The organism is Paenibacillus sp. J31P190, from assembly GCF_059692075.1.
The window spans coordinates 1-230,686 of record NZ_JCAUAS010000003.1 but is presented as its reverse complement, the minus strand read 5'-3'; the positions used below and the strand labels follow the sequence as shown (position 1 = coordinate 230,686).

General features: G+C 44.1%; 210 protein-coding genes, 1 tRNA gene, 1 other RNA gene, 3 pseudogenes and 2 riboswitches (1 of these 217 cut by a window edge). Of the genes and pseudogenes, 141 read left to right on the top strand and 74 right to left on the bottom strand.

Going from position 1 to position 230,686, the window contains the following annotated elements; translation table 11 throughout:
- The 3 genes from racE to AC58U0_RS08125 all read left to right on the top strand — a co-directional run.
- Positions 1-567 carry the 3' portion of a glutamate racemase gene (racE, locus tag AC58U0_RS08135; RefSeq protein WP_497378486.1) on the top strand. The gene continues 243 nt to the left of window position 1, outside the view, so the window shows 567 of its 810 coding nt (coding positions 244-810); its start codon lies off the left edge, out of view; the stop codon is at positions 565-567.
- A gap of 215 nt (positions 568-782) precedes the next feature.
- Complete coding sequence (locus AC58U0_RS08130) at positions 783-1,658, top strand: M14 family metallopeptidase (RefSeq protein ID WP_497378485.1); 876 nt, start codon at positions 783-785, stop codon at positions 1,656-1,658.
- Positions 1,659-1,760: 102 nt separating this feature from the next.
- Positions 1,761-1,970: a hypothetical protein gene (locus AC58U0_RS08125; RefSeq protein WP_057307023.1), complete on the top strand. Its 210-nt coding sequence runs from the start codon at positions 1,761-1,763 to the stop codon at positions 1,968-1,970.
- A 41-nt stretch (positions 1,971-2,011) separates the two neighbouring features.
- Here the strand turns inward: AC58U0_RS08125 and AC58U0_RS08120 are convergent, their stop codons facing one another.
- The 4 genes from AC58U0_RS08120 to AC58U0_RS08105 all read right to left on the bottom strand — a co-directional run bounded on the left by AC58U0_RS08120 (position 2,012) and on the right by AC58U0_RS08105 (position 6,342).
- Positions 2,012-2,212 (bottom strand): hypothetical protein, encoded by a 201-nt coding sequence (locus AC58U0_RS08120; protein ID WP_047686271.1) that lies wholly within the window; start codon positions 2,210-2,212, stop codon positions 2,012-2,014.
- A gap of 501 nt (positions 2,213-2,713) precedes the next feature.
- The gene (locus tag AC58U0_RS08115; protein ID WP_029199365.1) at positions 2,714-2,893 is read right to left on the bottom strand and encodes a hypothetical protein; all 180 of its coding nucleotides are present in this window, start codon (positions 2,891-2,893) and stop codon (positions 2,714-2,716) included.
- A gap of 126 nt (positions 2,894-3,019) precedes the next feature.
- Complete coding sequence (locus AC58U0_RS08110) at positions 3,020-3,871, bottom strand: bifunctional 5,10-methylenetetrahydrofolate dehydrogenase/5,10-methenyltetrahydrofolate cyclohydrolase (protein WP_497378483.1); 852 nt, start codon at positions 3,869-3,871, stop codon at positions 3,020-3,022.
- Between the two features lie 62 nt (positions 3,872-3,933).
- Positions 3,934-4,013, bottom strand: a riboswitch (ZMP/ZTP riboswitch).
- Positions 4,014-4,092: 79 nt separating this feature from the next.
- Positions 4,093-6,342: an FAD-dependent oxidoreductase gene (locus AC58U0_RS08105; RefSeq protein WP_497378482.1), complete on the bottom strand. Its 2,250-nt coding sequence runs from the start codon at positions 6,340-6,342 to the stop codon at positions 4,093-4,095.
- A 123-nt stretch (positions 6,343-6,465) separates the two neighbouring features.
- Between AC58U0_RS08105 and AC58U0_RS08100 the strand changes: the two genes are divergently transcribed.
- Entirely contained in the window at positions 6,466-7,248 is a 783-nt protein-coding gene (locus AC58U0_RS08100; RefSeq protein ID WP_497378481.1) for a helix-turn-helix domain-containing protein, read from the top strand.
- Between the two features lie 457 nt (positions 7,249-7,705).
- Here AC58U0_RS08100 and ytvI read toward each other — a convergent pair whose 3' ends face one another.
- Genes ytvI through AC58U0_RS08085 form a run of 3 tightly spaced genes read right to left on the bottom strand, consistent with a single transcriptional unit; the run spans position 7,706 to position 9,982 of the window.
- Positions 7,706-8,818: a sporulation integral membrane protein YtvI gene (gene ytvI, locus AC58U0_RS08095; protein WP_497378480.1), complete on the bottom strand. Its 1,113-nt coding sequence runs from the start codon at positions 8,816-8,818 to the stop codon at positions 7,706-7,708.
- 19 nt (positions 8,819-8,837) lie between these two features.
- Positions 8,838-9,584 carry a type I methionyl aminopeptidase gene (gene map, locus AC58U0_RS08090; RefSeq protein WP_057307017.1) on the bottom strand — a complete coding sequence of 249 codons (747 nt, stop codon included), beginning with the start codon at positions 9,582-9,584 and terminating at the stop codon, positions 8,838-8,840.
- A gap of 38 nt (positions 9,585-9,622) precedes the next feature.
- A complete protein-coding gene (locus AC58U0_RS08085; RefSeq protein WP_029199371.1) occupies positions 9,623-9,982 on the bottom strand; it encodes a winged helix-turn-helix transcriptional regulator in 360 nt (119 codons plus the stop codon).
- A gap of 217 nt (positions 9,983-10,199) precedes the next feature.
- Between AC58U0_RS08085 and AC58U0_RS08080 the strand changes: the two genes are divergently transcribed.
- Positions 10,200-10,502, top strand: a complete 303-nt coding sequence (locus AC58U0_RS08080) for an iron-sulfur cluster assembly accessory protein (RefSeq protein WP_497378479.1) — start codon at positions 10,200-10,202, stop codon at positions 10,500-10,502.
- Positions 10,502-10,723 carry a YuzB family protein gene (locus AC58U0_RS08075; protein WP_047686255.1) on the top strand — a complete coding sequence of 74 codons (222 nt, stop codon included), beginning with the start codon at positions 10,502-10,504 and terminating at the stop codon, positions 10,721-10,723. Before AC58U0_RS08080 ends, AC58U0_RS08075 begins: the two co-directional genes overlap by 1 nt.
- 50 nt (positions 10,724-10,773) lie before the next feature.
- On the opposite strand, the gene AC58U0_RS08070 is transcribed toward AC58U0_RS08075, so the two are convergent.
- A complete protein-coding gene (locus AC58U0_RS08070) occupies positions 10,774-11,268 on the bottom strand; it encodes a glutathione peroxidase (protein ID WP_497378477.1) in 495 nt (164 codons plus the stop codon).
- 323 nt (positions 11,269-11,591) lie between these two features.
- On the opposite strand from AC58U0_RS08070, the gene AC58U0_RS08065 reads away from it, so the two are divergent.
- A complete protein-coding gene (locus AC58U0_RS08065) occupies positions 11,592-13,082 on the top strand; it encodes an esterase-like activity of phytase family protein (protein ID WP_497378475.1) in 1,491 nt (496 codons plus the stop codon).
- A 54-nt stretch (positions 13,083-13,136) separates the two neighbouring features.
- Here AC58U0_RS08065 and AC58U0_RS08060 read toward each other — a convergent pair whose 3' ends face one another.
- Complete coding sequence (locus tag AC58U0_RS08060) at positions 13,137-14,021, bottom strand: TIGR01777 family oxidoreductase (RefSeq protein ID WP_497378474.1); 885 nt, start codon at positions 14,019-14,021, stop codon at positions 13,137-13,139.
- Between the two features lie 110 nt (positions 14,022-14,131).
- Between AC58U0_RS08060 and AC58U0_RS08055 the strand changes: the two genes are divergently transcribed.
- The 5 genes from AC58U0_RS08055 (at position 14,132) to gloA2 (ending at position 19,224) form a co-directional block, all read left to right on the top strand.
- A complete protein-coding gene (locus AC58U0_RS08055; RefSeq protein WP_497378472.1) occupies positions 14,132-15,127 on the top strand; it encodes a UCP032817 domain-containing protein in 996 nt (331 codons plus the stop codon).
- Between the two features lie 740 nt (positions 15,128-15,867).
- Entirely contained in the window at positions 15,868-17,091 is a 1,224-nt protein-coding gene (locus AC58U0_RS08050) for an MDR family MFS transporter (protein ID WP_497378471.1), read from the top strand.
- A gap of 109 nt (positions 17,092-17,200) precedes the next feature.
- A riboswitch (cyclic di-GMP riboswitch) is annotated at positions 17,201-17,294 on the top strand.
- Positions 17,295-17,396: 102 nt separating this feature from the next.
- A complete protein-coding gene (locus AC58U0_RS08045; RefSeq protein ID WP_307440366.1) occupies positions 17,397-17,702 on the top strand; it encodes a hypothetical protein in 306 nt (101 codons plus the stop codon).
- 135 nt (positions 17,703-17,837) lie between these two features.
- The gene (locus AC58U0_RS08040) at positions 17,838-18,752 is read left to right on the top strand and encodes an exopolyphosphatase (RefSeq protein WP_497378470.1); all 915 of its coding nucleotides are present in this window, start codon (positions 17,838-17,840) and stop codon (positions 18,750-18,752) included.
- A 76-nt stretch (positions 18,753-18,828) separates the two neighbouring features.
- The gene (gene gloA2, locus AC58U0_RS08035; protein WP_057307112.1) at positions 18,829-19,224 is read left to right on the top strand and encodes an SMU1112c/YaeR family gloxylase I-like metalloprotein; all 396 of its coding nucleotides are present in this window, start codon (positions 18,829-18,831) and stop codon (positions 19,222-19,224) included.
- Positions 19,225-19,415: 191 nt separating this feature from the next.
- Here the strand turns inward: gloA2 and AC58U0_RS08030 are convergent, their stop codons facing one another.
- Positions 19,416-20,567: a THUMP domain-containing class I SAM-dependent RNA methyltransferase gene (locus tag AC58U0_RS08030; RefSeq protein WP_497378469.1), complete on the bottom strand. Its 1,152-nt coding sequence runs from the start codon at positions 20,565-20,567 to the stop codon at positions 19,416-19,418.
- Between the two features lie 135 nt (positions 20,568-20,702).
- On the opposite strand from AC58U0_RS08030, the gene AC58U0_RS08025 reads away from it, so the two are divergent.
- On the top strand, positions 20,703-21,338 hold the full coding sequence (locus tag AC58U0_RS08025) for an O-methyltransferase (RefSeq protein ID WP_497378467.1): 636 nt from the start codon (positions 20,703-20,705) through the stop codon (positions 21,336-21,338).
- Between the two features lie 669 nt (positions 21,339-22,007).
- On the opposite strand, the gene AC58U0_RS08020 is transcribed toward AC58U0_RS08025, so the two are convergent.
- Together AC58U0_RS08020 and AC58U0_RS08015 are read right to left on the bottom strand one after the other, a co-directional pair.
- Positions 22,008-22,226, bottom strand: a complete 219-nt coding sequence (locus tag AC58U0_RS08020) for a hypothetical protein (protein WP_497378466.1) — start codon at positions 22,224-22,226, stop codon at positions 22,008-22,010.
- A 77-nt stretch (positions 22,227-22,303) separates the two neighbouring features.
- Entirely contained in the window at positions 22,304-23,077 is a 774-nt protein-coding gene (locus AC58U0_RS08015) for a metallophosphoesterase family protein (RefSeq protein WP_497378465.1), read from the bottom strand.
- A gap of 154 nt (positions 23,078-23,231) precedes the next feature.
- Between AC58U0_RS08015 and AC58U0_RS08010 the strand changes: the two genes are divergently transcribed.
- Positions 23,232-24,518 (top strand): CapA family protein, encoded by a 1,287-nt coding sequence (locus AC58U0_RS08010; RefSeq protein WP_497378464.1) that lies wholly within the window; start codon positions 23,232-23,234, stop codon positions 24,516-24,518.
- A 17-nt stretch (positions 24,519-24,535) separates the two neighbouring features.
- Complete coding sequence (locus AC58U0_RS08005) at positions 24,536-25,162, top strand: fumarylacetoacetate hydrolase family protein (protein ID WP_497378462.1); 627 nt, start codon at positions 24,536-24,538, stop codon at positions 25,160-25,162.
- Positions 25,163-25,228: 66 nt separating this feature from the next.
- Here AC58U0_RS08005 and AC58U0_RS08000 read toward each other — a convergent pair whose 3' ends face one another.
- Positions 25,229-26,416 carry an HD domain-containing phosphohydrolase gene (locus AC58U0_RS08000; RefSeq protein ID WP_497378461.1) on the bottom strand — a complete coding sequence of 396 codons (1,188 nt, stop codon included), beginning with the start codon at positions 26,414-26,416 and terminating at the stop codon, positions 25,229-25,231.
- 208 nt (positions 26,417-26,624) lie between these two features.
- On the opposite strand from AC58U0_RS08000, the gene AC58U0_RS07995 reads away from it, so the two are divergent.
- Entirely contained in the window at positions 26,625-27,437 is an 813-nt protein-coding gene (locus AC58U0_RS07995) for a DUF92 domain-containing protein (protein ID WP_497378460.1), read from the top strand.
- Between the two features lie 56 nt (positions 27,438-27,493).
- Here the strand turns inward: AC58U0_RS07995 and AC58U0_RS07990 are convergent, their stop codons facing one another.
- The 5 genes and pseudogenes from AC58U0_RS07990 to AC58U0_RS07970 all read right to left on the bottom strand — a co-directional run bounded on the left by AC58U0_RS07990 (position 27,494) and on the right by AC58U0_RS07970 (position 31,657).
- The gene (locus AC58U0_RS07990) at positions 27,494-27,811 is read right to left on the bottom strand and encodes a LapA family protein (protein WP_497378459.1); all 318 of its coding nucleotides are present in this window, start codon (positions 27,809-27,811) and stop codon (positions 27,494-27,496) included.
- A 158-nt stretch (positions 27,812-27,969) separates the two neighbouring features.
- Positions 27,970-29,760, bottom strand: a complete 1,791-nt coding sequence (pepF, locus tag AC58U0_RS07985; RefSeq protein ID WP_057307001.1) for an oligoendopeptidase F — start codon at positions 29,758-29,760, stop codon at positions 27,970-27,972.
- 248 nt (positions 29,761-30,008) lie between these two features.
- Complete coding sequence (locus AC58U0_RS07980; RefSeq protein WP_029193410.1) at positions 30,009-30,191, bottom strand: hypothetical protein; 183 nt, start codon at positions 30,189-30,191, stop codon at positions 30,009-30,011.
- A gap of 283 nt (positions 30,192-30,474) precedes the next feature.
- Positions 30,475-31,116 (bottom strand): annotated as a pseudogene (locus tag AC58U0_RS07975) (TerC family protein); the annotation flags it as partial.
- Between the two features lie 274 nt (positions 31,117-31,390).
- Entirely contained in the window at positions 31,391-31,657 is a 267-nt protein-coding gene (locus AC58U0_RS07970) for a hypothetical protein (RefSeq protein ID WP_052229206.1), read from the bottom strand.
- 179 nt (positions 31,658-31,836) lie between these two features.
- Here AC58U0_RS07970 and AC58U0_RS07965 point away from each other — a divergent pair, with 179 nt between their 5' ends.
- A complete protein-coding gene (locus tag AC58U0_RS07965) occupies positions 31,837-32,553 on the top strand; it encodes a methyltransferase domain-containing protein (protein WP_497378457.1) in 717 nt (238 codons plus the stop codon).
- A 127-nt stretch (positions 32,554-32,680) separates the two neighbouring features.
- Positions 32,681-32,878, top strand: coding sequence for a cold shock domain-containing protein (locus tag AC58U0_RS07960; RefSeq protein WP_028556542.1), 198 nt, complete (start codon positions 32,681-32,683; stop codon positions 32,876-32,878).
- Between the two features lie 93 nt (positions 32,879-32,971).
- Here AC58U0_RS07960 and AC58U0_RS07955 read toward each other — a convergent pair whose 3' ends face one another.
- From AC58U0_RS07955 to AC58U0_RS07930, 6 genes are all read right to left on the bottom strand, one after another.
- Positions 32,972-34,297 (bottom strand): GntP family permease, encoded by a 1,326-nt coding sequence (locus AC58U0_RS07955; protein WP_171690060.1) that lies wholly within the window; start codon positions 34,295-34,297, stop codon positions 32,972-32,974.
- 80 nt (positions 34,298-34,377) lie between these two features.
- Positions 34,378-35,091 carry a GntR family transcriptional regulator gene (locus AC58U0_RS07950; protein WP_497378841.1) on the bottom strand — a complete coding sequence of 238 codons (714 nt, stop codon included), beginning with the start codon at positions 35,089-35,091 and terminating at the stop codon, positions 34,378-34,380.
- An 11-nt stretch (positions 35,092-35,102) separates the two neighbouring features.
- A complete protein-coding gene (locus tag AC58U0_RS07945; protein WP_497378456.1) occupies positions 35,103-36,119 on the bottom strand; it encodes a sugar kinase in 1,017 nt (338 codons plus the stop codon).
- The gene (gene dagF, locus AC58U0_RS07940) at positions 36,112-36,867 is read right to left on the bottom strand and encodes a 2-dehydro-3-deoxy-phosphogluconate aldolase (protein ID WP_497378455.1); all 756 of its coding nucleotides are present in this window, start codon (positions 36,865-36,867) and stop codon (positions 36,112-36,114) included. The genes AC58U0_RS07945 and dagF overlap by 8 nt, the downstream gene beginning before the upstream one ends.
- Before the next feature lies 1 nt (position 36,868).
- Entirely contained in the window at positions 36,869-37,972 is a 1,104-nt protein-coding gene (locus AC58U0_RS07935; RefSeq protein ID WP_497378454.1) for a DgaE family pyridoxal phosphate-dependent ammonia lyase, read from the bottom strand.
- A complete protein-coding gene (locus AC58U0_RS07930; protein WP_497378452.1) occupies positions 37,950-39,050 on the bottom strand; it encodes an amidohydrolase/deacetylase family metallohydrolase in 1,101 nt (366 codons plus the stop codon). The genes AC58U0_RS07935 and AC58U0_RS07930 overlap by 23 nt, the downstream gene beginning before the upstream one ends.
- 304 nt (positions 39,051-39,354) lie before the next feature.
- Here AC58U0_RS07930 and AC58U0_RS07925 point away from each other — a divergent pair, with 304 nt between their 5' ends.
- The 3 genes from AC58U0_RS07925 to AC58U0_RS07915 all read left to right on the top strand — a co-directional run bounded on the left by AC58U0_RS07925 (position 39,355) and on the right by AC58U0_RS07915 (position 41,480).
- The gene (locus AC58U0_RS07925; RefSeq protein WP_497378450.1) at positions 39,355-39,801 is read left to right on the top strand and encodes a pyocin-S2/colicin E7-DNase domain-containing protein; all 447 of its coding nucleotides are present in this window, start codon (positions 39,355-39,357) and stop codon (positions 39,799-39,801) included.
- A 23-nt stretch (positions 39,802-39,824) separates the two neighbouring features.
- Complete coding sequence (locus tag AC58U0_RS07920) at positions 39,825-40,055, top strand: bacteriocin immunity protein (protein WP_497378449.1); 231 nt, start codon at positions 39,825-39,827, stop codon at positions 40,053-40,055.
- A 576-nt stretch (positions 40,056-40,631) separates the two neighbouring features.
- On the top strand, positions 40,632-41,480 hold the full coding sequence (locus AC58U0_RS07915) for a replication initiation factor family protein (RefSeq protein ID WP_497378448.1): 849 nt from the start codon (positions 40,632-40,634) through the stop codon (positions 41,478-41,480).
- Positions 41,481-41,482: 2 nt separating this feature from the next.
- Here the strand turns inward: AC58U0_RS07915 and AC58U0_RS07910 are convergent, their stop codons facing one another.
- Complete coding sequence (locus tag AC58U0_RS07910) at positions 41,483-41,683, bottom strand: helix-turn-helix domain-containing protein (RefSeq protein ID WP_497378446.1); 201 nt, start codon at positions 41,681-41,683, stop codon at positions 41,483-41,485.
- Positions 41,684-41,850: 167 nt separating this feature from the next.
- Here AC58U0_RS07910 and AC58U0_RS07905 point away from each other — a divergent pair, with 167 nt between their 5' ends.
- Positions 41,851-42,627 carry a recombinase family protein gene (locus AC58U0_RS07905; RefSeq protein ID WP_497378445.1) on the top strand — a complete coding sequence of 259 codons (777 nt, stop codon included), beginning with the start codon at positions 41,851-41,853 and terminating at the stop codon, positions 42,625-42,627.
- Between the two features lie 159 nt (positions 42,628-42,786).
- Entirely contained in the window at positions 42,787-43,995 is a 1,209-nt protein-coding gene (locus tag AC58U0_RS07900; protein ID WP_497378840.1) for an IS110 family RNA-guided transposase, read from the top strand.
- Between the two features lie 57 nt (positions 43,996-44,052).
- Here the strand turns inward: AC58U0_RS07900 and AC58U0_RS07895 are convergent, their stop codons facing one another.
- Positions 44,053-44,673, bottom strand: coding sequence for a TetR/AcrR family transcriptional regulator (locus AC58U0_RS07895; RefSeq protein ID WP_497378443.1), 621 nt, complete (start codon positions 44,671-44,673; stop codon positions 44,053-44,055).
- 127 nt (positions 44,674-44,800) lie between these two features.
- On the opposite strand from AC58U0_RS07895, the gene AC58U0_RS07890 reads away from it, so the two are divergent.
- Positions 44,801-47,032, top strand: coding sequence for an MMPL family transporter (locus AC58U0_RS07890; RefSeq protein WP_497378442.1), 2,232 nt, complete (start codon positions 44,801-44,803; stop codon positions 47,030-47,032).
- A gap of 46 nt (positions 47,033-47,078) precedes the next feature.
- On the opposite strand, the gene AC58U0_RS07885 is transcribed toward AC58U0_RS07890, so the two are convergent.
- The 6 genes from AC58U0_RS07885 to AC58U0_RS07860 form a co-directional block, all read right to left on the bottom strand.
- Positions 47,079-47,726 (bottom strand): nitroreductase family protein, encoded by a 648-nt coding sequence (locus AC58U0_RS07885; RefSeq protein ID WP_497378440.1) that lies wholly within the window; start codon positions 47,724-47,726, stop codon positions 47,079-47,081.
- Positions 47,727-47,812: 86 nt separating this feature from the next.
- Positions 47,813-48,910, bottom strand: coding sequence for an efflux RND transporter periplasmic adaptor subunit (locus AC58U0_RS07880; protein ID WP_497378439.1), 1,098 nt, complete (start codon positions 48,908-48,910; stop codon positions 47,813-47,815).
- A gap of 13 nt (positions 48,911-48,923) precedes the next feature.
- Positions 48,924-50,270: an ABC transporter permease gene (locus AC58U0_RS07875; protein WP_497378438.1), complete on the bottom strand. Its 1,347-nt coding sequence runs from the start codon at positions 50,268-50,270 to the stop codon at positions 48,924-48,926.
- Entirely contained in the window at positions 50,267-50,956 is a 690-nt protein-coding gene (locus tag AC58U0_RS07870; protein WP_057306989.1) for an ABC transporter ATP-binding protein, read from the bottom strand. The genes AC58U0_RS07875 and AC58U0_RS07870 overlap by 4 nt, the downstream gene beginning before the upstream one ends.
- A 25-nt stretch (positions 50,957-50,981) precedes the next feature.
- Positions 50,982-52,166, bottom strand: a complete 1,185-nt coding sequence (locus AC58U0_RS07865) for an MFS transporter (RefSeq protein WP_497378437.1) — start codon at positions 52,164-52,166, stop codon at positions 50,982-50,984.
- A 22-nt stretch (positions 52,167-52,188) separates the two neighbouring features.
- Positions 52,189-53,523, bottom strand: coding sequence for a polysaccharide biosynthesis protein (locus AC58U0_RS07860; RefSeq protein ID WP_497378436.1), 1,335 nt, complete (start codon positions 53,521-53,523; stop codon positions 52,189-52,191).
- A gap of 226 nt (positions 53,524-53,749) precedes the next feature.
- Here AC58U0_RS07860 and AC58U0_RS07855 point away from each other — a divergent pair, with 226 nt between their 5' ends.
- From AC58U0_RS07855 to serS, 5 genes are all read left to right on the top strand, one after another.
- Complete coding sequence (locus AC58U0_RS07855) at positions 53,750-54,064, top strand: hypothetical protein (protein ID WP_497378435.1); 315 nt, start codon at positions 53,750-53,752, stop codon at positions 54,062-54,064.
- 28 nt (positions 54,065-54,092) lie between these two features.
- A complete protein-coding gene (locus tag AC58U0_RS07850; RefSeq protein WP_497378433.1) occupies positions 54,093-54,725 on the top strand; it encodes a hypothetical protein in 633 nt (210 codons plus the stop codon).
- A gap of 31 nt (positions 54,726-54,756) precedes the next feature.
- Positions 54,757-55,782: a tetraprenyl-beta-curcumene synthase family protein gene (locus tag AC58U0_RS07845; protein ID WP_497378839.1), complete on the top strand. Its 1,026-nt coding sequence runs from the start codon at positions 54,757-54,759 to the stop codon at positions 55,780-55,782.
- Between the two features lie 181 nt (positions 55,783-55,963).
- Entirely contained in the window at positions 55,964-56,932 is a 969-nt protein-coding gene (gene pfkA / locus AC58U0_RS07840; RefSeq protein ID WP_497378432.1) for a 6-phosphofructokinase, read from the top strand.
- Positions 56,933-57,240: 308 nt separating this feature from the next.
- The gene (serS, locus tag AC58U0_RS07835) at positions 57,241-58,524 is read left to right on the top strand and encodes a serine--tRNA ligase (RefSeq protein WP_497378431.1); all 1,284 of its coding nucleotides are present in this window, start codon (positions 57,241-57,243) and stop codon (positions 58,522-58,524) included.
- A gap of 56 nt (positions 58,525-58,580) precedes the next feature.
- On the opposite strand, the gene AC58U0_RS07830 is transcribed toward serS, so the two are convergent.
- A complete protein-coding gene (locus AC58U0_RS07830) occupies positions 58,581-59,534 on the bottom strand; it encodes a D-2-hydroxyacid dehydrogenase (RefSeq protein WP_497378430.1) in 954 nt (317 codons plus the stop codon).
- A gap of 91 nt (positions 59,535-59,625) precedes the next feature.
- Complete coding sequence (locus AC58U0_RS07825; RefSeq protein ID WP_497378429.1) at positions 59,626-60,807, bottom strand: putative glycoside hydrolase; 1,182 nt, start codon at positions 60,805-60,807, stop codon at positions 59,626-59,628.
- 108 nt (positions 60,808-60,915) lie between these two features.
- Between AC58U0_RS07825 and AC58U0_RS07820 the strand changes: the two genes are divergently transcribed.
- Complete coding sequence (locus tag AC58U0_RS07820) at positions 60,916-62,070, top strand: MFS transporter (RefSeq protein WP_497378428.1); 1,155 nt, start codon at positions 60,916-60,918, stop codon at positions 62,068-62,070.
- Positions 62,071-62,116: 46 nt separating this feature from the next.
- On the opposite strand, the gene AC58U0_RS07815 is transcribed toward AC58U0_RS07820, so the two are convergent.
- From AC58U0_RS07815 to AC58U0_RS07795, 5 genes are all read right to left on the bottom strand, one after another.
- Positions 62,117-62,353 (bottom strand): Sec-independent protein translocase subunit TatA/TatB, encoded by a 237-nt coding sequence (locus AC58U0_RS07815; protein WP_057306978.1) that lies wholly within the window; start codon positions 62,351-62,353, stop codon positions 62,117-62,119.
- Between the two features lie 129 nt (positions 62,354-62,482).
- Complete coding sequence (locus tag AC58U0_RS07810; protein WP_029193437.1) at positions 62,483-62,677, bottom strand: hypothetical protein; 195 nt, start codon at positions 62,675-62,677, stop codon at positions 62,483-62,485.
- Between the two features lie 241 nt (positions 62,678-62,918).
- On the bottom strand, positions 62,919-63,740 hold the full coding sequence (locus AC58U0_RS07805; protein WP_497378427.1) for a YitT family protein: 822 nt from the start codon (positions 63,738-63,740) through the stop codon (positions 62,919-62,921).
- Between the two features lie 179 nt (positions 63,741-63,919).
- Positions 63,920-64,612, bottom strand: a complete 693-nt coding sequence (locus tag AC58U0_RS07800; protein WP_497378426.1) for a DUF4247 domain-containing protein — start codon at positions 64,610-64,612, stop codon at positions 63,920-63,922.
- Positions 64,613-64,662: 50 nt separating this feature from the next.
- A complete protein-coding gene (locus AC58U0_RS07795) occupies positions 64,663-65,199 on the bottom strand; it encodes a DUF4178 domain-containing protein (RefSeq protein WP_307440463.1) in 537 nt (178 codons plus the stop codon).
- A gap of 280 nt (positions 65,200-65,479) precedes the next feature.
- Between AC58U0_RS07795 and cshA the strand changes: the two genes are divergently transcribed.
- The 3 genes from cshA (at position 65,480) to ssrS (ending at position 68,534) form a co-directional block, all read left to right on the top strand.
- The gene (gene cshA / locus AC58U0_RS07790) at positions 65,480-67,090 is read left to right on the top strand and encodes a degradosome RNA helicase CshA (RefSeq protein WP_060646493.1); all 1,611 of its coding nucleotides are present in this window, start codon (positions 65,480-65,482) and stop codon (positions 67,088-67,090) included.
- A gap of 366 nt (positions 67,091-67,456) precedes the next feature.
- Positions 67,457-68,302 carry a YesL family protein gene (locus AC58U0_RS07785; RefSeq protein ID WP_497378425.1) on the top strand — a complete coding sequence of 282 codons (846 nt, stop codon included), beginning with the start codon at positions 67,457-67,459 and terminating at the stop codon, positions 68,300-68,302.
- Between the two features lie 50 nt (positions 68,303-68,352).
- Positions 68,353-68,534: non-coding RNA, 6S RNA (ssrS, locus tag AC58U0_RS07780), on the top strand.
- A 59-nt stretch (positions 68,535-68,593) separates the two neighbouring features.
- Here ssrS and xylB read toward each other — a convergent pair.
- Together xylB and AC58U0_RS07770 are read right to left on the bottom strand one after the other, a co-directional pair.
- Positions 68,594-70,123 (bottom strand): xylulokinase, encoded by a 1,530-nt coding sequence (gene xylB / locus AC58U0_RS07775; protein ID WP_497378424.1) that lies wholly within the window; start codon positions 70,121-70,123, stop codon positions 68,594-68,596.
- Positions 70,124-70,256: 133 nt separating this feature from the next.
- A complete protein-coding gene (locus AC58U0_RS07770; protein ID WP_497378423.1) occupies positions 70,257-70,751 on the bottom strand; it encodes a GNAT family N-acetyltransferase in 495 nt (164 codons plus the stop codon).
- Positions 70,752-70,908: 157 nt separating this feature from the next.
- Here AC58U0_RS07770 and AC58U0_RS07765 point away from each other — a divergent pair, with 157 nt between their 5' ends.
- Positions 70,909-72,258 (top strand): Nramp family divalent metal transporter, encoded by a 1,350-nt coding sequence (locus AC58U0_RS07765; RefSeq protein ID WP_497378422.1) that lies wholly within the window; start codon positions 70,909-70,911, stop codon positions 72,256-72,258.
- Positions 72,259-72,404: 146 nt separating this feature from the next.
- Complete coding sequence (locus tag AC58U0_RS07760) at positions 72,405-72,794, top strand: DUF1499 domain-containing protein (RefSeq protein ID WP_029193446.1); 390 nt, start codon at positions 72,405-72,407, stop codon at positions 72,792-72,794.
- A gap of 64 nt (positions 72,795-72,858) precedes the next feature.
- Here the strand turns inward: AC58U0_RS07760 and tpx are convergent, their stop codons facing one another.
- Positions 72,859-73,377 carry a thiol peroxidase gene (gene tpx / locus AC58U0_RS07755; protein ID WP_057306969.1) on the bottom strand — a complete coding sequence of 173 codons (519 nt, stop codon included), beginning with the start codon at positions 73,375-73,377 and terminating at the stop codon, positions 72,859-72,861.
- A 161-nt stretch (positions 73,378-73,538) separates the two neighbouring features.
- Between tpx and gltC the strand changes: the two genes are divergently transcribed.
- The gene (gene gltC, locus AC58U0_RS07750; RefSeq protein WP_497378421.1) at positions 73,539-74,423 is read left to right on the top strand and encodes a glutamate biosynthesis transcriptional regulator GltC; all 885 of its coding nucleotides are present in this window, start codon (positions 73,539-73,541) and stop codon (positions 74,421-74,423) included.
- Positions 74,424-74,479: 56 nt separating this feature from the next.
- Here gltC and AC58U0_RS07745 read toward each other — a convergent pair whose 3' ends face one another.
- Together AC58U0_RS07745 and AC58U0_RS07740 are read right to left on the bottom strand one after the other, a co-directional pair.
- Positions 74,480-75,169 (bottom strand): zinc metallopeptidase, encoded by a 690-nt coding sequence (locus tag AC58U0_RS07745; protein WP_060646497.1) that lies wholly within the window; start codon positions 75,167-75,169, stop codon positions 74,480-74,482.
- A 21-nt stretch (positions 75,170-75,190) separates the two neighbouring features.
- A complete protein-coding gene (locus AC58U0_RS07740) occupies positions 75,191-75,631 on the bottom strand; it encodes a MerR family transcriptional regulator (protein ID WP_029193450.1) in 441 nt (146 codons plus the stop codon).
- Between the two features lie 306 nt (positions 75,632-75,937).
- Here AC58U0_RS07740 and AC58U0_RS07735 point away from each other — a divergent pair, with 306 nt between their 5' ends.
- From AC58U0_RS07735 to AC58U0_RS07725, 3 genes are read left to right on the top strand one after another with little or no spacing between them, the layout of a single operon-like run.
- A complete protein-coding gene (locus AC58U0_RS07735) occupies positions 75,938-77,323 on the top strand; it encodes an ammonium transporter (RefSeq protein WP_497378420.1) in 1,386 nt (461 codons plus the stop codon).
- Positions 77,324-77,362: 39 nt separating this feature from the next.
- The gene (locus AC58U0_RS07730; protein WP_497378419.1) at positions 77,363-78,445 is read left to right on the top strand and encodes a DUF294 nucleotidyltransferase-like domain-containing protein; all 1,083 of its coding nucleotides are present in this window, start codon (positions 77,363-77,365) and stop codon (positions 78,443-78,445) included.
- 45 nt (positions 78,446-78,490) lie between these two features.
- Positions 78,491-79,225, top strand: a complete 735-nt coding sequence (locus AC58U0_RS07725) for an exonuclease domain-containing protein (protein WP_497378418.1) — start codon at positions 78,491-78,493, stop codon at positions 79,223-79,225.
- Here the strand turns inward: AC58U0_RS07725 and AC58U0_RS07720 are convergent.
- Both AC58U0_RS07720 and AC58U0_RS07715 read right to left on the bottom strand, forming a co-directional pair.
- On the bottom strand, positions 79,219-79,647 hold the full coding sequence (locus tag AC58U0_RS07720) for a M67 family metallopeptidase (protein ID WP_497378417.1): 429 nt from the start codon (positions 79,645-79,647) through the stop codon (positions 79,219-79,221). The two genes, AC58U0_RS07725 and AC58U0_RS07720, sit on opposite strands and share 7 nt — an antisense overlap.
- 51 nt (positions 79,648-79,698) lie before the next feature.
- The gene (locus AC58U0_RS07715) at positions 79,699-81,003 is read right to left on the bottom strand and encodes an MFS transporter (RefSeq protein WP_497378415.1); all 1,305 of its coding nucleotides are present in this window, start codon (positions 81,001-81,003) and stop codon (positions 79,699-79,701) included.
- Positions 81,004-81,139: 136 nt separating this feature from the next.
- Here AC58U0_RS07715 and AC58U0_RS07710 point away from each other — a divergent pair, with 136 nt between their 5' ends.
- Entirely contained in the window at positions 81,140-81,673 is a 534-nt protein-coding gene (locus tag AC58U0_RS07710; RefSeq protein ID WP_057306961.1) for a TlpA family protein disulfide reductase, read from the top strand.
- A gap of 94 nt (positions 81,674-81,767) precedes the next feature.
- Here the strand turns inward: AC58U0_RS07710 and cimA are convergent, their stop codons facing one another.
- Positions 81,768-83,387, bottom strand: coding sequence for a citramalate synthase (cimA, locus tag AC58U0_RS07705; RefSeq protein WP_497378414.1), 1,620 nt, complete (start codon positions 83,385-83,387; stop codon positions 81,768-81,770).
- 214 nt (positions 83,388-83,601) lie between these two features.
- On the opposite strand from cimA, the gene AC58U0_RS07700 reads away from it, so the two are divergent.
- The 7 genes from AC58U0_RS07700 to AC58U0_RS07670 all read left to right on the top strand — a co-directional run bounded on the left by AC58U0_RS07700 (position 83,602) and on the right by AC58U0_RS07670 (position 92,900).
- Positions 83,602-84,903: a DNA polymerase IV gene (locus tag AC58U0_RS07700; protein WP_497378413.1), complete on the top strand. Its 1,302-nt coding sequence runs from the start codon at positions 83,602-83,604 to the stop codon at positions 84,901-84,903.
- 6 nt (positions 84,904-84,909) lie between these two features.
- Entirely contained in the window at positions 84,910-85,410 is a 501-nt protein-coding gene (gene mobB, locus AC58U0_RS07695) for a molybdopterin-guanine dinucleotide biosynthesis protein B (protein WP_497378411.1), read from the top strand.
- 74 nt (positions 85,411-85,484) lie between these two features.
- Complete coding sequence (locus AC58U0_RS07690; RefSeq protein ID WP_047686106.1) at positions 85,485-85,718, top strand: ferredoxin; 234 nt, start codon at positions 85,485-85,487, stop codon at positions 85,716-85,718.
- Positions 85,719-85,888: 170 nt separating this feature from the next.
- Positions 85,889-87,736 carry a CHASE2 domain-containing protein gene (locus AC58U0_RS07685; protein ID WP_497378409.1) on the top strand — a complete coding sequence of 616 codons (1,848 nt, stop codon included), beginning with the start codon at positions 85,889-85,891 and terminating at the stop codon, positions 87,734-87,736.
- Positions 87,737-87,763: 27 nt separating this feature from the next.
- A complete protein-coding gene (locus AC58U0_RS07680) occupies positions 87,764-89,563 on the top strand; it encodes a FecR family protein (RefSeq protein ID WP_497378407.1) in 1,800 nt (599 codons plus the stop codon).
- A 30-nt stretch (positions 89,564-89,593) separates the two neighbouring features.
- Entirely contained in the window at positions 89,594-91,216 is a 1,623-nt protein-coding gene (locus tag AC58U0_RS07675) for an NHL domain-containing protein (protein WP_497378406.1), read from the top strand.
- A 133-nt stretch (positions 91,217-91,349) separates the two neighbouring features.
- Positions 91,350-92,900 (top strand): L,D-transpeptidase, encoded by a 1,551-nt coding sequence (locus tag AC58U0_RS07670; protein WP_497378404.1) that lies wholly within the window; start codon positions 91,350-91,352, stop codon positions 92,898-92,900.
- A gap of 144 nt (positions 92,901-93,044) precedes the next feature.
- Here the strand turns inward: AC58U0_RS07670 and AC58U0_RS07665 are convergent, their stop codons facing one another.
- Positions 93,045-93,179 carry a hypothetical protein gene (locus AC58U0_RS07665; RefSeq protein WP_281366891.1) on the bottom strand — a complete coding sequence of 45 codons (135 nt, stop codon included), beginning with the start codon at positions 93,177-93,179 and terminating at the stop codon, positions 93,045-93,047.
- 367 nt (positions 93,180-93,546) lie between these two features.
- On the opposite strand from AC58U0_RS07665, the gene AC58U0_RS07660 reads away from it, so the two are divergent.
- From AC58U0_RS07660 to AC58U0_RS07590, 15 genes are all read left to right on the top strand, one after another.
- Positions 93,547-94,902 (top strand): ABC transporter substrate-binding protein, encoded by a 1,356-nt coding sequence (locus tag AC58U0_RS07660; protein WP_497378402.1) that lies wholly within the window; start codon positions 93,547-93,549, stop codon positions 94,900-94,902.
- An 86-nt stretch (positions 94,903-94,988) separates the two neighbouring features.
- The gene (locus AC58U0_RS07655; RefSeq protein WP_497378400.1) at positions 94,989-95,894 is read left to right on the top strand and encodes a carbohydrate ABC transporter permease; all 906 of its coding nucleotides are present in this window, start codon (positions 94,989-94,991) and stop codon (positions 95,892-95,894) included.
- 42 nt (positions 95,895-95,936) lie between these two features.
- A complete protein-coding gene (locus AC58U0_RS07650; RefSeq protein ID WP_497378399.1) occupies positions 95,937-96,776 on the top strand; it encodes a carbohydrate ABC transporter permease in 840 nt (279 codons plus the stop codon).
- A 142-nt stretch (positions 96,777-96,918) separates the two neighbouring features.
- Entirely contained in the window at positions 96,919-98,367 is a 1,449-nt protein-coding gene (locus AC58U0_RS07645) for a PTS transporter subunit EIIC (RefSeq protein WP_497378398.1), read from the top strand.
- An 85-nt stretch (positions 98,368-98,452) separates the two neighbouring features.
- The gene (locus AC58U0_RS07640; RefSeq protein WP_171640358.1) at positions 98,453-99,286 is read left to right on the top strand and encodes a PRD domain-containing protein; all 834 of its coding nucleotides are present in this window, start codon (positions 98,453-98,455) and stop codon (positions 99,284-99,286) included.
- A gap of 155 nt (positions 99,287-99,441) precedes the next feature.
- On the top strand, positions 99,442-100,539 hold the full coding sequence (locus tag AC58U0_RS07635) for a quinone-dependent dihydroorotate dehydrogenase (protein WP_497378396.1): 1,098 nt from the start codon (positions 99,442-99,444) through the stop codon (positions 100,537-100,539).
- 26 nt (positions 100,540-100,565) lie between these two features.
- Entirely contained in the window at positions 100,566-101,363 is a 798-nt protein-coding gene (yjbM, locus tag AC58U0_RS07630) for a GTP diphosphokinase (protein ID WP_497378395.1), read from the top strand.
- A gap of 3 nt (positions 101,364-101,366) precedes the next feature.
- Complete coding sequence (locus AC58U0_RS07625) at positions 101,367-101,795, top strand: DUF309 domain-containing protein (RefSeq protein WP_497378393.1); 429 nt, start codon at positions 101,367-101,369, stop codon at positions 101,793-101,795.
- Positions 101,788-102,783: an ABC transporter ATP-binding protein gene (locus tag AC58U0_RS07620; RefSeq protein ID WP_497378392.1), complete on the top strand. Its 996-nt coding sequence runs from the start codon at positions 101,788-101,790 to the stop codon at positions 102,781-102,783. The genes AC58U0_RS07625 and AC58U0_RS07620 overlap by 8 nt, the downstream gene beginning before the upstream one ends.
- Positions 102,784-102,788: 5 nt before the next feature.
- On the top strand, positions 102,789-103,604 hold the full coding sequence (locus AC58U0_RS07615) for an ABC transporter permease (RefSeq protein ID WP_497378391.1): 816 nt from the start codon (positions 102,789-102,791) through the stop codon (positions 103,602-103,604).
- 18 nt (positions 103,605-103,622) lie between these two features.
- Entirely contained in the window at positions 103,623-104,411 is a 789-nt protein-coding gene (locus tag AC58U0_RS07610) for an ABC transporter permease (RefSeq protein WP_497378389.1), read from the top strand.
- 162 nt (positions 104,412-104,573) lie between these two features.
- On the top strand, positions 104,574-106,181 hold the full coding sequence (locus tag AC58U0_RS07605; RefSeq protein ID WP_497378387.1) for a spore germination protein: 1,608 nt from the start codon (positions 104,574-104,576) through the stop codon (positions 106,179-106,181).
- Between the two features lie 22 nt (positions 106,182-106,203).
- A complete protein-coding gene (locus AC58U0_RS07600; protein ID WP_497378386.1) occupies positions 106,204-107,403 on the top strand; it encodes a Ger(x)C family spore germination protein in 1,200 nt (399 codons plus the stop codon).
- Positions 107,404-107,410: 7 nt separating this feature from the next.
- Entirely contained in the window at positions 107,411-107,644 is a 234-nt protein-coding gene (locus AC58U0_RS07595) for a hypothetical protein (protein WP_497378385.1), read from the top strand.
- 11 nt (positions 107,645-107,655) lie between these two features.
- Positions 107,656-108,756: a GerAB/ArcD/ProY family transporter gene (locus tag AC58U0_RS07590; RefSeq protein ID WP_497378383.1), complete on the top strand. Its 1,101-nt coding sequence runs from the start codon at positions 107,656-107,658 to the stop codon at positions 108,754-108,756.
- 38 nt (positions 108,757-108,794) lie between these two features.
- Here AC58U0_RS07590 and AC58U0_RS07585 read toward each other — a convergent pair whose 3' ends face one another.
- The gene (locus tag AC58U0_RS07585; RefSeq protein WP_497378381.1) at positions 108,795-109,304 is read right to left on the bottom strand and encodes a thioredoxin family protein; all 510 of its coding nucleotides are present in this window, start codon (positions 109,302-109,304) and stop codon (positions 108,795-108,797) included.
- A 145-nt stretch (positions 109,305-109,449) separates the two neighbouring features.
- On the opposite strand from AC58U0_RS07585, the gene AC58U0_RS07580 reads away from it, so the two are divergent.
- Both AC58U0_RS07580 and AC58U0_RS07575 read left to right on the top strand, forming a co-directional pair.
- Positions 109,450-110,973: an RsmB/NOP family class I SAM-dependent RNA methyltransferase gene (locus AC58U0_RS07580; RefSeq protein WP_497378380.1), complete on the top strand. Its 1,524-nt coding sequence runs from the start codon at positions 109,450-109,452 to the stop codon at positions 110,971-110,973.
- Positions 110,974-110,979: 6 nt separating this feature from the next.
- On the top strand, positions 110,980-111,720 hold the full coding sequence (locus AC58U0_RS07575) for a pseudouridine synthase (protein ID WP_497378378.1): 741 nt from the start codon (positions 110,980-110,982) through the stop codon (positions 111,718-111,720).
- 67 nt (positions 111,721-111,787) lie between these two features.
- On the opposite strand, the gene AC58U0_RS07570 is transcribed toward AC58U0_RS07575, so the two are convergent.
- Entirely contained in the window at positions 111,788-112,384 is a 597-nt protein-coding gene (locus AC58U0_RS07570; protein ID WP_497378377.1) for a hypothetical protein, read from the bottom strand.
- Between the two features lie 316 nt (positions 112,385-112,700).
- Between AC58U0_RS07570 and AC58U0_RS07565 the strand changes: the two genes are divergently transcribed.
- The 6 genes from AC58U0_RS07565 to AC58U0_RS07540 all read left to right on the top strand — a co-directional run bounded on the left by AC58U0_RS07565 (position 112,701) and on the right by AC58U0_RS07540 (position 126,015).
- Entirely contained in the window at positions 112,701-113,747 is a 1,047-nt protein-coding gene (locus AC58U0_RS07565; RefSeq protein WP_497378375.1) for an S-layer homology domain-containing protein, read from the top strand.
- A 10-nt stretch (positions 113,748-113,757) separates the two neighbouring features.
- Positions 113,758-120,717 (top strand): glycoside hydrolase family 78 protein, encoded by a 6,960-nt coding sequence (locus AC58U0_RS07560; RefSeq protein WP_497378373.1) that lies wholly within the window; start codon positions 113,758-113,760, stop codon positions 120,715-120,717.
- Between the two features lie 116 nt (positions 120,718-120,833).
- On the top strand, positions 120,834-121,631 hold the full coding sequence (locus AC58U0_RS07555; protein WP_497378372.1) for a Cof-type HAD-IIB family hydrolase: 798 nt from the start codon (positions 120,834-120,836) through the stop codon (positions 121,629-121,631).
- Positions 121,632-121,747: 116 nt separating this feature from the next.
- Positions 121,748-123,376 carry a hypothetical protein gene (locus tag AC58U0_RS07550; RefSeq protein WP_497378371.1) on the top strand — a complete coding sequence of 543 codons (1,629 nt, stop codon included), beginning with the start codon at positions 121,748-121,750 and terminating at the stop codon, positions 123,374-123,376.
- 14 nt (positions 123,377-123,390) lie between these two features.
- Positions 123,391-124,821, top strand: coding sequence for a glycosyltransferase (locus tag AC58U0_RS07545; protein ID WP_497378369.1), 1,431 nt, complete (start codon positions 123,391-123,393; stop codon positions 124,819-124,821).
- Between the two features lie 114 nt (positions 124,822-124,935).
- On the top strand, positions 124,936-126,015 hold the full coding sequence (locus tag AC58U0_RS07540; protein ID WP_063860287.1) for a hypothetical protein: 1,080 nt from the start codon (positions 124,936-124,938) through the stop codon (positions 126,013-126,015).
- A 66-nt stretch (positions 126,016-126,081) separates the two neighbouring features.
- On the opposite strand, the gene AC58U0_RS07535 is transcribed toward AC58U0_RS07540, so the two are convergent.
- Complete coding sequence (locus tag AC58U0_RS07535; RefSeq protein ID WP_497378367.1) at positions 126,082-126,711, bottom strand: nitroreductase family protein; 630 nt, start codon at positions 126,709-126,711, stop codon at positions 126,082-126,084.
- Positions 126,712-126,920: 209 nt separating this feature from the next.
- Here AC58U0_RS07535 and AC58U0_RS07530 point away from each other — a divergent pair, with 209 nt between their 5' ends.
- From AC58U0_RS07530 to AC58U0_RS07505, 6 genes are all read left to right on the top strand, one after another.
- Positions 126,921-127,190, top strand: coding sequence for a hypothetical protein (locus tag AC58U0_RS07530; RefSeq protein ID WP_497378838.1), 270 nt, complete (start codon positions 126,921-126,923; stop codon positions 127,188-127,190).
- A gap of 69 nt (positions 127,191-127,259) precedes the next feature.
- Complete coding sequence (queD, locus tag AC58U0_RS07525; protein WP_056827790.1) at positions 127,260-127,733, top strand: 6-carboxytetrahydropterin synthase QueD; 474 nt, start codon at positions 127,260-127,262, stop codon at positions 127,731-127,733.
- Positions 127,733-128,413 carry a 7-carboxy-7-deazaguanine synthase QueE gene (locus AC58U0_RS07520; protein ID WP_497378365.1) on the top strand — a complete coding sequence of 227 codons (681 nt, stop codon included), beginning with the start codon at positions 127,733-127,735 and terminating at the stop codon, positions 128,411-128,413. Before queD ends, AC58U0_RS07520 begins: the two co-directional genes overlap by 1 nt.
- A gap of 53 nt (positions 128,414-128,466) precedes the next feature.
- Complete coding sequence (gene queC / locus AC58U0_RS07515; protein ID WP_497378364.1) at positions 128,467-129,183, top strand: 7-cyano-7-deazaguanine synthase QueC; 717 nt, start codon at positions 128,467-128,469, stop codon at positions 129,181-129,183.
- A gap of 28 nt (positions 129,184-129,211) precedes the next feature.
- Positions 129,212-129,889 (top strand): response regulator transcription factor, encoded by a 678-nt coding sequence (locus AC58U0_RS07510; RefSeq protein ID WP_497378363.1) that lies wholly within the window; start codon positions 129,212-129,214, stop codon positions 129,887-129,889.
- The gene (locus tag AC58U0_RS07505) at positions 129,886-131,286 is read left to right on the top strand and encodes a sensor histidine kinase (RefSeq protein WP_497378362.1); all 1,401 of its coding nucleotides are present in this window, start codon (positions 129,886-129,888) and stop codon (positions 131,284-131,286) included. Before AC58U0_RS07510 ends, AC58U0_RS07505 begins: the two co-directional genes overlap by 4 nt.
- A gap of 89 nt (positions 131,287-131,375) precedes the next feature.
- Here AC58U0_RS07505 and AC58U0_RS07500 read toward each other — a convergent pair whose 3' ends face one another.
- Positions 131,376-132,407: a YheC/YheD family endospore coat-associated protein gene (locus AC58U0_RS07500; RefSeq protein ID WP_497378360.1), complete on the bottom strand. Its 1,032-nt coding sequence runs from the start codon at positions 132,405-132,407 to the stop codon at positions 131,376-131,378.
- A 202-nt stretch (positions 132,408-132,609) separates the two neighbouring features.
- Between AC58U0_RS07500 and AC58U0_RS07495 the strand changes: the two genes are divergently transcribed.
- The 4 genes from AC58U0_RS07495 (at position 132,610) to AC58U0_RS07480 (ending at position 139,704) form a co-directional block, all read left to right on the top strand.
- On the top strand, positions 132,610-133,185 hold the full coding sequence (locus AC58U0_RS07495) for a collagen-like protein (protein WP_497378359.1): 576 nt from the start codon (positions 132,610-132,612) through the stop codon (positions 133,183-133,185).
- A gap of 349 nt (positions 133,186-133,534) precedes the next feature.
- A complete protein-coding gene (locus AC58U0_RS07490) occupies positions 133,535-136,639 on the top strand; it encodes an efflux RND transporter permease subunit (RefSeq protein WP_497378358.1) in 3,105 nt (1,034 codons plus the stop codon).
- Between the two features lie 11 nt (positions 136,640-136,650).
- Positions 136,651-137,955, top strand: a complete 1,305-nt coding sequence (locus AC58U0_RS07485) for an efflux RND transporter periplasmic adaptor subunit (protein WP_497378357.1) — start codon at positions 136,651-136,653, stop codon at positions 137,953-137,955.
- A gap of 36 nt (positions 137,956-137,991) precedes the next feature.
- Positions 137,992-139,704 carry a hypothetical protein gene (locus AC58U0_RS07480; RefSeq protein ID WP_497378356.1) on the top strand — a complete coding sequence of 571 codons (1,713 nt, stop codon included), beginning with the start codon at positions 137,992-137,994 and terminating at the stop codon, positions 139,702-139,704.
- 357 nt (positions 139,705-140,061) lie between these two features.
- Here the strand turns inward: AC58U0_RS07480 and AC58U0_RS07475 are convergent, their stop codons facing one another.
- Positions 140,062-140,961: an AraC family transcriptional regulator gene (locus AC58U0_RS07475; RefSeq protein ID WP_497378355.1), complete on the bottom strand. Its 900-nt coding sequence runs from the start codon at positions 140,959-140,961 to the stop codon at positions 140,062-140,064.
- A 159-nt stretch (positions 140,962-141,120) separates the two neighbouring features.
- On the opposite strand from AC58U0_RS07475, the gene AC58U0_RS07470 reads away from it, so the two are divergent.
- Both AC58U0_RS07470 and AC58U0_RS07465 read left to right on the top strand, forming a co-directional pair.
- Positions 141,121-141,963: a sugar phosphate isomerase/epimerase family protein gene (locus tag AC58U0_RS07470; RefSeq protein ID WP_497378353.1), complete on the top strand. Its 843-nt coding sequence runs from the start codon at positions 141,121-141,123 to the stop codon at positions 141,961-141,963.
- Positions 141,964-141,968: 5 nt separating this feature from the next.
- Positions 141,969-142,991: a Gfo/Idh/MocA family protein gene (locus AC58U0_RS07465; RefSeq protein WP_497378352.1), complete on the top strand. Its 1,023-nt coding sequence runs from the start codon at positions 141,969-141,971 to the stop codon at positions 142,989-142,991.
- Between the two features lie 69 nt (positions 142,992-143,060).
- Here AC58U0_RS07465 and AC58U0_RS07460 read toward each other — a convergent pair whose 3' ends face one another.
- Positions 143,061-143,186 carry a hypothetical protein gene (locus AC58U0_RS07460; protein ID WP_497378350.1) on the bottom strand — a complete coding sequence of 42 codons (126 nt, stop codon included), beginning with the start codon at positions 143,184-143,186 and terminating at the stop codon, positions 143,061-143,063.
- Positions 143,187-143,350: 164 nt separating this feature from the next.
- Here AC58U0_RS07460 and AC58U0_RS07455 point away from each other — a divergent pair, with 164 nt between their 5' ends.
- Entirely contained in the window at positions 143,351-144,718 is a 1,368-nt protein-coding gene (locus AC58U0_RS07455; RefSeq protein WP_060646534.1) for an MATE family efflux transporter, read from the top strand.
- 181 nt (positions 144,719-144,899) lie between these two features.
- Here AC58U0_RS07455 and AC58U0_RS07450 read toward each other — a convergent pair whose 3' ends face one another.
- Positions 144,900-145,664, bottom strand: a complete 765-nt coding sequence (locus AC58U0_RS07450) for a MerR family transcriptional regulator (RefSeq protein ID WP_497378348.1) — start codon at positions 145,662-145,664, stop codon at positions 144,900-144,902.
- Positions 145,665-145,834: 170 nt separating this feature from the next.
- On the opposite strand from AC58U0_RS07450, the gene AC58U0_RS07445 reads away from it, so the two are divergent.
- On the top strand, positions 145,835-146,461 hold the full coding sequence (locus tag AC58U0_RS07445; RefSeq protein ID WP_497378347.1) for a LysE family transporter: 627 nt from the start codon (positions 145,835-145,837) through the stop codon (positions 146,459-146,461).
- A gap of 2 nt (positions 146,462-146,463) precedes the next feature.
- Here AC58U0_RS07445 and AC58U0_RS07440 read toward each other — a convergent pair whose 3' ends face one another.
- Both AC58U0_RS07440 and AC58U0_RS07435 read right to left on the bottom strand, forming a co-directional pair.
- The gene (locus AC58U0_RS07440) at positions 146,464-147,861 is read right to left on the bottom strand and encodes an amino acid permease (RefSeq protein WP_497378346.1); all 1,398 of its coding nucleotides are present in this window, start codon (positions 147,859-147,861) and stop codon (positions 146,464-146,466) included.
- A gap of 76 nt (positions 147,862-147,937) precedes the next feature.
- The gene (locus AC58U0_RS07435; RefSeq protein ID WP_497378345.1) at positions 147,938-148,231 is read right to left on the bottom strand and encodes a Rieske (2Fe-2S) protein; all 294 of its coding nucleotides are present in this window, start codon (positions 148,229-148,231) and stop codon (positions 147,938-147,940) included.
- A gap of 88 nt (positions 148,232-148,319) precedes the next feature.
- On the opposite strand from AC58U0_RS07435, the gene AC58U0_RS07430 reads away from it, so the two are divergent.
- From AC58U0_RS07430 to AC58U0_RS07410, 5 genes are read left to right on the top strand one after another with little or no spacing between them, the layout of a single operon-like run.
- A complete protein-coding gene (locus AC58U0_RS07430) occupies positions 148,320-149,411 on the top strand; it encodes a threonine aldolase family protein (protein ID WP_497378344.1) in 1,092 nt (363 codons plus the stop codon).
- Positions 149,412-149,454: 43 nt separating this feature from the next.
- On the top strand, positions 149,455-150,360 hold the full coding sequence (locus AC58U0_RS07425; protein ID WP_497378343.1) for an ATP-dependent DNA ligase: 906 nt from the start codon (positions 149,455-149,457) through the stop codon (positions 150,358-150,360).
- A gap of 37 nt (positions 150,361-150,397) precedes the next feature.
- The gene (locus AC58U0_RS07420) at positions 150,398-151,087 is read left to right on the top strand and encodes a metal-dependent hydrolase (RefSeq protein WP_497378342.1); all 690 of its coding nucleotides are present in this window, start codon (positions 150,398-150,400) and stop codon (positions 151,085-151,087) included.
- A gap of 28 nt (positions 151,088-151,115) precedes the next feature.
- Positions 151,116-151,424, top strand: a complete 309-nt coding sequence (locus tag AC58U0_RS07415) for a Dabb family protein (protein ID WP_235549448.1) — start codon at positions 151,116-151,118, stop codon at positions 151,422-151,424.
- A gap of 23 nt (positions 151,425-151,447) precedes the next feature.
- On the top strand, positions 151,448-152,170 hold the full coding sequence (locus AC58U0_RS07410) for a metallophosphoesterase family protein (protein ID WP_497378341.1): 723 nt from the start codon (positions 151,448-151,450) through the stop codon (positions 152,168-152,170).
- 7 nt (positions 152,171-152,177) lie between these two features.
- On the opposite strand, the gene AC58U0_RS07405 is transcribed toward AC58U0_RS07410, so the two are convergent.
- Positions 152,178-152,567: a helix-turn-helix domain-containing protein gene (locus AC58U0_RS07405; protein WP_057306907.1), complete on the bottom strand. Its 390-nt coding sequence runs from the start codon at positions 152,565-152,567 to the stop codon at positions 152,178-152,180.
- Positions 152,568-152,770: 203 nt separating this feature from the next.
- Between AC58U0_RS07405 and AC58U0_RS07400 the strand changes: the two genes are divergently transcribed.
- From AC58U0_RS07400 to AC58U0_RS07365, 8 genes are all read left to right on the top strand, one after another.
- Positions 152,771-152,986 (top strand): helix-turn-helix domain-containing protein, encoded by a 216-nt coding sequence (locus AC58U0_RS07400; RefSeq protein ID WP_216625547.1) that lies wholly within the window; start codon positions 152,771-152,773, stop codon positions 152,984-152,986.
- A gap of 368 nt (positions 152,987-153,354) precedes the next feature.
- Positions 153,355-153,681: a YciI family protein gene (locus AC58U0_RS07395; protein WP_497378340.1), complete on the top strand. Its 327-nt coding sequence runs from the start codon at positions 153,355-153,357 to the stop codon at positions 153,679-153,681.
- A gap of 218 nt (positions 153,682-153,899) precedes the next feature.
- Positions 153,900-154,571 (top strand): hypothetical protein, encoded by a 672-nt coding sequence (locus tag AC58U0_RS07390; RefSeq protein WP_497378339.1) that lies wholly within the window; start codon positions 153,900-153,902, stop codon positions 154,569-154,571.
- A gap of 277 nt (positions 154,572-154,848) precedes the next feature.
- The gene (locus AC58U0_RS07385; RefSeq protein ID WP_497378338.1) at positions 154,849-155,334 is read left to right on the top strand and encodes a DUF2975 domain-containing protein; all 486 of its coding nucleotides are present in this window, start codon (positions 154,849-154,851) and stop codon (positions 155,332-155,334) included.
- Positions 155,335-155,602: 268 nt separating this feature from the next.
- Entirely contained in the window at positions 155,603-155,908 is a 306-nt protein-coding gene (locus AC58U0_RS07380; RefSeq protein ID WP_497378837.1) for an ArsR/SmtB family transcription factor, read from the top strand.
- 132 nt (positions 155,909-156,040) lie between these two features.
- Positions 156,041-157,033, top strand: a complete 993-nt coding sequence (locus AC58U0_RS07375; RefSeq protein ID WP_497378336.1) for an NADP-dependent oxidoreductase — start codon at positions 156,041-156,043, stop codon at positions 157,031-157,033.
- A 241-nt stretch (positions 157,034-157,274) separates the two neighbouring features.
- Positions 157,275-157,745 carry a hypothetical protein gene (locus AC58U0_RS07370; RefSeq protein WP_497378334.1) on the top strand — a complete coding sequence of 157 codons (471 nt, stop codon included), beginning with the start codon at positions 157,275-157,277 and terminating at the stop codon, positions 157,743-157,745.
- 125 nt (positions 157,746-157,870) lie between these two features.
- A complete protein-coding gene (locus AC58U0_RS07365; protein ID WP_497378332.1) occupies positions 157,871-158,665 on the top strand; it encodes a hypothetical protein in 795 nt (264 codons plus the stop codon).
- A gap of 270 nt (positions 158,666-158,935) precedes the next feature.
- On the opposite strand, the gene AC58U0_RS07360 is transcribed toward AC58U0_RS07365, so the two are convergent.
- The 3 genes from AC58U0_RS07360 to AC58U0_RS07350 form a co-directional block, all read right to left on the bottom strand.
- The gene (locus AC58U0_RS07360; RefSeq protein WP_497378331.1) at positions 158,936-160,774 is read right to left on the bottom strand and encodes a UbiD family decarboxylase; all 1,839 of its coding nucleotides are present in this window, start codon (positions 160,772-160,774) and stop codon (positions 158,936-158,938) included.
- A 530-nt stretch (positions 160,775-161,304) separates the two neighbouring features.
- Complete coding sequence (locus AC58U0_RS07355; protein WP_497378329.1) at positions 161,305-161,499, bottom strand: hypothetical protein; 195 nt, start codon at positions 161,497-161,499, stop codon at positions 161,305-161,307.
- A 235-nt stretch (positions 161,500-161,734) separates the two neighbouring features.
- A complete protein-coding gene (locus AC58U0_RS07350; RefSeq protein ID WP_497378328.1) occupies positions 161,735-164,794 on the bottom strand; it encodes an ATP-binding protein in 3,060 nt (1,019 codons plus the stop codon).
- 305 nt (positions 164,795-165,099) lie between these two features.
- Here AC58U0_RS07350 and cdaS point away from each other — a divergent pair, with 305 nt between their 5' ends.
- Positions 165,100-165,723, top strand: coding sequence for a sporulation-specific diadenylate cyclase CdaS (gene cdaS, locus AC58U0_RS07345; protein WP_497378326.1), 624 nt, complete (start codon positions 165,100-165,102; stop codon positions 165,721-165,723).
- 64 nt (positions 165,724-165,787) lie between these two features.
- Here the strand turns inward: cdaS and AC58U0_RS07340 are convergent, their stop codons facing one another.
- Positions 165,788-166,666 carry a helix-turn-helix domain-containing protein gene (locus tag AC58U0_RS07340; protein ID WP_497378324.1) on the bottom strand — a complete coding sequence of 293 codons (879 nt, stop codon included), beginning with the start codon at positions 166,664-166,666 and terminating at the stop codon, positions 165,788-165,790.
- 133 nt (positions 166,667-166,799) lie between these two features.
- Here AC58U0_RS07340 and AC58U0_RS07335 point away from each other — a divergent pair, with 133 nt between their 5' ends.
- The 11 genes and pseudogenes from AC58U0_RS07335 to AC58U0_RS07285 all read left to right on the top strand — a co-directional run.
- A complete protein-coding gene (locus AC58U0_RS07335) occupies positions 166,800-169,307 on the top strand; it encodes a glycoside hydrolase family 2 TIM barrel-domain containing protein (protein ID WP_497378322.1) in 2,508 nt (835 codons plus the stop codon).
- A 73-nt stretch (positions 169,308-169,380) separates the two neighbouring features.
- Entirely contained in the window at positions 169,381-170,490 is a 1,110-nt protein-coding gene (locus AC58U0_RS07330) for a glycoside hydrolase family 88 protein (protein ID WP_497378836.1), read from the top strand.
- A gap of 112 nt (positions 170,491-170,602) precedes the next feature.
- The gene (locus AC58U0_RS07325) at positions 170,603-171,721 is read left to right on the top strand and encodes an alginate lyase family protein (RefSeq protein WP_497378321.1); all 1,119 of its coding nucleotides are present in this window, start codon (positions 170,603-170,605) and stop codon (positions 171,719-171,721) included.
- Between the two features lie 267 nt (positions 171,722-171,988).
- Positions 171,989-174,277 carry a chondroitinase-B domain-containing protein gene (locus tag AC58U0_RS07320; protein ID WP_497378319.1) on the top strand — a complete coding sequence of 763 codons (2,289 nt, stop codon included), beginning with the start codon at positions 171,989-171,991 and terminating at the stop codon, positions 174,275-174,277.
- 766 nt (positions 174,278-175,043) lie between these two features.
- The gene (locus tag AC58U0_RS07315; RefSeq protein WP_497378318.1) at positions 175,044-175,295 is read left to right on the top strand and encodes a transporter suffix domain-containing protein; all 252 of its coding nucleotides are present in this window, start codon (positions 175,044-175,046) and stop codon (positions 175,293-175,295) included.
- Positions 175,296-175,378: 83 nt separating this feature from the next.
- Positions 175,379-175,675, top strand: coding sequence for a DUF6509 family protein (locus AC58U0_RS07310; protein WP_497378317.1), 297 nt, complete (start codon positions 175,379-175,381; stop codon positions 175,673-175,675).
- Between the two features lie 499 nt (positions 175,676-176,174).
- Positions 176,175-176,369 carry a hypothetical protein gene (locus AC58U0_RS07305; protein WP_497378315.1) on the top strand — a complete coding sequence of 65 codons (195 nt, stop codon included), beginning with the start codon at positions 176,175-176,177 and terminating at the stop codon, positions 176,367-176,369.
- Between the two features lie 90 nt (positions 176,370-176,459).
- On the top strand, positions 176,460-176,885 hold the full coding sequence (locus tag AC58U0_RS07300; RefSeq protein ID WP_497378314.1) for an NUDIX hydrolase: 426 nt from the start codon (positions 176,460-176,462) through the stop codon (positions 176,883-176,885).
- A 288-nt stretch (positions 176,886-177,173) separates the two neighbouring features.
- Positions 177,174-177,359 carry a hypothetical protein gene (locus AC58U0_RS07295; RefSeq protein WP_198146541.1) on the top strand — a complete coding sequence of 62 codons (186 nt, stop codon included), beginning with the start codon at positions 177,174-177,176 and terminating at the stop codon, positions 177,357-177,359.
- On the top strand, positions 177,344-177,481 hold the full coding sequence (locus AC58U0_RS07290) for a hypothetical protein (RefSeq protein ID WP_497378313.1): 138 nt from the start codon (positions 177,344-177,346) through the stop codon (positions 177,479-177,481). The genes AC58U0_RS07295 and AC58U0_RS07290 overlap by 16 nt, the downstream gene beginning before the upstream one ends.
- 12 nt (positions 177,482-177,493) lie before the next feature.
- Positions 177,494-177,649: pseudogene (locus AC58U0_RS07285) on the top strand (type II toxin-antitoxin system RelE/ParE family toxin); the annotation flags it as partial.
- A 334-nt stretch (positions 177,650-177,983) separates the two neighbouring features.
- Here AC58U0_RS07285 and AC58U0_RS07280 read toward each other — a convergent pair.
- On the bottom strand, positions 177,984-178,925 hold the full coding sequence (locus AC58U0_RS07280) for an aldo/keto reductase family protein (RefSeq protein WP_497378312.1): 942 nt from the start codon (positions 178,923-178,925) through the stop codon (positions 177,984-177,986).
- A gap of 211 nt (positions 178,926-179,136) precedes the next feature.
- Between AC58U0_RS07280 and AC58U0_RS07275 the strand changes: the two genes are divergently transcribed.
- The gene (locus tag AC58U0_RS07275) at positions 179,137-179,490 is read left to right on the top strand and encodes a DUF1304 domain-containing protein (RefSeq protein WP_497378311.1); all 354 of its coding nucleotides are present in this window, start codon (positions 179,137-179,139) and stop codon (positions 179,488-179,490) included.
- A 106-nt stretch (positions 179,491-179,596) separates the two neighbouring features.
- Here AC58U0_RS07275 and AC58U0_RS07270 read toward each other — a convergent pair whose 3' ends face one another.
- Positions 179,597-180,733, bottom strand: coding sequence for a GGDEF domain-containing protein (locus AC58U0_RS07270; RefSeq protein WP_497378310.1), 1,137 nt, complete (start codon positions 180,731-180,733; stop codon positions 179,597-179,599).
- A gap of 172 nt (positions 180,734-180,905) precedes the next feature.
- Here AC58U0_RS07270 and AC58U0_RS07265 point away from each other — a divergent pair, with 172 nt between their 5' ends.
- From AC58U0_RS07265 to AC58U0_RS07245, 5 genes are read left to right on the top strand one after another with little or no spacing between them, the layout of a single operon-like run.
- Positions 180,906-182,075: a glycosyltransferase family 4 protein gene (locus tag AC58U0_RS07265; protein ID WP_497378309.1), complete on the top strand. Its 1,170-nt coding sequence runs from the start codon at positions 180,906-180,908 to the stop codon at positions 182,073-182,075.
- A 20-nt stretch (positions 182,076-182,095) separates the two neighbouring features.
- A complete protein-coding gene (locus AC58U0_RS07260) occupies positions 182,096-183,373 on the top strand; it encodes a metallophosphoesterase family protein (protein WP_497378307.1) in 1,278 nt (425 codons plus the stop codon).
- Positions 183,370-186,597, top strand: a complete 3,228-nt coding sequence (locus tag AC58U0_RS07255; protein ID WP_497378306.1) for an AAA family ATPase — start codon at positions 183,370-183,372, stop codon at positions 186,595-186,597. The genes AC58U0_RS07260 and AC58U0_RS07255 overlap by 4 nt, the downstream gene beginning before the upstream one ends.
- A gap of 25 nt (positions 186,598-186,622) precedes the next feature.
- Positions 186,623-186,901, top strand: coding sequence for a hypothetical protein (locus AC58U0_RS07250; RefSeq protein ID WP_497378305.1), 279 nt, complete (start codon positions 186,623-186,625; stop codon positions 186,899-186,901).
- A 37-nt stretch (positions 186,902-186,938) separates the two neighbouring features.
- Entirely contained in the window at positions 186,939-187,376 is a 438-nt protein-coding gene (locus AC58U0_RS07245) for a hypothetical protein (RefSeq protein ID WP_497378304.1), read from the top strand.
- Here the strand turns inward: AC58U0_RS07245 and AC58U0_RS07240 are convergent.
- Entirely contained in the window at positions 187,308-188,348 is a 1,041-nt protein-coding gene (locus AC58U0_RS07240) for a YkvI family membrane protein (protein WP_497378303.1), read from the bottom strand. The genes AC58U0_RS07245 and AC58U0_RS07240 overlap by 69 nt on opposite strands.
- 141 nt (positions 188,349-188,489) lie before the next feature.
- Here AC58U0_RS07240 and AC58U0_RS07235 point away from each other — a divergent pair, with 141 nt between their 5' ends.
- A complete protein-coding gene (locus AC58U0_RS07235; RefSeq protein WP_057306885.1) occupies positions 188,490-189,095 on the top strand; it encodes a DedA family protein in 606 nt (201 codons plus the stop codon).
- Positions 189,096-189,173: 78 nt separating this feature from the next.
- Here the strand turns inward: AC58U0_RS07235 and AC58U0_RS07230 are convergent, their stop codons facing one another.
- Positions 189,174-189,890: a DUF4309 domain-containing protein gene (locus tag AC58U0_RS07230; protein WP_497378302.1), complete on the bottom strand. Its 717-nt coding sequence runs from the start codon at positions 189,888-189,890 to the stop codon at positions 189,174-189,176.
- A gap of 269 nt (positions 189,891-190,159) precedes the next feature.
- Here AC58U0_RS07230 and AC58U0_RS07225 point away from each other — a divergent pair, with 269 nt between their 5' ends.
- Together AC58U0_RS07225 and AC58U0_RS07220 are read left to right on the top strand one after the other, a co-directional pair.
- The gene (locus tag AC58U0_RS07225; protein ID WP_057306883.1) at positions 190,160-190,729 is read left to right on the top strand and encodes a xanthine phosphoribosyltransferase; all 570 of its coding nucleotides are present in this window, start codon (positions 190,160-190,162) and stop codon (positions 190,727-190,729) included.
- An 80-nt stretch (positions 190,730-190,809) separates the two neighbouring features.
- Positions 190,810-191,136: a hypothetical protein gene (locus AC58U0_RS07220; RefSeq protein WP_057306882.1), complete on the top strand. Its 327-nt coding sequence runs from the start codon at positions 190,810-190,812 to the stop codon at positions 191,134-191,136.
- Positions 191,137-191,590: 454 nt separating this feature from the next.
- Here the strand turns inward: AC58U0_RS07220 and AC58U0_RS07215 are convergent, their stop codons facing one another.
- A complete protein-coding gene (locus AC58U0_RS07215) occupies positions 191,591-191,908 on the bottom strand; it encodes a hypothetical protein (protein ID WP_497378301.1) in 318 nt (105 codons plus the stop codon).
- Between the two features lie 155 nt (positions 191,909-192,063).
- On the opposite strand from AC58U0_RS07215, the gene AC58U0_RS07210 reads away from it, so the two are divergent.
- Positions 192,064-192,324 (top strand): hypothetical protein, encoded by a 261-nt coding sequence (locus tag AC58U0_RS07210; protein ID WP_057306880.1) that lies wholly within the window; start codon positions 192,064-192,066, stop codon positions 192,322-192,324.
- Positions 192,314-193,084, top strand: coding sequence for an adenosylcobinamide amidohydrolase (locus tag AC58U0_RS07205; protein ID WP_497378300.1), 771 nt, complete (start codon positions 192,314-192,316; stop codon positions 193,082-193,084). Before AC58U0_RS07210 ends, AC58U0_RS07205 begins: the two co-directional genes overlap by 11 nt.
- A gap of 75 nt (positions 193,085-193,159) precedes the next feature.
- Here AC58U0_RS07205 and AC58U0_RS07200 read toward each other — a convergent pair whose 3' ends face one another.
- The gene (locus AC58U0_RS07200) at positions 193,160-193,315 is read right to left on the bottom strand and encodes a hypothetical protein (RefSeq protein ID WP_497378299.1); all 156 of its coding nucleotides are present in this window, start codon (positions 193,313-193,315) and stop codon (positions 193,160-193,162) included.
- Positions 193,316-193,487: 172 nt separating this feature from the next.
- On the opposite strand from AC58U0_RS07200, the gene AC58U0_RS07195 reads away from it, so the two are divergent.
- Positions 193,488-193,571 (top strand) — tRNA-Leu (locus AC58U0_RS07195).
- Between the two features lie 194 nt (positions 193,572-193,765).
- A complete protein-coding gene (locus AC58U0_RS07190; protein ID WP_497378298.1) occupies positions 193,766-194,419 on the top strand; it encodes a Bax inhibitor-1/YccA family protein in 654 nt (217 codons plus the stop codon).
- A gap of 78 nt (positions 194,420-194,497) precedes the next feature.
- Here AC58U0_RS07190 and AC58U0_RS07185 read toward each other — a convergent pair whose 3' ends face one another.
- Positions 194,498-194,740, bottom strand: coding sequence for a hypothetical protein (locus AC58U0_RS07185; RefSeq protein ID WP_057306876.1), 243 nt, complete (start codon positions 194,738-194,740; stop codon positions 194,498-194,500).
- Positions 194,741-194,904: 164 nt separating this feature from the next.
- Here AC58U0_RS07185 and AC58U0_RS07180 point away from each other — a divergent pair, with 164 nt between their 5' ends.
- From AC58U0_RS07180 to AC58U0_RS07170, 3 genes are all read left to right on the top strand, one after another.
- Positions 194,905-195,186, top strand: coding sequence for a hypothetical protein (locus AC58U0_RS07180; protein ID WP_057306875.1), 282 nt, complete (start codon positions 194,905-194,907; stop codon positions 195,184-195,186).
- A 79-nt stretch (positions 195,187-195,265) separates the two neighbouring features.
- The gene (locus AC58U0_RS07175; protein WP_497378297.1) at positions 195,266-195,463 is read left to right on the top strand and encodes a YqzE family protein; all 198 of its coding nucleotides are present in this window, start codon (positions 195,266-195,268) and stop codon (positions 195,461-195,463) included.
- Positions 195,464-195,590: 127 nt separating this feature from the next.
- Positions 195,591-196,241 carry an SGNH/GDSL hydrolase family protein gene (locus AC58U0_RS07170; RefSeq protein ID WP_497378296.1) on the top strand — a complete coding sequence of 217 codons (651 nt, stop codon included), beginning with the start codon at positions 195,591-195,593 and terminating at the stop codon, positions 196,239-196,241.
- A 45-nt stretch (positions 196,242-196,286) separates the two neighbouring features.
- Here the strand turns inward: AC58U0_RS07170 and AC58U0_RS07165 are convergent, their stop codons facing one another.
- From AC58U0_RS07165 to AC58U0_RS07155, 3 genes are all read right to left on the bottom strand, one after another.
- The gene (locus tag AC58U0_RS07165) at positions 196,287-197,237 is read right to left on the bottom strand and encodes a hypothetical protein (RefSeq protein ID WP_497378295.1); all 951 of its coding nucleotides are present in this window, start codon (positions 197,235-197,237) and stop codon (positions 196,287-196,289) included.
- A gap of 124 nt (positions 197,238-197,361) precedes the next feature.
- The gene (locus tag AC58U0_RS07160; protein ID WP_497378293.1) at positions 197,362-198,384 is read right to left on the bottom strand and encodes a YqhG family protein; all 1,023 of its coding nucleotides are present in this window, start codon (positions 198,382-198,384) and stop codon (positions 197,362-197,364) included.
- Positions 198,381-200,171, bottom strand: coding sequence for a DEAD/DEAH box helicase (locus AC58U0_RS07155; protein ID WP_497378292.1), 1,791 nt, complete (start codon positions 200,169-200,171; stop codon positions 198,381-198,383). Before AC58U0_RS07155 ends, AC58U0_RS07160 begins: the two co-directional genes overlap by 4 nt.
- A gap of 804 nt (positions 200,172-200,975) precedes the next feature.
- Here AC58U0_RS07155 and AC58U0_RS07150 point away from each other — a divergent pair.
- Positions 200,976-201,815 carry a lipoate--protein ligase family protein gene (locus AC58U0_RS07150; RefSeq protein WP_497378291.1) on the top strand — a complete coding sequence of 280 codons (840 nt, stop codon included), beginning with the start codon at positions 200,976-200,978 and terminating at the stop codon, positions 201,813-201,815.
- Positions 201,816-202,006: 191 nt separating this feature from the next.
- Here AC58U0_RS07150 and dat read toward each other — a convergent pair whose 3' ends face one another.
- A complete protein-coding gene (gene dat, locus AC58U0_RS07145) occupies positions 202,007-202,837 on the bottom strand; it encodes a D-amino-acid transaminase (protein ID WP_497378290.1) in 831 nt (276 codons plus the stop codon).
- A gap of 420 nt (positions 202,838-203,257) precedes the next feature.
- Between dat and AC58U0_RS07140 the strand changes: the two genes are divergently transcribed.
- The 15 genes and pseudogenes from AC58U0_RS07140 to AC58U0_RS07070 all read left to right on the top strand — a co-directional run bounded on the left by AC58U0_RS07140 (position 203,258) and on the right by AC58U0_RS07070 (position 230,373).
- On the top strand, positions 203,258-205,888 hold the full coding sequence (locus AC58U0_RS07140) for an adenosylcobalamin-dependent ribonucleoside-diphosphate reductase (RefSeq protein ID WP_497378289.1): 2,631 nt from the start codon (positions 203,258-203,260) through the stop codon (positions 205,886-205,888).
- A gap of 493 nt (positions 205,889-206,381) precedes the next feature.
- Entirely contained in the window at positions 206,382-206,708 is a 327-nt protein-coding gene (locus AC58U0_RS07135; protein WP_497378835.1) for a TniQ family protein, read from the top strand.
- A gap of 227 nt (positions 206,709-206,935) precedes the next feature.
- Positions 206,936-207,505: a hypothetical protein gene (locus AC58U0_RS07130; protein ID WP_497378287.1), complete on the top strand. Its 570-nt coding sequence runs from the start codon at positions 206,936-206,938 to the stop codon at positions 207,503-207,505.
- A 984-nt stretch (positions 207,506-208,489) separates the two neighbouring features.
- Positions 208,490-214,189, top strand: coding sequence for an endo-alpha-N-acetylgalactosaminidase family protein (locus tag AC58U0_RS07125; RefSeq protein ID WP_497378286.1), 5,700 nt, complete (start codon positions 208,490-208,492; stop codon positions 214,187-214,189).
- Between the two features lie 555 nt (positions 214,190-214,744).
- Positions 214,745-217,129: a helix-turn-helix domain-containing protein gene (locus tag AC58U0_RS07120; RefSeq protein WP_497378285.1), complete on the top strand. Its 2,385-nt coding sequence runs from the start codon at positions 214,745-214,747 to the stop codon at positions 217,127-217,129.
- 241 nt (positions 217,130-217,370) lie between these two features.
- Positions 217,371-218,993 carry a type 2 periplasmic-binding domain-containing protein gene (locus AC58U0_RS07115; RefSeq protein WP_497378283.1) on the top strand — a complete coding sequence of 541 codons (1,623 nt, stop codon included), beginning with the start codon at positions 217,371-217,373 and terminating at the stop codon, positions 218,991-218,993.
- 81 nt (positions 218,994-219,074) lie between these two features.
- Positions 219,075-220,046: an ABC transporter permease gene (locus AC58U0_RS07110; RefSeq protein WP_497378282.1), complete on the top strand. Its 972-nt coding sequence runs from the start codon at positions 219,075-219,077 to the stop codon at positions 220,044-220,046.
- A 40-nt stretch (positions 220,047-220,086) separates the two neighbouring features.
- Positions 220,087-220,962: a carbohydrate ABC transporter permease gene (locus tag AC58U0_RS07105; RefSeq protein WP_497378281.1), complete on the top strand. Its 876-nt coding sequence runs from the start codon at positions 220,087-220,089 to the stop codon at positions 220,960-220,962.
- A 218-nt stretch (positions 220,963-221,180) separates the two neighbouring features.
- Positions 221,181-222,378 (top strand): annotated as a pseudogene (locus tag AC58U0_RS07100) (Gfo/Idh/MocA family protein).
- A complete protein-coding gene (locus AC58U0_RS07095; protein ID WP_497378279.1) occupies positions 222,375-225,785 on the top strand; it encodes a type 1 glutamine amidotransferase family protein in 3,411 nt (1,136 codons plus the stop codon). The pseudogene AC58U0_RS07100 and the gene AC58U0_RS07095 overlap by 4 nt, the downstream one beginning before the upstream one ends.
- 110 nt (positions 225,786-225,895) lie before the next feature.
- Positions 225,896-226,081, top strand: a complete 186-nt coding sequence (locus AC58U0_RS07090) for a hypothetical protein (protein ID WP_497378278.1) — start codon at positions 225,896-225,898, stop codon at positions 226,079-226,081.
- Positions 226,082-226,154: 73 nt separating this feature from the next.
- The gene (locus tag AC58U0_RS07085) at positions 226,155-226,922 is read left to right on the top strand and encodes a sugar phosphate isomerase/epimerase family protein (protein ID WP_497378277.1); all 768 of its coding nucleotides are present in this window, start codon (positions 226,155-226,157) and stop codon (positions 226,920-226,922) included.
- A 68-nt stretch (positions 226,923-226,990) separates the two neighbouring features.
- Complete coding sequence (locus tag AC58U0_RS07080) at positions 226,991-227,470, top strand: ABC transporter substrate-binding protein (protein WP_497378834.1); 480 nt, start codon at positions 226,991-226,993, stop codon at positions 227,468-227,470.
- Positions 227,471-228,476: 1,006 nt separating this feature from the next.
- Positions 228,477-229,640 (top strand): DUF4317 domain-containing protein, encoded by a 1,164-nt coding sequence (locus tag AC58U0_RS07075; RefSeq protein WP_497378276.1) that lies wholly within the window; start codon positions 228,477-228,479, stop codon positions 229,638-229,640.
- A gap of 253 nt (positions 229,641-229,893) precedes the next feature.
- On the top strand, positions 229,894-230,373 hold the full coding sequence (locus tag AC58U0_RS07070) for a DinB family protein (RefSeq protein WP_497378275.1): 480 nt from the start codon (positions 229,894-229,896) through the stop codon (positions 230,371-230,373).
- Positions 230,374-230,448: 75 nt separating this feature from the next.
- Here AC58U0_RS07070 and AC58U0_RS07065 read toward each other — a convergent pair.
- Positions 230,449-230,686: transposase (locus tag AC58U0_RS07065; protein WP_497378274.1), on the bottom strand; the 238-nt coding region annotated here is incomplete at its 5' end.

Sequence of the window (230,686 nt, the reverse complement as noted above, 5' to 3'; positions counted from 1 at the left end):
GATATTCGTGAACAGGTATCTATTCCTGTGATTGGCGTTATTTTGCCAGGAGCGAGAGCCGCGATCAAAAATACGCGAAGCGGTATCATTGGGGTTATCGGTACGGATGGCACAATCCGCAGCAAAGCATATGAACATGCACTAAGGTTGATTTCGCCGAACATTCAAGTGTATAGCGAAGCTTGCCCTCTTCTAGCACCTTTCGTGGAAAAAGGGCTTTTCGGTGCGGATAGTGCAAACGCGATTGTCGAGCAATCTCTCAGACAGCTAATCGGCAAGCCGATAGATTGCTTAATTCTTGGCTGCACCCACTACCCCTTTCTAGTGGAGGCCATTTCTCGTGTCATGGGACCAGAGGTGACCTTGATTTCTTCGGCAGACGAAACGGCAAGAGAAATCAGTACGATCCTTTACCACCGCGACATCCTGGCCTCATCGGGGCGGCTTCCTATCCATCAATTTTTTTGCAGCGGTGAGCCAGAATTATTTAAGAGAATTGCACAGAATTGGCTAAAAGAGCAAATTTCTATAACGCCTGTCGTTTGGCAGGTGCCTAATATTTTATAAGTGATGAAAATAGACCCTGATTGGGTCTATTTTTATTTTTAGAGGAATCTAACAATTGTAGGAATAACTCCAAAATCTGATTAGTCTCCCACGTACACCATTACTCATGCGTCCAGCATCGGCTAAAGGTATCTCCGCATGAATCCGCATGATTCGAAGCCTGCGGGCATAATCATAGCCATACGAACTAAGTAAATGGGCTGTGAGGTGGTCGTGTGTTAGGATACGGGTATTGGACACTTTGTGAAGAACTGAACCGGCTCTGCAAGATATATCCTTTTCTTCATGTAGAAGAGATAGGCGCAAGTGTGATGGGGAAAAGCATACCAGCTCTGCGAATTGGTCAAGGTACGAAAGAGATGCATTTCAACGCAGCGATGCATGCGAATGAATGGATAACGACCCCGTTATTAATGCAATTCGTGGAAGACCTTGCTTGCTCCTATGCAAGAGGGACGGCATGGCATGGCAGCAACATTAGGAGGCTCCTATCGGAGTATTCACTTTGGGTTGTACCGATGGTGAATCCCGATGGCGTGGAACTTGTTCTGTCTGGTGTTAATGAGGAACATCCCTACCAAGAGCCGTTGTTGAATTGGAATGGAGGATCACTGGATTTCAGGAATTGGAAGGCCAATATTCGCGGTGTTGATCTCAATGACCAGTTCCCTGCACACTGGGAAGAAGAGGCAGTGCGTAGAGAGAAGACTGGACCTGGTGAGCGTGATTACGGTGGAGAAGCACCGTTAACGGAGCCGGAGGCAGCAGCTTTAGCTCAATTTACAGAATGCCATGACTTTGAGCTTGTCATCGCGCTGCATACCCAAGGTAGGGAGATTTATTGGAATTATCGCGACTATGAGCCACCGGAATCTGAAGTATTTGCCGAGCGATTAGCCCTAGCCAGCAGCTATCAGGCTGTTAAGCTGACGGATAGTGACGCGGGTTACAAAGACTGGTTCATCCAACAATTTCGAAGACCCGGTTTTACCGTTGAAGTAGGATTTGGGGTGAACCCCCTGCCAGTGGAATCTTTCGCAGCACTCTATGAGGAATTGGTTCCGATCCTTTTGACAGCGATGGAGCTTTAAAATTTGTCATAGACAAGTATAACGAACTTGAGCATGCTTCCCAAGAACCGTTCCGCCCAGACTTCATATACTGAAGTAAGGAAACTGTTGGGAGGCGTGGATATGGCACCACCTAAAGGGAAGGGCAAGGCATCCAAGAAGAAAGAACTTTCATCTAGAGTGCAGTACACGATGAGGCTTGTGGAATCGTCCACTTGTGCGGTTTGTAAGACACCGTGCACAAGAGGACTTCGGTACTTGGCTATGATGTCTGAGCCAGGAGCCGTTGGTAAAGGTGTTCCGTGTATTTTGACAAGAAGAAAAGTCACCTAATGCAAAGTCCACGCCCTTGTTATTTAAGGCGTGGACTTTCTTTATTGCGGGATATGTTCGCTTGGGATGGAGCACTTATTTTCAATAAAACGAATTTGATTCTCAAGTCGATTCCGATGCTCTTCTTGTTCTTTGTCGGAAGAGGCTGCTTGCCCTTGGAATTGTTCAAGTTCTTGTTTTAAACTATGTAGGTCAGAGCCCGCATTCGCACAGTCATAATTGCTTTCTAACTGATCGAGCATATATAGGCCTCCTGAAGTGGAATAACGTTATTTCTTACCTTTCTTGTTGCGTTTCTGATCTGTTGTTCTTGTTGTTGTATTTTGTCTGGCGTGCCCTTGCTGCTTATGATCTTCTGACATTTGGTTGTTCACTCCTTGAAAAGTTGGATTTTGGGCGGTGCGAGATTATTATAAGCATTCGGCTGAATTTGATACGATAAAAATAAAAACCCCGCGAACGATTAAAGATCGTTCGTTAGGGCTGAGCTGTGATATGAAATGATGCCGTTAACTCTAACCTTTCTTATTGGTTTTCTGATCTTGTGCACGTGCCGTTGTATTTTTTTGGGATTGTCCTGTTTTTTTATGAGACTCAGACATGGTTGTTCACTCCTTAAAATGTAGGATTTTTGCGCTGCGAGATTATTATAAGCATTTGACCGAATTTGATGCGATAAAATTAAAAAGCCCCGCGAACGAATTGGAATCGTCCGTCAGGGCTGAGCTCTGAATAGGTATGGATTAATGGTTCGGTGTCAGCAATTTATCTTCTAAGGATTGTTTAACCTTCTTGATCGCATCTGTCTCTAATTTGTGGTTTTGGTTAAATTTAGTGCCTGTCAATGCAAGCGCTTCCTTAACCGTCATTTCCACACGAATCAATTCTTCACCTTGCGGGATTTGCACGGAATTATTGGGCATTTGTATCACTCCTATGTCAACTTTTTGAAGTGGAAACCTTGATTTGATGCACTTTTAATATAACACACCATGTAAGGTTAAACAAGGGTTATTAAGACCTATTTTAGAAAAAAGAATGTCGGAAACTCAAGTTATAAGATTGCTTTTTTCGGCAGCAAGAACGGTGTGTTTGAGCAGCATGGCGATGGTCACCGGGCCAATTCCAGCAGGGACAGGGGTAATTGCACTTGCCTTTATTAGACAAGCTTCGAAATCGACATCGCCAATGTTGCCAGCATTATATCCAGCATCTAAAACGACAGCACCTTCCTTCATCCATGCTCCTTGAATAAAAGCAGGTTTACCAACTGCTGCAACAACAATATCAGCTAACCCGATAATTAGGGGGAGATTATTTGTTTTTGAATGGCAAATGGTTACGGTTGCGTTTCTGTTCAGGAGCATAAGTGATACGGGTTTACCTAGAATCGGACTCCGACCAACGATTACCGCATGCTTGCCTTCAATTGGAATCTGATAATAATCCAGAATAGCTAGAATGGCTGCCGGGGTACAGGATGGAAAGCTGGCCGCTCCAAAAGCATTTTGAGCAAAGCCTAGGAGGGTAACGCCATCCACATCTTTTTCGATCTGAATGGCTTCAAACGCGGCTCTTTCATCAATATGGTGCGGAACCGGATGCTGCAATAAAATACCATGGATTTGAGGATCCGCGTTTAATTGTTGAATAACAGCAATAAGCTCCTCTGTTGTAGTTGCTTTATTTAGGTGGATTCGTCTGGAATCAATGCCTAACCGCTTGCATGCGCTGCTTTTCATACGTACATAGGTTTCGGAAGAAGGGTCATCGCCAACAAGTATGGTAGCTAAACACGGTAAGACACCTCTTGCGGACAGTTGGTTGATTCTTTCGACTAAAGTTTCGTTCATGCTTTTCGCGACACGTGTACCATCCAAAATTAATTTTTCTGAATTCATTTTACCCTCAACCCTTCATTTGTTTGTAAAAACACAAAGAGGTAAGGGGGATGACTCCCCCTTACCTCTGCCCAGGCGTACGGCTGTAAGATCAATGTGCTTCCTCATGGGTATCCATGCTTCGCCAGTCACACATCAACTTTTAATTAATCTAATCATAATGGAAGGTTATGGACTACGCAACTCTTAAAATGATTGATGGTTGTTGATAATTGTCTTGATCAACCATAGCAACGGATTTCTACAATTTCTGCCCGTTCCGTCCCGTTCGTCGCTTCAACGACCACGCGAAGTCGATCAGTCGTCACAGCTTCCGGCAAAAGATGAACATGATTACGTGTATGATTATCGAGCCTATCAGCCACTGTGATCCAGTCACCGCCGACGAAGGCCTGTATTTTATAGTCTTTGACCAGTTCAGGAATAATCTCGAATTCCGTCCGATGATGATGCAAATTAATTAAATCTTCGTTCACGTCATCACTGAAAGTGAGATGTACACTTCGAATCTGCACAGCCTCTGGCCAACTGGCTTCAAGCCATTCAGGCTGGGAGACCTCAAGGCCGGCTGACGACCATAGATGAGGGCCTCCGTAAGGACGCTTATACCCATCGGCAGCTTTATCGGCTGCGAATGCGGATGTGGGCGAGAGCAGACGGAAGCAGATTGGCTTCCGGATAAATGCTTTAGCGCTCCAATTAATGACCGGCTGATGATGATGCATATCACCGAAATCTACGGTTTCTTCTGATGCAGCATCATGCTTGAAGGACAGCACACCCGTTTGTGGTCTAGCGGATAGATGGACGGAAAGCGCCGGGTTGCTTCTGAGAATGATAAAAGCATTCTGAGCGGTTTCAGGGTGCCAAGAAAGAGCAGCCTTTACCCACTGCTGAGAACCCTTAGCCACAGCTATTTGAATGGACGTCACCTGTGTGTGTGGGACGTAGTTCTGCGGCTTCCCAGTACTCCAAAGCTCGACTGTCAGCTCCGTTGCCGCCGAAGCATCCAGCAGCAGCTCGATGCCGTCAATGAACGGATCTGCCGGCACGAGAAGCGCCACATGCGCGTTCAGCGGCAGCACCGACGCAGATTGCTCTAGCGCAAGTTGCGTCAAGGTGCTGGACGCCGTCATCTCTGCGCGGAGCACGAGGTCAGCCGCATCTGCGTTCTTCAGACCGAGGACGGCTGCATCCTGTCGAAGCAGCGTCTGCTGAAGCTCGCTCAAGTGGCTGCTGTGCAGCTCGCGGGGGGAGATGCCCTTTGCCGCGCAAAGAGCGGCTCCTGTGCCCGCGGCTTCGCCAATGACGGCACATGTCGCCATGACGCGAGTCGTGCCAAAGGCAACGTGGGAAGCGCTGATGTTGCGTCCCGCCATCAGCATATTCGTCACGTTGACGGAGTAGAGGGAACGGAACGGGATATGATAACTGCCGTCCATATGCATATGTTTAGAACCTTTGGCTGTGGCATACATCCCTTGCGGTGGATGTAAATCGATGGACCAGCCACCGAAAGCAACACGGTCTTCAAACTGCTCCTGCGCGATGATATCGTTCTGATTAAGCACGTAGTCCCCAACGAAACGACGATATTCTCTTTTCCCCGGAATGGAGCCGATCCATTCGAGCGTCAGGTTTTCACTCTCGAATTTACCGGAATTTTTGATATAATCCCAAATACCATAGATAACAGAGGACAGCTCATCTCGGATTCGCTCATTTTCATGTACAACATCATGCTCACCGCCCCACTCAATCCACCAATAAGCGCAGCCATTATCTCCGCTGCGAATGACGCGTTTCATGGGAATGGACGTTTGAGTGATGTCTTTCGCGAAGCTTGGTGCGATATATTTGACCGGGCGGCCTGCGTCTTTTGTATAGAACAGCATGGTGCTTCCTAGTGTAATATCGTCCGCGACTAGCGGTGCCCATTCCTCATTAAACTCCTCTTGGGCTTCACGCCCAATACGATACTTCGCACCTGCGAGGAAACCGACTAGCCCATCGCCTGTACAATCAAGGTATACACGGCTATCGAAACGGATACGTCGTTCAGATCCCATCATCCAGCCTGTGACAGAACGAATCGTTCGACTAGTCTCGTCACCATCGGCATGGACTTCATGGACATCCGTGTTTAAGAACAACGTGATATTCTTCTCTGCTTTGACTTTTTCCAGTACGATGAGGTCCCAGATATAAGGGTTTCCGTCGATATTACGGTACTGATTCTCCACAAATAGTTCACCCATGATGCCGGTTTCTCTAGCATTTCGATGAACTCCATGAGAGGTAGCGCCGCATACCCAGACACGAACCTCGCTGCTGGCATTACCGCCAAGGACAGGACGATTTTGGACGAGAGAGACAGTTTGGCCTAACCGAGCCGCAGCGACAGCCGCACAAACACCTGCTAATCCGCCGCCGACTACGGTTATGTCTGATAAAACAAATTCATGCTTCATAACTCAGCACCTCACTAGTTTATAGGATGTCTATAATTTCATTGTAGAATATCCTATTTCCATTGAACATGCAGACAGTTACAATAGACATATACTTTATTTCAATATGAAAGGAGTGAAACAGTGTCTTTTCGTGATGTGACTATGAAGCTCATATCCCATGTCTATTGGCACCGTAAAGTGGAATTTATGCTAGAGGAAGATGAGTATCCTTGTTGGACGATATTTGCCGTAGAAGAAGGCAGATTCTTCTATCGAGTCGGGGAGCAGAAAGGCGAAGCGAAGTTCGAAGACTTTGTCATATGTCCACCCCATACCGTGTTTCGGAGGAAAACACTCGAACCCCTGTCCTTTCACTTCCTGCAGTTTGTATGGTTATCTGAACCCAGTGTTGGCGATGAAGCCTTCTGGAAAGGGAAATTGACCATTAACGATACAGATCGTTTATCTTCCAATTATCGATATTTGAGACAGCTTCCTGGCTGGGATGAAGAGAGCACGCTGCACAAACAACACATGCTAAACGATCTATTGCGTTTGGTCAAAATGGAGCGAGATCGCAAAGATGACTCTTCCTCAGAAGTCGATTTGTTGATGGAGAAAGCCCGGAGGAACATAACGGAATATGCATATGCAAGCTTATCCCTGTTGGATTTGGCGGTAACTCTGGGACTCACTCCCGTACAATTCACCCGTAAGTTTCGAAAGGCGTTCGGACAAACACCATCTGAGTTTTTGAATGAGATGCGTCTCACAAGAGCTCGGCATTTGTTGGAGGGATCAACGCTTACTTTGGATGCAATTGCCGAGAAATGCGGATTCGAAAACGGCTTTTATTTGAGCCGCGTATTTACGCAGAAAGTTGGCATGGCTCCGTCGATATACCGAAGCAGACATCGCGTATAAAAAAAAGGCGTCAACTTTTCCTTTATGAGGAAGTTGGCGCCTTTTTCGTTGATAAGAAAGTATAAATTTGATACTTTTGTTTGCATCGGTTTTATTGGAGAAATGGGGAAATAGGAAAGGAAGTTGTACAGAGTACAACAATTTCCTTGATTTCTTCTGAAAAAGCTGAAGATGTTGTAGGTTATACAACAATTCAGCCTTCTTTCCGGCAAATGGGCTAATTTTGACTGGAAATGATGTATATTTTGCAACATTCGCGTGGAAATCGTGAATTAGCATACGAAATGTTGTACAAAGTGCAATAACAACACACGATAACCAAATAAAGGGTTACAAAATGCAATTTTACACGGATAAGCACGCGAATGTTTTAACAATACGCCGGGGCGCAACATACTTTGCATACACCTAAACTAACACTCTCATCCAAGGACTTCGCAACCCGTATGTTCAACCATTAAGGTCCGCTATAAGGTAATTTACCTTGAACATACTCATCCTCTGGCTTACGAATCCAGCGTTGCAGGTAGCCTTGCGTATACAGTGCTTTGATTAGAATGATCAATACAGGCGAAAGGATGACCCCTGCAAATCCAAAGAGGGAAAGGGATATAATCATAAAGGCTAAGGTCGTAAAGGCCGATACTCCGAGTGATTCCCCAGTGATCTTTGGCTCCATAATTTGTCTGACGAGGATGACGATCAAGAGTAAAGCACTGAGCCAGATCGCTAGGGTCGTTTGCCCGACAATAAATAGGTAGATAATCCATGGAATGAACAAAGTGGATACGCCGAGCAGCGGCAGGACATCGAATATAGCTGACAACAACGAGATGGAGAAAGCATTATTAACGCCGAGCAGGAGCAGTGCGAAAAATACGACAACGAACGTTAAAGAGATTAGTTTGGCTTGCGCTTTTATGTAAGAGACGATCCCCTTCACGACATTTTCTTTGAGAAAAAAGAAGACGGATTTGAAGGTTTTTGGTGTTTTTTCACCTGCAAGGCGTTTCCAAGAATCAATTTCAATGCTAAGGAAGTAAGCTAAGATAATCCCGACGATGAAGTTAAACATGAAGGTTGAGAAGGATGTCAACGAGGCTACCAATCCTGATAAGAAAGCAATAATAAACTTGGAGGCATTGCCGGCGAATTGCCCAGCATAATCTTTGGCTTTCGCAATTACGTCAGGCGGCAGCGTTTGGAATCGGTCGTTTAATTCGCTAATTTTCTGCACAATTTGATCGTTGAAAACCGCTTGATATTCATCCACCTTATCGACTAGACTCATGATCTGGCTGGTGAAAATGACAGCGGCACCAGTCAGTGCGCCCAGGATAATAAGGACGAATACTAAGGTCGAAATCGCTGATGCGATTGACTTACGTATCCCTTTGCGATTCAAAAACCTAGCAAAAGGCTCGATCATCATGAAAATGATCAGAGCCAGAAAGATAGGGGTAGCAATGCGATACAGGTAACTAAATAACAGCATGAATAAATAGACGGTTAGAACAATGAGAGCAATGTCAAAGGCTGTCCTCCAATATTTCTTGTAAAAAGAAATCATGCATGTTCCTCCGGTATCTTTATTGTTCGGTTAAAATAATCGGTCCTTGACTCGTAATGGCAATCGTATGTTCATATTGAGCGGATAAGCTGCCGTCATAGGTCCTTGCTGTCCATCCATCTTGATCTACTTTGGAATGGTATTTACCTACATTTAGCATCGGCTCAATCGTGAAGACCATGCCTTCTTTAATCCGCGGCCCTTTGCCTGCTGGCCCATAATGAGGCACTTGCGGCTCTTCATGCATTTCGGAGCCAATCCCGTGTCCGATAAAATCTCTTACAACGGAAAAACCATGCGATTCCGCATACACTTGGATAGCATGCGATACATCGCCGATACGGTTGCCGGGAACGGCTTGCTCAATTCCTTTATATAGAGATTCTTTCGTTACTTGCAACAATTTCTCTGCAACCGGAGAAATGTTACCCACCGCATAAGACCACGCGGAGTCAGCCAACCAACCATCTATACGTACAACCATGTCGATGGTTACAATATCGCCGTCATTTAGGGGCTCTTTCTTAGGAAAACCGTGACAGATCACGTCGTTGACGGATGCACAAGTAGCATATGGATAACCGTGATACCCTTTTTGCTCAGGAGTGGCCCCGTGCTTAGTCAGAAAGCCCTCTACGAATTGGTCGATTTCCCAGGAGGTAATACCAGGTCGAATCATTTTGGCGATTTCTTTATGGCAATCAGCCAGGATACGACCCGCTCTGCCCATTTTCTCAATTTGTTCTTTTGATTTGATTGTGATCATCAAGCTCCACTCCTCTGGTGATAGTCCCTAATTATTCATTATGTCCACTTAGCTGACCATAACTTCATTTCTTTTATTATTTGATGCAAATCCTGGCCTTTAGGTGTCAAGGTATACTCGACCGTAACAGGAACCGTAGGGTAAGCCATTCGTTCCAAAACCCCATGTTCCTCGAGGTGACGAAGGATATCCGTTAATGATTTAGGGCTGACGCCAGTTATCTGACGCTGCAGCTCGCCGAAACGCTTCGTTCCGCAAAATAATTCGCGAAGCACGAGGAAAGCCCATTTCCCGCCAATAACTTCAAGTGTTCTTTCAACGGAGCATTCGATTTCTTTGGGTACTTTAGGAACATAGTTGCTGAGTGGAGCGACTTTTTCATTCTCAAGGGTTGACATAAGACCGCTTCCTTTCAAATTGAATGTATGAAACTAACTTTGACGTAAGTTAGTTACTTCTGTGTAATTAGTGTTCTTTGTGCTCACTACTATGTATTTTAAAGTTCGTTTAGTGAATTAGCAAGAAGTAAGGGATGACTTGGGACAAAGGTTGATTTCGTGCCTTAGATTCTTTACAATAAGAAATAAAAATTAATGTTTCAGGAGATGTGTACATATGAACGTCAAAATTTCTCGTAATGCTGCTAAAATACTACAATTGGAGCTTGATAAAGAAGAAAACAAAGGATTATTGGTTCGCGTTCAAGTGACTCATTCGCACGGTGACCATGCTCACTATGGTTTGGGTCTTGACGATAAATCTGAAAATGATGTCCTTGTAAGCACGGATAAAGGTATTGACGTTATTCTTGATAAAAATGAACCTTTGCTGGATGGCATCCGTATTGATTACTTCTACACACCAGAAGAAGGCTTCATGATTACGAATCCAAGCAAGGGGAATCACGGAGATCACTAATGCGTAATGATATTCGCATTTGTGATAAATGCAAACACATGAAAGTGAAGACTGCGCTTTCTAAAATAAGTGTCATTGCACCCGATGCTGAAGTCAAAGTTGCCTGCAAATCATATTGCGGTCCTTGTTCCCGATTTGCATTTATATTTATTAATGGACGCTATGTGACAGCAGCAACAGAAGACGAAGTGATTGAAAAAGTAAAAAAGTATGTAAAATAACAAAAAGCATCCGCCCATTAGGGTTGGATGCTTTTTTTCATTCTGAGATGTTAAGCATGAACAGCTGATTTCTCAAGCAGCTTGCGAATTTGGCTGTCTATTTTGCTCGGTGAAGTAGTAGGGGAGAAGCGTTTAATCACATTGCCTTGCTGATCAACCAAAAACTTTGTGAAATTCCATTTAATGCTTGAACCAAGAAGTCCTGAAGCCTGTTTTTTCAGGTATTGGTAAAGCGGATGGGCGTCTGCGCCGTTCACATTGATTTTGGAGAATAACGGAAAGTTAACACCGAAATTAATTTGGCAAGCTTGCTCGACTTGAGCGTCGTCACCGGGTTCCTGGTCCTTAAACTGGTTGCACGGAAATCCTAAGACGCTAAAACCTTTTTCCTTATATGTGTCATGGAGCTCTTGAAGTCCTTTGAATTGAGGAGCAAAGCCGCACTTCGTAGCGGTATTCACAATAAGCAGCACTTGACCTTGATAATCGGCAAGAGACTTTTCTTCACCGCGGATCGTGCGAACTGTAAATTGATGAACGTTCAAAAGGGTCACCCTCTTCGTTTTATTTCACACAAATTAATTTTACACAACTTTAATGAGTTTGAAAAGATATTTTTTAACCACAAAAGAAAGTATAAGTTTTCGGTTCCCGAAAACAGGTTTCTTATAGGCGATAAAAACCTAATATAGGGATCTTTAGTCGTAGACCAAAGCCTCTCCTTGTTAAACGCGGTCGCTCAACTTTGAATTGCCTCGATAGAGGTTTTCTCATTTACAATTTTTTCATATCCCTCTGACACTCCACGAATATATAAACATTATGCTTATCACAGTGAAAAAAGTTTATTAGATCATGGAGGGTTAACATGAAAAGATTACTCAGAAGAAAAAGACTGCTTATTGTACTTGCGGCCATTTGTGCCGTTTCTACAACAACTGTCGTATCCGCAGGACAAGCTACGTTGGAGGCTGTTGCAGTAAAGTTTCAACTAACTTCAGGAGGGAAAACGCTTACGCTTGATAAAGATCCCGTTGTCATTAACGGAAGCACATATGTTCCTCTTCGCACCATTGGTGAAGCGCTTGGCAAACAAATCGAATGGAATGAATGGAATCAATCCATCTCGCTGAAAGATATTCCTAAAGTGACGGGCAAATTTGAGTGGAAAAATGCACCTGTTCTTGATAAAGGGATTCAAGAAGGCGGGTTCTCTGGTCTTATTCACTTACCTAAAGATGCTGCAGATACGTTCTATACATTGGCAGATCGTGGGCCCAACGGTGAAGTAGGTAAAGATAAACTTCGCACATTCCCGATTGATAACTATATTCCACGTATTTATAAATTCAAAATTACGAACGGAAACATTGAAGTCTTGGAAACGATCAAACTATCGCTTCCAGATGGCAAATTAGATAAAGTAAGCAATAGCAAATACATAACAGGACTGCCGAACTTGGTTGGAATCGATGAAGTGCCGTACGATGAGAAAGGTGTTACGAAGCTGGCTTATGATCCAGACGGTCTTGATCTGGAAGCTATCGCTTATAGCCCATCTGATGATACCTTTTGGGTCTCAGATGAGTATCGCCCATCCATTCTTCAAGTGAAACGCGATGGCACGATACTAGGGCGCTACGTCCCTAAAGGCGCTAAAGACAAGCTCGTTCAAGCTGGTGCTCAAACGCCAATTTTTGATACACTGCCTGAGGTATACAATACGCGTATTTCCAACCGCGGATTCGAAGGTGTGACGATTTCCCCAGACGGCAAATTCTTGTACACGTCCATTCAAAGTCCAATGGCAAATCCGGATAAGAAAACAGGGGAGTCTTCCAGAAATCTGCGTATCCTCAAAATGGACCTAGCCACGAAACAAATCGTGGGTGAGTATGTTTATGTGGCTGAGCAAGCAGGCATGTTCGTCAAAGTGAACCAAAAAGATATCGTGATCAGTGATCTCTCCGCACTATCCAGTGATGTGCTGCTAGTTGATGAGCGTGATAAGAATGCGGGTGCTGACGCACAACTGAAACGAATTTACAAATCCGATTTCTCAAAGGCGACGAATATTTTAGGAACAGATACAAGCAAAAACCTGGAAAGCCTATCTATTCTGCAGCTCAAAGACCAAGGTATTCAACCAGTTAGCAAGGAATTAATTGTGGATATTGCTAAACTAGGATACCCGTACGAGAAGATTGAAGGGTTGACAGTTGTTGACAAAAATACAATTGCGATTGTAAACGACAATGACTTCGGCATTAGCTATGATGATAAAGGCGTTTTAACACTTACAAGTGCACCAACTCAATTACAACTTATTCAAGTTTCAGACGACTTATCTACGAAATAAAAGTAAACGAAAACCCAGCTCATCGAGACGTTCTCGGTGGTCTGGGTTTTTTATTTAAACAATATCAGCAAGGGCTTTGTCTGCGAAAGAATACTTAAACGTAAAGCCATGCTCTATTAATACGCGAGGGAGCACCTTCTGACCTTCCAAAAGCAGTGTAGATAACTCACCGAAAATTATTTTTAAAATAAAAGCGGGAAGCGGGAATAGATTCGGTCTTCGCATCGCTTTCGCTAATGCCCGTCCAAACTCTCTATTCGTGACCGGATTCGGCGCTGTTGCATTAACAGGACCTATAATCTTTTCGTTCTGAATGCAGAATTCGATAAGCCTCACCATGTCAACGATGTGAATCCAGGAGAGCCATTGCTTACCGCTGCCTATCGGACCGCCAACACCAAGTTTAAAAGGCATAGCCATTTTTGGGAATGCGCCTTCCTTGCCGTCTAGCACAAGCCCAACGCGGACTTTTACGATGCGTGTTCCCTGTATCTGATCAGCCGCGCTTTCCCACTGTTCGACTACCCTTGATAAGAAATCGATAGGGCGGTGCGGGCTTCGTTCGTCAAAGGTTTCGGTTTCCGAGGTACCGTACACGGACATTCCTGAAGCATTAACGACGACTTTCGGTTTCACTTCCATGCTTTCTACAAGCTGGGCCACTTGCTCAGCCGCCTTTAGCCGAGATTCAACGATTCGTTCTTTGGCCGCAGCTGTCCAACGCTGATTAATCGACTCACCAGCCAAATTTACAATGGCATCCAGCCCTGCGAATGCGCTCGAATCGGTCTTTAGTTGATCCCAAGTGACGGTGCGTACATGCTCTACAACAGGTCTGGGTGAACGTGAAATATTGATGACTTCATGACCTTGCTTCTGCAAATGAGAAATCAATCGTTTGCCAATAAACCCGCTGCCACCGGTTACTGCTATTTTCATCCTTCAGCACCTCCTTTCTTTTATTATAGGGCCTATATACAGTGTTTCCAACTGGTGTTATTCTTCTCTTTACATTACTGTGTTATATTGGAAATAGGGAGGGATGCCAAATGTTTCGTTTTTTATTCCGAAAATCACCCAAACCGTCCAAGAGAAGCCGTGTAGGGAAATCCAAACCGAGCTTCCGAGCTTCAGATCTACCCCAAGGGCTTGGTTTGCTAGAAAGTATTCCGTTAGAACGTATCGTTACTAAGCTGAATAGTGCACTTCCACTAGATTATGTAGAAAGACTCCAATATCGCGTAAAAGCTGGGAATCCTTCCATGTCTGACGACGAGTTTGCGTGTAAATGGTTTGAATTAAAACGATTTTTTCTGATGAATCTCATTTTAAAAAGAACCCCGATGTTTAGCAGCGAAATCGATGAGATTTGGCATGAGATGCTGATGTTTACAAGAGAATATCAGCGCTTTGGGGATCAATTCGCTGGTGGCGCAATTCATCATTCACCTGAACGCGAACCGAAGCAAATGCCGGGTGAACGTGCATGGTTCGATTGGGTATATGCGCATTTGTTCGAGTTCGCTCCAACGAGTTCGCGGTGCTGGAACGGATTTTTCCGCAATCCGCTGGATGAGCAGCGAACAGATTTGCTTCGCAAAGGCAATGAAGATGAAATCGCCGAGCAATGGTTTGATATGGAGCAGGCAAAGCGGTATCCAGAAGTTGCAGAGACGATCCGCAACCTAATTAAGCAGGCGATTCATGAAGCCAGGCATTCAGCGAACAGCCGCAGGTTTGAGGATACAGGCTGGAAGGATTCACTAACAAATCCGAACAACATGGTGTATATGGCAGGAGCCATGATGTTCTTCTCCATTCAGGATAATGATAACTATACAAGCGGGATGAATTCTCAGTGGCCTCTGAATGAAACCCATAACCAAAATTACAAGCAAAGCAACTGTTCTTCCTCAGGTTGTGGAGGTTCTGGAGGCAGTGGCGATAGCTCTGGAGATCAAGGCGGCGGCAGCAGCTGCAGCTCCGGATCGGGCTCTTCTTGCTCGTCTGGATCGAGCTGCGGGTCTGGGTGCGGCGGCAGTTAACGTAAGCCCGTGGAAGCAGCATACCCGTTCGTGGAATCGCACGACCCGACTGGGCTTCATGATGGGAAAGCGACGAATGGACACAATGAACATAATAGATACGCTCTTTTGCACTCTCCTCGGAGAGTGTTTTTTGTTTGGAGCGTACAAGGAGGTGGAGACATGCATGAGGGAACTAGAGTGTTGTTTTGTGGTAACGAAGTTGTTAAAAGTTCTGTTGAGCGCTGTTGCTCTTGATGTAGTTGGTAATCCCAGCTTCCGAAGCTGGTTACTCCTTACATTGCGGCTCCCAAGCTTCCACAGATGGTAACATCGCTTTTGCCGGATCCCCATCTTATGAAAGCAGACGATCCCGCCATCCGCAGTCTGTAGCTTTCATGCAAAAAGTGCAGCTAATTTCTGCTCAAACTAACTTTCGGTATGCAGAAGCTGCAAAAACTACATCAAAATTAACCGATCCAGACTCAAACGCCAGTTTTGGTATGAATTTGATATACAAAATGCATCATCACTCTTCCCATGAGTCGCTATTAACAAATTTTGATGTACTTTTTGCATCAATGTTTGTCGCGAAGCAACCCCAACAACCCCAACCTTCCTGCCACGAACCGTATCCCATTCCACAGATTCAAATTTAGAACAAATTGGAGACACATATCGTCATTTTTCGTGTATAATTGGAATTCGGTGTCGTTTTCTTTGACCTTCGGTAAATTAAATAGCGATAGGAGCCCTTTCAAATGAATCGGTTACGTGGTTTTATAAGTTCTTATCATCCGATTGTACATACGTTAATTCTTGGAACCGTTATGGCCAGGGCTGCGTCCTCCATGAGTTTGCCTTTTCTCGCGATTTATTTAGCCAGACATACGTCGATGAGTGCAGTGATGATCGGAATTGTCATCGGAATGGGTTCTTTGGCTGGTACCGTAGGCGGTTTTATAGGCGGCACCTTATCGGACCGATTCGGAAGGCGCATTATTATGCTAGCTGCTCTTTTCGGCTGGGCGTTCGTGTTTTTAGGCTTCGGCATGGTTAAATTACCAATCCTGTTTATGCTGCTCAATATGCTGAACGGCTTGTGCCGATCCTTTTATGAGCCCGTGTCGCAGGCGTTGATGGCAGACCTGACAGAACCTGCGAAGAGACTTAAAGTGTTTTCGATGCGGTATATGGCCATCAATGTTGGTGTTGCTGTTGGACCACTTTTGGGTGCTTTTTTCGCTACGATGAATGGTGCGCTGCCTTTTCTTATTACAGGTATCATTTATTTTATTTATGCGGTTACCCTATACGCGCTGCTTATCGCTTTTGGCATCAAGAAAATCGAGGGTGAGAAAAAATCTTCGGTTACCTTTGGTTCTGCTTTGCGAGTAATTCGCAGTGATATGACTTTTCGCTTGTATATCCTTGGCGGTATTATTGGAGCTATCGGTTACTCACAGGTGATGGTGACACTTTCGCAATATTTGGAGATCAACTTTGTAGACGGTGTGAAATTGTTTGCGATCTTAATGAGTGTGAATGCGATCGTGGTTATTGCCATGCAGATTCCGCTTACTCGTTGGGCAGAAAAGTACACGCCCCTTACTGCAATTATAGTTGGCAACCTAATGTTTGCGTTAGGGGATGTCGGCTTTGCATTTTCCCACTCGCTGGTATGGCTTATTATTTCGATGGGGATTTTCACCTTTGGCGAGATTCTCAATTACCCCGCTGCTAATATGTTGATTGACAAATTAGCTCCCGAGCATATGCGTGGCACATATTTTGGCGCTCAAACATTAACGAACATAGGCCATTTTATCGGACCTTGGGTAGGTGGATTCTTGCTCGTTTCTTATGGTGGAAATACGTTGTATGTTCTTATGGCTGTTCTTACGATTACGGGATCCATTTTCTATTGGAGAGGCGCGAATCGTCAAATGTTGCTGAAAAATTCGTCGAAAAAAGAAATTTTTTGAAAAATAATGCAAAATTAGTTCTTTGGAACTATTCGATTTAGATACGACTTCCCGTATCCTTGAGAGTATAGTATTTATTACTCGTAACTCTCATTCATTCTGTAAGACATCTCGACAAAGGCAAAGCTGGCGAAAGCCAGTGACGCAAAGCTAAAGGGGCTTCCTTGTCCTGCAACCGGACACGCAGCCAGCCAGCCGCCGAACGATTGGGTATCAACATCAGAACCCCTCCGATCGGTTCACTATGGTGGGGTTTTTCTCTGTCATAACAAATTTATGTAAGAATAAAAGGAGGATCCAGCAGCATGCAGTCTGAAGGAATACTACAAGAAGAACAAAAAGTGACTTCGCTATGTGGTAATCATGTTGCCCGTTTGGTGCCTTCCTCGGATGGACCAAAGCTCATGATTAATCGGGAAGAATACGCGTTAAATGAGGCTTGTTGGGATGTTGAAATGTTTCACGGGAGAAACAATAGCATCTTGATTTTCTACTGGAAGGGCGAAGTTAAGCTTTCTGTAAAAATGCCGCCGATGTCGCAAATTGAAGCATTTTTGACTAGGCTTTATCAATGTTTATCATCCAAATTAAGAACGGTACAGCCTATCTAGGCGTACCGTTTTTTTATTGCCAGTTGAAAGGGATTTATAAAGACAAAATCATTGTCACAAATTGACACTAGCTGATATAATGAATGTCAGAGATTTAAGTAGTGCTTAGGAACTATTATTAGGGGGATACATAGCATGAGATTAATCACACGTTCGGATTTTGATGGTTTAGTATGCGCGATGCTTTTCAAAAAGCTAAACATGGTGGATGAAATGAAATTCGTCCATCCCAAAGATATGCAGGACGGTTTGATTGAGGTTTCAGAAAACGATATTTTGGCCAATGTCCCTTATGTAGCGGGTTGTGGCTTGTGGTTCGATCATCATTCCAGTGAACTTGAACGGATGGGCGAAAAGGTTGAATTCAAAGGGGAAACCCGAATCGCGCCAAGTGCGGCACGTGTTGTATATGATTACTATGGAGGGCGGGAAACCTTCGGCGATATCGATGATATTATGCGAGGGGTGGATAAAGCGGATTCGGCACAGTTCAGCAAGGAAGATATTTTGAATCCAAGCGGATGGGATTTATTATCTTTTATCATGGATGCTCGAACGGGTTTAGGGCGTTATCGCGATTATCGGATCAGTAACTATCAATTGATGGAAGACCTTGTGGAGCACTGTGCAACGATGTCCGTTCATGAGATTATGGAATTGCCGGATGTGAAAGAGCGTGTGGCGCGATATTTCGAACTAGATGCCTTATATCGTGATATGCTTCAAACCTATACACGGACGGAAGGCAATGTGATTATTACTGACCTTCGTGATGTGGAAACCATCTATCCAGGGAACCGTTTCATGGTATATGCCCTTTATCCAGAGCAAAATATCTCGATTTGGGTTGTCGATGGCCGAAACAAACAAAACTGCGTCTTTGCTTGTGGACATAGCATTGTGAATCGCTCGTCGAAAACGAATATTGGTAACTTGATGCTTCAAAATGGTGGAGGCGGTCATCATGCAGCTGGTACTTGCCAAGTTGACTATGTGGACGCTGAGGAAGTTTTGAAGAAAATTGTTGAAACGATGAGAACAGACGGATAAAATGAATGAAACGGACCGCAGGATGGGGAGTTCCCGGAATGCGGTTTTTCACGAAATGGGGACAGGGGGGAATGGAGTGGAGTTAGCACAAATTCATCATGTGGCAATCATTAGCTCAAATTATGAGCGATCCAAACACTTCTATGTCGATTTACTTGGATTAACGGTCATACACGAAACGTATCGTGCAGAACGTGACTCCTATAAGTTGGATTTGCGCATCGGTCAGACCGAACAGCAGATCGAGTTGTTTTCATTTCCGAACCCTCCGCTGCGAGTTAACCAGCCTGAGGCAAGGGGTCTTAGGCATTTGGCTTTTGTCGTTCTGAATATGGACGAAAGCGTTAAAGAACTTGAAAGCAAGGGGATTGCGGTAGAACCTGTACGGGTTGATCCCATTACTGGTGACCGCTATACTTTCTTTGCAGATCCGGATGGACTGCCCTTGGAGTTGGTGGAACATGCAAAATGATCGCCAAGAAAGGACAGAACAGGAGCCGAAGCTGCGGTTTGCCAAGGGCTGCCTATGGAGTATTCTTGTTTCCATTCCCATATGGGCGTTATTGATTTGGTTTTTATTTATAAAATAAAATCCCTCACTAGCTTGGTCTGACCGCTGCATGCATGCAGTTAGGTCGGATGAGCGGATGAGGGATTTTTATTTTATTTGTCTGATTGTCTGCGCGGTGGCAATGGTCCAAGATATTGGAACAGGTTACATTCGATCCGTCCATTAAATAGTTTGCGCTTCTTATCTGCGCGGCGGTTCATATAGTGCTCGAGCTGTGTGCTCGGGCTTAGGATGAACATGCTCCATGAAGGCATGGGAGCGGTGAGTGCACCGAGCTGGCGCAGTGCCACCTCTACATCTTGCGCTTCACCAAGCCGCTCTCCATAGGGTGGGTTGGTGATCAAGCAGCCATAGTCGCCGCGCGGACGGGCCTTGGCCACTGGTTCCACGAGCAGCTTGAACTGCTTCGTCAAGCCGGCAGCCTTCGCGGCAGCCTCTGCCACTTCGATGGCAGCGGGATCAATGTCACTGCCGATGATGTTCAGCGGAACATCATCTTTAACCGCGTCGAAGGCCTCGTCGCGAGCCTTGTCCCACAGCTTGCGGGGGATATTGCCCCACGCCTCGCTAGGGAAGCTGCGCCGCAGTCCTGGCGCGATGTTCCATCCGATCATAGCTGCCTCGATCGGGATCGTCCCTGACCCGCAGAACGGGTCGTAGAGCGGTCTATCGACCTTCCAACGGCTGAGTAGGATCATTGCAGCCGCCATGGTCTCCTTGAGCGGAGCTTCGGTCACGAGCTTACGGTAGCCGCGCTTGTGCAGGCTGGCGCCGGTCGTGTCGATCGTTAGCGTTGCGATATCGTTCAGGAGTGCGACTTCGATCACGTAGCGTGCTCCGTTCTCAGGGAACCACTCCGTTCCGTAGCGAAGCTTCAGCTTCTCTACGACGGCTTTCTTCACGATGCCTTGGCAAGCGGGAACGCTAGATAATTGTGACTTATGGGAACGCCCTTCCACAGGGAATTCGGCATCGTTCGGAATCCAGTCCGGCCAAGCAAGCGCTTTGGTGCCTTCGAAGAGCTCATCGAAAGTGAGGGCCTTAAATTGGCCCATGTGTACCAAGATGCGATCGGCGGTTCTGAGCCAAAGATTGGTGCGGCAAATGGCCAACTCGTCGCCAAGAAAGCGGACACGCCCATTCTCGACGGTGACTTCGTTATAGCCAAGATCACGGATTTCGCGAGCAACGACGGCCTCAAGTCCCATTGGGCAAGTTGCGATTAATTCAATTTGTTGTGGCATGTTTAGATTCCTTCCATCCGGGTTGTGCATCGCTCATAAAACTCATACAATTAACAAGTATAGGACAAATAGGTTACACTTACAAACGAAACACGCAAAGTGGATGCTTTGATGCTTTTCTAAGGAGGATAAAACATGGAAACCATAACAGCTGAGAGCTATATGGAGGGTTTATACGAAGAAGATACAGTTCTAGAGCGGGTTAAGGAAGTCATACGCAGCCAGAATATGCCCGAAATATCGATTGCACCTGGGTACGGCAGATTGCTTACTATGCTGGTCACGATGATTGGCGCAAAGAAGGTATTGGAAATAGGTGCTTTGGGCGGTTATAGCGGGATTTGTTTGGCGAGAGGCTTAAGAGAAGGCGGCAAGCTGATTTCGCTCGAGTTAAAACAAGAATTTGCTGATGTAGCCAAGCAAAATGTGACCGAAGCGGGCCTTGGCCAGCTCGTTGAGTACCGGATTGGCGAAGCACTCATTCACCTGAATGAGCTTCTTGAGCAGGGAGAGCGATTTGATTTCTTTTTTATCGATGCGGACAAAGTGAATTATCCGAATTATTTGGAGCTCGCAATTAAACTGGCGAATCCAGGCGCCATTATTGCGGGGGATAACACGCTGATGCGAGGAAAAGTCGTCGACGCGAACGAAACCAAAGCCTCGGTCCAAGCGATGCGTACTTTCAACCAGCTGATCGCTACGGATCCGCGTTTGGAAAGCACCATCCTGCCAGCTTATGATGGTTTGGCTTTAGCACGAGTGAAGTAACACGGATACTGTCACTTGATTCATTATGCCTCCTCATATGTGGTAGGCATTACTCTAAAATTTGATTTTAGAGTGATTGAGCCTTCGTGAGGGTAGATGGGCTATAGTGGTTACCCATGTTGTATTTTCTACAACAATTCATACGCCAAAGGCTACTTTGCAACTTGAAGTTGCAGTTTGTACAACATTTCGAGCTCATTTGTTGCGAAATGGCCTTTATAGGACCAAATTGTTGTACATGATGCAACAACGAAGCGAGAACGGCGAGATTTAGGCAGCAATTGTTGTACTTTCTACAACATCTTTCAAACGCGAATGTTGATTCATTCATTCGGAACCTCAAAGAGAGCATAAATGACGGTGGATTTCGATTTAAGACACATCCATGTAGATTGGACGCACGGCGTATAATCTCTAGAACTTCTCTACGTACGCAATAAGGGCTGTCCCCAAATTGCTCGCATGATTGGGCATGTCCCAAATTTAAACAAAAGCACCTCCAATTCCACTACTAGAGTGGGAGATGGAGGTGCTTTTTACATATGAAGCTGATTCTAACTGGGGGCACGAAAATCATAAACTGACTTTTGCGACAGCCCCTTTTCATTGACATATAAAAATTATATATTTTGTGGTTGGAGGTAAGCGAGGCTTACCCCTTATTTAACTTTAAGATGCTTTCTGATCTGGTATATGGAAGTCAGACTCGCTTAATTTGCCAGGAGTAATTGGTTTTATTTGCGTTAACGGAGGCACCGGTTGTGACGTGGTACTCGGGTGAGTGACTTCTTGCTTCTTGAAAGAAATAGCACTGATGCCGTTCCAATAGATAAATAATAACTCTGCACATACGACGATCAAAACAATTTTACGCCAGTTCAGCCTCATGGATGGCATCCTCACTTTCAATGATACGCCTATATTATCATATTGTGGAAGGAATTCCCATGATTATTTCTCACTCTTCATTTATGAACCAGTCCTGTAGTAATCTCTAGTTCATATCGTTGACTTTCGGGCATTTGCGCGGCGTAAGCCAAGCGAACAGCACGTTCAATATCATAAGGAACACGTACGAATTGAATCGCAAATCCAGCTTGCACATTGTCTTCGGTTTCCCCTTCCAAAACGCAGTAGCAGGCTTGCGGTATGCCGTCATAGGGTGTTCCTACACTACCAACATTGAAGAGCATCAGACCGCTGCTTGCATGCTTCACAGAGCGTTTCTCCGACGGGTTTTTGATCGTTATTAGATAGGGAATATGAATGTCTCCGTAGCCGACAATATCTGGCTGTTTCCCATCCGTCGACGTACCTGTCAGCTCCGTATTTTGAAACATTGCAAGACGTTCTTGCTTAGATGCTTTACGTTTCACTCTATGATAGACACTTTGCGCAGAAGCGTGGAACAGTCGGAACAATTTGCCGCTTACATTCAAATCAACGGAGAAAGGCAGCTGTTCCAGATAAGCAAGCCTATCCTCACCAAGCTGCTGCTGATGCCACAATCCGGCAGGATGTTCCTGTGGAAGGGTAATCCCCAAATCCCAGTTACCTTGAACAACGCATTCACATACCTCCTTGATACGGTCAACGACAGCAGCGGAATCAGGCCCTTTACCTACAAGGTCGCCTAAACATATAATACGTTTAATTTCTCGGCGTTCAATATCTAAAAGCACAGCTTCCAGTGCGGGCAAATTACCATGAATATCCGATATGATTGCGATTTTCTCCAACGTTTTCGTTCCCTTTCTCTGATAAACTCAAATGAACTTAATTATGTTTCAGTTATACCACAAGGATTATAAATCTGAAAATGAGAGTCTCTTACTATTACCCAATGAGGGTTTCTTCTGCTATAATTTGTAGGGGGAAAGGGGAATGTTTTGATTGGAATCCAGACAAGATCGTCACCGTAAACCGAAAAAAGAACGCTCTACGAACAAGAAGACCCCGCTTAAGGTAATTGGGGGACTCACGCTTGCCGCAGCAGCCTGTTTTGCTATTGGCATAGGCGCTTCCTATTGGACATCGAACAGTAAATCAGCAGAAGAGCAAGATTCAGCATCCTCACCAGTGGCTAGTGTTTCACCTGTTCCAACCAAACCAACGAATACAGCGAGCAGTGCTAGCACAGCTAGTGCGGAGCCAAGCGCGAAGCCTAGCCCAGAGTCTACGGTAAAAGCCGTTATCCCGACTCCTCCTCCTATCGCATCGAGTGAGCCCACGAGCAGTGGCGGGCAAGTGAAGTTAACTTTTGTGGGTGATGTGTTGATGGCCTCCAAAGTGGAAGATATTTTAAAGCAAAAAGGCTATGATTACCCTTATACGAATGTAAAAGACTTTCTGAGCAAGCCCGATTATACGATTGCTAATTTAGAAACACCCATAACAACTAGAGGAACAGTTCAAAATAAGGATTACGTCTATCGTTCTTCACCGATGGCGTTGCCTGCCCTGAAAGCTTCTGGGATTGATCTCGTTAATCTAGCAAATAACCACGTGATGGATTATGGGACAGAAGGTTTGCTGGACACAATGGATGCCCTTGATCAAGAGGGTGTTAAGCGAGTTGGAGCGGGCAAAGATTTGGAAGAAGCTTACCGACCAGTCATCGTGGAAAAAGCAGGGGTGAAGATTGCCTTCTTCGGCTTCAGCCGTGTCGTTCCGGAGGCTTCGTGGAAAGCAGGTCCTGGTCATGCCGGCGTAGCTGAAACATATAGCTACAAGCTGCCGGTCGAAGCCATTCAGAAAGCAAAAGAAAGCGCTGATCTGGTTGTTGTCGTTACCCATTGGGGAGTGGAAAGAAGCGATAATCCGGATAAGAATCAGAAAGACCTGGCCCATCGCTATATCGATGCCGGCGCTGATCTTATCGTAGGCGGTCATCCACATGTTTTACAAGGCTTCGAGCAATATAAAGGCAAATGGATTGCTTATAGTCTAGGTAATTTCATTTTTACAACGAATGATACCCCGAAGACATGGGAGACAGTTATTTTAGAGGCTGCGTGTTCAAAAGATAAACAATGCGACATCCACCTTGTGCCAATTTTGACTAAAGCAGCACTGCCGACTCCGATGAGTACGGAAGATGGCGCAAAGCTCTTTCAGCGTTTGAGTAAAATCTCAATAGGCGCTCAAGTGGACGCGCAAGGCAATGTTAGCAAGAAATAAGATAAGGAGCAATCAACATGACAGAAGCTGTTCGCAATATTTACTGTGTAGGTCGCAACTACCGGGCACATGCCGCTGAACTGGGGAATGATGTTCCCGATCAACCCATGATTTTTACCAAGCCGACACATGCACTTGCTCCAATGAATGGGGAAGAGTTGACGCTTCCAGGTAATCAAGGTGAGATTCACTACGAAACCGAGCTTGTTTTACATATCGCTAAGCCTTATACAGAAGGCATCCAAGTGGATGATATTGTCGACAAGTATGCACTCGGCATTGACTTCACGCTTCGGGATGTTCAGAACGTCATTAAGAAGAAGGGGCAGCCATGGCTGCCTGCCAAAGGCTTTCTGAATTCAGCGCCAATCAGTTCATTTCGACCATTTCCAGGAGCTTCAAAGCTGGCAGAATCGAACTTCCAGCTTCGCCAGAATGGCCAAGTTGTGCAGAACGGCAACATCAGTAATATGATCTTCGATCTACAAACCATTATTGATTACATTGCAAAACATTATGGTTTAGGTGCTGGTGATATCATCTACACAGGTACTCCTGAAGGGGTAGGTCCTGTACATCAAGGTGATCGCTTGGAACTGTTGTGGGGAGAAGAAGTATTCGGAGCCGTTACGATTAACATGTAACAGATCAAAGGGCAGTCTCTTAAGGTCATTGATGACCTGAGAGAACTGCCCTTTATTATTCCTTGATTAAACTTCTGTTGGATCCTCTAAAGCAGCATCTGAATATTGATCACGAACTTGAAGGATGGCCGGCAATTGTTGGAAAAATGCATCCACCACTTTGGGGTCAAAATGCTCGCCATGCTCCTCTTTAAATAAAGTCAAAATGCGATCGAGCTCCCAAGCCTTTTTGTAAACACGCTCACTGCCGAGTGCATCGAATACGTCAGCAATCGCTGTAATTCGGCCATAGATGTGAATATCCTCGCCTTTGATTCCGCGTGGGTATCCGCGTCCGTTCCATTTCTCATGATGCTCATAAGCGACAACAGCTGCCGTCTTCAGAATATGCCGATTGGAGTTCTTGAGCAAATTATAGCCAATACGTGTATGGTTCTGCATCAATTTGAATTCTTCATCTGTTAATTTCCCTGGTTTGTTTAAGACACTATCAGGGATCGCCACCTTACCGATATCATGCATGGGCGAAGCCATTTTCAACAATTCAGCTTCTTCTTGACTCATACCTAAGCCTAAGGCTAAGAGATAAGAATATTCCGCTACACGTTTCACATGATTTCCAGTCTCCTTGGACCTGCTCTCACCAATTTCCCCCATTCGAAAAATAATTTCCTTCTGCGTTTCCTCGATCTCGTTCGTAAGCAAAGCAGATTCTAATGACTTACCCGCGTAGGAGGAAGCTAACGTTAAATATTCCATGTCTTTATCTGAAAATTGCTCACTTGCCGTCAGCTTATTAATGGCTTGGTAAGCACCCATAATTTCACCTTGGCTGTTTCGGAATGGAATAACCAAGAGCGCTTTGGTGCGGTAACCCGTTTGTTGGTCCGTTCGAAGAGCTCCATTCAAGAGATAGGATTTATACTCTTCATTCGTATAAGCGTCATGAATAAATACGGCTTTATCATTCGTTACAGCATAGCCGACAAGACCAGCCGTACTAGGAATTCGAATTTCGTCAAGACCATGAGCTACTTTGGACCATAATTCATTTTTGTTCGTATCAAGCAACCAAACTGTACAGCGATCTGAGACAATCATCTCTCGTCCCATGTCGGCCATCAGCATAAGTACGTTGTCTAGGATTCGTTCGTTCGCAATTTTGGCTGCATAGTCAAAAATAACACGCAGCATTTCTTGAGGATCCAGGTCTCTTTTTAACTGGGACGTTTTATCGAATTGATCGTTCTCCATGTCAGCCTCCTAACATTCACCGAACTAAGTTTATCATAAATTTCATAGAAATTGGTTGCTTCTTGTCGAGTTAACCGAAAATTTAGATGAATTTGTCAATCATGACGAAAAGATTGTAAACGTATGACCCCGAATACGACTGTGATACAATAAGAGAGATTTTTGAACGGTTTATAAAGGGTATGGAAGAAGAATAGGAGTGCTGCATGTGGAGTGGATTTGGGGTTTAGCGGGTAGCTTAATTATCGCAGGTGGAGCCTATTGGAAGGGATCCTTATCCTTATCGGGCTTGATTGCTGCTGTGCTGCTCGGTACGTCGATGTTTGCACTGGGAAGCTTAGCTTGGTTTGGGACACTTATTGCCTTCTTCGTATCTTCTACCTTATTATCTAAACTCAAGCATCAACGTAAATCCGCAGCAGAAAGCGGTTATGCCAAAGGTGGAAGGCGAGATGCCGGACAAGTTGCTGCAAATGGCGGTCTTGGTTTATTGCTATGTATAGGGAATGCGGGTTGGCCCGATCCAGCTTGGTGGATTGTATTTGTAGGGGTTATGGCAACGGTCAACGCAGACACTTGGGCTACGGAAATAGGCGGAATGAGTGGATCTGCACCGCGTTCAATTATTAACGGCAAGCGTGTTCCGGCTGGTACATCGGGCGGTATAACGGGATTAGGACTGCTGGCTTCATTGCTGGGAGGAGCATTCATTGGTCTAGTTAGTGGGTGGTTCAGTCAGATAGGCGACTCCGGATATCAGGTAGAAACACTTGCAGCGCTAATCATACTAGGTGCTGTTTCTGGCTTGATTGGTTCTTTGGCTGATTCTTGGCTCGGGGCGACGTTTCAAGTGATGTATCGGTGTAATGTTTGCGGGAAAACCATTGAGAAACAGTTTCATTGCGACCAGAAAGCCACACAGATTCGTGGTATGAGATTGATGACTAATGATAGGGTCAATGCCGTATCCTCACTAGTCGGAGGCATTATGTGCGTAGCATTAAGTGTTTGGATTTTTTGAAAATAACTACAAAGCAACCCTGCTGCAATCTGTGCAGCAGGGTTGTTTTTATGTGCTTAATGAACCGTTGAATCACTGGGTTCGGTTTGGTCTTTATCATGCGTCGGTTGCGGCGGAGTTGGGGGAAATAAGGCATCCTGCAGCTGCTTTTCCAAATGCCGAACTTTACGCTGCAGCTTGTACTGACGCACCATTCCGAAGAGGCCGACAATCAGACCGCCTAACAAGGTGGATGTTAAAATGACAAGGATCAAGGGTGTGGATGTCTGAGCAAACATGAAATTTACTTGAACTTGTTCGACGTTAATGACGGCAAAGACAGCCGTTATGAGGGCAAATACTAAAGCAGATATGAGAATCCATTGCATCTTCATCCATCATTCATCCTTTCACCCCAAATAAACGGCTACGCCGTCCTTCATGGACGGATGCGTTTATCTAGAAATATAGCCGACTTATCATGTAAAACTTATAAATTCTTATATTTTGAGAAAAGGTTGAAGGCGTACGCCTCCAACCTTTATCAGAACAATTACTTGGTTAACTCTTCCATTTGATCAAGTAGGGAGCTGAAGACACTCATCGCTTGCTTGATTGGTTCCGGTGTGGACATGTCTACGCCGGCTTTTTTCAAGATGTTCAGCGAGTAGTCGCTGCCGCCGCTTTTTAAGAAGCCCAAGTAACGGTCTACGGCCGGCTGGCCTTCATCCAGAATTTGTTTCGCAAAGCTGGTTGCTGCCGAGAAGCCCGTTGCATATTTGTACACATAGAAACTGTTGTAGAAGTGAGGAATTCGAGCCCATTCCATCTCGATATCCTGATCCACAACCATGGCATTCCCATGATACAGCTTATTCAAACCATAATAGATTTCGCTGAATTCCTGCGGTGTCAGGGAATCTCCACTTTCTGATCTTTCATGCGTAATCATTTCGAATTCGGCAAACATCGTCTGACGGAATACTGTTGTCCGGAACTGATCCGCGTAGTAAGTAAGCAGGTATAGTTTTTCTTTCGGATCCGTTACACGTTTCAATAAATAGTCCATGAGCAGTGCCTCATTAAGCGTAGAAGCGACTTCCGCAAGGAAAATCGTATACTGCGCATAGCGGTACTCTTGGTTCTCATCAGACAAATACGAATGAATGGCGTGACCCATTTCGTGTGTCAATGTGAACATACTGTTCAAGTTGTCCTTATGATTCAGAAGCACGTAAGGATGTGTGCCATAGGCGCCCCAGCTATAAGCGCCGTTCCGCTTATTTTTGTTCTCATACACATCGATCCAGTGGTTATCAAAGCCGTCTTGAAGAATTTTTAAGTAGTTTTCACCCAATGGGGCTAAGCTTTTCTTGATTTCTTCTTTGGCTTGCTGGTAGGTGATGTCCATCTTGAACTCTTCAACCAGCGGGGCAAAAAGGTCGTACATATGTAATTCATCGACTTTAAGCAGCTTCTTGCGTAGCTTTAGATAACGCTGCAGCTGCGGCAAAGAATCGTGAATCGTGGAAATTAAGTTCGTATACACTTCTTTCTTGATATTGTCCCCAAAGAGGGTGGATTCAAGAACAGAAGGGTAGTGACGAGCCTTAGCATAAAAGATATTCTTATTAATATTCGCGCTAAGCGTTGCGCCGATTGTATTTTTATTGTTGCGATAAGTTTCGTAAACAGCATGGAAGGCGTTTTTTCGAACTTCGGCGTTGCGGCTCTCTAGGAATTGAATGTAGCTCCCATGAGTAAGTTCGACTTCTTCGCCTTTTTCGTTCTTAATTTTCGGGAATTTCAAATCGGCATTGTTGAGCATACCGAAGATGGTGCTCGGCGCTCCGGCCATGTTACCCGCTTGAGCAAGCAGGGCTTCTTGATCCTTGGATAGCGTATGCGGCTTCTGACGAATCATTTCTTCGAGTGTGTCCTTGTAGAAAGATAAAGAAGGATCTTCCACCAGCTGCTTAAGCTTTTCATCCGATAAACTAAGAATTTCTGGTGAAACAAAGGAGAGCGCTTCTCCTACTTCGACACTAATTTTTTTTGCTTTATCAGATAAGGCCTGGTAGGTTGGTTCTGCTGTATCTTCATGGTGTTTCATGTTGGCATAAACATACAGTCTTTCTGTTTTCACAGAGACTTCATCTTCCAACTGGAAACACTGCTTTACCGTAGCGGGATCGCTTAGTTTTCCTTGGAAGGCGCTGATTTTGCCAAGCGAGTTTTTCACATTCTGAAATTCCTGTTCCCAAGCCTTCTGATCGGCAAATAAATCCTCTAGATTCCATCGGTGCTCGGCCGGTACTTGCTTGCGTTCCAATATTTGAGTCATCGGAGCCCTCCTGTCCTTGTTTTGAGATTGGGGTAATCGGTTATCTTTGGCATGTAATTCGGCTGCTGGGATCGAGCTTAGAAGAAGTCCCATTGCCGCAGTCACATAGATCCAGCGCATTACGGTCACGCTCCCGGCGTATTCCCACATGGGATGTGCTTGATAAAATCCCATAACATGGTTTTCACCTAGTATGACCGTTAACCCATTCATTTATGATTATATGAAAAAGCTGGAAGGAAGTAAATTTACTTTCCGGCTCCAAAGAAGCTAATTAAGATGAGTACAAACGATAACGAAACCATGACAATCGCCAGCAAGGCTAGGTAGCGTTTCATTTGTGCCGGAAGGCTGTCTTTTTTCATAATCAAAATGATGGCTAGGCAGAAGGATACGAGTACAAATGTAATAATAGATCCAGAATCGGTCATTGTTGAATCATCCTTATCCCTATAGAGTATGACGCTTGCTAACTAACGCATGATAGTAACTTTCGCTGTGCGAATCAAAACTCCTTTTTCAGCCAGCATGCTGCATCGTTTCATCCGGATTTTCATCATCCTCCGCTTTGACCAGGATGAACTTGCCGCGAGAATCCATTTTGACGGTAAAACGATCTTCAGCAGCAATCTGTGCTTCATCGCTTAATTCCTTAGGAAGTGTAAGCTGACCGCTGTCCCCAACTTCGACCTGGTAACCAATCATTTTCGACCATTTGCCTGCTGCAAGAACTACTACGATGAGTAAACCAATGAATAGCCATTTACCAAGCGGATTTGAGTTGAAATAGGGGGCAAGGAACTTCTCGCCAGTAATCATTTTACCAGCTGTTAATACGAGAACTCCTGCACCGATGTATAGGATCGACGGATACTTCTCAATCCATTTGATGAACAGCGTACTGCCCCAAACAACAATAGGCACACTTACCAGAAGCCCTATAACGACAAGTATGAAGTTACCGTGAGCAGCGCCGGCTACAGCGATGACATTATCGAGACCCATCACGGCATCAGCCACGATAATCGTACGAATGGCAGCCCAAATGCCGTCTTTGGCCTTAATGTCTCCGTGATTCTTCTTTTCACTAAGCAGTTTATACGAAATCCAGAGGAGAAGAATACCGCCAGCCAGTAGAAGACCAGGAATTTTCAGAAGAGTAACGACAGCCATTGTTGCTAGAGCACGAATGACGATAGCGCCAATCGTACCCAGGAGGATGACTTGTTTTTGTGTTTCTTTTTTCAAATTACGAGCAGCCATACCGATAACGATCGCGTTATCTCCCGCAAGTACCAGATCAATGAGAATAATGCTGAGCAGTGACACGAAGAAACCTGTTGATAACCAATCCATGAGCGAACACTCCCTTTAGCCGATTTTTGAAAAAAATAGAGCCTAGCACCGGTGACCGGTGAAGGCTCTAATTCATCAAAAAAGACCTTCACCAATAAACATGGCAAAGGTCTTGCTAACAACGATTGTCGTTGCCAATAAAGCCGGGACCTGATGAGGATCCGAATTGACGACTTTACTGTATCAGCTACTCCCCTTTGGAGTAAAACGTATGAACTTATAAGTTAATTATAAGAAGGGTGGATGTGAAAGTCAAGGCATTAGGACCAAAGAATTAAACTTCCTTGAAAGCATCCATGATGGCTTGCCATTCTTCATCTGTGCCTTCGAATTTGTCTTTGGCAAACCGCTCATTAGCCCAGTGTAACATAGCTGGTCGTCCGATGAAGGTGTGACACTCTTCGCCCCATTGATCGGTTATTTCGGTTAGTACGATTTTACTGCCTTGTACTTCGACATTCAGCATGTTCCATTTATCTTTTTTGTAAATAACATGTTTCTTAAAAGGTTGATTTGACACTTGTTTTCCTCGTTTCTGCATTGAGCTCAAAGATATAAGTAATCGTACCACAAAAAGAGGCGATTTCCAAACAAGCCGCTGTCAATTTCTTGTTGCCTCCAATCACGGTCCCATGATAAAATCCTCCTAATCCTTTCCATAGGGAATGGGTTATGAGGCAGTTAGGCAAGGCCAAAGAGTCGAGCAGAGGAGAGATGAGCATGGAACAAAAGCGTGTTTATGAGCAAGTAGGGGTTGCGATGACCTCAAGATCGTACGCAGAATATGAGAAAATGTTTATGTTGCAGACGGAAAATTTAATGGGTAAGCGAGTCTTAGATGTTGCCGGCGGTGCGTCGTCGTTTACGGCAGAAACGCGGCAGCTAGGTATATTGTCACAAGCGGTTGATCCTTTGTATGAGAAATCTGCTGAGGCGATCGCTGAGCATGGTTTGCAAGAGATTGAGATTGTTGCAGCCAAAATGGAAAAATTAGTAGATGTGTATGATTGGACGTATTATGGTTCTGTTGACAAGCACAAAGCTGGAAGAGTCAAAGGCCTCAAGCAGTTTTTAAATGATTTTTCGAGTAAGGATGCGGCCTCTAGATATCATGCTGCTTGTCTTCCTTCACTTCCATTAGCAGAAGCGAGCTTTGACCTTGTTTTATGCAGTCATTTTCTCTTTCTATATGAAGAACAATTCGACTACGCTTTTCATCGGGCAGCTGTTAAGGAACTGCTTCGTGTCTGTAAGCCTGGCGGCGAAGTGCGTATTTATCCGTTATTAAATTTTCGGCAAGCCGAATATAGTAAGCTATCAGAATTAATTAATGAGCTCACAAATGAAGGATATTTGGTCCAAAAAAGGGAAGCCGAGCTGCCTTTTTTACCGAATTCTCATCAATATTTATGCATATTTAAACACCGCTCTGCATAGTGGAAAACGTTGGTACATCAACAAATAATAGCTTATCCACACCGTTTTTTTCGTTGATTTATCACCTTGATAATGGTATAATTTCCTTATTCGTCATAGATGGCGATATTTTTAGGAGGTTGTTCATTTGAAGGGTACAGTTAAATGGTTTAACGCAGAAAAAGGCTACGGTTTCATTTCTGTTGATGGAGGCGACGATGTATTCGTTCACTTCTCCGCAATTCAGGGCGAAGGATTCAAAACATTAGAAGAAGGCCAATCCGTTGAGTTTGATATTACTCAAGGCAACCGTGGTCCTCAAGCAGCTAACGTCACCAAATTATAAGAAACTGGGACTTCCCACTTATAAATAGAGTGTCATAGCACAAACAACAAAAGACAGTTCCCGTATCTCTCGGGGCTGTCTTTTTTGCGTTAATTATACGAACATATCGACGATGAGCACGGTTCCAAAGGCAATAAACGAGAGCAGTGTCTCGAGTACCGTCCACGTTTTAAACGTTTCTTTGACCGTTAACCCAAGATATTCTTTGACCATCCAGAAGCCGGCGTCATTGACGTGAGAGAGCATGAGCGACCCAGCGCCCGTGGCGATTACGAGAAGCTCCAAATTCACGCCTGACATGTGCTCAACAATCGGCGAAACAATGCCAGCTGCAGTCGTTAATGCGACGGTTGCCGAACCTGTTGCGACTCGGATTAATCCAGCAACCATGAAAGCTAGAACAATAGGAGAAAGGGAGATATTCTCGGCCATCTGAGCAATAGATGTACCGACGCCGCTCGCGATAAGGATCTGTTTAAACCCGCCGCCAGCACCAATAATTAAAATAATCGAACCTACAGGTAATAGGCATTCATGGGATAGCTTGCTGATATAGTTTTTATTCATTCCTTGGCGGATGCCTAAGAAGTAAAAGGCAGCAAAACATGAGATTAGAAGCGCAATAACCGAATTCCCAATGAAGACTAGGAATTTCATAAATCCGACTGGCAGTGACAGATAGGGTGCAACAACCGACAAGACCATCAATAAAACAGGCAATAAAATAATGAAAAACGAAATGCCGGCACCTGGCAGTTTCTCAGGTTCTGTGCTTGCACTTAGCAGTTCTGGCTCATTCTCGGGAACCACACGTTTATGCACCCATTTAGCAAACAAAGGACCTGCAATAATCGCAGCTGGGATCGCAATGATGAGTGAGTAGATAAGCACTTTTCCGATATCAGCTTTATAGATACCGATGGCCGTCATAGCCCCTGGATGCGGCGGTACAAGACCATGAACAATGGATAATCCGGCGATGACAGGCAGGCCGATTAACAAAATATTTTGTTTTGTTGATTTATGAATGGAAATAACCAAAGGCAGCAGCATGACAATCCCTACGTCAAAAAATACAGGGATCCCTATAATAAAACCGGAGAGCAGCATGGCCCAAGGCAATCTTTTTTCACCAAAAACTCGTATAAAGAAATTGGCGACTTGTGTGCCTGCGCCTGAATCTGACATCATTTTTCCTAAAATCGTACCTAGCGCCAATATGCCAACTAAATGGCCTAAAACGTTTCCAACTCCGGTTTCATAGGCACCCACGATTTTATCCATGGATAACCCTGCCATAATCGCTAAGAACAAACTGGCAACGGTTAAACTAATAAACGCATGCCATTTCCACCAAGCTACTCCTAAAATAACAATCACAATCGCTAATAATGTAACCATTAATAGATACATATTCATATATAATCCCTCTTCTCCATGGTGTAGTAAGCGTTATCAATGTATAGACGAGAAAAGGAACTGCGCTTTCTCCATGTATCCTAACTGTCGTAATTGACTACATAGTTGTGCATGACCGTGTTGTAATATCCTTTACTGAATTCGATCAGATCGCCTCGTTCATCATACGAATAACGTAATCTCTTCAATAGAGGGGTTCCTTCTTTTACATGCAAGATCGCTTCCACATAAGAAGGAGCAGTGGCAGCACCAAACTCATCTCGATACTTTTCTAAGGCAATTCCGTTCTCCTCAAGCAATTCATACAAGGATTGATCATTCAAATCTGAATGTTCGATATTTGACATTTGCATGGATAGATAGTGAGAGTAGTGAATATAGGGTGTGTCATTCAAGTGATAAAGACGCTCGATGAATAGACAGCGTTCACCAAATAATTGATAAGGTTCTGTGCCTACATCATTCGTTACAACTTCAGCTCGCAATAATTGCTTGTGAATTTGATGGCCTTCTTCAACTAGAACTTCTGTGAAACGCTTCCATTTGGAAAGCTTGGATGTAGAAGCATTTCGTATAACCTTGGTGCCTTTGCCGCTGCTCTTTTCCAAATATCCTTCTTGCGCTAGTTCTTTGATGGCATTGCGAATGGTGATCTTACTGACATCGAATTCCTGCTCAAGCTGTGGCTCTGACGGTATATTCGTTCCCAAGGGATACACACCGTGTAAGATGCGATCCTTCAGGATATTCATAATTTGTAAATATAATGGTCTTTTATTGCGGGATAAATTCACCAATCCAATCACTACCTTTCTACATCGCCTACGGCTTCCGTCATCGCACGAAGAATATCGCTTTCTGATGACATTGGAGTATCGCCTACAATCGTATGTGCAAGCATGCCGGCGGCCGCTGCAAATCCGACTGTTTTCTCCGGTGAAAATCCTTGGATTTCTCCGTGTACGATACCGCTCGTGAAGGCATCTCCTGCACCAATTCTATCATAGATAGAAAACGTGAGCAGTTTAGAAAAGGTGAAGTTTTGGTCCTTATAGATAAAACCGCGCAAGGAATGTGTGTTGTCACCGTTAATGTTACGGTGTGTGCCGGCTATGACTGAGATCTGATATTGCACCGCGACGGCTGGAATCAGCTCCATCAATTGTTCTTGACTTTCGATCTGTTCGGTAGGCATACCAAGAGTAAACATCGCGTCTTTTTCGTTCATCATGACAATGTCAGCCAGCTGCAGCATTTCCTCATAATGCGGTTTTGCCTTTGCATAGCCGCCTTCACCCCAATGTGCAGGACGATAGTTGCAATCGAAAACAACGGTGCCGCCTTGTGCTTTGACAGCTCTGGCTAAATCTTTCATGTGCCGCCGCACATTATCATTCATGGCTAAGGTAATGCCGCAGAAATGGACAATATCAATATTTTTAGCGATTTCAGCGAAATTATAAGTGCTTTCAGGTGCCGTGTTAAAGCTGCTTTCTTGACGGTTGGAGTACGTTACGCGGCTGGGCCGCGCACCAAATCCATTTTCTAAAAAATACATGCCCAAATAGTTACCGCCTCTAATAATGAACGATTGGGAGATACCTAATTTTCGCAAATACGATTCTGCAGCATCTCCTACGGCATTAGCTGGCAATCTGGATATCAGGTACCCGGTATGCCCTAATCGAGCTAGCGCTGAGCTTACATTCACGCCAGTACCGGAGAAAGAATAATTCAAACTGCTAGCTTGGGATAAGAGTTCATACCCCGGCACCTGCAAGCGCATCATGACCTCTCCAAAAGCAGCAATTCGTTTAGCCATGATGATCAACCAGTTTCTTCATGACCGCCAGTAATTCACGGACATCTGAGGCTCTCGTCTTTCCGGTAGCTTTGTCGATGATCGATGAATACACGTGAGGGATGACTTGCGGAACCTTAGCTTCCAGAGCGATGCGCAGAATGGTTTCGAAATTATCCATGTCGATGCCGCCAGTTGGTTCTAATGCAAAACCTTCTTCTCCACACGCTTGCGCAACAGCGCGCAATTCGTCTTCGCAGCTTAAGCCGTTCATCGGGAAATATTTCAAGGCATTGCCGCCCATGTCGCGGACAAGCGCGATGGCCGTTTTCACAGGTACAATCGCGAGCTCGGATTGTGCAGCGCTTATTGGGCCTGTTGAGATATTGACATAACCAACGCGTCCAGTAGGGGACACCAAACTGTTAATCCAGCTATCTTGGTCGCCCAGATTGGCGCGTGTTGCACCTACGGCAGGGAAAACTTGGTTAATGTGGCTGCCGGGATAGTGCTTCGCAATGGCTGCGACAACTGCAGCCTGACGATTATCGCCAGCGCCAAGTCCGATCGATACGGCTTCGTCAATGGCTTTTCCGTACTCTTTCATCGCTTCTACAGCTAATTCAACCGTAGGATAATCTTTGGAAAGAACGCCAACAAGTACGTAACCTTCCGCTGCTTCAAATATCTCTTTAGCATTTTCTACACTATTAGCCAATACATTCAATGCTGCGCGGCCTTTGTAGAAACGTTTTGTAATGTTGGACATGTTAGTTGCCTCCTACTAGTTTACGTATTTGAGCAGCGATAACCTCAATGTCATCGCCTTGAAGCGGACGTGGATCGATATCGAAATAGCCCTGTCTCACGCCATAATCGCGGGTGTAGATAGCAATTTCACCATTCTGCAGGCCTGCGACTACTTCCTTGGCCGTAGTGCCTGCTTGCTCAGGATCAATTTGAATGCGTGCGCGGAAAATCGCACGACCGGCTTCATCCTGTACAATGGTTACTTTTAAACCTTTTATTTCACTGAGAGGCATTAATACTTGCAAAGCTGCTTTTTCCTGTTCGCTTTTATCCTCTTTGACGCCGTACTCATCAAGCGCTTGAAGTAAGCCGAAGGTAGTTTCTTTGCCTACTTTCATACTTCGCCCAATTCCATGCAGTTGTACTTTTACCCACTCGATACAGCAACGCTTCCCGCCAATAATCCCTGAAGTTGGACCTTCAATGGCTTTTGAACCACTGTAGATGGCAAGATCTGAGTATTTTACGTACTTTTGAATATCTTCTTCTGCAGCCGCATCAACGATAAGCGGAACACCATTACGCTGTGCAATCTCCCATGCTTCTTCAACTGAAATCATATTTTTTTGGACGGCATGATGGGATTTCACGTAAAGGATCGCGGCTGTATTTTCAGTAATCGCATCTTCGATATGCTCAGCTTTACCCTCATTGGCGTAGCCAACTTCTATTAGCTTTCCGCCTCCCAAGTAGATCATTGTTTCAACGGGTGCTCCGTATTGGACATTGTGACCTTTGAGCATGATGATTTCGCTTTTGGCAATAGGCTCTTGATGCAGACGTTCACTCTTGCGCCGATTCCCTTCAGTCACAACAGCCGCGACAGAGAGTGCGATGCCGCTTGAGGCCGAATTGACGACAACCGCAGCTTCGGAACCAAGGATTTTAGCGATATAGTCTCCTGCTTTATCAACTAGATCTGCGATCTCAACGTAATTTTGCCCGCCATGCTTCATGGCTTCCATGACCGTATCTGTCGGAGCAGATACACCTAGAATGCTCATCCGTCCACTTGCATTGATGACACGCTTTAAACCATATTTAGCATTTAATGAGAGAGCCATTCACAACCACTCCTTTGGCTTGTATGATTTGATCTGCTATACGCTCGTCACCTTCAGAATCAACAAGAGTAGTCAGTTCATTTTGAACCGTAAACAGAGTTAGATTGGCAACGTCACCGATTTGAATTCGACCAAGTTCTGGCTTATTAAGCCAATTTGCTGCATGTGTGGTGACAGCTGCGATGATCTCTTCAAGCGGGTAGCCTAAGTAAAGAAATTTCGAGAGCACATGGGACATACTATATACCGGGCCGTTCAATCGGTTCCCGCGGTATATGTCTGTACTGATGGTATCTAAACCGATATGATGTTGCTTCGCTGCTTCCGCAACTTTAAAGGAAAAGCTTGCCGTGCCGTGACCAACATCCAGATGCACGCCTCTTTCAATAGCTTCCGTAAACGCCTGTAACGGTTTTCCATCCTCATCAAAAAGATTATTAGCTTTCCCATTCAGATAATGGGTAATGATATCTTTTTTCTCTAAAAATGAAAGGATGTCTTCGATACTCGGCGGTCCTGAACCGATGTGAACCATCAAGGGGAGAGAGGTTTCATGAGAAATTGCACGCGCAGCGAGCAAAGGTTCAATGCCGCAGTCACGAACAACACTTTTGCTTATTCTTGCCTTTAATCCAACAATGATATCTTTATATTGATTTACGGCTTGCACAGCCTTGTCCTTATCAATCCATGCCATGTTGGATAATTCATCGACTCTTTTCAAACCAATTCGTGAAATGTTCAAAAAGGCAAACAAGTTCGTTTGGGCTCGTTCCCTACTTGCAGCTAAGTCTGCAATTCGGTCAGCACCGCAACTTCCAGCGTCTACAATGGTGGTTACACCTTGCTTGATTCCGATCTCATCGATTTCATCGCCATAGGGATCAAAGTCAGGAAAAGCATGGGTGTGCAGATCAATCCAGCCACTCGAGACATAAACACCAGAATAATCAATGATCTGGTTCCCATGTCCGCTCCCAGATTTGGTTAAATCAGCGATCTTCCCGTCTTCAATTACAATATCGAGACATTCTCCATTCACGTGCTTTACATTGTGCAATACGAATCTCTCTTGCATGCTTGTCACCTTTTTCTGCAATCAATTTATTAACGCTTACATTTAAGATTGCCTAGATATCTCCTCACATACATAGGAGAGAAGTGTGATTAGTTTCTAAAGGATATAACGTTATAATGTTACAATAGCATAGAAAATTATCGAAGTAAATATAACGTTATAATGTTTAAATAAATTAAATTTTTCCAAGAAATTAGCAATGGAATTTGATGATGAGAACATATAAGTAAAAGCCTATACAAGTCCTATGGGGGAATTGTATAGGCTTTAAATTATCACTGAGGGCACGGGTAAAGCTGATGCTTTGCCATCACCAAAGACAGCAACAGAATGGCGTAATTCACCGGGAACTGCTACTGGTGGATATAATAATAATAATCTCGAAAAAATGTTAAGAGGGACGGATGGCAACGTCGGATTAGTTCCTAAAGAGATTGCTGAACAATTAAATGGAAAAAGTTATAATAATTTTGACGAATTCAGGAAAGATTTTTGGAAAGCAGTTGGTAATTCAAAGTATGCTGACGAGTTTATTGTTGACGGTGATATGACTAATGTGTACCGAATGCAGAATGGCGGTTCACCATTTGTAGTGGATTCACAAGCAAACGGTGGCAGAATTTACTACGAGTTACACCATAAAACTCCAATTAATCAAGGCGGTGCGGTATACGATTTAGACAACATTCTAATGACGACACCTAAATATCATCAAGAAATCTTGGAGAAGACTTATCATTATGGTAAATAATAATTATGAGGGAGGAATGCAACTTGTTAAAACTAAGTAGAGATGAATTAATTGAATTGGTCACAAAAATTCGTCTAGGTGAAGGTGATGACGACGAAGTAAGTAATTGGATAGTGAATATAAAACAGAGTGTACCGCATCCTGAAGTGCTAACAGTAATAACGCGAAATAAGGAAGGATTATCAGTTGAACAAATTGTTGATAAATTATTGAATTACCAACCTATTCCTTTGGACGAAGCATCTGACAAATGAGTAGATTTTGTTAGCAAAAGTCTATTTAACCTTGATTGGCTTCACGCCTTTCAGGGTTTCTTTTTCTTTTTTGGAGGGGTGGGTGCCGAATGAGCCCATCATTCAACCAATAACACAGTTAACCCATGTAATACCCGTATAAAGATTTCGTCAATTCGGTTGTACGCACGTAAACGCTTGAATTTTATACCCTAAATAACGCTATTGCGTTACATTAAACAGGTCGATTATGGTCAGATACCACCATGATTGACCTGTTTTTTGTTATCTTCGTTTTCTTACGGTTATTTCAAATTCATTCGCAACTGTAGATTACTATACAACGATAGGGACGGTGAGTATGACATGAATCGCAACTTTCAAGATGGATAGAGCGACAACTATAGTAAGAGCGATTAAACAAAGAATAGCACTTTGTCCGCAACTTAACTGACCATTGTAGCGATGATTACTGTGTAAGAAAGAAATCTGGTGACGACCAGTCAACATATACAGGTAAGGATACGTTTTTGGCTAGCCACCTTGCCCTCTAATATAGTCCGAAATTCGTTAAAAAATTTCGGTTGGGGGCTGAACATGAAAGATGTACAAGTTTCGATTGACCGCATTGTTATTGATTTTACCAACGTCTATTGGAGTTTCTTCAATCCCTTTAGGCAACGGTTATGTCATTACTTGAACGCTTCGTTTTACGTCCTAGATAAAGGGTTTAGGTATCACATCCAAGTCAAGGATAAAGGGCATTATTTGCATATCTCCTATCAACTTGTGTATGCCAAAAAGTCTAGGAAGCACACGCTTCGAATCGAATGTCATCCTGATAGTTTGATTCATTTTAAGTCATGGCTCATGCAAATGAAGAGAGTTTGCCAAGATATTCTCTTTGTACGGTGCGATGTAGCATTTGACATTCCATTGCCATTGTCAGAATTATTTACTTTATCACTGACAGGGAGAAACATGCATAACGAGAAAGGAACACGTTACTCGAATGAAAAACATCAGCGTCAGGTAGCAGGATACTGCCGAATATATGATAAGAAGTTGGAACTAAAGGAAAAGCGTGGGCAGTTAATCAAAAGGGAATTGACGAGGTTCGAAGTCGTGTATGCTCCGAAAGAGAAGATACCGCTTCATCTTTTGGTTCAATATCCGCCCATGTTCAACAAGTATTACCTGTGTGCTCATCTGACTTCACCTGAACAGTTGAAACCAAAACTGCATCAAAGAGTTACTGGGCTGATGAGTGGTGAACTAGAGCAGCGGCAAGTCACAGGGCATTACCGTAGGCAAATTGAGGATGAAATGAGGAAACGCTCAATGCTTGATTTTGATACGGTAGTGGCGGCACAGTGGGAAGAAGCCATAACATTACCATGTGCAGTCTTGAGCGGCGTGATTAACAAAGTAGCTTGTACAGTTTAACTTTACGTTATCTCAATCAATTCCTCGATGCTTATCTCAAGTTTCTTGCATATAAGTTCCAATGTTTCAAGGTACACTCTGTCTACTCGTTCTGAGCAGAGGTGGTTGATTGTACTAGGTCGCAATCCCGTTAATCGTGCCAGTTCACGTTGTGGCATATCTTTCTTGTCTAGGATTTCTTGAAGTCGGACTTTGATAGGCATTTGTTCTCCCCCATGTATAGAGTAACGCTTGAGCGTACTAATGGAATTATAACATCGTTGATGCATAATTTCATTGAATGTTTCGGTTAAGCGTTATATAATCAACGTATAGTTCGGTTAACCGTTACAATAATCTCAATTTCTGTAACGGTGGGGGAGGAAACAGCATGAATGTCATCGGTTACGTCAGAGTTTCAACACAAGGACAAGCCAAAGATGGCTACAGTTTAGCGTACCAACAAGATGAAATCCGCTACTATTGTCAGGAGCAAGGATGGAATCTGATTACCATATACAGCGATGAAGGCATCAGTGGGGCGAAGGTCGATGAAGAAGCCCTTGAGGTGGACAGAATTGGCTTTCAGAACATGTTATCTGCCCTGTCTGTTCAATCCATTGATGCAGTTGTCGTCCTCAATACAAGCCGTTTATGGCGGTCTGATATTGTGAAAGTGTTGGTGCATCGAGAGTTTAAGAAGTATGGCGTGGATGTTCGGAGCATTGAACAGCCGACCTATAGCATCCACAAGAAAGACCCGAATGACTTCCTGATTAATGGATTAATGGAACTGCTTGACCAGTACCAACGGCTAGAAATCGCTCTCAAGTTAGGTCGGGGGAGGAGCAAGAAGGCTCAGCAGGGCGGCTATGCAGGAGGAAGGGCAACATTCGGATATAAGGCAAAGAAAGGTCAGAAGTACATTCAAGTGGACGAGAAGCAAGCCCAAACCGTCCGCAGAGTATTTGAATTAAGAGAACAGCATCCGACATGGACGTTGACCCAAATCGCAGAATCATTGAACGAAGAAGATTATGCGACACAGCAAGGCAGTTTGTTTACGAAAGTGCAAGTCAAACGAATCTTAGATAAACGTGATTTTTATAGTGGTATATATCGCTATGGAGATATAGAAGCGGATGGTTTACATCAAGCCATCCTTTGACGGAACTGAATGGAGATGCTTGCGTGCCCTTGCGAATCGAAAGATTAACGCTCGAACTGAGGTTGCACCCATTCTTTAACCCCGTCAAACCAACACAGAATCCGTATACAGGGGTGAATCCTTTTGTCGCACTACAAACAAACGCATATCTATGTCGGGATGGATTTACATAAGGCTCAACATACCGCTGTTATCATTAACTGTTGGAATGAGCGGCTAGGCGAAATCCAAATCGAAAATAAACCGTCTGCCTTTGATGAGTTGATGAAATTCGTCAAGAAGCATACGCCAAAAGGCTTGACTCCTGTTTATGGTTTAGAAGATACGGGCGGCAACGGCAGAGCGGTAGCCGTTCACCTTGTTGAGAACAAACAAATCGTCAAGGAAGTCAATTCGGCTTTATCTTACAGTGAGCGTATGAGCAATGCGACAACACAAAAGAGCGATAGTTGGGATGCATTCTGCATAGCTAAAGTATTGCTTGCAAGACTGAACGAATTGCCTGACGCAAATCCGCAGGATATTTACTGGACAATTGGGCAGGTGGTTGCAAGACGGAATTCTATCGTCAAGCACGCCGCTATGCTCAAGAATCAGCTTCATCAGCAGTTAAGTTATCATTATCCTTCCTACAAGAAGTTCTTCTGTGACATTGATGGGAAAGCGGCTCTTGCCTTTTGGGAGAAGTACCCTGCACCTCATCACTTAGAATCGGTGGGGGCAGAGGAATTAGCCGTATATCTTCGCAAAGCAAGTCACAATACTTGTTCTACCCGTAAAGCAGAAGAAATACTTGAACTGGTCAAGCAAGACGGAGCAACCAAGCGCAATCTACAAGACCAAAGGGATTTCTTAGTTGTTAATATGGTTCACGACATGCGAAGAAGTCGAGAACTTATCAAGCAGATAGAGGGACAGCTTAGTCAGGTTCTATCCATGACCGAATATAAGCTAGAATCCATGGACGGAATTAGCACCGTTACAGCGGCAGAACTGGTTGCTGAAATCGGAGAAATACGGCGGTTCTCACACGCAGACAAGCTAGCTTGCTTCGCAGGAATTGCTCCCAAGTATTTTGGTTCGGGCGGCAAGGGGAAACATGAAGCTAGTGGACAAGGAAATAGAGTCCTGAACAGCATCTTCCACAATCTAGCTGTTCAGCAAATCCAAGTCGCCAAAGGAAGCAACAAGAGACAGTGTAATCCTCTAATGTACGAGTTTTATCAACGTAAGCTAGCAGAAGGCAAGACGAAGAAGCAAGCCCTCATATGCGTCATGAGAAGGCTTGTGAACATCATTTACAGCATGATGAAGAACAAAACTGAATACAGGGCGGCGAGTCCTCTAACAGAACGCCAAGGAAGCTGATATAATGGTGACAATTTGGTAAAACAGCTGTCACCTTTTTTACTCCTAAGTTTAAGATTACCACTGAGGGAATAAACCATGCCATAAGATGTCGATGATTTGTTTAGCTGCTTCACTTTCATGCGGGAACATTTTATTACCATCCCCATCACGAGCGTGTCCCATCATGAGTAGGGAGGTATAAGCACGAGCGATAACACGCGCATTGATCGGTCCAATCTCACCGGAATCTGCCGATTTGCGGAACTCCTCCTCAAGAGCGTCAAGAATGCCTTGCTCCGATTTTCGCATAGCTTTCATTTGTTCATCGGAGAGCGTAGCCTCCATTTTACGCATGAAAGAATGTAGGTCGAAATCAATTGCCTTCAGGTGCGCTTCTGTGATGTCCAATAGCCTGTCACGAAGGGAAGTCGGCTGACTTAAACGCATGAAAGTAACACGTTTTACATTATCCATCAGTTGAATCATGGAGGCTGTCAGCAGGTCTGATTTGGAGGGATAATAATAATACAACGATGCTTTGGTAACCTGACATTCTTTGGCGATATCATCCATCGAAACAGACTCGTAGCCCTTGGATAGAAATAAAGGAATAGCTGTCTTTAGAATCTTCTGAGTAAGTGGGGGTTCCCCTTGTGAAGAGCGGGGTCTGCCAAGTGGTTTGTTTTTTTTGTCCATACGTATCACTCCTGAAAAAAGAAAAATTAAAAAAACGCTTGAATAATTAACTGACCAGTATATATAATTATTTCAGTGCCTTACAACTAATAAAGAGATTAAATCCCTTTAGGAAAGAGGTTAGGATATGCATGAGAATTATTTATTCAGTAAGCTAGGTGCGATTGTCGCAGGTCTACGCAGTAAATGGATGACAGTAATGGTTTGGGTTTTACTAACTGGAATTTTATCTGTCTTCTTACCTAACGTCAATTCACAGGAAAATAATACAGCTAGACAGCTCCCGATTGATTCTTGGTCACTTCAAGCAAGTGAAATGATGCGAGAGCAATTCCCCAGCATTGAAGGGATCCCCGCGTTAGTTGTTTGGTATCGAGCAGCAGGTTTAACAGATCAGGATCTTGCCGGTGTGCAGAAGATCACGAAGCAGTTAACGGATTCTCCTTTATCCGCGCAAAAGGGGCTCCCACCACTGCACCAACTGCCAGCACCATCACTAAAAGGAAATCTGTCCAAAGACGGCACCTTGCTTGTGCTTCCCATTTCTTTTGAAGAGGGGACAGGGACTGAGATTTTGCAAGAAGACTTGAAAAAGCTGCAAGAGTTAACCATCGCACAGATAGGCAGTGATCCTTTCACAGCTAAGGTTAGTGAAGAAGGACTGCATGCTCGAATTACAGGCCCTGTGGGCATTCAAACGGATGCTACGGCTTTATTCAAGGGAGCGGACTTTGCCTTATTGCTAGCTACCGTACTCTTGGTTCTCATACTTCTATTCGTGCTTTATCGTTCGCCCATTCTTGCTATTATCCCACTTGTTGGGGTGGGGTTTGCCTATGGGATCATTTCGCCCATTCTTGGCTTTCTTGCCAAACAAGGCTGGATTACGGTAGACGCTCAGTCAATATCCATCATGACTGTTCTTCTATTCGGTGCTGGAACGGATTATTGCCTGTTCTTCGTGGCGAGATATCGTCAAGCTTTGATGGAAAAGAACGATAAATATGAAGCAATGCGCATATCCTTTGCTGGTTCCACTGGTGCTATTGGGATGAGTGGTTTAACGGTTATTGTCTCGCTATTAGGATTGTTATTTGCTCACTATGGTTCAAATCACCGCTTTGCTATTCCTTTCAGCGTTGCCATCTTGATTATGGCGATTGCTAGCTTAACATTAGTTCCAGCGCTGCTCGCGATCATTGGTCGCGCCTCATTTATCCCATTTATTCCGCTGACGCCCGACATGCGTGCAGAGAAGGAAGCTCGCAAAGGTAAACGAATACGTGAGCAAAAGGCTGTCAGCACTATAAGTGTAGCTCTAGGTCGTATTGTAACTGAAAAACCAAAGAGCGTACTTGTTATCAGCTTAATAGTACTCATTGCGCTTGCCGCTTTCGCACCTCAGATTAAGTTCACTTATAACATTTTGGAATCTTTCCCGTCCACGATGCCTTCTCGTGAAGGGTTTACACTACTTTCGAATCATGTATCGCCAGGGTCATTGGCTCCGTTGAAAGTCATTGTTAATTCAGAAGGAAAGGAAGCAGATATACAAGGGGCTCTTTCTAAGCTGCCTTATGTAGAATCTGTTTCTAAGCCTGCACAAAGTAGTAAAGATGTGAAGTATAGAGCGTATGAGCTCATTTTCAAACAAGATCCGTATGCTTTGGATTCTATCGACCGTATACCGGAAATTCGCAGTATGGTCGAGCAGAAGCTAAAGGAGGCAGGTGTTTCTGTACCGCAAGTGTGGATTAGCGGCGAAACTGCTACGCAATATGATACGAAAACGGTGGTAGAGCGAGATACACGAATTGTCATCCCCATTGTCATCACCGTTATTGCCATACTGCTGCTTATTTATTTACGATCGATCGTTGCCATGGTTTATCTCATTGCAACTGTATTACTTTCTTATTTCTCCGCATTAGGAGCGGGATGGCTGATTCTGCATTACTTCATGGACACGTCGGCCATTCAGGGATTAATTCCGCTCTATGCGTTTGTTTTCCTCGTTGCCTTAGGAGAGGATTACAATATCTTCATGGTATCTAGCATATGGCAAGAGCGAAATCGCTTAAAGCTGAAGGATGCGATACGCCTAGGCGTTAGCCAAACGAGCAGTGTCATCACCTCTGCGGGATTAATTCTCGCTGGAACCTTCGCGGTTCTAGCCTCACTGCCCATTCAAGTGCTTGTCCAATTCGGTGTTATCTGTGCAATCGGCGTTATCCTAGACACATTTATAGTTAGGCCATTCCTCGAACCTTCGATTACGATGCTGCTTGGAGAGGTGTCCTTCTGGCCGGGTAAAATCAAACAACAACCACAAGCCCAATATGAAAGTAAACGCGCCTAAACAAAAGGAGCTGTCCGCGAATGCGGCAGCTCCTTATTCAATCCTATTAGTCAATAATTTGAAGAATATCATCGACTTCTTTGCGTGCCAGTTTGCCTGGACGATCCTTCGGGTAACCGAGGGCGATAACCATATTAATCTGACATTCTTCTGGGATGTCCAGATAAGTTCGGATTTGATCTTGGGCTAGCAGCACGGGGCCCGTCATCGGGCATGTTGCCAAGCCTCTAGCGTGCGCGGCGAGCATCAGGTTCTGAGAGGCTAAACAGGAGCTCTTAATGCCTTCTTCGGCCCATACGGTGTCTTCGACGAGTTGAATCGGATCAAAAATACGATCACGGAACTTCGATTCATAAGGCGTTGCTAAGCAAATGATAAGAACGGGAGCATCGGAGAACGCTGTGGCGTAGGGACCGAATGATTTCACAAGCAAGCGTGCTTCTCGCGAAAGACCCTTTTCCTCGGCAGCCGCCGCACGGAGATGCAGTTGGTCCCAGGTCAATTGTTCGATATGTTTGATTTTCTCTGTATTTCTTATCGCAATAAACTTCCAAGTTTGGGAATTCGTATCGCTGGGTGCATATCTGGCACAGTCGATAATTTCACGAATATCTTCCGTGGCAACTTCTTGTTCTGTAAAGTTTCGAACACTGCGGCGCTCGAGTACAATCGACTTAAAATCTTCATAATTCATAAAAAACAACTACCTGCCTTTGCTGCTTGAATTGTGCATATTTTGTTACTTGGTACTAAGACTTTATCGTTATTATAAAGCAGTTGTTATTGCAGCACAACCGTGTCGCCTTCATTCAGACCTTTTAGCACCTCGGTTTTCTCAGGGGTTTCCAACCCAATCTCAATTTCACGGCGTTCTACGCCCTGAGCCGTCTGCAGCATCACGTAGTAGACTTCTTTCTCATGCAGCACAGCTAAAGTAGGTACGACAATAGTTTGTGGCTTTTTATCTGTTTCTATCGTGCCTGAGAGGCTGAGTCCGGCGATTAGCTGCTCATTTGGTTCTAATGAGATGGTAACTTCAAATTGAGCTGAACTCGTGCCTTGCTCCGTGCCAGATTTGGCAAACTTGGATACTTTTTCAACCTTACCTTGAAGCTTTTTCTGTTTAAGTGCATCTACTTTTACTTGTACAAGCATATCTGGCTTAATTCGAAATACATCAAATTCACCAACCGTGCAAACCAACTGTAATTTCGTCAAATCTACGATTTTACCAATACGCACGCTTTCTTCGACAGACTTAGGAATTTTGGAGGAGTCTTCGAATAAGAAGATGCCATTCTCAGGCGCAACAAAGGAAGCTTGCTCTACTTTCTCTTGTTTCTTAGCCAATTGCAATTGAATGGATTGATCATTGACCGCATTCAACTGTTCTTGAATTTTACGTCCTTCTGACGCGGCAAAGCGCTGGCGGGCATCATCTTCGCTAACAGCACCTGTAGCTACTGCATCCCCCCCAGGCCCAGCAGCTTTGAAATTGGCTAAGTCGGCTTCCAACTTTTGTTTCTTCAAGTTTGATTGGAGGGCTGCAATTTCACTTCTTAGCGGAGTGGCATCAAGCTCAAACAACTGCTGCCCCTTCTTTACTTGAGCCCCGTCAGTTATGTGCCAGGCTTTTATTTCGCCGGTGAAGGGGGCGTAGACGCGAGTCTCCTTCTCATAAGAAGACTTTCCTTTCACTTCAATGCTATTAACCAGATCTTCTTTTGTAACTTTGAATTGTAGGGCATTGAACGAAGCGCCTGCGTTGGCATTCTTTGTATTCATTTGATTAGGATGGCTTGATATGTATAGAAAGCTGCTAATGCCGCAGACAATGACGGCCGTTAGAATTAGCATCCATGTTTTCTTTTTCCTCATGCTAAACAATCTCCTATTCTCGTTTAATTGCGGTTAGCGCATCGGTTCGAGAAGCTTTAACTGCAGGGTATAATCCCGAAAGAACGCCCGTCATAATTGCAAAAAACATGCCGACTGGAAGAATCCATAAGCTTATAAATAAGATTTCCACGGGATCCCCTCTATTGGAACCAAATCGGATAATGATCAAATTTATTCCCCAAATGACCCAATAAGAGAGCAAAATACCTACAAAGCCGCCTAGCATGCCTAGAAGCGAAGATTCCACGATAAACATATTGCGGATTTGTTTCAAATTCGCGCCAAGTACTTTCATGATTCCAATCTGTCGCCGGCGCTGATGAGTGGACATTGTCATCGCGACCACGATGGATATGGAAGCTACGAAGAGAACAAAAAGGCCAACACCAGTGAGCAGCAATCTAACAATGGCAAATTCGCCTTTCATGCGATCTTCTTGATACAAATTAGTCTGTGTTGTGAGTTGAAGTTTTTTAATCATTTCATCAACTTGTTTCACATTCATACTGCTATCAACTTTGACTCTAACTTCTGAATATTGAACATGTCTATTTGTTGAGGATTTATTTTGGGCTTGTAGAATTTTGAGACCTGTTTCAGGGGAGACATAGGCGGATTTGTTCCCTTGCAGCATGGTTTCTGGCAATCCATCGGGCTTCTTCAGTACGCCAATGACGCGAACTGTCACCTCATTTGGTTGGGTTGTTGTCCCTGATTGGTTACCTGATTGCTCTTGGTTATTATTCGATTTCAATGAAATTTGTTTTTGATATAGAGGGTAAGGGATAGCACCCATTTGACGATAGGTTTCGGACTGTTCCTTGCTAGGATTTTGCTGCATAAGTTTATTACGTACTTCCTGCGTCTTTACATCCAAGACACCAAGTGTAGCCCCATAATTGAGGACGATATTATTATCCTGATCACTAGCCCCTCCTTGTTGGAACTTGGAGTCAAATTCCTCTAAAGTACTCAACTCCGTTGCCTTGAGATTAAGATAGCTTTGTTTGCCGTCATCGACAGTGAAGCTGAATTGTCCTAAATCTTGAAAACTAGCAACCGATTTAACATGAGGAAAGGTACGAATGAGATCGAGCTTACTTGACGTAACTTTAGAAGGACTGTTAGGATCACTGTTTTGGTCAACGATGGTGATTTCATCGGTTTTGAGATAGAAGCTCATTTGTTTCTGACTGTAGTGTTGAATTGATTCGCCAAAGCCAAGAGCAACCATGATGGAAGCCGAGCCAATGGCAATTCCAACGGTACAAAGCGCTGTCACAACCTTGCGTCGCTGCAGCTGATCCCAGCCAAGGCGAAGGTAATCCTTAAGTTTCATCCGGTTTCACCTTCCTGCTCATTTCCTTCCAGTAAATAACCATCTCGAAGCTGCAAAATGCGCTGCGTTCTGCGAGCAACTTCATGCTCATGGGTAACAATAACGAATGTAATGCCATTCTGGTTCAAGTCAATGAGGAGATCGATGATCTCTTTCTCCGTCTTCGTATCCAGATTGCCTGTAGGTTCGTCGGCAAAGACGATAGCGGGCTTCGTTATCAAGGAGCGGGCAATACTGACACGTTGTTGTTGTCCTCCAGATAACTGTGACGGAAACATATCTGACTTATCCCCGATACCCACCTGCTGTAAGAGAGCCATCGCTCTTTGTTTACGTTCTTGACTTGCGACACTTTGGAATACGAGTGGTAATTCCACATTCTCGCGAACGGTTAAATGTGGTATTAATTCATAAGATTGGAAGATAAATCCGATATGAGTCCGCCGAAATTCCGCCAAGCGGTTTTCGCTCATTTTCTCAATGGCCTGTCCAGCGATTAAAATACTGCCGCGGGTGGGCTTCATTAGGCCTGCCATCAAATTTAGCAGTGTTGATTTCCCAGAGCCTGAACTGCCGAGCAGAGCAACCATTTCTCCTTGCTCTACGCGGAAATTCAGCTCATGAAGAACGGGAGTTTCTTCTTGGCCTGTGCGGAAGCTGTGAGACAACCGTTCAATGGCTAACACGTGATCAACCCTTTCAATTTAAAACTTATCGACCACTAGGCATGCTTTCACTTTCATCGTTTTGAAAAATATGAGTGCCCAGAAATCCAATAGCCGCGACGATCGATAAGCAAGCTGCAATAACATAGACTGTGCTTCCACCAGCTAGATCAAAAATCCAACCGCCTAATGTGCCGCTAATTAGTCCTGCAATACTAGACCACGCAACAGCGAAGATGGCTTGCCCAGAGGAGCGATACTCATCCGGAATGAGTTGACTAATATAGCGATTAGCCGTGAATAAGAAGATACCAAATGTTAAGCTGTGCAACAATTGAACGCCAATGACCCATGTAGGATCTTGAATGGAACCCATAATGAAGAAACGCACGGCATATACGATTCCAGCAAAGGCAAGCAGGGGTAATTCTTTGAACCTATGTCCATGCTTGCTTAGAAAGAAAAACACCGGAATCTCACTAAGAGCCGAGGTCATCCAAGCATAGCCAATCAAAGAGTCAGATGCCCCAAGCTGGCGCATGTACAAGGCCAGGAATCCATCGTTGAAACGATGTGAAACGGACATAATAATTACTAACATTAAGAACCAGATGAACTTCTTGGAACGAATGATATTGAGCATGCCCCCGAATGCCATCTTCTTGCCACCTTGACGCGCATCTTTTAGCAAAAAGACAATGATTAACGTGCAACTAATGGTAAGTAGGCATAATATTGGCGTGAGCCCAGTGCCGTAGTGTCTAAGAATTAACCCAAAACCTCCGGCAGATACAGCAAAACCAATGGATCCCCAGACGCGGAAGGAGGCGTAGCTCTTACCGCTATCTCGAATACTTAGCATTAACTGGCTGTCATTCAATGAATTAACGGGCTGCTGAAAGAAGAAAAACATCGCTAAGCATATGTACAGCAAGGAGAACCAGCCCGCAGTAAATACCAAGATAGCTGTGACCAGCTGCCCAATAATCAGAATGATCATGATTTTCTTAACCGTTTGGAAGCGATCACTAAGGAATCCCCACAGCAAGTTGGTCGCTATCCCAATCAGTGGTCCAATGGCATACAGCAAACCGATTTGAAGCTTGGAATATCCTTTGTAATCAAAGTAAAGCGGGAAAAAAGTAACGACAATCCCCATCGTCATAAAAAAGGAAAACGTGAACAATTTGAGTAGGTGGTCTTGCGGCTTTGTAGGTATAGACGTTTTCATCTGTAGTTATCACTCGATTTCTTTACAAATTTTCTGTAGAAAAATTCGTTTGTCCATTTTCCGATGTTCGTTTGAGTATTAAGAACACAACTAGAAGCTCAGCCAGCATGCCAACCGATTGCGCGAGAGCACCGATCAAGCCATTCCAGCCGGGTACATTAGAAATGGCGATGAATAAGGTTAACACGGTAACGATAGCATTCGCTGTTTGAGAGAAAACCATGATTTTCGTTTGGCCTCTCAGCATAATAATACCGTTCATGTAATCCAGCCACGGAAATACAAGCGTCATGATCATAAATATACGCATGGCAAGTAAGCTTGCATGCATCAGTTCGGAATTAACACCCATGACATGTGTCATAAACCAAGGTCCGAGAGCTGTATAGGCAAGAATAGCGATAAGTGCTCCTGGAATAAAGCTAAGAAGGATGACGAAACGGACGACAGTTCTAGCATCTTTGCGATAGAAATTCAAAACAATTTGATGAATGTAAGAAAAGAAACTCAAAACCAATTGAGTTAAGGAGCCGGCAATCGCATAAGAGGAGATCGCTAAATGTATATGCGTTGTTTTACCTAGTATGGCATTTATGGCAGGTCCAATGATAACGGCAATGATCGAAGAATACAGAAGGGGCTTATAGAAGCTGAAAATTTGTTGTTTGGTTTCAATCGGATGATCAGGTGCCTTCTCTGGAATGACGGTTCGAAGTAAGTTAGTTCCTTCCCATATAGCAACCATAGCCTCAATAATCATTCCCACTAAGAAAATAATGGCGCCAACACGGCCACTAGAAACATTATCTGTCGTAATAAAATATAACGATAACAAATACATAGCGACGATTCGAACGCACATACCAATGGTCAACCATTTGGTCCGCATATTAAAAATAATTATACCGTGAAATAAGCACCGCAGTCCTGAGAAAATGCTAACGAACATCAAGATGCGATAAACACTAAGTGTAGTATCTAATAATTCACGTTCAACTCCAAAAAAATAAAGAAATACCCATTCTCCAACAGGCGTATAACATAAAATGAGACCAATTAAAACGATGCACGCAAATACATAGGAACTAACCGCTGCCATGGCTCGAAATGAGATGCGGTCTCTTACAAGTGCTGAGCAAGCTTGTCGCAGTAAAACAACGGGTCTTTCGGTAAGGCCAAGTAAGCTTAAAGGCAGCGCATAGCTGGCAATGACCACTTCCGGATTATCGGCCCTGGCCAAGGTGCTGTTGATAATAACATGCGAGAGGGTAACTAATGTTGCTGAAAGGCCGAGGGGGAGGAAAAAGGAGATGAGCTGTTTCCATGAGATGTTTTCTTTTATTGTCTTAGCGGTCATCCAAATCGCACTCCTTAGAGTTTTGCTTTAGCAAAACTGGCTTAGTAAGAGTAACTCTTACTAAAAATTCCCTTTTAAAAACGTTATTTAAGTATACCAGAAAATGAAATCAGGTTGACATACAATTTTAACTGGAAACCCAAGGTTTGAAGTGATACATTTAAAGGTAGAATGTTTCTTGAACAAGTCGCAGCCAGTTTTTACTGCAAGGAGGTTTAACAGAAGAATGAGCTGCTATTTTCATTATGATGCTAGACTAGGAATTGAGATTCCCGTGTTAGAAGCGGAGTGGGATTCTTATCCGCCCAGTGTGCGTGTTGATATTTTATTACATTGGGAACAAATTCGCGGTGCAATACCTGACCGTATTATGAAGCTAGAGACGACGATTATTTACAAACAAAATCAGCTGGACAAGGAAGACGATTTTCCCACATCATGCCGTTTGAATTCCGAAATTGCTGACTTAGCTTCTATCATAAATGATCTTCATCTTTGGTTCCGGGCGAATCAGGAATTGGAATCGAAAACCCACCAATAATGGTTGTCAATGAAGGGAGAATGACTGCATGCATAGCAATAAGGATGGGGATAACTGGCTGGAAGCTATTGCAAAGCCGCTCTTGGAGCATCTACCTGCTTTATATCCGATAGAAGAATGGGATGGAAGTATGGATGCACGCATTGAAGCGCTTGTCCCAGCTATGATGACCCAAGGCAGTCCGGGGCAAGAGTCTTATGGATTGGCGATTAAAGCGGGTCTTTTTTTACTGAATGAGAGTTTAGATAAATCCCATGATATTGCCCAGGAAATCACGAATGCAACAGGCAGCTACTGGCATGCTCTGATGCATCGGATGGAGGGGGACTACAGCAATGCGAAGTATTGGTTCAACGATGTCGGTCATCATCCTATTTTCTCTAACTTACTACAACATGTGAGTGAATATTTGACAGTAAAAGACTTAGCGGATTTGGACAATGAAGCCCTTCGTCAGAAGCTTGAAGTGCTTATTACTTCTCCGGAATGGATCCCTTGTGTATTCATCGATATCGTAGAGTTACAAGTATCCCTGGTTCAAAATCCTATTGTTGATGAATGGTTACGGCATATTCAACGGTATGAAATGCAGTTATTGTTGCAGTATTGCTATGAACAAAGTTGTGGAGGAAGTCTGCTTGAAGCAATTGGACAAAAGTAGCACAAAGGTTCCACAAGGCCCAATAAGATTAATGGTCAGGGTGTACCGATATATTTTACCGGACGTAAGCGATCAGCTTTCCATATGGAAATCAAAGGCGGAGAATATCCCAGATAGCGAGCTGCGTACCCAAGCATTAGCCAGCATCGCAACGAAACAATTTCATTGTCAAGGTGGCGCTGTTTATGCGGCTGCTAATTTGTCGATGCGTCATGTACTCATCCCGCTCATTGTTGCGTTTCAAACGATTAGCGATTATTTAGACAATCTATGTGATCGCAGTACATCCTTGGATCCTCAGGATTTCCGTCAATTGCACCAATCGATGTTGGATGCTGTTGATCCTTCTAAGCCTTTGAACGATTATTATGCATACAGACAAGAGAAAGAGGACGGAAACTATTTAAGAGATCTCGTCCAAAAGTGTCAGTCTTGTATTAGTTTGCTTCCGTCATATGCTCAAGTAGCTGATCAGGTGCGAGATTTTGTGGCCTTATACTGCGACTTACAAGTGTACAAGCATATTCGCAAGGATATGCGGGAGCCTGAGCTTCATCAGTGGTGGGATCAACATCATCATAGATATAGCCATATTTTTTGGAATGAATTTGCAGCAGCAACAGGTTCAACGTTAGGCATGTTTATGCTTTTCCTTGCGGCTTGTGATCCTCATTTGAGTGAAAAGCAGGTCGATTCGATACGGGAGGCTTATTTCCCCTATGTGTGCGGACTGCATATTCTACTTGATTATTTAATCGACCAGGAAGAAGATATCTTGGGTGGAGACCTGAACTTTTGCAGTTATTATGAATCTATGGAAGCAACCGTTGAGAGAATTGCCTTTATCGTACAAGAAGCTCGTAGCAAAATTTTGTTCTTGGAACATCCGCGATTTCATCGTATGATAATCGAAGGTTTGCTTGCGCTCTATTTGTCGGATCCAAAGGTCAACGGCCAACAGCAAGTGAAGAAAATATCGAAGCGTCTTATGAAAAATAGTCCATTAACCCGGTTATTTTTCTGGCTAAATAGCATGTACATCCGTACGTCATCATGAATGACATTCAGAAGAATTAAAGCAGGGAGACTTTGAGCTACGCCCAAAGATCCCAAAGCGGAGAGACTTTGAGCTACGCCCAAAGATCCCAAAGCGGAGAGACTTTGAGCTACGCCCAAAGATCCCAAAGCGGAGAGACTTTGGGCTACACCCAAAGATCCCTATATTAGGAGGAATTGAAATGTCAGCAGTAAAATCAATTGCCGTTCTCACAAGCGGCGGAGACTCTCAGGGAATGAACGCGGCCGTCCGTGCGGTTGTAAGAAGCGCATTATTCCATGGTCTCGAGGTCTATGCGGTACAACGTGGATACCATGGTTTAATTAACGATGATATTCGCCAAATGGATTTGCGCAGCGTTGGGGATATCATTCAACGTGGGGGGACTATTCTACAAACAGCTCGTTGTAAAGAGTTTTTAACGCCAGAAGGCCAGCAAATTGGAGCTGAAAACTTACGTAAACGCGGTATCGATGGATTGGTCGTTATTGGCGGAGATGGATCTTATCAAGGTGCCAATAAGCTAAGCAAATTGGGCATCAAAACGATGGGTCTGCCTGGTACAATTGACAACGACATCCCATTCACTGACTTTACGATCGGTTTTGATACAGCAGTAAGCATTGTTGTTGATGCGATCAACAAGCTTCGTGATACGATGACGTCGCATGAACGGTCATCCGTAGTAGAAGTCATGGGTCGTCACTGCGGTGAGATCGCTCTCTACGCTGGACTAGCTAGTGGTGCAGAAACGATTATCGTTCCTGAGGTTGAGGTCGACATTAATGAAGTAGCTAACCGTATGAAGGATAACTTCTCCCATGGCAAACGTCATAGTATCATTCTCGTTGCTGAAGGAGCGGGAACAGGTGATGGGATTGCTAACCAGATTAATGAGTATGTTGGTATTGAGCCTCGAGTAACTGTACTTGGCCATATTCAACGCGGCGGAGCTCCTACGCATAATGACCGAATCTTGGCAAGCCGTCTCGGTGATTTCGCTGTACGTAAGCTCATGGAGGGCGATTCTTCCAAAGCTTGCGGTGTTATCAAAGGGGAGTTAGTAGCTACTGATATTGATTTAGTTGTCAATACAAAGCGCCCTTTTAATACAGAACTTTATGAATTGGCAAGTCGTTTATCCCAGTAGGTCTACATTGGAACAAACGCTTATTGACCTGTATCATATCTTCGTTTATAATATCGAACAACATACAAAGCGACATTAGGTCTGTGAAGAGCATCCAACTCGGAGACGTTCATGATCGGTAAGGCGCAGAATACATCGTCTTACTCTAAATAAACCGGCACCGCCCGTTATCGCGGAACCAAGCGGATGATGACATGTTAATGTTATCATCAAGTTGGGTGGCACCGCGAGCAGAACGCTCCTCGTCCCAATCGGACAGGGGCGTTCTTTGTCTTTTTCCCATAATAGAAAAGGAAGCGGTGAGTGGTATGTTGGATATCAAATGGATTCGGATGCATCAGGATCAAGTGAAGGAAGCGGCACAAAATAAAGGCGTAGAATGTCCCCTTGATGAGCTGCTTGAGGTAGATGAGAAGAAAAGGCTTCTGCATCAACAAGTGGATCAGCTTCGCACAGAACGCAATCGTGCATCTGCTCAGATTGCTCAGTGTATGGCTGAGCAGAGTAAGGGAGAAGCTGAGGTTTTGAAAGATCAGGTCCGCGGCTGGAACCGAACATTAACGGAATACGAAGAGGGGCTTGCGAAACTGGAGGAGCGTTTCAAGGAGTTAATGCTTACCGTACCGAATCTGGTTTCACCTGAAACTCCAATCGGGGCTACCGATCAAGATAATGTTGTACGGAAAGTAGTGGGTCAGCCTACCTCGTTTGAATTTGTGCCTCGTGATCATATGCAAATCGGTGAGGAGTTAGATTTATTCGATTTCCCCCGCGGAGTGAAAGTGGCTGGAAGCCGAAATTACTACCTCAAAGGGATGGGGCTTTATTTACACAGAGCTGTTCAACAGCTTGCTCTTGATCTGCTATCAGATCGAGGGTTTACGGTGATGGATGTCCCTTTGATGGTGCGGGAAGAGACGCTGCAGAATGCGGGCTTTTTCCCGGCTGGGAAGGACCAGACCTATGAATTACAGGATGAGAATAAATGGTTAGTAGGCACATCGGAAGGTCCGTTGGTTTCGTATTATGCGGATGAAATCATAGATTTATCAAAGGGGCCGATACAACTGGCAGCTGTATCGAATTGTTTCCGTAAAGAAGCGGGTTCGGCAGGCAGAGATGTACGCGGATTATATCGTGTTCATCAATTTGCCAAGGTCGAGCAAGTGATTCTTTGTGAGAATGATCCCGCCATTGCTGATCAAATGTTAGATCAAATCACACGGAATGCCGAAGATATTTTAGAATTACTTGAGCTTCCTTATCGTGTTGTTGCTGTATGTACAGGAGATATGGGCGCCAAAAACTACAAGCAGTATGACATTGAGACGTGGATGCCTAGCCGGAATAGCTATGGAGAAACGCACTCGTCGTCAAGCCTTCTGGACTTTCAAGCGCGCCGCAGTGGCTTACGTTATAGGGATAAGAGCGGTGAGCTGCGTTATTGCTATACCCTTAACAATACGGCTGTCGCCTCGCCAAGAATTCTTATTCCTTTACTTGAAAATCATCAGCAAGCAGATGGCTCAATCTATCTGCCGCCAGCTCTGAGACCTTATATGAGAGGGCTCACAGTTATACCGAACAAATAAAATAACGTACCACATCCCTAGGAGATCCACTTTGGGCTGTGGTACGTTAACGTATGTTAATAACCTTCTGTTAAATCTACGACATTCATCATTTCGGTGCCATCTAATATAGCTCTTAGATTATGATAGAAAATGGTGGAAACTCGCTCTGTGTAGTGAGCGGAAGATCCAGCGATATGCGGAGTAAGAATAACATTATCCATGTTCCATAGGGGAGAAGTTGACGGTAATGGCTCCTGCTCAAAAACATCGAGTGCTGCGCCTGCTAGCTGGCCTTCTTGCAGCGCATGGATCAAATCCTCTTCTTCAATGACATCACCGCGAGCCAGATTAATTAAGAAAGCACTTGGTTTCATTAAACGCAGATGTTCTTTGGTCAAGAAACCTCGCGTTTTAGCTGTACTAGGAAGTAGAAGAACGACGAAATCACTTTGTGTAAGCAAAGTTGTTAATCCTTCTTCCCCGCTAACCGTCGAATCGAAGGCAGGCCCAATCGAACCAGAACGATTCAACCCAATGACAGTCATATCAAAGGCCTTAGCTTTGCGAGCAACAGCTTCGCCGATTGCACCTGCACCAATAATGCCAATCGTTTTACCATAAAGCTCACCAAAACTGACTTGATTGTCCCATACTTTACTTTGCTGACGCTCATGAAGAAGATTCGCTTTACGAACCCATTGCAGCATGAGACTTAGCGTAAATTCACTCATCTGGATCGTATGTACCCCACGGGCATTGGTCAGTATGACATTACGTCTGGCTAACTCTTGGAGGGGGAGTTTATCCACGCCGGCAGATATGGTTTGCATCCATTTCAGCTTGGTCGCCTGCTTGAGGGCATCCGGATTCAAGCGGCCAGCTGTGATAATTACATCAGCATCAGCAATGTGTTCCCCAGCTTCACTTGAAGATTTAAACCAATAAAATTGACAGCGTTCCTTCAAGTCTTGCGGCATCTGCTGTTGCATGGAAGTCAAATCCATCCCAGTAATGGCGACAATATTCATAGCATTTCAACTCCTTTAATTATATGATAAATCAAAACGAAAACGAAAGTAAACACCCCGAGAGCTCACTGAGCCTCAGGGTGTCTCCATGTTAATATTTCACACCAGGTGTGTAGTTGTTATTAGCGTTCCATAGGAGGAACTCATTCACGCCGTTTTCTTTCAAAGCACGTATTTGCTCTTCCACTTCATGTTTACCGTACTTGATATAACCAGGTACCCAAGAAGCAGTGAAATCTTGAATCCAAGGTCGAACAATCGGCTTCCAACCTTTCTTATCAATGGCTTCCAGTTTCTTGGTTGTATCCTTGGAGGCTCCATCGATCGTGACAAAAGGCGCTGCATCCGGCACTTTGGAGCCAAACCAGCCAGTGCTATAATGACTCGGATAAATCATGGGAGCGATGACATCCACATTTTGAGAGATTTTCTCGAAATCTTGACCAATGCCTTCGGCTGCCGGAACAGAGGCCGCATAACCAAATATATCGACAGATACACGAACACCAAGCGGCTGTAATTGTTCTTTGGCATATTTGACGAAAGAAGCGACAGCATCAATACGTGAACGTTCATCCTTCGTATATTTGAGAATGTCAGCTCTTTTCTCGAAACCTTCTGGGAATCGGACGTAGTCGAATTGAATTTCTTTAAATCCAGCTTTTACGGCTTCTTTTGCTACTGCGATATTGTAGTCCCATACTTCTTTGTTATATGGATTTACGAAGCTGTCCGGTGGGTTTTTACCGTTACCCCACAGAGTTCCATCTGGATTGACGAAAGACCATTCTGGTTTCTTTTTGGCGAGAATTGTGTCTTTGAATACAACAATACGACCAATTGGATAAATGTTATGTTCGTTCAAGGTGGTCATTAAACCTGGCATGTTACCTATAATTTTCTGAGTCGTTCCCATGGCATCAAGCTCGGCGTTCCCTGTTTCCCATGTGATGTAGCCCCAATCATCTTTGACATCAATGACCAGTGAGTTCAGTTCTGTGTCGTCGAGAAGCTTCACAAGTGTATTGAGCCGAGATCCACCCGCACTATGAGCCGTGGCGTAAATACCTTTAATTACCGGTGCGTCCTTCTGCGGATCCAATTTGTTTACAGGTGCTAAAGGATCTGTTTCTTGGGATGGTGTAGGTTGAACAATCGCCACTGCATTCTTCGCATTCAGAGAAGCTTGCACGAGCTGTTCAAAGCTGGCATCCGGGTTAGCGGCCGTTACATTACCCCATATTAGGGCAAGTGAAGCAAGTAATATTTCCATGATGTATAAGTCCTCTCCAATCTTTGTTTCTAGCTTTTATTATAAAGCAAGCACGAAACTACGCACAGAGGAAATTTGTAGAGGTTTGTAGAAAGAAGGTACCCTTTATTGAAACTTGATAAACAAATTATTTCGTTATCTGGCGTTAATTTTTTTTACTATGCTTCTAGTGCCATTTTATTGCCCTATTTACCTTTATATTTGCAAAGTAAGGGTTATTCAGCAAGCGAGATTGGACTCTTAATGATGATTGGTCCGTTCATCTCCATATTCGCACAGCCATTCTGGGGATATGTCAGCGACCGGTTCAACTCGGTGAAGAATATCGTATTTTTACTCTGGAGCCTATCCTTACTAGGAAGCTTTGGCTTGTTTTTAACAAAAGGTTTCGGGCTTACCCTTGGATTTATTTTAATGCTTTATTTCTTCTTGCTGCCATCCATTCCACTCATCGACAATTTGGTTGTCAAATCAACCGCGCATCGTGGGATGTCGTATGGATCCGTCCGATTATGGGGTTCAATCGGATTCTCAGGTGTTGCTCTAATTTCGGGTCTTTTACTCGAAGAATTAGGTGGAGTAGCCAACATACCGTATTTTTATTGGGCGTTGTGGATCTTCCCATTTCTACTGCTAGCTTTTATCAAAGACGAGAAGGGCAGCGGGCAGCGAATAACATTAAGTACGATCGGTACTATTTTCCAAAATAAAAACTTCTTATGGTTTATGGTCATGGTACTGATGATATCAATTCCTCATCGAATGAACGATGCACTATTAGGTTTATATCTGAGTAAATTAGGTGCTACGGACTCTATGGTAAGCTGGGCATGGGCCATTGCGGCATGCACGGAAATTCCGGTATTTGCCTATATCAATCGGTACATACATCGTTATCACGAACTGACCATCCTAGGTCTCGTTTCGGTCTTATATACGATACGGTGGTTACTCTACACGTTATTCAGCGATCCATGGGTGTTAATTGGTTTGCAGACGACACATATGCTCACCTTTGCTGTTTTGTGGATCGTTGCGGTACAGTATGTCGTGCGTCTGCTTCCTGAGCAATTTGGCTCAACAGGTCAATCCATTCTTGCTATGGTGTTCATGGGTCTTGCGGGAATTATCGGCGGCTCGGTGGGCGGATGGTTGAGTGAGCAGTGGGGAGGCGCTAGCATGTATGTGTTTGCGTCAGTCATGTCGGCAATAGCAGCAGGCATGTTTTTCGGTACTCAAGCCGTAATGCGTAGAAGAAGCTAATCATAAATAAAAACACCCGGTAGCAAAATTAGCCGGGTGTTTGGACTTATTTCTGAACTTGTCCTGATTCGGTATTCGTGACCTCTGCAGGATTAATCTCTTTACGGACCGGTACAGGCTGATCATCAGTAGCTGTATTACCGCCATTTCCATTCGTTGCATCTTTAAATTCACGAAACATTTTGCCAAAACCTCTGCCAAGTTCAGGCAGTTTATTAGGCCCAAACAAAAGAAGGGCGACAATTGCAATTAAGATGATGTGCCAAGGAGATAATGCTCCCATTCCAGACACCTCCATTAGTTTATCTTAATACTATTATATCATGTTCTTATCATAACCTATATACCCTAATTATTACAAACTCAATAACAATGTATGAATAAAGCATAGTTGAACAGAAAAAGACGCCCCTTAATGATAAAGGGCGTCTTTATGATGTTCCGTAATGCTGAACTGAATGATTTCCATGACATCTTCTGCTTCGAGCGCCTCAATGCCAAACCGGAGGACGATCTCGGAGTCCAGCTCATAGCTGGTTAAGAAGGGGTACAACTCGGGTGTTAATTTCATTACAATCCTGGATAATTTGACTGTCTCCACAAGCATCACCCTTCCAATCAAAAGATTAGAATACGAATTACGCCTGAACCACTCACGTTGAAACCAGAACTATATGAAATTAGTATCATTATAACACAATTCAACTTGGAATAAAGAGGCGGATTGCTCGATTATTCTCCACATAAGAAAGATAGTTTTCGATTCCCGAAAACAACTTTCTTATTGGCGATAAAACTTACATCTAAACGCGGTCGCTCATCTTTGAATGGCCTCGATAGAGGTTTTCTCACTTAAGCTTGCGGAATTCTCCGACGACACCAACGGTTTCAACGATATTCACGAATGCTTTCGGGTCTATCTTCTTAATAATTCGCTTTAATTCTACGAGTTCATAGCGCGTAGTGACGGTCATTAGCATATCATGCTGCTGTTTCGTATAAGCGCCTTCTGTCTTAACTAAAGTAACACCTCTAGGCAGGAGAAGCAGCTCGTTAATCAACTCATCCTTTTGTTTCGTTACAATGAAGGCGGTCACTTTGACGTGGCGAATATGTATGGCGTCGACGACTTTCCCGCTTATATAGATGGCCAGCATCGAGCAAAGAGCAAGATCCCAATTTTGCTTGAAATAGCCTAGTGCAACAATGACCACACCGTTCATGGATGAAAGAAGGGTTCCGAGAGGGAAATCAAATTTTCGAGTCAAAATCAAGCCAACGATATCAAAGCCTCCACTTGAGCCACCTATTCTTAAGGTGATACCGCTTCCTATTCCAATGAGTACTCCCCCAAAAACTGCACCAAGAATGGGTTCCTGCGCGACATAGCTTGTTGGTATAATTTGCATCAACCATGCCGTTAATATGACCGACGCTACACTGATCATAATAAATCTACGTCCAATTGAAACCAATCCCCAAATCATCAATGGCAGGTTAAACAATAAATACAAGAAACCAATGTTAAAATTCGTAAAATAACCAATAATCATGGCAAATCCAGAAACCCCGCCGCTAAGCAGTTGGTGAGGAATGAGGAACATGTTGAAGCCGACCGCGACAAGCAGTGCGCCAACTAGAATAATGAAAGCGTCTAGCGCCTTTTTCAAAACAAATCACCTCTAAAATAGTATGCAGCATAAAGCAAGTATAATTCATTCTTCTAAAACTTCAATCATAATTTACCCTAGGTCAATTAAATGGACTTTAATGGAAATAAGTTAATTCTTGGTTAAGATAAAAAAAGCTGTGTCCAATTCATGGACAACAGCTTTACAAAAACAAATAATTAACGTCTCTTGAAAGAGCCTGTCTTCTTAGATGTGCTTGGCTTACTAACAGATGGTTTAGTTACCTTGTTTGGTGTAGAGCCATCATTTTTGCGGGTTGTAGAGTCGCTGCCTGAACTTGGCGTACCTGTACCGCTCTTGAAGCTGCCCGTTCGATCTGACGTTGTTGGCTTCTTATCCTTCGATACATCCGTTGTTGGAGTGGTCGCCTTGCCGCCGCCTGCATTATAAGTCGGTGTCCGGGTATAGCCTCTATAATCGTCGTAAGGCCGTTTATTATTGAACCATCCCCCACCGAATAGGGATTGAAGCAGGGTGGCTGTCAAATAACCTTGCAGGAACGAGGAGTCGTAATGTGATTTGGCATATTCGATACTATCGATCTGAACAAGCGTGTTTTTACTATCACTAGGATCCTTTTGGACGTTAATGACCTTATCATTATAAACAAGGAACATTTGATCATCAGATTCCTTGCTCTTTTCCTTCGGTGACTCTTTTGAGGCTAGTTCAGCTGCAACAGCAGGGACGTTTTTGTTTTCAACTAGATAAACCTTAGAGAGATTGCTCCCTTTGCCGTCAACACTAACTAACGGATATTGATCTTTGATATAACGTCCGGCATCAGCGCCACACGCGGTAAGAAGGGCGATGATCAATAAGAAAGAAACCCATGAAGTCCATCTTTTCACTTTTCAGTAATCCCTCCTTTCCAAACATTTCTAATGATAACATAGGTTGTCTAGGGCGTCGATTTCAAAAATTTAATCTGATTGCCCGGCGTGCGCTCTCCTTCAAGAGCAATAAATTTGCCATCCTGCCATTGGAGGAAGAAGAATCTACGATCCGGTCCAAAATATCTCCAAAAGATGATGTCGTCTCCGCTGCGGAAGTCGGTGTTTCCTTCCGTCCTAGTGACATCATTGCGATGAAACTCCAACTCGAAGGTAACATCTTCGTCAAGCTCCAAACGAGTAGGGACATCATTCGGATCATCTAGTGCGCCTTCGACAAAGCTGCAAAGGAAACAGTCATAGGTTCGCCCTTTTTCCACAATCAAACACTGAATATTTTTGCCGCTTTGTAAATAATAAGCGTAACGATGTGGAGCAAACCCGCGGTCAAAATAAATGACCTTGCCGGAAACAACGTACTCCTCTAAGTCTACATTAACAATATCCCCAACTCGGGCATCTTCAAGTGGATTACCTATAGGTGTTGTTGTTGGTTCTTGTTTTTGACTACGCAGGATGCTGCTGACTCGTTTAAATATGGACATTGAAAACTCTCCTCTGTTCCGTTTATTGTTCTACCTTGTAATACGTTTAGCTTATGCGTTAGGTTTCGTTCTCATTATGTAAGACGCTACTGGAAATGTGTGTATGACTTGTGCTATAATATTTTAGATGTTCTTAAGGGCGGCCAGTTGGATCATGGAAGATGTTAAATCGAAAGTGTATTCCACCAATAAAACTATAGACACGGATAGGAAGTCGTACTTAAGGGTAAAAAAGATACAAGGCATTAGCCTGCCCTGTACAAAAGGAGATTGAATATATTTGAAAACATTTCAAGAGTTTGGTTTAGAGCCAACGATTTTACGCGCTATTACCGAGATGGGCTTTGAAGAGTCCACGCCGATCCAAGAAAAAACGATTCCTTTGGCCATGGAAGGCCGGGATTTAATCGGGCAAGCGCAAACAGGAACAGGTAAAACAGCTGCTTTCGGTATTCCGCTTATTCACAAAATCAATATGAAAGAAGAGCGCATTTCTGCTCTTATCATGTGTCCTACACGGGAACTTGCCATCCAGGTTGCGGAAGAGATTGAGAAACTCGGTCGTTTCAAAGGCATTCGTTCCTTGCCCATCTATGGTGGACAGGATATCGTTAAACAAATTCGTGCATTGAAGAAAAAACCGCAAATCATTATCGGTACACCGGGACGTCTACTTGACCATATTAACCGTAAAACAATTAAATTAGACGATGTACAAACAGTGGTTTTGGATGAAGCTGATGAAATGCTGGACATGGGTTTCATGGATGATATTCAGTCCATTTTGAAATTGGTTCCAGAAGAGCGTCACACGATGTTGTTCTCTGCGACAATGCCAACTAATATTCAAAAATTGGCACAACAGTTTCTTCGTAACCCTGAGCACGTATCGGTTATCCCGAAACAAGTTAGCGCACCATTGATTGACCAAGCATATATCGAATTGCACGAAAAACAAAAATTCGAAGCGCTTAGCCGTTTGATCGACATGGAAGCCCCAGATCTTGCCATCATCTTCGGTCGTACCAAACGCCGGGTTGATGAATTGGCAGAAGCTCTTCAAAAAAGAGGCTATGCAGCTGAAGGTCTTCATGGTGACTTATCCCAAAATCAACGCGATAATGTGATGAGAAAATTCCGTGATGGCAGCATTGATGTACTTGTAGCAACAGACGTTGCTGCGCGTGGTCTAGATGTATCCGGCGTTACTCATGTAATTAACTTTGACCTTCCGCAAGATCCAGAAAGCTATGTTCACCGTATCGGTCGTACAGGCCGCGCGGGTAAAGAAGGTACAGCTTGGACGTTTGTAACACCTAGAGAAATCGATCACCTGCACTTTATCGAGAAAGTTACACGCCACAAAATTAACAAAAAACCATTACCTAGCTTGGCTGAAGCCATTGAAGGTAAACAAAAAATGACTGCTGAGCGTATTCTTGATGTGCTTCAAAACGATACACAAGCAGAATTCAAAGGCTTAGCTATTCAAATGTTAGAGCAATATGATTCCGTAAATCTCCTTGCTGCAGCTATGAAGCTTCTGACAGGCGACAAAAAGGAAACGAATATTGAGTTAACACCTGAAGATCCGATTCGTGCAAGAAAGAAAAAATTCGATGTGCGCAGCTCAGGTAGACGAGTTGGCGGCGGCTATGGCTCAAGTTCAGGTTCAGGAGATCGTCGTCAAGGTGGCGGATATAGCTCCGGTACTGGTTCCAGCAGCTCGAACTCCCGTTACCCGCGTAAAGATAGCAGAGATTACGGTTCAAACAGAGAAGGTGGAAGCAGTTCATCTTCCAGAAACCGTGAATACGGAAGCAACAACTCCGGTAACCGCGATCGTTCCAGAGCTCCACGTAAGAGCGAAGATACATTAGTGAATAAATAAGGGGAATAACCCCAATAAAAGAAAGGCGGAGATCCAGAAGGATCTTCGCCTTTTTGTTATGAGTATATGGTTTACAGTACGAAAGAGCTAGTGATGATAACAAGTAAGATGAAGAGAACCAAAATGGCACCTACGGATGTTCCAACTGGATGAGACATAGTATCGACCTCCTGAAAATGATTTGGGGGTAGTTCTTTTTGATAATACTATACTATGTAAAAGTACCTAGAACGACTAGACATCTACCTATATGTTCAAAAATAGGCTATAATTAAACCAATGTAAAAGTAGGACAACTTGAGATGTATGCGTTTCAACAATCAACGTAGAAAGTTTCCGGAAGGAAACGCTAAGGAGGAAGCAGTTTTGGAGTTTAGAGGAGTTATGGGAGGACTGTACAGAATATCAGAGTGGATTATGCGTTTATCGGTCATTAATTTGCTCTGGATGCTATGTTCGATTCCGGTTTTCTTTTTTGCTTTTATGGGCTTAGTGAGTCCATCCGTTGATGCATTGAAGGCATCACTACCCATTATCGCCATTTTGGCACCGTTTACTTTATTTCCTGCAACTTCCGCGATGTTTGCCGTTGCTCGGAAATGGGTTACAGGAGAAGAAGATGTACCACTATTGAAAACATTTTTCCGTGGATATAAAGAAAATTACCTGCAAAGCATGGTAGGTGGCATTTTCTTCGTAATCATTTTCGTTATCATTGCGGTGAACTACTTCTTTTATTTGAAACAGGGGAGTTCACTGAAATTATTGGCCGTATTATTTATTGCTTTCACGGTCATTATTATCATTTCTTTGTTCAATTTCTTCTCGATTATGGTTCATTTGCATATGAAGGTTTTACAAATTTTGAAGAATGCTGTATTGATTACCATTGGTAATCCAATCAATTCGATTGTTTTGCTGCTTTGTAACGGAGCCATTCTTTATATTTGTTTGACCAAATTTAATTTCTTTCTTGTCGTTTTCTTTATGGGAAGTATTATGGCGACGTTCTCGTTCTGGCAGTTTAACCGCAGCTTCACCAAACTCCAAACGAAACAGCAAGAACTAGAAGAAAAGGAACAACAGAGACTGGCTGAAGCGCAAGAAGAGGAAGCACAAAATGAAACAGAAGCTTTAACTGAAGGTGAAGAAGATAGTAAGCCGGAAATTAGCTTGCATAAAAAAGATGAGAATGAAAAGACTAAAGACTAAACCTACCAGTTGATAATCAACCGGTACGGCACTATAATAAGAAATACAAAAGAATCCTGCGATGTACGTAACGGTTTTAAGTTGTTTTAAACCAATGACTGTTTCTAGGGAGACCTACATTGAAGTGTGGCTGACATGCCCTCGAAAGGGGACCTCAAATACACCTCTGCGGACACCCACCTGCGAGAGCGGGTTTGAAGCACCAAAACCGGACGGCATAGGCGGGTTTTTTTGTATTAAAAAGAGGTTGAACAGGTAATTTCCTGTTTCAACCTCTTTTTTCGTTTATGTTCAATGACCAGCCAAATCACTTAACTGATGGAATGTGTTCTGAAGTGTTCCATAAAGACCGCGATATAATTGATAGTACGCTTCATATTGTTTTTGATTTTCGACATTTGGTTCTACGCGATCGGTGACATGAATCCATTTCTCGCAGAGAGTAGTTATATCCTCTTGCAGTACGCCGGAAGCAGCCATGATAGCAGCACCATACGCAGGGCCGTCTGTGGAATTTACAGTGACCACAGGGATACCGAAGATGTCGGCAATCATTTGACGCCAGAATGGACTCCTGGCGCCGCCGCCATTCACGCGGAGTTCGGTGACTTCAACGCCGGACTCGCGGATTAGTTGCAGCGAGTCGCGGAGCCCGAAGGTAATGCCTTCGAGAACGGCACGGGTGAGATGTGCTTTCTCGTGCCGCAGGTTTAGACCGATGAAGGCGCCTCGAGCCTTCGGATCGGGGTGCGGTGTCCGCTCCCCGGATAAGTAGGGCAGGAATAGCAAGCCTTCGCTCCCTAGGGGGGCTGTGGCTGCTGCAGATGTCAGGATCTCGTAGACGTCTTTGCCTTCCTGCTGCGCACGCTCAAGCTCCTCGTGCGCAAAGTGGTTGCGCCACCACTGGAACGAGCCGCCAGCGGCCAGCATCACCCCCATGCGGTGCCACTTGCCAGGCACACCGTGACAGAAGGAATGAAGCCGATAAGCTTCATCTACTTGGTAGGTGTCGTCGTGAACGAAGACGACACCGGACGTACCGAGCGCCACAGAGGCGATGCCTTGGCGTACGACGCCAACACCTACGGCGCCGCAAGCTTGGTCGCCGCCGCCCGCGACGACCTTGGTGCCTGCGGCTAGGCCGGTTAGGCTGGCAGCTTCCGGCAGCAGATGTCCGGCCACGTCGCCGGACTCATAGAGCGGCGGCAGCCATTCCATAGGAATGTCCAGCCGCTCAGTGACGGTCTGCGACCAGCTGCGGTGCGCGACGTCCAGCAGCAGGGTGCCGCTTGCGTCGGCCATGTCCATGCCGAACGCTCCCGTCAGGCGCAGCCTGACGTAGTCCTTCGGCAGCAGCAGATGCCGAACGCGCGCGTAGTTCTCCGGCTCATGCTGCCGGAGCCAAATGACCTTGGGCGCGGTGAAGCCGGTCAGCGCCCGGTTGCCCGTTAGTCGGCCGAGTTCGGCTTCGCCGACGGTCGACTCAATGTAAGCGCACTGCTCCGCGGTGCGCTGGTCACACCACAGCAGCGCAGGCCGGATGACCTGCTGCGCCTCGTCAAGGAATACCGACCCATGCATTTGGCCGGAGAAGCCAATGCCAGCGACGGCTTCGCCAGCGACGCTTGTTTTCTCTAAAAGCGCGCGGATCCCCTTGACTGTGGCGTTATACCAATCCTCCGGATGCTGCTCTGCCCATCCCGGATGGGGCTGCTGAAGCAGATATTCTACGCTATGGCTGCCAATGACCTGACCGGAGTCATCCACAAGAATGCATTTGACTGCTGAAGTTCCTAAATCTAAGCCCATGAAATATGACATGAAGATGCCTCCTTTGTTCAATTGTTATGATTTAGTATTTTCTCTTTCATTCTTTGTTTGTTTAATAAATATACAAAGATTATTAATTATTATATTCGCACGATATAACGGAAATCCTGCTTACGGGGATATTTTATTTCCATATTAAATTCATTTCATGCCATTGGATGCCAGCGTGTTTAGAAACTGATGGAGCTACATAAAGAAATCCATTTTTTTCATAGAATGAAATTAAATGCTCTTCACACATTAAAACAATCCCTTTCAAACCATCTTTTCTGGCTATTTCGATGATACGTTGCAGAAGTTCAGTGGCTATCCCGCGTCGTTGGAAGGACGGATGAACGGCTATGGTCAAAACACAGAGGTATTGTCCGTCCTCAGCATGCTGTTTCTCCTGCTTGATACTTTCATCAGTTAATTCTTTATTATGTATCTTTACGCTATTGGTTACGCCGATGATTTGATGGTCTGGTTCATTTTCTGCCACAAGAAAATAGGATCCAAACATATGCTTTCTCATTTGAAAAGCTTCTATTGTGGCAGCCGCCTCCTGTGAGAAGACAGCAGTCTCAATTTCATAAGCCTTCCTTATCTCTTGATCACTTTTAACTGGGCGAATTAGCATCCTTAAATTCCTCCTTTTAAAAAACTTTCCTAAGGGAAAATGTTTTTTATATGCACATGATTGTTTACCTATAGCATAAGATAGGGGCATATAGTATAATCATAAATAAAGTTTCCTTTGAACAACATTATTGGTCTTGTGAAAGAAGGGTAATCAGATGGGTATAGCATATAAAAAACCAGAGCAAGAGTCCAGTGGATGGAAAGGCAAAACGTCAATGCCTAGTCTGCCTGAAGTCCATCATAGTATGCGCGTACCAAAGAAAGCGGGCTTTTTCCGTAAACTGCTTGCTTTTGTAGGTCCGGGCTATCTCGTAGCCGTAGGGTATATGGATCCGGGAAATTGGGCGACTGATTTAGCAGGTGGTTCCCAATTCGGATATACATTGCTTTCTGTTATTTTAATATCAAATTTAATGGCGATTCTGCTGCAAGCTTTGTCTGGCCGCCTAGGAATTGTTACAGGTCGAGACTTAGCGCAAGCTTGTCGTGATCATTATAGTAAACCAGTTTCATTCGGACTATGGTTGTTATGTGAGTTAGCTATTGCAGCATGTGATCTAGCTGAAGTCATTGGCGCTGCGATTGCCTTACAGTTACTATTCGGTATACCGCTTATTTATGGAGTCATTCTTACTTCGTTAGATGTTCTGTTGGTTCTTATGCTGCAAAAAAAGGGTTTCCGATATATTGAAGCCATGGTCATTAGTTTAATCGCTCTAATTACTTTTTGTTTCGTGATGGAACTTATTTTCTCGAGACCTGACTTTGCAGCTGTTGCCGTTGGCTTCATTCCTAAAACGGAAATTGTAACGAATCCTGCTATGTTATATATCGCCCTAGGTATTCTAGGAGCTACTGTCATGCCTCATAATTTATATTTGCATTCTTCTATCGTCCAAACACGCAAAATCGAGCCGACGGTAGAAGGTAAACGTGAAGCAATTAAGTTTGCCACAATAGATTCGACGGTAGCTTTAATGCTGGCTTTGTTCGTCAATGCCGCGATACTCATTCTTTCTGCAGCGGCTTTTCATTCAGCAGGTAAGGAAGTAGCAGAGATACAAGATGCTTATCACCTTTTGGGACCTATGCTGGGCACAGGAGCCGCGAGTATTCTATTTGCTGTTGCGCTGCTAGCTTCAGGGCAAAACTCTACGCTTACAGGTACACTTGCCGGTCAGATTGTAATGGAGGGCTTCCTTAATATCAGACTCACTCCTTGGCTGCGCCGATTGATAACTCGAATGATCGCGATCGTTCCAGCGGTCATTGTCATCGGTATTTATGGAGAGAGCGGCGCTACCGATTTACTCATTCTCAGTCAGGTCATTTTATCCTTGCAGCTTTCCTTTGCTGTTATACCGCTTGTTACGTTCACTTCGGACCGAAAGAAGATGGGGGAGCTTGTAACGCCAAAGTGGATGATTTTACTAAGTTGGTTTGTAGCTATTTTGATAGCAGGATTGAATGCTTACTTACTTTACGCCACTTTTTTTGGGGAATAAAATAGGGCATATAAATGGAAAATCGGAGGAGCGATCCTCCGATTTTTATTTCCCCTCTTTTTCTTAAGCCTAAACAATGGTAAGATAGAGAGCAGTGTAGAAATGGCAAGTGGTCTATATGTACTCATTGAAGGGGGAAAAGGCTTTTGCTTAAGAGAACTTTAATCGGATTACTTCGCAGTCATGAAACGACCGGAGATAAAGCCAAAGATCCTTTGCTTAAAACAAGATATTATAAGCTTCCTAAAGAACAAGTATGGGAAGAAGTCACTGCCGTTCTGAAAAAAACGCCGGGCTATAAACTTCTTCACGAAGTTCAAAATGTAGGTGAAATTCTAGCGGAACGTAAAACAATGACTGGACGAACACAGGATGTTACGTTAACGCTATTTGGGATTAATCCCGTGAAAACCGCGGTAGACATTTATTCAGCATCCCGAGGCTCAATGGGGGATCTGGGTTCCAATTACCGTACAATTATAGATATTTATAAACAATTAGACAGAAAGCTTGCTCCATATAAGATTGAAGGATAACAAAAACAAAAACAAAAAAAACAGCAGGGAAGCTAGGCCTCCTTGCTGTTTTATTTTGTGCTTATTAAACTAATTTTTTGACAGCTTCAACGGCTGTTTCGTAATTAGGGTGAGCTGTCATTTCGCCTAGGTACTCAACGTATTGAACGGTATCATTCGCGTCGATAACAAAAATGGAACGCATATCAAGTTGAAGTTCTTTGATCAATACGCCATAAGCTTCGCCGAAGGATTTTGTTTTGTAATCAGACAAAGTGATCACTTTGTCAATACCTGCCGCACCACACCAGCGGGATTGTGCAAAAGGAAGATCAACACTGATAGTCAAAACAGCAACATTGTCGCCTAGACCTGCTGCTTCTTCATTGAAGCGGCGAGTTTGTGCATCACAAACGCCTGTATCCAAAGATGGAACAACGCTGATCAGCTTTACTTTACCTGCATAATCTGCGAGGGAAACTTGAGTCATCAAATCTTTGTTTACTGTGAAGTTAGGTGCTTTGTCACCCACTTTAATTTCAGGTCCTACCAAAGTAATCGGATTGCCTTTAATGGTAGCAACACCAGTACGTTCTTGTGCCATGTGAACTGTTTCCTCCTTTAATTTCCATACTGAATAACAACTTATTTATTATAAGCTTTTTGAACTTAGGTTGTCCAATCGTTACTGTAAGGCTATAATTTAAATGTTTAAAGATCGCATAAGCTCGTAATCACGTAAGAAAAGTCGGGGGATTTATCCAAGTGGAATTAAGACAATTGCAGTATTTTGTAAAAGTAGCAAGAAAGCAGCATGTGACCCAAGCAGCGGAAGAAATGCATGTGGCGCAGTCAGCCGTTAGCCGGCAGATTCATCTTTTAGAAGAAGAACTGGGCATTAATTTGTTCGTGCAAAAAGGACGTAATCTTCATCTTACTTCAGTAGGTCATTTATTCCTAAGCCGGGTCGAGGGGATACTGACGGACTTGGAACGCGCTGTTGGTGAGATACATGAATTTCTTGACCCGGAAGCTGGGGAAATTCGCATTGGGTTTCCACATAGCCTGGTTATCAATTTGCTGCCTGCTGTCGTTGCGGCCTTTAAAAAAGATCACCCTAACGTTAAATTCAGGCTTCGTCAAGGGACTTATACGTCCTTAATCCGAGATGTCTCTAAGGGAGAGATAGATCTGGCTTTCATTTCGCCATTTCCAGAATCGCATGAACATGTTGCGGGTGAAATTTTGTTAACTGAAGAGTTGTATGCGATTATTCCCTCCAACCATATCCTTGCGGATTACACATCCATTCGACTGGAACAATTAAAGAATGAACCATTCGTTATGTTTAGTGAAGAATATACGCTGCGTACGATTGTGATGGAGGCTTGCATGAAAGCGGGCTTCGTTCCGAAGATTGAGTTCGAAGGTGAAGAAACAGATACCATTCGCGGGCTAGTAGCCGCGGGTATGGGGGTTAGCTTGCTTCCTTCCATGGCTTTAATGGAGAGCGGTCAAATGCAGCCGGTCAAAATTCGTGTGACTGATCCTGTGGTCACTAGAACTGTCGGTTTAATTTGCCGAAAAGGTGAAAAGCTTCCTTTGGTGGCTGAAGTTTTCAGACGGTTTCTATCTGATTACTTTCAATGAAAAAAAAGCTCATCTTGTATGTGTGAATAACACCGTACAAGATGAGCTATTGTGTTTTAGTCGTCACTATTACGGCCATTAAATATCATAATATATTTCAGAAGTTCAAGAACGGAGATTAAAGCGGCTGCGACATACGTTAGAGCGGCTGCATTTAATACCTTAGCTACCCCGCGTTCTTCTTCATTAGAGATGAAGCCTTCAGCGATCATTAAATCTCGGGCTCTTGAGCTGGCGTTAAATTCCACTGGAAGTGTAACTAATTGAAAAGCAACAGCTGCTGCGAAAAAGATAATGCCAAGACCGAGCAGCCATGGGATCTGCTGGAAGAAGAAGCCGGCTAGTATGAGCAAGGGAGCTACACCGGAGGCGAAATTGACAACCGGGAACATGCGGTGCCTTGCGACAAGCATGGGATAGTGAACTTGGTGTTGAATGGCATGGCCTACCTCGTGACAGGCGACAGCAACAGCAGATATGGAGCTTTCGTAATAGACTGGTTCAGATAAACGTACTACTCTGGCTATTGGATCATAGTGATCTGATAGGGTGCCAGGTACAGCTTCTACGGGAACATCATACAGTCCGTTGGCATCGAGCATGCGTCTTGCCGCCTGAGCACCTGTCATTCCTGAGTAAATTGGAACTTGGGACCATTTGTTGAATGTTCCCCGTACTCGAAACGAGGCCCACAACGAAAGTCCGAATGCAATAATAATGAGAAAATCCATGGGATGAAAAAACATTTGACATTCCTCCGTATTTCGTTATGAGAACGGATTTTTACCTAGAAGAACAATAAGCGCTTCAATACAGGCCGCAGTTGGCTGAGTAAGTATTCGGGAAAGCTTCTTCATTTGATTTGGTTTCAACTGTTGGATGATGGGTCCCAGCTCTTTAGCTTCTTTCATTAGCTGCTCTAGATGAAGCTGGATAGATGTCAGCTTATCTCTCACTGTATCATCTGGGGACACTTTACTCCATTGTTGTAAATTCGCTTTGATTTCCTCTAAGGTATATTTCTCGTTCTTCATAGATTCAATACGTTTAAGTCGAGTCAAAGTTTCATCACTATAAAGGCGGTAGTTTGTATCTGATCTTTTCTCGGGTTCAATCAAGTTCAACTTGGTGTAGTAATCAATGGTTCGAGAACTGACATCGGCAAGTTTGGCTAGTTCTCCGATTTTATAAAGCTTCTCTTTCCCCATAATAAGTTCACCTCTACTCCAATGTTTTGTATGAATTCTTCTATATATTAATGATACCTGATTACAAACCGTACAGTCAAACGTAATACTTTTCAAAGCTGACATGGATTTTAGGATAGGAATTGTAACATTTTGCTCGATATATGAACGAAAACACGAATTATGCCTGTTCGATGTCAGGTTATTTTTCGCTTTTTTCAATTTTTTAAAGAAAATCCTATTGTCAAACCCATTTAACCTGTATATAATGACATTAAGAGTTTCATTACATGTTACTTAATATAACATTAAAAAGGAAGTGGTCGTATGGTTAAGAAGTTGTTGTTAGCTTTCGGCGTTATGGCATTATTGTTCCCTACTCTCGCATTTGCTGCAGATGAAGCGACAGTACCCCAACTTCAAAGTGCAATCGATGCAGTTTGGGTTATGTTAGCAGCTATCTTGGTCATCTTCATGCAAGCTGGCTTTGCATTATTAGAAGCGGGGTCTACTAGAATGAAAAATGCCGGTCACGTAGCCGGTAAAACAATTTTAACTTTTGGCTTATGCGCCATCGCTTTCTGGGCTGTAGGTTTCGGTTTCGCCTTCGGTGACGGAAATGCTTTCTTCGGAACGACAGGGTTCTTCGTTACAGGTTTAGAAGATCAAGCAGCAGCGGCATTCGGATCCCTTTCTTTCTCAGATGTACCCATTGGTATTAAATTCTTGTTCCAATTAGCCTTCGCAGGTGTATCCTTAGCGATTGCATGGGGCGGTTTTGCAGAGAGAGCAAAACTTCCAGTTTACTTCATCTTCGGAATTTTGTTTACAGTTGTGATTTATCCAATCGTTGCTCACTGGGTATGGGGCGGCGGCTGGTTGAGCAAGCTTGGTATGCAAGATTTCGCGGGATCAACGGTTGTTCACTTACAAGGTGCAACAGCAGCACTCGTAGCTACCATCTTGTTAAAACCACGTATTGGGAAATATAATAAAGATAAAACGCCAAACTTGATTCCTGGTCACAACCAAGTGTTATCTGTCCTCGGTGTTATCATTCTTTGGATCGGTTGGTTCGGTTTCAACCCAGGTAGTACACTAAGTGCAATGGGTGATGGGTTCTTCGGTTATATTGCTCTGACAACGAACATGGCTGCTGCGGCAGGCGGGGTTGCGGCTCTCATCATTTCTTGGATGTACTTTGGTAAAGCAGATATTCCTAGCATGTTGAACGGTGTTCTTGCGGCGTTAGTTGCGATTACAGCAGCGTGTGCTTTCGTAGATACTTGGGCTGCCATCGTCATCGGTGCAGTAGCTGGTATTGTTACATTTTTCACTGCGCAATGGTTCGAAAGAGCTGGCATCGACGATCCGATCTATGCTTTCTCTGTTCATGGTATCGCTGGTATTTGGGGTACTCTTTCCACTGGTTTGTTCGCTACACCTGAGCTTTCAGCGAAGGTTGGTGTTGGCGGTGCTGGCTTGTTCTACGGCGGTGGTTTGCACCAACTGGGTGTTCAAGCACTTGGTTTAGCTGGAGCATTAGTATTCGTTCTTATTCTTTCCTTCATTATCTTAGGAATTCTGAAAGCTACAATTGGTCTTCGTGTAACAGAAGAAGAAGAAATTATCGGTCTGGATTTGTCTGAGCATGGTTCGTATGGATATCCGGAACAAATGAAAAAAGCAGCTCAAAACGGCGTGTCCATTTAATACCACATACACTTTCTACTAGAGCAAAGGGGATGCAACATGAATCATCTCTCAATGGAACAGATCCTGGAACGCATCTATCAATCGGAACAGTTCGATGAGATGCGAATAACCAGAGATCAGGTGCATGAGATGTTTCGGGAGCATCTCCTTTTCTCTCATTCACCTGAAATTGGGCGAAAAGTGAATCAAATACACGATGCTTTCATTCACAGAACGATAGAACTAGCTGAACATATGTTGGAGGATGAAGGGCATGGGAAGCCGCCTGTTCCTTATGCGTTTATTTTGTTGGGCAGTGGAGGAAGACGTGAACAGACGCTTTGGAGTGATCAAGATAACGGACTCATTTATGAAGAAAGTGAAGTTCACACAGAGGAAGAATTAGATGACTATTTTATCAAACTTGTAGATTGTATCCTTCGTGGTCTTGATGTTTTGGGCTATCCGCCTTGTGAAGGCAATGTGATCTCGAGCAACAAGCTATGGCGTAAGTCGTTATCCTCGTATATTGAGATGATGACAGCATGGTTTATGGAACCGGATTGGGAAAATGTTCGTTATTTACTCATCCTTGCTGATATGCGCTGTATCTTCGGTTCTAAAGCTTTAGTTGATCGGCTCAAAGGCGAGTTTCTTGCTTATGTTCAGGAACATCCGAGTATCTTGAAGTATTTGTTATCCAATACACTCCATCACAGAATAACATTGGGCGTATTCGGACATCTGATTACAGAGAGATATGGGGAGGATGCAGGTGGATTTGACATTAAATATGGCGCTTATATTCCTATAGTAAATGGGATTCGACTTCTTGCTATTCAAGCAGGGATCATGCACTCATCAACGTTAGAGAGAATTAGATTACTGCAGGAAACTTCCTTCATCCCTAAGCAATTAGCCGTTGAATGGCAGGCTGCTTTTGGAGTTGCGCTTAAACTTAGAGATTTGACACCTTTTCAGCTTGATGGCGAGATGTATACGACAAGAGGCAAGCTAAGCGCTGAAAAGCTGACCAAAGAGATAAAGCAAGAATTAAAACAATGCCTGCGTACGGGGATGGAGTTACAAAAGTATGTTAGAAAATCAATCGATTCACACTTAGAGACAGAAAAAGGTTAGATATAACGGGATTTATGTTTCATTGGTAGGGAGAGGTGATTCGAAATGAAAGATATGCGTCCGGCTGGGCGAATGTGGCATTTGTACAAAATGGGTGGTCTTACGCCAGCGCTTACGTCTATGTTTGATGTACAGAGTGCTCAACAGATGGCTTTTATTCGTTCCATGTTGAAGGAGCAAAGGAAAGATTCCCTGTTTGAAATACCGCTTCACTCGATGGAAATCGTTGTTTTTGATTTGGAAACGACGGGATTCTCTCCATATAACGGTGATGAAATTATATCATTCGGAGGTGTCTCTGTTATTGGCGGTGAAGTGCAAAGTAATCATACATTCTATAGTATGGTAAATCCAAAACGTAAGATTCCGGATGAGATTGTAAGCCTAACCGGTATTACGAACGAAATGGCTGCTGACGCGCCTGAATTAATAGGGGTGTTAAGTGACTTCTTGGAGTTTGTTGGGCAAAGAATACTGGTTGCTCATGCAACCGGGCATGATAAAAACTTCTTGAACTCGGCCCTATGGCGCACGTCCAAAGTGAGCTTATCACATCGTGTTCTCGATATCATGATGATTGCCAAATGGCTAATGCCGAAGAGGAAAAATTTGAGTTTGGACTCTCTGCTTCATGCCTATGATATTCCGATAACGAATCGCCATCATGCGCTTGAGGATTCCCTTATGACCGCGCAGCTGTGGTCTAGATTCATGGAGGAAATAAAGTCAAGAAATGTAGATACTTTAGGTGACTTGTACGCCTTATTAAGCCATCACTGACCGATGACAAACGAAAGTTTGTGATAAGAGGTCTGGGGGGCTTTTTTTATTTGGTAAAGCTGTAATTCGGGGAGTTGCGGTTGCTGAAAGGATAAGATCCAATAGGTAGGAATCGAATGCCAGAGTGTTTGTAGATCTTGTTCCGAAGGAACGGGAGGAGCCGTTGGGTGCGAATGGAAAAGACCGATCACGGGGTTATTGCTGTCCATAAGATATGGGAGCATCTCTACGGGACTTATTTCAAAACGATTCCTTGGGTTACTTGCGATATTGCGTAAAGGAATAAAGGTACTCGCTTGCAGTGCTTCATTCTTGTTATGGGCTTGTCCGCCGAGAATGAAGCCGCATGCTTCTTCAGGAAGTTGCTCCAAGCTATGCGTGTGAAGATCTTTGTATAATTTTGCCTTCATATATACATTCACTCTCTATCCATCTCTCCTAATCGATGTGCATGTTAGAATGAGGTTAGTATATCATGCTTTTTTGTTCATTTCCCCTTTAGGCTTAATAAAAAAGAATACGAGGGCAAGCATGAGAAGTGCCAAGGAGGATACAGTGATGAATATGGCTTGATCCGAAATGTTCATGAGCCAACCGAAAAGTGGTGGACCGCAAGCTACACCAATGAAACGGAGACTATTGTACAACGAGGTTATCATTCCACGCTGTTCACGCTCTACAGATCCGGTAATCAGTGTATTTAAGCAAGGCAGCAGCAGACCAGTACCTATTCCACTTAATGAAAGTAAACCGATAAATATGTAGAGATTGGTATTTAGGAAGATGGCTAATGCTAGCGAAACGGTCATCAGAATAAGTCCGATGTTCATTAACCAACGCATCAATATGACGTTCTCTTTGATTTTGGCCCCGGTGGTATAGGAGGTAATGACCATGCAAAGCAAAGGAATAGCGAGAATAAATCCCTTGCGAACACCTTCAATGCTATAAGGTTCTTCTTCTAATATCTGTGATAAGTAAAAGAGAACACCGAACAGAATAAATAACGAAATGGAGCCAGCAAAAAAAGCAGGGATAAGCCATCGACCTTTTTCCCGAAAAATGCTGCGAATTTGCTTCAAGTAATCCTTAAGAGGTTCCGCTTCCTTTTCTTTAGGCGGTTCCTTAATCATAAAAATAACAGCGAGCAGAGCTAACAAACAGAATATAGGGAATGCAAAAAATGGCGCAAACCAAACGATTAAAGCTAATAAAGAACCTAATATCGGGCTTACGACTTTACCGGCCCCATTAGAAGCCTCTATGAGCCCGAGCGCTTTACTCGCGGTTCCTCCCTTATATAAATCTCCTACAAGAGCCATAGCGATAGGGGCTGTCCCTGCTGCTCCTAAGCCTTGTATAGCTCGTGCTGTTATCAGGATAGGATAGGAATTCCAAACAGCTCCAAGGCCTGCTAGAACGCCAGCAGAGCCGTATACAATTAGTGAAGGGATGATGACAGCTTTACGTGTAAAACGGTCTGATAAATAACCTGATACAGGAATGATGATACCGGCTGTAATGGAGAACAAGGTGATGACGAGTGAGCTCTGAAAGCGCGAGATGCCCATCCTTTCCTGCATATCAGGTAGAATAGGGACTAGCATCGAATTACCTAGCACAAGAACTAAGGGAATCGTTGCTATTGCGATGTATTCCCAGATGTGGCCCTTTTTGTTTTTAGATTTGTTTTTAGGTTTGCTTTCAATTTTGTTTTCAGTTTTGTCTTCAAATATATTTTCGGAAATTTTTTTGCCCTTGGCTGCTTTTGTAGTCATTATGATGAGGGTCCTTTCAGAACATGATGTATGTTTACTTTTCCCAAATAAGTTGAAAGCATACTTTGGATTTTCATTGATGTTGGAATTTTGGCGAATTTGGAGATAATATAGACAGAGTGGAGGTGGAAGTGCTTTGAAGAGGAATGTGTTTGTGATAGCCCTGGTGGTTATATTAGCCGGTTTTGCTATTTATCAAAACGCCCAACGCGAGAATAAAGCGACACTTATGCCTACTGAGCAAGCGCCAAAAGTGAATTTCTTGGCCCCTTCGTTTACGTTAAAAGGGCTTGATGGGAAAGACTACACGATTGGTGGGCCGCGTGATAAGCCTTTGTTCGTTAATTTCTGGGCTTCATGGTGTGGTCCATGCGAGGAAGAGGCACCGGATCTGGTTAATGTGTACAACAAATATCAAGGGCAGTTTGATCTCTACGCGGTCAATGTGACTCCTGGTGATAAAATGGAGAACATTACGAAGTTTGTGGAAACCTACAAATACCCATTCCCGGTGTTATTAGATAAGCAAGGAACGAATGCGGATACTTATCGAGTTGTCGCTATTCCAACCAGTTTCTTAATCGATAAAAATGGGGTCATTCGCGAGGTTGTTCATGTACTCTCTCCTAGAGATTTGGACAAGAAAATTGCAAGTCTCATTAAAGAGTAAAAAAGCTGCAAGAGAAGCGCCGATGGTTGGCGTACTCTTTGCAGCTTTTTTACTCTTTAAACGCGATCGTTCAACCTTGAGTGAAGTTTACTCATTAATGGTTTACTAAACCTAGGCGCTCTTGTTGATCCTTGTTCGCAGGCTCGACACGTTTTCTTCCGATTAATGCATAACGCAAGCTATCTACGAGAGCATACCAGCTCGCTTCAATAATGTTACTGGACACACCAAGTGTGTTCCATGTGGTATTGAAGTCAGTCGATTCCATCAGAACGCGAACCTTACCCGCAGTAGCGCCTTTCACATCAAGGACACGTACCTTATAGTCGGAGAGATGAACGTTCTTAATATCAGGGTAATATTGGATCAGCGCTTTACGCAAGGCATTGTCAAGAGCATTTACAGGACCGTTGCCTTCTGCCGCGGTATAGATCGTTTCGCCATGAACCTTCACTTTAACAATGGCTTCGGAGACAACCGATTGATTAGCGGACTTCTCAACAAGCATTTTGAATGATTCTAATGTGAAAATCTCTTCTAGACCTTCGAATGCTTCGCGCAGCAAAAGTTCCAGTGTGGCATCGGCTCCTTCGAATTGATAGCCTTGATGCTCGAGATCTTTAATTTTCTCAATGACTTCTTTGGTTTTCTGATGTTCTTTATTAAAGTCTAGATTCAGTTCTTGGGCTTTCACAAGTACATTGCTTTGCCCCGCAAGCTCTGAAACAAGTACACGTTGTTTATTGCCGACAAGTTCAGGCTTCGTATGCTCATACGTACTAGCATCCTTGAGAATGGCTGAAACGTGAATACCGCCTTTATGCGCAAATGCCGCATTCCCGACATAAGGCTGATTAACAGGCATATGCATGTTGGCGATTTCGCTAATGTATCTCGAAACTGGCGTTAATGATTTGAGTTGCTCCTCGGAAATAACCGAATAACCAAGCTTTAACTGAAGGTTAGGGATGATGGAGCTAAGGTTAGCATTACCGCAGCGTTCTCCATAGCCATTAATAGTTCCTTGGACCTGTCCTGCTCCTGCTTGTACAGCGGCAAGGCTGTTTGCTACACCTAATTCACAATCATTATGAGCGTGAATTCCGATGGGGGTGGTGACATTCTGTTTAACAGTAGTGACAATGGCAGTAACTTCTCCAGGTAATGAGCCGCCGTTAGTGTCACATAGGACTATCCAATCAGCTCCGGCATCTTGTGCTTTTTTGATTGTTTGCAGCGCGTACTCGGGATTATTCTTGTAACCGTCGAAGAAATGCTCGGCATCGTAGATGACTTCAAGTCCGCTGCTTTTTAAATAAAGAACGGAGTCGTAGATCATGGCAAGATTTTCTTCAAGTGTAGTTTGAATAGCCGTTGTGACATGGAAGTCCCAGGACTTACCGAATATAGTTGCTACCTGAGCGCCTGACTCCACGAGTCTGTTCAGATTAATATCATCCGCAGCAATGGAATCTTTACGTCGCGTGCTGCCGAAGGCAGTAATCTTCGCATTTGTGAACTTCATTTCGCGAGCGCGTTCAAAAAATTCAATATCTTTGCTGTTGCTGCCCGGCCATCCGCCTTCAATATAATGAACCCCAAGCTCATCGAGCTTGCGGGCAATTTTAATTTTATCCTCGACGGATAAGCTGATGCCTTCTCCTTGCGTACCGTCTCGTAGTGTGGTGTCGAAGATTTTGACTGATGTTGGCATAGGTTCCTCCTTCAAAAGCTAGCAAAGTGACTTCGGTGCTTGATGTGCAGGTGCTTGTGCTTGCTTTAAAGCGCTAATGTATAATTTACGATTATATCATAATAGTATGGGTAAAGACATCATAACGCAAAAATACGTTTGCTTGAAAGTATAATTTTTTGTATGCTGAAAATGGCTCTAATAGTTGGTCGTTTATCAATGGGAGGGAATATAAATGGTGACAACTCAGCATCATTATCCCAAGCAAGGTAGAGTCATTTTGCATATAGATATGAATGCATTCTATTGCTCTGTTCATGAGGCTGTTGAGCCTGATTTATATAAAGGAAAGCCTTTGGCTGTTGCTGGGAGTGTTGAGCTTCGTAAAGGGATTATTGTTACTTCATCTTATGCGGCGCGCGCTGTGGGGATCAAGACAGGTATGCAAGTTAGGCAAGCGATGAAGTTGTGTCCGGATTTGATACTGATAAGACCTGATTTCGAGCTATATCGCAGCTTCTCAAGGCGGTTTATGCAGATAGCCTATAGTTATTCACCTATGGTGGAATCCATGTCAATCGATGAGTGTTTCGTCGATATAACAGGGTCCAAGCAATTTGGAACGCCACTTGAGATCGCGAATAACATTCAGCAACAGATCATGAAGGAACTGAGTCTGCCCTGTTCGATTGGCGTTGCCCCCAATAAGCTGCTTGCTAAGATGGGTTCCGATATGAAGAAGCCGAATGGGATATCTGTGCTTCGTCTGCGAGATGTTCCTACCGTATTGTGGGACAAACCGTGCAACTATTTATATGGGATTGGCAAAAAGACGGCGGATAAGCTGACTAGACTTGGCATCCACACGTTAGGTCAGCTGGCAGTTGGGGACGAGTTGCTGCTAAGTAAACACTTTGGCATCCTAGGTGCACATCTGAAACGTTCGGCTAATGGGATTGACCATTCCCTGGTAAACCCCGAACAAGAACAGAGTAAGTCCATTGGGCATACGACGACGCTTCCGCAGGATTTTACCGATACCAAAGAAATTCACCGAGTATTCTTAAATCTGGCAGATCAAGTGGCAAGAAGACTTCGAAAGCAGGAGCTGATGGCTTCTACGATCCAAATCACGATTCGTGATCCGGAGATGAGGACGATTACACGATCCGTAACCTTGCCTACGCCAACCGAGCATATGGACGATATTTATCGAACCTCGTGTCAGTTATATGATCATCAATGGGAGGAAGGCAACCCTGTTCGGCTGCTTGGGATTACGCTGCAGAATCTAACGATGAAGGAAGAAACGTTCGTTCAGTTGGATCTATTTGATTATGAAAAGCAGCCTAGACGAGAAAATTTGAACCGTATTATGGATGGACTTCGTGATAAATTTGGGGAAAATGCGATTCTAACCGCAGGGATGATGGGTGACAATCCTGCTACGTTAATTAGAAATCATAAAGCGAGAGGGACTTCCCTGCAAATGGATCATTTGAGGAACAATCCCCTTCACAAAGAAGAGGAGAAGTGACGAAAGATGGCGCATTGTATTGGCTTTGCCGGCTATTCGAACAGCGGAAAAACAACGTTAGTGGCTAAGTTAATCGTAGAAATGAAGCAGCGCGGCTATCGGATAGCCGTAATGAAACATGATGCGCATGGACATTATAAAGAAGCAGCAGGGACGGACTCCACAACTTTTGTAGAGTCGGGTGCAGAAGCAGTTGTAACTCTATCACCAGATGGGATTCATGTGTTCGAGAAGAAGCTAAAGCCAAGTCTAGAAGAACAGTTAAGTGCGTATGCACATCTAGACTATGTTTTTATCGAAGGCTTCAAGAAGGAAAAGCATCCAAAGATTGCTGTCTTCCGTACACTAGAGCAAAGTGAAATTATTCAAGTTCTTGAGCCTGAGCCCATTGCTATTGCAACAGATATGGACGATTTCACCTTTCATTTTGCAGCTTTTCCTTCCTTCGATTTGAACAATATCCCTGGTATAGCTGACTTTATTGAACAATATTTTGAGAGCAATTAATTTTAAGGTTTGAACTTTGTCCGTATTTATATTATATTTTACATTGAGGATAATTTGAGGAGGAGTTAGAAATCATGGCAAAGTATACATTTGTTGATAAAGATACTTGCATCGCTTGTGGCGCTTGCGGAGCTACAGCTCCAGACATCTATGATTACGATGATGAAGGTTTGGCTGAAGTGATTTTTGATGGAGACGGTAACAAAGGGGTAACTGAAATCCCAGAAGATCTGTTTGATGATCTACAGGATGCACAAGATGGCTGCCCGACGGATTCCATTAAAGTAGCGGATACACCTTTTAGCTAATCAGTAAAAACATAATTTTGTGAAGTGATTCGCAGAATGTCGAAAGAGCTCAGTTCCTGTAAAAGGAATTGAGCTCTTTTTTTGATATAAATTGTATTTACGTGTAACTATTTATTGCCATTTTCTACGTGCCATCTTACAATGAAGCTAGTAAACATTGGGAGGATCTTATGGGTAAGAAGAAATGGATTCAAACTTTAGCGGTAGGACTTTTGTTGATGTTATTTTCGACATATTTCTACACGGTTAACTCTAGTGGATTGTTTTATTTTGTTGAGGGGCCTCTCCAAGATGTTTTGCGAAAAGCTAAATCTGTGGATGAACGTCAGCCAGAGGATCGCATCAAAATTGTTAAGATTGATGAGAAATCTCTTAAAGCAATCGGGAAATTTCCTTGGGATCGAACTACCTATGCGCAATTGATAGAGAAGCTAGAGCAGTCAGGCGCAGCAGCAATTGGTATCGACGTCGTGTTAGCTGAACCTTCGAAAAACCCCGCTGACGATAAAGCTTTGGCTGATGTTTTGGCCAAGTATCATAATGTCATCATGCCCGTCCAAATTAACTATCCCTCCAAGCAAGAGCAAGCAGGCGATCTTGTGCCTGAGAAAATCGACTACCCCACTCCAACACTAACAACCAGTAGGCAGCAAATGGCACATATTAATGTGTTTGTCGATAAGGATGGTAAGGCTCGGAAGCTGCCTGTTGGGCTGCCTGATGAGAATGGAGTATACATACCTGCGTTCAGCGTTGCGCTTGCCAATCTAGTTCTGGATGATAAGGACAAAGTGAAGCGAGATGAAGCAACCGGACAATGGAAGCGCGGCAATATCGTAATGCCGACTAACGAAAGAAATCAAGTTACTACTGAGTTTTTCACACTGCCGAGGCAGAAAGTAGATGCTACAACAGGTTATGAATCACTCTCTTTCATTGATGTTATTAATAGTAAAAATCCCTTGCCCTTGCAAGGCAGCATAGTGCTGGTGGGACCTTTCGTAACGGCCATGCAGGATGAATATCCAACACCGATCAGCTCTGTTAAGATGTTTGGGATCGAAATACATGCAAATATGATTCAAACGTTATTAGAAAGCAAGTTTTATAAAGATACAACTAAGCCTTTTGGCGTAGGTATTATCTTACTTATTTCTTTGCTTGCCATTTTCTTATTTCATAGATATAAAGGCAAAACGGCCCTATTTATTTTCTTGGGAATGTTCGTTATTTATGGTGGAATATGGTTAACCTTCTACATTGCTGGATCAACCTTCGCTCCTCTTGTATACCCGCAATTTGCTCTGGTTACGATCTATATTTGGTCGTTGGTGAGTCATTATCTGGAAGAGCGGAAGGAGCGCAACCGCGTAACCGGTATCTTCGGAAGATTCGTTTCCAAAACGGTTGTAGACGAGCTGTTGCAATCAGGTGAAGATGTTAAGCTTGGCGGCAGTCGTAAAGATATCTCGCTTATTTTCGTAGATATTCGCGGGTTTACCCCCATGTCCGAACGACTTGAGCCAGAGCAAGTAATTCAAGTATTAAATGAGTATTTGGATGTATGTACGAAAGCTATTTTCAAATTTAACGGAACGCTCGACAAATTTATTGGTGATGGTGTCATGGCGATGTTCGGTGCTCCAATTGAATATGATAATCACCCGGAGATGGCTGTGCGAGCGGCTATTGAGATGAAGTCGCAGGCTACTGTTCTTGAGCAGAGATTGATTGAAAAGTATGGAATCGGAGTGAAGTTCGGTCTGGGTATTAACAGTGGACCTGCGGTTGTTGGAAACATTGGTTCCGAAGATCTAAGGCTTGATTATACGGCTATCGGAGATACGGTTAACTTGTCAGCTCGATTAGAATCGAACGCGAAACCTGGTCAAATTCTAATCAGTGAACAGACCTATGAGAGGGTTAAAGACCTTTTTGAGATAGAATCCATCGGTGAAATAAAAGTAAAAGGAAAAGAAAAGCCCGTTGCGGTATATGAAGTTATCGGGAATCTCTAATAAATGAATGCTGGGGAGGAAGTCAGTGTGGGAGTAACTAAGAAATCATTTGTGGCATTATTCTTAAGTTTTTGTTTAGTGTTTAGTTTGGTCTCGGCAATGCTTATAAAACCTGTAGGTGCAAAAACCGTTCGGGTGGCTGTTATTACGACATTATCCGGTGATGTAACGATCAAGAAAGGCGGAGGCTCCAAATCGTACGATGCCTATGAAAGTATGAGTTTAAATCAAGGCGATACGGTTTACACAGGAGCTAGCTCATCTGTTACGCTTAATCTAAGCAATGGGGACGCAGACGTAACTTTAGGCGAAAATGCTGAGATTAACGTGTCAGACCTAAATACCGCAAATGGAAATAAGAAATCCAAACTTAAAGTGTGGGCCGGTTCCATGTGGGTCAAGGTGAAGTCATTAGCTGGATCAGATGATGAATTTGAAGTTGAGACGCCAACAGCCGTGATGGGTGTTCGTGGAACGCAGTTCTTTGTTACCGTTGACCCGAAAACGGGCGCAATTAAGATGGCGGTTGGAGCAGGGAAAGTCTCCGCATCGACGGTAACGAATGGAGCTGACTCCACTCAAAAGACTACTATTACATACTTGTATCCGACGCAACAAATTTCTTTGGATGCTAGGGATGAGACGGATGATCTGTCTCTTAAAGTAGATTTCCTTGATTTAAATGATTTTATTAAGGATGCTTCACCGGAAATCATTAAAGAGATTATCCTGAACAAAGCCGAAATGGATAAAGAAAATGATGAGTTTATTGCTAAGAAAAAGAAAGAAATCGAAGATGGCAAACTCGTAGATGATAAAACTTCCTTATCTGCGAAGGATCAGGCTGAATTAGATAAAGTGAAACAAAACTTAGATAACTTAATAGGTAATATTGCCAAGAAGGCTCTCGCGGAAAATAAGGTTGATAAAGAGTCTTTGAATAAAATCATTGAACAAGCAAATGCAAAAATCGATAAACAAGAAAAAAAATTAGATTTAAACAATGTGAAAGAATTAGATAAAACTGCAGGTGTCGATGCAGAAAAAGAAAAGATAAAGAAAGAGATGCTTCAAAAGCTTGAAGCAGAAAAGCTCAAAAAGCAACAGGAAGAAGCAAAGAAGCAAGAAGAGCTCAAAAATAAGCTGGCTGCTGCGCTTAAGGCTTTGGAAGACCAAAAGAAAAAGATTCTCGAAGAGAAGAAAGCAGCGGAGGAGAAGGCTAAAGCCGAAGCAGAAGCGCAATATGATAAGCAGAATGGGACGAATACTTCAGCACCAGGATCAGGTGGTGATTCGGGGAATTCAGGTGGGACAGACCCCTTACTAACACCAAGTATTAGCCTTGCGCCTGGCTCTGTTAATAATTTTGGTGAATTCAATTTAAATATTAATCTAAGTGACTTTGTCGGCAACAATACAATCTATGGTGTAGAATTGCACTTATCCTATGGTTCCAATATTTATCTTAATGTTAACGGGGACCACCCATGGGTAAGTAACTCGGATATTTTTAGCCAAAGCAATAGTGCAGATCATATTAAAGAATATTCGAATGGTTTACAGAAAGAGCTTGTGTATGCAGTGACAAATTTTGGCCCAAATTCAAATAATCTTGAAGTGAAAAATGGAGCTAAAAAGTTAGTAACAATTCCGTTTTATGGTCATTCGGTTGGGACAACTGCAGTTTCGGCCGTATCCCCTGCATCATATCCAATAAAAGTCGAAAAAATCGTCATTGTTCATAAAAATGGTCTAGACGTTCAGAAAGTAGAAATTCCTGTGAAACCTGAGACAACAGTCACTTTGCCTCCAATAAATAAAAATTAATCATTTTAACATAGCAAAAAGGAGAAACCTATGAAACCCTTAAAACATATATTCGTTTCATCCCTAGTGGCCGCAACCTTACTGGGAGGTTCATCCGCATGGGCGGCAGGATTGTCGAAGGATGCTCTGTTAACCAGCAATGGACAGATCCTATCAGACGTGTCAACCTTCGCAGGGATCGGTGATTTTGAAGATAAGAACGGGGATGCGCTAAGTGCGGCATTCCGTGCTCCAGGCAGCGTTGTTCAACTTTCAGATGGCAGTATTCTTGTCGCGGATACACGGAATCATCTCATTCGTAAAATTTCAGATGGAAAAGTAACCACTTTTGCAGGCCCGGAAGTTGTTGTGACGAAGAATAACCAAGGCTTTCCAACAGGAGGTCTAGTTGATGGGAAATCGTCAGAAGCCTTTTTCAATGAGCCGACAGGGTTAGCTGTAGATGCCAAAGGGAATGTGTATGTCGCTGATTCAGCTAATAACGCAATTCGGAAAGTGGATACGAATGGACAAGTTTCCACGTTGGCAGGAAATGGCGTTCCTGGCAGTAAAGATGGAAAAGGTGCTGAGGCGAAATTTAATCACCCAAGTGATGTTGCGGTTGCTGCAGATGGAACCCTGTATGTCGCGGATTCGCTCAATCATGTTATCCGTAAAATAGTAGTCGATGGTAGTGTTTCTACTCTGAATGCGGCTGCGACTCGAGCTATTCAAGTCCGCCCAGGGGAAGCTTCTTTCGCTGGTGAATTTCAAGACGGCAGCTTAGCCACGGCGAAGTTCAATGAACCTGCTGGATTGGTTTTAGATAGCAAAGGCAATTTGTTTGTAAGTGACACAGGCAACCAACGTATACGTTATATCGACCTCCAAGCAGGGACTGTGACTACGGTGGCTGGATCGACACCCGAATTAAGCAATCATACAATCTATGATAAAAACGAGTTATATGCAGGTGGAGACTTTGCGGATGGAGACGCGCTTAAGGCGAAGTTTGACTTCCCAAAAGGACTTGCAGTTACTTCCGAAGGCGGGGTTTTAATCTCAGATAGTTTAAATCATGTGATTCGTTATTTACTGAATGGTAAGGTTTCAACGATTGCTGGGACGATCCAAACTGGTGAAACGGACGGCGTGGAACAAGCAGCTGAGTTTTACAATCCGAGCGACGTTCTAGTAACCGCACAAGGTAATATTGTGGTAGCAGACTCCTCTAATAACAAAATTCGTAGAGTAGCTCCTTACCATTTGCCGGGAGATCTAGCAAACAATAACGAAGTAAAAGTGGTAAATGGTGATAAAGTGATTTCATTCGATGCAAAGCCTGAGATACAGGGCGGACGTACAATGGTTCCAGTTCGTGCCATTAGTGAAACATTTGGCTATGAAGTCAAATATGTTGAGTTAGCTGGGAAATCAGTCGTTCAGCTTATCAAAGGTGATGTTACAGTTGAGCTAACGATAGGTGAAACAGGCGTAGTACGTAAACAAGCGGGTCAATCAGACATCAAGCAAGTGACGGATGCTTCTCCTTATGTGAAACAAGACCGTACGTATGTGCCGGTGCGTTTCTTCGCAGAGCAAATCGGCTTAGATGTCCAATGGGATGCCGCTCATCAAACAGCCATTTTACGTACGAAATCCTATGTGAAATAAGCAATCCGCATGATGAGCTTGGCAAGGGGAAACCCTTGTCCAGGCTCTTTTTTTTTTCATGACTTCATCTCTAGGTAAATTTTGCCGATAAATGAAGGAGAGTTACAAAGTTGTCGATAGGAGGTTTTCTAGATTGAAGGACAAGAATCGCATTGATCAGTTGGAACGATTTTTCCAACATAATCCGATCGAAGATCCTCTTTATCTCAAAAAATATGTGAAAGAACATCCTGATCATAAAATGGCTTGGTACTTATTAGGCAGGGAATACGCAGCACAAGGAAAGGAAGGCAAAGCAGCGTATTGTTTCGCGCAGTCTGGGGAGATCTATGAGGCTTTCGAACGCCAGAAAATAACGATCGAAGGTCCTTTACCTATTTCACCTGCTTCAGGCTTACATAAAGGTACTGTGACATCTGTTAAAAGCAAGCCCAGTGGTAAAGGGAAATGGATGCCGTTAATGGTCATTCTACTCCTGCTAGCTGTTCCCGCTGCAATGGATTTAGCGAAGAACGATACGGGGAACATCCCAGATGAGACTGTTGCTGCAGCTCCAGCGGCAGTTAATGCGCCTGCAACCCCTAAACAGGAAGGGACTTCTGGATTAAAACTCTATTTCTCTAATGGAGATTGGGGCAATAAGCTTCAACAAGTACTGTCTTCCTCAGGATCTGGTGCCGGGGAATCTGTCATCATGGGGGTTCCTCGGAGTTCGGATGGTAAATGGAACGAGTGGAATAGGTCAGTGAAGCCTTTGATCAGCGTTGAGAATAAAGGTGGAGGCGGGGGTTCAGCGGCATTAAAGTATTACCAGTCTCAGACTTGTTCCTGTCAGGCCGGAGATAGCTCTGCGCTTGTTCCCGTCATAGATAATTGGATGCATGAACGTGAGCAAGCTATTGTCTTACAAAGCGCAATCCAGGCCTACCAAAAAAAGACGGGAACGCTGCCGGAGAAACCTGAACAGCTTACGAAACCTTACCCAGATAATCTCTTGCCAGGACTCTCTCCTGAAATGCAGGAGGCCTTCCCTCAAGCTGTGAGTAAGGTAATTGAAAGCGCAAAAACGGGGAAAGATCAGGTTTCGTTACAAACGGTAGATAAAAACGAGCAGCCGAAACGAGAGCACAAAGAACAGGCTGCGCCATCTAGTTCACAACCGAAAGCTTCCACAGACCCACTGCTGGAACCGCTTAGGATTGTAATTGATACCGATAAGCATCGTTTGGCTCTCGTTAGTGGAGATTTCATCATCCGAAGCTATCCAGTTGGCTTAGGAGGCGAGAAGACGCCGCAGGGGGAGTTCTTCATTAGTGAAAAGGTGCGCAATCCGAATGGCAAATCAAATGGGGAGTTTGGCAGTCGAGGAATGACTTTGTCGGATACACTTTATGCGATTCATGGTACGAATAAGCCCTCCAGCATCGGGAAAGACGAATCACATGGCTGCGTTCGCATGCAGCAAGCGGACATTGAAGAGCTTTATAACATGGTAACTCATGAAACGAAAGTGACGATTGGTAAAGGGGTATTACCACCTTCTTCAAATTCAGATGGTGGAGATGGTAGTGGCGGCGGAAGCCCGGGACTCGGAGCTGGGGGAGGGAAGCCAGATCAATCTTTTGGTCTTCCACTGCAGACTAATGACAGCAACCCTAGTAAGAAATATAAATGGCTTGATTAACCCATGGAACATGACAAAAAACCGCCTGAATATGCTTCAGACGGTTTTGTCATGATGTACTGGCGTTCCAAGTTTTACCCTTGACAACGATGTGGAAAGCGATTACAATTCAAAATGTGATGATTTCAATCACTTCTTTACTAATCATTTGTCCAAAATGATCAGTAACGTCATAGTAATGATGACAACAAGCAAAATGGATCCTGTCCAAATGATCGCTTTCTTATTGACTTCTTCTTTGGCTCTACGATTGGACATGATCGGTTTACGTTTGGACATAGGAATCACCTTTTCCTTGGGGATTAAAGAATATGGTTCTATCATAGCATAAGTAGGGTCGTTCATAGAATATGAATGTAAAATGAATTTTAAAATCAAGTATTGACGACCATGTCATTTTATTGTAAGATTTAATCACACGAAACGCCGAATATAATTGAATATGTCAGTTTTAATAACATGTTACCGTAAGGGCATTAGTTATTGAAGAATGTAAGTCTTCTTCTATAACTATGCTCTTTTTATTTTTGCCAAAATGATAACCTGAAGGGAGTTGGTAGCGCAAACTACAAGGAAAGTTAAATTTAGGACTACGCTACTTCATAAATAACCATCAGACTTATTAAAAAAGGGAGAAGATGAACACATGAATATGAAAAAATGGTCAACAATGGGCTTGGCTGCGTCCATGGTACTTGTAGCAGCAGGCTGTGGTAAATCTGCACCAGTGGAAACAACAAAACCAGCTGCATCGGCGGCGCCGACTACAGCTGCTTCAGCGGCTCCAACAGCTGCTGGTCCCAAAAAATTAACCGGTGATTTTGAAATCCAGTACTTTGTTGGCGGTTACGGCGACAAATGGTGGAAAAAAGTTATTGCTGATTTCCAAGCAGCAAACCCTGATCTGAAAATTAAAGAAAGTGCGGGACCAAAAATCAACGAACAAATGAAACCCCGTTGGATCGCTGGAAACCCACCTGATTTCGTATATATCGATGGACCTGAATTGTTCGATCGCCAAATGGTTACAGACGGACAGCTTGAAGATTTGACGGATTGGATCAAAGATGCTAAAAACGTTGACGGCGAGAAAATCATTGATTTGCTTGCTCAAAAACCACAAGAGTTCGACGGTAAAATCTACAACGTTCCTTTCGTAATGAGCTCATGGGGTATTTTCTACGATAAAGCCCTGTTCAAAGATAAAGGTTGGGCTGAGCCAAAAGATTTCGAAGAATTCTTAGCGGTAAGTGAGAAAATTAAAGGTGCTGGCATTAATCCTTTCATCCACACGGGTAAATATCCATACTACATCAACGGCGGCGTATTGCTTCCAGCTATCGTATCTGCTAACAATAATGACTACAAATTGCTGCAAGATATGTCTACAAATAATCTAGAAGCTTGGAAAAACCCAGCTATCCTTAAAGGTCTTAATAAAATCGTTCAGCTTCGTGACAAAGGTTACATCGACAAAGCATCCGTACAAATCAACCACACGGATTCCCAATCCTTGTTCCTGCAGCACAAAGATGCTTTTATCCCGAACGGTCTATGGCTGCCAAACGAAATGGCCAAAGACGTTCCTGCTTCCTTTGATTTCGGATTCATTCCATCCATCACACAAGATAAAGGTGGAAAAGTTGTAGCTAATACTTCGACTTCTACGTTTGCTGTTGCGAAAAAAGCGAAAAACAAAGATGCAGCAAAAGCGTTTATGCAATTCGTCTTCTCTAAAACGCAAGCTTCCCAATGGGCTGAGTTGAGCGGCGCTCCTTCCAACGTAAAAGGTGACATCTCCTCCTCCAAAGCACCTAACTTTGTTAAAGATGCGGCGAAATTCTTGTCATCTCCTGAAACAGTTGTAGTGCCAACAGTCTCCTTCGCGGCTGACGTTGACAAAGCGATGCAAGATGCAACAGTGGCATTGACGATTGGTACAATTACTCCTGAAGAATGGGTTAAACGTGTATCTGATGTCGTAGCGAAACAAAAGAAATAGGAACTGAATGAAGCAGTGCGGAGAACTAGCGAGGCATTAGCCTTAGGAGTTCTCCGCCATTTTAATGATAGGACGGTGAGGATAGAATGAAGACCAAGTCAAAAATGTGGAAACGGAATTTGTTCATCGCTTCATTCATCATTCCGACTTTTCTTTTCTTCTGTGTGTTTACGATCTACCCTGTTATACAGGCTTTGCAGAAGTCATTCTATGATTGGTCAGGAATGTCAGAGAATAGCACGTTTATTGGGTTTGATAATTTCGTCGAATTATTTAAGGATCCCATTGTACTTAGAGCCATCGGGAATGATTATTTTTTAGTAGTAGGTAAGGTCATTGGCATTATGATTCTGGCGACGTTCTTCGCTGTTGCTTTAACTCGTTTCAAGCTGAGAGGCTCTGGCTTCTTCCGCGCCATATTCTTTATCCCGAATGTAATCTCCGTTGTTGTTATTGGTGTGCTCTGGAACTTCATCTATAATCCGCAAATTGGATTCCTGAATGCATTCTTGTCACTATTCACAGGAAATAAAGTGGATATTACTTGGTTAGGATTTCCACAGCATACGATCTGGATGCTATTACCCCCAACGATATGGGCTGGTATCGGCTTCTATATGATCTTGATGATTGCTGCAATCGTGAATATTCCTGCTTCCTACTATGAGGCAGCTAATATAGACGGAGCTGGTCAATGGTCGCAATTCCGCCACATTACCATGCCGCTCATCTGGGAGCAAATTAAGGTTTCCATTGTAAACATTGTCATTACGACTCTCAATGGATCATTCGTCATTGTTCAATTAATGACAAACGGCGGACAGCCTGATAATACGACCCAAGTTATGGGATCTTATCTGTATCGGATGGCTTTTCAACAATATCATTTCGGTTATGGAGCAGCCATCGGTGTCATGATCCTAATCGTTTCACTGATTACTACCCTTGTTCTTCAGCGTATTATGCGCCAAGAAACAATCGAAATGCATTAAGGTCATCATAGAAAATGATACTGAAGGAGGGGGAACCATCGTATGACCGTCAAAAACCCGTTAGCGAAAATGTTTGTCTGGATCATTCTTCTTATTTGGAGCGTCGCCGTCCTGTATCCATTGATTTGGACACTGCTTGATGCGCTCAAAAATAATGAGCAATTTTTCTTAAATGCCCCATGGGCATTGCCTAAATTCCCGCTGCTTTGGACAAACTTCTCCTATGTTTGGAGTAAATATAATTTTAGCACCTATTTCATGAACTCCATTATTGTGACGGTAGGAAGTACCCTTTTGGGTATGATACTTGCTGCGATGACAGCATATATCCTAGCTAGGTATGATTTTAAAGGGAACAAAATTCTCTTAACAATCTACATCTCGTCCATGATGATACCGTTCGCGCTAGCACTGATTCCATTGTTCTTCTTATTGAATGATCTGCACTTAATCAATACGTGGTTAGGATTAATTCTGGTCTATGCAGCACTCAATCTTCCTTTTGGAATTTTCTTGCTTGTAGGGTTCTACAAATCGCTGCCAAAAGAAATTGAAGAAGCGGCAATTATTGACGGGACCTCCCATTACGGCACGTTCTTCCGTGTTATGCTGCCATTGTCGCAACCGGGTCTAATCACGGTGATGATTACAAACATGCTGAATAACTGGAACGAGTACTTCCTAGGGGTTGTTTTGACCAATGAACCAACCAAGTACACGCTTCCAATCGGTCTTGCTGTTATGCAGGCAGAAATGCAGTATAGAGTTGAGTGGGGACCTTTGTTCGCAGGCCTGCTTATAACGACACTTCCAACGTTGATTGTGTATATGATCTTTCAACGTCAAATTGCAAGTGGAATTACTGCAGGTGCCGTGAAATAACTGTATAATTGGTTGCATAGAAAAAACACCTTATCCTAGAGGATTTTATCCTTTCGGGAGGGTGTTCTTTCTACTATAATTGGAATAAGCAAGAGCAAACAAGAAACGGCCAAACTTGTAGGCTTTTATAGGGGAACATGACATGAGAGCTATGTATATATTGCAGAAAATAGGACGTTCTTTGATGATTCCGATTGCGGTGCTGCCGGCGGCATCCATTCTTCTTCGTATTGGGAAAATGACGTTTAGTGATCCATTTCTTATGCAGGTGGCTCAGATTTTTGAGTTAGGCGGAAGTGCGATTTTTGATAATTTGCCATTCATATTTGCAATTGGTATAGCCATTGGACTTACGTCCGGGGATGGGATTGCGGCACTTGCTGCTGCGGTTGGCTATTTAGTGTTTGACAATGTCTTGAAGCATTTTCAAGTGGGGACCGACTCTGTGGAACGGCTGGATATGGGTGTTCTAGGCGGTATGCTCGTTGGCATGCTATCTGCGACGTTCTTTAACAGGTTCCAAAATACCCGGCTGCCCAAAGCGCTCGGATTTTTCGGAGGCAAGCGATTCGTTCCGTTAATCACATCTCTGGTTATGGTTTTCCTAGGGGTGTTGATGGGATTCATCTGGCCTCCCGTCCAAAGGGGCATAAGTGTAATCGGGTTATGGATCGTTGATAATGGGAACATTGGCGTATTTATCTACGGAATGATGAACAGGCTTCTAATCCCTACGGGTTTGCATCATATTATTAATAATATCGCTTGGTTTCAAATCGGAGATTATGTCACACCTACCGGTAAAATGCTGCATGGCGATATCTCACGATTTTTTGCTGGAGATCCAGAAGCGGGACTATTCACGACAGGTTATTACCCCGTTATTATGTTTGGGCTTCCTGCTGCGGCCTTAGCATTAATTAGAAGTTCGTCTTCTAACCGTCAGTTTGTTGTTCCTGTGATGCTTAGTGCTGCATTAACCAGCTTCCTTACAGGCATAACAGAGCCAATTGAGTTTGCTTTTATGTTCTTAGCACCAGGCTTATATCTGATACATGCCGTTTTAACTGGCTTTTCCATGGTGATCATGAATATGCTTCAGGTGAAAATGGGATTCGGTTTCTCAGCCGGATTTATTGATCTCGTTCTCAGCTGGCATCAAGCTACGAATCCTTATTGGATTATCCTTGTTGGGGTAGGGTACTTCTTCCTTTATTATGTCGTATTTCGGACCTATCTTCATTTCTTTCCATTCAAAGTGCCCGCTCAGGACGAAGCTGCTCAGCTTGAAACAGAGGATGCCCAAGAGATCATCGAAGAAACGAAAGAAGACCGTCCTACCAGCATTCTAAGGCATATTGGCGGAGCTTCTAACATTATCTCGATCGATGCTTGTATTACACGACTACGCCTCCTGGTGAGTGAGGAAAATTTAATTATGGACAGCGAGCTTAAAGACCTTGGCGCTATTGGGGTTATCAGACTTGGTAAAGGAAACGTTCACGTTGTTTTTGGTACGGAATCGGAACAAATTAGAGAAAGTATTAAACCCTTGCTTCACCTGCAAAAAGACAAATCAGGACAAGCCTAAATTTACCCCACAAAGTGACGTATGCCTTCGAAGTCTATTCCGATTACTTTGCGGGGACCCCGAAACAAAGATTAGGAGGTGTCTTATGATTGAACGGACGATCATTCATGTACTGTCCCATAATGTGGTGATGGCACATTTGACATCAGGGAAAAATTCAATTGCATTTGGTAAAGGAATTGGATTCAAAAAAACGCCAGGAATGCTCATTAGCGAAGGCGAAATCACACAAGAATTTCTCCTGCATACATCCGAAGTTCTTAAAAACTACGAACAAATTCTGAATGCGGTTGATTTGAAAATTATCGGGATTACAGAGGAAGTCATCGCTTATGCACAAAGTATGCTGGAAGGCGACTTCTCCGAAACGATTCACGCCTCGCTGGTCGATCATATTAACTTTGCTGTCGAACGACAAAAGCGCGGTATTTTCATCACGAATCCATTCGCTTATGAAATTGGGTATATGTATCCTGAGGAATACAAAGTAGCCAAGAAGTCCGTAGATTTCCTCAATGACCATTTGGATGTGAAATTGCCGGAAGATGAAGTTGCCTTCTTGGCCATGCATTTCAATGGCGCACGTAAAAAAGAGCAAGCTTCTGATTCCTTAGCGGTAGTTAGAGTAGTGTCGCAGACGATCGAATCTGCCAAAGAATTAGGCTTTAATTTCGATGATTCGTTCTCAACACTGCGGTTCATTAGTCACCTGAAAGGTGTCATAGAACGGGTCAAACAAAAAAAGACACTCCAGAACTCGCTGCTTGAAAAGATTAAAGAGGAGTATGGAGACACCTATGTGAAGGCGAAGGTATTATCTCTCATGCTGAGTGATTCTCTTCAATTAGAAGTGCCTGACGATGAAACGGGTTACTTGACGATGCATCTGGAACGACTGCTTCAACGAACAGAAGCATAGGCTGTTAAATAGCTAATCTGGATTCCCTTGCAACCTTCATGGAGCAGGGATTTTTTGTTTGAAATAGAGGCGAAATGCCTTTCAGTGGATTGCATATTTGCACGTTGTCAGCTAAACTGACTGTTAGAGTCATTAGAGAACGGAGTGCATAGGACATGCTGTATAAGAAGTTAGGAAAACCAATCTTGTTCCGAATGGATCCGGAGAAGGCGCATCATCTTACGATTGACGGGCTAAGTGCTTTAGTGAGCTTCCCAGGGGGAAAACAACTGCTCAAATCCATGTATGGAGTGCCCTATTCACCAATCTTAGTCCAACAATTATGGGGACTACAATTCACAAATCCAATAGGTCTGGCAGCTGGTTTAGATAAAAATGCCAAGGCCGTTAAGGGATTCTCACAACTAGGCTTTGGTTTCATGGAAGTAGGCACAATTACACCAAAGCCACAACCGGGCAATGAGCTGCCGCGGCTATTTCGTCTTCCGGATGACAAGGCGCTCATCAACCGAATGGGCTTTAATAATGTAGGTACAGATGCGATGGCTAATAACTTGATGAAGACAGGTAAACGCGACATACCCGTAGCTATTAACATAGGTAAAAATAAGACGACACCGAATGAGCAGGCCGAAGAAGATTATCGAACTTGCATTCGGGAGTTATATACATATGGTGATTTCTTTGTTGTGAATATTAGCTCACCAAATACACCGGATTTGCGTAATTTACAGCATGGGAACGATTTGAAGCGATTGCTTGATGCAGTTACAACGGAAATGCAGGTTCAAGAGAAGAAAAATGGTCAAACAGGAAAACCTGTTTTGGTTAAAATTGCGCCGGATCTCACGGATGAAGAGCTTGAATTAACCGTGCATACGATTAAGGATAGCGGCATTTCTGGGATTATCGCCACGAACACAACACTCAGCAGACAAGGGCTAGTACACCCTAATCGCGAGCAAGCAGGCGGACTTAGCGGAAAACCACTAACACAGCGAACTACAGAAGTCATTAGACGTGTCTATCAACTGACGGAAGGCAAGCTGCCGATCATTGGGTCCGGGGGAATATTTACTGCGCAAGATGCCTATGACAAAATTCGGGCTGGAGCAAGCTTAGTTGAAGTGTATACAGGCTTTATTTATGAAGGACCTGGAATGCTTGCTAGTTTGAATAAAGGCCTACAAGATTTGCTGAGGAGAGATGGGTATACACATATTTCCCAGGCAATCGGCGCAGATCAGCACTGACTTCATTCAGAATGGAGGATAAAAGAATGGATGGACGAGATTGGAAGAAATTTCTCCTGCCTTATGAACAAGCGGTAGAGGAGTTAAAAGTAAAATTCAAGACACTGCGTGGCGAACTCAAGAGCAGAGAAGAGTATGCACCTATTGAATTCGTAACAGGACGTGTCAAAAAGATATCAAGTGTACTGGAGAAAGCGAAACGCTTGAGTGTCCCCATGGATCAATTAGAGTCTGGTATCGAGGATATCGCTGGGATTCGGATTATGTGTCAGTTTGTAGAAGACATTGATCGTTTGGCCGAGCTGATTCGCAGCAGACAGGATATGAACGTAGTCTACGAAAAAGATTATATTGCCAATAAGAAACCGAGTGGCTATCGCAGCTTTCATATTATTATTGAATATCCTGTTCAAACCGCTTTGGGAATGAAACGAATATTAGCTGAGGTGCAAATTCGGACGCTTGCTATGAATTTCTGGGCGACGATCGAGCATTCTTTGAATTATAAATATAAAGAACAATTGCCATCAGAGGTTAGAGCACGCCTTAGCAAAGCGGCCGAGGCTGCTTATCTGTTGGATCAGGAAATGTCCAGTATTCGTGGTGAGATTGTCGCGTCTCAGAAGATGTTTGAGGATAACTCGAATTTGGTAAACAAAGTCCTCAATAACATTCAGGAGCTTTATTTCTATCATCGAGTTCGGGAAGCCGCTCAATTTCAGCTGAGATTTAACGAGATATGGGAGACGGAAGAAGGTTTAAGTGATCTTTCGTCCGATATTGAGGCTGCAATCAACAGAGCGAAAAAAGGAGATAATAACTGATCTATGAGTACCTACGATCGTTTATATGTGGCTTACTTATACTATTTCAATGATCAGCGAGATTATTTCGAATGTCATGAAGTGATGGAGGAGCTTTGGCTGGAGGAAGGCCGAAGCCCCTTATACCAAGGTCTACTGCAGGTTGCAGTGGGCCTTTATCATCATGCCAATGGAAACGTAAGCGGTTCCATCAAGCTCTTTAGCGCAGGACTGGATAAGCTGGCACCATACCCTGCACATACGCTCGGTATTGATTTGGAAAGATTGATTCGAGATAGTCAAGATTACTTAACAAAGCTGTTGCGTATAGAGGAAGAACCGTTCGTTCCGTATGACCTTAACATTCACATCCTAGATGATGAACTTGGTGAACTTCTTGCACAATTGAAGCTTAACCCACCTCAACATGAAGAGGAGGAAGGCCATGATTGAGGTTCGTCAGCTGAGCAAATTTTATCAAGTACATGAGCGAGAGCCTGGATTCATGGCATCTTTGAAAAGCTTGTTTCACCGCAAATTCCGCACGGTTAAAGCCGTAGACGATGTTTCCTTTTCCATACCGGAAGGTGAAATTGTGGCTTTTCTTGGTCCGAATGGGGCCGGCAAGACGACTACGATGAAAGTATTAACTGGACTGCTGCATCCTTCAGGTGGTGAAGTGAAGGTGGGCGGTTTTGTTCCTTTTCAGCAAAAAAAAGAATTTAAGAAGCAGATTTCGCTCGTCATGGGACAGAAAAGTCAGCTTATCTGGGACATTCCCGCAGCGGAAACGTTTCTCGTTAATAAAGTCATTTATGAGATACCTGATCGGGAATATGAAGAAACCTTAGGAGATTTGGTGCAGCTGCTCCAGTTGGAAGAAGTCATCCGTAAACCGGTTAGACAGCTTTCACTGGGGGAGCGGATGAAGTGTGAGCTGGCAGCGGCACTGCTGCATCGCCCGCGTATTGTATTTCTAGATGAGCCGACGATTGGCCTCGATGTGAACATGCAAGAAGTGATGCGCCGATTCATTCAGGATTACAGCCGTAAATATAAGGCGACTATCTTACTGACAAGTCACTATATGGCGGATGTTACGGCGTTATGTGAGCGAGTGCTGGTGATTGGAAAAGGTCGACTCCTATACGATGGTACTATTTCGCAACTGGTTGACAAGTATGCGCCAAATAAGCGAATTCGTCTTCAATTGGCTAAACGGATAAAGGAGTCAGAGCTAATCGAAGTAACTCAAGGCTTAGGGACGTTATTTCTTTACGAGTTTCCAAATGTGGAAATAGATGTGCCGAGAGAGCAAGTTTCGGAACTTTCAGCCCGATTATTAACCCATTTGACGGTATTGGATTTGACCATTGAAGATCCTTCCATGGAATCGGTGATCGCCCAAGCGTTTGAAGCGGGTACCGAAGGGGGAAGTTAAGGAGCATGAAGGCGTTAGCTTTATTTTGGCAAAAATATCGCATGCTGCTTCGAGTTGAATGGGCTGTTATGTTCGCCTATCGGAGTGAATCACTCATTTGGATGATAGGAGCATTCATTCAACCTCTGGTTAGCATGGCTGTTTGGCTCTCGATAAGCGATAACAATTCCATTGGTGGGTATACCGCACATGATTATATGGTGTATTTCCTGGGAGTACTTCTAGTAGATCGATTAACGAGTACGTGGGATGTGTGGGAGCTGGATGCCAGTATTCAGGACGGGTCGCTCTCCACCAAAATTGTACGTCCCTTCCATCCGGTTCACTGGAGCATCTCTCAAAACCTTGTATATAAGTTGTTTTTTGCTATCTTGCTAATCCCCGCGTGGGCGATAGCTGCTGTGTTTATCCCTATGCTCAGGGTGACTATTTCCTTGGAAATAATTGTGCTCTCGTTCTTCGCTATCGTGCTATCCTCTGCAATCCGCTTTCTAATTGGTTTCGAGTTTGGACTGATGGCTTTCTGGACGAATAGGGCTACTGCCATTTATAGCTTATATGAGGGTGTTCATTTGTTTCTTGCTGGTCGTTTAGCCCCGCTGAGTATGTTCCCTGCTTGGGTTGAAAAAATGGCAGCTTGGCTGCCTTTCTATGGAACCGTCGGATTTCCAGTTGAGCTGCTGACAGGCAAGCTTGAGCTTGGATCATCTGCGATACTTCACAACTTTGCGATACAGCTTATTTGGCTTATTGTCCTTCTTGTAACGTTTCGGTTGATGTGGGGACAAGGGATGAAGAAGTATGGCGCTGTAGGCGGATGAGGAAGGGGCGGTGCGACAGTGATCAAATACATACGACTATTTAGGGAGTTTATGCGGGCATGTTTAGTCGAGGAGTTCGAGTATAGAGCTAACTTTGCCGCGAATCTCCTTTCCACGGTATTTTGGCTATTCATGGCGATCTTGACCGTTCAATTATACTTTTATCGAACACAGGAGATTGGCGGCTGGGGTTTCTATGAGGTGCTGGTGCTTCTAGGTATTTTTAACGCGGTGCACGGTTTTATTGAATTTATCCTACAGCCGAATATGTCTCGTCTCGTCAGTCATATCCGCAAAGGGACATTGGATTTCATCCTGACGAAACCAGTGGACAGCCAATTTTACATTAGTTTTAGACATCTAGTTTTCTGGCGATTAGCTGATATTATGCTTGGCTTTGGCCTGACGGCTTACGCACTCTGGGAGTTGGACGCTGTTCCAAGTGTTATGGAGCTTATTCGCTTTGTCATAGTTTTCCTTGCATCGTTGGTTGTGGTCTATTCGCTTTGGATGGGCATGATGATGTTCTCTTTCTGGGCTGTCAAAGTAGATAACTTGTCTTATTTATTTAGCTCGTTTTTTGAAACGGCACGGTTTCCGGTCTCGGTATATAAAGGGTTATTACGTTTCACGTTAACCTATATATTTCCGATTGCTTTCATAACTACCTTCCCAGCTGCAGCACTAATTGGTCGAATCAGTGGATGGCAAGTCGTTTGGAGTGTTGGGATTGCGATGGTTTGTTTCGGATTGACTAGGGTGTTATGGAAGATTGCCTTACGCCATTATACCAGTGCGAGTAGTTGAGTTTTTGAGGCGAACAAGAGAAAGGACTTCTCACCTTGCGGTGTAAGAAGTCCTTTTGTGTTTGAAGTGAGTTACCCGGCATCTCATACATAAATTTACGGGAAGTGGGAAAACTTTCCCATAAGACATAGTTATTCCTATGAATTTGGTGGTGGCGAGCTCATGAAATCTTGGACGAAAACGCTACATCAACTGTTTAACCGAAAGAAATCAACTTCCCCCCTTTCACAGGAACGGGAGCCAATGGAGCAGCCCATTTTGCCGCATAGTCTTTTTCTTGATATTGGACTGAACATTGCTCAAATCAAAACGGTTTTTGGACATAGCTCCGATATTGTATCCGGGGAGCTGTGCCTCGATGTCGGAACTAACCATAAGATTGGCTATGTATACATAGAACAATTGGTTAATAAATCATTATTTCAAGATGTGACGAATGCTCTGCTTGCAGGAACAACTCAGCTCACCGAAGCCATGAATACCGGTTTCTATCATTCACCTGATTTGATTAGGAACACCATTCATGCCTGTGGGGAAGTCCAAACGATCGAAGATTTTCAAGAATTGTGCCAGAATATGTTATCTGGTCAGACTGTAATTCTTATAGATGGCTATCCACATGCACTTTCTGTGAATACGGCTGGCGGAGATATGCGTTCAGTAGAAGAGCCTTCAACGCAATCCGTAGTAAGAGGTCCCCGTGATGGATTTACGGAATCGATCGGTACGAATATATCCCTCATTCGTAAACGAATTAAGAGCCCCAATTTATGGTTAGAAACCATGGCGATTGGCAGAGTTACTCAAACCACGGTGTCCATCATGTATATAAATGGAATCGTAAATAACAAAATAGTCGAAGAAATACGTACCAGACTTGCACGAATTGATATTGATGGGATTCTGGAAAGCGGCAATATCGAGGAACTTATACAGGATGAAACCTTCACGCCATTCCCAACATTGTACAATACAGAACGACCCGATGTTATCGCGTCAGGATTGCTTGAGGGTCGCGTAGCCATCCTGGTGGATGGAACCCCCTTCGTGCTTGAGGCGCCAGCATTGTTCATCCAGTTTTTCCAATCCTCTGAAGATTATTATCAACGAGCAGAATTTGCTACACTGATCCGCATATTGCGATATATTTGCTTCTTTATCTCTTTGATGGCTCCTTCGTTCTATATTGCCATGACAACGTTCCATCAAGAGCTGGTACCTAGCTCTCTGCTGTTTAATTTAGCTGCACAGCGAGAAGGTATACCTTTTCCGGCTTTTGTTGAGGCGCTCCTTATGGAGGTTACCTTTGAAATCTTGCGTGAAGCCGGGGTCCGTCTCCCAAAGACAGTAGGTCAAGCTGTATCTATCGTAGGTGCATTGGTTATTGGGCAGGGGGCTGTGGATGCGGGGTTAGTTTCACCGGCTATGGTAATTGTCGTTGCCATTACGGCGATTTCCAACTTTGTAATACCTGCTTTTAGCATGGGAATACCTATACGGATTATACGGTTCATTCTGATGATTTTTGCCGCAACTTTTGGCTTATTCGGGATCACCGTTGGCTTAATCGCGATGGTCCAACATTTATGCAGCTTGCGATCATTTGGTGTGCCGTATATGGCTCCTATGGCGCCTTTTGTCCTTGATGACCAGAAAGATACCATTCTTAGATTCCCTCAATGGGGGCTATTCTCTAGACCACGTTTCATCAGCCAAAAAAATAACATTCGGCAAAAAAATATCCCAACAACGAAAACAAAACGGAAGTAAAACGGAGGGGGGGCTTTGTCTGATGAATAGATTAGGTTGTATTCTTTGTACACTTATCTTACTTGGCATGGTGCTCTCCGGATGTTGGGATCGACATGAGTTAAATGATCTGGCCATTACGGTGGGTGTAGGATTCGATAAAAGTGGCAACGAGTATTTAGTTACAACACAAGTTGTGAATCCGAACGAAGTTGTATCTAAAAAGGGGAGTGGCTATAGCACGCCAATTACAACCTTTTCAGCGGCGGGGGTTTCGATCTTAGAGGCAGCAAGAAAGCTAACGACAGTGACCCCTAGAAAAATATTCGCTTCTCATTTACGCATTCTCGTGATTAGTGAGGACCTTGCCCGTGAGGGTATTTCCAAAGTGTTGGATGGCCTTTCCAGAGATCATGAAGTTCGATCCGATTTCTATATCATTGTTGCCAAAGGGACAACGGCCGCAAAGGTTCTTCAGATTTTAACCCCTATAGAAAGAATACCAGCTAATAAAATGTTTAAAACGTTAGAAACGTCAGAGAAAGCGTGGGCTCCGGTCGTAAGCGTTCAACTAGATCAGCTAATAAACAATCTTGCTAAACCTACCAGAGATTCGGTACTTACAGGAATTCAAATAAATGGAGATTTGAAGAAAGGAAAGTCCAAATCCATTTTATCAGAAACTACACCTCGCACGTTTTTGCAATATTCAGGAATAGCATTGTTTAAGAAGGATAAGCTGGTCGATTGGCTAAATGATGAAGAAAGTAAGGGATATAACTACATCATGGGAAATGTTAAAAGTACTATGGGGCATATCACCTGTCCCAAAGGCGGAACCATATCCTTTGAAGTCATCCGAGCAAAAACCAAAGTTAAAGGCCATGTTGTAAACGGTAAGCCTGAAATTAATATTCAACTATTTTTGGAGCAAAATGTAAGTGAAGTTCAGTGCCAGATTGATTTGTTGGATCCAAACACTATCCCTAAATTAGAACAAATCGCCGAAACTAAACTAAACCAGATTATGATGTCCACAATTAAAAAGGCCAAACAGAACAAAGTAGATATTTTCGGCTTTGGAGATGCCATAGAAGACGCCTCCCCTAAGACATGGTTGAAGTTGAAATCGGATTGGGAGAACGAATTCTCCGAATTAAAAGTGAACATCGACACCGATATACACCTACACCGTTTTGGGACAACGAATAACTCGATCATTGTGCGGCCAAAGGAGGAGTGATCTCGAATTGCTGACAAATATCTTGATCATTATCGTTGCTTCTATCATCGGTGTCATGGAAGCCCCCGCTTTAAGGCGTAAAAAGCTAATCTTAGAAAGTTGGGTTTTCTTAGCTCTGCTGCTCGTTGGGACATTGCTTAGTATCTTATTAAATCTTCGTGTAAAGCTTCCAAATCCACTTGACTTGATTACCTTCGTCTATAAGCCTGTTAGTGAATTCGTTTTCGGCATCCTAAAGTGAGGTGTTTTCCAATGATCGAGCAAGGTAAAATTGGCGTTCATCAATTTACCATATTAACCATTCTTTTTACAATTGGAAGCTCCATTCTCATAGCTCCCTCAGGACTCGCTTTCGCAGCCAAGCAAGATGCATGGATTGCTGCAGTCTTGGGTCTCCTTGTCGGTTTACTGCTAATTATGCTTTATTCAGCTCTTGGAAGTCGCTTCCCCCAAAAAACATTAGTTGCCTATAGTGTGGAGCTCATGGGGAAATGGCCTGGAAAAGCGGTGTCCTTCCTTTATTTTTGCTTTTTTTTCATTCTTGCGGCACTTGTTCTTCGCAATTTAGGTGATTTTATTACGACACAGGTATTGGTGGACACCCCACTGCAATTCACTCATATCTTCTTCTTAGGCGTCATCATTCTTGGCATTCGAAATAGCCTCGAGACATTCACTCGGACTTCGGAGATTTTCCTCCCATGGGTATTAGTTTTCTTTTTCCTTATGTTTATTCTTCTCCCCTCCCAATCGAAAATGAGCAATCTACAGCCCATATTCGGGTACGGATTGAAGCCTATCTTTCGCGCATCCGTCTCACTTATTGGAACACCTTATTTGGAGCTTGTTGTTTTCTTAATGATTATTCCTTTCGTGAATCAAACCAAAAAACTGGGGAAGGCATTCCTTGTTGGAGTTTCCATTGGAGGAGGTTTATTAGTTATTATATCGATCTTATCTATTCTCGTATTAGGAGATGATTTAACTGCAGTCCAAATGTATCCGAGCTATAGATTAGCCAAAAGGATTAGTATAGGTTCCTTCCTTGAACGTCTAGAGGTCTTCATGGCAGGAATCTGGTTTATCACCATCTACTTCAAGCTTACCTTGTGCTTCTATGCGGCTACAATGATTTTCGGTGAAGTATTCAACTTGAGGGATGTTCGGCCGCTTTATCTACCCTTGGGAATGATAGTAGTCGTGCTTTCGGTCATTGCTTACCCTAACGCGGCTTATTTCATTCAATTTGCGACTAAAATATGGGTTTTCTATTCGGGGACATTCGGATTTATCATTCCTCTGTTACTACTCATTTTGGCGATTTTTCGAAAAAAGAAAACGGTACGTGAATAGCAAAAAGCAGCGGAATCTCCGCTGCTTTTATCGTAGGATTAACCTTTATACTTTTGGAAAAAAGCCTTAAATGTCTCTGGTGTGTTACCGCCAGCTGAGCCTGCTTCAGGAACACCGCCAACAATTCGCTCGACTTCTACACCATTTTTGTAGTAGACGAGTGTAGGTGTGGATTCGATTTTATATTTCTGCCAGCCTTCCTTGAATTCTTCCAAGTTGAATTGTTTGACATCAATACCTAGCTCTTTTTCTATAGGAACAAGAACTGGGGTTGTTAATTTACAATGCGGGCAGGTCGAAGCGTAATAATATTGGAAAAATGTTTCTTTGTTCTTTAGTCTTTGATCCAAATCTTTCGGTAGAATAAGGTTTTGATAGTTCGGATCCGTTAATTGTTTTACAGTTTCCGGATTTAATTTGGATGCAGCAACGCCATAGGGATTACCAGTATTAGCTTTGTCCGAAGTTTTGGTAGACTGCTGATTAACGAAATATAAGCCTCCAAATAAAACAAGAACAATGCCTAGATAAATAAGCAGCTTCTTCAATGTATGCACCTCTTTATAATGTTTACTTTCTACTACCTTCTATAAAAAGTATAGCATATCCTGTTGATATTTTGAAAATAATTGGCTGTTTGGTGACAAGTTAGATATAATACCGATATTAAAAGATGAAAGAGAAGATGTCCGGATGACGAAGCAGCTGCCTGCCCTTTTTAAAGAAAAGATGATTGATTTATTGGGTGAAAATGAATTTGAGCAATTTATGGAATCGTATGACCAAGCGAGAACGTTTGGTTTAAGAGTGAACACGGTGAAGGTGGAGAAGGCGGATTTTTTGGCGAAAAGTCCATTTGCGCTGAGCGCGGTGCCTTGGGCTACCGATGGCTTTTATTATGAAGAAGGTGAACGCCCGGGGAAGCATCCCTATTATCATGCAGGCCTTTACTATATTCAAGAGCCAAGCGCGATGGCGCCTGTAGAATTGCTGCAAGTACGCCCAGGGGACCGTGTTCTTGATTTATGTGCCGCACCTGGCGGGAAATCAACGCAAATAGCCGCTAAGCTTCAAGGCGAAGGGGTGCTTGTTGTTAATGACATTCATTCGGATCGTGTGAAGGCACTAGTTAAAAACCTTGAGCTTTTGGGAGTTAGAAACGCTATTGTTTTGAATGAGAAGCCGGAGCGGATGTTAAAAGTCTTCCAAGGCTACTTCGATAAAATACTAATAGATGCGCCTTGTTCAGGTGAAGGGATGTTCCGTAAAGAAGAAGAGATGATGCAGCAATGGGAGCGTCATTCGGTACAGGAATTTGCTAGTATGCAGAGAGAACTGCTCGGTCAGGCTGCTCAAATGTTAGCGCCCGGCGGAATGATTGTATATTCGACCTGTACGTTCTCACCGGAGGAGAATGAAGCGCAGATCGCGGAGTTTTTGGACAAGCATCCGGCGTTTGATGTGGTTCCGGTAGAGGGTTTTGGTGCTGGAAGGCCGGAATGGTTGCGTTCGCCTTGGTGTGAGGAGGAGTTTTCTGACCGCGCTCGCGAGGCTGTGGCGGGGACTGCTCGGCTTTGGCCGCATCGTTTGCGGGGCGAGGGGCATTATGTTGCTGTGCTGCGGCGGGACGGGGCTTTGGCGGATGTGGAAGATGCGGGAGATGCGGGAGATGTAGGGAGAGCTGCCGACGTTGTGTCGGCACTGGGGAAGCGCAGCGGCCGTGAGGCGCTGCGGAAGGGCCGCGCGGAGACGTCGACTCGCGCGGCTGTGAGCTTGGAGCCGCTGGAGGCGTTCTCGGGTGAGCTGCTTCGCAGCGAGCCCTTCGCCCGTGCGCGGCTTGTGTGTTACGGCGAGCACGCGTATGCGTCGCCGGCAGGTTTGCCTGAGCTGCACGGACTGAAAGTCGTGCGGCCGGGCTGGTACATCGGCGCGCTGCACCGCGGCCGATTCGAACCGTCCCATGCGCTAGCCATGGGACTGCGCATGCGCGAAGCCAAGCGAGCGCTGAGCTTGGCTTCGAGCGACGAGCGAGCCCTTCGGTACCTGAAGGGCGAGACGCTCGAAGTCGCGGAGAGCGAGATCATCCGCGACCCGGAAGTGACCAAGGCAGCCAAAGGCTACTGCCTGGTCTGCATTGAAGAGCATCCCGTCGGCTGGGGCAAATGGCACGACGGGATGCTGAAGAACGAATACCCGCCCGGCTGGAGGTGGACCTAATCGGTCATGAAACAAACACAAAGGCTCGATAAAATACTCGCCCATGTGGGCATTGGCACACGCTCTGAACTCAAACGCCTCGCCAAAGAAGGCGCGATTATCGTCAACGGTGTGAAAGTTAAAGACAGCGGGATGCAGGTGAACCCCGATACCGATATCATCACTGTAAACGGTGATCCTGTATCATACCGTGAGTTCGTTTACCTCATGATGAATAAACCGCAGGGGGTCGTCTCAGCCACAGAAGACAACCGCGACCGCACGGTTGTGGATCTTTTGGATAAGGCATATGCGCCATTCGAGGTTTTTCCTGTTGGACGCCTGGACAAGGATACAGAAGGCTTCCTTTTGCTAACGAACGATGGGAAATTGGCCCATAATCTTCTTTCTCCACGCAAACATGTACCCAAAACCTACTTCGCGAAAGTGGAGTGGGAGGTAAGTGAATCGGACCGCGAAGCATTCTCCCAAGGTGTTACTTTGGACGATGGCTATGAAACACTTCCGGGTATTTTGAAAATTTTGAAGTCTGGTAAAGAGTCTGAAAATGAGCCCTCGGAAATCGAGCTAACGATCATGGAAGGCAAATTCCATCAAGTGAAACGGATGTTTCAAGCCGTAGGCAAAAAAGTCGTATACTTGAAACGGATTTCGATGGGGCCACTTGCGTTAGATCCAAGCTTAGAATTGGGGCAAGTGAGAGAGTTGAGTAAAAAGGAACTTCTTGCCTTACAGAATGCCAATTAAAGGTGAAACCGAATAACGCGCACAGTACCGGATTGTACGAAACGGGTTGTGCGTGTTTTATTTCTTATTAACGCTCTTCCCATTTCTTTAGGATGGATGCAATAATCTCCTTTTTGGTCTCCTCAGCAAGTCCGTTCCTTAGTTCTGTGATAAATTCAATGAAGAGCAACGACAAAAGCTCATTCAGGTCCATATCCAATGGAATCTCATACTTACAATCCCAATCATCGAAAAATACGGCTATTCGGTTGACTTCTCTTGGATGGATGTCTACGTTAAGGGTCAAATAATCTCTTGCACCGGTCATACTAGGCATGTTAGACAAACTCCATTGAAACTTCTCAACTCTATTTATCTCTCGCAGATTGTTACCTACAACGCTAGTATTCGTGTTTAAAAAGTGACTGTAGTTTTCTCTCAAATCCAACACGTAATCATACAAATCCTTATCTTGGCGTACGTGATCAAGAAAATTATCAAATAATAGCTTTACAAGAAACGTTATATTCATACCAAGGAGGTCTTCATTGGTTGTGTATTGGATATCTTCAATGAAAACTTCTGCCCGGTTAAAAAAATCGCGAGGTGCACGGACTTTAACGGTTTTATAAAATTCAGGAGTTTCCCTGTTAAAGAAATTAGTCCATGATTTTAAAGTTAGCATACAAGCGGTCCTCCTTTTCTTCTCTATTACTACTTATTCTAAATCTAGCACACATATGACAATCGGCACGAAAGCTTTAGCCAAGGGGAGGGGGAAAACGAAGCGGAAAAGTAACATCTTAAAATTAGAGATTTACAAAACTACTAGTATATGGTATTTTCAAACAAGAAGAATATGGAATGCGTGCGGAAGAACCGCCCATGTGTCGCTGTGTGCTAGGCGATTACTGGGCGGTTTTTTATGTAATGCGATGTTACCGATACTGATAAGTCACGTTTTGTATTTAATGAGTGACCAATAGAAAGAGGGGATTATTATGAGAAAAAGGTTTTCAATGATTTTATGTACGGTTCTATGCGCAGCATCCATTGGGTATGATGCGATTAATTCCTCCGCACAAAGCCCCATCAAGTTCGTGGACACATCGGAGCATTGGGCCGAACAGTCTATTCAAACCGCAGTGGAAAAGAAATACGTTGATGGCTATGACGATGGAAGTTTTAAGCCAGATTTACCAATTAGCCGTGCAGAGTTTATCAAAATGTTATCTTCTGCCGCAGGTGAAAATGTAGAAAAGGTTGAGGGAAATGATTGGTACGTGCCTTATGTCAACAGGCTGAAGGAATTAAGTGTTATTCCAGTGGAATTTCCGGAAAGATATAATGAGCCACTTCAACGCTTTGAAATGGCTATGTTAAGTGCTCGGAGTGTGGATAAAGCTCTGAAGGGGTCAATGCTTGATGCTGTGAAAGTAGGGTTGATTCATGGGGTTAGCACGACTGATTTAGCGCCTTATGGGACAAGCACTCGTGCACAGGCGATTACGATTATTGAGCGTATCTTGACGGCTAAAAAGGGTGAGAAATTGTCGGTAGATAAGTATGCTTCAAGTGCTGCAGAAATTGCTGAGACTGGAAGTAATGTGGGTACAATGCTTGGTTTGAAGCCAAAGGAGATTGGAACCACTTGGAAGTATGCTGAGGGCGTTACGGTTAAGTTGAATAAACTTATTGTTGCCGACCCTGCCGACCCGGATGATCCGTATATGAAACTTGTTGATATGACTACTTGGGGAAAGTCAACTAGCAAAACCGACAACAAAGTTATTTTAGCAAACTTCACTGTAATTGCTACTGAAGCCGGTGTGGGAGCGCCAGATTTGTTTCCTTCTCAAGTATTAAAGCAGTTGGACACTTCAAATTTTCTTCTGATTTTTTCCGAACAGGCTTTGACTCGGTGGATGAGATTTAATAAACCGCAAACTAACGAGGGCTATGTAGCCTACGCACTTCCTAATCGAATTGCTAATCTTGGAATTGTGTTTAATATTTTAAATACTGATACAATATTGGCAATTAAATAGGGGTGTGATTATGTTGCTTAAATTTGTTCACAGGGCAATGTTATTTCTAATATTTATGGAATTAATATTGCCATTCTTTGACCCAGTAGGTGCCAAAGCCGCCTCATCTATTACTTTGTATTACAATTTTGAACAAGGCACTTATAGCACATCATCTGTTGTTGCCCAGTATTCTTCCTCCGCAACTAAAACATTCACTAAGGATATCAGTTCACTTGTTGGTGGGGCGATTACTGGGGTTACTTTAAATAATCAAGGCGGTTCTGGTGGTAGTGCTTCATTTACAGCAACTACTATAACTTTGACCAGTTTAGCTGGTAGGAGCACCACCGTTTATGGCAAGACTGAGACTAACCCAATGCATCAAATTTATCGCCAACCTTTAGGTAAAATATGGGAACATAAGGGATCGAAGACTATTCCGGTTGAGTTCGATGGTGCTAGTGGAAACCCTTCCCCGTATCCGGGAACTATCCCATTGTGGGGACGAAAAAGATACACACTAATTGACAATTTTAATTATGGTGACTCTGGCACTTTTGGACCTGACTTACGTTACTCCTTTCAATCACCTATATACAGCACTAATGGTGCTAGTGGCGATAAAGTAGCTGATTACGATAAAGAAGTAGAGGGCTATGCTGTTACCACAGCATATGAAGTATCTCGGGCTATTAAATGGTACTTAAATCAATCTTCGGCTATTGTGAGTGGACTTGGTGCAGATGTAACTGATCCGGATAAATTAGATCAAAGTAGCATAGAAATAATTGGGGCTGAAAAGCCGAGTGATGACTATGGTGCGAGACCTTTAGCTTATGGTAAAGGTGATGTTGCTGGAACTGGTATGATCCGCACTATGATGCTATTAGACGGCACTGTACCCGCTAACCAGATTCATGATAGTCCCGACTCTGATGGCTCTGGTGGTTTGTCACGTAACTATGAAATGTTCGCTATCGGACTTTGGAGCGGCATAACGTATAAGTATCAAATGTCTATAGACGTTTCTTACACCGCCCCAGTCAAGGCAGATCTAGCTTCCGTATCAATTGATGCTGGTACTTGTGTGCCTCAGAATGTAAGTGTAAACATCACCATCAAGTTCAAAAACTCCGGTGTTTCTATCCCCGGCGGAAATTCCTTCAACGTAACCCTAGCCGCCGACGGCACAGTATTCAAAACTCTTACCTACACATCTGGTTTAGCCTCAGGAGAGACCAAAACCGAGATCATCCCCTACACCTTCAGCGGTATGAAAAGCATCACGCTAACCGTTGACTCCAATGACGATATCTCAGAATCAACTGCCTCAAATAACATACTTAATCAGATCATTACTCCCCAAGCTAGTTGTACACCAAGCGGTGGAAACTTTAGCGGAACTACCTCAGCCGATAAACCCACAATTCCTTGGAAAGATTCCAACCTCATAAAAGCAGACTGGACGATTCCTTCTGGCTGTACGCCTGTTCGAGGAAGGTTCATTTTATCCCAAACTACGGGTGCATATATTCAATACGGATGGAGTTCGCTAAGTAGTAATTCTGTAAGTGATATGTCCATTTTTGCATATGGGATGATGGGTTTTACGGGTTATCCAGGTAATATTACAAGCGGCGAAGTGGTTATTGAATACAAGCTTGAGGATAGTTGTGGAGGAACTTCTTATTTCTATGAAGGCAAGTTTACAATTGGACCAAAACCTCCGAATAGACCACCTCAATTTGAAATCGGTTGGTTTGCTGATGCTGATTACTTTAGCAGGACTCCTTTATCCGATTCCATTGTTGGTGATAAATTAAACGTGAGGTTGTTGCCAGAAATTGCACCTAACCACTACGATCCTGACGATGATATCGTAACTTTCGAATGGTTATTCCCGAGCAGCTCAAGTGCTTGGATTAAGAGTTTTCCTTCTATGGGCTATCTGAAGGGTGAGGATAAGCTTACGTGGTTAACGGCCTCAACAGCTGGTGACCATACGATTACCGCTAGAATGTGTGATGATAAGGGAGCATGTACGCAAAAGGATGCAACAATAACTATCATGCGTCCTGAGCCTTTACCCTGTATTAATGTACCGAACCGTGTCGTGCAAAACCGTCCTCTTGCAGCTAATGCAATTAATGGAGCTTGCAGCAAACCAGCTAAAAACAGAACGATAACGGAGTATTTCTGGACGAATAATCTCCCCGTTTATCCCAATGTAGGCATAGAGACTGTAACCTTAGAAGTAAAGGACAATTACGGTGTCCGCAGCTTGCCAGAAAACATAGCAATTAAAAACATAAACGTTGTGGAGGATAAACCTCCAGTAGCTGTCATCAACTTACCTATCTTTGCTGTAAGAGGAAATGTTCCGTTCAGGGATTTATCTTACAGTCCCGATGGAGATGTAATCGTAGAAACGTCTATTACATATGTGTACGATAGCAATGACGATGGCATTTTCAACGATTATATGCCTTTAAATATACCGATAACCGTTGGTGGACCGGCTATACTTTCAGCTCCTAAGGTAGGTAAGTATAAATTAACGGTAAAAACAAAGGAGGATTGGGGGTTAACGAATACCAAAAGCTATGTGGTTGATATCAAAAATGATTCTCCCGAAGTTTCATTCAGTGTCACAAGCGCAAATCCAGAACCTCCTTTGTTTCATACAACATTAGAAAATGAAATGCTCATGGCATATGGGGATCAGTGGCAAGGTTCATCTTTTACCAATCCTAATTTAAATAAAGTGAGGGATATTGGATTTACATACAACACTGCAACCAATGGATTAACATCTCATTATGGTAAACAGCCTTTCAATGGCCCTGCCACAGGATTAACCATTACTCCTGAACAGTACCAAAAAACAACCTATAACGCTTGGCATACCTTCCCCGTTCCTCAGTTATTTACTACACAATTTTTGGGTAACAGATATGGAGTTGGTTCTATTGGTTCCATTTCATTTTTTGACGGTACAAATACTAAGATAGACGGAGGTTTGGGAAATACTTATGATTATGTTCAACAAAAGTATATCCCTATTAAGCCTACACCTGATAACCCAGGAAAGTTCCTAGCTTATGATGCTAAAGGTGGAGCTTATTCGGCAGACTTCAAATCCGGATATTATAATGATAATGATTATAGTGAGACGTGGACTATTTATCGTAAAACTGCTGATGGTTCAGTGTCTTGGAAACGTTCTGGTCAATATATCTATGATGGCTGTTCTGGTGACTGTTCATCTAGTGAAAGTGGAACAAGGTCGCCTCATGCTAACTTGAAATTAAACAATGACGGAACTAAGGTTTCGCTTGGAGGTAATTACTCATGGCAATGTTGGTGTGTAGTGACTACATGGCTTGACGTAGAGACTGGACTAGAAGTGCCTGAGAATACGGTAACTCCTGCACCTGCGCTAACGGGAATCTATGAGGATTCAGAAGTATATCTATATCGAGAACAGCCAATGAATCTAACAACAGATACATATAGTTCTGGGAGTTGGGGTTCTAGTAGTAACCAAGCAGGAACGATCAGTGAATATTTTGTTTCTTATAATAAACAAACAGGTGTTACTAAGAAGATAGAAATATACAAAGATATTTACTTCAATAATCGTTCACGGAATGATGATGGTAGCGTAATACGTGGGGATGGTTCAGATAGCAATAGTTCAACTTTAGTTGATGTGAATTATTCTGTATCGGCTGATGGATATGTCTATATCGTTGATGGTATGAACAAAATCGTAGTTGCCGATAAGTACGCAAACCAACTCGCTTCCTATACGACCAAAGGAACTAGACCAACTAATACCTTTTCTCACGAACAAACGCTTCAAGAGAGGTTTAGATATACGGTATCCTCGGCAGGATTAAGTGCAGATGGAGAGTTTCAAGTCGTTCTTCAAGAAGAGCACTATAAGTTAAGAAGATGGAACTTCCAATGGACGTCTTGCGGTTCTTGTAGTGTAGGCAGCTATGTTTCTCACTATGATGAAGATGATAGTCAATCTGAACGTAAATTCTACTACTATAAGATAAATGGTGGAACGACTAGTCCTTCTAGCTACGCTTTAGCAGAAATAGGTCAAACCATGAAGAAGGATACGAGTGTTGCTGACGCAGATTACGTGTTCGATTTCTTACAATCAAGTGTGAATATGAATGTGAATGCTCCATCGGGTTTAATCTTCAGGGCAACGAATAACAATACAATGTATCGATTAGAGTTTACAACAAACAAAATAAGCTTATCGAAGCTCGTTGGTGGTGTGCGTACCGAGTTACGATCAACGCCAGTCTGGTTGTCTACGACATCTTTTAACAACATGAAGGTTAGTGTTAGAGGTGGAAAAATAAAAGTACGGATGGGCACAGTTCCTATTCTGGAAGTAACCGATCTTGCTTTAACAGAGGGGACTTATGGATTTTTCATAGGCGGATATGGTTCTCACTTCCGTAACTTTTATGTCAAAATACCAATTGTAGATAACAACAAAATTAGCGATACCGGCATTGCGGGAGAAGAACTGACGTACGCAACGGAGTTTGTGGATCCTGAAAGTGATGATCATTTGATTAGTAAGGATAAATGGAAGTACGAGCATACGAACTCTACGAAATTTTTAGATTCGGGGGATGGTAAAAGTGGACTTTCTGCTTACAATAATCAAACATTTAATGGAGATCCGATAAAAACGCTAGATAAGGTAGGGGTTTATAAATTAACCTTTATTGGTGCAGATGACCCTACGCCTGTTGGCTTTAAATATCCGAATCTTGCCTTTGCAGAGTACCTGTCTGAATCTGATCCGTATACTAGAAATGTATTGATCCATCGTAGACCAATAGGAGTTTTGAATGTAAATCAAGATATCTATTATAACGTGACTTACGATGATCAAAGCTATGATCCTGATCGTTGGCTAAACAATTGGACTTACTCTACGGAACCAACTGGCATTGATTATTCGGCTACTAGAGGAATTATTGAGCGCAGATACGAGTATATAAAGCCAGATGGTACAACTGTAAATGGAAAATTAATGAGAGTAAAAGAAATGGGGGCTTATACGTTTAGGGTAGCTGTAAAAGATGAATACGGTGCGTGGTCTGATTGGGCAGAAGCTATATTGTGGCTAGACGCACCACCTGCGAATCATGCGCCTTTCGTTGATATTACGAGCCATACGAGTACGGATATGAATAATCCGTCTGGCTCAACAGTGAATAATCCTTTATTTACATGGAATGCGGTAGATTACGATGCGGATAGCCGAATTGTACGCTCGGAAATAGACGTGCAACAATACTACTATAATTATTATAATAATCCGCAATGGCAATGGTTTAGTATGAATAACCCTAATATTGCAAAAGTCTCTAATGTACTCAGTGATGGTCATACAGTTTCATTAAGCTATAACTATCCAATGACAGTGTACTCCAATCAAACTTACAGGGTTAGAATTAGGGTACAGGATGAACAAGGAGAATGGTCTGGATGGTCGGAAAGGTATTTTGCATTAGGATTTCCTCCTACAGCTACTTTGACTTTTCCTAACGGTACCCAAGCCAATCCTACACCTATTTCAGACGGGGTTTTGAAACCTTCTTGGAATCAAAATGATCCAGATGTTCCAACAGAGTATCGTAGTTTCCAATATCGTATTCTTGATGCTAATGGTACTCAAGTTCAGTATAACCAATATGGGTATGTGTACGATGCTCAAAGATATGGCAGCTTTGCGCACTCTTGTAGCTATAATAGCGAAAATAGCTCCTGGAACAACTGTGATTATTATACGATTTCCAATACTTGGAATACCCATCCTACAGAGTGGTTTGGTCTTTCGTTAATCCAAGGTCAAAACGGCCCCTTCCAAGTTCAAGTTAGAGTACATGATGGAAGATACTGGTCGACGTGGTCTAATTCCGGTTGGTTTACGGCGAATAGACCTCCAGCAGCGAACATGACGATTCCAAGTGGGACACAAGCTTCGCCTACTATTTTCTCCGAGCTGCGGCCTACCTTTGAGTGGAGCCAAACCGATCCTGATCCGGGTACAACTTTTACTTATTTCCAAATGCAAATTACCAATGAGGCTAACGATGTGCTGTTGCTGGACTCAGGGCAATTCTACCAAGGGACGGTTTCTAACGTGGGGAGTTGGATGGTCAATCAGGAACTTCCAGCTGGTCAAAAACTCCGCGTTAGAGTTAGAGTATTTGATGGGGTTACTTGGTCAGATTATTCAGCGCAAACTTGGTTTTATATCAATCGAGCACCTGTGGCCGAATTTGACTGGACTCCAAAGCCAGTTTGGGAAGGGGATGTAGTGACAAGCATGAATACCTCTTTCGACCCAGATGGTGATGAACTAACCTATGCGTGGAAATTAGAGCAACCTGACGGGGGTACTACCACTTTTTCCACTAAGGATATTTCTCATCGCTTTCTAAAGCCTGGGATGTATAAGGTGTCGTTAACCGTATCAGATGGACGACTTTCGAATACCGTAGTCAAAATGATTGCTGCTATGCCCTTGACGATTCATTCGGATGTAACCTATACAGACAACTGGCTGATTTTGCATGAAAAAAGCGGTCACCAAACAGTTTCGCCACCTAAGGACTTCTACTCTGGGGAAATTTTCATAGTTTCCAGCAAGAGTTCACCTGCGCCTGTAGACGAAGTGACAGCTTGGATCGATACGACAGGGTTAGATGGGCATGCGATTTATGTGTCTAAGCGTTTAGTTGCAGCGGGAGGGGATGCTACCTCTTTTAGCGGAGAACTGTTTGATGCGAAATTTCAATCATTTGCGGAGGGCTTGCCTCAAGGACTTCAAACCGTTCATTTTCAAATTCGTTACCGTAACGGTGTTGTGAAAAAGGAGGACATTCCTGTCCAAATCATAGGCAATGTCAATAAATCAGTCGGAGTTCATAGGGTTCAATAATTTGGAGGCAGTTATCTTCGGATAGCTGTCTTTTTTATGTAAATTCGATGAATCCAATGTCTTCCTATGGTACAATAGTCGATAAAAAAAGCGAAGTACAAGGGAGAGAGAAAACCTTGAAATATCGATTAATTGCACTGGATGTAGACGGAACTCTTTTAAATGATGCGCATGAATTATCAGAGCGCACGATTGAAACGATTCAGGAGGTACATGATCAAGGGTGTCATATTGTGCTATGTACCGGAAGAGCTCCTGCCAGCACGTTGCCAATTCTACAACAGCTTGGGCTTGAAGGAACGATGATTACGCATAATGGCGCGGCGACAGTTCACGCGGATGAACGGGGTCAGACGTTGATCAATGAGTTTGCTTTTACGCTACCTGAAATTGAGCCTATGTTGGATTATGTGCGAAGAGAAGGCATTCATTTCGATGTATGTACGTCTTTTAACATGTATATCGAACGGATCAGTGAGTACGAAAAACAGATGTATCAAAAGTTTATGATTAACCCCAAACTTGTGACGAACGTATCAGAGCTTGGGCTGCCAATAGTGAAATTTACAATTTTTAGCCAAAATGAGTTAGATCGCGTTCAAAAGGAATGGGAAGAACAGAAACTATACGGTCATATGCGGATGATTCGCAGTGGCGACCTCTTTATTGATGTGATGAGTGCAAAGGCCGATAAGGGCAACGCTTTGAAAGCTTTGGCTGCTTCTTTAGAGATTGATCCTAGTGAGATCATGGCTATCGGAAATTATTACAATGACCTGGAAATGATGGCTTTTGCCGGACTCGGCATCGCTGTGGAGAATTCGCCAGAAGGCGTGAAAGAAGCAGCGGATGCGGTGACTTCATCTAATAATGACGAGGGTGTCCGTGAGGCTATCTTGAAATACTGTTTATAATATAAAAATTCGATAAAATCCTCGGTTTTTGAGGATTTTTGTCGTTTTAGGGGGTTCTTCCATATTATGACGTATGGTAGAATGAGAGAAAGAAAATCGATAACGGTGGTGTAAAGATGGGGAAAGAGAAAAAACGATTGACAAAGAAAGAAAAGGTAATTGCAACGGTGGTGTCAACTGCCATTGCGACTATTCCATTTTTTGTTGGGATGACGACTTATGAGGTTGCTGCAAATGGGACAGATTCGCCAATGCCAACACAAGACCTTGTTCAAGATGTTGTGATACCGCAAAATGGAAGTTCCAGCATTATTAATCTTAGACAACTTTATAACTTATCTGAGAATTCAACTTTTTCAGTTACAAATGATGTTAATACCTCCGCTTCAGTTGAAACTAGTTTTTTAGAAAAAGGATTTTTGAAAGTAAAGGGTGGAGAGACTGGGAAGGCTAGCTTCACAATTACAATCGATGATAATGGAGCCATTTTCGAAGAATCATTTAACGTAACCGTTGTTCCAGCTGAACCTACGGGGAAAATTAATATTGGTAATTTAGTAACTTATATGACTGCTTATTCAGAGGATTTTACAACAGCAACTCAAGTAAAACAACTGTTAACAAGCATTTCCCCGAGCCTCGTTGATGAAAATACAGGAGAAGGCACAACGAATATACTAAAAAAGCCATTTCCAGACTTTACGCTTAATAAAAATTCGAATTTTTCCATTAATAACGTTATGGATGTGTATGAATATTTTAAGCAGCGCAATGTAGAGGATTCGTTGACTTTTTATGTATTCTCTTCGGATCTGAATATAATTGATATTAAAAATAATGATGGGGTTTGGCAAGTAAGTACATCTAATCTAGCAGGGAGTGCAGACATAACGGTTGTGGCAGTTAACGATTCAGGGGATATAGGCTATGATACGTTCCGTGCAACCGTATTAGCTGATAATCAAGCACCAGTTATAAGCAAGAGTGTTTATAATAAATACCATATTTCCGATGGTGGATACTATGAGCTAGACTTGAACCAATATTTCTCAGATTCTTTGGGAGATTTACGTTTTGATTTAGTCGTGGCATCGGGATCTACGTCAACTTTTGACATTCCGATTTCAGGGTCAATGCTGTACTTAAATTCTGATATGAATTATATGACAGATATTGTAGGTGTAAAAGCAACTGATACGGCTAATCAAATGGTTTCACAACAATTTACCGTCACTGGTTCTACTTATAATCCTTTTAGTATACAACAGCTTTTTGTAGGCAGTACCTTAGAATTAAATCTAACAGACGCTTTTGAAACAACTGCGCCTTTAAATTATTCCTTCGATTTCGTTGATGGATTTAATAATAACACTGTGACGGTATCGAAAGAAGTTTACAATTCTCAGAACTATCTAAAGCTTTCTAATATAGTGAACTATCCTTCTTCTTCATCCAATCTTAAAATAAATGCGGTTAATCCTACTACAAATGAAGTTTTTACAGACAACATGTTTATGTTCCAAACATTCTTTGAAGGCGGTTTTAATATCGAATCCTTATTCCCTAATGAGAATGGGAAGGAACAATACATTCAAGTATTTTCCAGTAACTCCAGTATGCCAATAATTTCTGAGGGGAATTTCTACTTTATTAATGGTACTGGGACTACAACGATAACTATTGATGTTGATCATGGCAAGAAAATATTAACAATACCTTACACCACGTCACCGATATTACCATAGTAAGCAGGTGTCACATGCAATCGTCCTACGCGGCAATCATTGAACATTTACAGCAGCAGCATTTTAAGGAAGCGGAGGTTGAAGCGAAGGATCTTGTTCGGAGTAACCCCTTGGAAGCACAGGCTTGGGTTTTTCTGGGAGAGTCCTTGATGCGCCAAGGTTATGGCTTAACGGCTAAACGCGTGTTTAACCGTGCATGGCTTCTTGATCCAGAGGCCGCATGGGTTAAATCTGTCTATGAGGCCTTGGAGCATACGACTGATGGTGAAGAACGGGTAGATATCGAAGGAATGCTGCATGTTCCCAAGGTAACGGTTGCTGCAGCAATTCTGGCTCGGAATGAGGAGCAACGTATTGAAGCGTGCATTACTGCGCTTTATGAGGCTGTGGATGAAATTATTCTTGTTGATTCATCGACTGACCGCACCCGAGAGATTGCCGCCAAGTTCAGCAAAGTGAAGATTGTCTCAATAGAATGGAGCGATCATTTTGCCGCTGCACGAAATGAGGGTTTGAAACATATTCAAAGCGATTGGGTGCTTTGGGCGGATACAGACGAGCTTTTACTCGAAGAGGACGTTACCGGGATTCGAGAAATTGCCGGTATTTTTCATCATCTTTCTATACCGCCAGTTCTTCATATTTGGCATCTCAATCAGATTCTTGGTGAGGTTCACCATGACTTCTCACAGACACGGATGTTTCCAACGAAAAGAGGGCTTCAGTTCTGGGGAAGAATCCATGAACAGATAAGCGGCTCTCTTGGTATCTATCAGGAGGAAACTTATCGTCGTGCCGTTCGTATTCGCTTTCTCCATGATGGGTACGACCCTTCTGTGATAAAGAAAAAAAATAAACTAGAGCGCAATCTACGCTTACTAAAGATGATGATTGAAGAAGAGCCGAATGATCCTGGCAACTGGCTTTATTATGGGCGGGAATCTTTGCTGGCAGGGCAGGATGAGCAGGCGCAGAAAGCATTATTTGAAGCAGAACGACTAGGCTTACAGACACCGCGTTTTGGTAGAATGCTAGATGTCTATAAGCTGCTAACGCACTATTACATGAGCCGTAGGGATTGGACTCAGGCAGAATCAAATTGCAGTAAAGCTTTAGAGCTTAACGATCAATTTCCCGATGCTCATTTCCTCCTTGCCCAAATACGAATGAAGCAAGCAGATGAACTATATATGCAAGCGGATTTTCATCTCAAAAAAGCGAAGACATCCTTCAAGGAGTACAGAGGATCTGTCTCGGCTGATTATCAGATAGGTCAATGGAAAGCAGATTTAGCAGTAGCTGATCTAGCTTTAAGAGCAGGCAAACTGGCAGAAGCTCGTCATATTTATCATGTTCAAGCGAAGCGCTACCCGAACATCGAAAGCTTGTCCCAACGAATGGGTATGATTGAAAAACAGAGACAGTTACTGAATAGACCCATATAACGGAGTTGTCCTTACACCTCCGTTTTTTCATTTATCCTGAATACTCATATTTTGGACGATGTTGGGACAATCTACAGAAGAATCATAAGAACTGTAGAGGAGGCGAGGAAAGTCGTGGCCGATATTATGCTTAGACCCGACCTGAAAACGGCAGGCGGAGAAGTCTGCGATATTGAGTACAATGGGGAGTTTGTCGGTACGTTAACGCTAGTCTACAGGGAATCGGATCGACTTAAAGGCTCGATTCATCTGGAGCAGCAGTCCATTACGATCGTGGACAAACAGAAGGTGTATGATTTCGTTCAGTCATACATTCAGAGTGTCATTGATGCACTGGCTATTGAGGAGTGCGAGGTATTAGTTAGTTACAGTGATTATGATTTCGTTATCGCGACAGACCATGCCTTACAACCTACCATGCACGAAGGGGACTCACATTCGTACACTCGTCACGAACATGACGATGAGGTTGATTATGAATGGGTGAGGGACGAAACCCGATTCGATGACATCGACTCAGAGAATGCTCCAGATAAAATGGAAATGATTCAGGAACGCAAGAATCAACAGGGCTATGAGCTTGTTATTGTGGGTGAAAGTAGAAACCGTGTGGATTATCATGTTTATGATAAAGACTCGGAGTTGATTGCCGAAATTACGCTTCATATGTATGGTACTGATGTAATTGGAGATATAACATGGAGATTCGATCCTTTTGATGAGGAAATGGACAGGGTGTCAGAGCTCATCGTCGAAGATTTCAATGAGGATGAAACGGATACGTTCATTTTTAACATGATCTATAATGGGGAAACCGTAGATACGGTGGAATTAACGCACATTGATTTATTAGATTTGGTTGATGACATGGAAGAGGATACGATGCTTCCTTCTCCGGAAGATTACACGATTAATTTGGCCAGAGATGATGGCGATACACTTACGTATGAAATTTATCAGCAATCCTATGGTGGTTTGCCTATTGGTACGGCAACGGTAGATATTAGTTCTCGCCAGCTAACAGGATTCATTGATTTCCGCGAGCCAGGGGATTCGGATGATCGAGAGCTAATTGCCACATTATTGCTTGAAGAGTTGGATAAAGAAAAAGAGTATGAAACGTTTAATGTATCCATGCTGTATAGAAATAAGCTAATTGATGAAATTTGGTTCGAAACGGATCAATATCATTGAGCTAGCACCAAATGAAAAAAAGGCATGAACTCCCATGAAAGATGGAAGTCATGCCTTTCTGTTTAATTAAAAAGTGTTGGAAATGATGATTTGATCCAAAGGAAGGCGACCTGCGGATCTTGCAGGGGAAGCAGCCAAACCTACGCTAATCAGCATAACAGGTACATAACGTGCAGGTACATTGAATGCTTCAACGAATTTGCCGGCATCATAACCACCCATAGGGCATGTGTCATACCCTAGTGCTTTAGCGGCAATCATAAGCTGCATTGCAGCTAAGGATGCGTTACGAATAGCTTCGTCACGAGCAACTTGTGGGTATTGATATGCGCCTTCGATTTGAGCCGCAAGAGTGTCATACAATTCTTTTGGCATGTGCCCAGCTTCAACTGCTGGACCAAAAACGCGTTCTGTGTTTTTGTTAGCTTCGAGATCGCCTAGAATAGCGATAACAACGGAGCTCTCAACGATTTGTTTTTGTCCGTATGCGATAGGAAGTAATTTCTCTTTTTGAGCTTGATCATCAATAACGAGAAGCTTCCAGTGTTGAAGATTCCATGAAGATGGTGCTTGTGACGTTGATTTCAGCAGCTGCTCAAGATCGGCTTTCGGCATTTTGTGCCCAGCTTGATATTGCTTTACGGAATGACGGTCTTCTAAAACTTTCAAAACTTCGGATTTAACTTCTGTACTCATTAGGTTTCCCTCCAAGGATATAAATTTTTTGTGTGTCTGTTCATTGTTTAAAAGCATTAGGTTTTATCATTTGAAAAAATCCAATCAGTAAACCAATAATAACAATTACTGTAATCATAAATATTATAGTTTAAGTTGTCAAGAGAGTCTTTCGCGATGTCGGAAAATGTTGGATAATGGAAGCAAGAAAGGGGATGTTCCTCTTGAAAATGACGCAAAAAGAGCTGAGTCATCTTATTTTCCTCTCAGAAGTTGTCTTAACCGGCAAGAAGAAGAGCCTTATGGATGAGACCCTGCAATGTTTGCTCTATATTGTAAAATCACTTGAAGAGGTTGAGCTTCCCGATACCGTAGTCGATCAAATTGAAAGTCTTACAGCTCTAATTGAATCGGATTTACGTAATGAGAATGAACGAATTCAAGAGATTCGCGGTCATTTGGACTGGTCTCAAAAGGGAAGACGAAAACAGCAAGATTGATTGTGAAAAACGGTCTCTTCGTGATAGAATGTAGAGTACTGTTTTTTTCATAATTATGAGGTGATAGATATGAGCTACGATATCCCAAGAGATGTGCAAATGTTGGGGCGTGACATCCAAGAGAACCAATTGAAATATCATCACAAATCCGTTTTGATTTCCAAAGAATTTACGTTTGACAGTGCGCATCATTTGCATTGTTATGAAGGAAAATGTAAAAATCTGCACGGACATACCTATAAACTGCAAGTTATTATGCGCGGAAAAGTGGATAACCGGGGGATCGCTATAGATTTTGGTGATATTAAACGTATTGCAAAAGAACGTGTCGTTGACCGATTGGACCATAAATATTTGAATGATGTGCTGCCCGCTATGAATACAACCGCTGAAAATATGGTCGTTTGGATGTATGAGGAAATTCATCAGGCTTTGCTTGAGGAACAACTTTATCCAGCGATCATGCTGGAAGAAATCCGGCTGTGGGAAACGCCGACTAGTTATGCGGCCATCACACGCTCGATGATGGAGGAGGATGTGTAATGCGAGATATCCGCATTCCGATGGTCGAGATCTTCGAGACGGTTGAAGGCGAAGGGACCCGTGCCGGGTTCCCGACGGTCTTCGTCCGTCTTTTTGGTTGCAACCTGCGCTGCACCTGGTGTGACACCAAGTACAGCTACCCGCCCGCGGAAGCGGAGAACGTCATGACCATTGCTGAAATTATCAGCAAGGTCCAGACGTACCGCTCCCGGCATATTTGCCTTACCGGCGGCGAGCCGCTCCTGTACGGCGAGAAGTCGCTCGCGTTAATAGAAGCGCTCGCTGATCTGGAGCAGGTCGATGACCTGCATATCGAGACGAACGGGGCGATCGATCTCGCACTGTTCGTAGAGCGTGTCGCATCGCCGAAGGTGCGATACGTCATGGACTTTAAACTGCCCGACTCTGGCGAGATGGAGCAGATGGTCATGAGCAATTTCGCCCTGCTGCGCGAGCAGGACGAGTTGAAGTTCGTCATCGGCAGCGAGCACGACTTCCGCACTGCGGTGGAAGTGCTTGAGCAGCACCCGACGAAGGCGCTGCCGATGTTCAGCCCGGTGTGGGAGACCATGCCGCCGCGCAAGCTCGTCGAGCATATGCTTGACGCAGGGTTGTCCAAGGTGAAGCTGAACATGCAGCTGCATAAGATCATTTGGGATCCAGCGATGCGCGGCGTTTAGAGCGCGCATCTACTTATAATCCATTTTTCACAAAAGAAAAAGAGGTGTCTATGATGAGCGCAAGCAACGAAAATAAGAAAAGAGCCGTCATCATTCTAAGTGGCGGATTAGATAGTACAACCTGCATGGGACTTGCCAAAGAAGCGGGGTATGAGCTATATCCGATTTCTTTTGACTATGGTCAGCGTCATAAGATCGAAATCGAGAATGCCAAGCAAGTCGCTGAGCATTATGGTGTCAGTGGTCGTCATAAGATCATCAAGCTAGATTTCTTGCGTGATTTCGGCGGCAGCGCATTAACGGATGATAACATTGATGTTCCGAATGTTGTGGATGGCTTGACGGAAGGTTCAGAGGAGTCTGAAATCCCAGTGACTTATGTACCTGGACGCAATTTGCTATTCCTTTCGATTGCTACCTCTTATGCAGAAGTAACAGGATCACAGGCCATATATATCGGAGTGAATGCTCTCGATTACAGTGGATATCCGGATTGTCGTCCGGAATTCATTCATAAAGTGGAAGAAGTGATTGCCCTTGCCACCAAGGTCGGCGTTGAAGGAAAAGGGATCACGATTGAAACACCTCTCATTGACTGGACCAAGGCACGAATTGTGGAAGAAGGCTTGAAGATCGGTGTTCCTTACGAGCTAACTACGTCTTGCTACAATGGAAAAGCGGAAGCTTGCGGCGTTTGTGACAGCTGCCGTTTACGGTTGAAGGGTTTTGAAGAAGCGGGTTCAAAAGATCCGATACCATATTTAGCTTAAGTTTCCCGCAAGAAAGGCGGAGCGTTTCGTGACCAGAATCATGGTGGTGGATGATGACGTAGATATCAGAGAGTTGATTCGCGTTTATTTGGCCAGAGAAGGTTTAACAGTCATGCAGGCAAGCAATGGACAAGAAGCGCTCAGCATGCTTGAAACAACACCGGCGGATTTAGTCGTATTGGATGTCATGATGCCTTTAATGGACGGTTGGGAACTTTGTCGCGAATTAAGGGCGCAATATGAAGATTTGCCCCTCCTTATGGTGACAGCTAAAAGTGAATCCGTCCACAAGGTGAAAGGTTTCCAGCTTGGCACGGATGACTATCTTGTGAAGCCTTTTGACCCCGTGGAATTGGTGATGCGTGTTAAAGCTTTGCTTAAGCGTTATCGGATCAACGCCTCTCAGACGATCACACTCGGTAATGTGCTGATTGATCGCACGGCATTCGAGGTTCGATTGCAGGATCAACGCTTGGCGCTTCCTTTAAAAGAGTTTGAGCTCCTCTATAAGCTTGCTAGTTATCCAGCACAAATCTTCACCCGTACGCAGCTCATTGAGCAGATCTGGGGGATGGATTATGAAGGTGATGACCGAACGGTTGATGTTCATATTAAACGTTTGCGAGAGCGGTTCGAACCACTGACGGAGGAGTTTCGTATTACGACCATTCGCGGACTTGGGTACAGGCTCGAGGTGAATGCATGATTAAGATAAGGTCGCTTTATCTGCGCGTCGTGCTGACATTTCTGGCCATAGTTGTGGTTAGTGTGTCAGTCGCCTTTCCGCTGGCAACGGTCTTTTTCAGAAATCTGATTACCACGGAATTTCAAGCAGACATGCTCGCGATAGGCCGGCAACTAGTCACGTTGAGTGAAGACATTCAGCCGAAAAATCTGGATTCTTTTGTGGCAGGAAGCAACCGATTAAACGATAACTACACCTTGACTTTATTTTACGAAAACGGAGAGCCGGCGACGGCGATCTCTTTGGACAAAAAAGGGAATCCTCGTATTGAACCATCGGAAGTGGCCTATGTTCTACATGGCAGCATTTATAAAAGCCTAGACTATGGGATGCCCAAAGATCCAATCAATCAGATTAAGGTAGGATTGCCTCTCCAAGTTGATGGCAAAACTTTTGCCCTATTCATTCATCCAAACTTCTCCGAGGTAGCTCGTCGTCAAGTGCAGACAGCTGTCATTACTGTACTTCTGATCGTACTTATTGTCGGCAGCTTGCTCATTCTCGTCGCATCTCGCTATCTAGTGAATCCATTAAAGAAGCTGACGTTGGCTACGGAACGTTTAGCTCGAGGGAATTTTAATGTTCATGTTTCAGTGAAGCAAAAGGATGAGCTAGGACAGTTAGCTCAAAGTTTTAATCATATGGCTGGCGAACTGAAACAGTTAGAACAAATGCGGCAAGACTTTGTTTCGAACGTTTCCCATGAAATTCAGTCTCCTCTTACGTCGATCCGGGGCTTTTCCAAGGCGCTAAGGGGTTCAGAAATTGACGAGGCGGAGCGTGGACGTTACTTGGAAATCATTGAACGCGAGAGTGATCGGTTGTCTCGCCTTAGTGATAATTTATTGAAGCTGGCTTCTCTGGAGTCGGAGCATCATCCTTTTCACCCAACCACATACGATCTAGATGAACAATTACGTAGAGTTGTTGTATTCTATGAGCCGCAGTGGTCAAGTAAGCAATTGGAGCTTGACTTGGAGCTTCCTCGAGTGAAAGTTACCGCTGATGCAGACCAATTAAGTCAGGTATGGATGAATCTTCTTGGGAACGCAATCAAGTTCACACCCTTTAGAGGGACAATTCACATTCAGTTAGAACCTCTCAATGACCGGATTCGCATTCGCATTCAAGATAGTGGCATTGGAATCGCTGCCTCTGATCAAGAACGGATATTTGAACGATTTTATAAGGCGGATACGTCCAGACAGCGCGAGACAGACGGAAGCGGTTTGGGACTTGCGATTGTACGGAAAATTGTTGAACTTCACCAAGGTACTATTGAACTGCAGAGTGAAATCGATAGAGGAACGTTGTGTATCGTTACGATACCGATTCTGATATATCCAACTAATAAATAAAAGAGGACAGCAGATGTTTATGCTGTCCTTTTCCTATTTAAACAGGTAACCATGCCAAGCTGTAACCCATATAGTAGGTTAACTGAAAATCATTTTTCACGTAAGAAACGAGCATATTCTAATGGGCGTTTATAAACGCTGTCACGCTTGTCTATCTCATCATACAGTTCTTTTTGTGGCTTTCCGTTCACTTCAATGATCCAAAGAAATCCGGCGCTGTCCAGCACAAGGTCAACACTAAGTTCACCTAAGTGGCAGTGGGTACCCATTTCTATGATTTCCGCGGCTCTTAAACTTATGTCGTAAATCGAGCGAATGATGGCATTAACTTTATCAGGAGGATACAATTGTTTAAGCGCTTTTTCGGATAAACAAACCTTCTCGCACATGCTTGTATTAAAGAAACCTTTATGAGCTAATCGACTGATAACGTTGGTGGCAGACCATTGACCTCTCTTATTTTTTTGTGCGAGTACTCGGATATCGAATACTTGTTCGTTAAGTGGTTGAATATCGACGCCTTTTTGGATGATGTAAGGGGTGGATCCCACAAGCTTATCAATGCTCACTTGGAATTGCAGGGGATCTTCTACGATGATTTTAGGTGAAAAATGATGCTCCCCAATGTGAATCTCCTTCGAATCTTTCACCTCCACACGATAAACACTTTTCCCTTTATTTCCATAACAAGGTTTAACGTATAGGACCTTATGAGTATCTAGTAAGCTCAAAACATTTTCCCTGTCATACAGGATAGTTTCCGGTAAATATTGTGCGAGCCATTGGCTTAAATGAATATGAATCTCGTGCTTATTAAATTGGTTGATATGATTGAAACATTTCTCACTTCCGATTATGTTACCTAAACGTTCGATGATTTTAGGGTTAAAACGATAACAACGATTGTACACAACATCGGGGAAAGGAAATTTACTTAGAAGCCATTTTCGGTTTATTCGATGTATGCCGGATATGCTATTCCGTTTCCAATCAATATCATCTGGGGTAAAACAGAATAATTTCATATTGGTCGTATTGCAGTTCAGATATTTTTGCAGGGCATACTTTCTTTCATACTGGTTAGCAACCATGATACCGACTAAACCGCTTCCTTTGGCCATCGTTTTCCTCCTTAATCCTGTAAAGAAAGTCCTATACAGAATATGTTAGGAAATTGGATGTGTATGGACAAGAATACAATGGAATAGAAAATGTGTTCATTTATTAAATTAGAAATTAATTTGCCCTTGGGGTAAAATAGCCCAGCCAAAACGTTGTTAGGTGAATAACTTGATTTTGACAACAAATAAGGAGTGATTAGTTATGGGTAGAGTACCTGGACCTCCAGGACCTCCAGGGCCACAGGGGCCACAAGGATTACAAGGACCACAAGGACCGGCAGGACCACAAGGACCAGCAGGACCACAAGGACCGCAAGGTCCAGCTGGGGGGATATCTTCATTTGCTTTCCTTTGCAGCACAGTGGAACAAAACATTGCTGCTGCATCAGTCCCCGGCGGGCAAGGCGGAGCCGTCGCTTTCAATGATTCTCTTATCAACGGTACGGCCATTTCATTCACAGCTCCGCAAACGATCAACATCCTTGAGTCTGGCACCTATAATATAAGTTGGGAAGTGTTCCCTACACCAGGTAATAATGCGTTTGGCTTGTTTTTTGATCCTGCTGGCCCTGCTCCAGCTTCCTTGGTACTTTGCAGCAACTATGGTACGAATGCAGGGAATCAACCTTACCAAGGTCAGGTCGTTACTCAATTAACGGCAGGTGGTACGTTAACATTGAATCGGATTGATAACATGGGTAACCTGATATTGCAAAACGCTATTGGCGGAGGTACACCTGTAGTAAGCGCATCCATTGTAATTGAGAAGTTAGCATAATAATCAATTAGGAAAAGGCACCTTTTATATGGCGGCGGTTCTATCATATCCTGCCACAAGTTTCTATATTAGTTAAATAAGCATTAGACAATCACTATTAGCCGTATTGGTTGTCTAATGCATTCCCGGGTTTACCTCCCGGAAATTACCATTTGCAAATGTGAATAACATACATACGTAAGTCCAAATATTTCTTATTGTCTGGTCTCCAATAGATCCCCGTGTTATTCACGGAGATGATTGGTGACTTTTTTTATTTGTTCATATTGGGTTCATATTGAACCTGTATGGTTAGCGTATAAACATTTGATGAGAATAAGTTTACGCTTGTCATGAGGGGAGTACAGGAATGAATCGATTAACACAGTTTTCCATGAAGAATGTCTCGGCATTATTCATTATCATGATCATGCTTTTTGTTGGCGGATTTTATTCATCCACACAGCTTAAAGTAGAGAACATGCCAAACGTTTCTTTTCCAGTAGTTGCTGTAACAACTACCTATACAGGAGCGCCCAAGGATGTCATGGATGAAATTACGGCTCCTATTGAAGAAAAGCTAGCGAACATTGAAGATCTGGATTCCATAACTTCAACTTCGAGTGATAATTTCTCCATGATTATCGTTCTGTTCAAACAAAATGTAGATATTGACAAGAAGAAGCAGGCCGTTCAAGATATGTTGGCTGAAGTTAAGCTTCCGGCTGCTGCAGGAGCGCCAAAAGCGTCAACATTCGGTGCTGCCTCTTTCCCTTCCAATTACTTAGTCGCTTATGCGAAGGACGGGGTAAGCCAAACAGAGCTCGACAAGTCTTTTAAAGATAAAATCAAGCCAGGTCTTGAAGGAATTAAAGGGATCGACCATATGGACGTTATTGGTGCCAGAAGCACATCGCTCGATATTGAGCTGGATGCTGCTGCGCTTGATGTATATGGATTGTCACCAGCTCTAGTGAGCAATGCAATTAATTCCGCTGCGACGAAGAGTCCGATCGGTAGCGTAGAAATTAGCGGCAACAATAAGATGACTCGTGTCACTGGCAATTTATCAAGCTTGTACGATTTGCAACAGGTCGAAATCACCACACCTAAAGGAGATATTGTAACACTAGATCAAGTCTCCAAGGTAAAGGCGATAACGGAATCTGACTTCAATGGTAGACTGGATGGCAAGCCAGCTATTGGTATGATTTTGTACAAAGCAGGCAGTGCTAATGCGGTTGATTTCTCAGGATCCATCGAGAAGCTCATTCATGAGTGGGAAACATCACTGCCCAATATTACTTTCAAAAACACCTACGATAGTGCAGATCAAATTAAGGAGTCCATTACAGGACTTGTACGTGAAGGTATTGTTGGGGCGATATTGGCTTCTTTAATGATACTTATTTTCCTCCGGAACATTCGGATGACACTCATTGTTCTCGTCTCGATACCACTTTCCATTTTGATCACCTTATTATTAATGTCGCAATTAAATTTAACGCTTAATACGATGACACTCGGTGGTATTTTTATCGCAGTAGGTCGTGTGGTTGATGATTCCATTGTTGTTATCGAAAACATATATGCTTCATTGGAAAAAGCGCAGGAACGCAAAGAATCCGTCATCGCCTTAGCGACGAAGCAAGTTTCGATGGCTATTACGTCCTCAACTTTGGCAACCGTAGGGGTTTTTGCTCCACTGGCTTTGGTAACGGGTGTTGTAGGAGGGTTCTTTAGACCTTTTGCCTTAACAATTGCTTGTGCACTTTTATCTTCCTTAATTGTTGCTTTAACGGTTATTCCGATGCTCGCTAAATTGCTCGTTCTTCGAAGCAAGCCGGGTAAGGGACACCATGATGAATCAAAGCCAACTAAATTAACAACATTCTACGAAAAGGCATTGACATGGAGTTTGAAAAATCGGATAAAAACATTGTTAATTTCAGGACTTATGCTTGTAGTCACAATTGCGGCGACGGTACCGTTCCTATCGGTTTCGTTCTTGCCTAGCTCGAAACCTGCAAAAACAATGTATTTCCAGATTAAAATGCCGTATGCGACTTCTTTTGAGGCTACAGATGCGAAAACGAAAGAAATTGAAACCGTCTTGCTAGATACGAAAGATTCCAATGGCGAGCCTGTGTTCAAATTCGTTGAAGCCTTGGTCGGTTATGCAGGTAAAGATGACGAACGGACGCCTTATGCTTCACAGATTTTTGTCCAAGTGAATGATAAGGTCGATCCGAATCAAGTGAAAGACCAAATGAAAGCTTATATTCTCTCTGAACTGCCAAGCGGATCTGAAGTAGAGCCTAAATCCATGGAAGGTGATTTCGGTGTTTCATCGACTGACTTTGCCTATACCCTGCAAGGCGAGGATCAGCTTCAATTAGAGAAAGCAGCCGGTTTGGTTAAAGAGAAGCTAAATACATTCACGGAGCTAAGTGAAATTGCGGATAACCTAAGTGATGCCAAAACAGAAATAGAAATTGCTGTGGATCAGAAAAAAGCGAGAGCATACGGACTAAGCTCATCGACCGTACGTGATACTGCACGTGCTTGGATTCAAAAGCAAAATTTAGGTGATATGAAATTCGATAATATCGTTTATACGACAACGGTATCGTTAGACAAATCGGACAAAGATACACTTGAGAAAATAGGTAATATCCCATTGACCGGATCAAATGGTTCAAAGATTTTATTGAAGGAAGTAGCTAAGGTCAATGAAACGAAAGGCGCTGCTTCGCTCGCACGTGAGGAACAGCAGCAGCTAGTGAAAGTGACTGCAAAAATCAATGCAGCTGATAAAACGGGTGTAAGTGCCAAAATCAGCGCCGCAATGAAAGATATCGAATTGCCTGAAGGCGTGACACCAAAGATAAGTGGTGTTTCGGATGACGTGAATGAAAGCTTTATGCAGTTGTTTGTCGCGATGGCTGCGGCCATATTCGTAGTTTACTTGATTATGGTATTGGCCTTTGGAAACGCAAGTGCACCATTCGCCATCTTGTTCTCTCTACCGCTTGCAGTTATTGGGGGTCTTCTCGGACTTGTCATAGCAAGAGAGCCGTTAACCGTAACCTCTATGATTGGTTTCCTTATGCTTATTGGGATCGTAGTGACGAATGCGATTGTATTAATCGATCGTGCCCAACAGCTTCGCGAAGATGGATACACGGTTCGTCATGCTCTAATTGAAGCGGGGAAAGTAAGACTTCGTCCTATTATTATGACCGCTGGAGCTACCATTATGGCATTGGTGCCTCTTGCGCTCGGTATTTCTGGAGAAGGCGGATTAATCGGTAAAGGACTGGGTGTAGTCGTTATCGGTGGTTTGATTACCTCTACGCTATTGACACTAGTTGTCGTACCGATTGTGTACGAATTGATTGAAAGTATAAAGAACCGTATAGGTCGTATGTTCAATCGTAAGAAAGTAAACGAAAAAACGATGTTAGAGGTATAGGAGGCACATAGATGATTAACGATAGTTCGCGGAAACGAAAATTTAAATCCCGTTCGATGGGGGTGATAGTCCTATTGACCGCTGCGGCGGTCTTGGCCTCAGCTTGTTCAGCTCCAGGTGCAAAAGGGGCTGCAACGGTGCAGTTAGCACCAAAGGCGATTAAAACAGATGTCATAAAGAAGCAGAAAATTAGCAATCCGATCGAACAAGTTGCTGATGTAGCGGCAGGAACGACGCTTGATGTTGTATCAAAAGCTAACGGTGAAGTAACGGAAGTGCTAAGAAAACGTGGAGAGTATGTTGAGAAGGGGGAAATTCTCTTCGTTATTGATAATAAAGATGCCTTATCTGCCAAAAGAAAAAGTGAGCTTTCTGTGAGAAGTGCCCAAGAATCCTTGCAGCAAGCAAAGGATAATAAAGTAAATAACCGCAAAGATCTGTTGGACAATGTAACTAGATCGCAAACTGCACTCAAGAATGCTGCGCAAGAATACAACAAAGTTCGGAATGAATATGATGCAGGCATTGCTGTTCAACATCAAGTGGATCAATCCAAACAAGCACTGGATAGCGCTCAGATGAATCTAGATGCTGCACAAAGCAAGCTTTCAGCCTTTGATAATTCCGATTCGATTTCGGCTATTCAAACACAGGCAGAGTCCGCTAGTCTAACATTAGAAGATGCGACTCGTTCATTAGAGAATTATCAAGTTAAGGCACCAGGTAACGGGATTCTTACTGATTTCAACGTAGTGGTTGGGCAAACAGTAGCTGCCGCGGCAGGGAAAGTTGGGCAAGTCCAGCAGATTGATCCGATCAAAATCAAAACCGAGCTTACGGAAACGAATTTCCTCCTTGTGAAAGGAAAGCAAGAACTCATTTACTATAATCCGGATTCGCCTGACAAAAAAGGAACAGCTAAAATTAGCTACTTGGCACCTATTATGAGTGCTGCAACAAAAACGTACACGTTAGAACTGGAAGTTCCCAATAGCGATCATCTGCTGCAGCCTGGTAATCGATTCATGGTACAGCTCACGACTGAGACGGAAGAACAAGTGGTTGCTATTCCTACATTAAGCATCATTCGTGAAGAGTCCGATACCTTCGTTTTTGTTCAGCAAGGTGATCAATATCAGAAACGGAAAGTGAAATTAGGACGCATTAACGGGGAGTATCAAGAAGTGATCGAAGGCGTCAAAGACGGCGAGAAATTGGTTACTGCCGGACAGAACACCTTGAAGGACGGTCAAAAAGTAGACAGTGCTAATGCTAGCGCGGAGCCGCAGCCGACAACAACACCAGCAGCCAAATAGACATCAGCGAAACTTCACAATAAGGAGAGTACTTACATGAAAAACAAACCATGGAAATCTAGCTTAACAGCCATCTTGCTAGGTACAATGATCGTTCAAGGCAGTACGGCGGTATGGGCGGCCGACTCGGCGACACCTAGTGTCTCTGCACCAACTGTCAATTACGGATTGACACCCGATATACGTGCCGCGATCAAAAGTGCAGCTGTGACGCCAACCGCGTCAGGTTCACAACTTGCGGTTACTGTTCGCTTATATAACGGAGGTGCCGTGCAGAACAGAGTTCCCGAGCACGAGCTTCGTGTTCAAACCGCTAGTGGCGTTTCGTATACATTGAAACCAAGTGCGAGCAATAAAGAAGCTCTGCAGCCCAAAGAAATCGGCGAGCTTGTGTACATGACTTCCGTTGATAGCAAGGAAATTGGTCAAATTGAGCAGTTATCCTTCGTGAATGTAGATATCTATTCCTATCCAAAGGTGGAAACTACACTGCTAGCTATGCCAACTAAATCCGTGTGGTATGGCGGTACAGGAAATACAGCTTTGCAGAGTCTCGAAAACTTAGCATGGGGTCAAGCATTCACCATTCCAGGGGTTAATTCAGGACTGACATATTCACCAGTCGAAGTTTCTATGCAAAATACGGCGTCAGGCCGCGTAGCCGTCGTAACGGTATTAGCTAGTAATCCCGGAGCAGGGCGGGAAACCGTTCCTGCTTTCCGAATGGACGCGCAGTCCGAGCTGAAAAGTTATGAAGGTAAACGTTCCGAAGTGGACCCGGTGACCTTGGAGGCAGGCGAGAAAAAATACATCCATTTCGCGATTCCAGTGGAAAATGGGGTGACGCTGTCTAACCTTCTCGTTGTATCGACGGATACGTTTGTACCCAAAGGTGGAGGTCAAGCCACTACGCTAGCAACTGGAAAACTAGCTATCGCATGGCCAAAAGAGCAAGGGAATTCTGCTGCAGCGCCTTACACAATGGGTCAGCCGATCACATTTGATGCTTTGACCAAAGTGGTTGATAAGTCAACAGAAGTATCGCTTATGGAGCTTCATCTGCATGAGAATCCAGGGGAAGGCTACCAAACTGCGGTAGCTAAGTTCAAATTAACGAATACGAGTACAACGCCAACAGCAACGCCTGCCTTCCTATCCGAATTGGTCAATGCACAGGGGGTTACTTATCAAGGTTCCCGTCAAACGAATGTAACGACGATGCTAAATCCAGGATTAAGCTATGTGGTAAGCTACTCCTACATTGTGCCGCAAACCGAAGAGAGCACAAGCTTCTCGTTAAAGCTGCTCGATTCAGTAGCAGCAGCACCTTTTACAACAACGATTGCCGCTCTGCAAACGGATGTACAGAAGGAAGAAACGGATTCCACCATTTCGTTATATCCATTTGATCTGACGTTCAATGATGTCACAGTGAGCACACAGACGACGGCTCAATTGGCGTATACGTACAAGTTCCGACTTGATCTGGACATTAAACAGAAAGAGAATGTCGTGGTTGACAACAACTTCTCGAAATTGAAATTTGAAATTGTTGATAACGCTGGACGTGTTGTCGGTTCTAAGGATGCTTCCTTCACAGGTGTAAATAAACTAATCAGCGGGAAACAAATGCTGGATGCAACGAATATTACAACCGATCAATTCAGTTATCCTTTCACGGTCAATGTGTATGAAACGATCGAAACGCAAAATGGAACGGCGAAGCGCTTATTGAAAGTAATCAAATAAGGGTTAGTTGAACGAAAAAAGAGAAGGCAAGGATATTCTTGCTTTCTCTTTTTTTGTTTTCTGTCGCTTACTTGGGAAAGTTTCACCAGACCTCTAGTTAGGGGAACGTCGATTCGTTATTTTGGGAAATCTGCGATAGAAATCGAATGAGAGGACGTGAGGGCGCTATTTGATCAAAATGTACGATCTGGAGAAAAAAACAGTGAAATAACGCATCGTCGTTCCTCTACCTGGTGATTTCAGGTGTTTTTGGTCCAAATAGCGGAACGTCGTTCCCTCCAGGTAAATCTGGTTGGGACTCAGCATTCATGGTGGTGGCCGTCAGGCCATGTTAGTTCGGGATGCCCCTATTCATCCCTACAAACGAGCTTTAACGGACTTTGCATAGTCGGAAGGCGGCATGCCAACGGTTTTCTTAAAATCTCTTGAGAAATAGTGAATGCTGGCATACCCCAACATGGCTGCAATCTCTGTAAAATTATATCGGCCGTCTCTAATAAATGTTTTGGCTTGTTCAATTTTGAGGGACTTGAAAGCTTCCAAGACGCCTGTCTGCATCTGGGATTGGAAAAGTTCCTTTAATCGGCTTTTGCCCAAGTGGAACGTTTGGCATAAATGGTCTTGCGTGAAGGATTGAGAGAGATTGGCTTTCAAATACTCCATGATTTGCTGAACGATTCGTTGTTCGGCTTTTTCTTTTTGAAGGGATGATTGTTTGTATTTCATAGAATCTGGTGTGGAAGCTTGCTCTTGATTCCGAATGAGTGTGATTAACAAAACCTCTAAATAGGATTTGATCATTTGTTCGCTGGCAAAAGGCGCCTGCGGATTTCTTTCCAAATGATGAACGGTTGGTTTGTCAAAAGGGGGCAGGAACGCCTGAAACCCTTCTTGGATGATGAGGGATAGGATATTTCTTTCCCGATCTCCTAATGCCAGAATCTTTTTCTCGAAAATAGCCATGGCAGGAGAAGTACACTCGAAGCATATGACGATAAGGTTTGGCGGTGTATGCTCGTGCTTCACGCTAACCGTATGGAATTCCTCGGGTTTGTGGAAGATCATATTTCCTTGATGTAGGGTATGAATGTGATCATCGGCACGAACTTCAACTTCCCCTTTGTCCACATAAAGAATCTCCCAGAAGTCATGCTGTTCTCCGTCAAATACAAATCCCTTTGCATACTCGAAATAATGAAAGGAAAAGAGGGTTTGAATGGTAAGTGATTCCTGTAGTTGTATACTTGGGAAATCCATGCTGCTCGTCCTCTCTCAGACTCGATCTTGTTCCAAACTCAGTGTTAATCTCATTTTACCATATCCATTTTTGCAAAAGTGCAAATAAATCGGCTTTTTGGATAAATCTTATCGAATGCGGCTCTTTTATAATAAAGGGAAGAGACGGAGGAGATAACGATGAAAAAAGGGATTAATATTTGGTCATTTCCAGGCGCTATGAAAGTGGAGCAATGTATAACCGTAGCTAAACAAGCAGGATTCGACGGCATTGAGCTGGCTCTAAACGAGACTGGCCAATTAAGCTTGGAAAGTAAAGAAAGCGAAATCAAGGAATACCGTAAGCTTGCGGAAGATCAGGGCATTGCGCTTTCGAGTTTAGCCAGCGGATTATACTGGACTTATTCGTTAACAAGTGGACATGCACAAACGCGTCAAAAAGCGAAAGATATCGTCAAGAAACAATTGGAGAACGCTGCAATTCTAGGTGTTGATACGATATTAGTTGTGCCAGGTGCTGTTGGCGTTGATTTCATTCCGGATTCTGAAGTGGTTCCATATGATCAAGCCTACGACTACGCTTTGGAAGCTTTCATTGAGCTTTCCGATGTTGCCCATTCATTGAAGGTATCCATTGGTATAGAAAACGTATGGAACAAATTTTTATTATCCCCGCTTGAAATGAGAGATTTTATCGATAAAATTAATTCGCCATATGTTGGCGCTTACTTTGACGTAGGGAATGTCTTATATGCCGGCTATCCAGAGCATTGGATTTCCATATTAAATAAACGTATCAAAAAAGTGCATTTCAAAGATTACCGCCGCGCCGCAGGAGGCTTGCATGGTTTTGTGGATCTTCTAGCCGGTGATGTTAATTATCCAGAGGTTATGAAAGCCCTTCAAACTATCGGGTATGGCGATTATGTCATTGCGGAAATGATTCCAGGTTATACGCATCATGGTGAACAGATTATTTATAATACATCGGGTGCTATGGACGCCATCTTAGGGAGGAAGTAATTGACATGCTTAGAATCGGATTAATTGGATTAGGCTTTATGGGTAGGACTCATCTGGAGAATTACGTTCGCCTGGAGTCAGAAGGAGTTCCCATTCAAGTTGTGGCTTTGTGCGATATTGACAATGAGAAGCTCGAAGGTCGCGCGGCTGCAGGCAACATCGATACGGGTTCATCTGGCATTGACTTCGGCCGCTACAATAAATATACAAGTGTGAGCGAAATGCTTGAGAAGGAACAGCTTGATTACGTGGATCTTGCACTGCCTACTTATCTACACAGAGACATAGCGGTTCAATGTTTGAATCATGGTCTTCATGTTTTGTGTGAAAAACCGATGGCGCTCAATGCTGCGGAGTGTAAAGATATGATTCAGGCAGCCGAGGCGAATGGAAAGCAGTTAATGATAGGTCAATGCTTGAGATTCTGGCCGGCCTATGTATATCTCAAACAGGTTGTTGAGGAGAAAACGTTTGGTCAGGCACTGGGTGGTTATTTCTACCGCGGGGGAGCAACTCCGACTTGGGGACCTTGGCTTACACAAAAAGAGAAAAGCGGCGGAGCGCTGCTAGATATGCACGTTCATGATATTGATATGATACATTGGTTGTTCGGTAAGCCTGAATCCGTATCCTGTTTGGCACGTAATGTCGTTCCCGGCAGCGGATATGATGTGGTTTCTGCCAACTATCTGTATGAAGATGGCAAAGTCATCAATGCTCAAGCTGATTGGACTCTTGAAGGAGATTATGGCTTCGACATGCAGTTCCGAGTTAATTTTGAAAAAGGCAATATCGTTTTCAAAGGCGATTCCTTACAAGTAAATGTGAATGAAGGAAACGGCTTCAGTCCTGAACTATCCTCGGAAATGGGTTACTATAACGAAATTAAATATTTTATTGAGACGCTGCTTTCAGGTGAAAATATTTCAATAGCGACTCCCTCCAGTACAATGGGCAGCATTGAAATTGCTGAGGCTGAAATCGAATCTGCGGATAACCGCGGTGCATGGGTTAGCGTTAAAGGTTAAATGGGACTGCAGAATAAGTAGAGAAAACCTTGGAAATCGGATCCGATTTCCAAGGTTTTTTTCTAGCTTTTAATTACCAGCGTGTTTATTCGCATCATCAATGCCGTTATTACTGTTGCTTTTATTCTTGTTGCTGTTTTTACCTGCATTTGGATTGTTTTGCTGATTGGCTTGATTTTTTTGTTGGTTCGACATTAGCCCACGTCCCTTGATTGTATTTTAAAACCTTCGTTATTGTGAGCAGTCTAACGCTTCTTATTCATTGATTTCAAAATGGGAGTAAGTAGCATTTGACTGCAATCGCTTACGTATCCTACACTAATAACATTTGAACGGAGAAAGTGTAGGGATTGAAAGACATGGAATCGATAGCATCTTGGAAAAAGCTTGGTCTATTCGCGGTCACATGGCCGATATTCGTTGATTCCGTCCTGCGGATGATGCTGGGAACGGCAGATGTGTTTATGCTCAGTCTGATCTCGGATCAAGTGACTGGAGCAGTCGGATTAGCAAACGAAATCATTGTTTTCTGCATTATGATGTTTGGCTTCGTTGGGATTGGAACGAGTGTAGCAGTCGCACAAAATCTGGGCGCCGGTAGGGCGAAAGAAGCCAGCCGCATTTCAGCTCTCGCGATTACAATAAATTTGATCTTTGGAATTTTGATTAGCATTTTGTTGGTTGTCTTTGGTGAATCGCTGATGCGTCTAATGAATTTGGCGCCGGAGCAGGTAGAGATAGCCAAAAAGTATTTAAATATCATTGGCGCGTTTATATGGATTGAGGCGTTGTCCTATGCGATCTCATCTGTGCTCCGTTCAAATGGTCAGACTAGAGACGTCATGTTTGTTACGTTGGGTGTGAACCTGATCCATGTAGCGGGTAACAGCCTTCTTATCTTTGGAAACCTTGGTTTTCCGGAATGGGGAGTAACTGGGGCTGCGGTATCCACTGTTGTAAGCCGTCTTATTGGGCTTATCGTTTTGATTGTCATCTTATATCGCCGTATTCCCGTACCGATTCGTTTGAAGCACTATGTCACATACGACAGTCGGATTGTGAAGCAAATCATGAGCATCGGCATACCGTCAGCCGGTGAGCACCTGTCTTGGCAGTCTCAACATATGATGATCGTCAGTTTTATTAATATCATCGGTCAAGCGGCTTTGAGTACGCATATCTACATGATGAATATAACCAACTACTTCATGGCGCTAGCTATGGCAATAGGAATGGGGACAGAAATCATTGTAGGTCATATGGTAGGTGCTGGGGCATTCAAGGCAGCCTATCATAAGTTAATTCGAAGCTTGCGGATTAGTCTTCTTGTGACCTTTGTGGTTGTGGGAATTGCTTCTATTTTCCGCAAAGATCTGATAGGGCTATTCACCGACAATCCGGAAATTATTGCGATGGGTTCTAGTATTTTAATACTCTCGGTTCTCTTAGAGCCTGGCCGGACATTCAATCTAGTTGTCATTAACTCCCTTCGTGCCGCTGGAGATGCTAGATTTCCTGTCTTCATGGGGATTCTATCGATGTGGGGGATCGCAGTGCCGCTTGCGTATTGGCTAGGTATTGTCATGAAAATGGGCCTGCTAGGCGTGTGGGTGGCATTTGCGGTAGATGAATGGGTGAGAGGTCTACTCATGTATTTACGGTGGAAGAGCCGTGTATGGCAAAGTAAGGCGCTCGTGAAGCCAACTGTAGGAACAGTCGCCAAGTAAGAATGCGATAGAATGCAAAGAAGCACAGGACCCTTGAGGGTTCTGTGCTTCTTTTAGTAAGAGTAGAAACATGAGCGTAGCAGCTGGCGACTGGTACAATATTAGTATATTCAGATTCTTGTAAAAGAACTGGATGATTAACGGGATAATAGAAAAAGTGCTAGTGTCCCATTCAATAGAATTACTTCTTCAAACCAGTGTAAATATGGATGGCATCTCTCAGAAACTCAGCCGTACCGGGCTGCTTTTCATCATAGTAAGCCTTAAATCGTTCGTCATCCACATACATTTGGGCTAAGCCAGCATGCGCCTCTTTACTATACTCGTTCCAGTAATAGCTTAGCCACATCTTATGCAAACCCGCGGCTGCTTGAGCCAGTTCACTGGCAGGGTCCCCATTTTTGAAAGCTTCGGCCAATGTAGCTTTAACTTCATTCGCTAATCGCGTTATCTCGTCTTGCTGTTCCTGTGTCATGTTTTTGATTTTTTGGTTGGACTTATCTACGGTTTCATCGCCATACTTCTCGCGAATTTCTTTCCCGTATTTTTCCTCGTTATCATCGATCATCTTTTGCTTGAAGCCTTCGAATTTCTCCTTATCTGTCATGGTTACTCTCCCTTCGGTTAAGGCAATTGTTTTTTCAACATTTGCAATCAGTGCATCTAATTGTTTTCTTTTGTCGAGGAGTTGTTCACGGTGTTCTTTCAGGGCATTGGCTCCATTGAAGGAGGGGGCGGTGACAATTTCTTTAATACTGTCCAGACTGACGCCTAACTCTCTGTAGAACAGAATTTGTTGTAACCTATCCACTTCAGCTTGACCATAGATTCGGTATCCTGACGAATTGATTCTTGCCGGCTTAAGAAGCTCAATCTCATCATAATATCGAAGCGTTCTGGTGCTGACTCCAGCCAATTTGCCCAGATGCTGCACGGTGTATTCCATCTGTTCACCTCCTGACAACTTAACTGTACAGCTTTACGCAACGTGAATGTCAAATGCTTTTTTGAAATTTAATTCTGCAAGTAATACAAGTCATACTCTAGGAATAGGATGATACGAGCCTTGAAGCATGTACATATCAATCAATTAATTAATGAATGGGTGATTCAAAGTTGTATACGATTCTTAGTTTTTTTCTCTTGGGTCTATCTTTGGCTGCGCCAATTGGTCCTATTAATGCAGCTGTGTTAGACAGAGGGATTAAGAAGGGTTTTTTTCATGCTTGGGTAGTGGGTATTGGAGCACTGATTGCTGATGCCTTGTTGATGATCCTTATTTATTTCGGACTTGTGCATTTTCTAACGACACCTTTTATGAAAACGTTTCTTTGGTTATTTGGCTGCTTTATTTTGCTCTACTCGGGTATCGAAAGTTTGATTGATGCGGGGAAAATAAAGGGAGAAGCATATAGAAACGAAATTACGCTTTCGAAATCTTTTTTCTCCGGTTTTTTCATGTCTATAACTAGTCCCTTGTCCATACTCTTTTGGCTTGGTATCTATGGGTCGGTTTTAGCTGAAACAATTGCTGATTTCGATAGAAACCACGTATTATTATATACAGGTTTTATGTTCGCTGGTATTTGTATGTGGGATGTTTTTATGGCATCGTTAGCGAGTACGTTTCGAAAATTTCTCACAACTCGCGCGCTCTCATTCATATCCATTGCATCAGGACTATCCCTGATTGGCTTTGGGTTGCATTTTGGGATAAAAGCCTTTCATGCGCTTTTTGGATAATGCTAGGTCGCCCCTTCACGATTATCATGTTTAGGATTTGGCAGCTCTTTCGGCTTGTAAGATGTTCCGTGGGCGTTCTTTTTCCATTTGAAACTCATGCCTATTGTGACCAAGCCTATAATCCCGACAAATAGGAGGCTTATCCAGAATCCTGGTCGGCTCGTTTCATGAAAGACTGTACCCGTGATAGCGGTAAGGATTAGTGCCATGCCCAGGTGTCGCTTGATCTTTCCCCATGCGGATAGTTGTAGTAAACGGCCTGATGATAGCAGGATGAAGAGCCAGTTCAAGAGCAGCATAATCCCAGCGGCTGTTGTTACGTATTCATAAAGCTCTTCTGGCAGCAAAAGAGCCATCAACACCGCTACAGCTATACCTCCAGTCGTAAAACCGATGGCGAATAAAGGCATTTGTCTTTTCCCTGATGTTTTTTTGGCAAAGATCGAGGGGGCATCGTGATCTTTGGCTAACGTGATAAGGATAGTTGTCACCGCAAATAAAGAAGCAACCATCGTAGAAAATCCTGCAATAATGAGGATCGCGTTAAACGCATGCGGGACAAAAGGGAGATTGTAACTTCCCAATGCAACCTGAAACGGGCTTTCCTTTCCCTGTAAGGCATTCAAGGGGATCAAGGTTAAAGCAAGAATAAGAGATGCGATATAGAGCGTTGTTAAAAGAAGGATCATGATATTGCCTGCTTTTGGAGCCTCTTCGGGCTTCTTCAATCTTGTGGCCATTAAACCCATGATTTCAATACCGCCAAAGGCATAAAAAGCATAAATAAAAGAGGACCAAGAGCCCATTAACCCAGCTGGCAAGAAGGTTTCTTTGGCCGCCGGGAATCTCGGCTGATGAGCTCCACCCGTGATAAATCCTAAGAGTACGGCGCCTGCTATAAGAAGAAACATAACGATGGCGGATACTTTGATAATGGCAAAAACGTGCTCTGTGCGCTCGAATGCTTTTGTCCCGAGCAAGATAACACCCAGTCCAATCAAGGCGTAAACCGTTGCGAAAATCCACATGGGTATTGCTGGAAACCAGAATCGGGTAAAGAGGGACAAAGCTGTTAATTGACTTCCCATAATTAAAAGCTCTGAGCTCCAATAGACCCATCCGCTGCTGAAGCCTGCCCAGCGTCCATATGCTTTTTTGGCATATGCCCTAAAAGATCCTTGCTGCGGATCTGCTCCCGTCATTCGCGCCAAAACATCAAAGACAAAATAAGTGCCTAGGGCTGCAAGAATGAACATAAAGATGACGGATCCGCCGCCCAATTTGATACCAATCCCTGAGCCTAAGAAGTAACCCGTACCAATCGTACAAGCAACTCCAAGCAATGACAGCTGCCACCACTTCATAGTTCCTGACTTATCACTCTTTGCTTTTGTGGACATATAGCCTCCTACTGCCGTTCGTCTAGAAATAACAGCTGTTAGTATAGCTTGTCCATTGGTAAAATATACTTAGAGATTAACGCATCTGAGCTAATAGAGTGCCGTCTCTTAATATGACTTCATACGAATGGAGTCTAGCACTTGGCACATTATGGCAGCGACCCGTATGTACTTCAAACGTCCATCCATGCAGAGGACAGACGAGCTCTCCGTCTTCAAGGTCAACAGTGTAACCGGCATGAGGGCAAACACTAGACAGTAGGGTGTATATTCCATCTATCTCCGCAAGGAAGTACAGGGTATCCTCTACTTGAACCTCTGCCGGAAATGATGTGAATTGATCCTTTGTTCCGATTATGATTTCTTTCATCGTTATTCTCCTTTTCAACCAGGTTAGTTTGATTATAAGTCACGGCTGTTGTTTCACCAAGTGAAAATGACAAAGGAGGATCATACAAATGAGCAAGAATAACCCATTATTAGAAGCGTTTCATCAAGCAAGTTACCCAGTAGGTGGCCATAGTAAAAGAAACATTCAGGTTTTGAAAGAGGTATTGAATGATATAGATGGGAATCTGGACAGTGATATGTATGGTTCAGGTAAGCTTATCGAAAGTTTTCAAGAAGAAATGGCGACGTTCTTGGGTAAAGAAACAGCCGTATTTTTCCCTAGTGGAACCATGGCGCAACAAATTGCCTTAAGAATCTGGTGTGACAAGAAAGGTATTAAGAAAGTGGCTTATCATCCTTTGAGTCATTTAGAAATTCATGAAGAAGACGGGTTAAAAGAATTGCATCAAATTGAAACTATTTTGCTTGGGGATAAGGACAGACTGATTCGACTGGAAGATGTTATCCATATGCAAGATGATATTGCTTGCTTATTAATAGAATTACCGCAACGTGAAATTGGCGGACAGCTGCCAGACTACGAGGAGCTTGCTGCTATTTGTACTTATTGTCGCGAGAAAGGAATTAAATTGCATCTAGACGGAGCCAGACTATACGAGATTCTACCTTATTATCAAAAAACAGCTGCAGAAATTTGTGAGCTTTTTGATAGTGTGTATATTTCTTTCTATAAAGGGGTTGGCGGGATCGCAGGAGCCATACTTGCTGGTAGTGAAGCTTTTACAAAAGAGTCCAAAGTATGGAAAAGACGATACGGAGGTGATTTAATTAGCCTTTATCCGTATATCCTAAGTAGCAGCTATTATTTCAAACGGAGATTGGCTAAAATGACGCAGTATTATGAAGAAGCCAAAGTGCTTGCTGGATACTATAATCAATGCCATGGCGTTGTGACAAAACCGTTAGAACCTGTGACTAACATGTTTCATGTGCATGTTGATCTGCCGAAAGAGAAGGTTGAACCTATATTAGTAGCCTTGTATGAGGAGACGGGTATAGGATTAACCCACTATGTAAGAGAAAACAGCGAGACAAGTTGTTCTTATGAAGTAAATATCGGTGATCGTTTTGCGAATATACCCAAAGATGAGCTTAGGAAAGCATTCCAGCTGTTGGATGTGAAAATGAGAGCTGTTTAGATCGGTTGCGAAAGTGCCACACTGTGTTATGGGGTGGTTAGAAATGCTCTTTGAGCCAATAAAACCAATGATTGTGAGTATCGGTAAAGAAGCTTTTGATGACGAGAATTATATATTTGAACCCAAATGGGACGGATGGCGAATCCTCCTGCATAAGCAGGGTAATCGCATTGAAGCTTTTACACGTAACGGCATGTTGATTTCTAGTAAATTTCCAGAATTAAAGGAAGCAGCAGCGGCCATCAAGGCTCAAACGGCGATTCTTGACTGTGAGGGAATTGTTTTGCGCGGCGGCAGACCGGTATTTGATGATTTTTCTTATCGTGGTCGATTGAGTAATTCTGCGAGGATTAATCGCGCTGTAAACACACATCCCGTAACATTTGTAGTATTTGATATCCTTTACACAGATAGAGCTCATTTGGATGAATCGTTGACGCAGCGAAAACAGCGGCTTGGCGACATCGTCGATTCTACCCCCGTTATCATGCCTACCATGTTCGTAGGAGGACAAGGTAAGGCGCTTTTTGAGTTAATGAAAGTACGAAATATGGAAGGCATTGTAGCGAAGCGAAAGAACTCCAAATATCAACTGGATACCAAAAGTGCCGATTGGCTGAAAATGAAATATTTTAAATCGATTGATGTGGTTATTTTGGGCTACAGAACGAATCCTTTTGGTCTCGTTATCGGCTTGAATTTCAGAACAGTGAAGAATAAGCCAGTTGGGGTGGTTGAGTTTGGCTTTCTGCAAGAAGATAAGCAAATGTTTTTAGTGCTAGCTAAGCAATTGAACACGTTCATGGATGACCAAACACAGTGGATCGAACCACGCTTGTGTTGCCGGATTGACTATTTGGAGCGAACAGACACACATCAATTAAGGACTACGGTGTTTCGTGGTTATTTGCCGGATAAGAAGCCTGAGGAATGTAGATGGGAATCTTAATTCATTGAATTCAGCTAATTAAAAAAGGAGCGATTATATGAACATTATTTTTCATGGACAAAGCTGTGTTGAGATTCGATTAAAGGAGCATACGCTCATCATTGATCCCTTCTTGAACCATAACCCTCTGGCCGCTGCAAAACCGGAAGATATTAAGGCCGATTACATACTCGTTACTCATGGTCATGCCGATCATTTAGGTGATTCACTAGAGATTGCAAAGCGCAACGAAGCCATTATTATTGCACCCAATGATTTGGGGAGGTACTTATCTTTCCAAGGAGCAAAAACCCACGGAATGGGGATCGGCGGAGAATTTCATTTTCCTTTTGGTAAAGTAAAAATGACATTAGCGCTTCATGATTCTTCTTATAACCCGCCAGGAACCAAAGAAAATATTTATACAGGGATGGCTAGTGGTTTCCTCATTACGGCTGAGGGGAAAACGATTTACCATGCAGGGGACACAGGCCTTTTTGGAGATATGCAATTGCTGGGCAAATTAAATGCGATTGACCTTGCCTTCCTTCCAATTGGTGACAACTATACCATGGGCCCCCGCGACGCTGTTATCGCCGCACAATTCTTACAAGCAAAAATGGTCGTTCCGATGCATTACAACACATTTCCTCTCATTAAGCAGGATCCGAAGGCTTTTGTCGATAGTCTGGCTTCTGAGGGAATTAAGGGATTTGTCATGGAACCTGGTCAAAATCTAGCATTCTAAATTAATCCTAAAGGAGGCTTTTTTAGCCATGATGTTTGAGCACCTGGTTTCGTTCAGATTTAAAGAGAATTTAGATCCACAGAAGGAAAAGGAATTGCTTGAAACCTTATTGTCATTAAAAAATAAGATCCCTGGGATCGTCGATTTATCGGCAGGCGTAAATGTGACAGAAGAAACAGATAATGTACAAGGATACACGTTAGGACTTCGTGTGACTTTTGAAGATCAAGAATCTTTACGACAATATGGACCGCATCCTGCACACCAGCAATTCGTGAAATCATTAGAAGGAATTATTGAGAATGTCATAGTGATTGACTACCCGATCGTGAAGTGAGTGATAAACAGGGGGAAAGCCGAGTGAAATTAGCCTTTATTTCGGATATACATGGGAATGCAATCGCACTGGAAGCCGTTCTGGAGGACATAAGGAAGAAGCAGATAGACCGCATTTATGTACTGGGTGATCTTTGTTACCGTGGACCGGATCCCAAGCGATCTCTTTCTTTGGTCCGTTCTTTAAATACTCAGGTCATTAAAGGAAACGCAGATGAATGGGTTGTGCGCGGCATAAATCAAGGAGAAGTCCCGGAACAGGTCATTGACATGATGAAGAGAGAACGGGAGTGGACCGTTGCGCAATTGGACGAGCAGGATATCGCATACTTGGCGAGTCTGCCTACTGAAATGAAGCTTGAGATAGAGGGTATCTCTATTCATGCGTTCCATGCGACGCCAGATAGCTTGTTCGAAATCGTACTTCCTGGCGCTGGTGATGAAGTGCTGAAGTCAAAGCTTATGTCCGCGTCGGATGCGGATATTTTCATTTATGCTCATATCCACAGACCATTCATCCGTTATATGGAAGGTAAAATACTGTTGAATACCGGAAGTGCAGGTCTGCCTTTTGACGGTATGTCTAAAGCTGCCTATGCCATTGTTGAAATTGAAAATGGACAAATCCGAACATCGATTGAACGTGTTCCATTTCGGATTGAGGACGTAGTCAAGCAATATGAAGAAGTTCATTACCCGAATGCAGAAATGATGACGAAAATTGTTCGAAACGGTCTTGTGAAATAAGAAAGAATCATTGAGCGTCGGTATTATTCGTTTGGCGGTCTTTCCAAAATAAGACGGTCAGCATACGCTCGACCCATTCTTTATCTTCTGTCGTAAGTACAAAACCATCAAACATGAGCTCATTCTCTCGGAGAAAACGCCGTAAATTAACGGGATTGCTTTGAAATTGCTGTTCAGACGGAGAAGACTCCAGATATCCAGCGATATCCATCAGTTCGGAATAGGAAGTGTTAAGCCCTTCTGACAGCTTCATTAATACTTCTGGTGAAGGAATGCCGCGGTTACCGTTCTCTAGTTGGGAAATATAAGCTGCTGAGACACCTGAACGGTCTGCAAGCTCACGGATGGTGAAGCCTTTTAATTTGCGCATATCTTTTAATTTATCGTAGAAATACATAGACCCTCACTCACCCTCACTAACAAAAGTAAACATTAGTAAACGATTTAATAGTAACAGTTTACTAAAGTAATTACAATCGAAGTACCAGATAAAATTGATCCATTTTAGGTTACTTATGTAAACAAAAATGGTTGCATAAGTAAAATTTAATGGTATAATGTTCTAAGGGGAACAAAATGAGAACGGGGGTCTATGGCAGAATGAATATAAAGATCTTGGCGAAGACCGATGTTTTTATTAAAGCGAGAGTCATTAAAGGTTACTCCCAGCGAGAGTTGGCGAAGCACTCGGGTTTAAGTCATGCTTATATCAGTCTGCTTGAACGATCGATTAAATCAGTGGGTCCATCCACGGCTAAGAAATTGAGTGATTTGCTAGATAAGGATTTGGAAGAATTATTTCTGATTGAGATGTAGTTTAAATTGAAGTGATTTTAAGGAAAAATATAGGTGAACTAAGATCCGCAGCATGTTGCTGTGGGTCCTTTTTTTTAGGATGTTTGAGATGATGAGAGAAATAATTTCAGAAGAGAATCATGCAGGAGCATATACCTCCTACGAAACTGATGAACCCTGCAATGTTAAGCTAGCTAATGGATACGCTCGCACAACAATAAGCAATAAAAGATTAAACCCTTTCAGTTCTAGCATGGGCAGATTAATCCTAAAGAACGGGAAGAAGTTTTAGTTCGGTTTGTTTGCATTACGAAAGGAATCTGGGGGATAATTGACATTGAGCGTCATAGTATGAAAAACAAATTTAGGGAAATGGAGGGTTTTTAATAATGTCGGATAACATGGCAAGCACCAATCCTGGAAAAATACACTTCATGTTATGGTCTACGCCGCCAAGAACAACTTTTCCTCAGGATATGACCGAAGAAGAACGGAACGTTATGCACCAACACATCGCCTATTGGACGGATAAGCAAAATCAGGGGATTGCTCTCGTTTTCGGACCTGTTCGAAAACCAAACGATCCTCATGGACTCGCCATCATTGAGGTTGAGAATGCAGACCAAGTCCCACAACTCATTGCCAAAGATCCTGCCGTTATCGCGGGAGTGATGACTACGGAATTTTATCCGATAATGGCAACCTTACCGAAATAACACTCTTCACTCTGAAGTAAGATGTTAATGGGGCTGATGCGACAAAGGTGTTGGCTCCATTATTGCGCTAACGGAAAACGATAGTTGAGCGGAGGGCTCTCTTCGCGGTTCCTCTTCTGAACATTGATGTAACGAGCTGAAATCTATTAACAAATAATTCTGGATAAAAAAAGATTAATCTGATAGTATAAGGAAAATTTAAGTGGGGTGGTTATTAAATGAAGAGAAAGATTGGTTGTTTGCATGCCCACTACTCTAATATTGAGTATATTCAAAAAGCTATTGCTTCAAATGATTTGGAGTTAGTTCACTTTGTCGACCCAGGCTTAATGAGTAGAATCGCATCAGATGAAACTTTTGATTTAACAAAAGCCCAAAACAAAGTAAATGAGCAGATTGAATGGATAGCCAGTACCAAGGTTGATGCAATTCTAATTACATGTACCAATTACATTGCTCTTCTCGACGATGAACAACTTAAGACATCAGTTCCTATCATAAAAATTGACGAGCCATTTTTCCATTATGTTTGTAGCATAACGGAGCCACAAGTGCTACTATTTACTAATCCAGCAACAGTCGAAGGAACGATGAAAAGGCTTAATGAATTTGCAACTACACATGCTAAACCTATTAATATCGATGTGCAAATCATAGGGAATGCATTCGAGCTAATAATGCAGGGGAAAAAAGAGCAATATGTAAACGAATTATCTAATTATATTAAGGGTTTGCTTATCTCTAATCAAAACAAGATCCTCTCTGTCGCTCAATTATCTATGGTCGAAACTGCTGAAAAAATTGAGTGTGAAATGGGTGTAAAAATCGGAAATCCATTGAAAACATTAGTAACCCATATTGAATCGAGTTTACAAGGTTTATTCAGCTAACGGGTAACCATAGCTTCATAATGGAACACTACGGCAGCCGGTCAATACGATCGGCTGTCTTTGTTGAACTAACTGGCAGGTTTGTTGAACAAGTTGTAAATTTAACATTTTAAAGTAAGAGCATTTCTTTGTAATGAGAAATGCTTTTTATTTTTGTTAAAATTAAAAGAATATTTCAATAACAATAATAATATAATAAAAAACAATACGAATTTATTGTAAAACGATAAATCATATGCTAAAATCATGTTGTTATTAAATAAGTGAGGTGTTTTAAATGAATGTTAAACGAGGTTCAACCACTTTCTTAAAGGTAATTATTTTTCTGGCTGGAATTGCAGTGCTTGCTTTGTGTATCTGGTTGCCTGAGATAGCCGTTAGAGATGCAAGGGTACATCCAGATACGGCTTACTTCCTAATCCCCTTTTTAGTATGTGCATACGGATTCTGTATTGCGTTTTCTGTTGCGTTGTATCAAGCATATAAACTATTAACCTACATCGAAAAGAACAATGCTTTCTCTGAATTATCCCTTAAATCTTTGAAGATTATAAAGAAATGTGCTTTTACAGTCATTTTCCTCATTTTGTTAGGAATAATAAGCTTAAGGGTGCTTGCTAAAATTACAGGTAGTGATGATGCAGCGGGTCCTACATCATTATGTCTAATGGGTATTTTAGCAACAAGTATCATCGCAGCCATTGTGGACGCACTTCAAAAGCCATTAAAAAATGCCCCAGATATAAAGTCAAAAAATGAATGATTAACGGATATGAAAGACTTTGGATTGTCAGCCAGGTGATTTTTGGAGTACAAAAGCGACGAAGACACTTAATAAAAACAGACAACTAATTTATTTAACTAACGGTGAACGTTAGTTGAATAACCAGGGAGTAGATTGCCGCGGCAGTTGCTCCCTATTTTTCATTGAAGTGACGGGCAGATTAGAGCAGCATTAAGTGTTATAAAGATATACATTGCATTTTAATTTAACAGCTTAGTTTATTATCCTTGAATTCCTTGACTGGATGATGTACATTAGTTGTATGACTATTAAACTAACAGAAGAAGATGACAACAGGGTACGGATCTTCAAGGCATTAGCCGATCCCACCAGAATCGAAATCATTCGAATGCTTCATCACACCAAGCAGGAAAAAAGTTTTGGTGCAGTCGGAGAACAATGCGATACGCCGAAAGCGAACATTTCTTATCATTTTCGCACGCTGCGAGAGGCTGGCTTGGTAGTCATCCGACAGGAGGCTCAGACCAAATACGTTACGCTAAATACGGAGGTGTTTGAACAATATTTGCCAGGGTTCCTGAATACCCTATAACTTCAGGTACTTTTTTTAGTATATAGTCAAATAGTTGTTTAACAAATAAACAAACAAATTGAGTTAAGAAAAAGATACGGTATTTGTTTTAGATGACATTTTAAGTCTAAAGAAATGGAAGAGGTGCAAGCTATGTTATCCTTTAAAGGACAAGAAATTCGTTTAACAAAACGTCCTTCCGATCATGTTCGCAAGGAGGATTTTGAGTTGATGTCAGTAGAGATTCCAGAAGTTCAGGACGGTCAAGTGCTTGTCAAAAACAAGTTCTTGTCACTCGACGCGGGAATGCGCCTGCGTATGATTGATCTGCACATGCCTGTTCCATTATATGCGGTTGGTGAACCAATGTATGGTGACGCGATCGGTGAGGTCATCGTTTCAAAAGATGCTTCCCTGCAACCGGGTGATACGGTGCGACATCAAATGGGATGGCGCGAATACGCATTAGCCGATGCTAATACGTTCCATAAAGTAGACCCCAACTTGTTCCCCACGCTCTCAACACATCTGAGTCTGGGCTTAACCTCTTATGTAGGCATGCTTGATGTAGCGGATTTGCAAACGGGTGATACCGTTTTCGTGTCAAATGCCGCAAGTTCCGTAGGCAGTTTAGCCGGACAGATCGCCCGATTGAAAGGAGCTAAAAAGGTCATAGGTACCGCCGGCTCCGCGAAAAAGGTCAATTATCTCGTAAAGGAACTGGGTTTCGACGCTGCATTGGATTATCATGACAGTTCCTTCAGAGAAAAGCTGCGTCAGATCACGCCTGACGGGATTGACGTTTACTTTGATAATGTCGGAGGCATGCAGCTTGAAGCCGCTATCGACGTTATGAAGCCATTTGGTCGCATCACACTGTGCGGGGCGATGGTATCGGCGGAAGGAGTGTTTGAAGGAGTCTCCAACCTTGTGCTCGCCATAGGCAAACGGCTCACTATTAAAGGGTTTAATGTGATGGATCACTTGAGCCGCGGGGCATCATTTCATTCAGAGTTTAGCAAATGGTTGAAAGATGGAGCTATCAAATATTCGGAAACTGTTATCGAAGGAATCGAACATGCGCCCCAGGCGTTTGTCGATCTTCTTGCGGGAAAATTCATAGGTAAAGTTGTCATCAAAATCTGATCTAATACTAAGCTTGCAAACTATTGGGGCAGTAAATAAGAATTTACGATTAAGCTAACGAGAAACGTTACTTAAATAGGGATCGCAGGGCTGCAGCGCAGTCGGTCGATCCCTGTTTTGCTGAAGTAACGGGGCAGTAGAGCGTGGTGTCATTGGAATGCTTTTGTGGAATTATTAGGAAGAATAACACAACGATATAGAATGTATATACGTCTAATATGTGAAGAAACGGGGTGCATGCATGATACGAACAAAGATAACGATCGGAGTGCTTGTTGGTATCATCGGGGTGTTGGTAATGATCTTGGTTATTCATTTAACGACTGACAAAAATGCACTTGAAAGAAAAGATATTATCCTTCACCATTTCAAGAAGGTGGATGTAGACCGTTTAAATGAGATGGTTCAGCGCCATAAAAATGGAAAAGGCGACTATCTTATGCTCATTCCACCGATTATCGACGGTGGTTACTGGATACATGATGTGCATTCAAACGGCAGGGAGGTCACCTGGACCATTGATAATACCAGGGATGGAATGAGTTCTGAGCGTGGAAAACAGGTTTACAGATGCAAGAGGATTAGCGTGGATGAGACAAAAGATCATTATGTGTATACAGTTAATCAATGTGAAAATGAAGGTGAAAAGAGCATACCAATTTTTAGCCTCCTCAAGGAAGATGTTTTGATACGCTCCCTCGGAGAACGATAGTTAAACATCTGAAGGTCTGCCACGTGGTAGACCTTCACTCCGCTATCGGGCAGGATTCTTTAAGAGATACAATGAAATATTAGTACGAATCATCTTTAAAATTGGTATGTAAGGAAGTTGAAAAAATGGGGCTATCCGAAGAAATACTAAATTCTTTTAATCTTAGCGGGGATATTGTGCCATTGAACGGTGGGCAGAATACATCAGTAAGAGTTAGTAATGCTGTATTAAAACCTGTGGATGATATACAGCATTGTGAATGGTTACTGAATATTATTTACAAAATAAACCCTCAAGGTTATAGGGTATCAAAGCCTCTTAGAAGTAAATACGGTACTTTTGTAAGTAAAGGATGGGCTTGCACTCATTATGAAATAGGCCAGGATATAAAAGGGCATATAGAAGAAAAACTTATGGTATCGAGGTTATTTCACCGCGATCTATCTTCTATTAATTTTCGGGACTTCCCTCATATAGACAACCCTTGGTCCAAAGGACATCGCATAGCATGGCAAATAGATGATTTGTCAAGTGAACTGCCTAAAGAGATGCAAGAAAGTATAAATAATTTACTTAGAAGGGTAAGCCTAAAAGAGCAATATAAGGTACAAATTGTTCATAGTGATTTGTCGGGAAATATTCTTTTTGACCAAGTTTTGAATCCTTTGGTAATTGATTTTTCTCCAACAATTGCCCCAGTAGAATATGCTGAAGCCATTTTAGTTTGTGATTGTATAGCATGGCAAGGAAGCGAGGTTTCTGAAATAGACCTGCTTCCAAGTGATGAACTATATAAAGAAATGATTATTCGGGCAATTATTTTCCGTTTAGCGGTTTGCGCTATTTTTTCAAAAGGTGATTATAATAAATTTTTCTTCGAGTATCAGGCATTTAAACCCATTATTGAGTATATCAATTAGGATTCCTCTATTGAACTAACGAGAACCGATAGTGAAATAGCCCAACATCATAAAACAGATCACTTCATGGTATCTATTGCCCATAAAGTGATCTTTTTTTACACGTATGTCGGCTGTATCTGATTTCGGGTTTGGAAATACTATCTTCCATCTACTTTGCGAGTGGTAACAGCTTCACTGGTACTACCCCAACAAGCCGACTTGCTACCGTGGCTCCAAAAGAAAGCAGCACCACAATCCCTAAGGTTGTGATGCTGCTTTTGCTTATTACTACTTTTGAATGCCGCCTAAACTGGCGCCTTTGGCAAATAATCGCATGATGTTTTTTTCAACCGTTGGATCCGGTATTAACGGCGGTGCTTGGTGCGGTTTAATTCGCGCATCAATCACAACATTATCGCAAGCCCAATGCTTATTCTCATAAAAACTGTTCACGCCATATATATCATGGGAAGGGTTGCTACGGGTGAATGTAGCCCAAACAAAGTTGTTAATGGTCTCACTCATAAAATGGCTGTCATCACATACGATGATCAATGGACAAGCAGGGAGTGGGCCCTTTGCTCCAATAGCCTCGCATAAATCTTTCATTTCAACCTGTGTCTCGCCGTAACTTTTAAATTCAGAAAGCTGAATCGCGACGATTCCCGGCATGACCAAACGCGCATGTTGGATTCCCGGTATTTCATTCATGAAAACGCCAGGAACCTCTAGACATAAATCCCTTTTTTTATCTCCGACTGCTGCGAATACAACCTTACTGCCGCTATTCAAACCTGTACCTGAGTAATCTAGGGTATCGATAGTCGTATTGGTATAAAAATGAAGGTCACGATGAAGGTCTATTCGAGCCAAAACGTAAGTTAAGAAATGCTCTACATCATGAATATCCAAAGGCTGGCTCTCTTCTGCTGTGATGAATAGGTACTTGGCTAGGCTAACTTGTCCCGTCCCTAAAATTCGATTAGCTATCGTGAGTAGCTCTGCCGGCTGCTTGACTTGTTGATAGGGCGTGTAACGTTCGCTGCCTATCGCAAAGAGCAAGGGATGTACGCCCGCGGCATCTACGGCATGAACTTCTTTGACACCTGGAATTTCTTGCTTGATTGCATCGCCTGTGAGTTCATGAATTAATGCACCGAACGCCGTATCCTCTTGAGGGGGCCTGCCCACAACAGTAAATGGAAAGATCGCATTCTTCTTGGCATATACTTTGTGGACTCTCATGAGAGGAAAAGGATGCGTAAGGCTGTAGTAGCCCAAATGGTCGCCGAAAGGGCCCTCCGGCTTGGTTTCGCCAGGATATATTTCTCCAGTGATAACAAAATCAGCATCATGACTAATACAATAGCCATCAATATAGCTGTAGTGGAAGCGGCGCCCTGAGAGCAAGCCCGCAAAGGTAATCTCACTCATGCCTTCCGGCAAGGGCATAACCGCTGACAACGTGTGCGCCGGCGGCCCGCCAATAAAACAGCTTACTTTTAAAGGGGCTCCTTGCTTAGTTGCCTTTGCCTGGTGGACTCCGATGCCGCGATGAATCTGATAATGCAAGCCGATCTCTTTATTTAATTCATACTCGTTCCCGCTCAGTTGAATCCGATACATCCCGAGATTGGAATTCATAATTCCTGGTTTCTCCGGATCTTCCGAATACACTTGAGGCAGGGTGACGAATGCACCGCCATCCTCTGGCCAGTGCTTGATGAGTGGGAGGTCAGCAATGCTGATTTCCTCAAAAGCAGCCGGCAGACCACCGGTTATTTTGATCGGCAGTGCTTTCCAGGCAGCAAGCCCCGTACCGATATGTTTAAGTGGGCTTTTCATTGCCTTCATGGGATCGTTTCGCAAAGAGATTACGTTTTTCACGCCTTCCCAAGTATCTCGAAATATATATTTGCTGCGCTCTACTGTGCCGAAAAGGTTGGATACCGCCCGAAACTTCGAACCTTTAACATTCTCGAATAATATGGCCTGGCCACCGGCTTCATGAACTTTCATATGAATGGCTGCCATTTCAAGCTCAGGATCAACTTCTTCATGTATGCGAACCAAATGTCCGTTCTTTTCTAAATCAACTAAGCATTCTTCTAAATTTTGATAGATCATTATTTTGCTCCAATCGGATACCTTTTCCCCAAAAGGTCTATGTAATAATGTCATTCTACAACAAATGCCAAAAATAAAAAACATGTCACATCGACGGATATGCAAGTAATGAATTGTACGTTAGAAGAAAATAGCGAGAGCGTTAGTGAATGTTCTCTTTGGTGCGCTTCGCTTGGCAGTACATCGGCTAAGGAGTGATAGTCTCCAACATACTGCGAGGTGGCGGAAGTGCATAGCTGACAGGCAGTGCGTAGTCCGTGAGGATACGTGCGGAGGGCTTGAAGGCAAACCCCGGAGGGGGAAAGTCGGTGACATGCCCCAAGGAGGGCTCATCGTTTGCGCAAATGCGATAATCCACTTACAAGATCGTGACGATTAAGGTTTGGTTATGGATGGTGAGAAGTCATACGAAGGGATGGTAGTGAACAAGCTCGCAGGAAAAGCCGCAATGGCGAGTCACTCTATAGGAATCTGCTCCGCCGAGTTTATCTACATCGCTCCCCAATCCGCCAAATCCAGCAATATTGGGATCAATTCACCACGGCAGGTATTACTTTAAATGTTTCGAATACGAAGGTGGCTGGGCCGGTAACACCGCCAACATCAGAAGATCCGTCGGCAACGCCAGTGCCAAGTCCGACGCCAACACCAGTGCCAAGTCCGTCGGCAACCCCGACGCCTAAGATGGCAATGAAACGGAAACATTCATTGATAATTACGTTCAAGACATTCCTCTCGGAACTTTAACAGCTAACGGAATACCAGGACAAACACTTCCGAAGACAGGGGAAACCAGCCATTTATATGTAGAGTTAGTCGGTTTTGCATTGATCCTTGCGAGTCATGCTGAGAAAAAGAGTATGGAAGAAGAAATAAAATTAAAGCCTGCCGGAGATATCTGGCGGGCTTTTTATTTGGAAATAGAAAAATTAATTCGTTATAATCGCTTTGGTTCATTCCTTATTGTGGGATCTGAAAAGTGACGGTAGTGCCCTGATCCGGTATACTTTGAATTTGCAATCCTGTGCCGTAAAGCTGTTTGAGTCGTCGGTCCGTATTCCGAAGACCAATACCCATACTTATGTCTGATGGATTTGCAAACAATCGCCTCAATTTCTCCTCATCCATTCCTACCCCATTGTCACTTATCGTGACTTCAATCTGCCCCGCAGTATTCGTAATCCGGATATGTACCATTCCCCCTTGAGAACGACGCATTATTCCGTGATTCACGGCATTTTCAACGAGTGTTTGAATCGTAAGCGGCGGTAAAGCAAATTGCAGGTTTGCTTCCAAGTCCCATTGTACGATAAGCCGATCTCCGAACCTTTCTTTCTCAATAAATAAATAATGCTTCACGAGCGCGAGCTCACGATCGATTGATACTAGACGATCGGAGTTGTGAAAATCAAAACTTTCCCGCAAATAGCTGCTGAATTGTGCAAGTAACTCTTGCATTCTGAAAATATCCAAGGTTCCGAGTGCGGCAATGGTATTTATTGTGTTATGAAGGAAATGCGGCTTAATTTGGGCCTGAAGCCATGCTGCCTCCAAACGCAGACGTTCCTCAATTGAAAGCTTCAGTTCTGTTAAAGCACGGACCCGGGATTTTAACTCCCAAGAGTCCACCGGCTTCGCAATATAATCATTCGCTCCCGATTGAAAGCCTGCAAATATATCTTCTGAACGGGTTCTTGCCGTTAACAGCAGAATCGGAAGTTCCGATACGGAATATCGCTCCCGAATGATACGTGTCAATTCATACCCTGATAAATGTGGCATCATCACATCCAATATCATGAGATCAAAATATTCGATTTCCATTTTGGCTAAAGCGTCCGAACCGCTAATAGAGGTTGTGATATCATATTCAGCAGTGCCAAGAATATCAGTTAATATTTTCAAGTTGATACTATCATCGTCTACTGCTAATATTTTCGGCTTTTTCGCCATGCTTGTGGAAGAAGATCGAGGTGGAGCCTTGGGCATCACCGCTGCAGCAGTCTCGGACATCTGGGAATGCCCGATCGCGAGGATGCGTTCCGCTTTCACTTGATAATCGGTATCCATAGCTAAGGGCAGCGTAAATGTGAAGACCGACCCGTGACTTAGGGTTGACTCGACCTTAATCCCCCCTCCGTGGAGATCTACCAACCATTTGCAAATACTTAATCCGAGTCCAAAACCTCCATATGCAGTCGACGTATCCAAATTACCTTGTTCATAAGGAAGGAATATTCGCTTCTGCGTTTCCTCATCCATACCGATCCCGGTGTCCCTAATATGAATGTGCGCCAATCCGCTTACAATGTCTGCATGGATGGTAATATCTCCTTTATCCGTAAATTTAAATGCATTGTGAAGCAGATTGAACATAATCTGAACGAGTCTGTTTTCGTCAGCTTTGACAGCGGGAAAATTGTCGGCGACATCAACATAAAGATCAACGGGCTTGCCGTCCAACATGTATCGGATCACTTCGACGACACCGGCAACAACGGACTTTAAGTTCACATTGCTGATCTGCAGCCGGATGTTTTTTTCTTTTAATCTTGCCACATCAAGCAGATCATCCAGCAGCAAGGACATTCGTCTGGCTACGACAACTTGAATTTCCAGTCTTGCTTTATGATCCTCATGCGTTGGATTGCCGGTATCTTCTAAGACGCTTTGAGCGATGTTTATAATGCTATGCAAAGGATTTCTCAGTTCATGAGAAGTATTTACCAGAAAATCGTCTTTTTGTTGATTAGCCAGCTGCAGTTTTTCAGCAAGCAGTTTCGTTCGAGCGATCGATCTAAAAAAGCGCTTAAACCAGAAAGCAGCAAAAGCAAGCACGGTAAAGATCAAATCAAACGGGTAATGCATCATGTCCATCTGAATTTTAAGAAGGGTCCAAACAATGTTTACACCGAGACTGATACAACCTAGCTGTAAATAAATGACATCCTCTTGTTTCCTGGCTGAATGCAAAATATGGCCTGAAACGATCACAGCAATCAGAAGGACCGTGCCCAAAATTTTGAGTGAAGATAAGATGTAATGGGACGGGAATAAGACGACGAAAATTGCATATATGAGACAGTAACCTGCAAACCAGCGATTGACCTTGGCATTTCCGTATTCGGGAAACATGTGCTTCAGCAGCGGGGGAATGAAAGCCACAACACCGATATAAGATAGAATCGATATTTTAACCGAGGTTTCGAACGGTAGCGGGAACCACACAAGCAGCAGTTTGTCGTCAACAGCAAGTACGCTAATAATGGCACAGAAGGTAACCAGTGCAAAATAAAATAGCCCTTTGTTAGCAGCCCCCAAGAAATACAGCATAAGCGCATACAAGCAGTGTACAAGCAAAATGATGCATAACAGCAGCTGCAGACCGATGGAAAGCTGGGTGCGATGATGCTGCGCTTCAACCGTACCGAAATGAATCGCCTTCGTTATGCCCCCGTTCCCCGCATGGTTAGCCACCTGAATGATAATTTCGATGGACTTGCTGTCTGCAGGAAGGGGGATGGTGTAAGGGATGTCCCATGGTTGATACAGCTTCTGGTCTTCCGAAGGCCGCCCGGACCCGGCAGCTAAGAGACCGTTTACATATACAGCGGAAGCATTATTAATTTCATACGTTTTTAATTGAAACGTTTGGCCCTGTTTGTCGTCGAGCAAAATTCGCAGCCGATATGTGCCGTAGAGAAACGAGGTATCAGTACCTTGTTGGAAATAACGTTCCCATGCACCTGGAACCGGAATGATTTTTTTTTCGGATGCATAGGGTGAGGCTTCCATGAAGGTAGTGTCAGGCGCGATCAAGCGTTTAGGATAAAATTCCCATTCCCCGTTCAAAGTAAAGGTTTTGTTTGACGGAATCGTCCATCCTCGCAGATCTAGGATGCCACCGACAACGTGCGGATGTTCGATCGATTTTTGGAAATATAGCACAGTTAATCGTAACCCGATCAGGGTGGCAATAAAAATGGATAGAACTAGCAACAGCTGTTTTTTCGAAAGCAAACCATCAACCTCAGTTCAATTTTATGAGAATTTTTTCCTATCCATCATATCAGATATGTACAGAATTTTGTCGAGATATTGTAGAGTATGTCATGACAATATGGTATTTCATTGCTTTGAGCGTTACATGTTCCAGAAATGAGTTCATTGATGCGAATGATAAAAGAACTTTGTTTTTCCTCACCATAAGATCTATGCAGTTGACGATTACGTTTAAAGTAATACATAAAAGGAAGAATGTACATATTAATTCATAGGAATACCGAATTTCGAGAACATAATAATGAAGTTCTGAGGTGTGACGAGTGCAGCAAGAAAATTGTGACATATCCCCGATGAAAGAACAGTTGAAGCAACAATTGCGCCACATTTCCGCTGAAATAGAGTGCAGCTTGGATACCTTAGATAATGATGAAAATAACTGTCTTTTAAGTCGATTTGACGAAATTCGTGAAGCCTTCAAACAAGTCGAATCCATAGCGGCTTCCTTCTATTTGCAATGTTATTTATCCTCTTTCACCAACCATTATTTAGACTTGTCCATTTGCATTCAGCATCTGTCTGAACGCCGACATGGTGCTCTGATCGTGATCCAGAGAAATGATCTGCTGGATATGTTTATGCACTCAGGCATTAGGTTGGAAGCAACGTTGACTTACTCGTTATTGGAAGCCATCTTTTATCCTGGCAACCCGCTGCATGATGGAGCCCTACTGATTCAATCCGATCGAATCGTTTCGGCTGCGAATGTTTTGCCAGTATCTAATATTTCGGTTGATAAAAAACTGGGGACAAGACACCGCGCGGCGATAGGTTTGACAGAGCGAACCGATGCTCTTGTACTCGTTGTTTCAGAGGAAACCGGTAATGCTTCGTTTGCCTATAAGGGAATCCTGCACCCCATTAATTCTTTAGATCCAATGATCTAGCTGGCATAAGTACGACAGATTAATCACTTTTTCCGGTTCATAGATTTTACATAATTTCTCTAATTTATGACTGCTCTGATGTCCGTTTAAACTGATATGGGGTCAATCCCACGTGTTTCTTGAACATTTGGCAAAAATAAGAGAAGTTCCCCAGTCCCACGGCCTGTCCGATTCCCTGTATAGAGATGTCACTTGTTTTAAGTAGTAAGCAGGCCTGACGAATGCGTCTAGCGGTTAAATATTCGGTAATGCTGCTGCCTACGATTTGCTTAAATACCGCGGATATATGATTTGGAGAAAGATGAATGGCCTGTGCGAGCTGATTAAGCTCAAATGGCTCCATGTAATGGATTTCAATCCATTCCATAACCTTCTCAGCAATGGACGAGGACTTTACTTTGGAATTACGTTCCGTGGATAGGTTGTAGCCGGTTAATGGATAGGAAGTTTTCAAATGATGCATCAGGTTGGTTAAGAAGAACAATTGCTCTTCCAGCAAATGTTCTGGTTTGGCATGCTCAATTGTATGATGGTGTGCTTGGAGCAAGTTATGAAAAGCCTCCGTGTCTAGTCCGCTTATCTTTTGAATAGACAAGGGGTCTTTCCAAAGCTTCTGGAAAAATTCACGTGTGGAAGGGAATGCAGCTAAACAGTCATCAAGCAGTGTGGGTTCAAATACGAAAAATGATCGGATGTACGCATGCTGGGCTTGTTCGTTCATACGAATCCGATGAAGCTGGAAAGGTCTGAAGTAAAAGAGCATACCTGGGGCCAGATCGAAAATTTGTTGTTCCACAATGACGGTACCGGTGCCTTCGTGGACGATAAGGATTTCCATACCTTGATGTGCGTGATAGATTTCAGCAAATGCATTTGTCCGATTTCGGTAAAATTGAAGATGTGCAGGATGTTGATTAAGGTTCAAGTAATTCATTACCTTCATGGTCCGAATGACTCCCCCTCTTCTCTAATCTGATAAATCATAATACAACAACATTTTATCATAAGAGCACTACACTCTGTTCGATTGATTTTTGCTATACTGAGGGCAAGAATTTCGGTAGGAGTGATAGACATTGCTTGGTCAACGGTTGATTCAGAATTGGGAGCATTACTGTGGGAGCCTAGGAGGCGTGTGGGAGGTATGGCGGGGCGATAAGCTTCAAAATCACTATAATGTCCCATGGAAGCAAGTAGAGCTTCCGCATTCTTACAATGCTTTGGATACGATGGACCCAGACAGTAAGTACTATCAAGGACAGGGCTGGTATCGCACAAAGCTGGAGGTGAACAATCCGTATCCGAACGGGCGAACGCTTTTGCACTTTGAAGGAGCTGGACAGCGTTCAAGCGTATTTGTTTATACCGAGCAGGTGGGCGAACACCTTGGAGGTTATGATGAATTCACAGTTGATATTACTGAAGCTGCTGCACGAGCGCGTACAATTGAACGTTATGAGGGTAAAGTAGCCGTAGCCGTCATGTGCGATAACAGCCGTGAGCTCGAGACGATTCCGTCAGATGCTAGTGATTTCCACCTATATGGCGGTGTGTATCGCTATCTGAATCTGGTCTATGTGCCAGCAATGTCGCTGGAGAAAGTACATATCGAGACAGACACACAAGCCTTGCAAAGGTCGATGGTATCCGACTCGGATTCGATATCCTCCTGTGCGGTGAAAGTTCGCGCTGCGTTATATAATCCGAAGGGCTTGAACGAAAGTGTGCAATTGACGATCCAATTAACAGACCCAACGGGCAAAGTGATAGCGGTTTCAAATGTGAGCTCAATGCCGTGGGAAGGTGATAAGGAGCTAACCGTATTCGAGCTTGATACTCCTCAACTCTGGTCGACGGATCAACCTGTCTTGTATGGGTGTAATGTGACACTTTCGAGTGTGCATGGAGAGACAACGGTTAACGAGAAATTCGGGGTTCGTTTCTTTGAGTTCATAAAACAAGGTCCGTTCAAGCTTAACGGTGAGCGGTTATTGCTTCGCGGTACGCATCGACACGAGGATCATGCCGGTGTTGGGCCTGCGATGACAGAAGAGACGATACGTGAAGAAATGCTATTGATTAAGAGTATGGGAGCTAACTTTATTCGGCTAGGCCATTACCAGCAATCGAGAATTGTACTGAATCTATGCGATGAGCTCGGCATATTGGTTTGGGAGGAAATCCCCTGGTGCCGTGGAGGTTTAGGCGGCGAAGCTTACCGGCAGCAATGTCGCGATATGCTAAGCGCGATGATCTCTCAGCATTACAATCATCCGTCCGTGATTCTTTGGGGGCTTGGCAATGAAAATGATTGGGAATGCGATTTTGATTATTTTGATCAGGGAGAAATCCGTAGCTTTATGAAAGAGCTTCATGACCTGTCACACCAGTTGGATGCAGGGCGTCTGACCGCGATACGGCGATGTGAGTTTTGCAAAGATATTATTGATGTCTACTCGCCATCCATTTGGGCCGGGTGGTATCGAGGCATATACACAGACTACGAGAAAAGCTCCCGGATGGCCTTTGAACAGGTGGACTCCTTTTTCCATATGGAATGGGGGGCTGATAATTTGCCGACTCGGCATGTGGAGAAAACGTACACAGGTTTCGAGTATATCCCTCGCGGAAACGGAGCTACAGAAGAGCGAGATGGGGATTATTTACTTACTGGAGGCGAAACGCGTGTTTCTCGCGACGGAGACTGGTCGGAGACCTACTTCTGTGAAATGATCGATTGGTATTTAAAATGCCAAGAGGGAATGGATTGGCTGACAGGTGCAGCTCAATGGTCCTTCAAGGATTTCGCCACGCCAGTCCGCCCAGATTCACCGATCCCGTATCTGAATATGAAGGGAATCGTTGAACGTGATTTGACGAAGAAGGAAGCTTTTTATGTATTCCAATCCTATTGGTCTAAAGAACCTATGGTGCGCATCTACGGTCACACGATGCCAGTCCGTTGGGGTGATGAGAATGAGCAGAAATACCTAAAGGTTTATTCCAACTGCTCTAAGGCGGAGCTTTTCCTTAATGGGGTTAGTTTAGGTATAAAACAGCGAGATTCCAAAGACTTTCCATGTGCGGGTCTACGTTGGAACACGACCTTCAATCCTGGCATGAACCATGTGCAGGTCATCGCTGAGAAGGAAGGCATCATCGTGAAAGATGAGCTGACCTTCGACTACCAGACAGAGACATGGGGGGAGCCGACGGAGCTGCAACTTACAGCAGTGAAGCAGGATGATGGTCGTATCTATGTGGAAGCGCGTATGTTTGACGAGAAGGGTGTTTTTTGTCCAGATGCATCTCATTTCATTCGTTTCGGACTTAGCGGCGATGGTAAGCTGCTTGATGGTCTTGGTACGATCCATGGCTCGAAGCTTGTGCAGTTGGCAACTGGACGTGCGGGGATTTATATCGATCCGTTAGGAGGAAGCGCAGCTGCCATCGGCGAGACTGCGTTCATATCTGCGGGCGGACCAGCCATGGCTGCGGTCAAAGCAGGCAAAGTGACTCATCTGCCTACTTCAATAGTTAGCGCGAAGTGTGAAGGTATTGCGACTGCTTTTATCACTATATAATAAAACCAAAGGAGCGAATCGAATGGAAAACAAGACAACGATTCAAGCTGACAAGTGGAAAAACGCGGCAAGCATGAAGGAAGCACTGCCCCTCGTATGGGAGGCGCTGCAGGTTAAGGTAGATAGAATGATCGAGCAGCTCGGGGATAAATCTCCGCATGTGGCTAAGGAAGACGGTATCTACGATGATATGCGGCATGATTGGTGGACATCCGGTTTTTGGCCAGGCATCTTGTGGATTATGCACGAAATGACAGGCAAGGAGCATTACAAAAAAACGGCTTGGAGCTGGGACGAGAAGTTTGAAAAGAAGATGATCGAGGCTAACAACTATCATCATGATGTAGGCTTTCAATTCCTGCCGACGGCGGTTATCAAATACAAGCTGACAGGCGATCAGGACGGTAAGCGCCGGGGGCTGTTCGCGGCAAACTTCTTAACGGGACGCTTCAATCTGGCTGGTCAGTTTCTGAGAGCTTGGAATCAAGAAAAAATCGGTTGGTCTATTATAGATTCTTCTATGAACTTGTCTATATTGTTTTGGGCTGCACAAGAGTCTGCTGATCCACGGTTTGAACATGTAGGCAAGGCGCATGCTGATACGGTGGTGGAACACTTTATCCGAGAAGATGGATCTGTGAATCACATTTTAAGCTTTGACCCTAGGTCGGGTGAACTCATCGAATCGCTTGGCGGGCAGGGGGCAGGACCTCACTCTTCCTGGAGCCGTGGGCAAGCATGGGCGCTGCATGGTATGGCGAACACATACCGCTATACAAAGGATGCCAAATATCTCCATGCCGCTAGACGCGTTGCTCACTATTTTCTAGCTTGCTTGCCTGAAGATTATGTAGCGCATTGGGACTTCCGCGCAGCCGAATCATTGGAAGGCCTCCCGCGCGACACGTCTGCGGCATCCTGCGCTGCGTCTGGTTTGCTTGAGCTGGCTGATGCACTCCCATCCGTAGAGGGCGCACTCTATCGCCAGGCAGCTGAACGGATCCTGCTTTCCTTGACCCAGAACTATGCGACATGGGATCAACCGAAGCATGAGGCAATCCTGCTTGGTGGAACTGGCAATTTACCAGCTGGGCAGAACATTGATGTTTCCTTGATCTATGGGGACTATTATTACGTTGAAGCCATTGCGAAGCTGCTAGGCTGGAAGAATCGAATTTTCTAGCAAACTGGCCTGTGATTAGCTAATTTCATTATGGAATTAGTGGGTCACAGGCCAATTGCTTTTACATGAGTTGCACGCGGAAGGTTAGTAATCTGCAGGGAGGGGCCTGATAATGGGAATCTTAAAGTTAAAGAAGGAACAATGGAAAGATTACTTTGAAATGGACAGAATTCTCCATGATGCGGAGGAATCGCTTCACGCCCCGACGATACATATAACAGATCATATTGCTCTTGGAAGTCCTGGAGGCTTGCATGATTATTATTCGAATGGAGACTATTGGTGGGCGAATCTGGATACAGAGGACGGACTGCCGTATATTCGCCGCGATGGCGAAAGTAATCCTGGCAATTTCGATCATCACCGGAGTACGCTTCGGCTTATGAGGTCGCATGTGGTCAGGTTGACCTCGGCCTATCGGATTACTGAGGACGAACGGTATGCGGCAAAAGCGATACAGCTTTTGAAGGGGTTTTTCTTGGATGAACAGACCCGAATGAATCCGCATCTGCTGTATGCCCAAGCGATTCCTGGCGTATGCGAGGGAAGGGGAATCGGGATTATCGATACGCTCCATTTGATCGATGTAACGGCAGCATTTGAAGTTTTGCAAAGGTCTTTAAGTGTGGAGGATGCTTTCAGGTTGGGACTAGAGGATTGGTTCTCCAGTTACTTGAATTGGATGAGCACGCACCATCAAGGTATTGAGGAACGGGACGCGTCCAATAATCATGGGATCTGTTGGTTCGTACAAGCAGCTGCATTTGGACGGATGACTGGGAATCAACAAATGCTTGCTTATTGTCGAGAACAATTCAAAACTCGCCTGCTGGCTGAACAAATGGATCAGAACGGCAGTTTGCCGAGGGAATTGGCACGAACTAAGCCTTACGCCTATTCCATCTTCGCATTGGATAATCTGGTCACCCTCTGCCATATCCTATCGATTCCGAACGATAACCTATGGGATTATCAATTACCCGATGGAAGGGGAATCCGGAAGGGAATCGATTTTCTGACGCCATATTTGATGAATAAAGCTTCGTGGCCTTATAGGCATGATGTGGAGTGCTTTGAAGAGTGGCCTGTTGGGATATCGTTTCTATTATTCGCAGGGCTTGCTTACGAATCTAATGATTTGCTGAAGATGTGGCACTTGTTGGACAAAAGCCCAGCGAATTCAGAGGTGCGTCGAAATATGGCCATCAGACAACCAATGCTTTGGTTGTAAGAATGTAGAGGTTATGCAGTGAAGGGATGTCTGGTAACCAAGGACACTCCCTTTTTTACGTTTACATCCCTATTTGAATATCCAGATGAGGTAATGAGGGTGTGGAGTTTCGATTTTAAAGATGAATTTACGATTATGAAGATTTATTATCTCCATGATTTATATAAAATTGAGGGAGAGTGCGCACTCGACGACAATGAAAGGAGTTCAATGGTTGGAAGGTTTGGTGGTTCGTTAATGAAACCAAGATAAGAGGAGGATGTTTTAATGGGAAAAGGAAAAAAAGCAGGCATTGTTATGTTATTGGTTAGTTTGTTTCTTGCCATGATCCCTTTTTCAGGTTATGCATCGGACGCTAAATTTTCGATCGCAACGTCTGGCGTGACGGCGAGTGCCGATGATGGGAACGTACCTGCCAATACGGTGGATGGAAGCTTAACGACCCGCTGGTCTGCCAGTGGTGACGGGCAATGGATCAAGTTCGATTTGGGCTCCGTAAAAAAAGTATCTTTTCTTAAAATCGCTTTTCTAAGTGGGGATATCAGAACATCCAATTTTGATATTCAAGTATCTACGGATAATGTTACTTTTACGACGGTTCAGGCTAACGTGACGAGCAGTTTGAATACAAGCCTGCAGGTTTTTGATTTTCCGGATGTAGACCCCGTCCGCTATGTGCGGATTGTTGGACATGGCAACTCTGTTAACGCATGGAATAGTTACACAGAGGTTGAAATTTACGGAGACACTTCTGCAAGCGCTTCCGCGGATTCGAAGTTCTCCGTCCCCGGGTCTTCGGTGACCGCTAGCGCGGATGATGGGAATGTGCCAGCTAACACGGTGGATGGAAGCTTGACCACACGTTGGTCTGCTAACGGAAATGGGCAATGGATCAAGTACGATTTGGGCTCGAATGTCAAAGTCGCCTTCATTAAGATCGCATTTTTAAGCGGGGATACAAGAACTTCTAGTTTTGATATTCAAACTTCAACTGATAACGTGAATTTTACAACGGTACAGGCGAACGTGACCAGCAGTTTGAATACAAGCTTACAGGCTTTTGACTTCCCAGATGTAACGCCAGTCCGTTATGTGCGAATTGTTGGACATGGCAACTCCGTCAACACATGGAACAGTTATACTGAGGTAGAAATCTATGGTGTTGTTCCTGTTACTCCTGGTATACCTGTTTCCACATCCGGAGAGTTAGCAACGGCCTTGAGCAATGCAAGTGCGGGTACTACGATCGTTCTCGCTAATGGGACCTACTCACAAACAGGCCCCTTTGTCTTGAGCAACAAAAACGGCACAGCGAGCAGCCCTATCACGATCAAGGCAGCTAATCAAGGGCAGGCGATTATTTCTGGCGGGGCGTCTCTCCAAATTCAAAACTCTTCCAATGTCGTTATCGAAGGGCTTAAATTTACAAACTTAGGAAATACAGCCCTTCTCCTTGATGGATCCAATAACATTCGAGTTACTCGAAATCAATTCGCGCTGCAAGCAACCGGAGGAACCCTCATCTGGCTTCAGGTTAGCGGAGTCAATAGTCATCATAATCGAATCGACCATAATGACTTCGGTCCCAAGAGCGACACGGATCCTCTCATTGCCTATCAAGGTGATAATAACGGAAACATCTCTCAGTATGACGTCATCGAATATAATTACTTTCATGATGTGGGTCCATGGGTGGCTAATGGCAAAGAAACGATACGCCTTGGATTATCGGGAATCTCCTTGTCCAATGGGTTTAATACCATCCAGTATAATTTATTTGAGAACTGCGATGGCGAACCCGAAATCGTTTCTGTGAAAAGCAGCAATAACACGGTTCGTTATAATACCTTCAAGACCTCCAAAGGAGGGCTCACCTCAAGACATGGACATAACAACTCATTTTACGGAAACTATTTCCTTGGTGATGGCGTAGAAACGGAAGAAGCGGGAATCCGTATTTATGGCAACGACCATAAGATATACAACAATTACATGGAGAACCTCACGGCTAACGCCATTATTCTTGACAATGGTAATTATGATGGGGGCACGAGTGGGTATCCTTCCAATCCAACGCCTGATGACTTGAGAGCGCAGTGGAAAATTTACCGAGCGCAAGTCGTCAACAATACGATTGTTAACAGCACGACGGGAATTATTGTTGGTTCCTGTAAAGCGTATGCCACTCAGGACAGCAGAATAGCTAATAATATCGTGAGAAATTCCACGGGCACTCTTTATGATGAGGTTGTGACTACCAACACCGTATTCGAAGGGAATATTGGGTTCGGCAGCACAGTAAGCAATAATAGTTCGAGGACGGCTGCCCAAATTTGGGGAATCAATCCGTTGTTAACAACCGTTAACGGGTTGCAAAAATTGTCCGCTACCAGTCCGGCGATCAACGCTGCAATGGGAACCTATACCTATGTGACAGAGGATATGGATGGAGAAACACGCTCCACCACGGACATTGGAGCAGATGAACGGTCTTCAAGCACATCCTTTGGGAAACATCCATTGGTGGTAACAGAGGTAGGGCCGAATGCGCCTTAGGTAACGAACAGTTTGGCTAAAATGAAGATCGCAACAGCTTAGGCTGTGCGGTCTTTTTTTCGCATAAACAGTCCCCTAACTGTAAACCTCAACCGTCCATTTCGTGTCGATTTTCCCATATAGCCGCTCCTTAGCAAGTAGCCAAATAATTAATGTTCACCCACCTGTGAACATATTCTTGATTTTCTACCTGCCCTCGCACTCAACTTTCTACAATAAACACCGTTAAAGGAGCTTCCATCTCAAGGCACAATCAAGGCAAGCCGCAACCATAGTTCTTCTATCAGCATCCCAAATTCAACCCTCGCACGGTCTCACCAGATTTTCGCGGAACGTAGAAGCCTTATTTTGCTCAAAAACGCGTATATCACGTTTTCGCGGAACGAGGAGCCTCTATTTCCGCTTTCGAGGCGGAAAAACCGGTAAAACGCCAAAATAGCGCCCCCACGTTCCGCTTACCGGCCCTGTATCGGGATAATCACCGAAATAGGGGCTCCTCGTTCCCTCAGATCCTCAGATTAGCAGTTTATATGTCCGAAATCACTCCACAGAGTTGGATTTGACCAGCTGTTTACCAGTATTTGAATTGAATACTATCTAGCTGCCCTCGCACCAAACTTTCAAAGTTGTAGAAGTCCATCTACCTCACGTAGCTGCTGAACGACTTTAAGGGGCGGAGTAATCACTTTTTCTTATAAAACTTGATAATGTTGGAAAAGGCAAGTAGAGTTGAAAGGTAGAAGTTGAAAGTAGGGGGTTGTTTTATTTGAAAAAACTAGGTATTGCTTTTCTGATCGTCTCAGGGATTGCCCTATTGTCGGCATTGACGATTCCCTTCTTCATTCATACCGGAAGAGGGATTGCTGGTTGGATTGCTGGTCTCCTTATCGTTAGCGAGATTGCGTTCTGGACAGGCGGCATCATTCTTGGTAAAGAAGTGGCAAGAAAATATAGACGGTACCTAAATCCTAAAAACTGGTCGCGAAAACAGCATAAGTCGAGTAACGATGGAGAATAAAAGAAGAGACACTTCCAGGAAAGTTTAGTTTTTTACTTAATTTCAGGTATACTATAACCTGCAGATGAAAAAGGGGTGGTCCAATGTTTACAATGACAAGTTACACTGTTGAATTAGTGAAAGACCCATTTGGGATATTAACGGGGCAGCGCTATGAATTTCTCATTGATATTGAAGTTGAGGAAGATGACGAATTATACTCGGAAAGCGGATTATATATCAGAGCGATCTATAGCGTGGAAGAGGAAAAGTCTGGAATTATGAAATACGAACTATTTGAGAAAACGACGCAACTCTATTTGGATTTTGATTTAGAGGATGATGAAGTTGCCGCAGTAGAAGCGTTTTGCAAAGAGCATTTTCATGAAGGAAATGAATAAGTAAGCGAACAGCCATTCGAGATGCATGCATCTCGAATGGCTTTTTTTCATCCCAATGAATCAAGTATCAACGCGGTGTATTTATTCATATCTAATGGATGCCGAAGCAGTAAACTCAACTATAAACCTGCCCAAGTGTGGTCAACCCAATAAAATAGCCATATTCTTCCCATTCATCTTTTTCAAGTGAAACAAAGGTACCTGCATTGTCGCTATATATCCTAATAAACAAGCTATTTACTTGTTCTCTACATCTGATAAGTCATTATAAATACTATAAACTGACAACGCATTTACTTATCATGTCTACTTAATTCAATTGAATAATCCGAAAGCATCGGGACCGTCACTCCATTGGGAGGGCTGTCCTTTTTTGTTTGGATCATAGAACGACGAACGTCTCATTAAATTTTCACATTTAAATTAATTAAGCACAAAGCGCGGAAGATTGCAGGAATATTTTGGTATTTATTGAAATGAATAAAGGGGCGCTCCACTATTGGTTTATATAATACTTGAACTAATGAACTTTTCATTATTAAAACAAATGATTACCAAGCAGATGTTGAACATCTTATTCAAAAATGGTTTCCTTACGATCGCTGCAACAGCTAAGGCCATACGTGAATATTCGGTTAAGTTTACAAATCTGATGACCCTTAAATTTCCACCTACGGTGACGTCGGGAACATAAATACGTTTAGATGAAACCTGCCGAGAGCATTAAAAGACGAAAATACCTTAGATCATAAATACATAAAAAATCATATTAAGGAGTAAAATGATGAATCCACCAAAACATATCGTTTCGGCAGCTGCAATTGTAATAAATGACAAAAACGAATTATTACTTATCAAAGGACCAAGAAGAGGCTGGGAGATGCCTGGTGGTCAAGTAGAAGAAGGAGAGTCCTTAAGTCATGCTGCAATAAGAGAAACAAAAGAAGAATCAGGAATAGACATAGAAATTATTAAATTCTGCGGAATATTTCAGAACGTAGGAAATTCAATTTGTAACACCCTATTTTTAGCGAAGCCAATAGGCGGAAAATTAATACAAACATCAGAAAGCTTGGAGTCAGGCTACTTTCCGATAGAAGAAGCACTAAAAAAAGTTGAATGGAAAGATTTCAGACAAAGAATAGAGTACTGTTTAAAACCTGATATGCAACCTTTTTGTGTTGAGTTTAATGATGAGAAGAATATTTGAGGGGATCTCAAGTAGCCGCAGGCATCATATAACACCGTATTCACGCTGCGGGCTTACGCCCATTGGTCTGCCAGAGGCATTTCGGGGAAGTGGAATCAGGCAGAGAACTCTGCACCACCTAACCGCATCGCGGCAGGGACTACGTCCCTTAAGGTGGTGAGGGTTCGTGAATACAACAACGTTAGTTGAAAGGGCGAAGCAAATATAAAATAAAACTCAATTAATGTAGGGCATCTTCGTAGTTGTCAAATCGAAGAATATGTTATAATTATTGTAGAGGTGATAAGTATGATTAATAAAGATGAAGTCAAACAAATAATTGATAATTTACCTGATGACTGCTCGATTGAAGACATTCAATATACATTATATGTTAGAAAGAAAATTCAACGTGGACTTGATGATTTAGAAAAGAACAAGATTCTAACTCATGAGGAAATGGAGAAACGAATGTCAAGATGGCTAAATCAGTAGTTTGGACAGACACAGCAAGTATTGATTTAGAACGTGCTGTCGAATATATACATGAAGACTCTCCTGGATACGCTCTTTCATTCTTATCTGATGCAATGGAAAGAGCCAAAACATTGAATTAATTTCCACTTAGAGGAAGAGTTGTCCCAGAAATAAACAATCAAGAAGTAAGGGAAATATTTGTACACAGATATAGACTTATTTATAGAATTGAAGAAGAACATATAGTGATTTTAACTTTTATACATGGAGCAATGAACTGGAATGGTCAAGGAATATCCCACATCTGATGTGGGTTTTATTTTTATAGTTCAATCCAAAATATGGTAACAGAACAAATAACTATAAATATTTTTTTGTGAGTAACTCAGGGCCCCATCACCTAACAACATGTTCCCGAGGCGGATCGCAAGCGATCTTTGGTCTGCCCTACGTTTTTCGAGGAAGCGAATCAGGCAGACAACCCTGCACCACCTAAGTCCTTTGGACCCGATAGCAACGGTGCCTGAAGGCGATGAGGGTTGGGGAAACACAAGAATCTTGTTAGAGAATGATCGAAATAATTAGAAAAGAAAAACCCCTCACGTAGTAAGGGATTTTCTTCAATCTAATAAGGCGTACTTCTTATCCTTGAAGGATGTCTTCCACCTTTTGCAATACATCTTCCGTCAAGCGGATGCCGCTAGCTGCGCAGTTTTCAACGACTTGCTCAGGGCGGCTAGCGCCAACGAGAGCACTTGCCACATTGTTTTGTCTGAGGATCCAAGCAATGGCCAGCTGAGAGACCTTGATGCCGAGCTCATCGGCGATTCCAGATAATTGTGCCACTTTATTCAGTGAAGCTTCGTTTAATTGCTTATCGCTCCAATTCTTGCTGCTTGCTCGGCTATCGGCTGCGATGGGTTGTCCTGCACGATATTTGCCTGTAAGAAGCCCCTGTGCAAGCGGCGAGAAGACAACCTGGCCGAATCCCTTAGCCTCACCAAGTGGGATAATTTCTTTTTCGATGTAGCGATTGAATAGGTTATAGATCGGTTGATTGACAATGAGTTTATCTAACAAAAGCTTGTCTGCAATGGCATAGGCATCGACAATCTGAGCAGGCGTCCATTCGCTGACACCAATGTAGAGTACCTTGCCTTGTGTAACTAAATCGTCCAATGCACGCAAAGTTTCTTCTAGCGGAGTTTCAGGGTCATAACGGTGGCAATAGTAAATATCAATGTAATCCGCATTCAGTCGACGTAAACTGGCTTCGGCCTGTTCTTTAATATGCTTGCGGGATAAACCGCGATCATTAGGACCATCGCCCATCGTATTAAAAACTTTTGTGGCTAGAACATAGGATTCCCGTGGATAGGAAGCGAGTGCTTTGCCCATCACTTTTTCTGCTTCACCACGTTCGTAGACGTTAGCTGTATCAAAGAAATTAACACCCAAATCATAAGCTTGTTCAATCGAACGGACGGCAGGGTCTTCCCCGACATAACCGCCGTATGTGAGCCAACTGCCAAGACTGATTTCACTGACTTTGAGACCGCTGTTACCGAGTTTGCGATATTGCATGATTGTTAACCTCCTAGTGCAATGTGGGATAAGTACTAACTATCTATATTATAGAGACATTCCCCGGTTAATGTAAGAACTGACAATTAGGTGATTAAGTTACCTGGAGGTGCGACGCTTACTTCGAGGTAAGTACATACGTGATCGCAATCTGCTCTGTAGCCAAGCGCCATCTTTTAACGTAAAATGACTGTGAAAGGAGGAGGTATTCATGTTAGCTTCCCTATTTGTTGGCATCGTAGCCATTGAACATATCTACATTCTAATATTGGAAATGTTTTTATGGACGACACCTCGCGGTTTGAAAGCCTTCGGAATGACGAAGGAACAAGCACAGGAAACCAAATCACTTGCTGCTAATCAAGGCTTATACAATGGATTTCTTGCTGCTGGTCTTATTTGGGGGCTCGTTCATCCTGATGCATCTATTGGTCGTTCCATCGAGATTTTCTTCTTAATCTGTGTTATTATTGCTGCCTTGTATGGAGGGGCAACTGCGAAAAGGTCAATTTTGCTAGTACAGGGTTTGCCTGCGGTTATTGCTCTTCTTTTTGTCCTTTTGTAAGATCCAACACGACATAAGTAAACAGTCATTCACCGACTTACATAAGCAAGGTTTTTAGCAATAAATAAGGGAAGTCCCTATAGTTACAGGGGACTTCCCTTATTTATTAGGCATACTTCACTACCTTATTTTTGCCGCTTGTTTTTGCTCGATACATGGCTTCATCGGCCTGTTTGATGAGCTCCTCGGCGCTTAGACCATTCTTATACTTGCTGTAGCCGATGCTTGCGGTTACGATCGTTTCCTTTTCGATTCGACTGCGAACGCGTTCCGCAAAGGCATCCATTTTGACACTAGGATCTGTCACCATGACGACCATCTCTTCGCCACCGTATCGGCCTGCAATGCCGCATTCTTCGGCTTCTTCTTTCATAATCAGGGCGACCTGCTTGAGCACATCGTCCCCCATCTGATGACCTTGAGTATCATTTAGCTTCTTGAAGTTATCAATGTCGCTAAATAAAATGTACACAGGCAAATGCCGTCCAACATATTGGGTAACGCGATTATAGAAAAATTTGCGATTATATAGACGTGTAAGGCCGTCCGTTATGGATGAATTATAAATGGCCTGCATAAGCTCTACGACACGTTCAAAGAGCAGCATAAATAATAAAAAATAATAAATAATCGGTAAGACATTGGCTGCAATGGATAACAAAGGCTGAACGTTCCCATACATATAGGCATTTACAAGGTGGACAGATTGAATGAAAAAGTAAACCGTCAGTGCCATTTGATATTTGACCTGTTGGCCGATGTACGGCGGGATTGTGTAGAAACAAAGAAAGATCAATACAAATACATAGAGCTCTAGACCAATATCCTGAAGCAATCTAACTTGCTCATGCGTCCCTGTATACATATTCGGCACACTGAAATGAAGGATAGAAACGACAAAACCCATAATCATTAAGCCATAGAAGAATATGTACTGCTTACGATTCGTACGATTGTATAACTGATAGATCCCCATATTGATAAGGATGAAGGATATTATTTTAAGCATTAACAGCATGTAGGCGGTTAAACTTGTATCAATGTTGCTGAGTGATAAATATAATTGTAATAGGTAATGAATGCCTACTATAACTAGTGAAATGGTCATCGACATGTAGCCTTTTTTGCGACGGTCTAGAAATAATCGAAGAGAGATCACGAACATAAGGGCAACAATGACAACGATAATGGCATTCGATAACAATGAAGCTAAATCACCGAAAAGCAGATCAACGACGTTCATACTTTCCTCCAAAATACCCTGTTTTTCGACATGTAGTGACTCTATTATAAAGGAAAATGCGAGAGAGGGATAGAATCGATTGTAAGGGCTCGAAGGTGTTCTCTTTTCTATTCGGCGCACACAAGTTACAATAAGAAGGTAAGCTCAAGGATTTGGGAGAGGGGCTCATGCAATGAACATATTGCAAGCATTGTTTTTCCCCCCGGAACAGCCGGGTGGGGTGTCATCCATGGTTCCCTATATATTGGACCGTTTTAATAAAAAAGGCTGGGAAATGGAATTATTTTCGCTACCTAAGCGGATTCGAGGCAAGGGTACTGAGGAAGTGGAGTTCGTCACTTTTGATTGGCGGAAGTATGCCGGAAACCCGATCGTTGATAAATACATTCAGACGTACAAGGATTATGTTTGGTGGACGAAGCTGAGAATTTCCAAGAAGTATGATATCATCCATGCCCATCATCCGATTGCGGCACTTGCCATGAAGCAGATTTATCCCGAAACACCCGTCATTTTAACCATTCACTCTAGCTTTGAGAGAGAGCTTATTTTGAATGGACGTATTCAAGAGAATGGCGTGGAGCATCAATTCCTTACTCAAATTTATGGGGAGCTTGAAGCGAGAGTCGATCAGATGATCACAGTCTCTAATTCGTTCAAGCAATATATGGCGGAATATGTGCAGGATAGTGAACGAATTGGCGTTATTCCCAATGGTTTTGACGAAAAGCGTTTTCGTCCGATTTCACATGAAAATCCGGTTACGCAGTTCATAACCGTTTGCCGTTTAGTGCCTGCCAAAGGACTGGATACACTGCTGATTGCTTGCGGAGAGCTAAAAAAACGCGGTCATCCCTTCGTTTTACATATTATTGGTGATGGACCGAGCCGAGAAGAGCTGGAGAAGCTCGCGATTCAGCATAATATTTACGAAGAAACGATTTTCTATGGCTATATGCTGCATCCAGAAGAATTTATGCCGTTCTTTGATGTATTCGTTCTGCCATCGCGTGCGGAGGCATTCGGGTCTGTATTTGCAGAAGCAGCACTGTGCTGGTTAGCACTGATCGGAACTGATGTCGGCGGGATTGCGGAGCAAATCGAACATGGACATAACGGCTTGCTTGTGCCGGTTGGTGATGCGATGGCGCTTAGCCATGCTTTGGAAAAAGTCGTCATTGATCCTACTTTCCGCTATAATTTGGCACGAACTGCTTGGGAAAAGGCGAAGAAAACTTATTCTTTAAACCGTGTGCTGCGGCAGCTTAAAAGTGTATACGAGAGTTATCCAATCGCTGCTCAACCCAGTAACGATGATAGTGCCGATAGTGAAAAAAGCTGAATTAGGAAGGCGTTTGAGACATGAAACGACTGCGGTTTATGCATGCCGCCGATCTGCATCTGGACAGTCCGTTCAAAGGCATGTCGGCGCTGCCTGAACGGGTTCGTGAGCGAATACGAGAATCGACGTTTGAAGCTCTCAAGGAACTCGTGGCTTTAGCGATACAAGAACAGGTAGATTTTGTACTCATTAGTGGGGATGTTTATGATTTATCCGATCGTTCCTTGCGCGCTCAAATCCGCTTCCAGAAAGCACTGGAGCGATTAGCGGAGCAGGGAATTCCTACTTATATTATTCATGGAAATCATGACCCGGAGGATGGACGTGCCGCGAAACTGGATTGGCCGGCAGCAGTCCATTTTTTTGCGTGCGACCAAGTAGAGACGATTAGCGTGGAAAAGCCGAATCGCGGCATCATCGCCCAGATTCATGGCATTTCGTATCGAAGCGCTGGGGTTACGGATAATTTAGCTATTAAATTTAGAGCAGGCCGAGAAAACGTCTGTCAGATCGGCCTTTTGCATACGAATGTCGACGGTGATCCCGGTCATGATAATTATGCCCCTTGCAGCAAGCAGGATTTGCTTGAAGCGGGTATGAACTACTGGGCATTAGGCCATGTACATACGAGGAATGTGCTTCATCAGCAGCCGGCGATTGTTTACCCAGGGAACCTGCAGGGCCGAAGTATTCGGGAAACAGGACCACGTGGGTGTTATATCGTCGATATGTCTGAGGATGGACGAGCTGAGTTAACCTTCCATGCGTTGGACCAGGTTCGTTGGTTCCTAGAGCGGCTGTCTGTGGCAGGCATACAGACAGAGCAGGAATTGAAAGACCGGCTCGGGGAGCAGCTCGAGCGGATTCGGTCTGAGGCGGACGGCAGAGATGCTGTCGTCCGTCTTGTTCTGGAAGGGCGCAGCGCGGTGCATGGCTTGCTGCGCAAGGGGCGGGCTCTGCAGGAGCTGACCGCCGAGCTGCGTGAGGACGAAGCCGAGCGGAGCCGCTTCGTCTGGGTGGAATCGATCGAGGACCGAACGGCAAGTGAGCTCGACCTCGAGGCCATACAGCAGGAGAAGAGCTTCCTTGGCGACCTCCTGCGGTATTCGGCTGCGCTGCAAGGCGACGACGAAGCGCTTGCTTTGTTTGCAAGCGAGGCGCTGGTCGCGCTGCAGAGCTTGCCGCAGGCAGCCGGTAACCCGGCTGCGGCGGAGCCTGAACGGTTGCGCGAGTGGCTGCGCGCCGCACAAGAATTAGCCGCGGACTTGTTGTCCGCGGATGGGGGGGGACATGGATGAGAATCGTATCCATGCAGGTTCAAGGCTTCGGCAGCCTGCGCGAGCGGCAGCTTGATACGGACAGCCCATTGGTGCTGTTTTACGGCGCCAACGAAGCGGGCAAGAGCACGCTCATGGGCTTCGTCCGCGCGGTACTGTTCGGCTTCCCGACGCGTCAGAGCCGGTTGGAACGCTACGAGCCGCTGGGCGGCGGCGCCCATGGAGGCGCGCTAACCTTGCTCGATGAGCAGGGTCAGCTCATTCGCATCGAGCGCTACGACGCGCCCGCCGCAGGCGGCAGACGAGCCTCTGCGGGGCTCGTCAAGGTCACCCTCGGTGATGGCACCACCGGGGGCGAAGAGCTGCTGAACACGCTGCTGGGCGGCCTATCGGCCGACCTCTTTCGCAGCTTGTTCGCTTTCGGTTTAACCGAGCTGCAGGAGCTGCGCACCCTGCAAACGGACGAGCTCAGCGGCTATCTGTATAGCGCTGGGCTTGGTGTAAGCGGCTCGGCCATCATGGAGGCCGAGCGCAAGCTGACGGCGCAGGCCGATGGCCTGTACAGACCCCGCGGGCGCAATCAGGAGATGAACCGTCTCCTGAAGGAGCTTGAGGGTCTGGAGCAGTCGCTGCGCCGCAGCCGGGATCCAGCAGCCGACTACGATCGGCTGCGAGCGGAGCGCCGCTCCGCGGAGGAGCGCATTGCTGCCCTGGAGGCGCAGCAGGAGTCGCTGCGCGCGGAGCTGCACAAGCTTGGCCTGGCCGGCAAGGCGCGCAGCGGATGGATCCGCTTGCGTCAGATCGGCCAGGAGCTTGCGGCGCTGCCTGCGCTGGCGGGCTTCCCCGAGCATGCCTCGGCGAGGCTTGACGCGCTCGAGGCAGAGCTGGAGCGCATCCACGCGGAGCGCGCTCGGCTCTTGCTGAGGCAGATGAGCCTAACGAGCCAGCTGCGCGCCATAGAGCTTGTGCCTGATCTGCTTGAGCATCAGATCGAGCTGAATCATTGGCTGGAGCAAGCAGCCACATATGAAGAGAATAAACGCAGCATGGATCAAATGCGCGTGGAGCAGGAACACCAACGCGCGCAGGTAGATAGGCTGCTTAAACAAATAGATGTTCACTGGGAGGAGACACATTTAGCCTCATTCTCGGTAACGATTTCGCTGCGTGAACAGGTACGAGCTTACAAAGAGCGGTTTCATAAGTCCAAGGAGAGTGAGCTGCGCGTCAGAACAGAGCTTGAGAGTCTGCAGCAGCAGGTCGAACGCGTCCAAGGCACGGTAAGGAGCTTAGAATCCGATCTACATAAAAGCGGGGTAAGAACAGATGGTTCAGCCTCTCCCGATTGGGGAGGAGCAGATCCATCTTCCACCTTGCACAAAATAGCGAGAGATTATGCCAGGTGGCAGCTGCTTGTGAGAGAGCTTGCCCATCAAAAAGAACGCGATGCTGTGGAAAATCAGTTCCAGCTTAGTCTGGAAGAAGCGGCGAAAGCAGGCAAAACGGCCTCACGGAGACTACGTCAACGCATCGTTGTCATAACCGGCCTATTGGCCGTCTTGGCGCCATTATTGCTGTTATGGCAGGGCAACTGGCTGGCAGCTCTCTGCGCCTTTCTTTTATTTGCTGGTACTGCACTCTATTTACTTGTTTCTGATCGTGCAGAGACAGAGAGTCGCTCTTCCAGAGCGATGACTTCATCCCCGATCAGGGAAGAAAGTCTGAGCGATGAACTTCGCTTGCTGGAGCGCCGTCTGCAAGAACAAATTCAACCTTTTGCCCAGCAGCAAACGGGCTACGGTGAAGCTGCGGCAGCATCAGCTGCTTATTCGTTGGGCCGATCTGTATCAATGCCTCTTGAGGTGCTCCAGCCTCAACTGGATGCTTGGATGCGTGAAGCTGAGCAAAATAAGCAGCAACGAAGCGAGCTGCTTCGTAAACTAGAGAAGCTGCAGGATACGAAGGAGATGCTGCAATCTCTTCGGCAGCAAGAAGATCAGCGCAGTGGCTATTTCGAGCAGCTTGTGAGAGAGTCAGATCAGCTAGAGTCGGATTGGAGTCATTGGTTGCAAACGCTCGGACTAAGTACGCGGTTATCTGCAGATGCCCTGCTAGAAACCATCCAGACGATTGAGCAAGGACAGGAAAGTCTTCGTCAGCTTCATAAGCTGGAGTCCAAGCTTGAGACATTAGTAACAAACATCGATCATTACGAAAAGACAGTCGGTTCACTCCTTCGGCTTTCACCAGCGGTGCGTCAAGAGCCCGTATTCGCGCTCAAACGCTGGAAAGAACAGGAGCAAGAACAGGTGAAGCTGCTTGCGGAGAAGAAGCATAGCGAGCAGTTATATTCGGAAACCGAGCAAGAGCTGCAGCTTCTACAGACCAACGAGCAGCGTACACAAGGCCGGTTGGACCAGCTTTTACAGGAAGCCTCTGCATGTGACGGTGAAGAACTGCGTATTCATCAGAGAGAGCAGGATCAACGCAGGAAACTTTCGGAAGAACAAATATTGCTGGAAACCTCGCTCGAAACGTTACTTAGCCGCTCCTTACTTGCCAGTTACACCGAGCTTTTGGAAAACCATGGAGAAGAGGATATCGCACTTCAAATCGCATCCCTTCAAGGACAATTAACCGATACCGCCCATGAAACGAATGAACTTCGAGAAGTTGTTGGCAAGCTAGCGGGACAAATTGAGAAGCTGGAGCAAGGCTCTGAACAGGCCGATCATCTTCTTCAAGCTGAAGCTTACCGGGCTACTATTCGTCAGCAAGTGGATCAATACGCCGTAGCTTCTTTTGCTTCACTGCTGATGAAGAAAGCCCGCGAATTTTACGAGCATGAACGGCAGCCTGGCGTGCTTCTGCGAGCATCGGATTACTTTGCGAAGATGACGAACGGTGCCTTCACCCATGTCAAAGCGCCATTCGGTGAGCAGCGTCTAGTGGCCATACGAGCGAATGGAGAGTCGCTGGATACGAGTCAGCTTAGTCGGGGAACGGCAGAGCAGCTCTACTTATCCATGCGCTTTGCACTCGCCCAGGAGTATGCTGGCAAGGCTATTTTACCGCTGGTGATGGACGATATACTCGTCAATTTCGATGAGGAACGAATGGAGAGCTGTTTGCGTGTTCTTGCAGACATAAGCAGCAGGCATCAAGTGCTGCTCTTTACCTGTCACAGCCACGTGCGAGATGCGGCAGCAAGAGTTATTCCCGGAAATCGCTTAATTCGTTTGTAGAAGCGTTGCAATGGAGGAATCGGAATTGGAATCAGAAAACGATAAGAAGAAAGAGCATCGGGAAATCACCTATCAGGTCGGATGGAAGAAGGGGAAGATCGAATGGAATGAAGGGGCATCGGAATCTTTAGCCGATAAATTATCGATGGAAGATGAGGGGCATGTTGGAGAAAAGCGTCTGCAGCTGTTTTGGCTTCCAGCCATGAGTCTTCCTAGTTGGTTGCTTCTCCCCTTACTTTATTCGCTTCCCGTCTTCTGTTTCCTATTAACGCTTGTTCTCATTTATGGGTTGCGTCATGGCTAACAGCAAGTAAGGATTGAATGAAGGGGGGATCAGCTTTATGAACATGCTATTAGCTATTATAGGTGGCCTGCTTGGCCTTTTTGTAACAGGGGTTGCCATATATACAGCTTGGATGGTTCATCAGCTTTGGAAGCAGCAGGCGGCAGCGCCAAAACCAGCAGGTCAGGTGGAAATTGCCGTCAAATACTTTTCAAAATGGACGGTCATTGATTACGCGGTCATTTTATTATTTATTATCGGTCTTTTACTATTGTTAGCCGAGCTAATTGCTGTTTGGCGAGATCAAACAGTTATTGCCAATTTCCATTTCTCCTATTTGCTTACTGGAATCATTATTTCTGCGATGGGTATGCTTCTGTTGTTTGCACGATTGATTATCGTTCTTGGTTTTATTCAGTCAGGAGCCCTACATCGCACGCTTGCGGTTGCGCCAGATCATCAGAACGAGCCATACAACACTGATAAAGCCAAATAAGGGATACAAAGCGGAAAGCAGTATTTTGAAACCAATTTGACTGATTAGATAACTAAGTATTAGGATACTAACCAGAATAACCTTAGGGTGTAGTTTCATGCGCTGTTGAAGCTGCTGGGACAAGCCGTAGGCGTCAGCAATGAAGGTCGTGAAAATTTCACCATAAATAACGAGTAAATAAGCAATTTGCGGTACGGATCCTAGTCGGGTAATAATATTCCCCATGGGGATCTCGAATTGTGCGATACCTGGCATTTGCGCGGAAAGTGCGTAATGTGCAGACAACAGGAGCAGCCCAATGCCTGCACCGCCAAGCAGTCCGCCCCAGTAAAGAACGGATCGATTGCGAATGGACGCTCCCATTGGAACGAGCACAGCTTGGGCCATCGCTAAATTAAAGGCGGTATAGAGGAAAGGTGCGAACCATATTTTTTCTAGTGGATCATCGCTTGTAATGCGCAGCCAGTTTCCAGAAGAAGGCGAATGCCACGTATAAACGACGATGACCAGGCTGAAGAGCAGCATGATGGGAACGACGATTGAATTCACGGTCATAATGGCGCCAATTCCGCGGGATAATACGAAATAGGCGAGCACCAATGTCACGAAGAGTCCTGTTTGGTAGGAGAGGTGCAGCTGTTCCTCAAATACGGTTCCGCCCCCAGCGAGCATGACGGTTGTAATCCCAAAAAGGACGATCATCATAAACAAGCTAATGGCGTTACCAATTCTTTGGCCAAAAATGGCTCGATTTAAATCCTCATAGGATGCGGCTTTCAGATCATGAGCCATCAGCATGAGTTTAATGCCAATCCAGATGAAAAGGATGCTGGATAAAGCAATCGTCAACGAGGCTAGCCAGCCGTAACGTGTGAAAAACTGCAGGATCTCTTGTCCAGAAGCGAACCCTGCTCCAACAACCGTTCCAATGTAGGTAAAGGCAACACGGACGATCTGTGAACCTGTTCGCATAGATTGCCCCGCTTTCTTTCGTTTGATATAGTACAAGGTATGTTCGGGATCTCACGCGCATGACTGGAACTTGGGGCAAGCTGTCATTTCTGTTAGAATGGGATTGAATAAGACGAAGTACAATGCGGGAGTGAGTCTTTTGTGAAGGAATTTCTATATGATTTCATAAGTCATTATGGATATATTGCTTTATACCTTTTGCTGTCTGCTGGAATCGTTGGGGTACCCGTACCAGATGAAACCCTAATGGCTTTTGTGGGTTCGTTAACGGCACTTGGAGGTCCCTTTGAGTTTGGAACAGCGTTAATTGTGATTTATGCCGGCACGATGACAGGGATGGTTGTTAGTTATTTAATCGGTCATCGCGTGGGTAAACCGTTTCTTTATCGGTATGGCAAATGGTTTAAACTAACACCGAACCGGATTGAGCGGGCCGAGGGGTGGTTTAAGAAGTATGGGCTCTGGACTGTTTTCTTTGGGTATTTCGTGCCGGGGGTACGTCATTTCACTTGTTATTTGTCAGGTGTAAGCGGAGTTAAGTTTTATAAATATTTGTTCTTCGCGGGCACAGGAGCTCTGCTGTGGTGTACAACCTTCTTAACATTAGGGCATTTTATTGGCAGTAACTTGGAGGGTTTATTCCAATTGATACATAAATACATGGGAATAAGCTTATTGACTATAGCGGTTATAGCCATTATTGGAACGGCCATTTACTTCCGCTTCCGGAAGCGGAGAGCGATATGATTCCCGTACACATGAAATAAGACCATAAGTGCATCCTATAAGAGGAGCATTCATGGTCTTATTTTGCATTCTTTGCATTTAATGGTTTGCGAAAAGTTTAATCGATTGGATGGTGCCCTCCGTCGGATCGATGTCGAGCTTAAGCAGTGTTCCTTGCGACTTGTAGGAAAGAACATAAGTGGAGTTAGTATCCGGTTTGCCTAGAATGTCAACAGCGTCTTGGACTTTCTGACCGAGGCGCAATCCGCGCAGCCCAGGATCAATCTCCGTGGAATGTACGTCAACAAACTCAAGAGCATCCTTCTTATTGAAGCCTACGGAGAAATCCGTGAAATCATAGACTTGAATGGCGTCTTCATCTGCATCCATCACGAATTGTTTCTTCGCCTTCCCAAAACGTTCAAGCACAACGTCCTTACTCGTTCCGAGCTTCAAGCCCATCAACGTTGGTTTTTCCTGTTGGTACGCATCCTCTGCTTTAATCTTCGGCTTAGCGGTTGGCTTCGAACTCGCAGATAATGGGGGGATGTCGGTTAAATCCGTTTTGGACGTGCCCGCGACTTGTGCCTCGTGCTTCGCCGTGTCTTCCGGCGTTGGCGAAGGTGATGCTGTCGCTGTTGCTACTACGATCGCAGGAGGAGTGCTTTCTGCAATAGGGTTATTTTGTACATGGTTAGTTGGATCTATAGTAGGCTGTCCGGAAGGAGCAGATGACTCTTGGCATCCAGCTAACAGTAAAGAAGCAAATGCGACTGGCACAAAGCCAAGCATGACAGGTTTAAGCAGGTTGTTCATCGTCATCTATCCTTTCTGCCGAATAATTGGAGTGAAAAATGCAACATTACTAATCATACTGTTTTCTGGTTCTATTTCAATGCATCAAGTTACCCAAATGTGAGCAATTGTAGACAAATTTCAAAATGCTGAAGCCTATATACATATAGACACCTTATACAGAGTAAAAGTTTCACTTCAAAAGAGGGATATTCACAAATTGGGACTTGAAACCTACTTCATCAATATGGTAACTTACTCATAATAGACAGGTTTAGGGGGCTAGAATCATGGAATTATTAAAACAGCGGATCCTAGAGGTCGGTGTAGTCGTGTCGGATCAAGTGCTAAAGCTGGATGCCATACTTAATCATCAGGTTGATCCTGTACTCATCATGGAGATGGGGAAAGAATTTGCAAGATTGTTTAGAGAAACGAAGCCTGACAAGGTACTTACTGTAGAGTCGTCTGGGATTCCGATTGCATATACGACAGCTTTACATCTTGAGGTTCCCATGATATTTGCACGTCGGAAGAAGACGTTGACCATGGATCAAGATACATATAGTGAGCGTGTGCCGTCCTTTACCAAAGGGATTGTTACGGACATTATGGTATCCTCTCATTTGCTTCACAAAGGCGAGCGAGTTCTGCTGATCGATGATTTTATCGCGAATGGAGATGCAGCACGCGGATTAATTCGTATCATTGAAAAAGCGGAAGCTGAGCTAGTTGGTGTAGGAATTGCTGTAGAAAAATCATTCCAAGCTGGCGGAAGCTCGATTCGAGAGCGTGGAATTCGTGTGGAATCCTTAGCTCGAATTTCCTCACTTGCGAATGGGCAAATCACTTTTAACTGATTTTACAATTTGTTCATGACTTCCCTCAAACCGATTTATCCTTTATAATGAGTATATGGTATGAGAGGAGGCTGACATCTATGGGTATCGAAAATGGTTCCATTGAATATTTTATGACAAAGCTTGGGGAAGCCAAAACACATTTTGAACGTGCGCTAGATTGTAAGCATACAGAGTTTGATGATCTGTATCCGTATATGATCGAACACCCTCAATTTTTCTGGTACAAACGATATGTAGCATGGTCCGAGTTATTAACAATCGTAAAGCTCTGCACCGAACTGACTATCGAGTGGGAACAACATTTCTCTGCCGCACAAGTGGAGTATATTCAGAAGCGCGTAATGTCTAGCAAAGTCCTTGATTTCTGGTACGAGACGAATGATTCGAAGGAACATGTTAGTTAATTTATGCCCATATAAGAAAGAGGCCAATGGATCCGAGAGGATTCGTTGGCCTTTTTCATGAAATAAATGGTGTTGGTTTCTTGGTTTAAGGTTAGTTTTTTTGAATTGAGGAACTACGATTCGTTATTTTTGGAAATATGAGCTAAAAATTGAATTAGCGGAACGAGAAGACGTTATTTGATGAAAATTGAAGGATTAAGGAACCGAAACAGTGAAATAACGAATCGTCGTTCCTTTTAACCGTTAATTTAGGCTCATATCGCACAAATAGAGGATCTACGTTCCCTCACGGAACGGTGGCACCGGCTTTTTCGGATTCGCTGAAGGGGAAATCAGATTTAGACGCATGCTCGACAATGTCTCAGACTCTAACTCAGACGCCATTCTCTGATTCTAATTCTAACTCTACTCAATCTCTAACTCAATCTCTAACTCAATCTCTGTTTCAACTAACTCAGACTCCATTATCGAGAATATTCATGCTTTCAATATGCCTTTTCGTTTGTTCAGAACCAAGCTTGTGAAGAGTTCGGTATACTTCCGTTAAATAATAATCGTATTCCTGATTGGCCTCATTGGAGTAATAAACTTTCCAAGGAAGCCAAGAAGTTGCATAGCTGCCTTGGGAGGAGTTATCGGTTTCCTCGAAAAGCTCTTGAAGCTTATCAATTTCTTCTTCGGTTGCTGAGATCTCGAATTCGAAATTAAGTGCTCCTTTGTCTTCCAGAACTTCCCCCGTGCCAACGTTGATGTAGTACGTCTTTTTATCCACTATAGAACCTCCCATGGAGTAAGTTTGCTTTTTGTGTTAGTTTTGTTTCGTCATTAGTTAAGTTAACCTCAGTAAAGCGGTTTTATGTAAAGTTTGATCTAAATCCGAATTAGTGTATGCTAAAGAAGTACATATGAAAGGTTGGAGGTAAGTTAATGATATCGGAAGAACAGCTTGATCACTATAGAGTTGAGAGCACATTATTGCGTGTTATTCGGGACGTCAGTCCAACGAATGATGTGCGTGGAATAGTAGTAGCTTGGGATGACGAGAGCGTCTTAATTCGCAAAAAAAACCGCAAAGTAGTCAAGCTCGCACGCAATTATATCTATCAACCATATGAAGCCGAAAGACCTCCTGAATTTATGCTTCCGCAGGATCCCATCGAACCAGATGGCGTTTCTGATGACGAATAAGGACGCATGGATGGGATCCATGGAGGTTCCTATCTCTGGTATTCGCATGGACTTGGTTAGTTCTCACCAAAGTACATACTTGCGGATTTGCAGCGAAAATCCGCTGCGTACGCTGAATTCTTCGCCGTGGGGCGGTGGATTCGGCACGCATAAGGTGATGATGAATCGGCAGGTGGACAAGCTGTATAATGAGGCTGATCCGCTCCGTGAGATGGAGGAATTCATCCAGCGTGAGGGTTTGAATCCCCAAGAAACAGCGGGTATGCTGACCGCGGCGAAGGTAAAGGAAGTTGGCTACAGCAGCCTTACCTGGGAAACGGGCGAAGACGGTGTTATCAGCGAATTCGGCCAGAAACTTGCAATGAAGCCAGAGCAGGAGCCTCTTCAAGTTTGCTCGTGGGTTACGGTGGGGCTGGGGAATAAAGCAAGAGCAGGAGCTGAACTGCCTGCCGCTTCCCTTTACCCTGGAACGATTAACACGATTGTCGTTATCAATGGTTGCTTAACCGATGCGGCTATGGTTAATGCTGTCATTACAGCAACTGAGGCCAAAACTGCAGCTCTACAAGCATTAGGTATCCTCGTTGAGGGTCAGCCTGCGACAGGAACGACAACCGATGCCGTACTTATTGCTGCTACGTGCCGTGGCCAGACCTATCGTTACGCGGGTACAGCGACGGCACTTGGTTACTTGATCGGAAGAACGGTATACGAAGCCATCATGCATTCCGGACAATTGTATGAACAAACGCCCTACTAATCCATGTGGATAAGTAGGGCGTTTGTTCCATTTGGTAGGCTCCCGCATTTGCATGAAGGATTCAAGTATTGTTAGTTAAGTTCTACGGAAAACACCGTAGGCAGCTGCGGTTGCAATCGCGCCTAGTCCAGATTCATCCTCATCTTCACTTTTGTAGTTAGGATCATGCACAATGGCTTCAGCTTCACCTTCTGTAAGATCCCTTTGATTACCTGTATATTTCGGTTCCAAGGCGTTAATTTCTTCCTCGTTAATAGGTCATTCCTCCTTTGCGAATAGGGTTAGGAGTGAAGGGAAGAATTATTCACGAATTGTAAAAGTGTCGTTGACGAGCTCTCATTTCCCATGTTATATTAAACTTTGTCGCAGCTATTATGACTTCGTTCATAGAGCAGCCGTATACGCGATCATGGCGGAATTGGCAGACGCGCACGGTTCAGGTCCGTGTGGGCTTACCCCCGTGGAGGTTCGAGTCCTCTTGATCGCATCAAGTAACAACCCTTTCAGTTAAGTCTGAAGGGGTTGTTTTGTTTTTGTGCAACCATGTTCGTCTTTTTCATCAATTTGGGATTTGTTATTGAGCTCTAATGTTTTAACCGCATAGATGTATAGCGGCTTTCATGAAAACTAGGTATAATACATAGTATAGATTGTACATCATTACAAAGGGGCTGATGTTTCATGGATAGAACGATTACAGTTACGCATTCTGGCAGTTTTGCTCATGTGCTTCAAACGTTTGCAATTTCCCTGTTGGTTTCCTTCCTCGGGACATTGATCGGTGCAATTGTCGTTCCGCCATCGATGGTCATGCTTTTCATCATTGCTGAGGTGGTCATGCTGGTGGCCGCAATCATCATTCGTGTTCGCGGCAAACATATCGGTTATGGCTTTCTTTATGCATTTACCGCGATTTCAGGGGTTACTTTGTACCCAGTTATTATGGCGTATGGCGGGTTGCTGGGGGCAAATGTAGTATCTGGCGCATTCTTCGCAACTGCAGCAATTTTCGGCGGACTTGCCTTTTATGCCCATCGTTCGCAGCGTGATTTCAGCTTTCTAGGCGGCTTCTTGTTTGCAGGGACGATCGGACTCGTGCTCATGAGTGTAGTCGGTATGTTCGTTAACTTTGGTTCTGCAATGAACCTAGTATGGTCGATGATCGGCATCTTGATTTTCAGCGGTTGGGTTCTCTACGATGTAGCTCAATACCGAAACGGTGTATCCGCGGAAGAGGTCCCACTCGCAGCATTAAATATTTATCTCGATTTCATTAATCTCTTCTTGTACATCTTGAAGTTCCTAGCTTCAATTGTTGGGTTAAACAGGGATTAAACAAATCATCAGAGACACCAAAAAGCACGTTCGTCTCTCACCGTACGGTGAGAGACGAACGTGCTTTTTTGCTTGAAGCTATCTTAGGAGATCGAGCTTGGGCTTGACCTGAACTTGAACGGAATGAAAATAGGAGATATCTCCGCGGAAGCTTCGATTAATTTCGAGCAGGGTATGCAGGATTTGGATGAGTTCAGCATGGTTTAATCGGACGGTTGCTGTCTCCTCCTGCTCGGTTCTGCTCAATTTGACTTCGAGTAGATGATTGGATTCGTCCATTTGAATCTCTAGCTGTTCCGTTAGCAGCATCTGTTTCCACATCCAAGTCAACACCTCTCTCTCTACTTACTCTAGTGTATGCTTGGATAACGTGAATAGACGTGTAAGACTGCGCTATGATCAATGGATTTTTAAGAAACAAGCACGATTTCCTTTCTCTGTTCATACAATTTAATGATCCTATAAGGGGAGAGAGGAGATGACCTATGGCGGCTTGCAGCACATGGACGTATAGAGGGATTTCGTCTTCGGTATTCAAAGCCTTACAACAAGTCGGCAGAAAGCAGGGCATTACGATTCCTAATACAACACAAGGCAAGTTCATGGTAACGGTGGTTGGCATGAATGTCGGATTTCAATATGCATGGGATACGAATGCTCATACCTTGTTATTGCAGTGTGATAATAAACCGATGCTGCTCGGATGCAGCACGATTAAATCTTTTGCAGACAAAATCATTGCGGAGAGTGGCGGCAAAATCGGTTAATCCCCTATATCCACCTGTCTTTTGCAAGTTTAAGCTCCTGTCTCTGTGGTTAAAATAGGGATAGAAGGCAGGTGGACATATGGCAAAAAGCGATGATCTGGTTAAGTACATAACACAGCAAGTCGTCACGTATATAGAAACACCAAGGGAAGTTCGACAGCAAGTCAAAGCCATAAGCAAGGAACAGCGGGAAAGCTGGCAAACACGCTGGTTCGGCATGCTGCCGCTGGCCACACGTATGTTAATTGATCTGGCGAAACCCAAAAAGGTAAAATGACAAAGCCTCTTCACCTATGATCGGGAGATTTAATTCATCCTGATAATTGGTGCGAGAGGTTTTTTTGTTTATATATCGAATATATCAGGACGAACGTTACTACCATAAATTGGGGGAAGATGTCATAATGAAACTTGAGAAAAATAATAAGCTTGTCATGATTGGTGATTCTGTTACGGATTGCGAACGATCAAGACCGATTGGCGAAGGATTATTCGGAGCTTTAGGTAAAGGCTATGTTTCTATCGTGGACGGGCTGATCAATGCTACGTATCCAGAGCTTCAAATTCGTACCGTTAATGTGGGTACCAGCGGTAATACGGTACTTGATCTCCAAGCTAGATGGCAAACGGATGTCATCGATTTGAAGCCGGACTGGTTATCTATCATGATCGGTATTAATGACGTTTGGAGGCATTTTGACGTACCGCATCAAAAGGAAAACCAAGTGGGCATTGAGACTTATGAAAAGACGTTAAGAGAGCTGGTCGAACAGACACGTCCTCTTGTCAAAGGGCTTGTACTGATGACACCCTTTTACATAGAGCCGAATCCGCAAGATGCCATGCGTTCCCAAATGGATCAATACGGGGCAGTCGTGAAACAGATAGCCGAAGAAACAGGCTCCCTTTTCGTGGATACACAAGCGGCTTTCGAACCTGTTCTACAGGCTTACTACCCTGCCTACATCGCTTGGGATCGTGTTCATCCGAATAACGTTGGTCATACCATTTTAGCTAAAGCTTTTCTTGAAGCTATTGATTTTACTTGGAAATAAAGCGGAAAGCCTTAGACCTCTGGAAATAGCGGTCTAAGGCTGTTCTCACGGAAAAATATGTCCTAACTTTAAAGCATTCTCCAGCAGCACGTAACGGGGTCCAACATGATCTAAAGTCAGGTAGGTATCCCCAGATACCCATTGTTGATAACCCAGAATGGCGAGCGGCAGCGTGACTTGACCATCATAGAGCTCGGTGACATAGGTTAACTTAGCCTGAGGGTTTAAAGCCTTTTGAAGTTCGCTCAGTTTGGTCACTGGAAGCGGTTTGCCCTGGACCCACGGGAGCCTATCATAAGGATCAAAGGCGGGATATAACGCTGTTTGAGCTTTGCTCGACAAATCGGTTGCATCTGGACGATCCTCAGTTATCCTCGGGATAGGGTCCTCTTTGAGCGGAAGCATCTCTCCGGATTTGGCATCCAAATAATAGGTTTGGTCTTGGAGAATTATTTTCCACACAGCGGTTAGCTGGTCCATATAAAGTCGGTCTAAAATAATCGTTTCATTTTGAACAAAATCAGAGTAAGAAGTAGTAGTTGGAATGAGTTCCTGCTGTACCAAAGAACGATACAGCGTGGTCAAGCTGAATAGCGGATTGTTCCCTGTTCCGTACTCGGTTAATCGGAAGGAGCCGTTGTCCGCGGCATGTACGATCATATAGCCAACATCCTGTCCATGATCGGTGAGGATAACCACCCAACCATGTGTGCCTGGTCCGAGCGGATAACTGTTCCAAACTGCCGTCTGCCAGCGTTCAAACCCCGATTCCCGAGCGAGAGTTGTTCGCCAAGTGTTGATCGTAGCGGTCAAAGTGGATTCACTCCGCAAATCAGGTAATGGCTTCGTTTCTGTGTTACTAGCTATCGTTTCCCTTGCCGCCTGCGTATAGCTTGTCCGTTCTACGGAGTCGCCTGCAGAGGTTTGGAGCGGTATGAATAATAAACTGCTCACACTTATGAAGCAGGCCGCCGTCCATGTTGTCCACAGCTTCATTCTCGTTCACCTACCTATCGTTAACCTCTAGTGGTATGAACCTATTAACCTATTGTAATTCTTATGTCTTAAAAAGATTGTTAGAACCTGTAGTGTTAATTTTGCGATGTTTTAGCGACTAACGTCAGTTTCTGGGTCCTCGTCCGGCATTTAAATGAAACAAACCGCAATTGATGACAGATACGACAATACGGGGTTTGTGCTGCCAGTCAATCTCTTGCAGACGGTTACGGCATTGGGTTTCGATTTCGTCTCTTTTGTCAGGCTCAGCGCTCAGCAGAAGACCATTGTAATAAGCTTCCACACGATTAATTTCGCTGCGGTGCTGCTCGTTAGCTTCATCAGCCCAAGAATGATCATACGCACTGACCTTACGTTCGAGCATCATTTCAAGGGCATTAATGGCTTTAGGCAGTGAAATCGTGTCAGGCAAAATGTGACTATTCGCAGGAAGCTTCGGAGAGAGGCTCTTGGTAAGCATATGTTTATGAAAATGTTCCCGAATTTCACCGCTATTCAGATGAATAGCCAGAGAGTGAATCTCGCTTCGTTTGCGGTCGCAAGCAAGTTCTACCTTGTAATTCACGCAGAACCAGGTGTCATAGACAAGCGCAGCGTGATAGGTAGCACTCATCGGGAATGGTTCCTCAAACAAATGAACGAATCGTCCTCGTTCACGGACAATGTTGAACATTTGTTCCAGACGCCTACTGCCGAAGGTTACTTCGTCCTGCGGAAGCCGCTGGGAGATGACTGTCGTAGGTACGAAGCCGAAATAGCGGCCAAGAATGCTGTCTGAGTTTGCGTCTGGTGGCTGGGGGACTTGGTTCTGACCTTGCCCCTGGCTCTGGCCCAGGCCCTGGCTGGGCGACCCCGCGTTAGGCGGGCTTTTGACAGCTGTTGCGGTGGTCTTCGCTTTAGTCTCCAGCTTCATCTGTTCAGGATCGAAGATGAACTTATAGGTCATCGTTTCGGCTGCAGCCCCTGTACGTTCTACGAAGCTCCAATAATAAGGGCGGCCTGTCATCTCCCTATCTGCTTCAGGAGAGAGCTTTGCAGTGACGTAAGCAGGTGATTTCTCTAGAATCGTGCAGTTATATGCTTCAAGAAAGCGCATGACGAACGTGTGAATGTTTCGTTTATTCATGGTCTTACCTCGATGGTATGCGTGCCGCCAACAGCATCAAGAATACCTTGGAAGGCTGCCCCATATACCGGATTTTGTTCAATCTCTGATTTGACCTCGATAAACGAATGACCCAGCTCATCGATCTTTCTGCGTATATCTTCGCTAGAGCCAGCCTCCATGACCATGCGGAACAAAGACGTTTCGAGGGAGCCTTTTTTCTCGATTTTCTCAAGGATCGTATCGAGTTGACCGATAACCAGCTCAAACATATTGATTTTCTCATGCAGCAAAGAAAGAATATGCTCCTCAATCGTGTTTCTGGTGGATAGGTTATAGATGTTGACATCATGCGTTTGCCCGAGTCGATGGACACGGCCAATTCGCTGTTCCACACGCATTGGGTTCCAAGGCAGATCGAAATTAATCATGTTATGGCAAAATTGGAGGTTAATCCCCTCGCCGCCAGCCTCCGTAGCGACAAGGACTTGTACCCGATTACGGAATAAATCCATCATCCAATCTTTTTTACCGCGATTCATACCGCCTCGATAAGGGACAGCTGTTATTTTATGCTCCTTCAAATAGTTGAGAAGATACTCTTGAGAAGCGCGGTATTCGGTGAAAATGATGACTTTATCATTAATATCTTGTACGAGCTTCATCGTGGTCTCTGCTTTGGTGTTCGCTTTAATACTGCGAATCAGCTCAACTAGCTCCCATATTTTGGCGCGTTGCGGTGAGTCCTCGGCTGTTTTCTTGAACAAATTGACGAGCGTGATGAACACGGCGTCCCGGGAACTGCAGACTTCGCGCTGCAGAGTGATAAGCGAGAGTACGCTGCTTAGATCACCAGCGCTCTCTTGGTACCTGGTTCGAACGAAATTCGTTACCCCATCGTAGAGTGCCTGTTCATCATTCGAGAGCGTGAGAGGAATGTTCCTAACAACCCTTTTGGTATAATGAACGCCGCCGTCGCCGCGACGATTGCGAATCATAACCTTGGAAAGCTCCTGTTGAAGCTGACCCTCGTTTTTCGGTGTCCTTTTGCCAACCACATAGTTGGTTTTGAAGTTGCTATGAATCCCTAATTGACCTGGTTTGAGCAGGGTGATGAGATTGAATAGCTCTTTTAGGTCGTTCTGCACCGGCGTGGCAGTGAGCAGAAGACAATATTTTTTTCGCAGCTCGTTCACGAAGGTGTAATTGGTCGTTTTTTTATTTTTGAGCTTGTGGGCTTCGTCGACGATTAACATGTCATATTCAAGACCCATGACAATTTCGCGATGCGGGTCACGCTTAGCAGTGTCCATGGAGGCAACTATGACGTCGCTTTGTTTCCACATATAGGCTTTTTTATGAGCAACAGCTGGAATGCCGAATTTGCTATTCAATTCCCGGACCCATTGCAGCACAAGGGAAGCGGGTACGAGGATAAGTGTTTTGCGGACCAAGCCGCGGATCATGTATTCTTTTAAAATCAAACCAGCCTCAATCGTTTTCCCAAGCCCAACTTCATCGGCCAAAATAGCCCGGCCACGCATCTCGTTTAGCACACGTTTCGCTGTATCAATCTGATGAGCCATAGGTTCAAGCTGCCCTAGATGAACGAGGCACTGCATCTCGTCAAACGTCGAAATAAGCCCCGATTCTTCCGATTCGTAGGCTAGCTGGTACAGCGTCCAGTCGTCCCATGGACCACCTCCGCGCACACGATTGTCCAGCTCAGTAAACCAGTCCCTCTCAAAGTGCATGTCAAGCTGATTATGAATGGGGCGAATGTTCTCTTGCTGTTCATGTTGACGCATCGATGTGCCCTCCTTAAAGTTTTGCGTAGCAAAACTATCTTCGTAAGCATGAGCTGAGCTTTCGTTAATAAGCAAACCTCGTAAGCGTGTACTGAGTTTTGCGTAGCAAAACTATCTTTGTAAGAATGAGTTGAGTTTTCGTTAGAAAACTAACTTCGTAAAAAAATGACTTTGCAAGCATGAGCTGAGCTTTCGTGAGAAAATTGAGAATGAAACAATACTGGGTCTCAGAGCCGGGAAATGGCTCCAAGCTCACCAGTTTGCATCGATTACGTGTTAGTATGTCCAGAAGAGGCGCTTTCATAACTTTTCCATGGAAGTTGTCGTGAACCTTATCGAAGTTAAAAGTCCACCAAGTGGCGCGGAACCTGAATTCATGTAAAAAGTGCATCAAATTCAGCCTGCAGCAGCGTATTTGAAAGATTTGCTGCAAAAAGTGCAGCTAATCTGGCAATTACGGCTCGTTTCACGCCAAAACTCGGAAATTTGCTGCACAAAATGCATGATAATGACTAATAAAGGAATATGGATGATAATTTGCTGCACATTTTGCAGCTTCTTGTTACTAGAAGTCTCTGACACTGTCGGCTATGGCTCATGAAGTAACCGCATAACCGATTAATTGTAGCTCCCGTGTGGAGAATTGATTACTTGGAGTAGCTAGCTCTTGTATTTGGGATTATGTTCTGGATTTCATTGGCAGGCAGAGTCTCACCACCGACTCTAACATCGTAAGCATGTACGATTTTATGATATGATATAGGTTGTCTTCGGATAGCAAAGTGGGAAGGGTGACAGAAAGAGATGACGACATGGCGTTTTATACATACAGGAGATCGATCTCCTGCTGAAAATATGGCATTTGATGAAGCAATACTGACCGCCCATAGTGAAGGGCTCGTTCCTCCTACGGTACGATTCTACGGATGGAATCCGGCAACGCTGTCGATTGGGTATTTCCAAAAGGCATCGGAAGTTGATCAGGAAGCGGTAGCAAATGAGGGAATTGGCTTCGTAAGGCGTCCAACCGGGGGGAGAGCCGTTCTACACGATAAGGAGCTGACATATAGCATTATCGTTGCCGAGGACTATCCGGGCATTCCGCGAAATGTGACCGAAGCTTATCGCGTGCTGAGCGAGGGGCTTTTGCAAGGATTTCGGGCGCTTGGGCTGGGCGCAGAAATGGTCCAGCTCGCGAGTGATGAGGAGAAGGAGAAGTACGCATCCGCCGGATCAGCGGCCTGCTTCGATTCCCCCTCATGGTATGAACTGGTTGTTGAGGGACGCAAAGTCGCCGGCAGCGCACAGGTTCGGCAAAAAAATGTCGTGCTGCAGCACGGCTCCATCCTTCTCGACATGGACACCGATCAGCTATTTCGCATGCTGCGTTTCTCCAATGAGAAGGTTGCGGATCGAATGAAGACGAGCTTTTTGAAGAAAGCTGTGGCGATTAATGAGCTGCTTCGGGCGCAAGGAAAAGAGGCTGTAACGCTCAGACAGGTGGAGGATGCGTTTCGTCGTGAGATCGCACGGGGTCTTGGTGTGGAGCTTGTGGAGGAATCGTTGACACCTTATGAGATTGAGCTTTCTGAGCATCTTGTGCGTGAGAAATATGGCACGGATGAGTGGAATTTGCGTCGTTAAGCGAAAGCGTGTGGAAAGAGCAAAAAAGCACGGACCTTTCTAGGAAAGGAGCGTGCTTTTTTTTAGCAAAGCTTACCCATTCTTTATTCTGCGTGGACGCGCAGGATGGTTTGCTGAGAAGTCAGTTTCGGCTTCTCAGACACAGTTGGCTCGGCGAGCTCTCAGTGAAAGCGCGGAAAACGCGCTTATTCTTACTGTGCAAAAGTACGTTCAAAATCACTCTGCAGGTTGCGAGTAATCGGACCTGGTACACCGGTTCCAATTGCTTTGCCATCAATCTGTAAGATAGGTGTAATTTCCACGGTAGTTCCCGTGATAAAAGCTTCATCAGCCAGCAGAAGCTGCTCCGTCGTAAAGGATTCTTCTTTCACTGTGATATTTTGTGAGTGAGCTATTCTCAAAACGACAGCCCGAGTGATTCCATGAAGGATCAAATTGTTAGCTGGGTGCGTGTAAAGTACGCCATCTTTGATCATCATCAAATTAGAGGCGCTGCATTCGGTGACAGTACCGCTGCGATGGAGCACGACTTCTTGCACCCCGTGATCAAGCGCTGCTTGTTTGGCCATGACATTTGGGAGAAGATTGAGCGTTTTGAGATCACATCTCAGCCAGCGGATATCCTCTAATGTGATTGCGTTAATGCCATTATGTATCGTGGCGATGGGTCTGCGCACCTCTGTGCAGTAGGCCAGCAGAATGGGCACAGCTTGAGCAGGGAACGGATGTGCCCGAGGAGCTTCGCCTCTCGTGATTTGCATATAAACAGTGCCTTCATTGAGACCATTCTTTTCAATAAGCTGCGTGAGAATTTGACCCATTTTTTCAATAGTAAAGGGTAGTTCTATCCGCACTTCACTTGCGGTTCTTTGGAGTCTCTGCATGTGAGCAGCTTGCTCGTAAATATTCCCGTTATATACCCGGAATACTTCATATATCCCATCTCCAAAGTAGTAGCCACGATCATCGGGTGAAATAAGAACGTCCTTCTTGTTGACGAAATCATTTTTAAAGAAATACATATCCAACATCTCCTCAAGCGTTATCTAAAGTAGTACTGAAATCATTTTCCATATTTTAATAAAGATATTTATCGAACAAATGTTCTAAAAAGAAGTAAAATGTGATATCCTATTTATAGGTTAACAGAGGAATTAACGATCGTCAAAACGAGTTGTATAGCCTATCTCATCTTGCTTGGTTGAATGATTAAATTTGGTTATTCTGACCGTGAAAAAGAGAGAATTAGTAAGTAAGGATTAGCTAATATGATTAAGGGTTGTCTTAATAACGAAATTTGGTTCTTTAGCTATTAGAAGATCAATATATAGTGAGGTATAATGAATTTCGCACACCACATATTGTAATTTTACATAAACTTCATAAAGTAAAATTAATTTTAGTTGTAGCTGAGTATGTAGCTTATTGGGAGGGAATTATGGATGGGGATTGTACAGTCTAATAAGAAGCTGGATGGATTAAGCGAGAAAATATTTTTGGATCGTTATGCACTCAAAAATGCGGATACGAGTTTGGCCAAGGTGGGCGATACCGTTCTCGTTTTAACGAAGGATGACCCTAAATTCCCAGCCAAAGAAGTTGGCGAAATTATCAGTCGTAATGGCAATACCGTCAAAGTAAGGACAAGAAGTGGTGAGACTGTTGAATCTGCAGTGGAAAAGCTCACTTTAAATATTGAGAAGACACCAGAAGAAATGTGGGACCGTTTGGCAGGTGCAATGGCATCGGTAGAAGCAACCCCTGAAAAACGCAAAGAATGGACAGATAAATTCAGATATATTCTTGATGATTGGAAGCTTGTACCAGGCGGACGTATTGCTGCTGGTGCTGATGCAAGTGATGAACTGACCCTATTTAACTGCTATGTGATCCCGTCTCCACACGATAGCCGAGGCGGAATTATGAGCACACTCTCGGAAATGACTGAAATTATGTCACGCGGCGGTGGAGTTGGTATCAATCTTTCTTCCCTTCGTCCACGCCGATCTGTTGTGAAAGGTGTTAATGGATCATCTAGTGGGGCTGTTTCTTGGGGGGGGTTGTTCAGCTATACAACAGGCTTAATTGAACAAGGCGGCAGCCGTCGCGGTGCTCTTATGCTCATGATTAACGACTGGCACCCTGATCTTGAGGATTTCATCACTGTTAAGTCAACGATGGGTCAAATCACGAATGCAAATTTATCCGTTTGTGTTAGCAATGCATTTATGAAAGCCGTTAAGGAAGATCTCGAGTGGGAGCTTGTTTTCCCGGATACGACGGACCCTGATTATAACGATAAATGGGATGGCAACTTAGATGCTTGGAAAAAGCTTGGTAAATCCGTCAAGCCTTACCGCACTGTAAGAGCACGTGATGTTTGGCATACAATCATTGAGTCTGCTTGGAAATCAGCTGAACCGGGTGTTGTATTCTTGGAATACTACAACCAAATGTCCAACAGTTGGTACTTCAATCCGATTATTTGTACGAATCCATGCGGGGAACAGGGGCTTCCGGCTTGGGGCGTTTGCAACTTATCTGCTATTAATCTATCTAAGTTTTATGATGTGGGGAAGCATGACGTGGATTGGGCAGATTTGGCCAAAGTGGTCCGTTATTCGACTCGCTTTCTTGATAATGTTATCGATAAGACACCGTATCATTTTGAAGAAAATCGTACGAATCAACAAGGCGAGCGCCGCGTAGGTTTAGGTACTATGGGCCTTGCTGAACTGATGATTAAATTGAAAATTCGGTACGGAAGTCCGGAATCCTTGGTGTTTTTGGACAAAATCTATGGCTTTATGGCTAGGGAAGCCTATCTGGCATCGGCTGAAATTGCTGGTGAAAAAGGGTCTTTCAAAGAATTTATTGAAGATAAGTTCCTTGAGAGCGGCTTTATGAAAAACATGACGAAAGTATTCCCTGAAGTTGGCGATGCGATTAAGCAGAATGGCATGCGCAATGTAACCGTAATTACCCAAGCACCTACTGGAAGTACGGGGACAATGGTGGGTACATCGACAGGCATTGAACCATACTTTGCCTTTGAATATTACCGCCAAAGCCGTCTTGGCTTTGATAAACAGTATGTGCCGATCGCACAGGAGTGGACAGATGCGAATCCGGGTCAAGAGCTGCCGGATTACTTCGTAACCTCCATGACATTGACTGCGGAAGACCATATCCGAGCGCAAGCTGCGATTCAAACATGGGTAGACAGCTCGATCTCCAAAACAGCGAATTGTCCTGCGGATTTCACCGTGGAAGAGACGAAACGCTTGTATGAATTGGCATTTGATCTAGGTTGTAAGGGTGTAACCATCTACCGTGATGGCAGCCGTGATGTGCAAGTATTGAGTACAAGCGCGGAGAAAAAAGAAGAGAAGAAAGCAGAAGCGGCTCCAGTGGCTGTTGCAGCGGAAGCTGTGAAAGAAGAAGAGAGCTTTACTAATCTATCAGGCAAACTAGCTGTAGATGTGGATGCGAAGACGGAGCAAGTCTTCGATAAACAATACAAACGCCGCCCGCAAATTCTACGCGGTGCAACATATAAAGTGAATACACCATTCGGGATGGCGTATATCACGATTAATGACATGAACGGTACGCCGAGTGAAATCTTCCTCAACGTAGGAAAAGCAGGCTCCGATGTGTTCGCAATGTCCGAAGCACTCGGTCGCGTGTGCTCCTTGTTCCTGCGTTATGGCGATCACGGCGATAAAGTGAAGCTGCTCGTGAAGCACTTGAAAGGCATTGGCGGCTCTGGCGCCATTGGCTTCGGCAACAACCGCGTCGAGTCCATCGCGGACGCGGTTGCGAAAGCGCTCGAGCAGCACGACGAAGTGATGAACGAGCAAGACGACGCGCGGAACTACGTTACCGCGACGAGTGAAGTGCTGGATGCGCCAGCACCGGCACCGGTAGTGGCAGCGGGGCACACGGGTCATGGCGGCAGCGCGGTTAGCGCTGCGCCGAAGGACCTGTGCCCGTCGTGTGGATCCGCTTCGCTGGTAAACAGCGAAGGGTGTAAGAATTGCGTCAACTGCGGGTACAGCAGGTGTTCTTAGGATTGAGCCAGGGCGGAAGCCCTGGTTTTCCTTTCTTCTGTTATTTTTCATAAATAACTGTAAATGTTTCAAATTTTACTGTAGTTTTTGTTTCAAAAAAACGTTTATGCATGCTTTTGCATAAAAATACAGTTGTATTAAAAAAGGGAACTAAGGATTAAAAAATATCCTTAGTTCCCTTTTTTTATGTCTAATTATCATATTACTTCTCTTGTAAACATAAAAGCTGATAGAGTTTGATTTTAGTAATTTAAGGAGGTAATCGAATTGCAAAGAATCTTAAAGAGACCAGATCCATACTCATATAAAAAGTCTCAGAGGTTATTTAGCAAGACTAGTAAGTGTTAATAATGTCACTACTATGGAATTATTTAAGGAGATGGGTTTGAAAACTGGGAAACATCAAATTAATTGTTTTTATGCTCAAGAAGTCGTCTTTTTCCTTAGATGAAATCGCAATAAAAATACTTTATGAATTAACATTTCATAATCAATTCGTTTTTTTTGTTGGGAGGGAGGTAATTATAAATTACATTGGGAGAATGGGAGTGGAGTTAATTGCGGCGGAACTAGGGTTTGCACATTATGTTTAAAAGAATCACCTCATTTTCGAAAGATCTGGGATATTAACTTAGTTACTGTATGTCCAAAGCATAACATTCTATTAAATGTTGCATGCACTAATTGCGAACGAGAAATTAAAATAGATAATAAAAGTTATCTGAGGTGTAAATGTGGATTAGAATACACAAATTTAACTAAGCAAGTAGTAGATAATTCTGAGTGTTATTTTGCTGAACAAATGGATGCATTACTTTGAGGGACGAGCACAAATCTGAACACTCATTTACAAACATTCAATTTAGTTGATTTAATTTATCTGATAATGCGAGTTTCACTTGTTATATCAACAATTCTATTTGAGCAGTATTTACAATTCAGCGTTAAAGAGATATTAAAACTGCATCAAATTATTCAAAAGGCGGTAAGGTTATTTATAGACTTGGCCAAACAATTTTTTTTCTTTCTTAGATGAATTAATGACAATTGAGAAGCAAAAAAAAAAATATTTATTATAAAAATTCATTTAGAGAATTAATAATTTCAAATTACGATTTTATCAGAACTGAGTTCGAAACCCATATAATTAATAATTGGAAAGAGGGCTTAATGCCTTATAATGCTCTTGCTAAAATATCTAGCAATAATACCAGCATTATTATGACTGCGAGTCATGTTGCAAAAATTCTTAGAATGACAAGAGCAGGTATTGTCTCTCTAATTAAAAATGGAGATCTTGAGGAGATTGTAAGTATCAATAATAATAACAAAACTGTATTAGTTCAAAGGGAATTTGTAGAGCGATATAAAAATAAAGGGGAAACTTATATGACCAAGGAGGGGATGATGAGATTTCTCCAACTAAATCAGAAGGTTGCAGAGAGATTAATTTCTAGTGGACTAATTAATGGAAACATAACTAGTTTAGGAAAAAAATTTGGTTACTATCTAAAAATGATATTAGGGATTTCTATCAAACATTTTATAAAAACTCTATTAGTATCCGAAAGAATACTGGAGCAATTATCTCATTCGGGGAAACTGTTCGTTTATTAGGTTTAAAACGTATTAGAGTAGAAGAATTATATTACTCCGTTTAAAAGAAGAAAATAACTCCTCTATTTATGGGGGGCTTTGTTTGATTCATATTTCTAAATTTCTTGTTCAGTAGATCACTTCAACCTTCGGCTATCGGGTCGGGTATTCTGCCGGTTTCCGGATTCGTATGCGAGCAGGCAGGATCTTTCTCGATGATCGCCTGGCTAAGTTAGCTTCAGATGCTTAGGGATTAGAGGAGTTTGCAGTATTAACTTTATCCGTCTTTGGGGGGATGAGGGACGGTCTAATTTTTTGCTTCTTACCCTGAATTTATTTTCAATAATATGGGGGTTTCGGCGTTTTCAGTGAAATGAGAAAATAGCCGCAAACGTAGAACTATGAGGAGACCAAGATGGGCGGATCGTTCAATCCGGTCCTTCTTCTTTAACGAACGCCGGGAAAATATCGTGAAACGATGATGCCAGCCAAAACTGGCTTAGACGTATAAAAGGGCAGCCTCTTAGTGGGCTGCCCATATTTGATTATAGACGTGTATACTGACGATTTTTAATGTCGTAGTGATTTCTTTACTTCTATCCTGCATTTCTTACAAAAATACACAGGAAATGAAATAAAGAGCCTATTCACTTTCGTCTTCGTGAGGCTACACTTGGAACCAGAAGCTAGGAAAACTTAACCATCAGTAAACTGTTGACAATTTGAGACGTTATCAGTGTCACCGTCGTCAAGCAAAGAGTAGCAGCTGACGAATCTGACCTATTGGGTGTCCAATCATCCTGCAGCCTCTTCAAAAATGAAAACGCATGCAAAAATGGGCATGTACAAAGAACTGGAGAAAGTAACCGGCTTGAAGGTCGAATTTCATGAGAAGTGTTGCTTTCGGCTGCGACCCGAATTTTTTTGTAAAGGGGGTGAGTTATTTCCGAACGGTAGCAGATCAGGTGTTTAGTTATTCCGATTTAAAAATAAGGAGATGAAAAAGTGTTGAAAACTAAGCAATCTTTCCGTTTTACCAAGTTCGCTGCATTATTCGCGACACTCCTCATGGCCGCACAGACGGTGGATTTAGGCATTCCTACAGCTCATGCTGCTTCGGCTACAGTTCAATCCGCAGACATGCAAGTTACGATTGACGACCAATTTCCAAGGGTCATTCAATACGAATGGCTGAGCAACGGAAAAATCATGTACGGTCAAGAGGACGCTCTTTCCACGGTAAACATCAATGGCGTTTCTTATACGCCAGCGGTACAGTTCTCGAAAATAGCTGCTAATAAGGCAAACTATACACTTACTTTCGCTAGCATTAATGTCGTGCTAACCGTCGAGATTGAGGTTGTCGATAACGTGCTCAGCTTCAAAGTGACGAACATTCAAGAAAACGGTTCCACGCTGGTCCGCACAGTTGAAATTCCGAACCAAAGTCTGATCTCCATCCGTGATACGCAAGCAGGCGCGCAGGAAACGGGTGTCGATGTGCGGTCATGGAACAGCACGAAGGAAGAATACAATCTGCTTGCGAACAAAGCACTGGATACAGCCCCGGTCGGGAAATCGTATGTGATCCTGAATACGAACGAGCTTGCGGCATCGGTCTACAGCAACGCATTCGAATTCGTGCCTGAAGACCAAAAAATCAGCCCGACATACAATGAGTACGAGAAACATTACGTTTACCAGACTGTTGCGAAAAACGGCTATAAGAAACTGGGCGTTTGGAGCCATCCTTGGACATACCGGGAAATTTACGGCAGCAAGCAAGACACCGTTGAGCTCCCCTACGTGAAGGTTGCTATTAACGCCGATGCGAATTCGGACGGAGTCGTGAACTGGCAGGATGGCGGTATCGGCTATCGGAAAATTATGACGCTTCCTTTCGGCTCCGACATCATCCCGAAAGTGTCGCCGCACATTTCCCACACCAGAATGCTGACGCAATGGCCATTCCTGCGTGTGCTTGATAATTTGAAGAAATTTTATCTGTATTCGGACGGCTTTGGACAGCTCTTTGAGGCTAAAGGTCAGATGGAAGGGAATAATCTTCAGCCGGATTATGGTAGGAATTTCGACTCAAAAGCTGGCGGACAGACGGATCTGAACATATTAGCGACGGAAGCCCTCAAGTTAAATGCGTATGTAGGCATCCATATCAATCATAAAGAACTAAATCGCGCAGCGGATTACTACAGCCCAGATAAGTCTCAAGGGACATTAGACTGGAAAGGTATTGCCCCTATAGAGAACATAAAGCGCTGGGATGATGCGATCGATAACGGGCCAACCGGATTGGCTGCCAGAATCGCTGAAATTCGCAAGAACGTTCCCGACTTGAAATGGACGTACCTCGATGTGTATTCCGGTAATGGTTACGCTCAGTGGAAGCTGGCGCACGAATTGAACAAAAACGGCTTTATGATCGGCACGGAATTCAGTGGGGCACTCGACCGCTACAGCATTTGGAATCACGTTGTACAGAACGAAAGCAAGGTGGAAAGGTTCATCAGAAACCATGTGACCGATGAATTTATGTACGATCCGATTTTGCTTGGCAGCCGTCATGCAGGCTCCATGTCATATGGAGACGATGGAGGCGAAGATCAGGGAGATAGTAACTTAACTGTCCAGGATCAGATGAAAATCTTCTTTACGAATAACTTGCTCTTTAAATACATGCAGAATCACGAAATTATGAAGATGAACATCGATCAGACGTTGAATCAAACGACAAGTGTTACCTTCCAAGGAGGTTTGACCGGTCAAGTCGTGACTCCGGGCACGGTAACGAATGACGGGACGAATGTTACCAACAATCCTAAAGTTGAATTGAGGAAGAATGGAGCATTGATCGCAACGTACCAAAAAGAGTTTAAAAAGAAAATCGTACCAACCACCGATGCAAATTATCACGGGAAGACTGTGACGCCTCAGCTGACTCAATATTTGCTTCCATGGGATCCACAAACAGAGACCAAATTGTACCACTGGAACTCTGTAGGCGGTAATACGACATGGGCACTTCCCGCTAGTTGGGCAGGCGTAACGACTGTCGATCTGTATAAGCTTACGGATATCGGTAAAGTATTGGTGACGAATTTGCCGGTGACCTCCGGTCAGATCACCATCAACGCAATCGCGAATACGCCTTATGTTGTCTATAAGGGCGGTCAAGCGGATGCGATCACCCCGGCTTCTCAATTCAATTTCGGTTACGGCGGTCTGGTCAAGGATCCCGGTTTCGACAGCCGCTTGCTGAATAATTGGAACGTCACTTCAACCGGTGGCAGCACAAGTCATGTGTCTATCCAGACGGATGTGGGCGGGGGAACGTACCTGCAGGTGAAAGGGAACAACGGCACCGATGCAACCATTGCCCAGACGCTAACCGGTTTAACGCCGGGCAAAACGTACCAGGCATCCGTATATGCGGAGGTCAAGAACGGTCGGACGCTGACGATCGGAGTGAAGGACTATGGCGGTGCGGAAATGACCAATACGCTCACCAAGTCGAACATTCCGAACAAAGAATACAATACGCCCCGAGGTTGGTCCGGAAATAGCTATATGCAGCGGATCTTGGTCAATTTTACCGTACCGGCCGGTTCTACAAGCGCAACCTTCTACATGAAAGTGAACGCGGTTGCCGGATCGACAACAGCGGAAGCGGATTTGGACGATATTCGTGTGGTCGAGCTTGTAAATAAGGCGCCGCAAGGCAGTCATTACTTCTTCGAAGATTTCGAAAGCAACCAGGAAAGTCTCACGCCGTTCGTCTATATGAGCGGGACTCATCAAATCGCGAGATTGCATGCAGGATACACTTACAATACACTGGGCGGAAACTATTCGTTTAAATTGACAGCTGGCAATAACGCCTCTGGTGAAATCGTTCGCACGATTCCAACGAATCTTAAATTGCTGCCGAATACGACCTACACGGTAAGCTTCCCGTACAAAGTGCAGTATGCGAACAGCTACAGCTTTGCGTTAACCAGCGGTTACGGATCGAGCGCCGTTGATCAGTGGAGCGATACACTCGACGTTGGTAAATACTTTTACAGCAAGACGTTTACGACGGGCAGTGCAGATGATTACAGCTTCCGCATTACCAAAAAATCCGGCGGATTGAGCTTGGATAGCAATCAGGAGCTCCTAATCGACGACTTTACCGTGGATGGAGGCACAGTGACGCCGGTCGAGACAGCGGATCAGACGTTCGACGACGGCCAGTTGGGCGGATGGATCGCCGGATATGGTGAGGGGCAGCTCCAGGTGTTGAACCAGCAGCTATCCGTGAATACGAGTCAGTACAGTACGATAGCGCTTGATCAGAATACGCCAGATATCGGCGACGGTGAAATGACGTTCACGATCACGCCGCAATCCGGCAATACAGCGGGTGCCGTCATCCGTTACACCGGGCCGGACAGCTATACCAAAATCTATTATGATACGGCTGCAGGCGGTTGGTTCTATATGGATCCGCAAGGGCACACGGGAACAATAAACGATCCCCCTCCGGGAGAAAACAACGGCATTCATCTGACCCAAGGCATTCCACATTTGGTGAAATTGACGTATACGGGCAGCCGTTATAAGCTCCAGGTTGATCAAGTATTGCTCTATGACGGCGATATTTCGGGGCTAAAAACAACAGCTGGACGCACCGGATTCTACGTCAAAAAAAGGACGAACGTTTCCATCGATAATGTGACGTTAAGAAACCTGGGCGGACCATCGGGCTCTACGCCGATAACGCCGACGCCGTCGGACGAGCTTCCTGAGCCGGTCGAGATTCCACATTCACAAATGACGGCAACGGCGACGAGTCAAGAAACTATTGGTGCCAATAATGCCGCAGCAAACGTATTAGACGGCATTCCAAATACGATGTGGCATATCCGTTGGCGCCATGTCGATCCGATGCCTCAGAGCATCACATTGAGTTTGGGCGGAACTTCCAAAGTCACGCAGCTGAGCTACTTGCCCAGACAAGATGGACAAACGAACGGAATCATTACGTCCTACAATATTTATACGAGTACGGATAATGTGAACTATATCAAGGTAGCAAGCGGAACGTGGAATGCGAATGCGACCTTGAAACAAGCGGTATTTGCTCCGGTTTCAGCAGCTTATATCAAGCTGGAGGCGATCGCGGGAGTGAACGACTACGCCTCAGCAGCAGAAATTAATGTCTATAAGGTTGACGATGTTCTGGTCCGTTCCATTGCAGTTAGCGGCGAGAACGGAAAAACTTTAATCAACCAGGTGAACGGAACGCTGCAAATGACCGCTGCTGTGCAGCCGAATAACGCCACCAACAAGGCGGTTACATGGGCTGTATATGGCGACAATGGGACGACTACCGATGAGGCGACTATTGATGCGAGCGGTCTTCTCACCGCTCATAAAAACGGAGTCGTAACTGTGGTCGCTCAAGCGACTGACAATTCCGGCGTTAAGGGCCAAAGTAAGGTAACGATCGATACGCAGCCGCCTGTTACGATCGATACGACGCCGCCTTTGACGACAGCTACCGCAGCGCCGGCAGCACCAGACGGCCCGAACGGCACATACGTGAATCCGGTCACGGTCACCTTGGTCAGTTACGACAGCTTATCGGGTGTGGCCAAAACCGAGATCAGCCTAGACAACGGGACTTCCTGGCAGCTGTATACGGCGCCCGTTACGTTCGACACAAACGGCTCCTATAGCCTGCTCTACAAGTCTACAGACAAAGCGGGAAATGTCGAGCTTCCTCAGCTGTTCGGCTTTACGCTCGCGACGAACGCAGTCAAGGTGCAGCTCAAGGACAGCAACGGCAATCCGCTTAGCGGCGGCAACGTGATATATTATGACGGCGGCTGGAAAGATTTCGGCATCACCGACGCTTCCGGATCGGTAAGCAAATCGCTGCCGAAAAAGTCCTATACATTCGCGTTGACGTATGAAGGGACACGCAACGAGAAGGTGCAAAATACGGGTACCAACGCCGTTGTCGGCTTCCAGACGGTGAACGTCAAGGTGCAGCTGAAGGACAGCCAAGGGAATCCGCTTGATGGCGGTGCGGGCACTTATTATGCCGGCAGCTGGCGGACGATCGGCAGCACGAGCGGTGGAGTGGTCAGCAAGGAACTGCTGCCCGGGTCCTACACATTTGCAATGAAATACGAAGGCACGTACAAGGAGAAGGTGCAAGATACGTCAACGAACGCCGTCGTCGGCTTCCAGACGGTGAACGTCAAGCTTCAGTTGAAGGACAGTCAAGGTAATCCACTTGACGGCGGTGCGGCCTCCTATTATGCGGGCAGTTGGCGGACGATCGGAAGCACAAGCAGCGGCGAGATTAGCAAGGAACTGCTGTCCAGGTCCTACACATTTGCGATGACATATGAAGGCACATACAAGGAGAAGGTGCAGGATACGTCGACGAACGCTGTCATCGGCTTCCAGACGGTGAACGTCAAGGTGCAGCTGAAGGACAGTCAAGGGAATCCGCTTAATGGCGGTGTTGCCTCCTATTATGCTGGCAGTTGGCGGACGATCGGAAGCACGAGTGGCGGTGAGGTCAGCAAGGAGCTGCTGCCCGGCTCTTATACCTTCGGGATCTCCTACGGGGGGACACACAAGGAAAGCGTGATCGATACATCTACCAATCCGACGGTTGTATTTCAGCAGTAAATAAGTCTATAGGTGAACCATCTTTGAGGGCTATCCTCCGAGTCCGAACGGAATCGGTCGGGGATAGCCCTTCCACATGGCAAAAACTTTCGTAACCAAATTTATTATTGACGAGACTCTCACGACGCAATACTAATCGCGTATGTGCATAAATTTTTTATTATTCGTTATAGAATTTGGAGGATGTAGCCCAAGCGCAGGCGCGGGAGCATTCTCTTTTTTTGAATTTATGGAGATTAGATAATTATTAAAAAAGTATAGTTCATTCGAAAATTGAGCCTTGCATGTGACAGGTGTTGTCGGTTAGAGTAAATACCTGAGAATGCTTACACCTAAGAGAGAGAGGAGTTCCTACTTGAATCTGCTGGCTTTGTTTACCAAACAAAAGAAATCCATGTTTCGGAACATGATTACTGTCTCCCTTATATATCGATCTTCTGAAATCTGCTATTCGACTATAAACAGGATTTAATTGCCGATCATATAGACTTCTTCAATTGGTGGGTTACAAATATTTAATAAAAAAATAAATCTGAGAAATGGGTGTGTCCTGTTTTGAAATTGCCTATGATTTTACGTCTTATCAACAATCGCAAAAGCGCACTTTCGACGATGATCGCGTCCAATTTGTTCATACTAATGATACCGCTTGCAATGGGGCTGTTTTTATACGCCAAAGTGGAACAAAGTCTGGAGAAGAGTACAAATCGTTCCAATGCGGCGATGCTCGAGCAGTTGAAGATGTCGCTGGACAATAAATTGTCTGAAGTTGATAATTTAATGCTTCAGGTTGCGCTCGACCCAAAGCTGGATTATATGCTCAAAATCCCTGCTAATGCTGATGAGGTTGATAGATACGGGTTCGTTGAATTCATGCGGGATAAGATGAGCAAGTATGGGAGTATGACGAGCAGTTTTATCTTTGATTATTACGTTTATTTCGCAAGCAGCGATACGATTGTTAAGGCCGATTTGTTGACCGATTCGCGGACATTTTATTCCACCTATTACGCCATGAAAAACATGTCGTATGATCATTGGCGAATGCTATTGAAACAAGAGCATAAGATGTCCTACTTACCCGTTGCTTCACTTTCCACTAGTGTCGATTCGTATTCAAACATTGAAAATATGCCAAAAGAAGTTATTACCTATATGCAATCGTTGCCCGTCCTTTCGCAATCTGACAATTTAGGCAGTTTTATCGTGTTGATTGACGTCGACCAGGTTAAACAAATGTTCGCCAGTCTTGAATCAGCAAGCCATAGCGTCATTTACATCATTGATGATACAGGGAAAACGATCATGGGTACCAGTGAAACGCCGTTTCCGTCCGATTTACTAAGGCGCATGGAAGAAAGCACGGTTCCGTTCGAATATCGATTTGCTGGAGCTGATCAAATGGTGTCGTTTACGTCTTCGCAAAAAGCGGGCTGGAAATATGTTTCCATAACGCCAAACGACGTTTTTATGCAGCAGGTCAATCAAATTAAAAAATGGTCTATCGGGCTGTTCGTCCTCTGTTTGATTGCCGGGCTGTTAGCTGTAATTGTCGGGGCCTACCGGAATTATAAGCCTCTTCAAAAAACAGTGAATGCGATTATGCGCGGAAAAGACATGATCAAGCGTCCATCCTCTAACGAATATGAGTTTATCCGGCAAACGATCGAAGGCTCAATCCACGAAGAGAAAAACTTGCGAAGCACTTTGGCGCAGCAAATCCCTTTCATCCGGGCCAACTACTTATCTCGTCTTTTACAGGGCTATATGGACGTTGACGTTTCTGCGGAAAGCGAAGATACGCTCAGGTATATGGAGCTATCGTTTGTAAGCGACCGTTTTGCCATCCTCCTTGTCAAGATCGAGGACATTCATGGCTTTACCAAAGAAGAATCCGAACAGGAATGGGCGTGTGTAAGGTTTATTGTGTCGAATATCGGCATTGATCTGATTGAGCTTAATCATAAGGGATTCTCAGTCGAGCTTGACCGTGATCGGCTCGTATTTCTTGTCAACCTGGAGGCGGGTCGAGATGAATTCGCCGAATCTGATATTCGGGAAATGGCCCAGTCTCTCTACAGCGTCATCTCGCAAAGGTTCAAAATCGACATGACAGTGGCGACCGGTGGGATTCACCAGGGTCCCAAAGCGATTCGCAATTCTTACCCGGAAGCGCTGGCGGCTCTTGAATATCGACTCATTGTGGGGAAAAATGCCATTATCCATTTCCAAGATATTATCGATGCCAAGCAGCACTACTATTATCCGCTTGAAATCGAGATACAGCTCACCAATTTCGTTCGGAGCGGAGACACCGACAATGTTGAGAAACTGCTCGATAAGATTTATTCGATGAATTTCGATTCAAGCCACATGACGCCGGAGCTGGGAAAATGCCTGTTCTTTAACGTAACGAGCACGTTTTTGAAAATCCTTAACTCCACGAATACGAACCAAGAAGAAGTGCTTGGAGCGGACTTCGATCCGATCAAAGCGGTTTTCAGCTATCCGACGGCGCAAGGCATGCACCAGAAAACGAAGGAGCTGTATGAAACGCTCACCCGCTCGTTCAATGTGGAACGATCCGATCACAATACGCAACTGCTTCAGGAGATTATTAGCCTGATTGACCATAGTCTCGATGATCCGAACCTCGGTCTGGCGCATATCGCGGGTCGCTTCGGGATGACTCCGCAATATATTTCTACTTTCTTCAAAAAAAATCAGGGGCAAAATCTGTTAGATTATGTGACGCATAAGCGGATCGAAATCGCCAAACAACTGCTGGGAAGCAAGGATCTGACCATTGCACAAATCGCGCAAAAGCTCGGGTATAATAATTATGTCGTATTCATCCGCGCCTTTAAAAAGCTGGAGGGCATTACGCCGGGCAAATACCGTGAAAGAATGATACCAGCCAAAACCGGTTCAGACATATAGAAGGGCAGCCTCTTCGCGGGCTGCCCATATTTCATTATACACGTGTATAATGACGATTTTTAATGTCTAGTGATTTCTTTACTTCTATCCTGCATTTCTTACGAAAATACACAGGAAATGAAATAAAGAGCCTATTCATTATCGGCTAAGTGAGGCTACACTTGGAACCAGAAGCCAGGAAAACAATAGCTTGGTTTTAACCAGCAGCAAACTGTTGACAATTAAAAGGGAGGCAAGAACGATGAAGAAAAAATTGAAACAAGTAGGCTCCATTATACTGATTTCCGCACTCACGATTTCGGTTGCGGCTTGCAGCAATCAAAACGGGGGGGAGAAGTCATCAGCGTCACCGCAGTCAAACAAAGAATCACAACCGCCGAAACTGACGAATCTGACCTACTGGGTAGCTAACAACTCTGCAGCTTCATCACAAATGAAAACCTACGCCGATATGGGAATGTACAAAGAGCTTGAAAAAATAACCGGCGTGAAGGTCGAATTCCAGCATCCACCGCTTGAAGTCCAGCAGGCCAAAGAACAGTTCAACCTGATGCTTGCCTCCAATCAACTGCCGGACGTTCTGGAAACGGGCTGGACGACGGGCTATCCTGGCGGGCCAGAAAAAGCGATTAAAGACGCCAAAATTATTAAGCTGAACGATCTGATCGATAAGTATGCACCGAATCTGAAAAAACTGTTGGATGCACACCCAGACTGGAAAAAGCAAGTCACGACGGACGAAGGCAGCATGTACATGTTTCCGTTTATTCGTGGTGACGACAAGGTCAGAGTGTTCTTTGGACCGACGATCCGTCAAGATTGGTTAGACAAGCTCGGGCTGAAAATGCCGGCGACGATCGACGAATGGTATACCGTGTTGAAAGCGTTTAAAGAAAAAGATCCGAATGGCAACGGAAAAGCGGACGAAATCCCAATTTACCTTGATAAGGAGTTGTTCAAAGCCGATGCTCCGTTCCTTGGCGCATGGGGAATCAATTATAGCTATTATCAAGACGGTGGTAAAGTAAATTACGGCCCAATTCAGTCGGAATATAAGGAATTCCTGACAACGATGAACAAATGGTATAAGGAAGGCCTGCTTGACAAGGATTTCGCAGCTCCGAACGATAAATTGTTCGATAACAAAATGACGACGAACCTGTTAGGGGCATCCGCACAATTTAACGGAGGAGGCGTAGGCAAGTTCGGCACCCTCATGAAGGACAAAGACCCGAACTTCAAACTTGTCGCTGCTCCATATCCGGTATTGAAAGCTGGGGACAAAGCGATTTGGGGGCAAAGAGATTTTGCTGCTAACGGCGTCGGAGCCGCAATCACGACAAGCAACAAAAACCCCATTGAAACAGTCAAATGGCTCGATTACGCATACGGCGAAAAAGGAAATCTTTTATTCAACTACGGCATTGAAGGTGTTAGTTACAAGTCGGAAAATGGTAAAGCTGTATTCTTGCCAGAAGTTTTAAACCCTCCGGCTGGAGTTAGCCTCTCGCAATCGTTAGCGAAGAACACCCGGGCGGCCTGGAGCGCACCGTTCGTGCTCAGTGACAATTTCCAATTGCAATATCTCGCGCTTCCACAGCAAAAAAGTGCGTTGGAAATTTGGTCCAAACCGACAGCCGAACGCAAAATGCCGCTAGTTTCGCCAACGCAAGAAGAGAGCAGCAAATTCGCTTCGATCATGACGGATATTCAGACGTATCAAGACGAAATGCTTCTCAAGTTCATCATGGGCGTGGAGCAGATCGATAACTTTGACAAATACGTCAAGAAGATCCAGAGCATGGGTATCGAGGATGGAATCAAAATTCAACAAGCGGCTCTTGAACGCTTCAACAAGCGTTAATCGAGAGTTTGGACTGGGAGATGAAATAGCTTCATCTCCCAGATCTTATATCGTATCTAGAAAGAAAGGTAAGGAGAGACGATGACGCAAAACACCGGAAACGTTCAGGCAAGCAGAACCTCAACCCAAATTTATCGAAATCCGACCGTCTGGCAAACCATTCGTGCCGATTTGAAGCGTCATTGGGCCATTTATTTGATGGCTTTGCCAGTTATCGCCTACTATCTCATCTTCCATTATGGACCGATGTACGGTTTGCAAATTGCCTTTAAAGAGTTTTCTCCGGCGAAAGGAATTTGGGGGAGCCCATGGATTGGTTTCAAGCATTTCGAAAGCTTTTTTAACGGTATTTACTTTTGGAGATTGATAAAAAACACCATTTTGATCAATATTTACGATTTGTTGTTTGCTTTCCCAGCAGCTATTATACTGGCGCTGCTGCTTAATGAGATCCGCAGCAGTTTATTCAAACGAGTTGTACAGTCCATCTCCTATTTGCCGCACTTCGTTTCGGTCGTTATTGTGGCCGGAATGATGATGGACTTTTTAAGTCGCACAGGTCTCATTAACCAACTCATCGGCAACTTTGGCATCGAACCGATCGACTTCCTGAAAGAAGCGGGCTGGTTCCGCTTCCTATTCGTTTCGTCTGGTATATGGCAAGGCATCGGCTGGAGCTCGATCGTTTATTTGGCGGCGATCGCCACCATTGATCCGACGCTATACGAGGCTGGTCGGATGGACGGTGCTAATCGCTGGAAGCAAACGTTGCATATTACAATTCCCGGCATAATGCCGACGATCGTTATCTTGTTTATTTTACAAATGGGCAACATGCTGTCGGTTGGCAGCGAAAAGGTGCTTCTCCTGTACAATCCGCTCACGTATGAGACGGCGGATGTCATATCGACTTACGTATACCGCAAAGGGGTATTGGAGGCAAGTTACAGCTTTACGGCCGCTGTCGGGCTGTTCAACTCCGTGATCAGCTTTATTCTGATCGTGGCTGCCAACAGCTTCGTCAAGCGGATCAGCGAGAACAAGCTGTGGTAGCTACCTGTCATCTAGAAAGGCTCAGAAAGGAGGTTGGCAGATGAAGCCAACCATTGGAGAACGAACATTTGGCTACTTCAATACGCTGTTGATGCTCGGTCTCTGTGCAGTTACTTTGTACCCGTTCTTGTATGTGCTGCTCGCCTCACTCAGCGATGCGACGTCACTTTTGCAGCATCGCGGGCTGATGCTCAGGCCGGCCGGTTTTGATCTTGGTGCATACAAAGCTGTATTCGAGAACCCGATGATCATCAAAGGGTACCAGAATACGCTCATATACGTGCTGCTTGGCACGGCAATCAACCTGTTAATGACGTCTATCGGCGCCTACGTGTTGTCCAGACCGAATTTATATTTCAAAAATATGATCATGTTTTTTATCGTTATAACGATGGTGTTCCATGGCGGCTTAATTCCGAGTTACCTGCTCGTGAACGAGCTTGGGATGATGAATACGATGTGGGCGCTCCTCATTCCCGGAGCGATCAATACATTCAACATGATCATCATGCGTACCTCGTTCCAAGGTATCCCTGTCAGTTTGGAGGAATCTGCAAGAATGGACGGCGCAAACGACTGGACGATTTTATTCCGCATCATCATCCCGCTGTCGATGCCGGTGATTGCCGTCATGATTTTGTGGTATGCAGTAGGACATTGGAATTCCTACTTTAGCGCGCTGGTCTATTTACGGGATCGCGAAGCGTATCCGCTCCAGCTCGTGCTCCGTGAAATTTTGATCCAAAACAATACAGATTCCATGATGACGGGATCCATAAGTGACGACAAATATGCCATTGGTGAAACCATCAAATATGCGGCGATTATCGTCTCGACCTTACCGATACTCTGCCTATATCCGTTTTTGCAAAAGTATTTCGTCCAAGGCGCCATGATCGGGGCGATTAAGGAGTAATGGAAGGGGATCCTATTGTTTAGGGCTTAAATCCCAATAGCATACATAAACGTCTGGAAGCCTACACGGGCCGATGGCGTTTTTTGCATGGGCATTTGGGGGGACTATTATTACTTCGAAGCACTTGTAAGGGTTTATAAAAATTGGAAATTGTACTGGTGAACGAAAACGGACACATGGTCCGGGAAATTCGAAAGAATTAAATAGGAGAATGTCTAATGAAACAGCTTACAGCAATTATGATAGGTGCAGGGGCCAGAGGCGCGGCGTATGCGCAGTATGCGCTCGATTATCCTCATGAACTGAAATTTATTTCCGTGGCCGAATCGAATCCGGAACGGTTGGCCAAATTCGCAGAGCAGCACGGCATTCCGGCGGAGCGTCAATATACGTCTTGGGAGCAGATTCTCGAAGAGCCGCAGCTGGCCGATATTGCAATCATCTCTACACAGGATCGGATGCATTATGAGCCAACGTTAAAAGCGTTAAAGAACAAATATCATGTTTTGCTTGAGAAGCCGATGTCGCCGGATCCTGTGGAATGTATCCAGATGGAATTGGCCTCCAAAGAGAACGGAAGGTTGCTTACGATCTGTCACGTGCTTAGGTACACGCCGTTTTGGTCAGCAATTAAGTGGCTTCTTACAGAAGGCCGCATCGGCGAGGTCGTTTCCATTCAGCTTAACGAAAACGTCGGTTACTGGCATATGGCACATAGCTTTGTACGGGGGAATTGGAACAGCTCTGACAAGTCAAGCCCAATGATTCTAGCCAAATCGTGTCACGATTTGGATGTCTTATCTTGGCTGATGGATCAATCTTGCCTGCGCGTCAGCTCCTACGGCTCTCTGAAGCATTTCCATTCCGGCAACGCGCCAGAGGGCTCTTCGGATACTTGCATCAGCTGTGCAGTGGAAGCTACGTGCCCATATTCGGCGCCACGCTTTTACTTTGGGGAAGGGAAAGCTTGGGCGCGGCATTTTACCGAAGAGCTTACGCGGGAAAACATTGTGAAGGGCTTGAAGGAAACGGATTACGGTCGCTGTGTCTACAAGAGTGATAACAATGTAGTGGACCATCAAGTCGTCAACATGGAATTCGCGGGCGGCGCCACGGCATATTCGCGGCGAGGAAGACAAAATTACGGTGATGGATTTCCTTACTCATGAAAACATCGAGATTCAAATCCCAAAACAGACGTCAGGGCATGGGGGCGGAGACAGCAGCATTGTCCGTAGCTTCCTGAAGGCAGTACGCGACTACAATGGCAATGAGAGCCTTACATCCGCAGCCGCTTCGGTACGCAGTCATCTGATGGCGTTTGCAGCGGAACAATCCCGATTAAATAATGGCGAATCTATTAATTTAGATGCTTTCTACAAAAAGTTAGATAGTGAATGGAGAGATAACCAATGAATCCATCGATAGAAAAGAATGAAAGATCTCTTGAAGAAGTAGGCCATAGTGATTACGGCTTTGAGCGGTTGTATCACTTGCCGGAGGGGTGCTTCTCTGGGGATGGAATCACGCATGAGGACTATCGATACTTGAGGGCAGGCGAAAGTGCTTCTTTGCGCTTTTCGGGAAACGATATCGGATGGCTCCCGAGCGAAGGCCGGAGCTACAGAATAAGGCTCATCGGGGAAGTTGATCTGCCCCCAATCTGGATGACGGAACAGCACTTTCCTCCGCTTTACCGTTTGATCGACGATAGTTTGTGCGAACCTGTCACCCACCATAGCCGATTCAGTCTGGACTTGAGAGGTACAGGTGAGGATTATCCACGGGAAGCTTACACCAAAATAGTCTGGAACGAGGTCGAAGGTGAATTCCCAGAAGTAAGGAATGCCGGAGTTAAATCGTTAGGGATGTCGGTTTGGTGCAAAAAAGAACAAGTGAAGCTGTTGCCGGGTGGATCACTCGAGATGGTGGCGGAAGTGTTTTATCTAAAGGAAGGGAAGCATCCACGGGATATTTCCGAAACACCGGATGCGATTTATCGGATCGACATTGGTGCAGGCACGTGCGGTTGGGAGCAAAAAAGCGTCGTCATCCCGGTCGAAGGCAAGCTCGCCTGCTTGCTGATACACGTTACCGGAAGCCACTATTCTGGAAACGTCTGGTTGGAAGATCCATGCCTGCAAGCGGAGGGATCCCTCAATCTGCTTCCCCCGTTTGCGCCTTCCGTGCCGTTTTCCACTTCTTTTTCCTGGGTGGGACGGAACTTGTCCAAAAAAGAATGGGCGAAGTTCCGCGTGAATATCAATGGACAGACTGTATGTGAGGGAGAATGTTTTCAACGGGATTACCGCTGGCCGGTGTCCGAGTTCGATATTCCTCATGGTGTCCTTCATTCGGGGGATCATGACATGACGATCACACTTGAATCCGACTATCGGGAACCGCTTCCCTACAAGCTGAGATCGGTCGAATTCGTCAGTCGGCCCAGTGATTTCGGTATTGTGTCATGCCCGGACATCGTAACCGCCGGCGAAGCTTTTGGCGTATGGGTTCAAGCGGGGCAGCCGGGTATCAAGGTTCAAGTTTCGGTGAGCGGTGGATCGCACATCCAGCCAGAACAAAGCGAGTTTATAACGGAATGTCAAGGACTTAACGAGATCCGCTTTTTCGCGGAACGTACAGGAGGAAGAGCGACGATCGAGCTGTTTACCGAATACGGTACGTGGAGTGATACAGTGGAACGTTCCGTCGAACGAGACGACGATCATGTGCTGACCGGAACATCCGACCCCGTTTACATCGAAACGGATGCCCGCGAAATGGCATATTTCCTTACTTGGTATATGAACCAACAGATCGGCAGCATGACCACATTCCGTCCTGTCTACCGGTGGTCGGGTACGAGATCACTCAGAGAGCGGGATTGGAAGCAAACGAAGGAACTATGCGAAAAACTTGGCCTGCAATACGCCCTGATCGTCGAAAGCAGAGAGTTGTCTGGATGCGGTGTTAATCCGGACAGGAAGACGCTAGACGGTCCTAACTTTCTGGGAAGTCAAGCGCATGAACGAGATGGATTTTCCAGTTACTGGGGGGCACGTTCTGGCGCCGAACGGGAGCTGTATAGCGACTTGCTGAACAGAATGTCGCGCTTGGAAGGGAATGTCGTATTCCAAACGCCTGTGCGAACATCGCATGGCATTTACTATAATTTGGATCCGCGGGCGGCGACGGACATGGAACAGGCTGCTCAACAGTTCGTTAAGAACGTCGGGCTCGTTCCGCACTACGCGTCGAGGCACACAGGACCTTCCGTCTTGTTCAAATATTTATACCAGGCCGGGATTTCTTGGCAAGGAGCGGAACTGATGTACGGTCCGCATGAAGTTATTATTTCAGCGCTTCGAGGGGCATCTCGCGCATACGGTTGTGACAGTTTCGGCGCGCATCTGGCGGTACAATGGTCAACGACGCCACACGATACTGAACAACGTTATCAGCGGTATCGGCTTGCTTTATATTTGTGTTACATGCACGGAGTCGATCAGATTAATACGGAAGAAGGCCTTTGGAGACTGGAAGAGCGTTTTGCCGATCTGGAGAGGTTCAGCGTGGCTTGTCGCCGTCATACGGACGAACAGCGGAATTTCTACAGGTTTGTTCGCACGCATACCCGGAGGGGCAGGCTGCACGGGCCGATGGCATTTTTGCATGGACAGAATGACGGGTGGACGTGTTTTGGCCGCAGGAATGTATGGGCCCAGCAGGGGGATGAATGGGCGTTTTCCGCTCCGGAAGAAAGCTGGGATCTATTAAATGTCTTTTATCCACGGTCGGTTCTTTCACCCATTTACAGACATCCGTGCCCCTCTGAACCGGTCGGCTACTATACCGGTACACCGTATGGCATCGCGGACATCGTTCCCGTTGAGGCGGATGATCAGATACTTGGAAGCTACGCGTACATGGCCTTTCTTGGCTGGAATACGGCGGATGCGGCGCAAATCCAAAAATGGATCAGGTACGTGCGGGAAGGCGGAACGCTACTCATCGGGCTGCCGCATCTGTACGCGTCCAAAAGTCGTTCGGATGCTTTTGGAGAAGCGCCAGCTCTGGTTGATTCCCCAGACATTCAGCAATTGATTGGCGCCGAGATTACAGGCTATCAAAGCACGAAGCTGGATACAGGCGAAACGCTCGAAATCGGTAGATTAGAGACATTGACTGCCGCTGTCCTTGCGGTAAGCGCCAACGGAGACCCGTTGATTCTGGAGCATCATTTGGGAAAAGGAAAAGTTCTGTATGTGAATGCAAAGGCGTATCCTGCAGATCAGCGAATTCGGGGATGGTATGAACAGTTGTTGCATGGCTTTGGGGCGTCCGTTATTGAAAAGGAACGTGAGCGAGCCTGGATAGCCGGTAGCCCGGATATCGGGTTTACGGTTTATGATCGGGAAGACGGCTTGCGTGTGATTTACACGCTTAATATCAATTGGTGGGAAGATAGCTCTGCTCCCGTTGGAACCGCCTTGCTGTGGGGAGACCAGGAGATTGAAGTGTCCGTCAATCGGGACGAGATGCATATGATCACCTTGTCCGACAATGTGGGGATCATGACATCCGACAATGAAACGGACGTCATTGACCTGCGTGAGGACAAACAGGGGGTCGAGGTGACGATTCAGGGCAGTGGAGATACAGAACTTACGGTGTTCGTCAGACATAATGATTCAAATAGCATTCTATTTGCAGAGACCGAATCGGGAGAATCGCTGGCGATTCGATGCGAATGCTTCCCGCATACGTGGAAACTGAACATCCATCTGACTGGCTCTGAGATTATCAGACTGAGTTTGGTGTGAGAGTGGTTTACTAGAATTGCAGATTAGGTAGAATGCCGACTGTTCTGATCTGTCGGCATTTATTTACATGAGATAAAATAACACTCTGTAATAAATCAGAAGGTTTTCGTATGAACGATGAGATTCGTATTGAATATCTGAATCCGGGATACGCCATCTCTCTCGTGCATGCAGGTAAGGAAATTGTGATGGATAAACGAACCACTTGGGAAGACGCTGTAGAACTTGCTTTTTATTTAGCTAAAACTACACAACTACCAGTTAATTACCAGGGGGATTTTCAAGAAAGAAATTAATGAAATTATCTTTCCTAAAGCTAATTTCTCATATTTTATGTTGTTTCAATATTCTCTGAAAGCGAGTGACGATATGAAAATAGCAGCACAGCTCTATACAATAAGGGATTTTTTGAAAACTCCCGAGGATATCTCAATCAGTCTTAGAAAGGTTAAACAAATCGGCTATAATGCCATTCAAGTTTCAGGAATAGGTCCTATAGATAATAAGGAATTGAAAGAAATTGCAGACAGGGAGCAACTGACAATCTGTGCGACCCACATTTCATACGCGGATTTAACCGATAATTTGGATGCTGTTATTGAAAAACATAAGATTTGGGATTGCAAATATGTGGGATTAGGAGGTATGCCGCTGGTAAATCGCAGCAGCAAAGAAGGATTTGTGACTTTCGCAAAAGAAGCATCGGAAATTGGAAGAAAATTAAAGCAGGCAGGATTACAATTCTTCTATCATAACCATTCTTTTGAGTTTGCAAAATTTGGTGGGAAAAGCGGGTTGGAAATCCTCATGGAGGAGTCAGCCCCAGAAGCAGTGGAATTCTTACTTGATCTCTTCTGGGTACAATCTGGAGGAGCGGATCCGATACAATGGATAAACAAATTGAAAGGAAGAATGAAACTCGTTCACTTGAAAGATTTTGCAGTGATGAGTGATGGCGAACAGCGATTTGCCGAGATTGGTGAAGGTAATATGAATTACTCTCAAATTGTGGAGGCATGTAAACACGTTGGTGTAGAATGGGCCCCAGTTGAACAAGACGATTGTTATGGCCGAGATCCATTTGAATGCTTGGCGACCAGCTTCAATAATTTGAAGAACCTTGGAGTGGATGTTTAATTTTTAATGGTTGGATAGAGAAGGAGTGCTGCTGAATTGCCTATTCATGACACTCAACATTACATGGTATCCATAGAAGAAGTGCGAACCCTGCTGAATCACAGCATAAAAAGCAGTATACTCAGTTTGTTCTGTATTATCGGAAAGATATCTTGCAGAAAAATAATATACCGATTCCGAAAACATTGACTGAATTGGAAGCGGCGGCCAAGAAGCTGCATGACCCAGGGAAAGATTTCTACGGTATTGTCGGTCGGGGGCAAAGCAACGCCCTGGTTACCGCCGTAGCCTCGTTCGTCTTCTCCGAAGGCGGCGACATTATGAAAGGCGATAAGGCAACTGTCAACACGCCAGAAGCGATACGCGGGTTCCAGATTTACGCGAATCTGCTTAAAAACTATGGTCCCCAAGGAACGCTGAATATGAGCTGGCCTCAAGCAGCAGGGTTATTTGCACAGGGCAAAGCGGCATTTTATGCGGAAACAGCTTCCATTTACAAAAATACAACGGACCCAGAGAAGTCGCTGGTTGTCCTCAGGATTCTGTAATTGAGGTGAAGTTATTTAGGGATCTTGAGGTTATTAATGATGTTCTACAAGGGTTTGCTCAGACATTAAAGTAAACTCAAGCGCATCATAAATCAATTGGTTATTATGTTGTGTTCCAAACATCTGATAAATATAAGTTTCATTGCGAATCCTCAATTGAGGTAGCGGGAACATTTATCTATGTCTACAGTATTGATATAACCGGTTTAGGTGGGCAGAAGTCTTATTAACAGATTTACTTTTGGTGAAAGAAATAGGTCCTACTTTTGCATTTGAATTATTTTCAAGAAAAGCAAGCATAAATTCGATTGCTGATCTAAAAGAGATTTATGGAATTGGTTTGAAAAGAATCGAATCCTTAGAAAAATATTTAATATTTAGTTAACAAGATATAAAGCAGTAATATTAAACTCGAAGTGAGTTATTTCTCTGTTATGTTTGAAAGGTATATGAATATTTATGCATATAATGCATGTGTACAAATTTCTATTACAAATAATTTTGAAACAAGGCTCTATCGGGATACAGCAGAAGGCAAATTGCTATTAATTATGAAACAAAACAAACGGAGCGCCGCGGGTTTGCGGGCTCCGTTTTATAATTATTTATGAAACATCACAGTTTTTTTTGTTTTTTTTGTTTGTTTTGTTGTTCTCTCTTTTCAATTCTTTTTTATTGTGTGTGTTGTCATAATTTTCGAGGAAATTTCAGAATTAGTGAGGATAGATTCTTAAAAATGTTGAGAAATCTATAATAATGAATTAACATACAGGAAGTAGTTTATCCAAGTCTTCAAAAGTAGTTATTAAACCAATTACGAGACAAGTGGAGTGCTATTCACTCTAAGTTTGGAACGGAAATAAAGGGAAGTAACGGTGGAAGCCCTTCTCATGAAGGGCTTTTGTTTTGATGTGAACACTCAGGAAGGCAAATCAACCAACAAATTTCTAATTCAATCGTTAGTACTAGTAAGGCCATTTTACTTCATAGGAGCGTCTGAAGGACCATGATAAAGAAAGAACTCGCACATATTCGCAAACAGCTTAAGTTGGATCACGACATGCTTGAAATTTTCAACATTCTTAACGTCTATATCATGAAGGAAAGCAACGAGATCTATCATTGCGAGCGTCAGTCGTTCGCCCTATTGGACAGGGAGAAGCAGGAACTATATATGGCCAATTTCAAAAAACTGCTGACCGGTGAATTGGATCAGAAGATGTTCGAGTTAAAGTTTCAGGAGGAAGCGGAGACGCCTTCACAGGTGCTTCTCCATCAAGGTCTAGTGACCGGTAATCCGGAAGAATGGCAAGATCTGATGCTCCTGTTGGTGGAGAAAATGTTGGCGGATACCAAATATGAACGGGATACGGTCATTACTTTCGTCCACGGACAATATTTTAAGCCGACCAAGATCAGGAATGAAGAAGCTGAGGAGAGCGAAAAGGACGAGATGTTCGCGAATCCGTTCATTCTGTGCAGTGTGAATTCCACTGAGCAACAGCGGAAAACCCTCATGTTTGATTACGTCGAGCGGGAATTCAAGTATAATGTCTTCGTAGATCCGATCATTAAATTGAACTCGCCGGAGCAAGGTTTTTTCTACCCAAGTGTGACGGACAACTATTCCGACATGAATCGCATTCTGTATTGCACGGGTAAAGCCAACGAACCGAATTTGCACTTCATCGAGCAAGTTTTGAATGCCGAGAAGACCGTGACGGCGCAAGAAGAGAGAGCCATTTTTGAGGAAATTGTGAAAGAAGTGGCGGGAGATCAGCTCGACGCTTCAACGATCGCTCACGTGTATGAGGAAATTCATCGGGTTATTGAGACTAACGAGGAGGAGGAACCTCCGAAGTTGGACTATAAAGATGTGGAACGCATGCTAACGGTGAGCGGTGTGGAGAACGTAACGATGGAAAAGGTGGAACGAGCGTTTCAAACGGTCGTCGACAACAAAAACTATGAAATCAAAGCGAGCAGCGTCATTCCGAAATTCACTTCGAAATCGATTAAGATTGATACGAAGATCGCCACGATTTCAGTCAGTCCGCAAGATTTAAAGTACGTGAAACAGGTAAATTATCAAGGAAAACGATGTATCTTGATCGAGGTCGACGAAGACGCCGTAATCGAAGGATTTACGCTCAGTACGGAGACGTTGTAGAGTAGGGAAAACGTTCACGCAGACGGCGCAATTGGATTATCGTTCTCAGAAGCAAAGATAGTCGATATCGGCAGCTTGTTCAACTAATGCAGAACGCTTGCTCAATAAAATACCAAAACAGGCTACCGCAGATTTATTCTCGGTAGCCTGTTCCGCTCCCTCAGCATAGTTAAATATTACACCTTCACAAACGAACGTATATTCGGTATCATAGAAATGGGTTATTATTCCAAGATGAAATGGAGATTCCAATATGATTAGCTTGGGTAAAAGTACGATTCTTCGGTATAAAGAATTTACAGAGTGGACAGATACCTTACATGATGTACACGGGAGCATTTGGTTACAACCTATCGCTGAAAGAAAAGCATCAATAGGAGAAATTATTTCGCATCTTAAAAATTGGGATACTTACCTCATATCGACGATTATACCAGCGATTAAAAATGGTGAAGGAATGGTATTTCCGGATTTCGATTCATTTAACAAAATAGCTTATGAATATGCCAGATCGGGAATTTCTAAAGATCGCCTGCTCGATGAATTTAAGCTAACCCGCCTTCAACTGGTTGAAATACTGTTAGCCGATTCAGACGTTGTTTCTAAACATGTTACCGTGAACGGAGTAGAAACTTGCCCGCACACCGGCACACCCTATTCCTTGCTTTACATCATTCACGAATTTAACGATCACGACAACCATCATAAAAATCAAATTCTAACGGTAATATAATTCTATCCGTTAACGGGGAACGATAGTGTGGAGCTGCCGCAATGAAGTGACCCCCAAAAGTTAGACAGTATATAGTTAGACTGCCTTTAGCGCATGAGTTCGGTACTGTACCGGGCTCATGCCTTTTAGTTTTGCCTTTATTCGTTTATGGTTGTAATAGTGGATATATTGATCAAGTTCTACTTTGAATTGCTCAATGCTCTCAAATTCTTCTATATATAAAAACTCGGATTTTAGGATCCCAAAGAAATTCTCCATAACAGCATTGTCGTAACAGTTCGCTTTACGTGACATGCTCTGTGTTATGCCTTGT

What these genes read in the sequence shown, in the direction of transcription:
- AC58U0_RS07855 (WP_497378435.1), top strand. Translation starts at nt 53,750, where the DNA reads ATGAGCTGCTATTTTCATTATGATGCTAGACTAGGAATTGAGATTCCC.
- AC58U0_RS08045 (WP_307440366.1), top strand. Translation starts at nt 17,397, where the DNA reads ATGCAGTCTGAAGGAATACTACAAGAAGAACAAAAAGTGACTTCGCTA.
- AC58U0_RS07290 (WP_497378313.1), top strand. Translation starts at nt 177,344, where the DNA reads ATGGCTAAATCAGTAGTTTGGACAGACACAGCAAGTATTGATTTAGAA.
- AC58U0_RS07915 (WP_497378448.1), top strand. Translation starts at nt 40,632, where the DNA reads ATGAAAGATGTACAAGTTTCGATTGACCGCATTGTTATTGATTTTACC.
- AC58U0_RS08030 (WP_497378469.1), bottom strand. Translation starts at nt 20,567, where the DNA reads ATGCCACAACAAATTGAATTAATCGCAACTTGCCCAATGGGACTTGAG.
- AC58U0_RS07615 (WP_497378391.1), top strand. Translation starts at nt 102,789, where the DNA reads ATGAAGGCGTTAGCTTTATTTTGGCAAAAATATCGCATGCTGCTTCGA.
- AC58U0_RS07740 (WP_029193450.1), bottom strand. Translation starts at nt 75,631, where the DNA reads ATGGGGAAAGAGAAGCTTTATAAAATCGGAGAACTAGCCAAACTTGCC.
- AC58U0_RS07270 (WP_497378310.1), bottom strand. Translation starts at nt 180,733, where the DNA reads ATGAACGTCGTTGATCTGCTTTTCGGTGATTTAGCTTCATTGTTATCG.
- AC58U0_RS07190 (WP_497378298.1), top strand. Translation starts at nt 193,766, where the DNA reads ATGGATAGAACGATTACAGTTACGCATTCTGGCAGTTTTGCTCATGTG.
- AC58U0_RS07605 (WP_497378387.1), top strand. Translation starts at nt 104,574, where the DNA reads ATGAAATCTTGGACGAAAACGCTACATCAACTGTTTAACCGAAAGAAA.
- AC58U0_RS07275 (WP_497378311.1), top strand. Translation starts at nt 179,137, where the DNA reads ATGTTAGCTTCCCTATTTGTTGGCATCGTAGCCATTGAACATATCTAC.
- AC58U0_RS07700 (WP_497378413.1), top strand. Translation starts at nt 83,602, where the DNA reads ATGGTGACAACTCAGCATCATTATCCCAAGCAAGGTAGAGTCATTTTG.
- AC58U0_RS07545 (WP_497378369.1), top strand. Translation starts at nt 123,391, where the DNA reads ATGCAATCGTCCTACGCGGCAATCATTGAACATTTACAGCAGCAGCAT.
- AC58U0_RS08050 (WP_497378471.1), top strand. Translation starts at nt 15,868, where the DNA reads ATGAATCGGTTACGTGGTTTTATAAGTTCTTATCATCCGATTGTACAT.
- AC58U0_RS07690 (WP_047686106.1), top strand. Translation starts at nt 85,485, where the DNA reads ATGGCAAAGTATACATTTGTTGATAAAGATACTTGCATCGCTTGTGGC.
- AC58U0_RS07520 (WP_497378365.1), top strand. Translation starts at nt 127,733, where the DNA reads ATGCGAGATATCCGCATTCCGATGGTCGAGATCTTCGAGACGGTTGAA.
- AC58U0_RS07685 (WP_497378409.1), top strand. Translation starts at nt 85,889, where the DNA reads ATGGGTAAGAAGAAATGGATTCAAACTTTAGCGGTAGGACTTTTGTTG.
- AC58U0_RS07430 (WP_497378344.1), top strand. Translation starts at nt 148,320, where the DNA reads ATGAGCAAGAATAACCCATTATTAGAAGCGTTTCATCAAGCAAGTTAC.
- AC58U0_RS07165 (WP_497378295.1), bottom strand. Translation starts at nt 197,237, where the DNA reads ATGAAGCTGTGGACAACATGGACGGCGGCCTGCTTCATAAGTGTGAGC.
- AC58U0_RS07675 (WP_497378406.1), top strand. Translation starts at nt 89,594, where the DNA reads ATGAAACCCTTAAAACATATATTCGTTTCATCCCTAGTGGCCGCAACC.
- AC58U0_RS07620 (WP_497378392.1), top strand. Translation starts at nt 101,788, where the DNA reads ATGATTGAGGTTCGTCAGCTGAGCAAATTTTATCAAGTACATGAGCGA.
- AC58U0_RS07085 (WP_497378277.1), top strand. Translation starts at nt 226,155, where the DNA reads ATGAAAATAGCAGCACAGCTCTATACAATAAGGGATTTTTTGAAAACT.
- dagF (WP_497378455.1), bottom strand. Translation starts at nt 36,867, where the DNA reads ATGTCCAACATTACAAAACGTTTCTACAAAGGCCGCGCAGCATTGAAT.
- dat (WP_497378290.1), bottom strand. Translation starts at nt 202,837, where the DNA reads ATGTATTTCTTTAAAAATGATTTCGTCAACAAGAAGGACGTTCTTATT.
- AC58U0_RS08085 (WP_029199371.1), bottom strand. Translation starts at nt 9,982, where the DNA reads ATGTCAACCCTTGAGAATGAAAAAGTCGCTCCACTCAGCAACTATGTT.
- AC58U0_RS07320 (WP_497378319.1), top strand. Translation starts at nt 171,989, where the DNA reads ATGGGAAAAGGAAAAAAAGCAGGCATTGTTATGTTATTGGTTAGTTTG.
- AC58U0_RS07765 (WP_497378422.1), top strand. Translation starts at nt 70,909, where the DNA reads ATGGGTATAGCATATAAAAAACCAGAGCAAGAGTCCAGTGGATGGAAA.
- AC58U0_RS08040 (WP_497378470.1), top strand. Translation starts at nt 17,838, where the DNA reads ATGAGATTAATCACACGTTCGGATTTTGATGGTTTAGTATGCGCGATG.
- AC58U0_RS08080 (WP_497378479.1), top strand. Translation starts at nt 10,200, where the DNA reads ATGAACGTCAAAATTTCTCGTAATGCTGCTAAAATACTACAATTGGAG.
- AC58U0_RS07970 (WP_052229206.1), bottom strand. Translation starts at nt 31,657, where the DNA reads ATGCAGAAACGAGGAAAACAAGTGTCAAATCAACCTTTTAAGAAACAT.
- AC58U0_RS07535 (WP_497378367.1), bottom strand. Translation starts at nt 126,711, where the DNA reads ATGAGTACAGAAGTTAAATCCGAAGTTTTGAAAGTTTTAGAAGACCGT.
- AC58U0_RS07825 (WP_497378429.1), bottom strand. Translation starts at nt 60,807, where the DNA reads ATGGAAATATTACTTGCTTCACTTGCCCTAATATGGGGTAATGTAACG.
- AC58U0_RS08000 (WP_497378461.1), bottom strand. Translation starts at nt 26,416, where the DNA reads ATGGAGAACGATCAATTCGATAAAACGTCCCAGTTAAAAAGAGACCTG.
- AC58U0_RS07185 (WP_057306876.1), bottom strand. Translation starts at nt 194,740, where the DNA reads ATGTGGAAACAGATGCTGCTAACGGAACAGCTAGAGATTCAAATGGAC.
- mobB (WP_497378411.1), top strand. Translation starts at nt 84,910, where the DNA reads ATGGCGCATTGTATTGGCTTTGCCGGCTATTCGAACAGCGGAAAAACA.
- AC58U0_RS07715 (WP_497378415.1), bottom strand. Translation starts at nt 81,003, where the DNA reads ATGACTACAAAAGCAGCCAAGGGCAAAAAAATTTCCGAAAATATATTT.
- AC58U0_RS07390 (WP_497378339.1), top strand. Translation starts at nt 153,900, where the DNA reads ATGAAGAGAAAGATTGGTTGTTTGCATGCCCACTACTCTAATATTGAG.
- AC58U0_RS07105 (WP_497378281.1), top strand. Translation starts at nt 220,087, where the DNA reads ATGAAGCCAACCATTGGAGAACGAACATTTGGCTACTTCAATACGCTG.
- AC58U0_RS07600 (WP_497378386.1), top strand. Translation starts at nt 106,204, where the DNA reads ATGAATAGATTAGGTTGTATTCTTTGTACACTTATCTTACTTGGCATG.
- AC58U0_RS08020 (WP_497378466.1), bottom strand. Translation starts at nt 22,226, where the DNA reads ATGAGGCTGAACTGGCGTAAAATTGTTTTGATCGTCGTATGTGCAGAG.
- AC58U0_RS07625 (WP_497378393.1), top strand. Translation starts at nt 101,367, where the DNA reads ATGAGTACCTACGATCGTTTATATGTGGCTTACTTATACTATTTCAAT.
- AC58U0_RS07375 (WP_497378336.1), top strand. Translation starts at nt 156,041, where the DNA reads ATGTTATCCTTTAAAGGACAAGAAATTCGTTTAACAAAACGTCCTTCC.
- AC58U0_RS07990 (WP_497378459.1), bottom strand. Translation starts at nt 27,811, where the DNA reads ATGAAGATGCAATGGATTCTCATATCTGCTTTAGTATTTGCCCTCATA.
- AC58U0_RS07415 (WP_235549448.1), top strand. Translation starts at nt 151,116, where the DNA reads ATGATGTTTGAGCACCTGGTTTCGTTCAGATTTAAAGAGAATTTAGAT.
- AC58U0_RS07905 (WP_497378445.1), top strand. Translation starts at nt 41,851, where the DNA reads ATGAATGTCATCGGTTACGTCAGAGTTTCAACACAAGGACAAGCCAAA.
- AC58U0_RS07325 (WP_497378321.1), top strand. Translation starts at nt 170,603, where the DNA reads ATGGGAATCTTAAAGTTAAAGAAGGAACAATGGAAAGATTACTTTGAA.
- yjbM (WP_497378395.1), top strand. Translation starts at nt 100,566, where the DNA reads ATGGATGGACGAGATTGGAAGAAATTTCTCCTGCCTTATGAACAAGCG.
- AC58U0_RS07180 (WP_057306875.1), top strand. Translation starts at nt 194,905, where the DNA reads ATGGCGGCTTGCAGCACATGGACGTATAGAGGGATTTCGTCTTCGGTA.
- AC58U0_RS07885 (WP_497378440.1), bottom strand. Translation starts at nt 47,726, where the DNA reads ATGAATTATGAAGATTTTAAGTCGATTGTACTCGAGCGCCGCAGTGTT.
- AC58U0_RS07725 (WP_497378418.1), top strand. Translation starts at nt 78,491, where the DNA reads ATGAAAGATATGCGTCCGGCTGGGCGAATGTGGCATTTGTACAAAATG.
- AC58U0_RS07450 (WP_497378348.1), bottom strand. Translation starts at nt 145,664, where the DNA reads ATGGAATACACCGTGCAGCATCTGGGCAAATTGGCTGGAGTCAGCACC.
- AC58U0_RS07155 (WP_497378292.1), bottom strand. Translation starts at nt 200,171, where the DNA reads ATGCGTCAACATGAACAGCAAGAGAACATTCGCCCCATTCATAATCAG.
- AC58U0_RS07550 (WP_497378371.1), top strand. Translation starts at nt 121,748, where the DNA reads ATGGGGAAAGAGAAAAAACGATTGACAAAGAAAGAAAAGGTAATTGCA.
- AC58U0_RS07850 (WP_497378433.1), top strand. Translation starts at nt 54,093, where the DNA reads ATGCATAGCAATAAGGATGGGGATAACTGGCTGGAAGCTATTGCAAAG.
- xylB (WP_497378424.1), bottom strand. Translation starts at nt 70,123, where the DNA reads ATGTCATATTTCATGGGCTTAGATTTAGGAACTTCAGCAGTCAAATGC.
- pepF (WP_057307001.1), bottom strand. Translation starts at nt 29,760, where the DNA reads ATGACTCAAATATTGGAACGCAAGCAAGTACCGGCCGAGCACCGATGG.
- AC58U0_RS07830 (WP_497378430.1), bottom strand. Translation starts at nt 59,534, where the DNA reads ATGAATATTGTCGCCATTACTGGGATGGATTTGACTTCCATGCAACAG.
- AC58U0_RS07980 (WP_029193410.1), bottom strand. Translation starts at nt 30,191, where the DNA reads ATGACCGATTCTGGATCTATTATTACATTTGTACTCGTATCCTTCTGC.
- AC58U0_RS07590 (WP_497378383.1), top strand. Translation starts at nt 107,656, where the DNA reads ATGATCGAGCAAGGTAAAATTGGCGTTCATCAATTTACCATATTAACC.
- AC58U0_RS07560 (WP_497378373.1), top strand. Translation starts at nt 113,758, where the DNA reads ATGTTGCTTAAATTTGTTCACAGGGCAATGTTATTTCTAATATTTATG.
- AC58U0_RS07225 (WP_057306883.1), top strand. Translation starts at nt 190,160, where the DNA reads ATGGAATTATTAAAACAGCGGATCCTAGAGGTCGGTGTAGTCGTGTCG.
- AC58U0_RS07240 (WP_497378303.1), bottom strand. Translation starts at nt 188,348, where the DNA reads ATGCGAACAGGTTCACAGATCGTCCGTGTTGCCTTTACCTACATTGGA.
- AC58U0_RS07455 (WP_060646534.1), top strand. Translation starts at nt 143,351, where the DNA reads ATGGAATCGATAGCATCTTGGAAAAAGCTTGGTCTATTCGCGGTCACA.
- AC58U0_RS07460 (WP_497378350.1), bottom strand. Translation starts at nt 143,186, where the DNA reads ATGTCGAACCAACAAAAAAATCAAGCCAATCAGCAAAACAATCCAAAT.
- AC58U0_RS07565 (WP_497378375.1), top strand. Translation starts at nt 112,701, where the DNA reads ATGAGAAAAAGGTTTTCAATGATTTTATGTACGGTTCTATGCGCAGCA.
- AC58U0_RS07815 (WP_057306978.1), bottom strand. Translation starts at nt 62,353, where the DNA reads ATGGGAGCATTATCTCCTTGGCACATCATCTTAATTGCAATTGTCGCC.
- AC58U0_RS07310 (WP_497378317.1), top strand. Translation starts at nt 175,379, where the DNA reads ATGTTTACAATGACAAGTTACACTGTTGAATTAGTGAAAGACCCATTT.
- AC58U0_RS07360 (WP_497378331.1), bottom strand. Translation starts at nt 160,774, where the DNA reads ATGATCTATCAAAATTTAGAAGAATGCTTAGTTGATTTAGAAAAGAAC.
- AC58U0_RS07965 (WP_497378457.1), top strand. Translation starts at nt 31,837, where the DNA reads ATGGAACAAAAGCGTGTTTATGAGCAAGTAGGGGTTGCGATGACCTCA.
- AC58U0_RS07475 (WP_497378355.1), bottom strand. Translation starts at nt 140,961, where the DNA reads ATGGATTTCCCAAGTATACAACTACAGGAATCACTTACCATTCAAACC.
- AC58U0_RS07640 (WP_171640358.1), top strand. Translation starts at nt 98,453, where the DNA reads ATGATTGAACGGACGATCATTCATGTACTGTCCCATAATGTGGTGATG.
- AC58U0_RS07295 (WP_198146541.1), top strand. Translation starts at nt 177,174, where the DNA reads ATGATTAATAAAGATGAAGTCAAACAAATAATTGATAATTTACCTGAT.
- AC58U0_RS07405 (WP_057306907.1), bottom strand. Translation starts at nt 152,567, where the DNA reads ATGTATTTCTACGATAAATTAAAAGATATGCGCAAATTAAAAGGCTTC.
- AC58U0_RS07090 (WP_497378278.1), top strand. Translation starts at nt 225,896, where the DNA reads ATGAACGATGAGATTCGTATTGAATATCTGAATCCGGGATACGCCATC.
- AC58U0_RS07635 (WP_497378396.1), top strand. Translation starts at nt 99,442, where the DNA reads ATGCTGTATAAGAAGTTAGGAAAACCAATCTTGTTCCGAATGGATCCG.
- AC58U0_RS07420 (WP_497378342.1), top strand. Translation starts at nt 150,398, where the DNA reads ATGAACATTATTTTTCATGGACAAAGCTGTGTTGAGATTCGATTAAAG.
- map (WP_057307017.1), bottom strand. Translation starts at nt 9,584, where the DNA reads ATGATCACAATCAAATCAAAAGAACAAATTGAGAAAATGGGCAGAGCG.
- AC58U0_RS07300 (WP_497378314.1), top strand. Translation starts at nt 176,460, where the DNA reads ATGAATCCACCAAAACATATCGTTTCGGCAGCTGCAATTGTAATAAAT.
- AC58U0_RS07485 (WP_497378357.1), top strand. Translation starts at nt 136,651, where the DNA reads ATGATTAACGATAGTTCGCGGAAACGAAAATTTAAATCCCGTTCGATG.
- AC58U0_RS07175 (WP_497378297.1), top strand. Translation starts at nt 195,266, where the DNA reads ATGGCAAAAAGCGATGATCTGGTTAAGTACATAACACAGCAAGTCGTC.
- AC58U0_RS07220 (WP_057306882.1), top strand. Translation starts at nt 190,810, where the DNA reads ATGGGTATCGAAAATGGTTCCATTGAATATTTTATGACAAAGCTTGGG.
- AC58U0_RS07865 (WP_497378437.1), bottom strand. Translation starts at nt 52,166, where the DNA reads ATGAAAACGTCTATACCTACAAAGCCGCAAGACCACCTACTCAAATTG.
- AC58U0_RS07795 (WP_307440463.1), bottom strand. Translation starts at nt 65,199, where the DNA reads ATGTCCATATTTAAACGAGTCAGCAGCATCCTGCGTAGTCAAAAACAA.
- AC58U0_RS07655 (WP_497378400.1), top strand. Translation starts at nt 94,989, where the DNA reads ATGAAGACCAAGTCAAAAATGTGGAAACGGAATTTGTTCATCGCTTCA.
- AC58U0_RS07645 (WP_497378398.1), top strand. Translation starts at nt 96,919, where the DNA reads ATGAGAGCTATGTATATATTGCAGAAAATAGGACGTTCTTTGATGATT.
- AC58U0_RS07890 (WP_497378442.1), top strand. Translation starts at nt 44,801, where the DNA reads ATGCATGAGAATTATTTATTCAGTAAGCTAGGTGCGATTGTCGCAGGT.
- AC58U0_RS07945 (WP_497378456.1), bottom strand. Translation starts at nt 36,119, where the DNA reads ATGGCTAAACGAATTGCTGCTTTTGGAGAGGTCATGATGCGCTTGCAG.
- AC58U0_RS07770 (WP_497378423.1), bottom strand. Translation starts at nt 70,751, where the DNA reads ATGCTAATTCGCCCAGTTAAAAGTGATCAAGAGATAAGGAAGGCTTAT.
- AC58U0_RS07435 (WP_497378345.1), bottom strand. Translation starts at nt 148,231, where the DNA reads ATGAAAGAAATCATAATCGGAACAAAGGATCAATTCACATCATTTCCG.
- AC58U0_RS07575 (WP_497378378.1), top strand. Translation starts at nt 110,980, where the DNA reads ATGAAACAAACACAAAGGCTCGATAAAATACTCGCCCATGTGGGCATT.
- AC58U0_RS07660 (WP_497378402.1), top strand. Translation starts at nt 93,547, where the DNA reads ATGAATATGAAAAAATGGTCAACAATGGGCTTGGCTGCGTCCATGGTA.
- AC58U0_RS07745 (WP_060646497.1), bottom strand. Translation starts at nt 75,169, where the DNA reads ATGTTTTTTCATCCCATGGATTTTCTCATTATTATTGCATTCGGACTT.
- AC58U0_RS08110 (WP_497378483.1), bottom strand. Translation starts at nt 3,871, where the DNA reads ATGAATTCAGAAAAATTAATTTTGGATGGTACACGTGTCGCGAAAAGC.
- AC58U0_RS07810 (WP_029193437.1), bottom strand. Translation starts at nt 62,677, where the DNA reads ATGCTTGTGGAGACAGTCAAATTATCCAGGATTGTAATGAAATTAACA.
- AC58U0_RS07205 (WP_497378300.1), top strand. Translation starts at nt 192,314, where the DNA reads ATGACGAATAAGGACGCATGGATGGGATCCATGGAGGTTCCTATCTCT.
- AC58U0_RS08075 (WP_047686255.1), top strand. Translation starts at nt 10,502, where the DNA reads ATGCGTAATGATATTCGCATTTGTGATAAATGCAAACACATGAAAGTG.
- AC58U0_RS07650 (WP_497378399.1), top strand. Translation starts at nt 95,937, where the DNA reads ATGACCGTCAAAAACCCGTTAGCGAAAATGTTTGTCTGGATCATTCTT.
- AC58U0_RS07370 (WP_497378334.1), top strand. Translation starts at nt 157,275, where the DNA reads ATGATACGAACAAAGATAACGATCGGAGTGCTTGTTGGTATCATCGGG.
- AC58U0_RS08005 (WP_497378462.1), top strand. Translation starts at nt 24,536, where the DNA reads ATGACAGAAGCTGTTCGCAATATTTACTGTGTAGGTCGCAACTACCGG.
- AC58U0_RS07530 (WP_497378838.1), top strand. Translation starts at nt 126,921, where the DNA reads ATGACGCAAAAAGAGCTGAGTCATCTTATTTTCCTCTCAGAAGTTGTC.
- AC58U0_RS08125 (WP_057307023.1), top strand. Translation starts at nt 1,761, where the DNA reads ATGGCACCACCTAAAGGGAAGGGCAAGGCATCCAAGAAGAAAGAACTT.
- AC58U0_RS07580 (WP_497378380.1), top strand. Translation starts at nt 109,450, where the DNA reads ATGACGAAGCAGCTGCCTGCCCTTTTTAAAGAAAAGATGATTGATTTA.
- AC58U0_RS07140 (WP_497378289.1), top strand. Translation starts at nt 203,258, where the DNA reads ATGGGGATTGTACAGTCTAATAAGAAGCTGGATGGATTAAGCGAGAAA.
- AC58U0_RS07160 (WP_497378293.1), bottom strand. Translation starts at nt 198,384, where the DNA reads ATGAATAAACGAAACATTCACACGTTCGTCATGCGCTTTCTTGAAGCA.
- AC58U0_RS07280 (WP_497378312.1), bottom strand. Translation starts at nt 178,925, where the DNA reads ATGCAATATCGCAAACTCGGTAACAGCGGTCTCAAAGTCAGTGAAATC.
- AC58U0_RS08055 (WP_497378472.1), top strand. Translation starts at nt 14,132, where the DNA reads ATGTTTCGTTTTTTATTCCGAAAATCACCCAAACCGTCCAAGAGAAGC.
- queD (WP_056827790.1), top strand. Translation starts at nt 127,260, where the DNA reads ATGAGCTACGATATCCCAAGAGATGTGCAAATGTTGGGGCGTGACATC.
- AC58U0_RS07260 (WP_497378307.1), top strand. Translation starts at nt 182,096, where the DNA reads ATGAAACGACTGCGGTTTATGCATGCCGCCGATCTGCATCTGGACAGT.
- AC58U0_RS07845 (WP_497378839.1), top strand. Translation starts at nt 54,757, where the DNA reads ATGGTCAGGGTGTACCGATATATTTTACCGGACGTAAGCGATCAGCTT.
- AC58U0_RS07495 (WP_497378359.1), top strand. Translation starts at nt 132,610, where the DNA reads ATGGGTAGAGTACCTGGACCTCCAGGACCTCCAGGGCCACAGGGGCCA.
- AC58U0_RS07385 (WP_497378338.1), top strand. Translation starts at nt 154,849, where the DNA reads ATGAATGTTAAACGAGGTTCAACCACTTTCTTAAAGGTAATTATTTTT.
- AC58U0_RS07930 (WP_497378452.1), bottom strand. Translation starts at nt 39,050, where the DNA reads ATGCAAGAGAGATTCGTATTGCACAATGTAAAGCACGTGAATGGAGAA.
- AC58U0_RS07465 (WP_497378352.1), top strand. Translation starts at nt 141,969, where the DNA reads ATGCTTAGAATCGGATTAATTGGATTAGGCTTTATGGGTAGGACTCAT.
- AC58U0_RS07075 (WP_497378276.1), top strand. Translation starts at nt 228,477, where the DNA reads ATGATAAAGAAAGAACTCGCACATATTCGCAAACAGCTTAAGTTGGAT.
- AC58U0_RS07400 (WP_216625547.1), top strand. Translation starts at nt 152,771, where the DNA reads ATGAATATAAAGATCTTGGCGAAGACCGATGTTTTTATTAAAGCGAGA.
- AC58U0_RS07245 (WP_497378304.1), top strand. Translation starts at nt 186,939, where the DNA reads ATGAACATGCTATTAGCTATTATAGGTGGCCTGCTTGGCCTTTTTGTA.
- AC58U0_RS07115 (WP_497378283.1), top strand. Translation starts at nt 217,371, where the DNA reads ATGAAGAAAAAATTGAAACAAGTAGGCTCCATTATACTGATTTCCGCA.
- ytvI (WP_497378480.1), bottom strand. Translation starts at nt 8,818, where the DNA reads ATGATTTCTTTTTACAAGAAATATTGGAGGACAGCCTTTGACATTGCT.
- AC58U0_RS08120 (WP_047686271.1), bottom strand. Translation starts at nt 2,212, where the DNA reads ATGCTCGATCAGTTAGAAAGCAATTATGACTGTGCGAATGCGGGCTCT.
- AC58U0_RS07170 (WP_497378296.1), top strand. Translation starts at nt 195,591, where the DNA reads ATGAAACTTGAGAAAAATAATAAGCTTGTCATGATTGGTGATTCTGTT.
- AC58U0_RS07470 (WP_497378353.1), top strand. Translation starts at nt 141,121, where the DNA reads ATGAAAAAAGGGATTAATATTTGGTCATTTCCAGGCGCTATGAAAGTG.
- AC58U0_RS07395 (WP_497378340.1), top strand. Translation starts at nt 153,355, where the DNA reads ATGTCGGATAACATGGCAAGCACCAATCCTGGAAAAATACACTTCATG.
- AC58U0_RS07490 (WP_497378358.1), top strand. Translation starts at nt 133,535, where the DNA reads ATGAATCGATTAACACAGTTTTCCATGAAGAATGTCTCGGCATTATTC.
- AC58U0_RS07440 (WP_497378346.1), bottom strand. Translation starts at nt 147,861, where the DNA reads ATGTCCACAAAAGCAAAGAGTGATAAGTCAGGAACTATGAAGTGGTGG.
- AC58U0_RS07110 (WP_497378282.1), top strand. Translation starts at nt 219,075, where the DNA reads ATGACGCAAAACACCGGAAACGTTCAGGCAAGCAGAACCTCAACCCAA.
- AC58U0_RS07505 (WP_497378362.1), top strand. Translation starts at nt 129,886, where the DNA reads ATGATTAAGATAAGGTCGCTTTATCTGCGCGTCGTGCTGACATTTCTG.
- AC58U0_RS07265 (WP_497378309.1), top strand. Translation starts at nt 180,906, where the DNA reads ATGAACATATTGCAAGCATTGTTTTTCCCCCCGGAACAGCCGGGTGGG.
- serS (WP_497378431.1), top strand. Translation starts at nt 57,241, where the DNA reads ATGTTGGATATCAAATGGATTCGGATGCATCAGGATCAAGTGAAGGAA.
- AC58U0_RS07665 (WP_281366891.1), bottom strand. Translation starts at nt 93,179, where the DNA reads ATGTCCAAACGTAAACCGATCATGTCCAATCGTAGAGCCAAAGAAGAA.
- AC58U0_RS07340 (WP_497378324.1), bottom strand. Translation starts at nt 166,666, where the DNA reads ATGAAGGTAATGAATTACTTGAACCTTAATCAACATCCTGCACATCTT.
- cimA (WP_497378414.1), bottom strand. Translation starts at nt 83,387, where the DNA reads ATGCCAACATCAGTCAAAATCTTCGACACCACACTACGAGACGGTACG.
- AC58U0_RS07860 (WP_497378436.1), bottom strand. Translation starts at nt 53,523, where the DNA reads ATGACCGCTAAGACAATAAAAGAAAACATCTCATGGAAACAGCTCATC.
- queC (WP_497378364.1), top strand. Translation starts at nt 128,467, where the DNA reads ATGAGCGCAAGCAACGAAAATAAGAAAAGAGCCGTCATCATTCTAAGT.
- AC58U0_RS07230 (WP_497378302.1), bottom strand. Translation starts at nt 189,890, where the DNA reads ATGAACAACCTGCTTAAACCTGTCATGCTTGGCTTTGTGCCAGTCGCA.
- AC58U0_RS07425 (WP_497378343.1), top strand. Translation starts at nt 149,455, where the DNA reads ATGCTCTTTGAGCCAATAAAACCAATGATTGTGAGTATCGGTAAAGAA.
- AC58U0_RS07480 (WP_497378356.1), top strand. Translation starts at nt 137,992, where the DNA reads ATGAAAAACAAACCATGGAAATCTAGCTTAACAGCCATCTTGCTAGGT.
- AC58U0_RS07095 (WP_497378279.1), top strand. Translation starts at nt 222,375, where the DNA reads ATGAATCCATCGATAGAAAAGAATGAAAGATCTCTTGAAGAAGTAGGC.
- AC58U0_RS08115 (WP_029199365.1), bottom strand. Translation starts at nt 2,893, where the DNA reads ATGCCCAATAATTCCGTGCAAATCCCGCAAGGTGAAGAATTGATTCGT.
- AC58U0_RS07330 (WP_497378836.1), top strand. Translation starts at nt 169,381, where the DNA reads ATGAAGGAAGCACTGCCCCTCGTATGGGAGGCGCTGCAGGTTAAGGTA.
- AC58U0_RS07895 (WP_497378443.1), bottom strand. Translation starts at nt 44,673, where the DNA reads ATGGACAAAAAAAACAAACCACTTGGCAGACCCCGCTCTTCACAAGGG.
- AC58U0_RS07875 (WP_497378438.1), bottom strand. Translation starts at nt 50,270, where the DNA reads ATGAAACTTAAGGATTACCTTCGCCTTGGCTGGGATCAGCTGCAGCGA.
- AC58U0_RS07935 (WP_497378454.1), bottom strand. Translation starts at nt 37,972, where the DNA reads ATGGCTCTCTCATTAAATGCTAAATATGGTTTAAAGCGTGTCATCAAT.
- AC58U0_RS07255 (WP_497378306.1), top strand. Translation starts at nt 183,370, where the DNA reads ATGAGAATCGTATCCATGCAGGTTCAAGGCTTCGGCAGCCTGCGCGAG.
- AC58U0_RS07730 (WP_497378419.1), top strand. Translation starts at nt 77,363, where the DNA reads ATGAATCATCTCTCAATGGAACAGATCCTGGAACGCATCTATCAATCG.
- AC58U0_RS08025 (WP_497378467.1), top strand. Translation starts at nt 20,703, where the DNA reads ATGGAAACCATAACAGCTGAGAGCTATATGGAGGGTTTATACGAAGAA.
- AC58U0_RS08060 (WP_497378474.1), bottom strand. Translation starts at nt 14,021, where the DNA reads ATGAAAATAGCAGTAACCGGTGGCAGCGGGTTTATTGGCAAACGATTG.
- AC58U0_RS07910 (WP_497378446.1), bottom strand. Translation starts at nt 41,683, where the DNA reads ATGCCTATCAAAGTCCGACTTCAAGAAATCCTAGACAAGAAAGATATG.
- AC58U0_RS07500 (WP_497378360.1), bottom strand. Translation starts at nt 132,407, where the DNA reads ATGGCCAAAGGAAGCGGTTTAGTCGGTATCATGGTTGCTAACCAGTAT.
- tpx (WP_057306969.1), bottom strand. Translation starts at nt 73,377, where the DNA reads ATGGCACAAGAACGTACTGGTGTTGCTACCATTAAAGGCAATCCGATT.
- AC58U0_RS07880 (WP_497378439.1), bottom strand. Translation starts at nt 48,910, where the DNA reads ATGAGGAAAAAGAAAACATGGATGCTAATTCTAACGGCCGTCATTGTC.
- AC58U0_RS07365 (WP_497378332.1), top strand. Translation starts at nt 157,871, where the DNA reads ATGGGGCTATCCGAAGAAATACTAAATTCTTTTAATCTTAGCGGGGAT.
- AC58U0_RS07955 (WP_171690060.1), bottom strand. Translation starts at nt 34,297, where the DNA reads ATGAATATGTATCTATTAATGGTTACATTATTAGCGATTGTGATTGTT.
- AC58U0_RS07070 (WP_497378275.1), top strand. Translation starts at nt 229,894, where the DNA reads ATGATTAGCTTGGGTAAAAGTACGATTCTTCGGTATAAAGAATTTACA.
- AC58U0_RS07735 (WP_497378420.1), top strand. Translation starts at nt 75,938, where the DNA reads ATGGTTAAGAAGTTGTTGTTAGCTTTCGGCGTTATGGCATTATTGTTC.
- AC58U0_RS07210 (WP_057306880.1), top strand. Translation starts at nt 192,064, where the DNA reads ATGATATCGGAAGAACAGCTTGATCACTATAGAGTTGAGAGCACATTA.
- AC58U0_RS07570 (WP_497378377.1), bottom strand. Translation starts at nt 112,384, where the DNA reads ATGCTAACTTTAAAATCATGGACTAATTTCTTTAACAGGGAAACTCCT.
- AC58U0_RS07150 (WP_497378291.1), top strand. Translation starts at nt 200,976, where the DNA reads ATGACGACATGGCGTTTTATACATACAGGAGATCGATCTCCTGCTGAA.
- AC58U0_RS08065 (WP_497378475.1), top strand. Translation starts at nt 11,592, where the DNA reads ATGAAAAGATTACTCAGAAGAAAAAGACTGCTTATTGTACTTGCGGCC.
- AC58U0_RS08105 (WP_497378482.1), bottom strand. Translation starts at nt 6,342, where the DNA reads ATGAAGCATGAATTTGTTTTATCAGACATAACCGTAGTCGGCGGCGGA.
- AC58U0_RS07900 (WP_497378840.1), top strand. Translation starts at nt 42,787, where the DNA reads ATGGATTTACATAAGGCTCAACATACCGCTGTTATCATTAACTGTTGG.
- pfkA (WP_497378432.1), top strand. Translation starts at nt 55,964, where the DNA reads ATGTCAGCAGTAAAATCAATTGCCGTTCTCACAAGCGGCGGAGACTCT.
- AC58U0_RS07380 (WP_497378837.1), top strand. Translation starts at nt 155,603, where the DNA reads ATGTACATTAGTTGTATGACTATTAAACTAACAGAAGAAGATGACAAC.